Raw genomic sequence first — 228,851 nt, 5'->3', positions numbered from 1 at the left:
GCACCGCGCTGATGGTCGCGCTCGGTGCGGGTGACGCGGCAGCCGCACGCGACTGGTTCGACCGGCGGTAACACCGGCCGGTGACGACATCCGGGTAACGGTGCGGATTCCGCCCGGCGACCGCGGACGGAGACATTGGACAACCGCACCGGCCGGAGGCGCTGGACGGTCGTACCGGTCGATGACATCAGGCGCGGTACGGGCCACCGCGTCCCCTACCGGGTGGCGGTCTGCACCGCGCGTACGGCATCCTAGGAAGCTAGCTTCGTGGCGGGCGCGGGGCTGTCGGTTATGACCGACCTGCGCCGTTGGCGGGCGGTAGTCACCGGATAGCCTGAGAGACAGTCGCGGTCGACAGGGGGTATGGGTGACGCATCGAGGCAGCGCCGGCGCCACCCCGGCCGAGCGCACCACTCCGACCGCGCGCAGCACCCGGGCCGGGAACCGCACCCCCACCGGTCCCATCCCGGTCCCGCAACGCACGCCGACCGATCCCACCCCGGCGGAGGGCACCACCGCGGCGGCTCTCGGATCGGACCTACGCCGCGCGTACGCGGACGCACTCCCCGGCGCACGGGCGGCCATCCTGTCGCGGCTGTGGGGAGCACTCACCCGGGAGCCGATCGCCGGCGTCACCGGCGTGACCCGTGACGGTGGCGACCTCACCGTCACCCTCACGGGCGGCCGTCGCCTGCGCGGCGCGGGCGACGCCGCACGTCCGTTCGCCGTCGCGCCCGCTGGCCTGGCCCTGACCCTCGACGGCACACCGTACGACCACCCGACCCCGCTCCTCGCCGCGCTCGGCCTGCCCGGCCACGCCGACCGGTTGTGCGCCGAACTCGACGAGTCGGTCGCCAACCTGGCGCTCGCCCGCGCGGCGCAACCGGTACTCGATGGCGGTCCACCGATGCTCGAGCGGCTGGCCCGCATGACACCGCAGGCCGCGACCGCGCTGGCCGAACAGCTCGTCGTCGACGGGCATCCGTTGCACCCCTGCTGCCGCACCCGGCGCGGACTGTCCACCGCCGACGTCCTCGCCTACGCCCCGGAGCACCGGCCGGTGGTCGAGCTGGCCGTCGTCGAGGTGCCGGCCGACCGCTGGGTCAGCACCGGCACAGGGCTGCCGCCCCGGCTGCTGATGCACCCCTGGCAGCGCGACCACGTGCTGCCAGGCCATCCCGGCCTGGTCGTCTCGGCCGAGACCGTACCGGCGCGACCGCTCATGTCCCTGCGGACCCTCGCGCCCGTCGGCGACCCGGCCTGGCACGTCAAGACCGCCGTGGACGTGCAGATGACCAGTGCCGTACGGACCGTCTCCGACGCCGCCCTCCACAATGGACCGGTGCTGTCGGCGCTGCTGGGCCGGCTCGTCGCCGGTACCCGCGGGTTGGACCTGTTGACGGAGGTCGCCGCCGGCGCGGTCGTCGTCGACGGCGCGCCCAGCCGCAGCCTGGCCATGGTGCGGCGGCGGGCACCCCGCCCTACCGGCGGCGACGTGGTCGTCCCCCTGGCGGCGCTCACGGCCCGCTCCCCCGCCGACGGGCGGCCGCTGGTGTGCGAGGCCGTCACGCTGGGCTACCCCGACCGGCCGGTCGACCTGTTCGCCGACCTCGTCCACCTGCTGTTCCCGGCGACGACCACCCTGCTGCACCTGGGCGTCGCCCTCGAGGCGCACGGTCAGAACATGTGCGTGGTGCTGCGCCGGGGCCGGCCGGTCGGCCTGTTCTACCGCGACCTCGGCGGAGTGCGGGTCAGCCCGCGACGGCTGGCGGCGGCCGGCGTGGCGGCCCCGCCGCTGCGCGGCGACCTCGTCAGCGACGACCCGGACGTCCTGCGGACCAAGCTCGCCGCGGCGCTGCTGGGAGGGGTCGTCAGCGAACTGGTCGCGGTGCTGGCCCGCGAGTACGACCTGCCGCCCGCGCGGCTGTGGCGCGCCGCCGACACCGCCCTCGCCGGGGCCTACGCCGCGCTGCCCGACGCCGCCCGCGCCGACGGCCTGGCGCTGCGCACCGGACCCTGGCCGCTGAAGGCGACCACCGCGATGCGGCTGGCCGACGACCCGCTCACCGACCGCTGGACGCTCCACGACAATCCGCTCGAGGCCCGATGACCACGATCGCCGAGACCGCCCTGGAGGTCGCCGTCGCGTCGGCGCGCGACCAACTGGCCGTCGCCGCCCCCGACCTGTACGCCGGGTTCACCGACGCGCTCCCGCGCGCGGTGCACACCGTCGCGGCCCGGCTGGTCGGCGCCGCGTACCGGGAGGACCTCGCCGGGTTGCGCGATCCCGACCGGCTGGCCGGGCTCGCCGACGGAGTCACCCGGCACGCGTTCGACCGGATCGAGGCCCGACTGGTCCGCGACCCGGCCCGGGTACTGGCCGACCTGCCCGCACGCATGCGCGGACACCCGCGCGGCGGCGGCGACCTGGCCGTCGAACTGGCCGACGCCGCCGTACACCTCGCCCTCGCCTATGCGCGGCGCCCCTCGTTCGGCGCCGCGGGTGCGGGCAGTGCCGGGGGTGCCGAGATCGGGGTCGGCGGTGCCGCCGCGCGGGACAGCGTCGCGCTGGCCAGCCGGCTGGCCGGCGACGACCAGACCGTGTTCTTCGAGCGGCTCGCCACCGAGGGGCACAATCTGCACCCCTGCGGGCGTACCCGGCTGGGCTGGAGCGTCACCGACGCGCTCGCCCACGACCTGGAGGCGCCGTCGACCACCGTCGGGTTCGTCGCGGTCCGCCGCGACCTGCACACCGGCGACGACGTCGGTGAGCTGCTCGGCGTGCCGGCGTACCGGCCGGGGTTCGCCGTGCAGCCGGTACACGCCTGGCAGCTCGACCGGGTGGTCCGCGGCCGCTACGCCGACCTGGTCGCCGACGGCGCGCTGGTGCCGATGGACGGGCTGACCCTCACCGGCAGCCCGACGGCGGCGCTGCGCACGCTGCTGCTCGACGCGCGGCCCGGCCGGCCACGCCGGTACCTCAAACTGTCGCTGGACATCCAGGTCACCTCGACCCGGCGGACCATCTCGGTGGCCAGTACCCGTAACGGGCCGGCCCTGTCCGCGCTGCTGCACCGGCTGCTGACCGTCGAGCCGCAGATCCTGCTGCTCGACGAGGAGGCCGGCGCCGCCGGGCTGGTCGGCCGGCAGCAGCGCGACCTGGCAGCGATCGTGCGCCGGGGCCTGGACGGACGGCTCGAGGGCGGGCCCGCTGGCGGCGACGCGGGCGGCGGTATGGTCGCGGTCCCCGGCGGCGCCCTGTACGCCACGTCGCCGGTGACCGGGTCGACCGTGGTCGCCGAGCTGGTCGACCGGTACGCCGCCGGCCGGCGCATCGGGTCCCGGCCGGACGCCGCGGCGCGCTTCGTCGCCGCGTACGCCCGGCTGCTGCTGCCCCCGCTGCTGCGCCTGGCCACCCGGCACGGCATCGCGCTCGAGGCGCACCTGCAGAACTGTGTGCTGGTCTTCCAGGACGGCACTCCGCGCCGCCTCGTCCTGCGGGACTTCGCGGGCCTCCGGCTGCACCGTCCCCGGCTGGCCGCCAGCGGCCACCGGGTGGAGCTGTGGCCCGGCTCGGTCATCGGCACCGACGACGCCGACGTCATGCGCGCCAAGCTCGCCTACACCGCGCTGCAGGCGCACCTCGGCGAGCTGGTGGTCCAGCTGACCCGCTCGCACGGCCTGGATGAGAACGCGGCGTGGCGGTCGGTGCGCGAGACCGTCGACGAGGTGTACGACGAACTGCGCGGCGACCCGGTGGTCGGCGCCGCCGCCGCCGACGACCACCGGTTCCTCACCGCGCCGCTGGTGCCGCACAAGGCACTGGTACGGATGCGGCTACGCGGCGGCGGCGACGTGTACGTGCCGGTCCGGAACCCGCTGTGCTGATCCCGGCGACCGTCACCGGGGCACTGGCCGCACTGCCGCGCCCGGTCTGCGCCTACGTCTACGACACCGGCGTGCTGGCCCGTACCACCACCGCGGTCCGCGCCGCACTGCCGGCGGGCGCGCGGCTGCTGTACGCGGTCAAGGCCAACGGCCACCCCGACGTCGTGGCGGCCCTGCTGCCGGCCGTCGACGGCCTGGAGGTCGCCTCCGGCGGCGAACTGGACCTGGCGGTGACGGCCGGTGCGTCCACGATCGCTTTCGGCGGCCCGGCCAAGACCGACGCCGAACTGGCGGCGGCCGTCGCCAGCGGCACGCTCGTGCACGTCGAGAGCCTGCTGGAACTGAGCCGCCTGGCGGCGGTCGCCGGCGGTACGCCGGTGCGGATCGCGTTGCGGGTCAACCGGGCCGGTGCCGGGCCGGCCGGCAGCCACCGGATGACCGGCGTGCCGACCCCGTTCGGCATCGACGAGGCGGCACTGGGCGAGGCGGTCGCGCTCACGAAGGCCCTGCCGGCGCTGCGGCTGGTCGGGTTCCACCTGCACGCCGTGTCCAACAACCTCGACGCGGCCGCGCACGCGGCGTACGTCGCCGACGCGCTCGACTGGTCGACGCGCGCGGCCCGCCGGTTCGGCGTGGACCTGACGTACGTCAACGTCGGCGGCGGGTTCGGCGTCGACTACACCGGCGACCGGCGCTTCGACCTCGACGCGCTGCGCGCCGGCCTCGCGGCCGTGACCGTGCCCGCCGGGGTGACGCTCGTGTTCGAACCCGGCCGCTTCCTGGTCGCCGCCGCCGGCTGGTACGCCGCCGAGGTGATCGACCTCAAGCGCACCCACGGCCGCTGGTTCGCCGTGCTGCGCGGCGGCACCCACCACTTCCGGCTGCCCGCCGCCTGGGGCTACAGCCATCCCGCCGCGGTCGTCCCCGTCGAGGAGTGGCCGTACCCGTTCGACCGGCCCGAGGTGGCCGGCCGGGCCGTGGACGTGGTCGGCGAGCTGTGCACCCCCCGCGACGTGCTCGCCCGTGACCTGCCGGTGGACCGGTTGCGCGTCGGTGACCTGCTGGTGTTCGGCAACGCGGGCGGGTACGGCTGGGACATCTCGCACCACGACTTCCTGCGGCATCCGTACCCACACATGGTGGTCGTCGGCGGCTGAACGGCCGGCGGCCGGTTGACAGCGGTGTCCACAGTGGCGGTATGCGACGGGGACTGGTCGCGGCGGCGGCCGCGACGTTGATGGTGTTCGGTACCGCCGGACCCGCCGTGGCGGCACCGGCGTATCCGGCTCCCGATGGCCGGTGCGTCGACACCACCGGCGTCCTGGGCCGGCAACTGTGCGACCGGATCACCGAGGTGCTACGTGCCGACGAGAGCCGTGCCGGCGACCAGATCGCGGTTGCGGTGGTCCCCACGACCGGGGACGCCACCATCGAGACCTGGGCGACCGGCCTGTTCAACGCCTGGGGCGTCGGCCAGCGGGGCCGCGACGACGGCGTGCTGCTCGTCGTCGCGGTCGACGACCACCGGCTGCGGATCGCCACCGGCCGGGGCATGGCCGACCGGCTCAGCGACGGCCAGGCGAACGAGATCATCGCCGCGACGATCACGCCCGCGTTCGGCCGGGGCGCGTACGCCGCCGGCATCCTCGCCGGGCTGGACGAGATCCGCCGGCGGATCGGCCACCCGGTGCCACCCGGCACGGAGCTGGTCGGGCTGGCCGGCCTCGCCTCGGCGGCACCGCCCACCGACGCGACCGGCGTCGCTCCGGACGACGTCCCCGGTGCACCGTCGGCGGCCGTACCGGATTCCGGCGACGCCGACGGGTCACCGCCGGTCTGGGTGTTCCTGGCCGTGTCGGCCGCGGTGCTCGTCGTCTTCTTCGTCGCGGTAGCCCGCTGGGACCGTCGTCGCGGGCGGGGCGCGGGCACGGGTACGGCGTCGGCGTACGGGCCCGTCGCCGGATCGGACGGTGGTACCCCGACCTGGTTCGGCGGCGGGTCGGACGGCGGGTTCGGCGGGGGTGGCTCGGACGGCGGCGGGTCGTCGGGCAGTTGGTGAGCCGGACGGCGGCCGTCCGCGACGGCGCCCCGTCCACCGCCGGTGCGCACCGGGGGTGTACCCGAAGGCGCGGCGGAACACGCCGATGGACGCGCGCGCCGACGCTACCGGTGCAGCAGGCCGGGCAGTTCAACCGTGCTCTGCTGCAGCGGGCGCGGCCTCGGGAGGGTGTTCCAGCACCCTCCCGGGGGTCCGTCCGACTGGACGGCGCCTACTCGCAGAAGACACGCACTTTGGCATCGGGCTGGTCGACCTCCACGGTCATCTCGTCGAGGTGCTCCACGAGCGCCTCGAGCTGTTCGGGCTTGAGCTGCGTCAGGTCGAACGGCACACCCGACTTGTTCAGTTCGGCGTTGGCCTGCCCCAGTGCCTGCGGCGGGATCAGGGCCACCAGCCGCACGCCGGCCCGCAGCAGCTGCAGCGGCACCCGCACGTTGACCCGCCCCGGCTCTCCGTTCTCAACGGCGTCCACCACCACCCGCAGGTACTTCGCCTTGCCCTTCGGCCGGGCGTCGAGGCTCGACGCCGCCGGCGGCTGGTCCCGTTCGAGCGCGGCGATGAGCTGCTCCGCCTCCTCTGCGGTGATCTTGCCCTCGGCCAGCATGTCGAGGATGTCCCTGCGCTGTTCGCTCATCGGAACCTCTCCTATCGGATAGTTACGAGCACAGCCGTGCGGCCCTGCTCGATGTCGACCCGGGTGCCGGGCAACGCGGAGACGATGCGCCAACCGGTGCCGAGTGCCCGCACCACACCGACGCGGTACACGAGGCAGGCCACGGCCGCCACCAGTACGGCCAGGACCACGACCGGTGAGCACACGAGCACTACGGGGAGTACCGGGACCCAGATCCGGATGGGACGACCATCCGGGCGGTTGACCCGTACGGTCAACAACTGCGGCATCACGTGCGGCCCTCCAATTCGGACAGTGCCTGCCGTGCGGTGATCTCGCCGCGGCGCAACCGATCGATGATGTCGGCCCGCGACGGCGCCGGATCGGTCTCGACGAAGTCGAGCAGCTGCGTGATCCGGTTCAGTCGTGATTTGATCGTCGGGTAGCTCACCCCGAAGATCCGCTCCATCTCCTTGATGGAACCGTGACACCGCACGAACGCCGTGACGAAGACCTGATCCTCGACGGTGAGCTGAGCCAGTTGCGGTAGCTCGAACTCGCCCTCGATCGCGACGCCGCTGCCTGCCAGGCGCACCCGCTCGACGACGAACGGCTGGCCCCGGGTCAGGTTCGTGAGCTCCTGCCAGTCCATCGCCTGCTCTGTCATATCTAAAGTTGTACCCGGCGCTCCTTTAACTTTCAAGAAGTTGATCTTAATTTTCTTACACTCGCGCGTCCTCCGGGCTCCCTGCCGGTCCGCCACCCCGCCCTGCCGCCCGTCACGGCCCCGCCGCGTCACACAACCCACGCTCGTCCTGGACGGCGGGGCCCGGCCGGCACGACGCAGCGGGCGTCACTCGTTGCGCGCGGTCTCCGGTCCGGTGATCCGTTCCAGGAACGGGAGGGTGGAGGCGATGATGCCGAGCGACGCGGCGATCCCGGCGAGAACGATGAGGTGGTACCCGCTCCCCGGGAACCGCAGCGAGTAGTCCATCTGCGCCCGGAGGAACAGGTGGGCGGCGAGGAAGCCGGTTCCCACCGCGACCACGGCGGCGACGAGCAGCGGGACGGCGCTCTCCAGCGCGACGACGCGGCGCAGCAGGCGCACCGGCACACCGGTCAGCCGCAGCAGGCTGAACGGGCGCTTGCGCTCGGTGAGCCCACCGACGACGCTCACCGCCAGGCTGCAGCCGGCGATGGCCAGGCTGGCGAGGATGACCACGTCGGCCAACCGTTGCCATCCGGTGAGGGTGTTGGTGAAGTCCGACTCGAAATCGCCGTCGGCGAACGGCGGCTGCCGGAGGTCGGGGTAGGCGACCTCCAGAACGGTACGCGCCCGCTCGATCGCCGTCGTCGACCCGTCCGTACCGACGACGACCGACGCGACCGGCAGCCGCTGGAGGTCCTCGGCGGACATCGACGCGGTCGGCCAGACCGTCGACGGCCGGGGTGGTTCAACCCTCTCACTGAGGTCCGGCCACACCTGCGCGACGGCCGCGCCGTCGGCGCAGCGACCGAACGCCGGAGTCCGGGCCAGGTCGGCGCACGAGACCAGGCCCGGCAAGGTCCTCGAGCCGCGGTCGAGCGCGGCCGGGTTCCAACGGACCACCGTCGCGCTCCGCACCCCCGGAGTCGCACGCAGACCGGCCATGATGGCATCGGGTACCGACGTCGTCACGCCCGGGTCCGGAGCGCCGGGCCAGAGCCGGTACAGCGTGCCGCTGGCCTTGCCGTCCCGCGGGGCGCCGCGCTCGGCGACGATCGTCGTGATCACGCCGGCGGCGACGCTCGTGACGAAGAGTGCGAGCACCAGCCCGCTGATGGCCCGGAAACCGGCCTGCGGGTTGTCCGCGAGCCGCCGCGCGGCGATGAGAGCGGCGGGCCGGCTGGAGCGCCGCGCCATCGCCCGGGCCCCGACCATGGTCAGCCAGGGTCCGGCGATGACCAGCCCCGCCATGATCAGGAGAACGCCGGGAAGGAACGCCGCCACCTGACCGTCGCTGGTGCTGGGGCGCCGGCCGATGAAGAAGGCCAGTTCACCGATCCCCAGCAGGAGCGGGACCAGCCGGTACGCCCGCGGGGCGCGCGGCGTGACCCGCCGGGTGACGCCGAGCGGAGAGATCCGTACCCGCCGCAGTGCGATCCGGGCCGCCACCGCCGCGCCGACCGGGATGCCGAGCGCGACCAGCAGGACGTCGAGGACGTTGAGCGACAGGTCGGCGGGGAAGAACGGCTCGCCGGTGAAGGGAATCGCGGCCAGCCGGTGACGGAACAGGAAGAACAGGCCGAATCCGACGGCGGTGCCGGCGACGGCGGCGGCGGTCGACTCGACGGCGGAGATCACCGAGATCTGCCGGGGCGTCGCGCCGATCAACCGCATCGCGGCGAACCGCTGCTCCCGACGGGCCGCGGCGAGCCGGGTCGCGGTACCGATGAAGATGAGCACCGGGAACAGCAGTCCGCCCGCCACGACGGAGAGGACGAGGTCCAGAGCGGCGACGGCGCGACCGGCCGGAGTCGTCCGGATGCTGGTGGCCTGGACCGCTCCGTCCAGGTGCGACAGCTGGTCAGGGGTACGGCCGACGACGATGACGAGGGAGGTCGGGCTCGGCAGCGCCGCCGGGCCGACCGTGCCGATCCGCTGTCCGGGGAAGCGGTCGGCGAGCTGCCCAGCCGGGGTCGAACCGAGCAGCTCACTCAGCGCCGGCGAGGCGTAGAACTGGCCGGGTCCGGGCAGGTGCGGAATACCCGGCGGAACCGGCGAGTCCGGCCCGGTCGCGGCGACGTCGAGCCGGACGATCTTGTGACCGGCGAAGTAGTCCTCGCGCACCAGCCACCACACCGGATCCGTCGCCGGGGCACCGGCGGACTGCCCCGCCGTGGACCCGGCGCCGGTGGCCTGCCAGGCGAACCGGGCCGTTACCGCGTTGACCGCGTTCATCCCGGCCAGGGTGGCGAGCAGCAGGCCGACGCCGAGCGCCACGGCCGCGGCGATGACGACCAGGCGGGTGACCGCCTCCCTGCCACTGGCCACCGCGAGCCGGAGACCGAAGCGGATCATGAGGCGATCCGATCCGGCAGGGGCGCGCCGACCCGTCCGTCCCGGACGATGACCTCGCGGTCGGCGTACGCGGCCACCCGGGCCTCGTGGGTGACCAGCACGACGGTGGTGCCCTGCTCCCGCGCCGTGCCGACCAGCAGGTCCATGACCTGCTCGCCGGTGAGCGAGTCCAGCGAGCCGGTCGGCTCGTCGGCGAACAGGATCTCGGGGCCGGTGACCAGCGCACGGGCCAGCGCGACGCGCTGGGCCTGCCCACCGGACAGTTCACCGGACCGGCGCCGTTCCAGGCCGTTCAGGCCCAGCCGCGCGAACCAGTCCCGGGCCTGCCGCACCGCCGCCGACCGGCGGACCCCACCCAGCAGCAGCGGGAGGGCGACGTTCTCCTCGGCGGTCAGCTCGGGGACGAGCTGACCGAACTGGAAGACGAACCCGAAACGCTCCCGGCGCAGGATGCTGCGCCGGGTTTCGGCCATGGCGTCGACCCGCTGGCCGTCGAACCAGATCTCGCCCGACGCCGGAACCAGGATCCCGGCCAGGCAGTGCAGCAGGGTCGACTTCCCCGACCCGCTGGGACCCATGATGGCCAGGATCTCGCCGGGGGCCGCGGCCAGGCTGGCGCCCCGCAGCGCGGGGGTCTCGCCGAACGACAGGACGACGTCACGCGCCTCGATGGCGGGGCGCTCCGCGACGTGCGGGCGCTCCTGCGGGACAGGGCGCTGCGCGGAGATCTCCGCGTACCGGTCGGCGCCGCTCATGACCGTACCTCCCGAGCCAGCGCGTCCAGCCGGGCCGCGGTCCCGTCGATCCAGCGCAGGTCGGCTTCCAGGTGGTACAGGCCGTGGTCGGCCAGCATCGCGTCGACCAGGCCGCCGGTCCGTTTGAGCTCGGTCAGTTCCCGCATCCGCCGCAGGTGGGCGCGGCGCTGGGTGTCGAGGTACTCCTCGGCCGGGCGGTCCAGCATCAGCGCGAGCACGACCTTGGTGAACAGCACGGTCTGCAGATGCGGCTCCGGCTCGACCGGCTCGGTCAGCCAGGTGTCGACCTCGGTCGCCCCCGAGTCCGTGATGACGTAGCGCTTGCGGTCGGGGCCGTCACCCGGCCCGACCTCGCTGACCACCACCTTGCCGTCACGGGCCAGGCGGCCGAGGGTCGAGTAGACCTGGCCGAACGGCAGCGGCTTGCCGCGGCCGAAGTACGCGTCGTAGTCGCGCTTGAGGTCGTACCCGTGGCTGGGCTCCCGCTCGAGCAGGCCCAGGAGGGTGAGAGGAACGCTCATGCCGCGACCATACACTGAGGGTATACACCGCGTATATACCTGACCCGCGACGACCACACCGGACCGTCGAGTAGGGACCGGCCACCCGGCTGGCCCGCCGCTGCGGCCTCGAAAATGCGTTGAGCGGCCCCGACATTCCCACCAGGCTGGACTCCCGCCACCACAGCTGGGAGAACCGTCCGATGCGCCTGCTCCGGGACCTCTGGGCCACCTCACCGCGGCGCACCGCGGTCGTGGCCTGCCTGATCGTGCTCGGCGCCGGCGGGCAGGCCGCGGCGGCGGCGCTGGCCGGCGCCGTCCTGCTGCACCGCTCGGCCGGGCTGTTCGCGGTGCTGGCCGGGGCGCTGGTCGCGGCGGTCGGCAGCGACCTCGCGGTGGGTCTGATCACGGCCCGGCTGACCGCGGACTGGGCCGCCGACGTGCGCCGCCGGCTGTGCCGGGTGGCCCTCGGGCAGGACCTGCCGACCCTGGAGAACACCCCGGTCGGGGAACTGCTGGACCGCATCGACGGAGATGTCTACCAGGTCGCCTCCGAACTGCGCGGCAGGGGCGTCCGGGTCGCCCAGTTGATGGCGACCGGAGCGCTGTCGATCGTCGCCGCGCTCGTGGTCTGGTGGCCCGCCGGGCTGGGGATGCTGGTACTGGTCGTGCTGCTCACCGTCGGCCTGAGCGACGCGACCCGCCGGATCGGCCCGGCCCGGATGGACGAGGAGGAGGCCTGGTCGGACGTTGCCGCCGTGATGGAGGAGGCGATCCACGGCCAGGACGACGTCCGTACCAGCCTGGCCAGGCCGTACGTGCTGCGCCTGTACGCGCGGCAGGCCAGCCGGGTACTGGGCCGGGGGCGGCTGGTGTGGTCGATGTCGGCGCGGGTCGCCACGATCGCCTCCGGGGTGACCCGCGCCGGCATCGCGGCGGTCGTGGTCGGCGGGGTCTGGGCGCTGGCCACCGACCGGATCGACGGCGCCCGGCTCACCGCGGTGTGGCTGCTCGCCCTGGCCTTCGGCGCGACGGTCGAGCACGGCAGCCGGATGGTGCCGGAGGTGCAGTACGCCCTCGGCGCGTGGGGCCGGGTCCAGCTGCTGCGGGCGGCCCGGCAGGAGCCGACCGGCGGGGCGCCACCGGCCGACGGAGACCTCGCCATCCGCGGCCTGACCTTCCGGTACGGCACCGGTGCCGGCGCGGACACCGGCCGGCTGCCGGCGCTGCGCGACGTCCACCTGACGTTCGCCCGCGGCCGGTCCTATGCCCTGGTGGGGCGGACCGGCTCGGGCAAGTCCACCCTGGCCAAGGTGCTCACCCGGGCCGTCGACGTCCCGCGCGGCACGGTCTTCCTCGGCGGGGCCGACCTGCTCGACCTCGACATCGAGGCGCTGCGCCGGTGGATCGCGGTCGTCCCGCAGCGCACCGAGATCCTGGCCGGCACGCTTGCCGAGAACATCGCCCTGTTCGACCCGGACCTGCTGGAGGCGGCGGACCGGGCGGTACACGAACTGGGGCTGACGTCGTGGGTGGACACCCTGCCGGACGGGATGCGCACCAGGCTCGGCGACGGCGGGCACGTGCTGTCGGCCGGGCAGGAGCAGCTCGTCGCGTTCGCCCGGATCCTGGTGCGCGACCCGCACGTGGTCATCCTCGACGAGGCCACGGCGCGGCTGGACCCGGCCACCGAGGGCCGGGTGCAGCGCGCCACCGAACGACTGCTGCGGGGGCGGATCGGCATCGTCATCGCCCACCGGCTGTCGTCGGTACGCCAGTGCGACGAGGTCGTGGTGCTGGCCGACGGTGAGGTGGTCGAGGCCGAACCGCTGCGGGAGTCGACGCGGTTCGCCCAGCTGCTGGCCGCGAGTCACGCGCCGGTACCGGCGGTGGTGGGCGCGACGACGGGCATCCTGGCGGACCCGGTGGCGGGCACGGCGGCACGGCCGGACCGCGGGGCCGGCCCGGACCGGATCGGCCTGGCGGTCGCCGCCGACGACGAACCGGACGCGCTCGACGGCTCCGGCGAGGGCGGCCCGGCGCCCGACGGCGGGCGGACCCGGCCCACCGCGTGGGAGCAGGCGGACCCGATCCCGAAGGTCGACCCTCCGCCGCTGCCGGAGCCGGCACCGGCCCGGACGATGCGGGAGATCTTCCGGCTGGCCACCAACGACGCCCGGTACGGGCTCGGTGCGCTGGCGCTGTTCCTGCTCGTCGTCCTGCTCGGGCTGGACGGGTCGGTGCTGCCGTGGCTGTGGGCCGACCTGGTGGACGGCACCGGCGACCTGTTCTGGCCGGCCGCCGGGATCGTCGCCGGCCTGATGGTCACCCTGCCGGTGCCGTACTACACCGGCAAGTGGTTTCCGGAGTGGTGGGTCCGCCAGATGCTGCGGATCAGCCTGCGCCTGGTGCACGGGCAGACCGGGCCGCGCCGGGTCAGCGCGCACACCCCGGCCGAGGTGGTCGCCCAGGGCGGCGACACCGAACGGGTGGTCATCCTCGCCGACAACCTGATCGACCAGTTCGTGTGCGGCGTCATCGTGGTCTCGATGACCGTCGTGTCGGGGACGGTCGTGCCGGCGCTGTTCTTCGCCGGGACGATGCTGGTGTCGGGGCTGGCCGCGACGCTGTTCGGTCCGCTGCTGGAGCGCTCCGCGCGCCGTACCGTCGCCGCCCGGGCCGCGTTCGCCACGGCGCTGGTGTCGTCGCTGTCGGCGGCCCGCACGGTGAAGCTGGCCGGGGCCACCCGGCCGGTGCTGGCCCACCTGGCCCGGCTCGACGCCGTGCGCAGCGACCGGCAGTGGCGGGAGATCGCGGTACAGGTGTGGGCCCGGTCGACACCGTCCGTCGTCAGCGGACTGTTGCCGGTCGGCGCCTGGGCGCTGTACCTGTCCGGTGGGCTGTCGTCGGGCGCGACCCTGGTCGCGGTGTCCACTCTGGGCGCGGCCCGGTGGTTCGCCTGGACCACCGCGTCCCTGGTCTCGCAGCTACCGTCGGCGCGGGTCTGGACCCGCCGGACGGTCGCGATGTGCGGGGCCGGCGCGTACTCGGCGCCCGTACCGGGGGTGGACCTGTCGGCCGGGACGGCGCCGGCACCTCCCGCCGCACCGCGGCATCCGCTGCGGCGGCTGGAGCTGGCCGGGTTCACCGCCGTCCACGAGGACGGCACGGTCGGGGTCCACGACATCGACCTGACCGTCGCGTGCGGGGAGCTGGTACTGGTGGTCGGGCCGGTCGGTTCGGGCAAGTCGTCGCTGCTGCGCGCCCTGGCCGGGATCGTCCACCACACCGGGTCGCTGCGCTGGAACGGGCAACCGGTCACCGAGCCGGAGCTGTTCCTCCGACCGAACCAGGTCGGGTACGTGGCCCAGCTGCCGCGCGTGCTGTCCGGTACGGTCGCCGACAACATCGCGCTCGGCCACGACGTGGACCCCGCCGGCGCGGTGTCGACCGCCCAGCTCGAGCACGACCTCGCGGCCGCCGGGGGCGGGCTCGGCCTGCTGATCGGACACAAGGGCACCCGACTGTCCGGAGGTCAGCTGCAACGGCTCGCGCTGGCCCGGGCCCTGGCGCCGCGCACCGAGCTGCTGATCGCCGACGACGTGTCGTCCGCCCTCGACGTCACCACCGAGCTGGAGCTGTGGCGGGCGCTGCGCGACCACGGGGTGACCGTGATCGGGTCGACGTCGAAGCGGGCCGCGCTCGTCCGGGCCGACCGGGTCGTGGTGCTGTACGCGGGTACGGCCGTGGCGCAGGGTACGTGGCGGGAACTGGAGGACCGCTGGGGTCACTTCGCGGGGTGAGCGGTCATTGACCGGCCCCGTGGTGGCTCCTCCCAGGCGATCCGGTCTGCGCCGGTTCGCTGCTCGCGACAGATCTCCACCAGCTCGTCCCGCAGACAACGGTGGATACCGGCCGTCTGTTCCAGCCAGTAGGGCCGGCCGGCGTCCCTGGGTACTCACGGTGATCTCTGGACGTGCGCCCGCCGGGGTGGTGGGCCCCCCGTTGTGTCAGTCCACCACCCCGGCGCGCGCCATCCTGGGCGACGAGCGGTACCCGGTGACGGCCCCGCTCGTCGGACATCTCCCACGATCGCCGGACACTCTCGTGATTGCCAGGTCGGTGGCCGGCAGTTGACCGGCAACGTCCCCGGTAGAATCCCGTGCGCGGCATCAGTCAGAGTCGATGCCGATGCCGCCGCCCGTCGGGGTGTGGTTCCTGGGGAAGGATCGGATGTTCAGCGCGCAGGTGCGGGCCTACCGCCAGCGACAGGGCATGACACAGGAAGAACTGGCCGCCAGGACGGGCGTGAGCGTCCGCAGCATCCGCAACCTCGAGGCCGGCCGCGTCAGGCACCCCCGGCCCGGGACGGTACGACTGCTGGCCGACGCGTTCGCGCTGCACGGCGCCGACCGTGACCGCTTCTGCCGGTCCGCGCTGGACGACACCGGACAGGGTCACGCGGGCGGGTCCCCCGGCGGCGCCGTCGACACCGGCCCGGCGCGCGGACGGCCCGCTCCCGCGCAACTTCCCGCCGACGTGGCCGGGTTCGTCGGCCGTACCGATCACCTACGGCACCTCACCAAGCTGCGTGACGACGGGGACCGGCCGGCCGCCGTGGTGATCTCGGCCATCGCCGGCACCGCCGGCGTGGGCAAGACCGCGCTCGCGGTGCACTGGGCCCACCAGGCACTCGACCGGTTCCCGGACGGGCAGCTGTATGCGAACCTGCGCGGCTACGACCCCGAACAGCCGACGACCCCCGGGGAGGTGCTGGCCCGGTTCCTCACCGCGCTGGGGGTGCCCGGCCCCGAGGTTCCCGCGGACCCGGACGAGCGGGCCGCCCGCTACCGCACCGAGATCGCCGGCCGGCGCATGCTCATCGTGCTGGACAACGCCGCCACCGTCGAACAGGTCCGCCCGCTGCTGCCCGGAACGGGTTCCTGCATGGTGCTGGTGACCAGCCGCGACAGCCTGGCCGGGCTGGTCGCCGTGCACGGCGCCCACCGACTGGACCTCGACCTGCTACCGCCGGCCGACGCGGTCACCCTGCTGCGTCGGCTGATCGGCTACCGCGTCGACGCCGACCCCGACGCCGCGACCAGGCTGGCCACCCAGTGCGCCCATCTGCCGCTGGCGCTGCGCGTCGCCGCCGAACTGGCCGTCGCCCGCCCCACCACGCCCCTGGCGGAGTTGGTGACCGAACTGACCGACCAGCAGTCGCGGCTGGACCTGCTCGACGCCGACGGCGACCCCCGCGCCTCCGTCGCGGCGGTGTTCTCCTGGTCGATCCGCAACCTGCCGCCGGATGCCGCCCGCACGTTCCGGCTGCTGGGCCTGCACCCCGGCCCGGACCTCGACGCCCACGCCGCCGCCGCGCTCGCCGGCACCGGCCTTTCACCGGCGCGCCGCGCCCTGGACCGGCTCGCCCGCGCCCACCTCGTCCACCCCACCGGCCCCGGCCGGTACGGCCTGCACGACCTGCTGGGCGCCTACGCCACCAGCCTGACCACCGCACAGGACTCCGACACCGACCGCCGGGCGGCGTCGACCCGACTGTTCGACTACTACCTGACCACCGCCGCGGCCGCCGCGGAGCGCCTGCACATGGTGGGCGCCCACGACCGACCCGACCTCCCCGCGCCCACCACACCCACGCCGGACCTCGCCGACCCGGAAGCCGCCCGGCGGTGGCTGGACACCGAACGCCCATGCCTGGCGATGGCCGCCGCGCACACCGCCGCCCACGGCTGGCCCGGTCACACCGTACGGCTGTCGATGATCCTGTACCGCTACCTCGAGGGCAGCAGCTACACCGATGCGCTGACCATCCACGGGCATGCCCGCGACGCCGCCCGGCAGGCCGGTGACCTGGCCGGAGAGGGCCGCGCCCTGCTCGGCCTCGCCGCCACCAACTTCCGGCTCGGTCGGGTCGACCCGGCCGTGGACCAGTTCGACCGGGCCCTGGCGCTGTTCCGGCGGGCCGGCGACCGGGTCGGCGAAGCCCGCGTCCTGACCAACCTCGGCGTCATCGAGGAGAACCGGGGCCGCTACCAGGCGGCCGCCGACCGGTACGAGCAGGCCCTGGCCCTGTACCGGCAGAGCGGCTACCGAGACGGCGAAGCGCACGTGCTGGCCGGCCTCGCCATCGTCGAGGAGCGGCTGGGCCGTTACCAGACCGCCATCGCATACTACGAGCAGGCGATGCCGGTGTACCGCCAGGTCGGCAACCGGACCGGCGAGGGCCAGGTGTTGAACAACCTCGGCGTCGTCGAGGAGCGGCTGGGCCGCTACCGGTCGTCGCACGACCACCACGAGCAGGCGCTGGCCCTGTTCCGGCAGGCCGGCTACCCGGCAGGCGTTGCCAACGCGCTGGTCAACCTCGGCCTGGTCGAGGAGCGGTTGGGCCGCCACCGGACCGCAACCGACCATCACGAGCAGGCGCTCGCTCTGTTCCGGCAGCTCGGCCAGCCACGTGGTGAGGCCTGGGCGCTGTACGGCCTCGGCAGCGTCCACACCCGCCTCGGTCACCCCGATCAGGCCATCGCGCTCCATCAGCAGGCGCTCGCCCTGTTTCGGCAGTCCGGCGACCGCTACGGCGAAGCCCGGGCGCTCAACGGTCTGGGTGAAGCCGCCCTCGCCGCCGGCCACCCCGCCGACGCGGTGGCCCATCACTCCACCGCGCTGACCGATACCAGCCTCGATCAGCAGGCCCGCGCCCACGCCGGGCTCGGCCACGCCCACCGTGCTCTCGGCGACCTTGCCCGCGCCCGGCACCACTACGAACGGGCCCTGACCCTGCACACCGACCGGGGATTCCACGACGCCGACGACGTACGCACCCACCTCACCGCCCTCGACGGGACACCCGGCGCCGCCCACCACCCGCACGATCGATGAGCACGAAAACGGCCCGCCAGCTGATCCCTGGCGGGCCGTTTCCCCGGTAGCGGCAAGAGATGTGGACGTCGGGTTACGGGCCCGGCGGGTCACGCCTACCCGGTCACCGCGTCACCAGGGCCACCAGCCCCGACCCCGGGTGCTCGGGTATTCGCCACCCGCCCACATCTCGTCGATGCGCAGCTTCTTGTAGTACTCCGGCAGCGTCTCGGTCGCCCAGGTGGTGGTGACCGTCAGCCGCACGTACCGGGCGCGTGCCACATTGAGGTCGATGAACTGGACCGCGCGGGCGCTGCGCATCGTGTCGGACCGGACGGCCGTCCACGTCGTGCCGTCGGTACTGACCTCCACCGTGTAATCCTTGATCCGGGCGGAGTCCTCGGGATGGCCGAACGACGTGCGCGGCTGGGTCGGTGACCACTCGCGCTGGTTGACCGCGACGTAGGCGACCTTGCGGGCCCTGCCGAGGTCCAGGGTGATGGCCGCGGGCAGGGTCGCGTCGTTGTCCCAGTACTTCGTGTAGTCGCCGTCGACGAGGGCCGAGGCGTCGTGGCCGGCGGCCGACACCGACGCGGTCGCGGTGACGGTGCCCTTGCGGTGGATGCCGGTACGGCCGTCGGTCTCGACCTTGAAGACGGTGTCGTACGGGTCCCAGGTGGTGACACCCTTGATGGTCAGCGTCCCGCCGCTCTGGCTGAAGTCGAACTTCTTACCCGTACGCACGTCGCGGACCGTGCGGACCACGTACCCGTTGTCGCGGACCTTCAGCTCCGTCCCGGCGGCCGGCGGGTCGATGACATGGATGTAGTGCCGGTCGCGGTCGTCCTTGCCGATCGTGGTGTAGCCGTAGGCGCCGTCGTTGAAGGCGCCGGGTTGCAGGCCGCCGTACATGTACCCGCCGCCCTCGACCCCGTGGATCGACTCCCAGATCGGGGGCAGGTACGTGTTCATGAAGTTGTTGAACTCCTCCTGGTTGGCCGGGAAGCTGCCGTCCAGTTTGGACGTCTCGGCCTCGAGGGCCTTGCTGGAGGCGGCGACGTTGGAGATGAACCGGCCGACGTTCAGCTTCTTGTCGACCTCGGCGCCGCCGGCCCGGTTGGGGCCCTCGCCGTCGTACCACCACGCGCCCTTGGCGGGCAGCTTGTAGCAGGACTCGGTCAGCCGCGGCATCGACGTCCACAGCGCGGAGTTGTAGTCGTACGGCGGGGTCATGCCGGTCTTCTGCTCGTTGCTGACGGTGTCCATCTCCGGGGTGTCCTCGTTGTTGTTGCTCAACAACCAGGAGGGGCGGAGCTGGTGGACCTGCTGGTAGAGGTTGTGGTCCTCCCAGTACTTGTTGTCGTTGTCGATCCAGAAGCCGGACAGATCCGGGTAGTTGCGCATGACCTCGAAGAAGTTGTCGTAGCTGAACTCGCCGAAGCCGTCGCGGGTGGTGAGGTTGACGGGCTTGCCCTTGTAGGCGGAGTACGCCGCCGAGTCGAACCAGTTCGGCAGGTTCACATCGCCGGGGTCGGGATTCTTCGGGTCGGCCGGCTTGTCCCGCAGGCCCTCCCAGTACCACTGCGGGTCGTCGGTCATGTACAGGATGACCTTGAGACCCTTCGCCTTCGCGGCGTCGATCGTCTCCCGGAGGAAGTCCCGCGTGGTCGAGCAGCTACCGGGGATCCGCGACGGCCAGGCGCGCGCGTAGCCGAGCCGGCTGTGGAAGGACGCGAGCACGAGGTACTGCGCGTGCAGCTTCTGGGCCGCGGACACCCACGTGCCGGCGTTCCAGCCGCTGCCCGTGACCTCGGCCTCCCAGGCCGCGCAGTCGGTGTTCGTGAACGGCGGCGCCGCCGGGTCGCTGCGGGTGGTGCGCAGGCCCCAGTGCAGGAACAGGCCGGCGGTGGCGTTGCGCATCCACGTCTGGCGGGGGTGGTACAGCTCGGCGCGCGCCGGTGGGGCGCCGAGGGCAACGAGGAGCATGGCGAGCACCGTGGCGCCGACGCCGAGCCGAGTGAGCCGATGTTTCGGTGGTCGTAGCTTCCTGGTCATCTGCACCTCTCCCCCGCCGTCCGGGTACGGTTTCCCTTGAACCTCGGAACTCGTACGCTCCGAACGCGCGATTGCATAGCCGGTCACCGATCGGTGGGAAACGAGGCAAACATAGGATCTTTACTGCGACCACGTCAAGACTGACATCGAAAACGATGAGTACGTGGAGCTATCTCGACGCGCGTGCGCGACTGCGCGATGGGTTCGAGCGGTACGGTGACGCCTTCATGGCCTGCGGCCGATGAAGGCGATCAGGCGGGTCTGCACGTCGGCATCTTCGGCCACGTCGATTCTCGGCCCGTACTGACCACTCGCCCGCAACGTGCTTTCTATCGGCAGCATCACCTCAAGGAGTTGGGCGCACCTGTGGGGATCAAGTCCCTCGTCCTGCCCGGTGGCTCGTGCCAGGTCCCAGGTATGCATGAAGACGTCAGGGGTGTAGACCATGCCAATCGCCTGGTCGAGCGGCATTTCGCCCAGATGCGGGTTAGCCAGGATCTTTCCCCGCGTCGCGGGATCGTCGAGCAGCGCCTGCACCCCATCGTTATGAACCACCCAAGCCGCCACCGGATCGTCGTCCACCGCCGGACCCTCCGGAAGTTCGACCCCCGCGCCGGCTCGCACGAGCGCCGGGAGCCACTCGACCAGGTGACGCACCACGTCTCTGGCGACCCACCCCGCAACGGGGGCCGGGTTGTCCCAAGCGGACGGGGCGACGCCTCGGACACGCTCGGTGAACACGGCCGCGATGACGCGGTGTTCGTCTGCTGCGTCGGTCATTCCGTGCATCCTCTCCCTCAAACTCCGTTCCCCTGCTCAGACCCGTCCGCAATCACAATCTCATCGCCTTCTGCCGCTCGTCGCCGGAGCTCACCGGATCATCCTCCCCACCACGCGCTCACACGCCGCTGTCCGGGCGTCGTCGGCGCATCGTGTCCGCGCGCCTGAACCGAAACCTGTGCTGAACGACCTGCTCCCGTGTGTTCGATGCCCACGCACTGGGACTGTCCGATCTCCGGCTCTGGCACGCATACGGCGATGGGCCATCCTTGGTGGAGGGTCGGGGTGCGGCAGGCTGACGCCGGTGTGGCTGTGACCTGATCAAGACTGCGTTTTGCCGGCCGCGCAACTTGGTGATCTTCATGGGCGGTGCCGGGAACGGCTGCCCCAGCGGTGAGTGGTCCGCGCTCGTCGTCGGGATTTCAAATGATGCGGTTTTGCCGCCAACTGGGCGTTTCGGCCGGTATGCCTCCGGTGGTTACGCTCGGTTGGAAGGGGGTGATCGCGATGCCACGATTCCTGATCCAGTCGACCTACACACTCGACGGGCTACGCGGGCTACGCAAGGATGGGGGCACCGGACGAGTCGAGTCGGTCCGGAGAACGGTCGAAAGCGTCGGCGGACGGCTTGAGTCGTTCGACTTCGGATTCGGTGAGCCCGACGTGCATCTGATTTGCGAACTGCCCGACAACAAGGCCGCCGCCGCCGTCGCTCTCGCGGTTGGCGCGTCCGGTGGAGCTACCACCAAGACCGTGGTGCTGCTGACCCCGGCAGAAGTCGACCAAGCGGTCAAGCAGACCGTCGACTACCGCGCGCCCGGCGCGTGATCCGGGGACGGCCAGCCGGTTCCGCCCTTCGACGGCTGGCGTGCGTCCGTCGACCACTACAACACGCATCGTCCACACCGTTTCGTTTGGCTCTGGCACGGTAACGGTGGCCGCGGCCGGTGACCTGTGCGAGCAGGATCCGCTGGCGTAGGAGGGTGAATCCTGCTCGGCCGCACATCTGCCGCTTGAGGAATTTGACCTTGGTGTTGGCGCCCTCCGTGGGGCCGTTGCTGTAGGGCAGGCTCAGTCCGGCCACGACGGCCGGAACCGCCGATGTCGGCGGAGATTTGGTCGAGGTCGACGAGTCGATCCGCGCGGCCGGCGTGTCGTAGCGATGTCGGCGGCGCAACCAAGGAGCATCGACGGTTTCCTGTGAACTCCTAAAGAGAGTCGCCGCCGATGCTCCGGACGCACAGCCTACCGGGGTCGTTGAGGCGCGCGCTGGAGCCGTTCCGGCCGTGCTTCACGACGCCGACGTTTGTCACGTTCACCGTTCTGGTCGCCGGAATGATCGCCCGGCCCACGCATCGCACAGTGTGCGGCATGCTGACCGGCGCCGGCTTGGCGCGGACCTGGCGTCACAGCCGGACGCACCGGTTCTTCACCGCCGCCCGCGGGAACCCCGACGCGGTAGGGCTGGTGGTGTTGCGGCTGATCACCGGCTGGCTGATACCGGTGGGTGCGCCGTTGGTGGTGGCCATCGACGACACGATGTTTCGCCGTTCGGGCCGGTGGGTGCACGCTGCGCACTGGGGCTACGACGGCTCGCTGAAGGTACCCAAGTACGGCAAGCGACTCTCGCGCGGCAACAGCTTCGTGGTCGCCGCCGTCCTGGTCGATCTGCCGTTTCTGGATCGGCCGGTGGCACTGCCGGCGCTGATGCGGTTGTGGCACAAGGGTGGACCGACCAAGACGGTGTTGGCCCACCAACTGGTCGAGGTGATCGCCGCGGCCGCCGGGGAGCGGATCGTGCACGTGGTGGCCGACGGCGCCTGCATCTGCAAACAGCGTGGAACGCGCCGTTCCCTTCGGACTCATCACCCAGAGCATCGTGATCATCTGGTACCACCTGGCCGGCCACCGCCCCGCCGTGGCCCGCGAACGCCGCCGCTGCGCACCCTGGTACACCACCAAGACCTGCCCGTCGTACGCCGACATGATCGCCAAGCTCCGGCGGGTGCTCATCGCCGCCCATTTCCTACCTGAGGTGCCCCACCAGCCCACCCCCGACGAAATTCGCGCTGTGCAGCTGGCCTGGGCACAGGCAGCGGCCTAACCGCGAAAGTCGAGCGAGATCAACGGCACGCAATATAGAACAGCTGTTCCATGTCGTTTATCGTTGATATACAACGGTCGGACAAAGATAACTAAAACAACTCAGAAGGGCGTTCGGTTTAGGCGCAGTCGCGATGCGCCCGCGACGGCCGCCAGCCGCGCCTCGAACAGCGCCCGCACCGCCGGCTCGCCCCACAACACAGACATGAGCGGGCGTCTGACAGGGCGGAACTGGTTCGCCGCTGACGCAAAAACCGGTTGCTCCCTCGGTCCCGCCATCGCACCGTGACGGACATGATCGACCCTGCTTACCTCCTTGCGGCCTATGACGAGCAGCTTCGCACTGACGCCGAGACGCCAAGCGCGGTCTCAATCACCCGATTCGGACCGCTGCGCCTCGTGACCTTCGCTGGTGGACGTGGGTTTGTCACCTACCGCGACCTCGGCGGGGCGGACGTCGACACAATCCGGAAACTCGTCCCAGAGGCGCTCGCCCGCTACCGTGCGAACCCCGAGATCAGCCGGGTCGAATGGAAGACCCGTGGTCACGACCATGCGCCAGGGCTGCACGAGGCGTTGCTAGCGAACGGCTTCATCGCAGGCGCACCCGAGTCGATCATGATCGGCGAGGCGCGGCTCCTAGCCGTCGACGTTCCGCTCCCCGAGGGCGTGACATTGCGTCGAGTCACTGAGGAGGCAGACGTCCGCGCGATGAGTGCCATGCAAGACGAGGTTTTCGGCGACCCAGTGAGCGATGAAATGGCGAACGCCGTCCTGCACCGCCTGGCCTCCGATGACGGGATGGAGTTGTGGGTTGCCGAAGCTGAGGGGCGAATCATCAGCGCTGGCCGGCTGGAGCCAGTGTGCGGTACCAACTTCGCCGGGATCTGGGGCGGCGCGACTCGCGAGGAGTGGCGCGGTCGCGGGATCTACCGCGCGTTGACGGCCGCGCGGGCCCGTTCAGCACTCGCTATGGGCAAGACGCTCATCAACAGCGACTCGACCGAGTACTCGCGCCCAATCCTCGAACGTTCCGGCCTGGTCAAGATTTCGACGACGACGCCCTACCACTGGCAGCGGTAAGCGCCTGTTTCACCTCAGAGGTCGGGCTCGCCGGCCCGCCACGGCACCGGACCGGCGGCAGAGGATTCAGGCGTGGAGGCGGGGCGCACCGACGACGCCGACGCGCTGGCGCGGGACCGCGCCGCGGGCCTGCCCCGCGGGAGCTGGGCGCGCGAGGTGGTCGGCGATGCGCGTCGCGTAGGCGCGTTCGTCGGCGAGGCCGCGCAGTTGGAGCGTGATGAGGTCCAGCAGCCGTTGCGTGCGCACGCTGTTGGTCAGCAGGTGCGCCCGGTCGGTGAGCATCCGGCGCACGATGGCCAGCTGCCCTTCCAGGCCACCGACGCTGCGGGCGTAGCCGTGTCCGGTCTGGGCGCGCAGCTCGACGTTCTTGTCCAGCCATCGGGTCAGCGGCTGGGCCTGCCATTCGTGGGCGAGCCTGACGCGGTTGTCCCAGTCCTGTTCGCCGCGCAGTGCGCGGGCGACGGCGCGGGCCAGCGGGTGGCGGTCGATGTCCTCGTCCGGCAGCTGAGCGAAGCGGACTCGCCTTCCCGGCCGAACATGGCGGCCAGGCGTTCCCGTCGGCGGTCCCCGGTGCGCTTGCGGCCCGGCGTCGGCGTCCACGTCGGGTCCGGCGGGGCGGCGACGGCCCGCGGGCGCACCGAGCGCCGGTTCTGCGGCCAGGGCAGGCCGGTGTCCACGGTGGTTTCGGAGCGTTCGTCGATGCGCGGCGGGAGCACCCGGGAGGCGCGAAGCGACGAGCGCATCGTCTGCCCGACGTGCCACTGGCAGCGCAGGAATTGTGGTGCCGGTATGACGTTGCCGTCGTCGTCGGTGATGGGCGGCCGGGCAGCCGCGACCGCCTTGCGCCACACCCCAGCGCTCGCGCCGTTGCCGACGGCGACCAGCGCGGCCGCGATGGTGCGCGGCGAACTCGTAGCCACGCGGGTGCGGCGGCCCCTCGAACTGTTCCAGCGTCGTCGAGCACTCGGTACACACGTGCCCAGGCGCGGCCAGCAGCATCCGCGGCACCGCCTCGGAGAACCGGTGCGCGTCGGTCTTGGTCTTGCCGTCCGGGTAGCACCACCACAGCTGCCGCCGCCGTCCCGCGGGCCCGTAGGTTCCCGCGCGCACGACCTTGCCCCGATGCCCGCGCGGGCAGTCCACCACCGCCGCGAAGCCTCCCCGTCAGGCGCGCGACGCGTGCGCGCGCCATCAAGAGCGTCATCGGCTTCGATGACCTTGACCTTAGATGTTCGTATCAACGGTAAACGACATAGAACAGCTGTTCGATCTGGTCGCTATGCTGGCGTCATGACGGTCGAGCTGCAGGGGTCCCTGTTCGACGCGGTCGAGGCGGTCGGCCTCGGGCCGCTGGACGCGGTCGAGCGCACAACCTTGGGTCGGGGTGCCTGGATCGACGTCCTCCCCGGCTGGCTCACCGGCGCCGACACGCTGTTCGAGCGGCTCGTCACCGGCGTGCCGTGGCACGCCGAGCGGCGGCGGATGTACGACCGGGACGTCGACGTCCCCCGGCTGCTGTGCTTCTACCCCGAGACCACCCACCTGCCCGACCCGGTACTGGACGCGGCCCGCGCGGCGCTGAGCGCGCACTACGCCGCCGAGCTGGGCGAGCCGTTCCGCACCGCGGGCCTGTGCTACTACCGCGACGGCCGGGACAGCGTCGCCTGGCACGGCGACACCATCGGGCGCGGAAGCACCGAGGACACCATGGTCGCGATCGTGTCGGTCGGCGCGCCCCGGCCGCTGCTGCTGCGCCCCCGGGGCGGCGGCGGCACGGTCGTGCGGCGATCACTGGGCCACGGCGATCTGATTGTCATGGGCGGGTCGTGCCAGCGGACCTGGGAGCACGCGATCCCGAAGACGGCCCGACCGGTCGGTCCCCGCATCAGCGTCCAGTTCCGCCCACGCGGCGTCCGCTGAGGTACGCCGGCACGGCGGATGCGCCGGGGGCCGACTGTCGGTGCCGCCAGGTAGCGTGCGGCCGTGGACGAGACATCGAGAACCCGAGAGTCCGTGCGCGTCTACGTCGACAGCGCCGAACAGCGTGACTGGCAACGGTTCAGCGATCTGCTGGCCGACGACGTGGTGTACGAGATGCCACAGACCCGGGAACGGATTCGCGGCAGGTCGGCTTTCCTGCAATTCAACCGGGAGTATCCCGGGGACTGGCATCTTGAGGTACGTCGCATCGTCGCCGATGGCCGTCATGCGGCGGCGTGGATCGATGCCCGCGTCGGCGCCGAGCACCAGGACGCCTGCGTGTGGTTCGAGTTTTCCGACGACGGGTTGATCATCCGGATCGTCGACTACTGGCCGGAGCCGTATGACCCGCCGTCCGGCCGCGAGCATCTGGTCGACCGTTGGTAGGCCCGACCTCGAGATGTCGCCGCGCGGGCAGGCCGCCGAGCCGCAGCACCTGCGCCGCCTTGGCCGTCCCAGCACCGGGTGACGATCCCGGCCGGGGTAGGAACGGCCATAGCCGTTCGCAGACATGAGGGCGACCCCTGGTACGAGTCGCCCTCACAGTGCTTCGTTGAGATCTGAGGTCAGGACTGGTCGAACTCTCCGGCCTTGGCGCCCTCGACGAAGGCGCTCCACTCGGCCGGAGTGAAGATCAGAACCGGACCGGTCGTGTCCTTCGAGTCCCGGACAGCTACGGCCGCACCGAGGTCAGCGACCTCGACGCAGGCTCCGTTGCCTTGACTTCTCGTGCTCTTACGCCAGATGGCGCGAGACAGGTCCACCGTCGCGCCTCCTCCTCCGTTACGCCAGTTGCTTGGCGACGGCCGCGATCAGCTCACGGGACTTCGTGACGCTGAGGGCGGCCGCGTGCATGTGGGTATACGTGAGGGTAACCCGGCGCAGATCGTCCTCCTTCTCCAAATACACGTCACCGGCGTACGTCTCGACGTAGGCGACGGGCGAGTGCACCTCCTCCGGAAACTCAAGCAGGATCACAGATCCGAGCGTTCCGGGATGAGCACCTTCGGTGAACGGCAGGATCTGAACGGTGACGTTGGGCCGCTTACTCATCTCGATCAGATGCGCGAGCTGGGCCCGCATCACCTCCTTGCCACCTATTTGCCGGTGCAGTGCACCCTCGTCGATGATCGCCCAGTACTCCAGCGGAGGGTCTTCGGTCAGGCATGCCTGCCGCGCCATCCGAACCTGCACCCGCCGCTCGATCTCGTCCTCGCCCTCCCGCGAGCAGGTAGCCTCGATGACGGCTCGGGCGTAGTCCTCGGTCTGGAGCAGTCCGGGTACGACGGCCAGCTCAAAGTTCCGGATGGTAGTCGCCGCCGACTCCAGTCCGATGTACATCGAGTACGGGTTCGGAAGCTGTCCGAACGTGGCCCACCAGCCACGTTCCTTGCCCTGCTTCTGCCAGTCGAGCAGGGTCGTTCGCGTCGCGTCGTCGGTGCCTTGCCTGAGACCGTAGCGGTCGAGCATCACCAGCAGGTCTGACCGGCCCAGTCCGACGTCACCGGACTCAATCTTGTAGATCTTCGACTCGGAGCAGCCGATCTCCTCCGCGATCTCGCGATGGCTGATTCCCGCCGCCTCGCGCAGCCGGCGTAGCTCGCGGGCAAGTTGCCACCGGGCGATGGTCGGACCAGTGGGCCTGGGCACGTCAACCTCCTGATCGATGGGCGCGCCCAGTGTTCCCCTCTCCACTTGAGAGAAGCAAGCTCGCAAATTCCGCGGTTGCACATCCACGCAGAAATTCCATGGAAGTCTTGTGTCTGTAAGCACGGCACTGCCAGTCTCACTCTGCCGGCGTTGCTGTACCGCCATCGAGAGCTGCGGCGACGTTCGGCGTGCAAGACCCCCGGCGGGGAGGAACCGTGCATGTGGGTCGTGTCGCGCCACTCCCCGCCGGGCTGCCCCCTTCCCCACCGCGACGGAGACCTCTGGTGCCCAGCGACGTGGACGAGATCGAGTACCCGGTACCGGCGCACCCCGCCGACGACGACCTCGCGTACGCGCCGAAGGCCGTCGTCGTCCACCTGGGCCTGGGCTGGCCCACGGGGACGGTGTACGCCGGCTGTCACGCTTGGCCCTGCGCGTTGAACCGATGGGGCCGCACGGTGCTCGCGCCGGTCGGGTACGTCGAGGAGGACGTCGCCGGCCTGATCCGCCGCGCGAAGGACAGGATCGTGCCCTGGTCCTGACCGGAACCTTGGGCTCACGTACCGGAGCGCGGCGACCGCAGGGTCACCCCTGCCCCTTCCCCTGGGTCGCCGCGCTCCCCCCTCTTTACGGGAGGTCCTACGATGCCGAACCCCTACATCGAGGGGTACCTGGCCGCGCTCCGCAACAGGCACACACGGAGGTGGTCATGGCGGAGACTCCGCCCGACGTGCCGCTGCGGCGCGCGGTGGCCGTGCCCGATCCCGCGCGCCCTCATCACCGACTCCCCCGGGCACTGGCCCGGATGAACGTCCACGTCCCCATCCGGCCCCTCTGGGTGTGCGCCGGTTGCGGCGCACCGTGGCCGTGCGAGACACGCCGCCACCAGCTGGGCGCCGAATTCGACGGGACGCCCGTGTCGCTCGGCCTGCTGATGGGCGGGTACTTCGTGGACTGCTGCGCGGACCTGCCGAACCGCGCCGTGGGCGAACTGTACGGGCGGTTTCTCGGCTGGCTCACGCAGCAGCCCGCACCGTACGAGGACCAGGAACCGTGACGAGAGTCAGGCTTCCAGGCCGCCACGCGCGATGAGCTGGCGCACGATCACGTTGCGCTGGATCTCGTTCGTACCCTCGCCGACAATCATCAGGGGCGCGTCGCGGAAGTACCGCTCGACGTCGAACTCGGTCGAATACCCGTAGCCGCCGTGGATGCGCACCGCGTTCAGCGCGATCTGCATGGCGGTCTCGGACGCGAACAGCTTCGCCATGCCGGCTTCCATGTCCACCCGCCTGCCGGCGTCCGCTTCACGCGCCGCGTACAGGGTGAGCTGGCGCGCCGCGGACAGCGATGTCGCCATGTCGGCGAGGTAGTTGCCGATCGACTGGTGCTGCCAGATGGGTTTGCCGAACGACTCACGCTCCTGGGCGTAGCGCAGCGCGTCCTCCAGCGCGGCGCGGCCGACCCCGAGCGCGCGGGCGGCGACCTGGAGCCGCCCGGTCTCCAGCCCCTTCATCATCTGCGCGAACCCGCTGCCCTCGACGCCGCCGAGGACGGCGTCGGCGGGTACCCGGAGGTCGTCGAAGGACAGCTCGCAGCTCTCCACCCCCTTGTAGCCCAGCTTGGGCAGGTCACGGGAGACCGTGAGCCCCGGCCCGTGCTCGACGAGCAGGATGGAGACGCCGCGGTGCTTCGGCTCGGCGGCGGGATCGGTCTTGCACAGCAGCGCGATGAGCTGGGACCGGCGGGAGTTGGTGATCCACGTCTTCGCCCCGTTGATCACGTACCCCGCGTCGTCGCGGCGCGCCACGGTACGCATGGCCTGCAGGTCCGAGCCGCCACCCGGTTCAGTCAGGGCCATCGTCGCCCTGACTGAACCGGTGGCCATCCGCGGCAGGTACCGGCGCTTCTGCTCCTCGGTGCCGAAGTGCAGCAGCAGCTTCGCCACCACGGTGTGGCCGCCCATCGCCCCGGCCAGGCTCATCCATCCCCGGGCGAGTTCCTCGGTGACCAGCACGTAGCAGGGGGTCGACACCAGCGTGCCACCGTAGGCCTCCGGGATCGCCAGGCCGAAGATCCCGAGTTCCTTCATCTGCTCGATCAGGTCCGCCGGGTACGTGTTGGCGTGCTCCAGTTGCCGCGCCACCGGCTTGACGTCGGCGTCGACGAACTCGCGGACGGTACCGACGATGAGTTGCTCGTCGGCGTCGAGGATGTCGATGGTGCTCACCGCGCTGCTCCTTGGTCGATGGCGGACGTGCGGTCTGCTCGCCGTCAGACGACGGCCAGCGGCGTTTCGGCCGGTTGGTCGGACGTCTCGTGCAGGTCGCGGCGGAACGATTCCCGGATCGTGTAGACCGCCACGAAGGTCACCACCGCCATCACCACGATGTACGCGGACACCGACCACGCCGAGCCGGTCGCCGCCAGGAGCGCGGTCATGATGAACGGCGCGAGGCCGCCGGCGAAGACGGACGCGATCTGGTAGCCGAGCGACGCGCCCGAGTACCGCACGTCAGCCGGGAACATCTCCGCGTACAGCGCCGCCTGCGGCCCGTACATCATGGCGTGGATGGTGAAGCCGATGACGAGGCCCACGAACACCACCGGCGCCGACCCGGTGTTGACGAGCCAGAACATCGGGAACGCGTACAGCCCCATCAGTGCGGCGCCCGCCATGAACAGCTTGCGCCGGCCCCACCGGTCGCACAGCGCGCCGAACAGCGGGATCGTGATGAGCTGGGTCGCGCCGGCCGCCATGACGCACAGCAGCGTGGTCGTCTTCGGCATGCCCACGTGCGTGGTGCCGTAGTCGATCATGCCGCTGATGAGGATGTAGAACGTGGCGTTGACGACGAAGAACGCGCCGGCCGCCTGCAGGATCTCCTTCCAGTACCGGCGGATCGCCTCGCGCAGCGGCGCCTTGCGGATGCCGGCTTCCTGCTTCGCGGTGGCGGACTTCTCCTGCAGGGACTGAAAAACCGGGGTGTCCTCGATCTTGAGCTGGACGTAGATCCCGATGACGACCAGCAGCAGCCCGGCGAGGAAGGGGATCCGCCAGCCCCAGCTGTCGAACTGCTTGCTCGACAGCACCGAGGTGAGCAGGAGGAAGACTCCGGTGCCCGCCACCGAGCCGAAGATGGCGCCGGTCTGGATGAGGCTGCCGTAGAAGCCACGCCGCTCGACCGGCGAGTGCTCGGTGAGCAGCAGCGCGGCGCCGCCCCATTGCGCACCCACGCCCAGTCCCTGGATGAGCCGCATGATGACCAGCAGGATCGGCGCCCAGTTTCCGATCTGCGCGTAGGTCGGCAGCGCACCGACGCCGAACGTCGCCACGCCCATCACGACCATGGCGCCGACCAGCGGCGGCTTGCGCCCGAAACGGTCACCGACGTGCCCGGCGATGATGCCGCCGAGTGGGCGGGCAAAGAATCCGACGGCGAAGGTGGCGAAGGAGGCGAGCGTGCCCGCGACCCCGCTGAACTTCGGGAAGAAAAGCGGGCCGAGGACGAGCGCCGCCGCCGTCGAGTAGATGAGGAAGTCGAACCACTCCAGGGCGGTCGCCAGCACCGCGGCACCCGCGAGCCGTCCCATCCTCGGCGGGGCGCCTTGATCCACACGCATGTGAGCTACCTCCGACACCGCACCTGCGCGGCTACGTACGAACGATCGTTCATAAGCTAGGCGCACTCACCGCCAGTGGCAAGACTCACGAATGAGCAATTCGACCGCCGGCTCCCGGAACCTCAACGACATGGCCGACATGGCCGACATGGCCGCCGGCCGCTGCCGGCGGCGGCCACCGGCAGCGGAAGAGCCGATCAGGCGAGACGGCGCGATTCGAGAAGCGCGAGCGCGTACCGGGCGTGCCGCTCCCCGAGCGCCTCCTTGGACAGGCGCCCACCCTCGCGATACCAGGTGGAGATCGCCGAACACATCGCGACGATGCTGCGCGCGGCATCCTCGGGGTACGGCGTGGCGAACTCGCCCGCCGCGACCCCCTCCGCCACGAGCGTACTGAAGATGGCCTGCGTATTGTCCCGGGCGTGGACGACCTGGTCGCGCTCCTCCCCCTCCAGGTACCGGATCTCGCTGATCGCCACGAGCGCGGCCGCCTGGTGGTCCACCACGAAGCCGACGTACGCCCTGACCGCCTCCCGTAGTCGCGCGACCGGGTCGGCTCCGGCGTTCTCGACGGCGGCGCGCGTGCGTGCCAACAGTTCGTCGTTGGCCCAGCGCAGCAACGCGCCGAGCAGGCGGCCCTTCGACGGGAAGTAGTTGTAGAGGTTGGACAGGCTGGTGTTCGCGCCGCGGGCGACGTCGCGCATCGACGCGCCGTAGAAGCCCTTCTCGCCGAAGGCCGTGAGCGCGGCGTTCAGGATCGCCACCTCGTTGCGGCGCCCGGGATCTCCGATCAGGGCCGTCGTGGCCGCGAGAGAACGTTCGTTCATGTGTGCGAGCGTACAGGTCCTTGACGCCATCGGGCTCTGGTGATTGGGTACTGAAAGAACGTTCGTTCGTGTGATTTGGGAGTGCCATGACCCATCGACCGGCAGCACCGGCCACGCCGGCGCCCACCTATCTGACCGACGAGCGACGGGAGATCCAGCAGCTCGCCCGCGAGTTCGCGATGAACGAGGTGCTCCCGGTCGCCAACAGACTGGACCCGGAGCACGGCGTGATCCCGGCGAAGCTGCGGCAGCAGATGGCCGACATGGGCTTCTTCGGCATCCTGATCCCGCAAGCGCACGGCGGCCTCGGGCTCGGCGTGTTCGAGTACTGCCTGGTCGCCGAGGAGCTCTCCCGGGCATGGATGAGCGTGTCGGGCCTGCTGGCCCGCGGCAACGGCATGGGCGGCGGCTTCACCGCCGAGCAACAGGCACGCTTACTGCCGAAGGTCGCCCGCGGTGAGTACCTCGGCGCCTACGCACTGTCGGAGGCCGAGGCCGGCTCGGACGTCGCCAACATCTCGTGCCGGGCCCGTCGCGACGGCGACGAGTGGGTCATCAACGGCACCAAGATGTGGTGCACGTACGCCGACGAGGCCGACTACCTCGTGCTCTTCGCCCGTACCGACCCGGAAAAGGATCCCGCGAAGCCGCACCGGGGCATCAGCGCGTTCCTCATCGAGAAGGAGCGCGGCACGTTCCCCGGGCACGTCACCGGCACCAAGGTCCGCAAGATCGGCTACCACGGCTGGAACACCTGGGAACTGTCCTTCGACGGCCTGCGCCTGCCGGCCGACGCGCTGCTCGGCGAGGAGGGCCGGGGCTTCTATCTCGCGGTGAGCGGCCTCGAGGTGGGCCGGGCGCACACCGCCGCCCGCGCGATCGGGCTCGCCCGCGCCGCGCTGGAGGACTCCATCGCCTACGTCCACCAGCGGGTGCAGTTCGGCCACCCCATCGCCGACTTCCAGGCCATCCGGTTCAAGATCGGCTGGATGGCCGCGCAGATCGAGGCCGCGCGCCAGCTCATGTACCACGTGGCGACCGAGATCGACCGCGGCGGGGAGTGCGCGCTGGAGGCTTCCATGGCCAAACTGTTCGCCAGCGAGATGGCCGAACGCGTGACCAGCGAGGCCATCCAGATCCACGGCGGCGCCGGCTACACCACCGACTTCGCGGTGGAACGCCACTGGCGCGACGCGCGGCTGACCAGGATCTTCGAAGGCACCTCGGAGATCCAGCTGCGGATCATCTCCGACGAGCTGCTGGGGAAGGCGTCATGACCTCCCGGTACTTCGAGGACTTCACGGTCGGCGAGCGCTTCGAGAGCGGTACCCGCGTCGTCACCGATACCGACCTCAAGGCTTTCACCGAGATCAGCGGTGACCGCCACCGGCTGCACACCGACCCGGAGTACGCGGCGACGACCCGGTTCGGCAGCCCCATCGTGCACGGCCCCTTCGGGGTGGCCGTGTTCTTCGGCCTCTTCCACGACCTGCACCTCGTCGACGACACCGTGGTGGCGCTGCTGGACACCGACTGGCGCTACCTCGCTCCGGTCACGGTCGGCGACACGCTGCGGTTCCGGATGACCATCACGCGGTGCCGGCGCACCTCCAGCGGCTCCGAGGGGGTGGTCAACCGGCACGTCGTCCTGCTCAACCAGCGTGACGAGCCGGTACAGGAGGGCAGCACCGCGATGCTGGTACGCGCCCGGGACACCGGCCCGGACCCGGTGTGGTCGGCGTTCGGGACCGCGCCGTGGGCGGACGCGCTCGTCGAACGCCTCGCCGCCGACGTACGGTTCACCTCCGCCACGTCGAGCTGGGACGGCACCGTCGGGCTTCGTTGCGGTGACGCGGAGATACACCTGCGCGTCTACCGCGGCGCCGTGATCGAGGTGACCCGGCGCGCCCCGCACGGCGCGACGTTCACCCTGGCCGCGAGCGAGCTCACCTGGACCGAGCTCGTCACCGGCCCGGTGAACGACTTCATGCGACGTGCGATGCGCGGGCAGTTCCAGGTCACCGGCAGCGGCTACGAGTACCTGCGGCTGACGAAAGTGCTGCACGTGATCGTCGACAACGCCCGCGCACTCGCGGCAGAGGGAGCAGCACGGTGATCGAGGCCCGATACCTGGAGCTCGACGGCTCCCTGTCCTACGTGGAGATCGCCGGCGACGGTCCGGCCGTGCTGTGCGTCCACACCGCGGGTCAGAGCGGTGTGCAATGGCGGCACACCACGCGCGAGCTGGCCGCGCTCGGCTACCGCGTCGTCGTACCCGACCTGCCCGGCCACGGCCGTTCGGAACCGGCGGTCGGCGGCCCGGTCAGCGACCTCGGCGGGTACGCGCAGTGGTGCCAGCGGCTGATCCGCGTCCTCGGACTCGAGCGCCCGTTCGTGGTCGGCTGCTCGATCGGCGGCAAGATCACCCTCGACCTCGCGACCCGCATGGGCGACGACCTGTCGGGCGCGGTCGCGATGGCCGCCGAGGCGGGCACCGGCACCGTGAGCGTGTCCGGGCTGCGGCGCGAGCTGGAGGACGTGGCGGCGGCGAGCCGCGCCGACCGCACGTACCTCGGTACCCTCGCCGTCGTAGGCAGCTCGCTACCGCCGGAGCGGGCCGAGCTCATCGCGCAGATGCACCGCCGGGAGGACCCGGCCGTGTCCACCTCGGACCTGATCGGGTGGGGCACCCACGACGTGCGCGCGAAGCTGCCGTCGATCAGCTGCCCGGTGCACCTGGTGGTCGGCGAGGACGACCTGTGGCTCGACCCGGCCAAGGTGAGATGGGCCGCGTCGCAGATCCCCGGGGCACGCTGCACGGTGCTCAAGGGCATCGGCCACTACCCCATGGAGGAGATCGACGGCTTCGCCGGCGTACTGCACGGCTGGCTCACCGAGCTCGCCGCCGCGCAACCGGTAGCCGGATGAGGGTGGGAGGACATCACATGAACCTGCTGTCGTTGCTGTCGGAGCTGGTACGGCACGACGCGGACGCGACCGTCGCGATCGACGCCGATCCCCGGCAGCCGGTCACGGTCAGCAGTGGCGAGCTGTGGCGGCGCACCCTGCGGTTGCGCGCCGACCTGTCGCACGCCGGAGTGGGGCGCGGCGACTGTGTGGCCGTATGGCTGCCGAACTGGTCGGACGCCCTGGTGTGGCAGTTCGCCACGGCATCGCTGGGCGCGCACGTGATCGGCGTGAACACACGGTACAACGTCGACGAGGTACGTCACGTGCTCGACCGGGCCAGGCCGAAGGTCATGGCGGTCGCGCACGAATTCCACGGGCTCGACCTCATCGGCCGGCTGCGCGAGGCGGTCGGCCGGGCCGAGGCGCCCGCTCCGGCCGTGGCTGTCGTGGCCGGGCCGCACGGCAGCGCGCCCGACGACCCGGCGGGGTACGACGTCGGCGCGGGCGCCTGGATACCCACGCCCGCCAGCCAGCTACCCGACGCCGAGACCGAGACCGCCGAGAGCGATGGCGACGAGCTGGCGGTGGCATTCACGACCTCCGGCTCCACCGGGATGCCGAAGCTCGCCGCTCATTCCGAGTCCGCCGTCGTCGCGCACGCCTTCGCCGACGCGCGGGGCATCGGCATCCGCGAGGGTGACGTCGTGCTGTGCGTGCTGCCGCTGTCGGGCGTGTTCGGGTTCAACACGGCGATGGCTGCCCTGGCGGGCGGCGCGGCGTGCCTGCTGGAGCCCGTGTTCGACGAGGACGCCGTGGTCGCCGACATGGAGCGGTACGGCGTGACCCAGCTCGTCGGCGGCGACGACATGGTCAGCCGCGTCGAACAGGCCTGGCGGCGCCGGCCGCGCGACCTGTCCGCCTGGCGCTGGCTGGGCGTGGCGGACTTCATCGGCAGGTCGAAGGAGCTCGCGGCGTGGGCGCGCGACGAGTTCGGCACGCTCACGTCGGGCGTGTACGGCTCCTCGGAGGTGTTCGCGCTGACCCTGTTCTGGCCGCACGACGAGCCGGAGCCGCGGCGCTGGTCCGGCGGCGGCCGCCTGGTGTCGCCCGGCATGGCGGCCCGAACGGTGGACCCGGTGACCGAGCGGGTTCTGTCTCCCGGCGAGCAGGGCGAGCTGCAGCTGCGCGGGCCGACCGTGGTCGACGCGTACCTCGGCGACCCGGCCGCGGCGGCGCGATCGTTCACCGCGGACGGCTGGTTCCGCACCGGCGACCTCGCGGTCATCGCGCCGGACGGCGGTGTCGAGTACGTCTGCCGAATGGGCGACGTGCTGCGCCTGCGCGGGTTCCTCGTCGACCCTGCCGAGATCGAGTTCCGGCTCGCCGCCCACGAGGCGGTGCAGACGGCGAAGGTGGTCGGCGTCCGGGACGCCACCGGGGAGACCGTCGCGGTCGGGTTCGTGGTGCCGGTGGCCGGGCGCTCCGCCGACGAGCAGGAGCTGCGCGCGTGGTGCGCCGCGACCCTCGCCCGGTTCAAGGTGCCGACCGCGATCCACGTCATCGACGAGATGCCCACGACGTCGGGCACCAACGGCAGCAAGATCCGCGCGGTCATCCTGCGCGAGTGGGCACAGCAACGGCTGTCGGACTGAGTGACCCGGCGGGCGGAAGAAAGGGATTCCATGACCAACGATGTGGTGATCGTCGAGCCGCTGCGCACCGCGGTCGGCCGGTTCGGTGGCGTCTTCGTCGACGTCGCCGCCACCGACCTGGCGGCCACGGTGATCCGGGAGCTCCTCGAGCGCACCGGCGTCTCACCCGACACGATCGACGACGTGATCTTCGGCCAGTGCTACCCCAACGGCGAGGCGCCCGCGATCGGCCGCGTCGCGGCCCTCGACGCGGGCCTGCCCGTCGAGGTGCCCGGCCTGCAGGTCGACCGGCGCTGCGGCTCCGGACTGCAGGCGGTGCTCGACGCCGCGATGCGGGTACAGACCGGCGTCGCCGACATCGTGCTCGCCGGCGGTGTGGAGAGCATGAGCCGCGTCGAGTTCTACTCCGACGCGATGCGCTGGGGGGTCCGCGGCGGCGGCGTCGAACTGCACGACCGGCTGGTCCGGGCGCGCCTGACCGCGGGCGGCCGCAACCACCCGGTGCCCGGCGGGATGCTGGAGACGGCCGAGAACCTCCGCCGCGAGTACCGCATCTCCCGCGAGGAGCAGGACCGGCTCGCGCTGCACTCGCACCGGCGCGCCGTCGCGGCGATCGAGGACGGGCGCTTCGCCGAGGAGATCGTGCCGGTCACCGTGCCGGGTAGGCGCGGCCGGCCGGACACGGTGATCACCCGGGACGAGCACCCGCGCGCCGACGCGTCCGTAGAGTCCCTGGCCTCGCTGCGCCCCGTACTGGGCCGCCACGACCCCGAGGCGACGGTGACCGCGGGCAACGCGAGCGGGCAGAACGACGGCGCCGCGGCGTGCCTGGTGATGAGCCGCGCGAAGGCCGACGAGCTCGGGCTGGCGCCGATGGCGCGGCTGGTGACGTGGGCCGCCGCCGGGGTGCCGCCGCGCACGATGGGCATCGGGCCGGTGCCCGCGACCGCGAAGGCGCTCGCCCGCGCCGGCCTGACCCTGGCCGACATCGACCTGATCGAGCTCAACGAGGCGTTCGCCGCCCAGGTACTCGCGTGCACGCGCGAGTGGACGTTCGGCGACGACGACTTCGATCGGCTGAACGTCAACGGCTCCGGCATCTCGCTGGGCCACCCGGTCGGCGCGACCGGTGTGCGCATCCTGACCACGCTGCTGCGCGAGATGCGCCGCCGGGAGAGCCGCTACGGCCTGGAGACCATGTGCATCGGCGGTGGCCAGGGCCTCGCCGCGATCTTCGAGCGGCTGTCATGAGTACCGGTCCCCTCGCCGGCCTGCGGATCGTGGAGTGCGCCAGCTTCGTCGCCGGGCCGTCGTGCGGAATGGCGCTCGGGCAGCTCGGTGCGGACGTGATCAGGATCGACCCGGTCGGCGGCGCCGCCGACTACCGCCGCTGGCCGGTGGCGCCGGGCGGCGACAGCCTGTACTGGACCGCGCTGAACAAGGGCAAGCGGTCGGTGGCCGTGGACCTGCGCTCGGAGCAGGGCAGGGAACTGGTCACCGCGCTCATCACCGCACCCGGCCCGGACCGCGGCGTCTTCGTCGACAACAGCGTCGGCCGGCGCTGGCTGTCCTACCAGGCACTGTCGGCCCGCCGAGACGATCTCATCCACGTCCACGTCCAGGGGCACGCCGATGGCCGCCCTGCGGTGGACTACACGGTCAACGCGGAGATCGGCATACCGATGATCACCGGCAGTGACGAGACCGCGGCGCCGGTCAACCACGTGCTGCCCGCCTGGGACCTGATCACCGGGATGACGGCGGCGACCGGGGTGCTCGCCGCGCTGCACGAGCGGAGCGCGACCGGGCGGGGTGCCTACATCGAGCTGGCCCTGGCCGACGTGGCGACCGCCGGGGTGGCCAACCTCGGGTGGCTGGCCGAGGCCGAGCTGCGCGGGTCGGAGCGGCCCCGGCACGGCAACCACGTGTACGGCAGCTTCGGGGTGGACTTCGCCACCCGCGACGGCGAACGGGTCATGGTCGTCGCGCTCACCGAGGGCCAGTGGCACGCGCTGCGCCAGGTCACCGGTACCGAGGAGGTGTTCACGGCGCTGGAGCAGGCGCTGGACGTGGACTTCCGGCTGGAGTCCGACCGGTACCGGCTGCGCGAGACCATCGCGGCGATCCTGCGGCCGTGGTTCGCGGCGCGCAGCCTCGCCGAGGCCAGCGCGGCGCTCAACGCGGCCCGCGTGCTGTGGAGCCGCTACCAGGGCATGGTCGACGTGGTCGCCGCCTACCGCGCGGGGTCCGGCGGGTCCGTCCTCACCTCGGTGGACCAGCCGGGCATCGGCCCCACCATCGCGGCCCGCTCCCCGCTGCGCTGGGCCGGCGGGTACCGGGAGACCGCCGCCGCGCCCGTCCTCGGCCAGCACACCGACGAGGTGCTCAGCGAGGTGCTCGGGCTCGAACCGGCGGAGCTGGGCAAGCTGCACGACGCCAACGTGATCGCGGGGGCCGCCTGATGGCCCGGCGGGTCTGCCTGTCGGTGCCCGGCGTCGACGAGCGGAAGATCACGAAGGCCGCCGGACTGGGCGTCGACGAGATCGTGCTGGACCTGGAGGACTCCGTGCCGCCGGCGGGGAAGGCCGCCGCGCGGCAGACCGTACGCGCGGCGCTGTCCGGGCTCGGCGGCGCGCAGGTCGCGGTGCGGGTGAACGCGGTCGGGACGCCGTGGTGCCACGAGGACATCATCATGTGCGCGGACGGCCCGCTCCCCCAGACGATCATCGTGCCGAAGGTGGAGAGCGCGCACGACCTCGCGTTCGTCGACCGGCTGCTCGACGGCGTCGAAGCGGCAACGGGCCGGCGGGGCCCGGTCGGGGTGCAGGCCCTCATCGAGACCGCGCAGGGGCTGGCCCGGCTCGACGAGATCGCCGCGGCGAGCCCCCGGCTGCGGACACTGATCCTCGGGTACGCCGACCTCGCCGCCTCCCTGGGCCGGGCACAGTCGGGCCCGTGGCTACCGGTCCAGGACCGGGTACTCGTCGCGGCGCGCGCCAACGGGGTGGTGGCCATCGACGGCCCGTACCTCGGCGTCGCCGACGACGAGGACTTCCGGGCGCACGTCCGGGCAGCCCGCGACCTCGGCTTCGACGGCAAGTGGGTGATCCACCCGCGCCAGGTCGATGCGGTACGGGAGGCGTTCACCCCGTCGGCCGAGCAGGTGCGCCACGCCCGCGAGGTGCTCGCGGCGCTGGACGCGGCGGCGGAGCGCGGGGCCGGCGCGGTCGAACTGAACGGGCAGATGCTGGACGAGGCGATCGCCGCGCAGGCCCGGCGCACTCTGGAGAGGGCGGGAGAATGACGGAGTTGACGGTCGGCGGTCCGTACTTCGAGGACCTGCGGGTGGGCGACGTCTTCGACACCACGCCCGCGGTCACCCTGACCGCCGGGCATGCGACCGCGCACCAGCAGATCGTCGGCGGCCGACTGCGCCTGCCGCTCGACGAGCCGCTGTCGCGGCGGGTACTCGGCGCACAGACCGCCATGGCGCACCCGGCTCTCGTCTGGGACGTCGCGATCGGCCAGTCCACAGTGGTCACCCAGCGCGTGGTGGCCAACCTGTTCTACCGGGGCTTCGCGTTCCACCGGGCGCCCGTGCTGGGCGACACCCTGCGGACCCGCACCGAGGTCGTGGCGCTGCGCCAGAACCGCTCCAGGCCGACCGGTCTCGCGGCGCTGCGGATCACCACCACCGACCAGCACGACCGGCCGGTACTGGACTTCTGGCGCTGCGCCATGCTGCCGATGCGTGACCCCGGCGTGGACACCGGGCACCACGCCGATCTGGCGGACGTCGGCGCTGCACCGTCGGCCACGCTGATGGGCGGGTTCGCCGCCGGATTCGACCTGGCGGCGTACCGGTCGGCCGTGCCCGGTGAGCACGGCGTGACCACCGGTACGACCTGGCGGATCACGGGCGGGGACGTGGTCACCTCCGCGCCCGAACTCGCCCGTCTCACGTTGAACGTGGCCGCGGTGCACCACGACGAGTTCGCCCAGCCCGGCGGGCGGCTGGTGTACGGCGGCCACCCGATCGGCATCGCGATGGCGCAGGTCAGCCGGGCGATACCGAACCTGGTGACGGTGGCCGGCTGGCACGGCTGCGACCACACCGGACCGGTGCGGGAGGGCGACACGTTGTACAGCACGGTGACCGTCGAGGCGGTGGAGACCCTGGCCACCGGTGGCTGCCTCGCGCACCTGCGGGTACGGGTACGGGCCCGGTCGGCCGGCGAGCCGGCGGAGCGCGACGTGCTCGACTGGCGACCGATCGCGGTGCTCGCCTAGCGGTCGCCCTCGTACCCGGCCCGGTGCTGCCACCGCTCGTCACGAGCGGTGGCAGCACCGGGCCGGGTGTCGCGCGGTCAGCGCATGGCCGGATGTCCGTCGGCGGCGACGTCGCGATCGGTTCCCGGCGGGACGATCAGCACACGGCAGCCGGCCTCGGTGATGAGCCGCTGGCTCGCGCTGCCGTCGAGCAGGTGGGCGACGCCACTGTGGGCGGGGCTGCCGATCGCTATGAGCTGGGCGTTGACGGCCTTGGCGTGGCTGGCGATCATGCTGCCGGCGTTGCTGTGGTCGGCGACGCTGCGCAGGATGTGGCCGGACGCGGGCACGCCCCGGGCGGCCAGCTCGCGCAGGTACGCTTCGACGCGTTCGCGGGCCTGGTCGTAGGTTTCCCGGTCGACGGCCTCCTCGCCGACGACCGTGATCTCGTGGACGTGCAGCAGTTCCAGCGGCGCGTGCAGGGTGGTGGCCAGCTCGACAGCCGCTGCGGTGACCGCGTCGGTGGCCGAACCGGCGTCGATGGCGACGACGATCGGCCGGTTACCGTTCGGCTCACCGGTCCGCCCGATGGTGATGACCTCACCGACGGCCTCCTGCGGCTGGCCGGAAGCCGCCTCGTCCGAGGCCACGGCCGCTTCGGCCTCGGTGAGGATCCGGTGGCCGGTAGCCAGGACGGCGATCGCGATGACGAAGGCCGCGGCGCCGGCGTAGAACGGCACGTGCATGTTGAAGTGGTCGGCCAGCTTGCCGGCGGCGTACGGCGCCAGGCCGCCGCCGATGAAGCGCACGAATCCGTACGAGGCCGAGGCGACCGGCCGGGGCACCGGGGCGACCGTCATGACCGCCTGCGTGGTCAGCGTGTTGTTGATGCCGATGAACGCGCCACACACGATGACCGCGACGATCACCGTCGTCGGCGAGTCGGTGAACGCGCCGATGACGGCGAGCACGACCGCGAGCAGGAACAGGTTGGCGTACAGCGTCTTGGCGGTGCCGAACCGCTGTTGCAGTCGCGGCGCCACCGCGACGCTGAAGATCGCGACCAGCAGACCCCAGCCGGTGAAGACCAGTCCGAGCTGATGTTCCGACAGGTGCATCGGGTACGGCGCGTACCCGAGCATGGTGAAGAAGCCCCAGTTGTAGAACACGGCCGTCAGGCTCATGATCAGCAAGCCGCGGTGGCGCAGCGCGGTCAGCGGAGCGGCCAGCGACGTCCGCTCCTTCGGCGTCGGCGTCGACGGCACCAGGACGGCGGTCGCGATCAGCGCGATGAACATGAGCACGCTGACGCCGTAGAACGGGCCGCGCCAGCTGATCCCGCCGAGCGTGCCGCCGAGCAGCGGGCCGACGGCGATGCCGATGCCGAGCGCGGTCTCGTACAGGATGATCGCGCCGCCGAACCCGCCGCTGGCGGAGGCGACGATGACCGCCAGCGAGGTGGCGATGAACAGCGCGTTGCCGAGCCCCCAGCCGGCGCGGAAGCCGACGATGCCGTTGATGGTGTCCGAGGTGCCGGCCAGGCCGGCGAACACCACGATGAGCACCAGACCGGCGATGAGCGTGCGCTTGGGACCGATGCGGCTGGACACCCAGTTGGTGGCGAGCATCGCGACCGCGGTCACCAGTAGGTAGCTGGTGAACAGCAGCGACACCTGGCTGGGGGTGGCGTGCAGCTTGGCCGACAGCGCGGGCAGGATCGGGTCGACCAGACCGATGCCCATGAACGAGATGACGCAGGCGAACGCGACCGCCCACACCGCTTTCGGTTGGCGGAACGGACTGGCCGTCACGGATTTGTGCTGATGGCTCATAGAGAAGTTCTCCTGTCGTCGGTGCGGTGCGCGTCGACGAGTCGGTCCAGCGCGGGCAGGGCGGCCGCGAGAGCGGCACGGTCGTCGGCGGTCAGGCGGTCGGTCAGCTCCACCAGCCGGCGGGCGCGCGCGTCGCGGCGGCGGCGCAGCACATCCGCGCCGACCGGGGTGAGGTGCACCATCACCACCCGGGCGTCATCGGCACAGCTACGCCGCTCGGCGTAACCGTCGCGCTCCAGACGCGACACCAACTGGGTCATGGCCGGCTGGGTGATGCCCTCCCGGGTCGCGAGCTCGGACAGCCGGCACGGCCCGGCCAGCTCCAACGTGCGCAACGTCGCCGCCGCGGTCAGCGAGATGTCATCGGCCGGGGCCAGTCGCCGCAGCAGCGACACGACCCGCTCCAGAGTGGCCGCCAGTGCCACTCCGTCGAACTCCGCCGGTGGATGGATCTTTGACACGAGGCGTTTATATCACGTACTTATATTCAGGCGTTATATTTCGGTCGTGACCGAGCCCCTGGACACATCCCGCTCCGCGCACAGCCCGGCACGGGTCGACGGCCCCAGCCTGGTGGTGGTCGGCGTGGATGCCTCGCCGAGCGCATGGCGCGCCTTCGCATGGGCCTGCGGCCACGCGCGGCGGTCCCGCTGCCCGCTCTTGGCGATCTTCGCGTCGGGTCCGAGCTACCTGGAAGTGCTGGCCGCCGACCCCTCCGCCGCCGAGGCCAGGGAGGCCGCCGCCGCAGAGGTAGCCGCCGACATCAGCACGCAGGTACAACACGCCGCCGAGAACCTGGGCGTGGCGGTTCGGTTCGAGCACCACCACGGCGACCCGGCCTCGGTCCTGCTCACCATCGCCCGCGACCGCGCCGCCGACCTGCTCGTCCTCGGCGCGTCGGCACAGGGAGTACACCGGATCGCCGGAGGCCTGCCCGGCAAACTCGTCCGTTGCCGCCGCCTGCCCGTGGTCGTGATTCCGTAGGCGTTCAGGGCGGTGGTCGCGGTGCGCTCGGATCGGTCGACGACGGCGCGGTTCGACCGCCGCCACCTACCGACAGAGAATATCGGCAGGCTTCGTCGCGCTCAGTCCGTGCCGGGTCCGGGGCGGATGCCGATGACGGCGACGATCGCGCCGACGACGCAGAGCACCCCCGCGACCAGGGCGGCGGTGTGCAGCCCGGCCATGAACGCCGAGCCCGCTCCCTCGATGACGGCGGCGCGCACGCTAGCGCCCATGTCGGCCGAGACCGGTGCGACGCCCATCGCCACCGCGTCCTTCGCCGACTGCAGCCCCTCGGCGAGCGGTGCCGGCACCCCGGCGGCGGTCAGCGACGACATCAGGGTCGAGCCGACCCGGCTGCTGATCAGCGAGACCAGCACCGAGGTGCCCAGCGCCCCGCCGACCTGCAACGCCGTGGCCTGCAACCCGCCGGCGACCCCACCGTCCCGCACCGGCGCGTTGCCCACGATGGCCTCCGACGACGCCGACATCACCATGCCGACACCCAGACCGAGCGCGACGAAGGACGGCCACATCACCGCGTACGACGAATGGGTGCCGAGCGCCAGCAACCCGAAGGACGCCCCGCCCTCCAGCAGCATGCCCAGCGGCATGGAGAACCGCGGCCCGAACCGGTCGGTCAGCGCCGCGCCCAGCGGGGCAGCCGCTACCGAGGCGAGGCTCAGCGGCAGGGTCAGCACACCCGTCATGACCGGCGTGTAACCACGGACGTTCTGCAGGTACAGCATGAAGTAGAAGATCGATCCGAGCAGGACGAAGAAGTTGACCGCCGTGATCGCGGTACCGATGGTCAGTGCCGGGCTGCGGAACAGCGCATCGGCAGCAGGGGATGCGCGACCCGCGTCTCGAACCACCCGAACCCGACGAGGATCACGACGCCCGCCAGCACCGTGGCGATCGTCTTCACCGACCCCCAACCCCAGGCCTCACCCTTGACGATGGCGAAGATGAGCACCACCAGACCGAGCGCGAGCAGCAGGACGCCGGGCACGTCGAAGCGGTGATGCCCGGTGGAGTTCCTGTTCTGCGGCAGCACCAGCGCGCTCACGACCAACGCGGCGATCCCGACCGGGGCGTTGATGTAGAACACCGACTCCCAGTTGACGTGCTCGACGAGCAGCCCGCCGACGATCGGCCCGAGCGCGGTCGACACCGACGACACCATGGCCCAGATACCCACCGCCATGCCGAACTTCTTCGGCGGGAACACCGCACGCAGAATGCCGAGCGTGTTGGGCATCAACAGCGCGCCGAAGAAGCCCTGCACCGCCCGGAACGCGATCACGCCCTCGATCGAGCCGGCCAACCCGATCGCCACCGACGCCGCGGTGAACCCGGCCACGCCGACCATGTAGTAGGTACGCCGACCGAACCGGTCCCCCAGCTTGCCGCCGAGGATCAGGGCGGCGGCCAGCGCCAGCAGGTAGGAGTTGGTCACCCATTGCAGTTCGGCGGTGCTCGCATGCAGGTCCCGGCCGATCTCCGGGTTGGCGATGGACACGACACTGCCGTCCAGGCTCACCATGAACAGTCCGAAGGCGACGGCGATCAGCGACAGCCAGGGATTGGCGCGGCGACCGCTCACCTCGGGCACGGCGCCCGCAGGTGGTGCGTGCGCGGGCAGGGTTACGGTCTCGTGTTGTCGGGCGGGCAAAGAACATCTCCTTACGGACGCGTGAAAAGGCACGCCCTCGCGGGGGCGTGAGTGTGGTGGGATCCCCGCCGGATCGCGGGGCGGTTCAGCGACCTGCGGCGCGAATCTCCCGGGCGAGCGCGCCGAGAGCGGGCAACGCGGCGCGGATCGCCTCCCGTTGCACGGGCTCCAACGCGTCCAGCGCGGCCGCGACGTAGCCGGTGAACAACGCCTGGACCGCCTCGGCCCGGCCGCGGGCCTCGTCGGTCACGTACAGGTGCACCACCCGTCGATCCCGCTGGTCCTGTTCCTTGCGCACCATGCCGGCGGCCACCATCGCGGACACGAGCGCACTGGCGTTGTTGGGTTTCAGCTGCAGCTCGTGGGCCACCTCTCGGACCATCACCCCAGGGCGTTCCTGGAGCAGCCGTAGCACGGCGAGTTGCACCTCGGGCGGCTTCGGGTGCGCGAAGTCGGCGTCCGCGCGCCGCTCCAGGGCGCGGTGCAGCTGCGGCGCCACGTCCACCACCCCTGCCGCGACTGCCGCGTCATCCATGCCGGGTCCACCCACACCCCCAGACTAGGTATGCCGGCATACCTATGTAAGTTCCGGGGCCTGCGAGATAGGTCACCCACGATCCCCGCGGACCGGCGAGCGGACCGGCGATCCGTTGCCGCTGGCACGTACTCCGGCGGCATCGGGCAGCGCCACACGCCCCGGCCGGCGGCGGCCAGCGGTTCGGTGATCGCGTTACCGTGGAAGGGGTCGCGGTGGTGCGCCTCGAGCCCTGGTACCGGGCGAGGACGCGGTCGGTCATCCGGCCGTCCACGCGGCCGCCACCTCGACGTGTCCCGCTCTACCTGGGTGACGACATCACCGACGAGGACGCGTTCCGTGCGCTGCGCGGACGGGGAGTCGGCATCCTCGTCGGCCGACCGGACGACCCCGACGTGGCGGGCCGGGCCACCGCCGCCGAGTTCGTCCTCGCCTCCACCGGGGAGGTGGAGCAGTTCCTGACCGGGCTGGGGTGCTGACCACACCCGATGCGCTCATGGGGGGCGCCATGTACGACTTCACCATCGCCTACGACCACTTCGACCCGGACGCCGAGGCGCTGCGCGAGGCGCTGACCTCCACCGGGAACGGCTACTTCTGCACGCGTGGGACGGCCGAGTGGGAGGACATGAGCGAGGTGCACTACCCGGGCACCTACGCCCACGGCGGCTACAACCGGGAGACCACCATCTTCGGCGGTATCCCGATCTGGAACGAGGACCTGGTCAACCTGCCCAACTGGCTGGTGCTGAAGCTGCGGATCGAGGGCGAGGAAGCCATCCGGCTCGACAACGTCGAGCTGCTCGACTACCGGCACACCTACGACATCCGGTCAGCGCTGGTACAGCGTGAACTGCGGTTCCGTGACCGCGCCGGGCGCGTGACCACGCTGCGGAGCCGTCGGTTCGTGAGCATGGTCCACAGCCACCAGGCCTGCCTGGAGTGGATGCTGATCCCGGAGAACTGGTCGGGCCGCGCCGAGGTGGTGACCGCGCTGGACGGCCGGATGACCAACCGCATCGTCGCGCGGTACCGCGGGCTCGAAGGCCGCCACCTCGATCCGGTGTCGCCGCGGACGGCCGGCGACGAGATCATCGCGCTGAGGGTGCAGACCCGCCAGTCCGACATCTACGTGGCCGAGGCCGCCCGTACCCGGGTGTTCCACGACGGCGTCGCGGGCAACGTCGACCGCGACCTGTACCAGAAGGAGGACTACATCCAGCAGATCCTCGCCTTCGACGTCGAGCAGGGCCGCCCGACCCGCGTGGAGAAGATGGTCTCGTTGTTCACGTCCCACGACAACGCGATCACCGAACCGCTCACCGCCGCCACCCGGCACGTGTCGCGATACCCCGACTTCGCCGAGGCGCTCGCCGAGCACGAGTCGGCCTGGGCCGAGCTGTGGGACGTCTGCGACATCCAGCTGCCCCGCGAACCGCGCGCGCAGCTGCTGCTGCGCTTCCACGTCGCCCATGTGCTGCAGGTCTGCTCCCGGCACACCGCGAGGCACGACGCCGGGGTGCCGGCGCGCGGCCTCAACGGCGAGGCCTACCGCGGGCACGTGTTCTGGGACGAGCTCTACGTCTACCCGTTCCTCAACCTGCGCCTACCCGAGATCACCCGCGCGCTGCTGCTGTACCGGTACCGTCGGTTGACCGAGGCCCGGGCGGCCGCGTGCGACGCGGGCTACCGGGGCGCCATGTTCCCGTGGCAGAGCGGCAGCGACGGCACCGAGGAGACCCAGACCGTCCACCTCAATCCGCTGTCCGGCCGCTGGGAGCCCGACGAGAGCCGCAACCAGCGCCACGTCAGCGCCGCGATCTTCTACAACGTCTGGCGGTACTACCAGGCGACCGACGACCTGGAGTTCCTCCGCGACTACGGCGCCGAGCTGATGCTCGAGATCGCGCGCTTCTGGGCGTCGATCGCGCACGACAACCCGCAGCGGCAGCGGTACGAGATCCACGGGGTGATGGGGCCGGACGAATTCCACGAACGCTACCCGGGAGCCACGCAGCCCGGCCTGCGCAACAACGCCTACACCAACGCCATGGTGGCCTGGATCGCCGCGACCGCGCCGCGGGTGCTCAACCTGCTCCCGCCCAGCCGGTGCGCGGCGCTGCGGGCGCGCCTCGGCGTGACCGACGAGGAGCTGCGCAGGTGGGAGGAGATGAGCCGCCGGATGTACATCCCCTTCCACGACGGCGTCATCAGCCAGTTCGAAGGCTACGCCGACCTGGCGGAGCTGGACTGGGACCACTACCGCGCCGCGTACCCCAATATCCAGCGGATGGACCGGATCCTGCGGGCCGAGGGCGAGGACCCCAACCGCTACAAGGTGTCCAAGCAGGCCGACGCGGTGATGCTGTTCTTCCTGTTCGGCCACGACGAGCTGCGGGCGCTGTTCGAGCGGCTCGGGTACCGCTACGACAGCGACCTGGCGCGGCGCACCATCGACTACTACGACCGGCGCACCTCCCACGGCTCGACGCTGAGCCTCGTCACCTACGCCGGCGTGCTGGCCGGTCTCGACCCCGCCAGCTCCTGGGACCGGTTCATGGTGGCACTGGGCAGCGACATCTGCGACGTGCAGGGCGGGACCACCAAGGAAGGCATCCACATGGGTGTCATGTCCGGGACCCTGGACCTGCTGCAGCGAAGCTACCTCGGCACCAGCATCGCCGACGACGGCGTCCTGCGCTTCGAACCGCGGCTGCTCGACCGGCTCGACGGGGTCGCGTTCACGATGAGGTTCCGGGGGACCTCACTTCGGGTAGGGGTCAAAGACGACGAGCTGTCGGTACTCGCGGAGGCCGAGGGCTTCCGCGGCCCGCTGCGGGTCGGCGTCGGCGACGAGGTCCGCGAGCTGGGTCCGGGCATTGAGTGCCGGTTCGCGCTCACCGCGCAGCCGTCGGCGGTACGCCGATAACAAGGAGGGGCGACCATGCCCACCGAGGGATTCCAGGGAGCCATCTTCGACGTCGACGGCGTCCTGGTCGACTCGCCGCACGAACGGGCGTGGAAGGAGTCGCTGCGCGAGCTGATGGAGGGCGAGTGGGCGGACATCCGCGACCGGAGCGAGTGGTCCGACGAGCGTTTCACCCCCGAGGTCTACGAACGCGTCCTGTCGGGCAAGCCCCGCATGAGCGGTGCGCTGGCGGCGCTTGAGTACTTCAAGGTCCCGGACGCCCGCGACCGGGTGGACGCCTACGCCGCACACAAGCAGCAGAAGTTGGTCCGGCTGATCGAGGCCCGGGAGTTCCACGCGTACCCCGACGCGCTGCGGTTCGTGCTGGCCGTCCGCGCGGCCGGCATCCCCACGGCAGCGGCCTCGTCGTCGAAGAACGCCGACCGCTTCCTGAGTCAGATCCGGCTCGACACGTTCGCGCAGCAGGAGGGCCTGACCTATGACTTCATCCGGCCGGGGCTGAACCTGCGCGACTTCTTCGACGCCGACCTGTCCGGCCGCGACCTGGCGCACGGCAAACCGGATCCGGAGATCTTCCTGACCGCGGCCGCCGAACTCGGCGTCCCGCCGGAGCAGTGCTTCGTCGTCGAGGACGCGGTCAGCGGCGTGCAGGCCGCGAAGGCCGGCCGGATGGCCGCGTTGGGGGTCGCCCGTGCCGATGACCGGGACCTGCTGGTGGACGCGCACGCCGACCTCGTCGTCGCCTCGTTGGACGAGGTCGACGTGGCCGGCCTGGCCCGCCACGAACTCATCCGGCGTCGCGAGCAGGTGAGCCGTCGCGGGTGACGCGGTTACGCGGTCACCGGCGCACCACCGCGCCGTGGCCGGGTAACCGCCGAACCGGACCGAACGAAAGGTCGTCCACGGACATGAACGAGACACAGACGACGACGGCCCCGGTTGCCACGATGGAGCGCCCGCTCGACCGGGACGAGCTGGATCGCCTCCACGCGTGGTGGCGGGCGGCGAACTACCTGTCGGTGGGCCAGATCTACCTGATGGACAACCCGCTGCTGCGCGAGCCGCTGCGCCCGGAGCACATCAAGCCGCGGCTGCTCGGGCACTGGGGCACCACCCCCGGGCTCACCTTCATCTACGCCCACCTCAACCGCGCCATCATGCGGCGCGACCTGGACATGATGTACGTGATCGGCCCGGGCCACGGCGGGCCGGCGGCCGTGGCGGCAGCATGGCTGGAGGGCACCTACAGCGAGGTCTACCCCGACGTGTCGCAGGACGCGGAGGGAATGAAGCGGCTGTTCACCCAGTTCTCCTTTCCCGGCGGGATTCCCAGCCATGTGGCGCCCGAGACACCGGGGTCGATCCACGAGGGCGGCGAGCTCGGGTACGCCCTGTCGCACGCCTACGGCGCGGCCTTCGACAATCCCGACCTGATCGTCGCCGCGATCGTCGGTGACGGGGAGGCCGAGACCGGCCCGCTGGCGACCAGCTGGCACTCCAACAAGTTCCTCGACCCGTACCGGGACGGGGCGGTACTGCCGATCCTGCACCTGAACGGCTACAAGATCGCCAGCCCGACCGTCCTCGCCCGGATCACGCCCACCGAACTCGATGAGCTGCTGCGCGGCTACGGGTACACCCCGTACCTGGTGGCAGGCGACGACCCGGCGCAGATGCACCAGGACTTCGCGGCCACCCTGGACCGGTGCCTGGACGAGATCGCGGCGATCCAGCGGCGGGCCCGCGCCGACGGCAGCACCGAACGGCCGCGCTGGCCGATGATCGTCCTGCGCTCACCGAAGGGCTGGACCGGGCCGGCGGAGGTCGACGGGCTGAAGGTGGAGGGGTACTGGCGCGCGCATCAGGTGCCGTTCAGCAACGCCCGCGGAGACGCCAACCACCGGGCGGTGCTGGAGCACTGGATGCGCAGCTACCGGCCGGAGGAGCTGTTCGACGGCTCGGGCGCCCCCGTCCCTGCGATCCGGGGCCTGCACCCGGTGGGCGCGCGCCGGATGAGCGCCAACCCGCACACCAACCCCGACGGCCCGCTCTCGCGCGACCTGCGGATGCCGGACTTCCGCGACTACGCCGTACCGGTCGAGGCACCCGGTACGGGCGCGGTGGAGTCGACCCGGGTGCTCGGCGCGTTCCTGCGCGACGTGATGCGCGACAACATGAGCAACTTCCGGGTGCTGGCCCCCGACGAGAACAACTCCAACCGGCTGGCCGCCGTCCTCGAGGTCACCGCGCGGACCTGGGCGGCCCGCATCGAGCCGTACGACGAGGGGCTCGCCGTCGACGGTCGGCTGATGGAGATCCTGTCCGAGCACACCTGCCAGGGCTGGCTGGAGGGGTACCTGCTGACCGGCCGGCACGGGTTCTTCTCCTGCTACGAGGCGTTCATCCACATCGTCGACTCGATGGTCAACCAGCACGCCAAATGGTTGAAGACCACCAACGGCATCGAGTGGCGGCACCCCATCCCGTCGCTGAACTACCTGCTGACCAGCCACGTCTGGCGGCAGGACCACAACGGCTTCTCCCACCAGGACCCGGGCTTCATCGACCACGTGGTCAACAAGAAGGCCGACGTGATCCGGGTCTACCTCCCGCCGGACGCCAACACGCTGCTGTCCGTGGCCGACCACTGCCTGCGCAGCCGGCAGTACATCAACGTGATCGTCGCCGGCAAGCAGCCGGAGCTTCAGTACCTGAGCATGCAGGACGCGATCGTGCACTGCACCAAGGGCATCGGCATCTGGGAGTGGGCCAGCACCGACGGCAACGCCGAGCCCGACGTGGTGCTGGGCTGCGCCGGGGACGTACCCACAATGGAGGTCCTCGCCGCCACCGAGATCCTCCGCGGCTGGTTTGCGGACCTGCGGGTACGGGTGGTGAACGTGGTGGACCTGATGCGGCTGCAGGACCGGCGCGAGCACCCGCACGGGCTGCCGGACCGCGACTTCGACGCGTTGTTCACCACCGACAAGCCGATCATCTTCAACTACCACGGGTACCCGTGGCTGATCCACCGGCTGACCTACCGGCGCACCAACCACGACAACCTGCACGTGCGCGGTTACGTCGAGGAGGGCACGACGACCACGCCGTTCGACATGTGCGTGCTGAACCGCATCGACCGGTTCCACCTGGCCATCGACGTCATCGACCGGGTGCCGCGGCTGTGGCCGGTCGCCGGACATCACCGGGATTGGCTGCACAACAAGCTGATCGAGCACCGCCAGTACGTCCGCACCCACGGCGAGGACCTGCCCGAGATCCGAGACTGGCAGTGGTCGGGGGCCCCGGGGCCGGCCACCGGCGTGGCGAACCCGCCGTTGACCGAGCCGGTGTAGCCGATGCGGGTCCTGGTGGTCAACGCGGGCTCCAGCAGCCTGAAGCTGTCGCTGGTGTCCCCGGACGGCGCCGTGCACGCCGCCACCACGGTGGAGCGCTGGACCGGCCGGGCGCACATCGAGCCGGTGCGGCAGTTCGTCGAGGGCGTGGGTGGAATCGACGCGGTGGGTCACCGGGTCGTGCACGGCGGGCCGCGGTACCGGGCGCCCGCCCGCGTCGACGCCGAGCTGGTCGACTACCTGGACTCGATCAAGGATCTCGCGCCGCTGCACAACCCGCGCGCGGTCGCCGCGATCCGGGTGATGGCCGACCTGCTGCCGCGGACCCCGGCGGTCGCGTGCTTCGACACCGCCTTCCACGCCACACTGCCCGCCGAGGCGTACACCTACGCGCTGCCGAAGGCGTGGAACGAGCGCTGGGGATTGCGCCGCTACGGCTTCCACGGGCTCTCCCACGCCTATGCGACCGGGCGGGCCGCCGAACTCGCCGGCGTCCCGGTACGGGGTACCCGGCTGGTCAGCTGCCATCTCGGCGCCGGGGCGTCGCTGGCCGCGGTCCGCGACGGCGTCAGCCTGGACACCACGATGGGGTTCACGCCGCTGGCCGGGCTGGTGATGGTGACCCGCTCCGGCGACGTGGACCCGGGGCTGCTGATGTGGCTGCTGCAGTACGGGGGTGTCCCGGTCGGCGAGCTGAACGAGGCGTTGGAGACCCGGTCCGGGTTGAAGGGCCTGTCCGGCACCTCCGGCGATCTGCGGGACGTGCTCGCCGGTGCGGCCGCCGGCGATCCTGACTGCGCGCTCGCGTTCGACGTGTTCATCCACCAGTTGTGCCGGGAGATCGCGGCGATGACGGCCGCGGCGGGCGGGATGGACGTGCTGGTGATGACCGGCGGCATCGGCGAGCACGCGGCGGTCGTCCGGGCGAGCGTCGCGACCCGCCTGGCGTACCTGGGCGTGGGCGTCGACCCGGAAGCCAACGAGGCGGCGCACGCGGACGCCGACATCAGCGCCGACGGGGCGCGGGTACGCACGGTCGTGGTGACCGCCCGGGAGGACCTCGAGATCACCCGCCAGGTCGGCGACCTCGTCGCCCTGGTCCCCCACCACCCGCGCCAGTGAGCATGCGGAGCGCTCACCGGTGGGCCGCCTCGACGGTGATGGCCACCTCGGTGATGGCCGGCGCGCGCAGCAACTCCTGGCGCAGCCCGTCGACGCGCTTGATCAGGTCGCGCACCGGCGCGTCGGTCAAGTCGGGTGCCGGCACGACGCGGGCGATCACCAGCAGTTCCGCCGGGCCCACGAACACGACGTCGAGGGCCCGGACGTCAGCGACCCAGTCGGGCCGGACGATGACGTCCCGGATCGGCCGCACCACGTCCTGGGGTGCCGACTCGTCGATGAGCAGCGCCTTCGACCGGCGGGCGAGCAGCACCGCCACCGCTATCAGGAGCAGTCCGATGCAGATACTGGCCAGACCGTCCCATCCAGCCCAGCCGGTGAGCAGGTGCAGGACCAGCGCGGCCAGCGCGAGGGCGATGCCGGTCAACGCGGCGGAGTCCTCCAGGTACACGGTGGTCGCGGTTGGGTCGGACGCTCGGGTCAGGTGCTCCACCAGGGTTCGATGCAGTTCCCGTGCCCGGTCGCGAAGCTGCTTGCGCGCGACGACCCACGAGTACCCCTCGAAGCACGCGGCGGCGACGAGGACGGCGATGCCGACCCACGGCGAGGTCAGCGGCTCCGGTCGCAGCAGGCTGCGGACACCCTCGATGATCGAGAGCACCCCACCAATCAGGAAGATCCCGAGCGCGGCGAGGAAGGCCCAGAAGTAACGTTCCTGGCCGTACCCGAATGGATGCTCCACGTCCTCCTTCTTCTTCGACCGGCGCAGGCCGACAAACAACAGCAGCTCATTGCCGGTGTCGGCGATCGAGTGCAAGGTCTCGGCCCACAGTGCGGCGGATCCGGTGACCAGCGCGGCCACGCCCTTGGCCACCGCGACGAGAACGTTCGCCCCCACGGCCGTCAGCACCGTGTGGAGACTCGCTCCGCTCTGACCGTCGTGTCCGTCGCGCCGCTGTGTCATGGCCGGTTCCTACCCCGTCGAACCGCGAACTGATACCCGCCGACGGCCGTCACCTCGCCCTCGGCGCGCCCGACGGTGAGGCTCACGCGGGCTGCGGCGCGGCGCCTGGCGCCCGGCCGGTCCAGCGCGCTTGCAGGTCCGCGTCGACCTGGTCGAACCTGCGGTTGCGGGTCTCGGGCACGTAGCGTGCGACGAACCACAGCCCGACCGCGCAGACAATCGCGAACACCCAGAACGTCTGCCCCTGCCCGATCGCGTTCACCACCGGCAGGAACGCCAGCGACACCACGAAGTTCGACAGCCAGTTCACCATCGAGCCGGCGCCGACGCCCTCGGCCCGCTCCCGGGACGGGAAGATCTCGCCGAGCAGCACCCAGAACACCGGCCCCATGCCGATCGCGAACGACATGATGTACAGCAGCATGAACACCAACGTGACCACCGGGCCGAGGTGCACCACGAACGACAGCCCCAGCAGCGCCACCGTGACGAGCATGCCGGCCAGCGACGCGAGCAGCAGCGGCCGGCGCCCGAGCCGGTCGATCAGCCGCAGCGACACGACCGTCATCGCCAGGTTGATAACCCCGATGAACACCGAGTAGACGATCGAGTTCGAGGCGCTCAGGCCGGTCTCCCGCATGATGGTCGGCGCGTAGTACATGATCGTGTTGATCCCGCCGAACTGCTGCACGGCGGCGAGGGTGAGCCCCACCACCAGCGCCGCGCGGACCCGGGGCGCCAGCAGGACGCGCAGCCCCTGCTCCTCGGGAGCGCGCTCCCGCCGCCGCTGCGCCTCCTGCCGCTGGAACCGCTCGACGTACGCGTCGGCGGTCGACGCGTCGACGACCGACTCGATCATCGCCTTCGCCCGGGCGGTCCGCCCGTTCGTGACCAGCCAGGCGGGCGACTCGGGCAGCCGCGCACAGCAGAGGGCCAGCGCGATCGCCGGGATCGCGCCGACGGCGAACATGGCCCGCCAGTTCTGGGTGCCGCTGAACGCCAGGTCCACCAGGTAGGAGACCAGGAGGCCGACGGTGATGAGTAACTGGTTGAGGGTCAGCACCCGGCCGCGGATCTGCGGTGGCGAGATCTCCGACAGGTACGTCGGCACGATCGCCGACACCCCGCCGACCCCCAGGCCCATCACGATCCGGCCCACCAGCAGCATCCAGTAGCCGATCGCGAGCGCCGCGATCGCGATCCCGATCACGAACACCACCGCCAGGCCGAACAGCGTCCTGCGCCGCCCGACCCGGTCGGCCACCCGTCCGGTGACCAGCGCACCGACGATCGCGCCCAGCAGCAGCACGCTGACCACCGCACCCTGTTCGAGGGCGTTGAGGCCGAAGTCGTCCCGGATGAACAGCAGCGCCCCGGACACGACCCCGGTGTCGTAGCCGAACAGGAAACTGCCCAGAGTGATCATGAGCCCCCAGCGGCGGACCTTGCGCCGACCCTCGGCGGGCACCTCGTCCACGGGGCTGCTGGACGTCGGCGTCAAGGCGATACCGGTGGTCATGGAGACTCCTCCGCATCGTCCACGACTCGCGCAGCCGGCACACCAGTCCTATGAGCAGCAAACCCCCGACTGGGCGGCTGGGCGATCTCGTACCCGGCGACCTGCCCGCCGCCTGGCCGGGTATGCCGGAACCAGGCACGTCATTCCCGGCGGGATGCCGCCGGAGCGTCGGGTTCATGCGGCGGCCGCGAGGAGGTCGCCGACAGGTGGAAGGGCGGCGTCGCCGGTATACACGCCACGCTGTGGCGACAGGGTACGCACCACCCTTCGCGGGTAGCCTTGGCACGTACCGCCGGAGGCGAACGAGTGCGGCCTGACCAGGTAACCGGCCCGGTGACCTACCACGGCGAGGGGCCCGTGTGGTCCTCGCTCTGGGGTGGACTGCGTTGGGTGGACATGCTGGCCGGAGATGTGCTGTCCCTGGCGGCGGACGCGACGATCACCCGCCGCCACGTCGGCCGCGTCGCCGCCGCCGTTCGACCCCGCCGCCGGGGCGGTGCGGTGATCGGCGTCGAGAAGGGCTTTGCCGTCGAGGACGCCGACGGCACGCTCACCCACCTCCCCGACCTATGGACCGACGACAGCGTGCGGATGAACGACGGCGGATGCGATCCGGACGGCCGCTTCTACTGTGGATCGATGGCTTATGACCAGCGACCGGGCGCCGGCGCGCTGTACCGGCTCGACCCCGACCGGTCCGTGCAGGTGGTGCTCGACGGGGTGACCATCTCGAACGGCCTGGAGTGGAGCCCGGACGGCACCCGCGCCTACTACAACGACACCGCCACCCAGCACGTCGCCGTATTCGACTACGACCGCGGCTCCGGGCTGACCGGCCGGCGCCCGTTCGTGAGTGTCCCGGTCGAGGCCGGCCGTCCCGACGGCCTGACGGTCGATGCCGATGGAGGGGTGTGGGTAGCGCTCCACGAGGGCGGGGCGGTGCGCCGCTACACCCCGGACGGCGTGGTCGACGAGGTGATCGAGCTACCGACCAGGATGGTCACCGCCTGTACGTTCGGCGGTCCGCGCCTGGACGAGTTGTTCATCACCACGTCACGCGAAGGCCTCGAAGCCGGCGACGATCCGGTGGCCGGCTCGCTGTTCCGGGCCGTGGTCGGCGTGCGCGGTCTGCCCGTTCGGGAGTATGCCGGGTGAGCCGGGGTGATCGTCTCGGCTGCGACGCACCCTCAGCCCGTCAACGCAGGCGGAAGAGGTCCTCGCCGGCGTCGGGGACGACGAGGGTGTCCGGATCCGCGGCCCAGGCCTCGATGTCGATCGAGGCGGGGTCGAGGTAGTCGAGGTTCACGGCGCGGACCTGGTCGGCGGGGATCCCCGTGGCGAGGGTGACGGTGACGCGGTCGTGTTCGCCGTGCGCGGGGTCGTAGGTACCGGCGCCGCGCAGGTGGGTGGAGTGCGCCAGGTCGCCCCAGCGGTAGTCCTTGAACCGGTCCCACTGTTTGACGTAGTAGTCACGGCAGTGGTAGCCGATCTCGGCGATCTGCGGGTGCGTCGCGCTGATCTCGCGGATGTGCGGGGCGTAGATGACGACCTGCCCGCCGTCGGCGACGATCGGCTCGACCTTGTAGAAGCCCTTGGCGCCGGTCCACATGTCGTCGTACCGGGTCGGGAGGATCGACAGCACCCTGCGCACCGGGGCGTCGAGGTAGCGGATGTGCGTGGCGGCCGAGACGTCCGCGGCCGCCGCCCAGGCGGCCTGCGGTTCGCCGAACGTCATGGCATGCAGGCGGATCGCGGACTCGCGGGCCGGTGGCAGGTCCGCCGGCGTCTGGGCCGCCTTGGCGGGTGCGATCTCCTCCGGCTCCGAGCGGGCCTTCCCCGCACCGGTCACCATGCACAGCGCGAGCCGCTCGCCGGGCACCATCGCGGCGGCCTCGTTGATGAGGGCCCGGACCGGGGTGACGCCACGGGTTCCGATGATCCTCGCGCTGGTGATCAGTGCGCCCAGCCAGTGCGAGACATCGATGGGGTCCCGCCCGGAAACCCCGGGGAACAGGTACTTGTTGCCGCCGGAGAACCCGACGACCTCGTGGGGAAAGACGGGGCTGACGATCACCGTGAGGTCGTGCTCCACCACGGCCCGGTTGATCCGTACGTCCACGCCCCGGCGCAGCATCCCGTCGGACAGTTCGGCGATGCGGTCGGCCGTGATCGTGCCGACGTCGACGAAGGTGGCCGGATCCCACCACTCGTGGTTGCGCACGACGGTGTCCGGATAGCGCTCCCGCAGCCCGCCCTCGGGGTAGCCCAGATGCATCGCGAGCGCCGCCTTGGTCATGGCGGGATGGGTACCGAGCGCGACCAGGACGGTCAGCCGGCTGACGCGGCCGTGGACGGCACCGTGCAACGCGGACAGCAGCAGCGGCAGCGGGCAGGTACGGGTGCCGTCGGGTACCAGGACGCACAGGCTGCGCCCGTCCAGGTCGACCTCCTTGAACTGGTCGTGGACGAAGGCGCGGACCTGCTCGTCGGAGAGCGTCTGGCCGGGCCCCCCGACCCGAGCCGCCGCGATCGGATGCTGACTCGGCGCCGCTGTCTCGGTCATGGCCGGCTCCCTTGCGAATCTCCCACCGGTGGGCGTGTGCAGGACAATTCCCCGCCCATGGACACGCAATCCGGTTGGCGAGGCCGGGGCCGGCGTGGCCATGCTTGACATATGGGTGTCCAGACCGCCGTCGAACTGGCACTCCACCCCGACCGGTTGCTGCCCGCCGAGCCGCACGTACGGGACATCGCCCGCCGGCTCTACGACGCGGTACGCGACGCGCCGCTGATCTCCCCGCACGGTCACGTCGACCCCTACCTGCTGCTCGACAACCAGCCGTTTTCGGATCCCGCGACCCTGTTCGTCACGCCCGACCACTACGTCACCCGACTGCTGCACGCCGACGGGGTCGGGCTGGCCGACCTCGGGGTCGGCCAGGGGCCGCTGTCGCCGGACGCGGCGCGTCGGGTGTGGCGGCTGCTGTGCGAGCACTGGCCGGTGTTCCGCGGCACCCCGGTACGCTACTGGCTCGAGGCCGAGCTGGCGGAGATCTTCGGGGTGACCGAGCGCCCGTCGGCGGCGACCGCCGACGCCAGCTACGACCAGGTGTCCGCGCGGCTGCGCGAGGACGCGTACCGGCCCCGCGCGCTGTATGCGCGCTTCCGTCTCGCGGTCCTGGTCACCACCAACGACCCGTGCGACGACCTGGCCGCGCACGCCGCGCTCGCCGCCGACCCGGCCTGGCACGGGCGGGTGATCCCGGCGTTCAGGCCCGACGCGTACCTGGAGCCGGCGCAGCCCGGCTGGCCCGACACGGTCGCCCGGCTCGGCGCGGCGGCCGGCGTCGACACCGGCGACTACCCCGGCTACCTGCGGGCGCTCCAGGAACGCCGGCGGTACTTCATCGCCCACGGCGCGCGGTCGGCCGACCACAGCCACCCGGACGCGCGAACCGACCCGCTCGAGCCGGCCGAGGCGGCCCGCGTCTACCGGGCGTCGCTGGCCGGCGAGGCCAGCGCGGGCGAGGCGGTCGCCTTCCGCCGGCACATGATGACCGAGATGGCCCGGATGTCGTGCGACGACGGGCTGGTGATGACGCTGCACCCGGGGGTTCGGCGCAACCACCACCTGCCGACCTTCGACCGGTACGGCCCCGACACCGGCCACGACATCCCGATCCGGATCGAGTTCACCGACGCGCTGCGCCCGCTGCTCAACCGGTACGGCACGTACCCGGGCTTCCACCTGGTCGTGTTCACTGTGGACGAGACGGTCTGGTCGCGGGAGCTGGCACCGCTGGCCGGGTTCTACCCGTCGGTGTACGTCGGGTCGCCCTGGTGGTTCCTGGACGCGCCGGCGGCCCAGCGCCGGTTCCGGGAGGCGGTGAGCGAGACCGCCGGCTTCACCCGTACCTCCGGGTTCGTCGACGACACCCGCGCCTTCTGCTCGATCCCGGCCCGCCACGACCTGTCGCGGCGCGTCGACGCCGGTGTGCTGGCCCGGCTCGTCGCCGACCACCGGCTGCCGGTGGACGAGGCCGTGCAGACCGCGGTCGACCTGGTCTCCACCCAGCCAACCAAGGTGTTCAAGCTATGAGCGCCCACGAGATGTCCCGGCGCGCCGGGGTGGGGCGGGCCGCCGCGCCGGTCCGACTGGTCCACCTCGGGCTGGGCAACTTCTTCCGGGCCCACCAGGCCTGGTACACCGAACACGCCCCGGACGCGCCGGAGTGGGGCATCGCCGCGTTCACCGGCCGCAGCCTCCGCCTGCCGGACCTGCTCGGCCCGCAGGACGGCCTGTACACGCTGGTGACGCGGGCCGCCGACGGCGACCGGTTCGAGGTGATCGGCAGCCTGTCGCGGGCGTACCCGGGCGTCGACCACGACACCTGGCTGCGCCTGCTCGGCTCCCCCGACATCGTCGCCGTCACCGTGACCGTCACCGAGGCCGGGTACTTCCGCGGCCCGGACGGCGGGCTCGACCGCGACCGCCCGGAGGTCCGCGACGACGTGGCGGCGCTGCGCCGCGACCTGACCGCGCCGGTGAAGACCGCGCCGGCGCGCCTGCTCGCCGGGATCGCCGCCCGGCGCCGGGCCGACGCCGGGCCGCTCACCGTCGTACCGTGCGACAACCTGGCCAACAACGGCGCGATCGCCGCCCGGGTGGTACACGACCTGGCCGAACTGGTCGACCCGCAGCTCATCGACTGGATGTCCGGGCACGTGGAGACCGTCACCACGGTGGTCGACCGGATCACCCCGCGCACCGACCCCGACGACCTGCGCGTCGTGGCGGAGGCCACCGGCCGCGACGACCACGCCCCGGTCGCCGCCGAACCGTTCTCCGAGTGGGTGCTCAGCGGCTCCCTCCCCGGTGGGCGCCCCCGCTGGGAGGACGCCGGGGCCACCTTCACCGACGACATCACCCCGTACGAGCACCGCAAGCTCTGGCTGCTCAACGGCGCCCACTCACTGCTGGCCTACGCCGGCTCGATCCGGGGGCACACCACCGTCGCGGAGGCGATCGGCGACGACACCTGCCGGCGCTGGGTACGGCAGTGGTGGTCCGACGCGTCGCCGCACCTGGACCAGCCCGCGGCCGGCGTGCGGGCCTACTGCGACGCGCTGGTCGAGCGCTTCGCCAACCCGCGGATGCGCCACAAGCTCGCGCAGATCGCCGCGGACGGCTCACAGAAGCTGGTAGAGCGCATCCTGCCGGTGCTACGCCAGGAACGGTCGGCCAGGCGCATGCCCCAGGGCGCGGTGCTCGTGCTGGCCGCGTGGGTGTGCCACCTGCGCGGGCAGGGCGCGCCGGTGCACGACGCACGGGCCGACGAAGTGGTGCCTCGCGCGTCCGGTCCGCTGCCCGATGCCGTGCCACGCATCCTGGCCACCCTCGACCCGGCGCTCGGCGACGACGACGCGCTGGTGGCGGCGGTCCGCGCCGACGTGGACCGGTTCCAGCGCCAAGGGGTGCGATGACCTCGGCGCAGCGCCCACCCCCGCGGGTGATGATCGGACTCGACGTCGGCACGACGGCCGTGAAGGCGGTGGCCTTCGGGCTCGACTCGGGCTGGCGCCGGCTGGCCCTGCGCGAGTACCCCCTGCTGGAGCCGGCCCCGGGCTGGCACGAGCAGGACCCCGAGCGGATCGCCGAGTGCGCGGCGGCGGCGCTCGCCGAGTGCGTCGCCGGCGTCGGCGACGCCGAGGTGCTCGGCATTTCGGTCAGCGCGGCGATGCACGGACTGATCGGTCTCGACGCCGCCATGCGCCCACTCACCCGGCTCGTGACCTGGGCCGACTCGCGCGCCGACGACGAGGCGAGGGCGCTGCGCACCGCCGGCCAGGCCGCCGAGCTGCACCGGCGCACCGGCGTCCCGGTGCACCCGATGACGCCGCTGACGAAGCTGATGTGGTTCGCCCGCCACGACCACCGGACCTTCGCGGCCGCCCGCTGGTGGGTCGGGCTCAAGGACTACCTGCTCTGGCGGCTGACCGGCACGCTGGCCACCGACCTGTCATCGGCCGGCGGGACCGGGATGCTGGACCTGGCGACCCGTACCTGGAGCCCGGCGGCGGTCGCGCTCGCCGGGACCTCCGCCGAGCAGCTCCCGCCGATCCTGCCCACCACCGCCACACTCACCCTCGCGGCGACGGCGGCCACCCGGGTCGGCCTGCCCGCAGGCACGCCGGTGGTCGCCGGCGCCGCCGACGGCCCGCTCGGCAACCTCGGCACCGGCGCGGTCTCGCCCGGCGTGGCGGGACTGTCGGTCGGGACCAGCGGGGCGGTGCGCATGGTCGTCCCCGAGCCGAAGGTCGACGACCGGGGAATGCTGTTCTGCTACGCGCTGACCGATTCGGCCTGGGTGGTCGGCGGCGCGATCAGCAACGGCGGGTTCGTGGTGCGCTGGGCCGGCCGGGCGCTCACGCCGGACCTGCTCACCGGACCGCCCGAGCAGCACCACGACAAGGAGGTGCTCGACCTCGCCGCGACCGCGCCCGCCGGCAGCGACGGCCTGGTGGTGCTGCCCTACCTGGTGGCCGAACGCGCGCCGCTGTGGGATCCGGACCTGCCCGGCGCGGTCCTCGGCCTGCGCGAGGGGCACACCCGCGCGCACCTGATCCGCGCCGCCGTCGAGGGGGTCTGCCTGCAGCTGCGCGCGATCGTCGATCAGCTCGACCGGCTCTGGCCGGTGACCGCGGTACGGGCCACCGGCGGCACCTTCCGCGCGGCGCTGTGGCGCGAGACGATGGCCGGGGTGCTCGCCCGGCCGCTCACCGTGGTCGGCGAGGCGGAGGGTACCGCGCTCGGCGCGGCCGCGTTGGGGCTGATCGCCCTCGGCCACGCGATCCGGCTCGGCGAAGCCGTGGCCCGGCTCTCCCCACCCAACGCGGCACCGGCGCCCCCGGTCGAGGCTTCCGGCGACCTGGTGGCCACCTACGCGCGGCTGCGCGCCTCGCTGCCCGGGCTCGTGCGCGGATTGGAATCCGCCGCCGGGGCACTGGCCCCGACCACGCCCGCGGCGGCAACCGCCACCCGCTCGGCGCCGGCACCGCGGATGGTTCCCGGCGCACCGACCGGAGGTACCGATGAACACACCTGATCCGGTCGCCGTGCCACCGCACGACGCGGCCCCCGCCGGAGCCCCCGGCGCCGACCGTCCCCATCCCCCGGCCCCGCCCGCGCCGCCGCCCGTGGTCACCGTGGCGTCGCGCTACGGCAGCGGAGGGACGACGATCGCCCCGCGGGTCGCCGACCGGCTCGGAGTGCCGTACCTGGACCGCGCCATCCCGGCCGCGGTCGCCGAACGGATGGGCGTCCCGGCGGAGGCGATCGGCGCGGTAGACGAGCAGCCGCACAGCCGCGCCGATCGACTGTTCGAGTGGCTGGCCAGGGTACCCGTGGTGACGTACGGCCCGGGCGCGTCGAGGCACCTGGACGCGCAGGAGCGTCTGATCCGGGCCGAGATCGCGCAGTTCCTCGCTCAGAGTTCCCGGAGCGGTGGGGTGGTGCTCGGGCGTGGCGGCGCGGTGGTGCTCAGGGACGTGCCCGGCGCACTGCACGTGCACCTGGGCGGGCCGTTCGAAGCCCGGGTGGCGCGCACGATGGAGCTCGAGGGGGTCGACCGGCGCACCGCCGAACGGCGCATCGAGATCAACGACCGGGCACGGATCGGGTACGTCCGCGACGCCTACGGCGTCGACGGCGAGGACCCGAGCCTCTACCACCTGATGATCGAGTCCACCGCCTTCGACCTCGACGCCTGCGTCGACGTCATCGTGGCCGCCAGCCGGGCCCGGCTGGCGGCGAGCGCTCCCGTGACGAGGTGACCGACATGCTCGAACCCCGTGAGACGCCCACCCGGGAGCGCCGGTCGCTCGACGGGCTGTGGCGGTTCGCCCTCGACGCCGACGGTGTCGGCCGGGACGAGGGCTGGTGGCGCGGCCGGCTGCCCGGCGCCCGCGAGGCGCCGGTACCGGCGAGCTACAACGACCTGTTCGCCGACGCCCGCGTCCACGACCACGTCGGCGACGTGTGGTACCAGACCGTGGTGCGGGTCCCGGCCCGGTGGGCCGGCCAGCGGGTCGTGCTGCGCTTCGGCTCGGCGACCCACCGCGCCGTGGTATGGGTCAACGACACGCAGGTCGCCACGCACGAGGGCGGCTACACCCCGTTCGAGGCGGACGTGACCGACGTCGTGGAATTCGGCGCGGACAACCGGGTCACCGCCGTCGTGAACAACGTGCTGGCCTGGCAGTCAATCCCGCCGGGCTACGTCGAGCAGACCCCCGAGGGCCCCGTGCAGTTCTACTTCCACGACTTCTTCAACTACGCCGGCATCCACCGGACGGTATGGCTGTACACCACGCCCACCGCGTACGTGCGGGACGTCACCGTCGTCACCGGCCTGTCCGGCACCGCCGGCACCGTCGGGTACGAGGTCGAGACGGCGGGCGCTGAAGGGAGCGAGGTGCGTGTCGCGCTCACCGACGCCACCGGTACCGAGGTCGCGCGGGCGACCGGCACCGCAGGCGAGCTCACCGTTGACGGCGTGCACCCGTGGCGGCCGGGTGCGGGCTACCTCTACACCCTCGCCGTCGAGCTGTGGCGCGACGGCGAGGGGCCGGTCGACGGGTACCCACTGCCGGTCGGTATCCGCACCGTCGAGGTGTCCGGCACCCGGTTCCTCATCAACGGCGAGCCGTTCCACTTCCGGGGCTTCGGCAAGCACGAGGACACCCCGGTACGGGGCAAGGGCCACGACGAGGTGTTCATGGTCCACGACTTCGCGCTGCTGGACTGGGTCGGTGCCAACTCGTTCCGCACCTCCCACTACCCGTACGCCGAGGAGGTCCTCGACTACGCCGACCGGCACGGCATCGTCGTCATCGACGAGACTGCGGCGGTCGGGCTGAACGCCCAGCTCGGCGCCACCCTCGCCAAGACGTCGTTCACGACGTTCTCGCCGGACACGGTCAACGACGCCACGCGGGACGTGCACCGGCAGGCGATCGGTGAGCTCGTCGCCCGCGACAAGAACCACCCCAGTGTCGTGATGTGGAGCATCGCCAACGAGCCCGAGTCGTGGACTCCCGCGTCCCGCGCCTACTTCGCACCGCTGGTTGCCGAGGCCCGGCGGCTGGATCCGACCCGGCCGGTGGCGTTCGCCAACGTCCTGGTCGCCACCCCCGACCGGGACGTGCTCTCCGACCTGTTCGACGTGCTCATGCTCAACCGCTACTACGGCTGGTACACCGACACCGGTGCCCTGCCCGCCGCCGAACGCGACCTGGAGGCCGAGCTCACCGCCTGGGCGGACAGGTACGACAAGCCGATCATCATGACCGAGTACGGCGCCGACACGGTGGCCGGCCTGCACAGCGTCGTACCGGTCCCCTGGACCGAGGAGTACCAGGTCGAGCTGCTCGCGATGTACCACCGGGTGTTCGACCGCGTCGACGCGGTGGTCGGCGAGCACGTCTGGAACTTCGCCGACTTCGCCACCTCGGTCACGATCATGCGCGTCGGCGGCAACAGGAAGGGTGTCTTCACCCGCGACCGTCGACCCAAGGCCGCCGCCCACCTGCTGCGCCGGCGGTGGCGCGGGTCGCCCTGACGATCCGCCCGTCGCGAGCGGAAGCCGGAATGAAGAAGCTCGGCCTGACCCAGTACCTCGGCTACGGCGCCGGCGACGCCGCGAACAACCTCGTCTTCTCGATGGCGTCGATGTTCCTGCTGATCTACTACACCGACGTCGCCGACATCCCGGCCGCCTCCGTCGGCACGCTGTTTCTCCTGGTCCGGATCTGGGGCGGGGTGGCCGACCTGCTCGCCGGCCGGATGGTCGACCGGACCTCGACCCGATGGGGCAAGTTCCGTCCGTACCTGCTGTTCGGCTCGCTGCCGCTGCTGGCCATCGGCGTGGCGCTGTTCTCGGTGCCCGGCGGGCTCAGTCCGACCGACAAGCTCGTCTACGCCTATGTCACGTACACCCTGTGGGGATTGCTGTACAGCGTCGTCAACATCCCCTACGGCTCGCTCGCGGCGGCGATGACGCAGGACCCCGACGAGCGCAGCCGGCTGTCCAGCGCCCGGGTCGTCAGCTCGAACCTGACGATCCTGGCGCTGGCGGCGATCGTCGCGCCGCTGATCCAGACCTCGATGAACCTGCAACGCTCGCTGACGACCCTCACCTTGATCTTCCTCGTCGTCGGGTTCGGGCTGTACCTGTGGTGCTTCTTCACCACCCGGGAGCAGGTGCAGCGCGAGGAGGAGACGGTCGGTCTGGCCGAGAGCCTGCGCATGATCGGGCGCAACCGGCCGCTGCTGCTGCTGTCGCTGTCGGGCCTGCTGTTTCTCGGCGGGATGTTCACGCTGCAGACGCTCGCCGTGTACTACGCCCGCGACGTGCTCGGCAGCAGCGGCTACTACGTCGTCCTGACCGTGGCGCAGACCGTCGGGATGATCGCGGCGGCGGCCCTCGCCCCGAAGGCCGTCGAGTCGGTCGGCAAGAAGACCGTCTACATCCTGGGCGGCGTCGTCACCGTCGTGGGCGGGATCGCGCTCACCGCTGCGCCGGGGTCGGTCCCGGTGATCGGCATCGGGTGCTTCGCGGTGCTCGGCCTCGGCCTGGGCACCATCAACACCATCGTCTGGGCGATGGAGGCCGACACCGTGGAGTACGGCGAGTGGCGGACCGGCGTCCGCGCCGAGGGCACGATCTACTCGGTGCTCTCGTTCACCCGCAAGGCCGGGCAGGGCGTCGGCGGAGCCGCTGCGGCGTACGCCATCGGACTCGGCGGTTACATTGCCGGAGCCAGGATCCAGCCCGGAGGCGCGATCACCACGATCAGGCTCGGCGCCGGGGCGCTCACCGCCGCCTTCGTCGCCCTGGCGACCCTCGTCATCCTCCCCTACCCGATCACCGAGAAGGTGCTGCGCGGAATGGTCACCGACCTGGCGCAGCGCCACGCCGCCAGTGTGCCGCCGGCTCCGGGTGGTATCGCGACGCCCGTGACGCCGGCCACCCCGCGCCCGAGCTGAGTACGGCCCGGGTGGGGCCCGCCCCGGTGCCGGTGCCGCGGGTGTTCAGGCGCCGACCGGCTCCCGGCGGCGTACCCGCGGCACCACCTCCCGGGCGTACAGTTCGCACAGCTCGCGGTGGTGCGGGCCGATGCTGGCCACGTACACCTCGTCGTAGCCGGCGTCGGCGTACCGCTCGATCATCGCCAGGTGCGCGGCCGGATCGGGGCCGAGCGCGAACTGATCGGCGACCATGTCCGGCTCGACCAGCGTGCTTTCCTGCTCGAAGTGCCGCGGCGACGGCAGCACCTGCGACAGCTCGCCCGGCAACCCCTGCTTGCGCCACTTGTCGAAGGCGATCCGCAGCGCTTCCTCCCGCGAGTTCGCGTAGCACGCCTTGAAGCCGCCCTGCGCGGGCTTCGCGCCACCACCGTGGTCGCGGAACCGTTGCACCAACTGCGGTTCGAGCTGAGTGGAGACGTACCCGTCACCGATCCGGGCGGCCAGGTCGACGGCCTTGGGCCCGAACCCGGACACGTAGATTTTGGGCGGTCGGTCCGGCAGCGTGTAGATCCTGGCCTGCTCGACGACGTAGTGCGCGCCGTAATGGTTGACGAACTCGCCGGTCCACAGTCGACGGATGAGGTCGACGGCCTCGTCGAGCATGGCCAGCCGCACGTCGGCCGGTGGCCAGTGGTCGCCGAGGATGTGCTCGTTGAGCGCCTCGCCGGTGCCCACGCCGAGGATGAACGTCCCGCCGGTCAGCACCGCGCTGGTCGCCGCCGCCTGCGCGATGATCGCCGGGTGGATCCGCATGATCGGGCAGGTCACCGCGGTGGTGATCGGCAGCGCGCAGACCTGGCTGAGCGCACCGATCACCGGCCAGACCATCGGGCTCTGCCCCTGCGAATCGGACCAGGGGTGGTAGTGATCGGAGATCCACAGCGCCTCGAAGCCGGCCTGCTCGGCGGCCGTGGCCTGCTCGACCAGCTCGGCGGGCCCGTACTCCTCGCAGGACAGCGTGTATCCGAGTCTCATGGCGACTCGCTACCCGGTGTCGTACCGCCGACACCGCGACACCCCGGGCGCGGTTGCGCATCGCGCCCACCTTCGGCGGAGTGTTCGGATTTGCCGGCCGCGACCGGGGGGATGCCACCTGCCATGGGCAAGCTGAAACGATTGCGGCCGGAGTCCGCGACGGGAGGCCCCCGCGGCCCGTACGCCACGCGGGTCGAGAAGGTGCTCGACAGCTGGCGGCACCGGACCCGGACCACCGAACGGGACCGAAGGCGGCAGCTGGCCATGTACTCGGTGCTGGCCGTTCAAGCGGGAATCGCGGCCGGCCTGGCCTGGATCGCGGCAGGCAGGATCGGGATCAGTACCCACAATCCGGTCTTCGCGCCGATCGCCGCCGTCGGTACCGTGGCGGGCGCGGTGGGCCGGCGGCTCCGCCGGGTCGCCGAACTCATCGCCGGCGTGGCACTCGGCATCGTGATCGCGAACGCATTCCTCGCGCTCGTCGGACACGGAGCGGCGCAGACCGGTCTCATCGTCACCGCCACGATCCTGCTCGCGATCGCACTGTCCGGCCACGGAGGTCTCGTCACCCAGGCCGGCGGAACGGCGGTGCTGGTCTCCGCGGTCGCGCCGACGACCGCGTCCGGGGTGGCCGCGACCCAGTTGGCCAATGCCGTGACCGGCGGCGTGATCGGGCTGGTGGTGGTGATCGTACTTTTTCCGCTGAACCCGCTGCGGATCGTGCACAAGGCCGCCGCTCCCGCCATGAAACAGCTGGCAGCGCAACTGACCGCAACGGGACGAGCGCTGGCCGACCACGACGCTTCGGGGGCCGAGAAGGCACTTCACCAGCTGCGGGACATGGGTGATGAGCTGGCGCGGCTGTCCGACGCCGTGCAGGGCGCCCAGGAGGTGGTGCGGTTCTCCCCGCAACGGCGTCATTGGCGCGATTCGCTTCAGCAGTACAGCGAGGGCGCGGAGCATTTCGACCGGGCGGTGCTGGCCAGCCGCGGTCTCACCCGCAGATCGATCGCCCTCATCGTCGACGGCGAGAAACGTCCGCCCCTGCTACCCGAAGCGGTCCACAGCCTCGGCCTGGCAGTCCGCGAGCTGGACGAGGACTTCAGCGCCGGCCGAGAGCCGCACCGGGCACGCGACCGAACACTAACCGCCGTCTGTCAGGCCGGCGACGCATGCCGGACGGGGCTCGGCCTGTCCGGCACCGTGGTCGTCGCGCTCGTCCGCACCATCGCCGGTGAACTCCTCCAGGCAACGGCGGTCACCCGCACCGACGCCAATCGCATGGTCCGTCAAGCCGCGGCGTGACCCGCTGGGGTCGCCGGCGCACGCGGCCCTCGGCGCCACAGGCCGCGCGCGCCGGCGACCCGGGATACCCCCGCGCAACGGGTGCACACTTGGAAGAACACCCGCCGGCGCGGCAGCTGAGGGGAACGCCATGACCCCGCCGCACACCTCGATCCGCCCGAACCCCGAACTGCGGAGAGCCGACCGGGAAGCGGCCGACCGGGTGGCGGCGCTGCTGGCCGGCACCGCGCCGCTCGGCGTGGCCTTCTCCGGCGGGGTCGACTCCGCGACCCTGCTCGCCCTGGCCGCCCGGACGCTGGGGCCCGACCAGGTACTGGCGATCCTCGGGGTCTCGCCCAGCCTCGCCGCCGCCGAACGTTCCGCCGCGCACGACATCGCCGCCGGCCTCGGGGTACGCGTGCGGGAAGTGGTCACCCGGGAAGGCGAGCACCCCGAGTACCGCCGTAACCATCCCGACCGCTGCTTCCACTGCAAGGACGAACTGTTCACCCGGATCGCCGACGAACTGGTGGACCGCTACGGCCTCGCCGCGGTCGCCTACGGGGAGAACGCCGACGACGCGCGGCGCCCCGACCGTCCCGGCGCGCGCGCCGCCGCGGCCCACGCGGTGCTGCGCCCGCTCGCGGACGCCGGCCTGGACAAGGCCGCGGTGCGCGGCATCGCCCGGGCGTTCGGGCTGCCGTGCGCCGACAAACCCGCCAGTCCCTGCCTGGCCTCCCGGATTCCCCACTTCGACGAGGTGACGCCGGAGAAGCTGGGCCAGATCGAGGCCGCCGAGGCGGCGCTGCGCCGGCTCGGCTTCACCGACCTCCGCGTACGCCACCACGGCGACGTCGCCCGGATCGAGCTTCCGCCCGCCGATCTGCCGCGAGCCGTCACCGAGCCGCTGCGCCAGGCGGTACAGCGGGCCGTCACATCGGCCGGGTTCCGGTACGCGGCGCTCGACCTGGCCGGCATCCAGTCGGGCGCGTTCACCATGACCCACCTGGACCGCGCGTGAATCACTCCACGGACAGTCACACCCGGGCGGGGTCGATCGGCAGTCCACGAGGCTTCGACGACCTGGGCTGGGCCCGCCCGGACACCGACCGGGAGGCCCGGCTGGGCCTGCCCGAGGTCGTCTACGGGCCGGGCAAGACCCCGGAGCAGATCACCGGCGTCGTACGCAGCCTGCTGCGGGCCAACACCGGTCCGGTAATGGTGACCCGGGTCGAGCCATCGGCGGCGAGCGAGGTACGCCGGGCGATCCCGGACGCTGAGCACGATCCCGCTGCCCGGCTGCTGGTCTGGCGCCGGGCCGCGCCGGTGGGGTTCGACGTGGCCGTCGTCTCGGCCGGGACCGCGGACAGCACGGTGGCCGCCGAAGCGACCGGCGTGGCCGGCGCGGTCGGGCTGTCGGTGCGCCGCATCAGCGACGTCGGGGTGGCCGGTCTGCACCGGCTGATGGCCGAACGCGGGCCGCTGGCCAGGGCAGGCGCGGTGATCTGCATCGCGGGTATGGAAGGCGCGCTGCCCAGCGTCGTCGGCGGCCTGGTGGCGTGCCCGGTCATCGCCGTGCCGACCTCAGTGGGGTACGGCGCAGCCCTGGACGGGGTGACGGCGCTGCTGGCGATGTTGTCCTCGTGCGCACCGGGGGTGGTCGTCGTCAACATCGACTCGGGGTTCGGCGCCGCGATCGCCGCCTACCGGATGGCGGTCCGCCGGTGATCTGTTGGCTCAACCCGTTCAGCGGAGTCTCCGGCGACATGCTCCTGGGCGCGCTGCTGGGGCTGGGCGCCCCGCTGGACGGCGTACGCGCCGCGGTCCGCAGTACCGGGATCGACGGGTGGGACCTGGCGCGGATCGAGGTCACGCGCGGCGGGTTGGCCGCGACGCGGGCGGTGGTCACCGTGCGCGACGACGCGACCGACCGCCGGGCCGCCGAACTGTTGGAGATCGTCGGGCGGGCCCGGCCCGAGCCGGTGGCGGCGCTCGCCACGCGGGCCGTACGGGCCATCGCCGACGTGGAGGCGGATCTGCACGGCGTCGCCGTCGACCGGGTACACCTGCACGAGATCGGCGGAACCGACACCGTCGTCGACACCGTCGGCGTGGCCGCGGCGCTGCACCTGCTCGGCATCACCGCCGTGCACAGCGGCCCGCTCGGCCTCGGCGCCGGGACGGTACGGACCCGGCACGGCACGCTCCCCGTACCGGCGCCCGCGACCGCGGCGCTGCTGGCGCGAGCCGGCGCCCCGATCGTCCCGGCAGGCGCGGGCGGGGAGACGGTCACCCCGACCGGTGCGGCACTTCTGCTGGCGGCACGCGCCCGATTCGGGCCCGTTCCACCGATGACCGTGCACACCGTCGGGTACGGCGCGGGCAGCCGGGAGGTCGGGGGCCGGTCCAACGTGCTGCAGGCGCTGCTGGGCGAGGCCACCGGGGCGGTCGAGGCGCTGCACCTGCTGGCGACGAATGTCGACGACGTCACCGGCGAGGTGCTCGGCCACCTGGTCGACCGGCTGCTCGCCGCCGGAGCGGCCGACGCCTGGCTGGTACCGATCGTGATGAAGAAGGGCCGCCCCGCCCATACCGTGCAGGTGCTGGTCCGCCCGGAGCGGGCCGCCGCGTGCGAGCGCATCGTCCTGGCGGAGACCGGCAGCCTGGGTCTGCGCCGCATCCCGGTCGAGCGGCTCGCGCTGTCCCGGCGGACCAGCACGATCGACCTCGAGGGGCACCCGATCCGGATCAAACACGGCCCGTGGGGCGCCAAACCCGAACACGACGACGTCGCCGCGGCGGCGACGGCGCTCGGACTGCCGCTGCGGATCGTGGCGGAGCGGGCCCGCACACTCGCCCTCCATCCGCTACCCGACACGATCGAAGGAGCAACGCGATGACCGGAAAGAGCAGGATCGGGGTGACGGGTCTGGCGGTGATGGGCGCCAACCTGGCCCGCAACATGGCTCGGCACGGGATACCGGTCGCCGTCCACAACCGCACGACGGCCCGGACGAGAACGTTCCTGGACGCCTACCACGACGAGGGCGCGTTCACCGGATCCGACACCATGCAGGAGTTCGTCCAGGCCCTGGAGAAGCCACGGCGGATCCTCGTCATGGTCAAGGCCGGCCCGCCGGTCGACGCCGTGATCGATGAGCTCACGCCGTTGCTCGAGCCCGGCGACATCCTCATCGACGGTGGCAACTCGCACTTCACCGACACCCGCCGGCGCGTCGCACACTGCGCCCAACAGGACCTGCGATTCATCGGTACCGGGGTGTCCGGCGGTGAGGAGGGCGCGCTGCTCGGGCCCAGCATCATGCCCGGCGGCGACCGGGCCGCCTACGCCGAACTGGAAGACATCCTCACCGGCATCGCGGCACACGTCGACGGCGTGCCGTGCTGCACCTACATCGGCCCCGACGGGGCCGGGCACTACGTGAAGATGGTGCACAACGGCATCGAGTACGCCGACATCCAGCTCATCACCGAGGCCTACGATCTGCTCCGGCACGTCGCCGGGCTGGACGTACCCACGATCGCGGCGACCTTCGACCGGTGGAACTCCGGCGACCTCCAGTCGTTCCTCATCGAGATCACCGGGAAGGTGCTCGCCAAGACCGACGACCGGACCGGCCGGCCACTCGTCGACGTGATCGTCGACGAGGCCGAGCAGAAGGGCACCGGGCGTTGGACCTCGCAGGACGCCCTGGAGCTCGGCGTACCACTGACCGCCATCACCGAGGCGGTGTTCGCCCGCACCCTGTCCGCGCTGCGCGAGGAGCGCAAGGTCGCGTCAGGCACGCTCCGTGGTCCCGCCCCGGGCGGCGGAGCCGACCGCTCCGACCTCGTCGACGACATCAGGCAGGCGCTGTACGCGAGCAAGGTCGTCGCGTACGCCCAGGGCTTCGCCCAACTGGGCGCCGCGTCCGAAGGCTACGGCTGGGACCTTGACCTGGGCGCGTTGGCCACCATCTGGCGCGGCGGCTGCATCATCCGCGCGCAGTTCCTCAACCGGATCCGGGACGCCTACGCCACCCACCCCGACCTGCGCAACCTGCTGCTGGTCCCGTACTTCACCGACGCGGTGGCGGACGCACAGGATTCCTGGCGGCGGGTGGTCATGACAGCGACCGAACAGGGGGTGGCGATACCCGCGTTCTCCTCCGCCCTGTCCTACTACGACGGCTACCGACGCGAGCGGGGCCCGGCCAACCTCATCCAAGGGCTGCGCGACTTCTTCGGGGCACACACCTACCGTCGCGTCGACGCCCCGGGCAGCTTCCACACCCGCTGGGCGCAGGACGGTGCCGAGATACGTACCAGCGCCTGATCAGGCCTGGCCGGTGCGCGGTGAACCGTGCCGGCTACCCAAGGCGACGGGCCTTGACCACACCCAACACGATCGACACCACCAACGCCACCAAACCGATGATGATCAGCCACTCGGCGGCCTTGAGGAGCAGCCCCAGCAGGATCAACACGACCCCGACGACTCCGACGGCGACCAGTAACGCCCGCATCTTCGCCTCCTGAGTGCGACAAACGATCCATTCCCTACGGCGATGGCGTCGAACCACCGGCGGGCGCCGCATCGGAACGTACGCCGCGCCGGTCGGGCATGGCGAAACGGCCCGGGTCGGTACGCTCCGCTGACGAACAAGATCCTGCCGTTGGGCCGGTGCGCCGAGCTGCTTGCGCCCAACCCGGTCGCAACGCCCGGCTGGGCGTCATCCGCCGTGACGCGGATTCCGCGCTCGCCTCAGGTCTGGCCACCCAGTGGCCGGTCTACCGCCCTAGGCCGGACAGAGCGCACTGGAGATGCGCATCAGATCGACGTGACGCCGCGCAACCAGGCAGGTCATGAGGCGCTGCCTCATCTCGTGGTCGCTGCGGATGATCATGGTAGTGAACCTAACCCATCGGTTTAGTAGGAAGCAAGCTGCGCGCGTGTCGTAAAACGCTGAGGGCGTCGACATCAGACGCTGCCGCCCGCGAGCGGTGCGCCGCGCCGGTGCGACGCACCGGCCAGCTCCCGCAGCCCGGCGAGCAGTCGGTCGACGTGCTCGGTGGTGGTGCCGATGCCGATGCTCGCCCGTACCGCGCCGCCGGTGAGCGGCCGGCCCAGCCGTGCGGACGCCTCGTCGAGGAGCCGGCGGGTGAGCGGGTGGGCGCAGAACAGGCCGTCGCGTACGCCGATGCCGTGTCGTCGGGCGAGGTAGGCGGAGACGTCAGCGGCGGCGTGGCCGGCGACGGTGAAGCTGACGATGCCGACCCGGTCGTGGTCGGCGGCGAAGGTCCGCAGCTCGGCGACGCCGGCAAGGCCGGCCAGTCCCGTGCGCAGGCGGGCCAGGAGCGCGTTCTCGTGAGCGGCCAGCGCAGCGCGGTCCGCGGCGGCGATGTCGGCGCAGGCCGCGGCGAGCGCCACCGCGCCCAGCAGGTTCGGGGTGCCGGCCTCGTGCCGGGCCGGTCCGACGTGCCAGTCCACGTCGTCGAGGGCGTCGCCGACGTGGGCGGTCGCCCCGCCGCCGGCCAGGTACGGCGGTGCGGCGTCGAGCCAGTCGGCCCGGCCGGCGAGCACCCCGGCCCCGAACGGGGCGTACAGCTTGTGCCCGGACAGCGCCAGGTAGTCGGCGTCCCACTCGGCGAGGGAGACCGGCCGGTGCGGGGCGAGTTGCGCGGCGTCGACGGCGATCCGGGCGCCGAACCGGTGCGCCACCTCGGCCAGCGCCGCGACCGGCCACACTTCGCCGGTGACGTTGGACGCGCCGGTGACGGTCACCAGGACCGGGCCGGCGAGCCGGCCGAGGGCTTCGGTCAGGGCGTCGACGGCGGCGTCCGGGGACCCGGGGATCGGCAGGCGTACCGTGCGCGGCCAGGGCAGCAGGTTGGCGTGGTGCTCCCCGGCCCAGGCGACCACGGTCGTGGCGGCGGGCAGGCAGCGGGCCAGCAGGTTCAGCGCGTCGGTGGTGTTGCGGGTGAAGACCACGTGGTCCCCCGCGCGGGCGCCGACGAAATCCGCGACGGTCTGCCGGGCCCGCTCGTACGCCAGGGTGCAGCGCTGCGAGGCCGCTCCGGCACCCCGGTGCACGCTGGCGTACCAGGGCAGCAGCTCGTTGACCGCGGTCGCCGCGGCGGCGAGGCAGGGAGCGGTCGCGGCGTAGTCGAGGTTGACGTGGTCGACGGTACGGCCGTCGGCGAGCGTGACCGGCAACCGGTCGCCGAGCACGACCGGGCCGGCCTGAGCAGTGTCGACATCGGCACTGGCGAACGTGGCAACCATGATGAACCCCTCCGGGCTGGAGACCCCGGAGGGTCCGCGCTTGCCCGGACGCGGATGCGCACGGGCCCGGTCCTCACCCGGGGCACCCCACCGCGAACAACGAGGGTTGCCGGCCAGCAAGCCGGGGCTTGACGCTGGCACTCGTGACCTGTGCCGATATCCTATTAGAAGCGTAGGAATAACGGTCAACAACCAACACCTGTGCGCTCGATCACCCCGGGGCTGCCTCGCCGCTGCTCAAGCCCGCTGCGAGCCGCGATCCCGTGGGGCTCCGGTCGCGGTGGATCAAAGGCCGGACATGGGGTAGCAGCACGCGCATGAGCGGATCGGGAGGCAGCCGGGAGGGCGCGCCCAGGCGCCGCCGGGTCCCCACCAACCTGCTGACCACAGCCATCGTCTGCGGCTGCGTGCTGGTCATCGCCGCTACGGTGTTCCTGGTCGGCTGGATCCTGGTACGTCTTGGGCCGGTGACGCTGGCCGCGGTCGCGGCCCTGCTGCTCACCGCGCTGCTGGATCCGGTGGCCGACGCCCTGCACCGGCTGCGACTGCCGCGGTGGGCGGCAGCCCTGTGCGCGGTACTGCTGCTGCTGGCGTTTCTGATCCTGCCTCTGGTGCTCATCGGACGGCACGTCGCCACGCAGTTCGATGCACTTGGCCGTCGGCTGGACGAGGGCATCGGCCAGATACGGCGGATGCTGACGGCCGGGCCCCTACCCATCAGCGGACGGCAGATCGATGCGGTGGCACGCCGGGTCGTCGACGGCGTGCGTGAAGCGTTACCCCGCCCGGTCACCGGTGCGGCCCTCGCCACCGAGATCCTCGGCGCGATCGTGCTGGCACTGATCCTGGTGTTCTTTCTCCTCAAGGATGCGGACACGATGTGGCGCTGGGCGCTGGCCCGGGTTCCGTCAGCACACCGCCGGCGGGTCGACCGGGTGGCGCGAGCGGGCTGGGACGCCCTGACCGGGTACGTGCGCGCCACCGTCATCATCGCGGCGGCTGATGCGGTCGGGATCGGGGTGGCGCTGCTGCTGGTGGGCGTCCCGCTGGCACTGCCGCTGGTGACGCTTACCTTCGTAGCCGCGTTCGTGCCGCTGATCGGTGCCACCGTCGCCGGTGCCGCGGCGGTGTTGGTGGCGTTGGTGGCCAACGGGCCGACCGCCGCGCTGATCATACTGGTGGCGGTGATCGTGGTGCAGCAGACCGAGGGCAATCTGCTGGAGCCGCTGGTGATGGGCCGCAGCGTCCGGCTGCATCCAGCGGTGATCCTGATCGCGGTCTCCGCCGGTACCGTGCTGGCCGGCATCGCCGGTGCGGTGGTCGCGGTACCGGTGACCGCCGTTGTCTACCGGATGGCCTCCGCGCTGGCCGCCGATGGGGACACCGACCACGATGAACCGGGCCGGGACAACGACACATCGCGGCGGGACCACGATCGACCCGGCAACGATCAGCCCGGTACCTGATTGATCATCCGGCCGGTCGCCAGCGGCCCGCGTCGAACGGGGTGCGGGGCGTCGACGGCGGCGTGGGGACGTTCAGCCTGCCGGTTCCTACCCGGGAAGCGTCGCCGGCCCGTCCCGGATCGACCCCGGCGAACACCATGATGTCGGCGGCGACCATCCGCACCGCCATGATCGCGGCAGCGAGCGCCGAGTCGGCCGGCGTGTCGATGTCGGCGAGGCGGCGAGCGGCGTCGAGCGCGCGATCAGCCGCGTGCTGGCGGGTAGCGCGATCGCCGGGCTTCTTCGCCAGGGCGGTGAGCGCACCGACCAGCTCGCGCACGCTCGGCACCAGCCGGCGGCGCTCGCGCGGACTGATCGCCATGACGGTACGGGTGAGCATCAGGCAACTGTCGCCGAGCAGATCCAGATGGCCGGCGTTCTCGTTCTCGCGCACCACCGGTGCCGTCCGGGAACGCCAGGCCACGGAGTGACGGACGACCCGACAGCTGGCCCGCCTCGTGCGGCCGAGCTCGGACAGCTGGTCACGCAGCTCGCGCAGGCGGCTCATCGCCTGCGCGGCCAGGTCGCCGTCACCGTCGAGAGCGCGGGCGGTCAGCTCCACGCCCACGGCCATCTCCGCCAGCGCCGCCGCCTCCGCACGGCGCACCAGCGCGACGGGTTCCGGAGGGAACAGCAGCTGGCTGAACACCAGTGCCACCCCGGCACCGATCAACGCGTCTTCCAGCCGCTGCGTGCCGGCTTCGCCGTTGGCCACGGCGACGGTGAGGATCGCCCCGGCGGCCGCCTGGGCGATCACGATGCGGGCACCGCCCAGCGCCCGGGCGACCGCCATCGCGGTGAAGCTGGCCACCGCCAGGGTCCCGTAACCGCCGCGCAGCACACCGAGCGCGAGCTCGCCCGTCACGATCCCGACCACCACTCCCAGCAGCAGTCGCAGCGTGTTCAGGCCTCGCTCGCCGAGTGACGCGTTGAGCGCGACGACGGCAGCGACCGGTGCGAAGAACGGCTGGTGGTGCTGGACGAGATGCCTGGCGATCACCCACGCCACGGTGGCGGCGGCTGCCTGGTGCAAGAGCGGCCACGCGCCGGCCGCCACCTTCGACAGTACGGTGGATCCGGCACCGACCAACCGGCGCAGTTCGCCGGTGTCGATGTGCACTCTCGGACGCCGCGGTTTCACACCCGCTCCGGTGGGGTTCCCGCCCAACTCCTGCATGGCGGCGAGGGTGAGCCCCACGACCAGCGCCGCCAGCCGGTATGCCGCTGGACGGTCTCGCACCACGACGATCTGCCCACCACGTGGTCAGATATGTCAGGGGCAACACGCGGGGCTTCGCCGAGCCGCCGCCGATGGGCGGGACCGGACGCCGTCCGGCTACGACAGGTATGACATCCGCTCTTCGCCGCCCTGCCCTACGGGATGTCCATGGCTGACTCCCCGGCCGCGCACGCCGCCACACCGATTGCGCCGGCTATTCAAAGCGACGGCCCGATCCACGTTTTCCGGCCGTACGCGAGGGAACCGCACGTAGGAGCGGTCGACCACCGATGGCAGGCCCGGCGCGGCGTACCGATTGCGCCGATCGGCTGCGCCGCCTAGGAGAACCAGATGTGTTCGCCCGACGACATGGATCCCGCAGCCTCAGCTACGGCCGCCGGCCGCCACGCCACCGTGCGTCGTCAGGCGGCGGAGGGCCGCCAGGAACGAACCGCTGAGCCTGCCCGCCATGACCGCGGCACGACCGGGATCGTGGACGGGGCAGACGTGGTTGCCGGTGGCTGGGCGGTGGACCCGTTCGTGTACCAGGCCCGTGAGCACGGTCTGGCCGGTGACGGGATCACCAACGACCAGCCGGCGCTGCAGCAGTTGGTCGACCGGCTCGGCGCTGCCTACGCCAACGACCATCAGCCCCGCACCATCTACTGCCCGTCGGGGGTGTACTCGATCCGCGACGAAGGCACCGTCTGGCGAAGCGGCGTGTCGCTGATCGGCGCGGGCCCCGCCGCCACCCGGTTTGCGCTGTCCAACCCGGGAAACGTCACATCCCCCACGCCGCTGGCCTACTTCACCGCGCTGCAACACGGGGCCAGTCGTGACAATCACCTCGCCGACTGCACCTTCGCGCGCTTCGAGATCGACGGCACGGGCGTCATCCTGCCCGAGTACAACGTGCTCGCCAAGGGGCTCGGGCTGCAGTACGTGCTGCGCGGCCGGTTCCACGACCTCTACATCCACGACACCCCCGCCAGCGGCTTCGGCTGCGACTTCCTGCAGGACACGTTCGTCGACCACCTTCTCGTCACGCACTGCGGGCGGCTGGAGAACTACGAGTGGATGGGCGGCGCCGGTCTCGGCATCGGCATCGGCGGTTGGGGGACGTCCGAGCGGCTGACCATCAGCGCCTGCACCACCGTGCGCAACGGCACCAACGGGATCTTCTTCGAACTGCAGCAACTGGACTGGACCCCGCCCAGCGGCATCCGGGTCATCGGCTGCCACTCCGAGGGCAACCGGTTCGGCATCTCCGACTGGGGCGCCGACGGGCTCGTCGTCGCCGCCTGCACCATGATCGCCAACCACCAGGCCGGCTACGACGTCTCGTCGCTGGGCACCACGGCGATCGCCGGACGCGGGGGAATCGTGACCAGCTGCGTGATCGAGGACAACGTCTGGGACGGCGTCGCGGTCGGCAACACCCCGGGCCCGTACACTTTCGTGGACAACCGCATCAGCCGCAACGGCCGCTACGGCTACTGGCAGCACAACCTCGCCGGGGGCGCCCAGGTACCCGCCGCCAACGTTGTCATCGAATGCAACGAGTTCTGGGACAACGCCCTGGATGGTGTCCTCATCGACACCTCGCTGTCCGACTCGTCGGTGACCGACAATCGGGTGCGCAACAACGGCCGGCGCGCCGAACCCCGGTCGTCCGGTGGCGGGCGGACGGTGTCCTACACCGCGCTGTCGCTGGTCGACACCGCCGCGGACTGGCTGCCGGACGGCCACCGCGGCGAGTGGATCACGGCCGGCGGCCAGCAGGCCATCGTCATGGGCAACAGCGCCACCACGCTCACCCTCGCCCCGGCCCGTCCCGGCGCGACCACGGCCTGGCCCGAAGGAACCCCGCCGCCCGGCGCGCCGTACCGGCTGCCCGACTCCCCCGCGGTCCGCGCGGGCATCACGCTGGCCGCCCCGACCTATCGCCCCACCATCCACACCAACCGGATCTGGGACAGCCAACCCCACCAGACCCAGACCCACGGCCTGCGCATCACCAACAGCGGCACCTGCGAATCCGGCCGGGTGTACGACAACGATCTGGAAGGCAACGGCGTCGCACCGGTCCTGTTCGACACCGCGCCCGCCGGCGGCCACTGGTACCACAACTTCGGGCTCGACAAGAGCCCCTGACGTCCCGGCAGCACTGAGGCGATACCTCGGAGCGCCTCGCAGGGGAAGGGTTCCGGCGAGCGGTTCGCCCGATGGTCCCCTGGCGATGTGCGTCCCGGCAAAACCGGCACGTCGCATCCGTATGTGAGCGGTACCCCCACCGACCCGGGAGTGGGGGCCGAGTCACCCCGATATACTCCGGTCCGTGTTGCTCTTTTCGCGCACCTGGTGGCGTCCGCCCGTCCGGCGGCCGTGACCTGACCCTGTCTCGAGCTGCCTTCGGGCAGCTCGACAGCGCAGGGCACCCCTGATCGTTCGTCGTCGGCGGCACCGAAGGTGGCTCCCCACCAGCCGGAGACCACCATGACCGTCGCCATCGACGACCCCGCCAGCATCGCCGTCGCCCGCAGCGCGCAGCTCGAAGCCGAGATCAGCCGGCACCCGGAGCGGTTCCGGATCCTGACCGGCGACCGGCCCACCGGAGCGCTGCACCTCGGGCACTACCTCGGCACCCTCGCCAACCGGGTACGCCTGCAGGCAGCCGGGGTCGACGTCTTCCTTGTGATCGCCGACTACCAGGTCATCACCGACCGGGACAGCCTCGGCGACCTCACCGCCAACGTCCGGGAGCTGCTGCTGGACTACCTCGCCGCCGGGATCGACCCGGCCCGGTCGACCATCTTCGCCCACAGCGCGGTCCCCGCGCTCAACCAGCTGATGCTGCCGTTCCTCAGCCTGGTCAGCGTCGCCGAGCTGGACCGCAACCCGACCGTCAAGGCCGAAGCGGAGGCCACCGGCGGCCGGTCGATGAGCGGACTGCTGCTGACCTATCCGGTGCACCAGGCCGCCGACATCCTCTTCTGCGGTGGCAACCTGGTCCCGGTCGGCCGCGACCAGCTACCGCACCTGGAGGTCACCCGGCTCATCGCCCGCCGCTTCAACCAGCGCTACGCCGCCGGCCAACCGGTGTTTCCCGAGCCGGAGGCGCTGCTGAGCGCCGCACCTCTGCTGCTGGGCACCGACGGCACCAAGATGAGCAAGAGCCGCGGCAACGCCGTCGAGCTGCGCCACACCGACGACCACACCGCCGCGCTGATCCGCCGGGCCAAGACCGACAGCCAGCGCACCGTCAGCTACGACCCCAACAACCGTCCCGAGATCGCCAGCCTGCTGCTCACCGCCGCCCTGTGCACCGGACGTTCCCCCGAGGAGGTGGCCGACGAGATCGGCGACCGGGGCGCGGGCGCGCTCAAGGCGGTCGTCACCGAGGCGGTCAACGAGCACCTGCGCCCGCTGCGCCGGCGCCGCGCCGAACTCGCCCGTGATCCCGGGTACCTGCGCGGCGTCCTGGCAGACGGCAACGCCCGCGCCAACGAGATCGCCGACCAGACCCTGTCCAGGGTCCGCGATGTCATGCAGATGATCTACTAGTCCCGGCCCGGCCCGGCCGGTGTCGCGCCCGCGAACCGGCCGGGCGGCGATCGCCGCCAGCCACGGCCTTCTATCCGCGTCGGCGAGTGGCCGCCGGTACGACCACGCTGTTGCGGTGAATGGTGAGCCGCCAAGCCACGCGTGCGGTGACGACGAAACCGGTGGGTCATCGGGTTGTCCACGACCCAGGCGGGTACCTGTCGAACGCCAATGGTCGCCCAACGTCGCGAGCAGAGGACATGAAGTGACTAGGCCGAGAATTGTGATCATCGGCGGGGGGTTCGCCGGCTACCACGCCGCCCGCACGCTGTCGCTCCTCGCGCGGGGCCGCGCCGACCTAACGGTGATCAACCCAACCGACTACTTCCTGTACGTTCCGCTGCTGCCGGAGGTCGCCGCCGGGCTGCTCGAGGCGCGCCGGGTGACGGTGTCGATCCCCGGCACCCTGCCCGACGTGCGGCTGATCCTCGGCGAGGTCGACGGCGCCGACTTCGACCGCCGGCGCGTGCGATGGGTCGACCGCGACGGCCGGCGCGGGGAGATCGGTTACGACCGGTTAGTGATCGCCGTGGGCAGTGTCAACAAGTTGCTGCCGATTCCAGGGGTGGCCGAGTACGCGCACGGCTTCCGGGGCATTCCGGAGGCGCTGTACCTGCGTGACCACATGACCCGCCAGATCGAACTGGCGGACGCCGACGACGACCCCGCCGAACGCGCGGCCCGCTCGACGTTCGTCGTGGTGGGCGCCGGCTACACCGGCACCGAGGTCACCGCGCAGGGCGTGCTCTACACCGACGTCCTGCACGCCCAGTACCCGCGACTGGCCCGGCAACGGCCCCGCTGGCTGCTGCTGGACCTGGCGAAGCGGGTGCTGCCCGGACTGGACGAACGGCTGTCGGAGGTGGCGGACCGGGTCTTGCGCGAACGGGGCGTCGACGTGCGGACCGGCGTCTCGGTGAAGGAGGCGACCCACGACGGGGTGAAGCTCACCGACGGCGACTTCGTCGCCACCCGCTCGCTGATCTGGTGTGTCGGCGTCCGCCCCGACCCGCTGGTCGACAGCTTCGGGCTGAAGACCAACAAGGGGCGGTTGGTCGTCGACGAGTACCTCACCGTGCCCGGCCATCCCGAGGTGTACGCCTGCGGCGACGCCGCCGCCGTGCCGGACCTGACCCGCCCCGGCGAGGTTACCGCGATGACGGCCCAGCATGCCGAACGCCAGGGCCGGCAGGTGGCGCGCAACATCGCCGCCTCCTACGGGCAGGGCCGGAGGCGCCCGTACCGGCACCACGACCTCGGCTTCGTGGTGGACCTCGGCGGCACGCAGGCCGCCGCGAACCCGCTGGGTACGTCCATGTCCGGGCTGCCGGCCAAGGCGGTGACCCGCGGCTACCACCTGCTGTCACTGCCTGGCAACCGGACCCGTACGGCGGTGGACTGGGTGCTGGACGCTGCGCTGCCACGCCCGACCGTCCAACTGGGCCTGGTCCCGCCCGCGGCCGTACCGCTGGAGACGGCCTCCCCGGAACTGGTCGCCGCCCGGCGGTAGCGCGACGCCCTGCTCCGACCGGCAGCGCGTTCCTGGCGCGCCGAGCCCGACCCGGCATCGGCGGGCCAGGCCGACAGATCGCACCGCGACCTGCCCGCCATGGCTCACGGCTGTGCTCGGGGACCGGGCTGTCTGCACCGGTCAGGGGAAGGAACCGCCAGGGTGAACCGGGGTGTTCCGGTCAACCGAACTGACGCGCTACCGCCGCTGGCCCGGAGGACACCGCATGTGGCATGACATCCTCGTCGTCCAGGTTCCCGTACTCGAGAAGATCCTCCGCACGATCCTGGTGTACGCGACCATCGTGCTGCTGTTCCGATTGACGGGCAAGCGAGGTCTGGCCCAGCTGAACACGCTCGACTTCGCCGTGCTCTTCCTGCTGTCCAACGTCGTCCAGAACGCGATCATCGGCAGTGACAACAGCGTCACCGGAGGCGCGATCGGCGCCGTGACCCTGGTCGCCGCCGACAACGTCCTCAACCGGTTGATCGCGCGCAGCGGTTGGGCCGCCTGGCTACTCGAAGGCAGCCCGACGACCGTGATCTCCGACGGCCGACCGGTGGCCCGGGAGATGCGCCGCCTCGCGCTGCGACCGCAGGAGATCGAGCACGCGGTACGGACGCAGCACGGCGACGACATCACCGACGTGGCGTCCGGGGTGCTCGAGCCGAGCGGCCATCTGCTCGTCACGCTCAAACCCGAGGAACAGAACGCTACGAAGCGCGACATCGAGACCATACTGGCCCGGTTGGCCCGCCTCGAGACGCAGATCGTTGCCGGAAGACACGGCGCTCGATAGCCTGCAGCGCGCAGAAGGACTCGATGTGCCTGCAGCGCTCAGCAAGAGCGGTGACCGGACGCGCGTGTCAGCGCACCGGGGTGATCCGGTGGCCCACACGCTCACTGACCCCGCCTGATCGACGGCAGACGGCGGCGACCTGTGGTGAGCGCATAGGTGTCGTCGTACCGGGGCATGACGGGGGCATGACCTCCGAGCGTTCACTGGCCGGCCAGGCGACGGCGCGCGGTCACGGGCCGGCGACCGACGGCACCGCTGAACAGACGCTGCTGATCCTGGGCGCCAGCGGCGACCTGACCGCGCGACTGCTGCTGCCCGGTCTGGCCGGACTGCTCGCCAGCGGCCGGGGCCAGGGCCTGTCACTGGTCGGTGCCGGGATGGACGGCTGGGACGACGACCGCTGGCGCGCCCGGGTCGCCGACTCGTTCGCGGCAGCGCACGCCGTCGGGCCGCAGGTGGACGCCGTCACGAAGGGTACGCACTACCGTCGCGCCGACGTCACCGATGCCGGCGACCTGCGAGTGTTGCTCGGCGCCTGCCGAGGACGGCCGATCATCTACTTCGCACTGCCGCCATCGGTGACCGTGAAAGCGTGCCACCTGCTGACCGGTATCGGCCTGCCCGAGGGCACCCGACTGGTGATGGAGAAGCCCTTCGGCACGGACGCGGCCAGCGCCGAGGCCCTCAACGACCTCCTGACCCGGCTGGTACCCGAAGACCAGGTGTACCGGGTCGACCACTTCCTTGGCATGTCAACGGTGCTCAACATCGTGGGTGTGCGGTTCGCCAATCGGATCTTCGAGCCCGTGCTCAACAACCAGCACGTCGACAGCGTCGACATCGTCTTCGACGAGAGCCTCGGCCTGGAGGGCCGGGCCGACTACTACGACGGCGCCGGCGCGCTGGTCGACATGATCCAGAGCCACCTGCTGCAGGTGCTCTCGCTGATCGCCATGGAGGCCCCACCCACGCTGCACGCCCGGGACCTGCGCGACCGCAAGGCCGAGGTGCTGCGCGCGACCCGGGTGTGGAACGACGATCCGGTCGCGTTCAGCCGCCGGGCACAGTACACCGCGGGCGAGATCGACGGGCGGCGGCTGCCGTCGTACACCGACGAGGAGGGCATCCCCGCCGGCAGCACAACCGAGACGTTCGCCGAGGTCGTGCTCGCCGTGGACACCTGGCGGTGGGCCGGGGTGCCGTTCCGGGTCCGGTCGGGCAAGGCGCTCGGCGCGCCACGCGAGGAGGTCGTCGTCACCTTCAAGGAACCACCTCGGGTACCCGTCGGTCTGACCGGCCCCGACCAACCGACCCGGCTGCGCCTCGGCATCGGCTTCGGCCCCGACCGGCTACGCCTCGACGTCAACATCAACGGTCCCGGCGACCCGACCCGCATCGACCCGGTGACACTGGAAGCCGACTTCGGCCCCGGCGAACTGCCCGAGTACGGCGAAGTACTCAAAGGGGTGCTCGACGGCGACCCGACGCTGTCGGTACGCGGGGACACCGCCGTGGACTGCTGGCGCATCATCGAGCCGGTACGAACGGCCTGGCGCGAGAACGCGGTGCCACTGCGCGCGTATCGAGCCGGCAGCACCGGACCTGAGGGCTGGCCGCCCTCCGGGCTCCCGCGGACGTGACCGGCGGGGTTCGCGGTGATGCGCGCATTGCACGCCGGGACCAGCGCAGCGGCAAGCCGACGGCGGAAGGTGTAAACGGATCGGGCAGGGTAGGACTCCTGATCGCGCCGGGGCGGCTGGTGCACGTTCCTGCGGCGATACCGAAGGCCTGATGAAGGCAGGGTGACGGGATGAGCCCACACCGGGAGACCCACGACGGGAACGTGCCGACCGTTCACGACCTTCCCGTCGGTATCGACGCCACCGGTACCCGCACCGAGACCGACGCCCTCGGGGCCGTAGAGGTCCCGGCCGACCGCTACTGGGGTGCGCAGACCCAGCGGTCGCTGCGGTATTTCGGCAGCGGCGACGACCGGATGCCCAAGGAGATCTACCACGCCTACGGGTACGTCAAGAAGGCCGCGACAATCATCAACGGTCGCGCCGGACGCCTGCCCTTATGGAAGACCGACCTGATCACGCGGGTCGCCGACGAGGTGATCGCCGGCACGCTCGACAGCGAGTTCATCCTGAACGTCTGGCAGATCGGCTCCGGCGCTCAGCCGAACATGAACCTCAACGAGGTGATCGCCAACCGGGCGATCCAGCTCACCGGCGGCCAACTGGGTTCCAAGACGCCCGTGCATCCCAACGACGACGTCAACATGAGTCAGTCGTCCAACGACACCTTCCCCACCGCCATGCACGTCGCCGCCGTGACCGTCATCGCCGGGCACCTGCTGCCGGCGGCCATCCGGCTACACGACGCGACCGCCGAACGAGGCCGGCGATGGGACGACGCAATCAAGATCGGACGTACCCATCTGCAGGACGCCACGCCGCTGACCGTCGGCCAGGAGTGGTCGGGCTACGCCGCCCAACTCGAGTACGCCATCGAACACCTCACCGCCGCCGTACCCGGCCTGTTCCGGCTGGCCATGGGCGGTACCGCCGTCGGCACCGGACTGAACGCCCCACCCGGCTTCGGCGCGGACACCGCCAACGTCATCGCGGAGCTGACCGGCCGGCCGTTCGTCTGCGCGCCCAACACGTTCGCCGCCCAGGCCTCCCTCGACACGCTCGTGCGCACCTCCGCCGCCCTGCGCGGCCTCGCCGTGGCACTGTTCAAGTTCGCCAACGACCTGCGTTGGCTCGGGTCCGGACCACGGACCGGGCTCGGTGAACTGAGACTGCCGGCCGACGGGCCCGTCTGTTCGATGATGCCGGGCAAGGTCAACCCGCCCCAGGCCGAGGCGATGCTCATGGTGTGCATCCAGGTGATGGGATCCGATACCGCCGTGGCCATGGCCGGTAGTCAAGGCAACTTCGAGCTCAACGCGTTCGGGCCGATCATCATCGGCAACGTTCTCCATTCGGCGCGGATGCTCGCCGACGCCGCGGACCACGTCCGGGAGTTCCTCGTCGAAGGCGCCGAACTCAACGACGACCAGCTGCGGCGCAACGTGGACCGCTCGGTCATGATGGTTACCGCGCTGGCCCCGGTGATCGGCTACGACCGCGCGTCCGAGATCGCCCGCCTCGCCGTCGACAACGACCTGCCGCTCAGACAGGCCGCGCTGCAGCGCGGCGTCCGCGAGGAGCTGTTCGACCGGATCGTCGTACCCGTGAAAATGGCCCGACCCAGCGCTGCCGGCGTGGCCGCGACCTGACCCGGGCGACATCCGTCCGTGGCGGCACCGGGTCGCCTCTCCGCGTCATCGCGATCAGCGAATGACCGTGGTCCGAGGGTCAAGCTCCTGCCCGTCGGGCCTCCGCACCGTTGACGTTGACGGGCTACGGCACGGCTATTGACAGCCCGCGGGCCGAAGTCCACACTTTCCCGCATGCATCCTCGACTTTCCACAGCTTCGGTCAGCGATGCTCCCCGCTGAGCGACACGCCCGGATCACCGACGCAGTCCGCTCCGCGCGCGTGGTCAGCACGGAAGAACTGGTCGCCCTGACCGGCGCCTCCGGGGAAACCATCCGTCGCGACCTGACCACGCTGGAGCACAAGGGTGTGCTGAAGCGGGTGCACGGCGGCGCGACGAGCGCGCTGGTCTCAGCTGACGAGGAGGCGCCGTTCCAGGAGCGATCCTCGGCCAACCACGAAGCCAAGATCGCCATCGGCCGCGCGGCCGCGACACTGGTGCGGCCCGGCCAAACGGTGATCATCGACGTCGGCACCACCGCGCTGGAGGTCGCGCGCGCCCTGCCCGGCAGCTTCCACGGCACGGTCGCCACCTGTTCGCTACTGGTGGCCGCGGAGCTCGCCGGCCGCGCCGGCGTGGAGGTGCTGGTGTCCGGCGGCCGGGTACGCGGTGGCGACCTGGCGTGCTCGAATTCCCACGCCGTGGCGTTCTTCACCGACCTGCGCGCCGACGTGGCCTTCCTGGGCTCGGGCGGTGTCGACGTGGAAGCCGGGCTGACCGACTTCCATCTCGACGAGGTGGCCACACGCCGGGTGATGCTGGCCAACTCGGCCTGCGCGTACGCCCTGGTCGACTCGTCGAAGTTCGACCGCGTCGCGCCCCACCGCGTATGCGACCTTGGGGCGCTCACCGGGCTGGTCACCGACGGCCGCCCGGCCCCACCCCTGGCGCTCGCCGTCAAACGTGCCGGCGGCGTCATCGTCACCGCATAAGGCGGTCGGGCGACGCGGCAACGTCGCCCGACCGGGATCTATCCCCGTCTCACCGTAGGAGTCGACCCGTGTCACAGTCTGTCATGCCGCCTCAACGGCCCGTTGAGTCGGCGCCACCCGGCCCGCCGGTCTCCGACGCCGCCGCCGACACCAGCATCGAGCACGCCGGCTACCAGCAGCAGCTGGCCCGCACGCTGGGCAAGTTCGAGTCGTTCGCGGTCGCGTTCTCGTTCATCTCCGTCACCACCGGCCTGTTCAGCACGTACGGCACGGTGCTCGGCTCCGGGGGGCCCGCGGGCATCTGGACCTGGCCGATCGTCACCGTCGGCACGATCTTCGTGGCGCTGGTGTACGGGATGCTGGCCAACCGCATCCCGCTGTCGGGCTACAGCTACCAGTGGGCCAGCCGGCTCGCGTCGCCGGTGCTCGGCTGGTGGTTCGGCTGGGTGTCGTTCGCGTTCCTGGCCATCGTCGCGGTCGCCGTCGACTACGGCCTGACCCAGGTGGCGGTATTCCCACTGCTGGGCATCGAGTACACCGCCGGCCGCGGGGCCGTGGTGACCGTGATCGTGCTGCTCGTCCAGATGGCGCTCATCATCTGGTCGACGCCGATCACCACGAGGATCAACAACTGGGCCGTCGGCGCGGAGGTGCTGGCCATCATCGGCATCACCGTGCTGATCGCCGCCGCGGTGATCTTCGGCGGCAAGGGCAGCTGGGGCAACCTCGGCTCGTACGGCGCGGTCCCGGCGCACGGCTACTACGGCTGGCTCGGCCCGTTCATGCTGTCGGCCCTGCTGGGTGCGTTCACCCTCGTCGGGTGGGAATCGGCGGCCAACCTCGCCGAGGAGACCCACAACCCCAAGAAGGTCGTGCCCGCCGCGATGGTGCGCGCACTGCTGGTCAGCGGCGTGATCGGCATGCTGTTCCTGATCGTGATCACCGCCGGCATCGGCAACCACCTCACCGAGATCAGCGCCAGCTCCTCGCCGGTGGCCGACATCATCCAGAGCACGGTCGGCAGCGCCGTGGCCAAGGCGATGCTGGTCGTCGTGTGCGTGGCGATCTTCGCATGTGGCCTGGTCATCATGGTCAGCTGCAGCCGCCTGGTGTACGCGATGGCCCGTGACGAGCGTGTGCCGGCGGCCCACCTGCTGTCCCGGGTGCCCCGCCCGACCGGCGGCCCGACGTACGCGACCCTGCTGGCCGGTCTGACCTCCGTCGTCATCGTGCTCGCGTTCGCCTCCAACGCCGACGCGCTCGCCCAGCTGCTCGGCGCGGCCACGCTGATGCCCGCCATCCTCTACGCCGGCACGGTGGCGCTGTTCATCGGCACCCGCCACCGGTACCGGCCGGGCCCGGACGACTTCAGCCTCGGCCGGTGGGAGAAGCCCGTCGTCGCCGGTGCGGTGGTGTGGCTGGTCCTCGAGCTGTGCATCTTCATGATCCCGGCGCAGTTCCGGCAGGCGCAGTACTACGCGCTCGGCACCCTGGCCGTCGGTGCGGTGCTGTTCGCCGTCGTGTGGTTCACCCGGCGGGAAAAGCTGACCGCCGAGCCCGGCGAGGCGGTGGACGCGCTATGACCGTGCTCGCCATCGACCAGGGCACGTCCGGTACGAAGGCGATCGTCGTCGACGAGGCGGGGACCGTCCTGGCGATCGCGGAAGCGCCGGTCCGCCCGACCTACCTGCCGGGCGGCGGCGTCGAGCAGGACCCGGCGGAACTGCTGGAATCGGTACTCGACGCCGGTCGGCGAGCCGTCGCGCTCGCCGGCCGGCCGGTCGAGGCGGTCTCGATCGCCAACCAGGGCGAGACCGTCCTGGCCTGGGACCGCGCGACCGGGGCGCCGCTGTCACCGGCGGTCGTGTGGCAGGACCGGCGCGCCGAGCCGCTGTGCGCCGAACTGGCGGCGCACCGCGACTGGGTGGCGCAGCGCACCGGGCTGGTGCTCGACCCGTACTTCTCCGCCCCGAAGATGGCGTGGCTGCGCCGCAACGTCACCGGCGCGGGCGTGGTCACCACGACCGACACCTGGCTGGTCCACCACCTCACCGGCGAGTTCGTCACCGACGTCTCCACCGCCAGCCGCTCGCTGCTGCTGGGCCTCGACGCCGTCGAGTGGGACCCGCAACTCGTCGACCTGTTCGGCCTGGCCGGCGAGGAACTGCCCCGGCTCGTCGCATGCGACCAGATCGTCGGTGACACCACCGCGTTCGGCACCACCATGGCCGTGGCCGGGCTGGTCGTCGACCAGCAGGCCGCGCTGCTCGCCGAGGGTGGCATCGCGCCGGGCCTGGCCAAGTGCACGTTCGGTACGGGCGCGTTCCTGCTCGCCAACGCCGGCGGCACCGCCGTGCGGTCGACCTCCGGGCTGACCACCTCCGTGGCGTGGCGCGCCCGCGGCGAGACGCCGTACTGCGTCGACGGACAGGTCTACACCGCGGCGTCAGCGGTGCGCTGGCTGTCCGATCTCGGCTTCATCGCGTCCGCGGCGGACCTCGACCGGGTCGCCGCCCCGGACGCCCAGGGTGTTCTCTGTGTACCGTCGCTGGCCGGGCTCGCCGCCCCGTGGTGGCGCCCCGACGCCACCGCGGCCTTCACCGGAATGACCCTGTCCACCCGGCCGGAGCATCTCGTACTCGCCGTCCTGCAGGGCATCGCCGCGCAGGTCGCCGAGATCGCCACGCTCGTCGAGGCCGATCTCGGCCAGCCGCTGACCCGGCTGCGCGTCGACGGCGGGCTCACCCAGAGTCGGGCGCTGATGCAGGCCACCGCCGACCTGATGCAGATCCCGATCGACGTCTACCCGTCGGCGCACGCCACCGCCCTCGGCGCGGCCGCGCTGGCCCGGATGTCGGTACATCCGCAGCTCACCGTCGCCGACGCCGTCCCACCCTGGGAACCGGAAACGACGTACGAGCCGGCATGGTCACCCGACCGGTCGCGCGAGTTCCGCGCCCGTTGGCGCGCCGCCGTCGCCGCCGCCCTACCAGCACCACAGGAGTAATCCCATGACTCACCCGGATACCGACCCCGGGTCAGCGAACCAGCCGTTCGACGTCGTCGTCATCGGCGCCGGCATCGTGGGCGCGGCGATCGCCCGCGAACTGGCCGGATTCGACCTGTCGATCGCCATCGTCGAAGCCCGTGACGACGTCGGCGACGGCACCAGCAAGGCCAACACGGCCATCCTGCACACCGGGTTCGACGCCAAGCCGGGCACCCTGGAGTCCCGGCTGGTCCGCCGGGGCTGCCACCTGCTGGGCGAGTACGCGACGCGGACCGGGATCCCGGTGGAGCGGACCGGCGCTCTGCTGGTCGCCTGGACCACCGAGGAGCTCGAGGCACTGCCCGGCCTTCGGGAGAAGGCCAAGGCCAACGGGTACTCCCACTGCGAGATCGTCGACGCCGCCGAGGTGTACCGGCAGGTGCCCGCGCTCGGCGAGGGCGCGCTCGGCGGTCTTACCGTCCCGGACGAGTCGATCATCTGCACCTGGACCACCAACCTGGCGCTGGCCACCGACGCGGTCGGCCGCGGCGTACGCCTATTGCTGGGCCACCGGGTGGAGCGCGTCACCGTCGGCGAAGACGTCACGACGGTACGCACCTCCGCCGGCGACGTACGTACCCACTGGGTGATCAACGCCGCCGGCCTCGGCGCCGACGTGCTCGACCAGCTGTTCGGCTACGACCGGTTCACGGTCACGCCCCGCCGCGGCGAACTGCTCGTCTACGACAAGCTCGCCCGGCCCCTGGTCGACCGGATCGTGCTGCCGGTACCGTCCTCCCGGGGCAAGGGCGTACTGATCAGCCCGACCATCTACGGCAACGTCATGCTCGGCCCCACCGCCGAGGACCTCACTGACCGCACCGACACCGGCACCTCCGAAAGCGGCTTCGAGTTCCTGCTCGCCAAGGGGGAACGCCTGATGCCACGGCTGCTGGCCGAGGAGGTCACGGCCACGTACGCCGGGCTGCGCGCGGCCATCGACCACAGCGACTACCTCATCGAGGCCGACCCCAGCCAGCGGTACGTCCTCGTCGGCGGCATCCGCTCGACCGGCCTGACGGCGGGCATGGCGATCGGCGAGTACGTCCGGGACGTCGTCGCCGAGGCGGGCCTGCCGCTCGTACCCAGGGCCGAGCTTCCCGCCCCGCCGCGCATGCCCAACCTCGGCGAGGCGTTTCCCCGGCCGTACCAGCGGCCCGACCTCATCGCCGCCGACCCCGCCTACGGCCGGGTCGTCTGCTTCTGCGAACGGGTCACCGCCGGCGAGATCCGCGACGCGTTCGGTTCGCCGATCCCACCCGCCGGTCTGGAAGGGCTCCGCCGCCGCACCCGCGTCATGAACGGCCGCTGTCAGGGATTCTTCTGCGGCGCCGAGGTTCGCGACCTGCTCACCACCCGCGGCGGGACCGCCGCGCCCCTCCCCGAGGCAACGAAATGACCGAGGCCAGCCTGCCCGTCCTCACCCCCGAGGTACTCATCATCGGCGCCGGCCCGGCCGGGCTCACCGCCGCCCGTACCCTCGCCCCGAAGGTAGCCGGCGAGGTCCTGGTCCTGGACCGGGAGGCCACCGCCGGCGGTATCCCCCGCCACAGCGACCACCCCGGCTACGGCATCCGCGACCTGCGCCGTTTCATGAGCGGCCCGGCGTACGCCGCGCATCTGGTCGACGCCGCCCGGCGCGCCGGAGCGACGATCCGCACCCAGGCCACCGTCACCAACTGGGCCGACGACCACACCGTCGAGGTCACCAGCCCGCAGGGGCGGCTGCGGGTCCAGGCGCCCGCGATCGTGCTCGCCACCGGCGCCCGGGAACGGCCCCGCCCAGCCCGTCTGATCCCCGGCGACCGTCCCGGCGGCGTCTACACCACCGGACACCTGCAGAACCTCGTCCACCTCCACCACGGCAAGGTCGGCAAGCGGGCCGTGGTCGTCGGTGGCGAACTGGTCAGCTGGTCGGCGGTGCTCACGCTGCGCGAGGCCGGGTGCAGGTCGGTGCTCATGACCACCCGGTACGCCTCGCCGGAGTCGTACGCCGCCTTCAACATCCCGGGTCGGAGCCTGCTCGGCGTACCGGTCGCCACCCGCACGCGGGTGACCCGCGTCATCGGCCACGGCCGGCTGCAGGCCGTCGAGCTGGAGAACCTGGACACCGGGCAGCGGCGCACGGTCGACTGCGACACCCTGGTCCTCACCGGCGACTGGATCCCGGACCACGAACTGGCCCGGTGGGGCGGCCTCGACATCGACCCCGGCACGTTGGGTCCCGTCGTGGACACCGCGCTGCGCACCAGCCGTCCCGGCGTGTTCGCCATCGGCAACCTCGTGCACGCCGTCGACACCGCCGACATCGCCGCCCTCGACGGGGCGCACGTCGCCGACCGGGTCCTCGACTGGCTGGCCGGGCCACGGCCACCGGCCGCGGGCGTGCGGATCGTCGCCGACGAGCCGTTCCGGTGGGTGGCGCCCAACCTGCTGCGCGCCGGCGACCCGGCACCCGCCCGCAACCGGCTGCTGCTGTGGACCGACGAACTGGTCCGGCTGCCACAGGTCGTCGTACGCCAGGACGGCAGGGTGATCGCCCGCCGGCGGGTACCGTGGCCGGCGTCGCCCGGCCGGGTCTTCCGCGTACCGTCGTCCCTGCTTCGCGACGTCAGGCCGGACGGCGGAGAGGTCCACCTGGGCCTGCGTTGAGGCGGCGCGGGGCGGCGCGAAGCCCTGGCGTTACCGCGTGCCACCCGGCGGGCCGGTGCTCATGCACTGCGGCCCGCCGGGCGCGGGCGTGACGGTGCATACCGCTGTTCGAACGGCCGTCCGCCATGGCGCGGGTGTGGTTTACCACCCGGGGCTGGGGTAGGTGGGGTGGCGCATGGAGCATCACCGGTCCGCTGCCTCGCCATCGAAGGAGGCCTCGATGGACCAAGAGCAGAGCGCCGCCAACCGAGGCGACGAATCGGGCGTACGTACATCGTCGGCTCCCGGCACCGAGACGTGGATCTCCTCGCTGATGCTCACTCCGCGGGAGACGCAGAAGCTGGTGATCTACCAGGTCGCGGACCTGGCCCGGCGGCGCAAGGCACGAGGCGTCAAGCTCAACTTTCCGGAGTCGATCGCGCTGATCTGTGAGGTGTTGCTGGAGGCCGCCCGCGACGGGCGGTCCCTGGCGGAGGTGCAGCAGCTCGGCAAGCAGGTGCTCACCCGCGACGACGTGATGCCGGAAGTCCCCGACATGGTGACGTTGGTGCAGGTCGAGGCGACGTTCCGGACCGGTACTCAGCTGATCTCCGTGTCCAATCCCATCCCATGAGCCGCCGCGACGGGGGTTGGCCATGATTCCTGGTGAGTGGCTGCTGTCCGACGAGCCGATCGAGATCAACGTCGGGCGCCGGACGGTGACGCTGCGGGTGCGCAACACCGGCGACCGGCCGATCCAGGTCGGCTCGCACTACCACTTCTTCGAGGCGAACCGCGTCCTGGACTTCGACCGGACGCAGGCGTTCGGGATGCGGTTGAACGTCCCGGCGGGCAACGCCATCCGGTTCGAGCCCGGCGACGAGAAGGACGTCGAGCTCGTGGAGGTCGGCGGGATGAAACGCATCTTCGGCTTCGACGATGTCGTCGACGGCGCCACCGGCGCCGAACGCACCGTCCGGCAGGCGATGCGCCGGGCCGTGGAACGCGGATACCGGGGGGCGCAGGAATGGCAAGCAGCCCGGGGCGATCCGGGTGAGCGGCAGGAGGACACCCGATGAGCAGTGTTCCGCGCCGCACGTACGCTTCGCTCTACGGACCGACCACCGGCGATCGCTTCCGGCTGGCTGACACGCAGCTCATCGCGCAGGTCGAGGCCAGCATGCTCACCCCGGGCGAAGAGGTCGTCTACGGCGGCGGGAAGACGGCCCGTGACGGCATGGGTCAGACACCCGGGGTCCGCAACTCCAACGGCGCCCTCGACATGGTGATCACGTCGGTGGTCGTGATGGACCCGATCCTCGGCATCGTCAAGGCGGACATCGGCATCTCCGACGGCCGCATCGCCGGAATCGGCCATTCCGGCAACCCCCACATCCAGGACGGGGTGGACCCCCGCCTCATCGTCGGGGCCGGGACGGAGGTCATCGCGGGTGAAGGGCTGATCGCGACCGCCGGCGGCATCGACCCGCACGTGCACTTCCTCACCCCCGGCCAGATACCCCATGCCCTGTCCAACGGGATCACCACCCTGCTGGGCGGGGGCACCGGGCCGGCCGACGGATCCAAGGGCACCACCTGCACCCCCGGACCGTTCAACATCGCCCGGATGCTCGAGGCCACTGCCGCGTTGCCGGTGAACATCGGTCTGCTGGCCAAGGGCAACAGCAGCCGGCCGGGAACGTTGGTGGAGCAGCTCGAGGCGGGGACGTGCGGGCTGAAGGTGCACGAGGACTGGGGCTCCACCCCGTCGGTGATCGACTGCGCGCTGACCGTCGCCGACCGGCACGACGTGCAGGTCGCCATCCACACCGACACGCTCAACGAGAGCGGGTACCTGGCGGACACCATCGACGCGATCAATGGCCGCGCGATTCACACCTACCACACCGAGGGTGCCGGTGGCGGCCACGCTCCCGACATCATGGCGATCGCCGGTCTGCCGAACGTTCTGCCGTCGTCAACGAATCCGACCAGGCCGTACACAACGGACACCACGGACAACCTGTTCTACATGGTCACGGTCACGCACCACCTCAACCCGCAGAACCCCGAGGACGTCGCGTTCACCCAGTCGCGGATCCGCGGCGAGACGGAGGCGGCCGAGGACGTGCTGCAGGATCTGGGTGTGCTGTCGATGTACTCCTCGGATTCGCAGGCCATGGGCCGCATCGGCGACACGGTGTCGACGGTGTGGCGCACCGCCGACAAGATGAAGCAGCAGCGCGGGAAGCTGCCCGGGGACCCGCCAGAGCACGACAACAACCGGATTCTCCGCTACCTGGCGAAGTACACGATCAACCCGGCGATCACCCACGGGATCGCTCACGTGGTCGGCTCGCTGGCGCCGGGCAAGGTCGCCGACATCGTGCTCTGGCCGACCAACACCTTCGGTGTGAAACCGAAGTACGTCCTCAAGGGCGGGTTCATCGCGTGGTCGATAATGGGCGACCCCAACGCGTCGATCCCGACGCCCGAGCCGGTGCTGCTGCGGCCCATGTTCGGAGCCTGGGGCAAGGCGGTCGGCCGCACCTCCCTCACCTTCCTGTCGCAGGCGGCTATCGACGCGGGCGTACCCGACGCCCTGGAGCTCGACCGCTGGATCGAGCCCGTCCGCGGCTGCCGCGAAGTCGGCAAGCAGCAGATGGTACGCAACAGCGCCACGCCTGACATCAGGATCGACCCGGAGACCTACCAGGTGTACGTCGACGGGGAGCTGGCCAGCGTGCCTGCCGCCGACCGGGTTTCGCTGGCCCAGCTGTACTACATCGTGTGAGGCGACCGTGGCAGCGCCGGACGCGTTTCCTGCCCTCCCGCCCTTTCTCGCGGCCGTGCAGTTGGCGGACTCGGCGTTCCCCAGCGGCCGCTACACCCTCTCGCACGGCCTGGAGTCCTACGTCGCGTCCGGCGTGGTCACCGCCGGCAGCGGCGTTCGGGGGCTGTTGTCACTGCTGACCGACCAGCTCGAGCACGGCATCGCCACCGCGGACGGGGTCGCCCTGGCGTGGGCGCACCGCGCCGTCTCCGAGGCCCCCGATCCGCGGCGGTACGACGAACCGTTGGCGCTCGCCGCCGACGCGCGGTTGACCTCGGTGAAACTGGTCCGGGAGGCGCGCGACGCCGCCGCGCGGACCGGACGTGGCGTGCTCGGCACCGCGGTGGGGTCGTTCGCGGGGCCCGCGCTCACCGCGTACGCCCGCCTGGTGTACCGCGGCGCGGCGCCGGGAAACGGCGCGGTGGTGATGGGCCTGCTCACCGCCGAACGGCAGACACCTCTGGTGTACGCGGTGGCGGTCGAGCTGTACGCGTTCGCCGCGGGCTGGTTGAACGCGGCGGTACGGCTCGGCGTGGCCGACCACCGGATGGCGCAGGCGGTACTGCACCGCTGCGGTCCGGTCATCGACCGGGCGGCGCACCAGGCATGCGCCACCGACCTGGACGACATGTCCAGTTCCACACCGCTCGCCGACGTCATGGGCATGCGGCACGAGCAGGCCACGGTACGGCTGTTCATGAGCTGACCGGCGAGACACCCGCAGGAGAACCCAGGATGAGCGCGCAGCATCTCGACGGCACCGGACCCGGTCACACCGGGCACGACCACGCGACCGACCCCGACCTGGGTGAACCGGGCCTGGGCCGGCTCGGCGGGCCCGTACCGCGGGTCGGCATCGGCGGACCGGTGGGTTCGGGGAAGACGGCGTTGATCGAGGCCCTGGTGCCCCGCCTCGTCGGCGACGGCCACCGACCCGTCGTGGTGACCAACGACATCTTCACCCAGGAGGACGCCCAGCACGTCCGGGCCACGCTGTCGGGTGTCCTGCCGCCGGAGAAGGTCGTCGGCGTGGAGACCGGCTCCTGCCCGCACACCGCCGTACGCGACGACCCGACCATGAACCTCGACGCGGTGCGCGAACTGACCGATCGTTTCCCGGACACCGACGTGGTGCTGCTCGAATCGGGCGGGGACAACCTGACCCTGACCTACAGCAGGGCGCTGGCGGACTTCTTCATCTTCGTGATCGACGTCGGCGAGGGCGACAAGATCCCGCGCAAGCGTGGGCCGGGCATCACCGCGTCGGATCTCCTGGTGATCAACAAGGTCGACATCGCGCCCTACGTCCACGCGGACCTGGCCGTCATGCAACGCGACGCGTCGGCGGTCCGCAACGGACGCCCGTTCGTGTTCACCGACTGCCTGGCCGGCACCGGGATCGACGAGGTGATTCAGCAGCTACGGGCCGCCGACATCGTGTCGCAGCCGGCGACGGCCAGGTCCCGATGCTGACACCCACGGCAGCCGCGCAACGGCACGACCCCGACCGGTGGACCCCGCGGCCACCGGCTGCGCTCACCCGCCAGTTCGGGGCCGCCGACGACGGACCACCGCGCACCGTCGGGCTGCTCGACCTGCGACTCGCGCCGATGTCCGGAGCAACGCGGGTGACCCGGCAGTTCCAGCGGACGCCGCTGTACATCTTCCACCCCATCTACCTGGATCCGGGGCGGCCCGGCATGGCCTTCGTCTACCTGCAACACCAAGGCGACGGCATGCTCTCCGGCGACCGGTACCGCATCGACGTCGAGGTGGCCGAGGGCGCGGAGGTCCACCTGACCACCCAGGCCGCGACGAAGATCTACCGCATGGAGTCCGACTACGCCGCGCAACTGGTCAACCTCACCGCCGGGGCCGGCAGTTTCGTGGAGTACCTTCCCGACCCCGTCATCCCGTACCGTCACTCACGGTTCGTCGGTCAGCTCGACATCACGGCGCATCCGCGGGCGACGGTTCTGCTCGCCGAGACCCTGCTACCCGGGCGGGTGGCCCACGGGGAGCGGCACGCGTACGACCTGTACCGCGCGACGACGCGCATCCGCCGCCCCGACGGCCGACAGATCGCCGCCGACATGGTGTCGTTCGGCGGCGCCTGCGGTCGCGCCGACACTCCCGCGCGCCTGGGTGGGTACGCCGTCCACGCGGCCTTCTTCGCGCTGGCACCCCAGGAGCGGACGCGCGGCCTGCACGCGGCCCTGCTGGCGTGCCTCGACGAGAGCGAGGATGTCGTCGCCGGGGTCAGCACCCTGCCCTTCGGCGCCGGCCTCATCGCCCGGGTTCTCGGGCCGTCGTCGATTCCGGTACGGCGTGCCCTGCACACGGTGTGGGACGTCGCACGCCGGCACCTGACCGGGTCGCCCGCACCGGACCTCCGCAAGGGCTGAACCGCGGGTCGTCCGGGATGCGAAAGATCATGCTTCGCCTATGCGCCGTCGCCGGGTGAGTCCTGGCGCCCGGAGGTCCCGGGCGGTTTGGGCGCGTCAAGGCCGTAGCGCACGCCGAGCATGCGGATGCCGAAACAGACCGCCGCGGCTCCCAGTGCGGACGGCAGGCTGTAGACGCCTAGCCGGGCGGTGGCGACGGTGATCGCGGCACCCACCAGGGCGGGGATCGCGTACAGGTCGCTGTGCAGCACCGACGGGATCTGCCGGACGAGGGTGTCACGGATCGTGCCCCCGCCCACCCCGGTGACCGCCCCCAGCAGGATCGCGGGCCCGATCCCGAGCCCGAAGGCCAGTGCCTTGTCCGCGCCGATGACCGCGAACACGCTCAACCCGATCGCGTCGAGCACCGTGATCGGCATCTCCAGCCGATCCAGCCGCCTGCTGAGGGCGAAGGCGGTCAGGGCGCCGCCAGCGGCCAGGGCGAAATAGCGCCAGTCACGGAACGTAGCGGGTGGTAGCGAGTCGATGAGGACATCGCGGATGACGCCGCCACCCAGTGCGGTGATCATGCCGAGGGCCACGACGCCGACCACGTCGAGCCGTGCGGCGCGTACCGCCGTCAGCGCTCCATTGAGCCCGAAGGCGAAGGTGCCGGTCAGATCCAGGGCGAGCAACAGCGGCGGTTCGGAAGTCACACCGGCCTGCATACCCTGCCGGTGGCACCAGTGTCGCGGATGCGCCGCACCCTGCCGCAGCAGGTTCGATCGGAGATTGAGCGGGAAGTACCGCTCCAGCATGCGCACCACGGAGCGGACATGACCGCGAACACCTCGACCGGAACCGTCGTGGTGGTGGCCGCGCGGTGTTGGGACGGGCTGGCCGAAACACCGTCCGGCCACACCGAGGTCGTGGTTCGCGGCGGGCGGATCGTCGAGGTTCGCGACCGGGTCGAACGTGGTGCGGGGCAGGTGGTCGACCTCGGCGACCGCATGCTGCTGCCCGGCTTCATCGACTGTCACATCCACACCACGGTGGACCCGTCCGCCCTGCTCACCGCGTTCGTGGCCGACCCGGCCACGGTCATCGCCCTGCGGGCCCTGCCGGTGCTGCGGGATCTGCTCGACCGCGGGTTCACCACGGTGCGCGACCTGGCCACCTTCGCCACCGAACCGATCACGATCTACCTCCGCGACGCCCTCGCCCACGGCCTGGTCACCGGGCCGCGCATGCTCGTGGCCCCGCACCTGATCTCGGCCCGCGGCGCCCACGGGGATGTCTCCCCCCTGCTCGCACCCGAATACGGCCGCGAGATCGGCGTACTCGCCGATGGGCCCGCCGCGGTCACCCGCGCCGTGCGCGAGGAGATCCGCGCCGGCGCGGACTGGATCAAGTTCGGTGCCACCGGAGGGTTCGGCACACCCACCGACGACCCCGGGCAGGCCACCTATACCCAGCAGGAGATGGACGCCCTGGTGGCCACCGCCACCGACCTGGGCGTGCCGTGCACCCCGCACGCCTACGGCGACGACGGCGTCGCCCGCGCCGTGCAGGCCGGGGTACGCTCCATCGAGCACGGCAACCTCGCCTCCACCGAGACCTTGTCCCTGATGCAGCGGCGCGGGGTGTTCCTCGTTCCCACCCAGTTCATGGTCGCCGACGCGCTGGACCACCTCGACGACGAGGACTACTGGCAGGGCAAAGACCCCGCCGAGCGGGAGAAGTTCCACCGCTATGCCGATCAGCTCCATGACAGCGCCCGCAACGTCGCCGCCAGCGACGTGCGCATCGCCTTCGGCACCGACGCCGGCATGTTCCCGCACCACCAGAACTGGAAAGAGTTCCCCGCCATGGTGCACACCGGCATCACCCCGCCACGGGCGTTGCGTGCCGCCACCAGCACCGCCGCCGACCTGCTGCAACGGCCCGACCTCGGCCGGGTCCAGCCCGGCGCCACCGCAGACCTGATTGCGCTGTCCGGCGACCCCTTCGACGACATCGACGCCGTCAACAGTGTTGACTTCGTCATGCACGGCGGCACCGTACACCGCCCAGTCGCCCCATCGTGAAAACACCGTTGAAAGCGAAACAACCACGCCACCGGCCCAGGATGACCTTGTGCGAGCCGTCGCCGAACTGAGCCAGTCGGATGACGCCCGGCCAGTCCTACTGCCTAGCTGGGCCGGACAGGAGCGGTGATCGTCTTCCCCGGCGCGCTGGGACTTACCGACGTGCTGGTCGTCGTTCTGATCGCGGAAGCCGCCTCCGGCGGCCTCGTCGGCGGCGAGCACTCGGTGACCGGCGGTCTTCCGGTCGTCGCCACGATCCTGGTGTGGAGCGTCGTTGAGCGGCGGTCGGTGGCGCGCCAGGAGGTCGGTCGTTGCCCCGAGGACCAGCGGGTTGGGGGCTCGATGCCGCCAAGGCCGGCACGCGCCACCGGCGGGTGGTCGGGACCGCCACGCCTCACGCGAGGCTGCCCACACGACATTCTCCGCTGGTCCCGCACCGGCAAACGGGCAACCGGACGTACGTCCGAGCGGACAGGCTGTGCCGACCCGACGCGCAGTGGTCCGCGCCGTGCACGCGGAGGCAACCGATGGCTGGTCGGTGATGGTTACCCAGCGGCGGGCAACGGCTCGGCCGGCCAGTTGAGGGCCCTGGCGCCGAGCACCGCTGCCTGCAGGGTGAACCGGTGCTGCGGGTCGTACGGGTCGTACCCGGTCAGCATCTTGATCCGCTCCAGCCGGTAGGTGACCGTTCGCACGGAGACGTGCACCCGCTTGGCCGCCTCCGTGGCCACCCCGCCGGTGTCGAAGTAGGCCCCGAGAGTGTCCAGCAGCGGCTCGGCCCCGCCCCGGGCGCGCACCAGTGGGCTGAGCACGGACGACACCAGGTCGACGATGGCGGGTTGGTCGCGTAGCAGCACCCGGTACACGAGCAGGTCATGGGCGTTGACGACCGGAGCGTCCACATGGAGCCGGCCGGCCATCGTCAGCGCTTCCCGGGCCTCCTCGTACGAGCGGGCGATGCCGTACAGGCCCGGGTACGCGCGGCCGACGGCGACCCGCCAGGGGCGGCCATGTCGTAGCCGGTTCAGTTCGCCGTGCATCAGCCGCCCGAGATCGTTGTCCGGATCGACGGGTGGGGTCCGGCCGGCCACCGCGGGGTCTGCCGGGGCGATCACGACGAGCAGCCCTTCCTTGGTCGCGACGAGGACGTCGCGGTCGCCGAGCCGGTCGAAGATGACCGCCTCCAATGCGGTGATTGCCGCGTCGGTGTCCGGCAGTCGCCGGCTGGGTGCGGCCAGTGCGACCTGGTGCACACGGGCCAGGTCGAGCCCGAACGGCTCGGACCGCTCGACCAGTGCGCCGAGGTCGGAGTCGCCGCGCAGCAGGTCGTCGATCAGTTCCCGGCGCAGCGCCTCTTCCCGGCGGACCAGATCCCGCCGGGCCAGGGCGTAGCCTTCGGCCAGGGTGGCCACCGCGTCGTCGATGACGTGCAGGACCGCTGCCGCGGCAGCGCGCACCACCTCGCTGTCACGGGAGCGCGCTACCGCGGGCAGGTCCTGCCACAGCCGCCGCGCCGCCGACAGGTACAGCTCGACCACCCGTCCAGCTGAAATCCCCTGCTCCGCAGCCTGCCGGCCGAGTTGGCCCACCGCATCCAGTTCGACCCGCTTGGGCCGGCGCCCGGTGACCGCGGCGTCGGCCAACAGCGGCAGATAATCACCGAGCAAGGCCACCGGGACACCGCCGGCGTCCCGACTGGCGTCGTTGGCGACATCGATCAGCCATGCATCCGGGGGCGGCGCTGCCGATGCCGCACCCCTGCCACGTCGCCCACCGACACTGACCACGTCCGGCTCACCTCCCGCGACCGCCACCGTGGCAACCCACATCCGGTGCCCCGTTCCCGACGGCCGACGTCCACCCCCGTCGGCCGCGCACGGGCGCGATCGACGGGCCACTGTTACGTCTCAATCCTGCCGGACGCCGGCAGTTCAGGGCCGGTGCTCCCGGTACGTCGCGGCAGCCGGGTTCCGCACGCCGAGTGGAAGGAGCCTGCGAGCGGGGCAGGCAGTCGGTTCCCGCCAGCACGGTGGTTGCGGCGGCTTGCGGTTGGCTGGCCCGCCAGGGCCGGTTAGTGGAAGAACTTCAGTCCGGCGACGCCGGCCACCACCAGTACCAGACAGATGATTCTGGGCAGGGTGGCCGGCTCGCCGAGAGCCACGATTCCGGTCACTGCGGTGAGGACGACGCCGACACCGACCCAGACTGCGTAGCCGGTTCCGACGGGAATCGTGCGCAGGGCATAGCCGAGGCCGGCCATGCTGAGTACGAGTCCGGTACCGAATACGGCGGTGGGCAGCGGGCGGCTGAAGCCGGCGCTGCGTTCAAGGGCGAGCGCCCAGACGCTCTCCAACATGCCGGAGATCACGAGCACGATCCAGGCCACGACGAACCACCTTCACAGTGGTCGTCTTGTCAGACCGGGTACGACACACACTCGTCCGGGATGTCCGCGGTGCGGCATCCGTTCCATGGTGGCAAGCCCTTCCGGAGGGGGCAACGTTCTGTTAAGAGAGTCACCAACCCGGTGAGCCTCCCGTCGGCGGCCTTGACCGCGAGCTTGAGTTGCTGCGGGGTGACCGCGTCGAGGAGCAACGCGGCCGCAGGCGGATCGGCTAGCGCTGCCTCGCCGACCAGCGTCGGCTCAGCCGTTCCGCTGTTGGTCGTTTCGGGGTCGCCGATCCGGTTGCCTCGTCGGCGTACGCGGCGTGACCGGGCAGGCGGTCCCCGGCGGCGTCGGCGAACGAGCAACACCGCCGCCCGCCCCGCCGGCCGCCGGCGGGTCGGGCGTACGCGGCATGACCGGGCAGGCAGTCGACGGCCGCATCGCATGCCGCGGCCGCTTCCAGGGTCTTCACGTTACGTACCGACCATTGCGACATAGCGCTTCTCCTGACTGAACGATCGTTGCGTGTGTGGCGAGATCAGGCGCTGCGGCGTACGGCAGCTGCGCTCTGGCGGTACGGAACGTGACACTGCCAGTGGACAGGCGCGTCGTCAGTGCCCCGCCTTCTGCCGAGCATGGGCAACGGGACCGCGGCCGCGACCCGCTCGACTGCGAGCCGTACTGCTCAGCCGGGAACAGGTGGTCCGGACGGGCCGGTAGCGCGTGACATCGCAACGTCACCGGACCGGCTGGGGTACAGGCGCTGGCGCGTTCCTGGCGCCCGGCGGCTGGCCTGGGCCGCTCTCGACCTGCCGACACCGCGCCGTTGGCCCAGGTGTGCGCAGGCGTAGCCGCGCAGGAGGGACAGGCCCACCCACCCGACGGCGACCACGGCGGCGGTGGGCCCGTGAGCGACCAGGCTCGCGGCCAGAGCGATGGCCAACCCCGGCAGCCAGTGCGAGCGTGCACGGACGCCTCATGGAACGCACCGCTCCTCCCCTGCCTCGGTTTACACCCTCCACCAGCCGCGGTATCACCGTTGCGGGCACGGCGGCCAGACGACTGGATCGCCTGACCGCCATTCCCGCCGAATATCGGGGGCTCTACGGGGCCTTCCGTGGTGCACCTTGTGCGTTCCAGGGTGTCCTGGTTCGCGGTCTGCGGACAGGTGCGTGAGGCGCAGACATGCCCGGATGCACATTGCCGGCGCCCGGCAAACCCGGCCGGGACCGTCTCCGTGAACTGCCTTCCTGCCACCGGCGGCTTCATCAGCGGTCGCGGCACCTCTCACACCGCGGAGCGCGTGCTGCTGCGGAGCCGGCGCCCCGGACCCACATCCCAGTCCGCGAACCACGCCTGCGCCAGGCCGTGCGGCGCGCGTACCGCCTGCCACCGCCACCCTCCCCCGGCCCGCGGAGAAGTCTCCGATACCTGGTGTCCGTATGAGTTCGGCGAGCGCCCCGCCGTGGGGCAGGGCGCGAAGCCGTCCGGCGTCGAGCCTGCCGTCGAGGCAGGCGGGCGAGGCTGTGCCGGCCCGTGTCCGGGGCGCGCGGGGGTGTGGCGGTCGTTGTCCGGATTTCCTCAGCGCAGCGGGGCGAAGACCCGCAGTTCGGCGGGGTGCTGGCCGGTGGTGATCTGTTCGGCGAGCAGCTTGCCGGTGATCGGGCCGAGGGTGATGCCCCACATGCCGTGCCCGCCGGCCGCGTAGACACGCGGTGATCTGGTCCGGCCGATCAGTGGGAGCCCGTCGGGGGTGCACGGGCGCGCCCCGACCCACTCGTCGACGCGGGTGTCGAGGTCGGCGTTGCGCAGCAGCGGGCGTGCCGCCTCGGCGATGGCCGCGATCCGCCGGGGGTCCAGGGGCGCCTCCGCCCTGCGGAACTCCATCATCCCGGCCACGCGCAGCCGGTCTCCCAGCGGCGTGCACGCGACGCGCTGGGCCGGGAAGTACACCGGACCGGCCGGAACGTGCTCGATCGCGACGCTGAAGCTGTACCCGCGGCCGGCCTGCACGACCGTCCGGACGCCGAAGCGCCGGGCCAGCTCCCCCAGCCACGTGCCGGTCGCCAGTACCACCGCGTCGTAGCGGTCGGCCGAGCCGGCCGAGGTCACTACCCGTACGCCGGCGCCCTCGTCGCGGACGTCCACCACGTCCGCCCCGGTCACCAGTGCGGCCCCACGCGCCCGGACGGCGGCGGCGAGCGCGTGCACGTACTCGCCCGGGTTGATGAACCGCTGGCCGTACAGGCGGATGGCGGCGCCGATGCCGTCGGACAGGGACGGCTCCACCTCGCGCGCCTCGGCCCCGGTCAGGACGTCGAACTCGATCTCCTGACCGGCGGAGCGGATGTGGGACAGCTCGTCGAGCAGGACCGACCGCTCGGCCTCGGTGCGGTACGCCGCGATGAACGACTTCGCCTCGTTGGTCGCCGACGCGACCCCGCCGGCCTCCAACGCGTCGAACCCCTCGAACGCGCGCCGGTTCATCGGGATGTAGGCCCGCATCGCGGTCCTCCACTTCCCGGGGGTGCTGTGCCGCGCGAAGCCGGTCAGGAACCGCAGCAGCCGGGCGTCCGCGCGGGGCGGCACGTACACCGGCGACGACGGGCTCAACACGGCGCGCAGGCCGTAGCGGAGCACCGCCGGCTCCGGCAGCGGGGTGGTGATGCCGGGGGTGAGCCAGCCCGCGTTGCCCCACGACGCGCCGGCGGCCACGCCGGTACGGTCGAGCACGGTGACCCGTACCCCGCGCTCCTGCAGGAACCAGGCGGTGGCCAGCCCGACCATTCCCGCGCCGACGACGGCGACGTGCCGGGGTGCGGGCGCGCCAGAGGTGGTGGTCATTCCGGTCTCTCCTCGTGGACAACTGGATCGGATCAATCGTGTCCCCGCCCCGCAGAGACGTCATTGTTCGATCAAGCCAATGTCGGCCCATCTGATTGGCCGAAATGAACAGAGTGCGGCATCATCTCCTCATGATCACTGTGGCCGGCGTGGTGGACGCCGTCGGCGCCGCCCTGCTCAAGATCGTCGTTGCCGCCGACGCGGCGGAGGTCCGTGACGTGGCCCTGGCCGAACCCGACGAGTCGGCGATCGGCCAGCGCGGCGACCTCGTCCTCGGCGCCGGCGTCGGTACACCGGAGCAGGCGCTGGCCGTCATCGAGCGCTGCGCGGAGGCTGGGGCGGCCGGCCTCGTCCTCAAACCTCCGCTGGCGTCGCACCCCGACGTGACGTCGTCCGTGGCGGCACGCAACCTGGCCCTGATCGAACTGCAGCGCCACGGCTCGTGGACCCAGCTTGTCTGGCTACTCCGCGGGGTGATCGACAGGGTTGCCGCGCCCGGCTCACCCGGGACCGCCGACGCCGGGGTGTACGACGAGCTGTTCGCGCTTGCCGACGCGGCCGCCGCCATCGTCGACGCGCCGGTGACGATCGAGGACGCGCGGTCGCGGGTGCTCGCCTACTCGTCGCGGCAGGACCGCACCGACCCCGCGCGGGTCTCGACGATCGTCGGACGACGCGTCCCCGGCGACGTGGTGGCGCATTTCCGGTCCCGCGGCGTGTTCCGCAAACTCGCGAAGAGCAGCGATCCGATCTTCGTGCCGCAGAGCCCGGACGGAACGCTGCCCCGGCTCGTGATCCCGATCCGGGCCGGAGGTGAACTGCTCGGCTCGATCTGGGCGGTCGTCGAGGGCCCGGTGCCGGACGAACGCCTGCATGACCTCCAACGCCCGGCGGCCACGCTGGCACTGCACCTGCTGCGTCTGCGCGTGCAGGCCGACGCCGCACGCCGCGTGTCGGCCGACCGGCTGAGGGCGGCCCTGCTCGCCCCCGCCGCGATGGGCCAGGAACTGGGGCTACCGACGGGCCCGTGGCGGGTCGTCGCGCTCGGGATGCACGGCGGGGCCGGGGACACGGTCCACAACCTGGCCCTGTGGGAGTCGATCACCCGCCGCCACGGGTGGCGCCAGCCGCTGATCGCCGACATCGGAGACGTCCTGTTCGCGGTCGTGGCCCACCACGGCGACTTTCCCGGCTCCTGGCCCTGGCTGGAGAGACTGATCCACAGCGTCGCCGTGCACGACCGGGCGTTGCGGGCCGCCTCGGGCAGCGTCGCCGCGGACCTGGCGAACCTGCCGCGATCGCGCGCCGAGGCCGCGGAACTGCTCGCCCTGCACCGGTCGGCGCGGGAGGGAGGGCCGCTGCTGCGGTTCGAGGACGTCTGGGCCGACGTGGTCGTACACCGCGTGGTCACGACGGTGACACGAGACGACCTGATGGTCGGCGGGCCGCTGCCCGACCTGTTGGCCCATGACCGCACGCACGGCACCGACTACGTGGCCACGGTCGCCGCGTGGCTCGAGCAGCAGGGTGACCCCAAGCAGGCTGCCCGGCAGTTGCACGTGCACCCCAACACGCTCCGGTACCGCCTGCGCCGGCTCGCCGAGGTCGTCCACATCGACCTCGAATCCCCCCGGACCCGGCTGGCACTGCAGATCCAGCTCGCGGCGCTGCGGTCGGACACCGCCACTGCGACCTGACGTCACTCCGGTGACGATTGAGCCATAGCCGGGTGAGGTTCCACATCCTGGCCGCGCTCGTCGAGCACCGCCTCGGGTACGGCGAACCGTTCGCTGAGGCTGTCGTGTTCCTCGCGCGGGACGGTGTTCGCATCCGGCGTGGAACCGACGCCAGGTTGCGATGGCACGGGTATGACAGCTATCGGCGCTGTTGACGGTCGGCCCCCGGATGGCACGAGTCGCAGAATCGTGCCGCTGGCTGGCGCGCGAGCCGCTCAATTTCGATGTCAGTGTGACAGCGCTCGCAGGTGCCGTAGCAGCCGTGTTCCAGGTAGTACAGGGCCCGGGCGATCTCGCCCAGGGCTCGCCTCGCGGCGGCGTTCAATGCTGCGGCGGGGTCGCCCTCGGTTCCTTCGGATCCCCGCTCGCGGGGTTGCCGGGCCAGTAGCGCAAGTTGCGTCAGGTGCCGCTCGTACTGCTCCTCGAGCACCATGCGCAGCACGCCCAACTCGTCCTGCCTGCTGGTGACGTACACGGCGGACGCTTCCTTCCTACTCGGCTCCGACAAAGGGCAGCGGGCGCGCCTGCCGATGCCCTGGACTCGATGGTGACGCGCAGGACACGGCCGCCCACCGGCGCTCGGCGAGCGGCCACCTGCGTGGCGGACAGTGGCGGGGCCGTCGTCGCAGTCGCAACGGCGACCCCGCCGTCATTCAGTAACCGGTGTGCTTCTGCTGGCACGGCACGCAGAAGCGGGCTTGCGGCACGACCTCCAACCGCTCACGCGGGATCGCACCGCCGCATTTCTCGCAGGTGCCGTAGGTACCCTCGGCGATGCGGCGCAGTGCCTCAGTGACGTTGGCCAGGTTCTGCCGGGTGGCCGCGAGCAGCGCGTCCCGGTTGTACGCATCGGCGGCGTCGCCGGTGTCCGCGGTGAGCTCGGTCAGCCGCGCCGTCTGCGTTTCGAACTCCTCGGTCAGCAGTACGTGCAGGCCGCCGATCCAATCGCGTTCGGCCGTGTCGTGCAGGTCGGTGCTCATGCCTGTCTCCTCAAAAAGAAAAGGGCCGAAGCCGGTAAGCTTCGCCCTGGTGGCCGTGTCTGAGATGAACGCGACCACCGGCGGGCTACGGCCGCTCGGCAGCGGGCTCGGCAGCCCGCAGTTGACCGACGCTCTCTGCATGCGGGTACCGGTCATGGGACGCACCACCGGCTCCCGGGTGGTTGGCTGCGCCGAACTGACCAGGCGCCCAGCGTCCAACGCCGACGCCACCGACGTGACGCCGGTAGGGCGGTACAACCCGGCCGGACTCATCCCCACACCATAGGTTCGGCCGGTCTGTTTGACCACCGCGACGTTCCGCGCGCCGCCATTGGGCGCGTAAGCGGCAATCACGAGGACCCCTCGCGCGAGAACCAGACCTTCGACGAGTTCGGCCTCACTCGAAAGCCCTCACTCGACGAAGGCGTTGTTCGCACGAGCGACGCCCGGGCAGAAGCACGTGCCGGCCGCTCAGCGGCGCTGGATCCGAGTCGTGAGTGAGCACCGCGAGGACGCCGGTGACGTCCAGTACCCTTCGGACCTGACGCTGCGGATTGATTACCCGGAAGGGCGTCCGCCGCTGGGTGGCGGTGTTGTGGCCGGCGACGAGCGCGCCGACGCCGGCACAGTCGAGAAACGTGACCCGGTGCAGGTCCACGACCACCCCACCGACGTACGGGCTGTCCAGGGCGTGCTGGATGGCGGCTCGCAGCGGGCCCGCCACGAGCAGGTCGATCTCACCGGTGGGGGTAACCGTGTGGGTCATCCCGACAACTGTCCGTGCAGTAGATGAGATACCCATCGTTGCCTCCGGTGGCATCTGGCATCGCCGGATCCGCGCTCAGGGCGGGTCCGGCGGTCGTGGCTGGTTTCAGGCGGCCCGGGCGGTTCCGCGGCGGTAACCGCTGGGTCGACATGGTCCATGCCGGTCGTGTGGAGACACCGCGGGGCGCCGGTGGGTCATTCGGGCGGGCGCTGCTGGCACGAGCCACACAAACGCGCGTGCGGCAGGTGGTCCAGTTGTTTGCGCGGAATCCTGGTCTGGCAGCGTTCGCAGATGCCGTAGGTGCCGTCGGCCATCCGGCGCAGCGCGTGGGCGGTGTCGGCCAGGTCCTGGCGGGTGGAAGCGATCAGCTGGGTGAGGGGCTCGTCGCCGTGGCAGCTGTGGCCGTGCCGCCGACCGCGAAGGGTAAGTTCGGCGAGCCGGTCGGTGTGTTGGTCGAACTGCGCCTCCAGGGTGTCGCGCAGCAGCGCGATCGGATCGTGCACGGTGCTGGTCACGGTGACTGGTCCTTTCACGGGTGTGGACGACGGGGCTGGACAGTGGGTTCGCCACAACGCAGGTGCGCTCACCGGCGCTGCCGGTTGGCGGCCGGCAGCCGATCAACTCGGACGTGATGGCGCCACGGCATCGCTCAAGCCGCGGGTGGTTACCCGGGGAAGTGAGCTGCGCGTGCCATACCGGCTGCCGGCCCGCAGGGCCGCGCCGCACGGCTAGCTGTGTGATCGACGATGTTCACGGTGGCACTCCCTTGCGCGTCGGCGGAATACGAGCCGAGAACCGGAGAAGAAGGCTGGGTGTGTGCTCGCCGAGCGCCCGCGTGGTGCGGCAGGCGCACCGGCGTGGCGACCAGTCAGCGATCGGCCTGGCAGAACGTGCCGGGTGGAGCCGAGGCGGAACGGTCACCGACACCGGTGTCGTCGTTGCGCCAGAGATCCGGCATGAGCGTGACACCGCGGTCGTGTCGTGCCGCTGCGCCGATCGCGCCGGCTGGAGCCTGGACGCGGCAGGCTCCGGCTGGCAGGGCAACGGCGGCAACTGTGCGTCGTCGCGCCGCAGGCAGGCCGGTGACGGTCCGCCAACGCGTGGCCGCACGGGTCGTCATCACCGCCTCCTCGCAGGATTGCCGAATGGAAGCCCAAGCATCCGACATTGGACACCCGGACCGCATGGTGTCCGGCCGGAAATCGTTTACCCGTGCTCATTGCCGACCGTCGGCAATCCAGCACGTAACGCGTGGGGTCACTTGGGGGCGCTTGCGCCGTATCCGCACCGCCGGCCGGAATGTCGCGTACTGACCGATTGATCGACCAGGACCACATCGACAAACCTCCGCAGGTTGAACGGCAAGCTCAGCGGCAGGGTCCGTCGTCCGACATGATCCCGGACCGGTCACGTGACTTCCCGGACAGGTGCCGACGAAGGCAGGTGTAGGAGATCTTGGATGTGGGCACATCCGGGGAAGTCTGGGCCGGACGCTCCGGCGGACCACCTCAGGAGGAGAAGTGACCAGCACCGTACCCACGAGCGTGGATCCGGCCAAAATCCGCGACGTCCTCGACGGCCGCTGGGCGCACGTGCGCCGCGAGGCCCGGGAGAATCTGCACGACCCGGAGTTCATCCCGGTCTACGGCGAGAGCATGCTCCAGGCCCGCGAGCGCGTCACCCGTATGGCCAGGAAACTGGCCGACTCCGGCCGGGTCGGCCTGGGCTTTCCCAAGGAGTACGGCGGCGAGGCCGACGCCGGCGGCTCGGTCACCTCCATCGAGATGCTCGCCTTCGGCGACCTGTCACTGATGGTCAAGGCCGGCGTCCAGTGGGGCCTGTTCGGTGGCGCCGTTGCACTGCTCGGCACCAAGCGGCACCACGACGCGTACCTGCGCGACATCATCAGCTTCGACCTGCCCGGCTGCTTCGCGATGACCGAGACCGGGCACGGCTCCGACGTCCAGCAGCTACGGACGACCTGTACCTACGACCCCGAGACGCAGACATTCGACCTGCACACCCCGCACGAGGCCGCGCGCAAGGACTACATCGGCAACGCGGCCAAGGACGGGCGGATGGCCGTCGTCTTCGCGCAGCTGATCACCCAGGGGATCAACCACGGGGTGCACGCCTGGCTGGTGCCGATCCGTGACGAGCAGGGCAACCCGATGCCCGGCGTGACCATCGGCGACGCCGGCCCCAAGGCCGGCCTCAACGGCGTCGACAACGGCCGGCTGACCTTCGACCACGTCACGGTCCCCCACGACATGCTGCTCGACCGGTACGGGCAGGTAGCCGAGGACGGCACCTACACATCGAAAATCGGCAACGAGACCCGGCGCTTCTTCACCCAGCTCGGCACGCTGGTGCGCGGACGGGTGAGCGTGGGCGGGTCGGCCGGCTCGGCCACGAAGCTGGCGCTCGACATCGCCGTTCGCTACGGCGACGTCCGCCGCCAGTTCACCGCTCCCGGTGAGGAGCGCGAGATCGTCATCAACGACTACCTCGTGCACCAGCGCAAGCTGCTACCAGCGCTGGCCACCACCTACGCGCTGCACTTCGCGCAGGGCGAACTGGTGAGCCAGATGCACGACCTCCAGACGGCGGTGCACGAGCACGGCGAGGAGATCGACGAGGCCGCCCAGCGCGAGATCGAGTCCCGTGCCGCCGGGCTCAAGGTCGCGCAGACCTGGCACGCCACCCGCACGATCCAGCTCTGCCGCGAGGCCTGCGGCGGCGCCGGCTACCTGCAGGAGAACCGGCTGCCGCACCTGAAGGCCGACACCGACGTCTTCACCACCTTCGAGGGCGACAACACGGTGCTGCTGCAGCTGGTCGCCAAGGGCCTGCTCACCGGTTACCGCGACGCGTTCGGCTCGCTCGACGGCTGGGGCAGAATCGGCTTCATCGCCGACCTGGTCCGCGAGACGGTGCTGGAGCGGACGGCGGCCCGCGGGCTGATCCAGCGGCTCGTCGACACCGTCCCCGGCCGGGACGACGACGTGCCGATGCTCGACCGCGGCTGGCAGCTGAAGACCTTCGAGGACCGCGAGAAGCACGTACTCGAGGGCGCGATCCGGCGGCTGCGCACGAACGCGGCAACCGACGGCATGAAGCCGTTCGACATGTTCAACGACGTCCAGGACCACGTGCTGCGTACCGCGCAGGCACACATCGACCGGGTGGTACTCGAGGCGTTCGTCGCCGGCATCGAGCGGACGACGGATGTGGGCGCGAAGGCGCTGCTCGAGAAGGTCTGCGACCTCTACGCGCTGGCGACCATCGAGCAGGACAAGGCCTGGTTCCTCGAGCACGGCCGGCTGACGCCCACCCGCGCCAAGATGCTCACCGCCACGGTGAACCAGCTGCTCCACGAGCTGCGGCCGCACATGATCACGCTGGTCGACGCGTTCGCCATCCCGGCGGAATGGAAGGCCACCGCGATCCTGCGCGAGGAGCACGACCGACAGGAGGCCATGGCCACCCGCGACGCCGCGGTGCGCGCCGAGGCCGAGGGCGCGCAGACCCCGTCGCAGAGCGCCACCGACCTGGAGGTCGCCCCCGCCCAGTGAGGGTGCCCGCCGAGTGAGCAGCCCGCCCGGTCGGCTCGATGCTGTCGTGGTCATCGGAGGTTCTCCGGGCCGTCCTCGGCTCGTAGCCCGGCTCTCCTCAAGCGGCGCCGCGCCGTAACGGGTCGATCGGGTGGTGACCGGCCGGCACGGGCAGGGCAAGATGATCCGCGATGGACCCCGCCCCCGACAACACCCGGTCGCCGAGCGATTCCGCCGGCCCGGCTCCAACCGCCGTGGCAGCGGACGGACTCCGGCCAGACGATCCCGTCGCCATGGGGTCGTACCGTCTGGTCCGCCGGCTCGGCGTCGGCGGCATGGGCACCGTCTTCCTCGGCCAGGCACCCGACGGCCGGCTCGTGGCCGTGAAGGTGGTGCACCCGCACCTGTGCGACGACCCGGTGTTCCGGGACCGGTTCGCCAGCGAGGTGGCCGCGGCTCGGCGGGTGTCGGGCTTTGGCGCCGCCAGGGTGCTGGACGCCGATGTCGCCGGGCGACGGCCGTACCTGGTCACCGAGTACATCGAGGGCGTTACCCTGCACGACCGGGTGCGCGCCCGCGGACCGCTGACCGAGTCCGACGCGTACGCACTGGCGGTCGGCGTCGCCGCCGCCCTCACCGCAATCCACGCGGCCGCAGTCGTGCACCGCGACCTCACCCCGCGCAACGTGATGCTCTCGCCGTTGGGACCGCGGGTCGTGGACTTCGGCATCGCCCGCGCGCTGGACCCGGTGGCGCCGGCCACGGCCGGCCCGATGTTCGGTACCCCCGGCTGGCTGGCGCCCGAGCAACTGCTTCTCGGGCAACCGGCAGGCCCGCCGGCGGACGTGTTCGCGTGGGGCCTGCTGGTGGCGTGGGCGAGTACCGGCCGGCACCCGTATGGTGGCGCCGGTCCGCAGGGCACTGCCCGGGCGCCGGTCGGGCCACCAGCACTTGCCGGGGTCGCACCGCGGCTGGCCCCGATCGTGACGGCTGCCCTGCACCCCGAGCCGTCGGCCCGACCGACAGCGCGGGACCTGCTGTTGACCCTGTGCGGCTCAGCGGACGCCCGGACCGTCCAGGCCGCCACGGCACACCTCACCCATGCCGGCACACCCGCCGGCCCGCCACCGGCCACCCCACCACCCGCCGCCCCACCCGCGCCCACACCTCCGACGGCCGCGTTCCGTCGGCCGCGACGCAGGCGACGCACGGTTGCCCTCGTGACAGCTTCGGCCCTGGTCGTGCTGTGCTGCCTGGGCGCGCTGAACCGGCGCGGCGACAACGGCGGGGCGGGCAGCGCCGGCGGCCCGCCAGCACGGACGCCCTCCGGACCACCCACCGGACGCGATGGCGACCTGGAGTTCGTGGTCACCGGGCTGCACTGCGGGGCGACCCAACTCGGCGAGCCGCCGGTGACCAGGACGGCCCAGGGCCAGTTCTGTGTCCTGGCGGTGCGGGTGACGGACCGCGGCCGCAAGGCCGGCCGGGTGTGGGCCGGCAGCCAGCGCCTGCTGGACGCGGCCGGCAAGGAGTACCGGGCCGACGACTGGTCGTTCGTCTACTACGCCGAATCGCGGCCGCTGACGGCCGACATCAACCCCGGCAACACGGTGACCGGCAGCCTGGTCTTCGACGTGCCGGCCGGCATCACCTTCACCCGACTGGTCGTCCGCGACACGCCGCTCAGCTTCGGTACGACGATCGCCCTCGGCTGACCGTCCACTCCGAGGACCGGACAGAGCGTGAACGCGCGCGAGGGTTGGACGCCGAGTGGCCACCTCGCACTACGGCTGGTCCAGGAAGATCCTTGTCTGCGAGCAGAGCCTTCTCACCTGCCGTCCGGCGCGTCTTCGTCGCTCGCCCCATCGGCCACGGCTGCGGCTGCGGCCTGTCGGGCCCGTTCGGCCCCGGTCTGCTCGCGGAACTGCTCGGCCACGTCGCGCAGCGCGTCGCGGTAGCTCTCGGCACCGGTGTCGGCGACGTCGCGTAGCCAGAATCCGCCCCGCCCGTCGCGCCGGGCCGGAACAGCTTCAGCCCGCCCCGCCCGTCGCGCCGGGCCAGAACAGCTTCAGCCCGCGCCGCCGTTCGGCGCCGCCCGGCCCGTACGAGCGCTCGTCCACCACGTTGGCCACGATGCACCAGACCGGCCGTACCTCCGCCGCTGCGTCCCGATCGGTCATGGCGACGAATGGTAAGCGGTTCAGGTCCGAGTGTGGTAGCCGTCGGCGGACCAGCCCGATGCCGATGGGAACGTACGGGCGATGACCGGGCCCAATTCGTCGGCGCGGATCACCGTGGTCTGCGGGCGCAGGGCCGGTGTGGGCCAGATGGTCGGGTCCGGCACCCGAAGACCGGCCGACACCGCCTGGTGCACGGTCCGCGCGAGTAGCGACCCGATCCGTGATCGCGGGCCGCCGTAGGGCTCGGCGGCCCCGTCGGCCGGGCAGAGCAGCACGGTAGCGTCCGTGCAGGTACCGGTACCGTCCACCCCCGCTTCACCGAGCGCCTGTGCCTTGGCCTCGGCGACCGTGGCCACTGCGTTGACCAACGCTGCGTCGGAGAGCCGCACGGGTGACCAGCCGACCACATTGATGGTCCCAGGCCGATAACCGGCGGCGGCGAGATCCGAACCGGCGGCCCAGACCGGTTGACTCACCCCGGTGGTGACCTGCGCCGTGACCCCGTGGCTCGTTGCCGACACGACGTGCCGGACGTCGACGGCGGTCAGCAACCCCGTACCGGCACCGGCCAGCCCGAGCCGTGTGGCCATCTGCCCGATGTGCTCGGCCGGGTCCGGCCGGTCGTATCCGGCCGGAACCGTGGCGTTGAGCACCCAGTCACGAACGCCGAGACCCCCACCGTAGGTACCCGACGAGATCGCCAGCCACGGTCTGGCGCATCGCCAGACCAGTACCGGCAACTCGTCGGTCACGGCGGCGACGGTGACTCCACGCGGCAGGTGACCGGTCAGCTGTGCAACCCCGTAGCGGCGTGGGGGCTCGTCCGCCGACGGGCGTGGCCGGCCGGGTACAGCATCAGGCACACAAGCTCCTTGCCGACTGCCAGCGTCGGTCGGAGTGACGGCATGTGCCGTCTGCCGCGACCTGATACGCGGTGTGCACCGTCACCCGGACATGGCGGCTGCGTACGGCTCCAGCGAAGGATCAGCGAGCGCCCGGAGAATGTCCTCCACGCGGTCCTTCGCGTCGCCGAAGAGCATCGCGCTGTTCTCGCGGAAGAACAGCGGGTTCTGCACACCGGCGTATCCGGAGGCCATCGAGCGTTTGAAGACGACGACCTGGTCGGCCTCCCACACCTTGAGCACGGGCATGCCGGCGATGGGACTGGCGGGGTCCTCGGTGGCCGCCGGGTTGACCGTGTCGTTGGCCCCGATGACCAGCACGACGGAGGTACCCGCGAAGTCGTCGTTGATCTCGTCCATCTCCAGGACGATGTCGTAGGGCACCTTGGCCTCGGCCAGCAGCACGTTCATGTGACCGGGGAGACGGCCCGCCACCGGGTGAATGCCGAAGCGCACCTTGACGCCGTTGGCCCGCAGCTTACGGGTGAGTTCGGCGACGCCGTGCTGCGCCTGGGCGACCGCCATGCCGTAACCGGGGGTGATGATCACGGAGTCGGCTCCGGCGAGCATCCTGGCGACGTCCTCGGCCGTGACCTCCCGGTGCTCACCGAAGTCCTGGTCGCCGGCAGGACCGGTCTCGATGCCGAAACCACCGGCGATCACGGAGATGAAGGACCGGTTCATCGCCTTGCACATGATGTAGGACAGATAGGCACCTGAGGAGCCGACGAGCGCGCCCGTGACGATGAGCAGATCGTTCTCGAGCAGGAAACCCGAGGCGGCTGCCGCCCAGCCGGAGTAGCTGTTGAGCATCGACACCACCACCGGCATGTCGCCGCCGCCGATGGACGCGACGAGGTGCCAGCCCAGCAGCAGGGCGAGCACGGTGACGACGATCAGCAGCCACAACTGCGGCCGGATCACGAACCAGGCCGTGAGTACGCCGAACGCGACGAGTGCGCCGAGGTTGAGGAGGTTCTTGCCCGGCAGCATCAGCGGGCTGGACTTGATCCGGGCCGACAGCTTCAGGAAGGCGACGATCGAGCCGGTGAAGGTCACGGCGCCGATGAAGACGCCGATGAAGACCTCGGCACTGTGGATCCCGAGCAGTTCCTGCCGGCGCAGCAGTGCGGCGCCGGCCCCGCCCAGGTCGGCCTCGACGTGCAGATACCCGTTCCAGCCGACGAGCACGGCGGCGAGGCCGACGAAGCTGTGCAGCAGCGCGATCAGCTCGGGCATGCCGGTCATCTCGACCTTGCCCGCACGGTACAGCCCGATCGCGGCGCCGATGACGGTGGCCGCGATGAGCAGACCCACACCGGGGCCGCTGATGTGGTGGTTCACCGCGAGCGCGATGGTCGCCGCCAGCGCCAGCGCCATGCCCGCGATACCGAACGTGTTGCCCGCCTTGGCGCTCTCGTGCTTGGACAGGCCGGCCAGCGCCAGGATGAAGAGCAGAGCGGCGACGATGTACGCGGCCTGCGCCGCCGTTTCGATGGTCATCAGATCAGCTCCTGGTGAACATGGCGAGCATGCGACGCGTGACCGCGAAGCCGCCGAAGATGTTGATGCTGGCCAGCAAGATCGCGATGAAGGACAGTGCGGTTACGACGTTGTCACCGTGTCCGAGCTGCAGCAGGGCGCCGACGACGATGATTCCGGAGATCGCGTTGGTCACCGACATCAGCGGGGTGTGCAGGGCGTGGTGCACGTGCCCGATCACGTAGTAGCCGATGACGATCGCCAGCGCGAAGACCGTGAGATGACCCAGCAGGGCGGCCGGCGCCAGCGCCGCGACGAGCAGTAGTACGGCTGCGCCGACCCCGACCGGCACCAACCGCCGTTGCGGAGAGGACTGCCGCTTCTCTTCGGCTTCGGTCGGGGCGGTCGTCGCGGGGGTGGCGGCCGGTGTCGTCGCCGGTGCCGCCGACACCGACACCGGCGGGGGCGGCCAGGTGAGTTCGCCGTCGCGGACGACGGTCATCGAGCGCTGAACGACGTCCTCGAAGTCCAGCACCAGCTGTCCGTCCCGGTCCGGCGTCATCAGCTTCATCAGGTTCACCAGGTTGGTGCCGTAGAGCTGGGACGCCTGGGCGGGCAGCCGCCCCGCCAGGTCGGTGTAGCCGATGATCGTCACGCCGTTCTCGGTGACGACCGTCCCGCCCGGGACGACGCCCTCGACGTTTCCGCCGTTGGCGGCGGCCATGTCGACGATCACGCTGCCCGGTTTCATGCTGGCGACCATCTGGGCGGTGATCAGCCGCGGTGCCGGCTTCCCCGGGATGAGCGCCGTGGTGATGATGATGTCGACGTCCTTGGCCTGCTCGGCGTACAGCCGGGCGGCGCGCTCGTTGTAGTCGTCGGACATCTCCTTGGCGTAGCCGGTCGCGGAGACCTCCACCTCCGCGGTCTCCACGGACAGGTACTCGCCGCCCAGCGACCTGACCTGGTCGGCCACCTCCGGCCGGGGATCCGTCGCCCGTACGATCGCGCCCAGGCTGCCCGCGGTCCCGATCGCCGCCAGGCCGGCGACACCCGCGCCCGCGACGAGTACCTTGGCCGGCGGGACCTTGCCCGCCGCCGTCACCTGCCCGGTGAAGAACCGGCCGAACACGTGCGCCGCCTCGACGACCGCGCGGTAGCCGGCGATGTTCGCCATCGACGACAGCACGTCCAGCGACTGGGCCCGCGAGATCCGCGGCACGGCATCCATCGACAGCGCCGTGATCGGTCGCTGCGAAAGGTCGTCGACCAGAGCCGGATCCAGGCGCGGGTTCAGCATGCTGATCAGCGTGGCGCCCTTGGGCAGGCTGTCCAGCTGCTCGGCCGACGGCGGATTGATCGCGAACACGATGTCGGCGGCCAGCGCGTCACCGATCGTCGCGCCGGACTCGACGTACGCCTCGTCGGAGAACGAGGACCTGAGACCGGCGCCGGCCTCCACCACCACCTCGTAACCCAACTTCACCAGCTGCACCACGGTGGCGGGTGTCGCCGCGACGCGCGTCTCGCCGGGGCGGGACTCCCTGAGTACACCGATGATCATCAGTTGACTCCGATGGTTGACGTTCCGGACGTTGGGCAAGGCTCATGAATCCGATGTGCTCGGCACGCGCCCAGGTCGGGCCACGTTCGCGTGGAGCGATTGTTACCTGCGAGTACATCGATCACGTATATGGGCGATATCACATGCCAACAATGACCGTCACCGTCGGTGATGAAATGGCGACGTCCGTTGGTGGGGCGACCGCGGATTTCGGCACCGGCCGCTCCCCGCGGGCAGGCCGGCGCGCAGGCCGATGTCCCGACGGCGGGGCCCGGACCCCGGCCGCGGTCTGCGGTCGGTCTGACTTCCCGGCCACCTCACGCCCCCCGCCGCGACGTGCAGCCCACGCGGCTGTCTCCCCCACGCCAGTCACCGAGCCCATCGGTAGCCGGCCGCCGCGGCCACCCCGCGCGATCACGTTCGGTCACGCCCACGGCACAGGTATCCGAGTCGGGGCCAGAAATCGTCCCCACATGATGAACGGGAAATACCTCAGCCGGAAACCGACACGCCGACCGGAACGGAAGCGCCACCCGCGAGCCAGGCATCGGCCGTGCGAGGTCCCGGAGCGGATGGCCGAGCCGATACACCTGTCCCGACAGATACATCGACAATCACAACATGTCGCGGGTGGTGCATCACGCAACGACCGGGAAGCGTTACGTGCGGGGCCAGAGCGCCACCGCGCCTCGCGATCCCGGGCAGGCCACAGTGGTCGTCACGCGGACCAGGGCCGGACTGCGAGGCACCGAACTGAACCCGAACCGTACCGGCGGATCGACCGCCGCCAGCCGGCCGAGGTCGCCTCCGTCGAACGTGGCCGTGAGCGCCGTGACCGGATGCAGGTCATGTACGCCGTACCATTCGCGTCGCGCGTTTCCGGCACTGCCGCGGGTCCGCACACCGGGTACCAGAACCCGCGCGGGTAGATCCATCAGACCGATCCACGCCCGGCTGCGGGCGACCACGCGCGGGACCCGGCGCAGCAGCAGTCCCCACAGGCCCCGCCGACCGACCGTGAATCGCAGCCTCAGCGGCGCCGCCGCGACCATCCAGGCCGCACCCACCACGCGGACCCGCACCGCTACGACGTGTACCTCGTCGAAACGGTAGGTCGCGGTGACGAACTCGGCCAGTTCCGGGGTATCGGCCAGCAGCAGCCGATGGCCGCCCGGTGATTCCAGCATGACGTCGCTGACCGGTCCGAACGGCGAGCGCACCCAGTGCCCCAGGACGATCCGCGTGCCCCCGGTCGTACCCATCCCCGCGATGTGGCCATCGAACCGCAGCCGGATGCCCGTCATCCCCCAACCGTGTCACGACGCCCGCGGCAGCAGGTCACGCAGCTCCACATCCATCCGCCATGGGCATGGATCCTCATCTGGCCGCATTTCTCACCGGCCTGGAAGCTGCCTACCGTTGATACCGGAGCACCGGGGCCGGACGGCCTGTACAGCGCGAGGGCAGCCCTGGCCGAACCACCACATCGCGCGACGGGACGCCAACATCACCGTGCGAATCCAGGACATTCTCCAGGCCGGAGCCACCCCGCTCGGCGGTCCGGCATATCCTCCCGGCCCGTACCGCTTCCTGCGGCGGGAGTACCTCAACATCACCTACCGCACCGACCCGGAGGCCCTGCGCGCGGTGGTACCCGAACCGCTGGAGGTGGCCGAGCCGCTGGTGCGCTTCGAGGTCATCAAGATGCCCGACAGCTCCGGCCTGGGCAGCTACACCGAGTCCGGCCAGGTCCTGCGCGTGGTGTACGACGGCGAGCCAGCGGACTACATCCACTCCATGTACCTCGACAACGCGCCGGCCATCGCCCTCGGGCGCGAGAGCAGCGCCTACCCCAAGAAGCTGGGGCGACCACGCCTGTTCACCGACTCCGACACCCTCGTCGGCACTCTCGACTACGGCAGCCTCCGGGTCGCGACGGCCACGATGGGCTACAAGCACCAGCCCCTGGACGCCGACCAGGCCCGGGCCGAGATCGCGATGCCGACCTACATGCTCAAGCTGATGCCCGGCTACGACGGCCGCCCGCGCATCGCCGAACTCATCCGCTCGCGGGTCACCGACCTCACCGTCCGCGGCGCGTGGACCGGCCCGGCGCGGCTACAGCTGTTCGCGCACGCCCTGGCACCGCTGTCCGACCTGCCGGTACGGGAGGTGGTCGGCGCCAGCCACATCCTGACCGACCTCACCCTGCCGCGGGCCGAACTGGTCTACGACTACCTGGCCGCCTGAACCTCGCCGGCGCACCGCATGACATCGGGAAGAAGGACCCTGTGAGCACCTCCACCGCCGCGCAGCCCCAGGACACCGTGCGCGTCGACCTCGACGGCCGGACCGCCCTCGTCACCGGAGCCGGCAGCGGCATCGGACGAGCCACCGCCCTCCGCCTCGCCCGCTCCGGGGCGCACGTCGTCTCGCTGGATCTCAACGAGGAACCGGTCCGTACGGTCGCCGAGGCGACCGGCGGGGAGGCCGTCGTGGCCGACCTGTCCGACCTCGACGCGCTGGACGCTCTCCACCTGCGGGCCGACATCGTGGTCAACTGCGCCGGCATCCAGCACGTACGCCCCGTCGAGCAGTTCGACCCGGTGCAGTTCTCCCTGATTCTGCGGATCATGCTGGAGGCGCCGTTCCGGATCATCCACACGTGCCTGCCCGCGATGTACGACCGGGGCTGGGGCCGCATCGTCAACATCTCCTCCGTACACGGCCTGCGCGCCTCCGCGTTCAAGAGCGCGTACGTCGCGGCCAAGCACGGCCTGGAGGGCCTGTCCAAGGTCGTCGCCCTGGAGGGCGCCGCACACGGCGTGACCTCCAACTGCATCAATCCCGGCTACGTCCGGACGCCGCTGGTCGACAAGCAGATCGCCGACCAGGCCCGCACCCACGGCATCAGCGAGAACGAGGTACTCGAGAAGGTGCTGCTGTCGAGGGCGGCCCGCAAGCGGCTCGTCGAGCCCGACGAGGTCGCTGAGGCGGTGCTGTTCCTGTGTAGCCCGCCCGCGGCCTCGATGACCGGCACCGACCTCGTCATCGACGGCGGCTGGACCGCCAGCTGAATCCGGCGGCGCCGCGGTGGTCAGCCGGTCACGGCGGGCGCGGCTCGGCGCTGCCGGCGAGGAGCTGGTCGCCCGGGGCCGGGCGACACGGAACCGTACCGCCTCGTGGGCGGGTCAGGTCCGGTGCAGGATGGGCGTATGCGTCTGGTGTCGTTGCTGCCCTCCGCCACCGAGATCGTCTACGCGCTCGGCCTCGGCGACGATCTGGTCGGGGTCACCTTCGAATGCGACGAGCCACCGACGGCGCGGGTCGACAAGACCGTCGTCGTGGGCGGCCGGGACACCCGCGGGATGACTCCCGGCGAGATCGACGGCTACGTCAGGACGCAGCTGGCCACGGGCGCCGACCTGTACACCCTGCACGCGGATGCCCTGGCCACCCTCGCGCCGGACCTGATCCTGACCCAGGACCTGTGCCGGGTCTGCGCCCTGCCCTCCGGGCAGATCTCCGACGCCCTGGACCACCTCGGCTGCCGGGCCGACGTGCTGTCGCTCGATCCGCACACTCTCGACGAGGTTCTCGACACCATCCTCGCCGTCGGCGCCCGCACCGGGGTGCCCGGCCGGGCCGAGAACCTGGTCGCGACCCTGCGAGCCCGACTCGCGGCGACCGCGGCGGCCGTGGCCGGACGGTCCCGGCCACGCGTCGCCGTCCTCGAATGGGTCGACCCGCCGTTCACCGCCGGGCACTGGATCCCCGACCTCGTCCGCGCGGCCGGCGGCGAACCGGTCGCCGCCCGCCCCGGTGCCCGGTCGGTGGAGACCACCTGGCAGGAGTTCACCGCCGCCGCACCGGACGTGGTCCTGGTCGCGCCGTGCGGCTTCCACCTCGACGGCGCCGCCCAGCAGGCCCGTACGATCGCGCCGACATTCCCCGGTACCCCGCTGTGGGCCATCGACGCCGACGGCCTCGTCGCGCGCCCCGGCCCCCGCCTCGTCGACGGTGTCGAGGCGATCGCCGCGATCCTGCACCCCGACGCCGTACCCGAACCACAGCCGGGTGCCGTCACGCACGTGGCGTAACCCGCCGGGGCGGGCGACGTCCAGGCGCCTGGGCGGCCGGTCACCGCGAGACGACGACGTGTTCGTCGGGTACGCAGTGGGTCATCCGCAGCCCTTCGACGTCGCGCGGGCCGTTCTTGCCGAGATTGGCCAGCCGCTGCCGTTCGGAGTCGGTGAGCATCTGCGACGGTAGCGGCTCCAGCTGGCTCACGTCCTCCGGTCCGATGCCCAGCCCCTGGCCGACGCGCAGACCGAGCTCGTCCTCGCACATCAGGAAGTGCCAGACCATGCGCTCCTGGGTCTGGCGCTCGCACACCGACAGCAGCGTCGTCAGGTTGTGCACGAGGTCGTCGCGCTCCCACTGCTCCATCAGCAGGTACCGCTGGCCTGCCTGCGCGTAGTCGTTGGTACGCGGGATCCTGGCCCGGGTCAGCCGGCCGGTGATCGCCGGTCCCTGCTCGTCGGGCCTGCGCTCCTCGGCCTCGCGCAGCCCGCCCAGCGCCGACGGTTCGTAGTTGACATGCGGGTTCTCGCCGCCGGTGTCGACGTAGAAGGTCATCTGTCCGTCGCGTTGGTTGGTACCCAGGTGTACCGGATGGTGCCCCCGGCGGGTCGGGTGCGGTCAGACGTGCGGCCCGCTGGCCGGATACCGTCGGATTCCATGACCGTACCTGAGATCACCGTGGCCACCCCGGCAGACCGCGGACGGGCGATCAACTCGCTGGTCGCCGCGTTCGTCAACGATCCGGTCCTGCGGTACCTGTTCCCTGACGATGCCACCTATCCGCGCTACGCCGCCGTGTTCTTCGGTCACCTCTTCGACAAGCGGGTGCGCCAGGGAACGATCTGGACGATCGGGCACGGCGCGTCGGTCGCGATGTGGGAGGATCCCGCAGCCGAGCACGGGTCGCCGGCCGACACTCGTGCGGCCCACCTCCCCGCCGCCGAGATGGCCCGCGTCAACGCCTACGACCAGGCCGTGCACGCCGCTCTGCCGACCACCCCGTTCTGGTACCTCGGCGTCCTCGGCACCCACCCCGACCACGCTGGTCGCCGCTGGGGCCACACCCTCATGAGTACCGGACTGCGCCGCGCCGCCACGGAGGGCCTGCCCGCGATGCTGGAAACCAGCAACCCGGCCAACGTCGAGGTGTATCGCCGCGCCGGCTGGGAGGTGGCGCACGTCGTGACGACCGAGCCGCTGACCATCTGGATCATGCAGCAACCGGCCGGCTGACCGCGGGCGGCCCGGCGGGCCGCGGCGCTGGCGGAGCGCGACGGGTTCGGTGGCAGCGGTGGTCTAGTCGGTCCCCTCCCGTCGTTCCCGCAGTCGCCGCTGCTCGCGCCGCACCTCGGCGTACGTTTCGCGCTCCTGCGCGAGCCACTCCGGCGGGTCGGCGATGAGGTCCGCGATCTGCGCGGTCGTGAGCGGCTCCGTGATGCCCCCGCGGGCCAGCCCGCTGTTCGACACCCGCAGTCGCGCGGCAACGACGCTGCGCGGGTGGGGGCCGTTGCGACGCAGGTCGACGAGCCACTGCGGGGGGTTACGCTGGAGTTCGTCGAACTCCTCGCGGGACACCGAGCCTTCCTGGAACTCCCGCGGCGTGGCCGGCAGGTACACGCCGAGCTTCTCCGCCACCGTGGCGGGCTTCATCAGCTGGGACTTCTTCGGCTTGCTCACGAGATCAGGGTATCGGCCCGGCAACCCGGCACAGCGGCCGGACCGGGGTGCCGCGATCACCTGCCGGGTACCGGCTCCCGGTATCCTGGTCCGGGTCCGCGTCATCACCGCGCCGGCCACCTCGCCGCTGAGCGGCTGGTCGACGCTTCGGAGGTAACGTGCCCGTCCCCGACGATGGTCCTCCCCCGACGTTCCGCCTGCTGGTCGTCCCCGGTGTCACCGTGGACAAGTGGAGCCGCCGATGGTCCGAGCGGGTGCCCGGGGTGGAGCTGGAACTGGTACCCGTCGAGGCCACCCAGGCCGCCACGCTGCTGTCCGCAGCGGCCGACGCCGGCCTCGTCCGGCTGCCGGTCGACCGGGACAGCTTCCACGCCATCCCGCTGTACACCGAGGCGACGGTCGTCGTGGTACCGCGTGAACACCTGCTCGCCGCGGCCGACGAGGTGACCCTGGCGGACCTTGCCGACGAGACGCTCGTGCAGCCCCTGGACGACGTCCTCGACTGGACGGACGCGTCGGCGGCGCCCGCGACCGTGATCGCGGACCGCCCGGCGACCACGGCTGCCGCTGTCGAGCTCGTGGCCGCGGAAGTCGGCGTCCTCGTCGTCCCGCAGTCCCTCGCCCGCGCGTACCACCGCCGTGATCTCATGTACCGGGTGGTCACCGACGCCCCGACGTCGTCGGTCGCGCTCGTGTGGGCGCGCGACCGGTACACCGACCTGGTCGAGGAGATGATCGGGATCGTCCGTGGCCGGACCGCGAACAGCACGCGCGGGCGGGCCCCGGCGCCGGTGACCTCCGCCGAACCGGCCGGGCGGAAACCGCCCGAGACCGGCGTGCCGCGCCCCGCAGCGGCGTCCGGACAGACCGGCGCACGTCGCGGCGGCGCGAACCCGCGCACGTCCGGGCGCGGGCGGCGGAGGCGATGACGCCCCGGTATCCGAGGCCCGGGTGACCGGGGCGGCAACGGGGTGCGCTCCTGTCACGGACGCAGCAGCGCCTTGATCGCGCGGCGGTCGTCCATCGCGCGGTAGCCCTCGGCGACCTGGTCGAGCGGCAGGGCCAGGTCGAACACCTTGCCCGGGTCGATCTGCCGGTTACCGATCAGGTCGATCAACTCCGGCAGGAAGCGGCGCACCGGCGCGGGTCCGCCGTGCAGGTGCACGTGGGAGAAGAACAGCTCGTCGCCGGGCAGCTCGACCCCGTGGGCGACACCGACGTAGCCGACGTGCCCGCCGGGGCGGGCCGACCGGATGGCCTGCATCATCGACTCCTGGGTGCCGACCGCCTCGATGACCGAGTGCGCGCCGAGCCCGCCGGTGAGCTCCTTGATCCGCGCCACGCCCGCGTCGCCGCGCTCGGTGACGAGGTCGGTCGCGCCGTAGGTGATCGCGAGCTTCTGCCGGGGCTCGTGCCGGCTCATCGCGATGATGCGCTCCGCGCCGAGCTGTTTGGCGGCCAGCACGGCGAGCAGCCCGACCGCGCCGTCGCCGACGACCGCCACGGTCTTGCCGGGTGCGACGTCGGCGGCGACGGCACCGAACCAGCCGGTACCGAGCACGTCGGAGGCCGCCAGCAGACTCGGGACCAGGTCGTCGGAGGGGATCTCGGGGGTGGCGACCAGGGTGCCGTCGGCGAGCGGCACGCGCAGGTACTCGGCCTGGGCGCCGAGCGCGCCGATCAGCTCGCGGTGGATGCACGAACTCTGGTAACCGGCCCGGCAGATCTCGCAGGTGTTGTCGGAGGCGAAGAACGAGCCGACCACGAACTGGCCGGGCTTGATCGACCGGACCTCGCTGCCGACCTCCTCGACGACGCCGACGTACTCGTGGCCCATCGGGGCTGGCCCGTCGACGGCTTCGATGCCCCGGTAGGGCCACAGGTCCGACCCGCACACACAGGTCGCGGACAGCCGGATGATCGCGTCGGTCGGCGCGACGATCGTCGGGTCGGGGCGTTCCTCGAACCGTACGTCGCGGGGGGCGTGAAGGACAGCGCCACGCATGGTGAGAAGGTCCTTTCGGTGTGGTCAGGTCCAGTGGGCCTGGAGGGTCTCGGTGCGGTCGGTGGCCGGTGCCGGCGCGGGGGCGAGCGCGGAGATCTCGTCACGCAACTCCGGGGTCATGTCGACGTCCACGGCGGCGAGGGAGTCCTCGAGCTGGGCGGAGGTACGGGCACCGATGATGGGCGCGGTCACGGCGGGGTGCGACATCGCCCAGGCCACCGCGAGGGTTGCCGGTTTGACGCCGGCCTTGTCGGCGTACCCGGTGAACCGGTCCGCGGTCGCGTAGTCGCTGTCCTGGCCGTACCGGTCGGCGTAGCGGGCGTTGTCGACCAGGCGCCCGCTCTCCGGGCGCCTGCCCGTGCCGTACTTGCCGGTCAGCAGCCCGGCGCCGAGCGGGCTGTAGGTGATCACGCCCAGGTGCTCCGCCTGTGCCAGCGGCAGGATCTCGACTTCGGCCTGTCGCCTGACCAGGTTGTACATCGGTTGGATCAACTCGAACCGGGCCAGGCCTTCGCGTACGGAGACGCCCAGGGCGGTGGCGATCTGCCAGGCCGCCCAGTTGCTGACCGCCGGGTACAGGATCTTGCCCTGCCGCTGCAGGTCGTCGAGTGCGCGCAGGGTCTGCTCGATCGGGGTGCGCTCGTCGAAGGCGTGGACGAAGTAGAAGTCGATCCGGTCGGTGCCCAGCCGCCGCAGACTCTGCTCCACCGCGCGGACGACGTGCCGGCGCGACAGGCCCTGCGCGTTGACGTCCTGGCCGGTCGGGTAGCACACCTTCGAGGTGATCACCAGGTCGTCTCGGCTGCCGGCGATCAGCTCGCCCAGGATCTCCTCGGCGCGGCCCTGCCCGTAGACGTCGGCGGTGTCGAAGAGGTTGATGCCCACGTCCCGGGCCCGGTGGAACATGTCCGCCGAGGTCTGCTCGTCGGCCTCAGAGCCGAACGACATCGTGCCGAAGCACAACGGCGACACCTGCACACCTGTGGATCCCACTGGTACGTAGTCCATGATTCATCCCTCCGCGCGGAAGAGCTGCTTCGCGACCGTCATCGCGGACATGGCCTTCGGCCAGCCCGCGTAGAAGGCCAGGTGGGTGATGACCTCGATGAGTTCCTGCTCGGTCACCCCGTTCTCCCGGGCCCTGCCCAGGTGGAAGACGAGCTGTTCGGTACTGCCGCCGGTGACCAGGCTGGCGACCGTCACCAGACTGCGGTCCCGCGGTGACAGTTCCGGACGCTCCCAGACCTGCCCGAAGAGGACGTCGTCGGTGAGGTGTACGAGGGCGGGTGCGAAGTCACCGAACATCGTCTCGGCGCCCGACGGTTCTTTCTGCTCTGCCATTTTCTCGCTCTTCCCTGGTGGTTTTCGTGATGGCCGGTTCGGCGGGGCACGAACGCGAACGTGGCGGCGCGCTCGCGGGCGAGCCGTACGACCAGGGCGCCCAGCTGCCCGTCGCGGCCCGACCGGCGGGCATGCCGGCCGCCGCACTACCCATCAAAGCCCCGGCGCGGCGGGGGTGAGAGGCCCTGCTGAAACAGGTAATGACAGAACCCCCATGGTCCGGGTGGCCCGCCGTAGCGTGGACGTCGTGGACAGCAGGAGCGACGTTCGCCAGTTTCTGGCCTCCCGGCGCGCGCGGATCACCCCGGAGCAGGCGGGCCTGCCCCCGTTCGGTGGCACCCGGCGCGTCCCAGGGCTGCGCCGGGCCGAGGTCGCCCTGCTCGCGGGGGTCAGCCCCGACTACTACACCCGCCTGGAACGGGGCAACCTGGCCGGGGTCTCCGACAGCGTCCTCAAGGCGATCGCCCGCGCGCTACAGCTCGACGAGGCCGAACGCGCCCACCTGTTCGATCTGGCCCGGGCGGCGAACACCAACCCGCGTACCCGCCGCCCGGCCCAGCAGCGGGTCCGGCCCGGCCTGCAGCGACTCCTCGACGCGATGACCGACGCGCCGGCCTTCGTGCGCAACGGACGCCTGGACATCCTCGCCGCCAACCGCCTCGGGCAGGCCCTGTACGCGCCGGCGTTCGACACCCCGGCTCGACCGGTCAACCTGGCCCGGTTCGCGTTCCTCGATCCCCGCGCCATCGACTTCTACCCCGACTGGGACGAGGCGGCCCACACCACCGTCGCGCTACTCCGCACCGAGGCCGGCCGCGACCCCTACGACAAGAGCCTGACCGATCTCGTCGGCGAACTGGCCACCCGCAGCGAGCCGTTCCGTACCCGGTGGGCCGCCCACAACGTGCGCCTGCACCACACCGGGGTCAAGCACTTCCACCATCCGATCGTCGGCCACCTCGACCTCGCCTTCGAGGCGATGCCGCTGCCGGCCGACCCCGGCCTGACCATGACCGCCTACAGCGCGGAACCCGGCACCGCATCCGGGGAGGCTCTCACGCTGCTCGCCAGTTGGGCCGCGCCCCTCGACCGGGCGGACACCACCCACACGGCGGACAAAGCCTGAACCGGACGTGCAGCTAGCCCACCACCCCGAGGGCCCGACACCCTATCACGCCCGTTGGGCGCGAGGAACCGGGGGGCGGCGATCATCGCCGCTCCCCGGGGATCGACCTATCTCGTGCTCCAGCAGGCGAGCTACCAGGCTCCCGCCCGGCCGCAGCTAGCGACAGACGAGCGCGTCAACGCCCGCGCTGAGCGTTTCGCTCGATCGACCGGGCCTGCGCCTACCGCGGCGCGCTGTCCATTCCGGCCCCGAGGGCGGATCTCACCGGGCGCTCCGCGCTCGCCGACAGGCCCAGGGTCTCCGCCAGCCCGCAGGTGCGCAGGACCCGGTCGACGACGGGCCGCGGCCGGACGACCCGCACCCGGCATCCACCCGCCGCGGCGCTGCGGTGAGCGCATACCAGCGCGTTCACGCCGCTGGAGTCCATGAACGGGACATCGGCGAGGTCGACCTCGATCGCGCTGGGGCGCGCGGCGACGGAGGCGGCCAGCGCCTCGGCGAACGGGATGACGGTGGCAATGTCGATCTCACCGCCAACCTGCACGCGGATCGTGCCGTCGGAGGTCGTAACGCTGGTGATGCACAGCGGCTCGGGTACGAGAAAGCGGTCTGGGATCATGCGTGCGGCCTTCCCACGGTGATGTGCGGGGATTGAGTGGCCGCGCGACGGCCGCCGCGCGACGCCGGGAAGGCAAGACCCTGGGAAAGCTCCGATTGCTCGGTATGCCACCTCGACCATGTCGTTGTTGCTCGCCACGTTACACGCGAATTCGGATCTGACCCAGCCGACCGCGACGCGAGGCCATTACCGACGGTGACGCCGGCCTCGCCGAGCGCCCCCCCCTTCCCCGCCTGGCACCGTCCGTTGAAGGGGCAAGCCATACGGATCGTAGGCTTACCGTGTGGCGAGGTATTTCGACGTGCATCCGGACAACCCCCAGCCGCGTTCCATCCGGCAGATCGTTGACCTCGTCCGTGACGGCGGGCTGATCGTGTACCCCACGGACTCCTGCTTCGCGTTGGGGTGCCAGATGGGTAACCGGGCCGGACTGGACCGGATCAGGGAGATCCGTCGCCTCGACGACCGCCACCACTTCACCCTGGTCTGCCGCGACTTCGCCCAGCTCGGCCAGTTCGTCCAGGTGAGCAATGCGGTGTTCCGGCTTGTCAAGGCCTCCACCCCGGGCAGCTACACCTTCATCCTGCCGGCCACCCGGGAGGTGCCGCGCCGGCTGCTGCACCCCAGGAAACATACGGTCGGGGTACGCATTCCCCAGCACACCGTTGCCCAGGCGCTGCTGGCCGAACTCGGCGAGCCGTTGCTGTCGAGCACCCTGCTCCTGCCCGGAGAGGAGGATCCGATGATCCACGGGTGGGAGATCAAGGAGCAGCTCGACCACTTCGTCGACGCGGTGGTCGACGCGGGTGAGTGCGGAACGGAGCCGACAACCGTGATCGATCTGTCCCAACCCGAACCCGAAATCGTGCGCCGCGGAGCTGGTGACCCGGCACGATTCGAGTAGCCGCCGGGCGTCCGGTCTTGCCGGACCGGAGACGTGCACCGGCTCCCTACGCCCACGGCACCGAGAACCTCGCACCCGACCTCACCCGACGGCGGCCGCTCATCGAGAGCTGCCACACCATGTCGGTCATCCGGTTCCCGTACAAGAGCTTCGGCGCCACGCGAACGGTCGAGGTGACCCGCGGATTCTGCCGGTCGCCCGGGCTCGCCTTCCAGCAGTTCCCACGAGCCCTCATGATTGCTTTGACCCGTTCCCGACTGCGCAACAGCGCACCTTGTCGTTGCTTGCCACCGGGGTGCTGGCTAGATTGCCTCCGATAGGCAAGGCTCGATCTCGTCCGCACGGGGAAGGACCCGATCATGCACGCCGCCCGACATCGACGCGCCCTGCCCGCCCGACTCCTGACCGCTGCCGCCGCCACTGTGGTCGGCGTCGTGTCCGCCGCGGCGCCCGCGGCCGCGACGCAGGGACCGCGACCACAGTGGAGCATGGGCGGGTACGACCTGGCCAACTCACGGTGGAACCCGCTCGAGCGGAGCCTGCGGCCCTCGACCGTGGGCGATCTCGCGGTGAAGTGGGCGATCGCGTCCGGCGACGTGTCCGCCACCCCGGCCGTCGTCGACGGTGCGGTGTACGTACCCGACTGGAACGGCACGTTCCGCAAGCTCGACGCGCGCACCGGTCGGGTGCTGTGGTCGCGGTCGGTGGCCGAGTACACGGGCGTCGCGGGCACGGTGTCGCGCACCAGTCCGGTCGTGGTCGGCGGCACCGTCTACATCGGGACGCAACTCGGCGCCCGCCTGCTCGCCATCGACACGCGCACCGGCGACCTGCGCTGGAGTACCGTGCTGGACGAACACCCGGCCGCCGTCCTGACCCAGTCACCCGTCGTGCACAACGGCGTGGTGTACCAGGGCGTGTCCTCCCAGGAGGAGGCGTTCGCCGCCGACCCCGCCTACCCGTGCTGCACCTTCCGCGGCAGCATGGCCGCCGTCGACGCGCGCACGGGCGCGATCCGCTGGAAGACGCCCACGATCCCGGACCAGGGGCCCGGTACCGACATCTTCAGCGGCGCGGCGGTCTGGGGCAGCACCCCGGCGGTCGACCCGGCCAGCGGCACGGTGTACATCACCACCGGCAACAACTACGAGATGACGCAGCGCGCCAGGGACTGCCAGGCCGCCGGCGGGAAGCCGGCCGACTGCCTGCCGGCGTGGAACCGGATCAACTCGATCATCGCGCTGGACCTGCGTACCGGGGCGGTCAAGTGGTCGACCGGCCAGGACCGCTTCGACGCGTGGAACGTCGCCTGCATCCCCGGCCTGCCGCCGAACAACTGCCCGCCGATCCCCGGCCCGGACCACGACTTCGGCGACGGCGCGCACCTGTTCACCATCGCCGGCCCGGACGCCCATCCGCGGCGGGCGGTCGGCGCGGGCCAGAAGAGCGGCGAGTACTGGATGCTCGATGCCACCACCGGCGCCGTGCTGTGGAGCGCCGCCGCCGGACCGGGCTCGGCCCTCGGCGGCATCGAGTGGGGAAGCGCCTCCGACGGCCGTCGCATCTTCTTCACCGAGACGAACTACGACCGGCTGCCGTACCGGCTCCCGGACGGGCAGACCATCGACTACAGCTCGTTCGGCGCGCTGGACGTCGCCACCGGCCGGGTGCTGTGGCAGGTCCCCGAGCCGCACGGCGGCATGGCGCTCGGCGCGGTCACCACGGCCGGCGGCGTGGTGTACGCCGGCAGCCTCAACGGATACATGTACGCCATCGACGCGGCCACCGGGAAGGTGCGGTGGGAGCACCAGGCCGGGGGCTCCTCCGCCGCCGGGCCGGCGGTCGTGGACGGCAGCGTGTACTGGGGCAACGGGTACGCCCGCTTCGGTACGCCGGGCACCACGTTCTACGCGTTCGCCGTACCGCGGCGCCCGTGACGAGACGCGCGCGATCGACGACCTGACCTGATCGAGCGCCCCGACCGGCCCGGCAGCCACGGCACCGGGCCGGTCGCGTGTCTCCGGCCGGCGGTTGCGGGCGGCGATGTCGGAGGGGGCTGCTACGGTGCCGTCGCTGGGGATCCCGGACCGGAGGTGGGCATGACCATCCACTCGCACGTGTCGACGTTCGACGGCCTGCCGGTCGTGGCGTGCGACCCCGACCCCGGCGTGGCACCGCCGGCGGATCCCTCGGCGGTGGCCTGGCGCATCCAGGTCGACGACTTCGAGGCGCCGCCGGAGGAGTTCGCGGAGCTGGTGGAGGGGCTGCTGGAGCGGGTGCCCGCGGCGTCGATCCGGGCGTTGGTGATCGGTGAGTGGGGCAGCGCCTACGACACCGCTCCCCCGATCGACCTCCTGGTCTCCCTCGCTCCGCGCCTGACCGGCCTGCGGGCGCTGTTCCTCGGCGACCTCGTCGCCGAGGAGTGCGAGATCTCGTGGATCAACCACGAGGACGTCACCCCGCTGCTGGAGGCGTACCCGGCGCTGGAGGTGCTGCGGGTACGGGGCGCCGAGGAGCTGCGGCTGCGGCCGGTACGCCACGAGAACCTGCGCGAGCTGGCGTTCGAGTCCGGTGGCCTGCCGGCGCACGTGGTACGCGCCGTCGGCGAGTGTGACCTGCCGGCCCTGGCCCACCTGGAGCTGTGGCTGGGCGTGAGCGAGTATGGCGGCGACACAGGCGTGGATGACCTGGCGCCCATCCTGGCCGGTGGACGTTTCCCGCGCCTGCGCTACCTGGCGCTGTGCAACGCCGAGACCGCCGACCAGGTGGCCGCGGCCGTCGCGGCGGCACCCGTCGTGGCCGGCCTGCACACGCTGGACCTGTCCAAGGGGATCCTGACCGATGCGGGCGCCGCGGCGCTGCTCGCCGGGCAGCCGCTGACCCACCTGCGCCGGCTCGACCTGCACCACCACTACCTGTCCGACGAGATGATGGCGCGGCTGCGCGCCGACCTGCCGGGCGTGGCGGTCGACGTGTCGGAGCAGCAGACCGAGGACGAGTACGGCCGGTACACGGCCGTCGCGGAGTGACATGCGGCTGGTAGTCGTCGGCAACCCGGACAACCGCCGGGTCCGGCTGTTCACCGAGGCGGCGCGCGCCGCGGGGCTCGCCCCGCCGGCGGTGCTGGCCTGGCGTGACCTGCTCGACGGCGCTCCCCCGCCGGCGGCCGGCTCGCTGGTACGCGTCGACTCGCCCGGCGAGGACGCCGAGGTCGACCGGCTGCTGCGGGGCGCCGCCGAGCCGGCCGCGCACGGCGAGATCGTCGGCCTCGCCGCGTGGTACGCCGGGCTGTGCCGGGCGCTCGACCGGCTGGCCGGCGGCGGGGCCACGCTACTCAACCAGCCCGCCGACGTCGCGACGATGTGCGACAAGCGCCGTTGCCACGCGCTGCTCGACGCCGCCGGCGTGCCGGTGCCGGCAGCAGTTCCCCCGGTCGCCGGCTACGGCGAGCTGCGGGCGGCGATGCGCGAGGCCGGCTGGGCGCGGGTGTTCGTCAAGCCCGCGCACGGCTCGTCGGCGTCGGGGGTGCTCGCCCTGGCGGTCAACGGTTCGCGGGTGCAGGCGACCACGTCGGTGGAGTCCGCCGACGGCCGGCTGTTCAACTCGCTGCGGGTGCGGCGCTACGACAGCGAGGCCGAGGTGGCGGCGATCGTCGACCGGCTCGCCCCGGACGGCCTGCACGTGGAGCGGTGGCTGCCGAAGGCCGGCCTCGACGACCGGATCGTCGACGTGCGGGTCGTGGTCGTGGCCGGCCGCCCGAGTCACGCCGTCGTCCGGGCCAGCCGCGGCCCGGTGACCAACCTGCACCTGGGCAACGCCCGCGGCGACCTGGCACGGCTGCGGGCCGCGGCCGGCCCGGCGAGCTGGGCGGCGGCGATGGAGACCTGCGTGCGGGTCGCCGCCTGCTTCCCCCGTACGCTGCACGTCGCGGTCGACCTGATGTTTCTGGTCGGCTGGCGCCGGCACGCGGTCGCCGAGGTCAACGCGTTCGGCGACCTGCTGCCCGGGGTGCTGGCCGACGGCCGCGACCCCTACGGCGAGCAGGTGCACGCGCTGCTGTCCGGCCGGTACGACGACTGGTGCGCCCGGGCCGCCACGCCACGGGAAGCCGAGGCATCGTGCGCGACCTGATCGGCGGTCACGACCTGCTGCTGGTCACGCTCGACACGCTGCGCTACGACGTGGCGGCGGAACTGGCGCAGCGCGGCCGTACCCCGCACCTGTCGCGGGTGCTGCCCGGCGGCGTGTGGGAGCGCCGGCACAGCCCCGCGAGCTTCACCTACGCCGCCCACCACGCGTTCTTCGCCGGGTTCCTGCCGACCCCGGTCGGGCCTGGCCGCCACGAGCGCCTCTTCGCCGCCCGGTTTCCCGGCAGCGAGACCGCCGGCGCCGACACGTGGGTCTTCGACGCACCCGACCTGCCCACCGCGCTCACCGCCGAGGGCTACCACACCGTGTGCCTCGGCGGGGTCGGCTTCTTCAACCGGCGCAGCCCGCTGGGCGCCGTGCTGCCCGGGCTGTTCGCCGAAGCCCACTGGGAGCCGGAGTTCGGGGTGACCGCGCCCGACTGCCTCGACGCCCAGCTCGACCGGCTCGACGAGATCGTCGCGCGGGTACCCGCCGGCCGGCCGCTGTTCACGTTCCTCAACGTCGCCGCGCTGCACCAGCCCAACCGGCACTACCTGCCGGGCTCAGGCGACGGCGGCGGCGCCACCGAGGACGGCCTCGCCAGCCACGCCGCCGCTCTGGAGTACGTCGACAGCCGCATCGACCGCCTCTTCGCGCTGGTGACCCGGCGCGGCCGCCCGGTCTTCACGATCATGTGCTCCGACCACGGCACCGCCTACGGCGAGGACGGCCACACCGGCCACCGCATCGGGCACGAGGTCGTGTGGACCGTGCCGTACGCCCACTTCACACTGCGACCGGGGGAACGGTGACGCTCGACGGCTCGCCTTACCAGGGCTATCTCTACGCGTACCCGCACAAGACCGCCTACCGCCCGCTGGAGCCCCGGCCGGCGCTGCGTGACGTCTGGGCGGCGGAGCGGCGCGACGCGCTCTTTTTGTACCTGCACGTGCCCTTCTGCGAGATGCGTTGCGGTTTCTGCAACCTGTTCACCCGCTCGAACCCGCCCGCCGAGCAGGTCGCCGGCTACCTGCGGCAGCTGCGCCGCCAGGCCGAGCGGGTCAGCGCCGCGCTGGGCGGGGACGCCCGGTTCGTCCGGGCGGCGTTCGGCGGCGGCACCCCGACGTACCTCACCGCCGGCGAACTCGACGACCTGTTCGACATCGCCGAGCAGACCATGGGCGCGGCGCTGGCGGGCGTACCCGTCTCGGTGGAGACCTCACCGGCGACCGCGACGCCGGACCGGCTGGCGGTGCTCGCGGCGCGCGGCACCACCCGGGTGAGCATGGGAGTGCAGAGCTTCCTCGACACCGAGGCGCACGCGGCCGGCCGGCCGCAGCGGCGCGCCGAGGTCGAACGGGCGCTCGGCGCGATCCGGGCGGCCGGTGTGCCGGTGCTCAACCTCGACCTCATCTACGGCATCGACGGCCAGACCGCGCGGACCTGGCAGGCCAGCCTCGACGCCGCCCTGGCCTGGCGGCCGGAGGAGCTGTACCTGTACCCGCTGTACGTACGCCCGTTGACCGGGCTGGGCCGGCGCGCCCACAGCCGGGCCGACTGGGACGACCAGCGCATGGCGCTGTACCGGCAGGCGGTCGAGGTGCTCGGCGCGGCCGGCTACCGGCAGGAGTCGATGCGCCAGTTCCGGCGGGCCGACGTGCCGGCGCCCGACGGCCCCGACTACTGCTGCCAGGACGACGGCATGGTCGGGTTGGGCTGCGGCGCCCGGTCCTACACCACCGCGCTGCACTACTCGTTCGACTACGCGGTCAGCGTCTCGCAGGTACGCGCGGTGCTCGACGACTACCTGGCCCGCCCGGCCAGCGACTTCGGGTACGCCGAGGTGGGGTACCGGCTCGACGAGGCCGAACAGCGGCGGCGCTGGCTGATCACGTCGCTGCTGCGCGCCGACGGGCTCGACCCGGCGGCCTACCGGGCCCGCTTCGGCACCGGGCACCTCGACGACCTCCCCCAGCTCGCGGAGCTGGCGCGGCACGGCTGGGCGACCGACGACGCCACCCGACTGACCGCCGACGGGCTGGCCCGCTCCGACCTCATCGGACCGTGGCTGGTCTCCGGGCCGGTGCGGCACGCCATGGACGGGTACGCGCTGCGGTGAGGTTGTCGATCCTCTACCGGGGGCCGCTGGCGAGCTGCAACTACGACTGCCCGTACTGCCCTTTCGCCAAGCGGCACGACCCACCCGACCTGCTGCGCTCCGACCAGCAGGCCCTCGCCCGCTTCACCGGCTGGGTCGAGGCGACCAACGACGTACGGCTGTCGGTGCTGTTCACCCCCTGGGGCGAGGGGCTGACCCGCCGCTGGTACCGCGACGCGATGGTGCGCCTGTCCCACCTGGCGCACGTCGAACGGGTGGCGATCCAGACCAACCTCGCCGCGCGCCTGGACTGGCTGGCCGGTGCCGACCCCGCCACGGTGGCGCTGTGGGCCACCTACCACCCGGGACAGGTACGCCGCGAGCGGTTCCTGGGCCGCTGCGACCAGCTGGGTGAGCTGGGTGTGCGCTTCTCGGTCGGCGTGGTCGGGCTGCCGGAGCACCTGGACGAGGCCAGGACGCTGCGCGCGGCGCTGCCCGAGCAGGTGTACCTGTGGGTCAACGCCGCGGAGGGCCACCGGTACGCCCCCGAGGAGGAGGCCGCCTGGACGGCGCTCGACCCGCTCTTCGGGTACAGCGTGCGCCCGCACCTGTCGCTCGGCCGCCCCTGTCACGCCGGCGAGACGGCCGTGTCGGTGCGCGGCGACGGCACCGTCCGGCGCTGCCACTTCATCAGCGAGCCGATCGGCAACCTCTACGACGGCTCGTGGCGGGACGCCCTCGTACCCCGACCGTGCACCAACACCGCCTGCGACTGCCACATCGGCTACGTCCATCTCAAGCCGCTCGGGCTGCGTGACGTGTTCGCCGGCGGGGTGCTCGAGCGCATCCCGGCGGGATGGCCGGAGCGCTACCACTAGGTCTGGACCAGCGGCGCGTACTCCTCGGCGGTCAGGCCGAACGTCCACGCCACACCCTCACGGGGAGTGCGGGTGGTCGGTGGCACGCGCAGCCAGTACCGCCGGTGGGTGCCGTCGGGTTCCGGCGTGGAATTGACGACCTCGACCATCACCAGCGGCTCGTCGTTGGGCAGCCACACCTGCCACAGCACGCCGGCCTCGTCCTCACCGCGCCTGGTCGCGCCCGCCTCCCGCAGGTACCGCTCGTATCCGAAGTGCTCGAGCATCACGCGCCGCACCTCGGCGTTGGCCTCTACGCGGATGCGCTCCACCGTCAACCGCGGCAGCTCATCGACCAGCTCGGCCGGGATCGGCATGCCCCGCCAGGCGTGCAGACCGTAGCCGTCCGGGTAGCCCAGCGCCGCACCCTCGCCGCGGTGCAGTCGGCCCACGTTGTCGCGCTCGAGCACGACCGGACGCTCTGTCAGGATCACCAGGTCGGCGAACGGCCACCACCAGCCGGCGCTGCGCGCGACCGCCGCCAGTCCGTGCAGGCCGGCCACCATGCCGGCCTGCGGACGCAGCCGGTCACCGGCGGTGAACGTCGCCAGCCACGCCGCGTCGTGCTGCCCGTAGACCGCGTCGAGCAGGCAGGTCCTCGCCGCCGACGCCCAGCCGGCGGCCCCACCGGCCATCATGAGGTCGTCGCCGAGGCGGCTGCGGAGTCTGCCCGCGACGAGGTCCATGATCAGGTGCCAGCCGCGCCGCCCGGCCGCCGCCGACAGCTGCGCCCAGCCGTCGGCGCCGAACCCGTCGAGCGCCGCCGCGCGGGCATCCGACCAGAGCCGGGTGCGCACCCGGGGCCGGCCCGGCCGGCCCGGGGCGTCACCCGGTCGCCAGCCCTGGCGGTGCACCTCGTGCACCGCGTTCCTGGCCAGTGCCGCCAGGCGTGGTCCGTCACCGCCGCCCACCGCGTCCGGTTGGTCGGCGATCCGGGCGGCGTTGGCCGGGTTGGCGACCACAGCCGCCGCCACCGCACCGGCGAACGGCGACCCCAGCCAGACGACCCGGCGTGGCGGTGCCAGCCCTGCCGCCCGGTAGGCGGCCGCGACCCCGGCCTCGGCCGAATCCCGATCGGCGGCGCCGGTCAGCAGCGCCGCATCCAGCCACTCCTCCTCGACCGCCGCCGCGGTCGCCTCCTGCTCCACGCTCAACCGCACGTCGACCTCCCCGGTTCAGTCCGCGACCGGACGGTAGGAACCCGGGATGTACTCCCGCTGCCTGACCACCCGGTAGAACCCGGCGGGCAGCGCGATGGGGCCGTGCTCCTCGTGCGTGATCCGGCCGTACGTGACGACCTCCACGAACAGCCGGTCGGGCTCGCCGGGGTCGGCGACCACCCGCAGCCGCGGGCCGGCCACCACGTGGGCGTGCCCGGTCGCCTCACCGCGGGCCAGGACGAACCGGCCCAGCCGGTCGACCGGGGCGACCACCGCGTCGGCCGGCACGTCGGCCGCCGTCACGGGCACCGCGAGAACATCACCCTGCCGGTACATGGTTCCTCCATCGCTGCGAGCCAGCGCGGCGACGGTACCGTCCACCACCGACATTTCCGGGTCCCCGCCAGGAGCGCCCACGGGCAGACAGTGCCGGGTCTGGCCATCGCGTTGGTCGGGCGCGCGTCAATGCGGGAACCGCGTGCCGAGACACGACGAGGGCTGTCCGGTTCGGGCCGGACAGCCCTCGTCGTCGGTGTCAGCGCTTCTTCATGGTGTCAGCGCTTCTTCATGCAGAGCACGAAGTCGTTGAGGGTCCCCGTCCCGTCGCGGGTGAACGTGGCCTCGGTGCCCGGCGCGCCGCCGAACTGGTTGTTGCACCGCTCACTGTCCGTGGTGAACGGGATCTTGAGAAGGATCTCGTACGTATTCGGCCCGCACGTCACCTTCCGCAGCTTCGGGTCGCTGTTGTTGCCATCGTTGACCACGCAGTCGCCCTTGGCGAGGGTGTCCTCGTCATCCGCCGACTCGCCGGTCGGACTCGGGCTCGGACTCGATCGCCGACCCGGACTCGTCGACGGGGCCGCGCCCACGCTCCGGCTCGACACGGCGGCCGGCTTGGACTCGGCCTCGCCGAGCTTGGCCAGGCCGTACACGGCCGCACCGCCGCAGAGGCAGAGCAGAAGAAGCACGATCCCACCGATGATCAGTCCGATCTTGAGGCCGCGCTTCGACCCGGCCGGCGGCGGGACCGGCATGCCGGGCGCACCCGGCTGACCCCACGCCGGTGCACCGGCCGCCTGCGGCGGGTACTCCGGAGGCGGGTAGCCGCCGCCGGGTGGAGGTGGGTAACCACCGGGCGGGGGCGGGTAACCACCGGCCGGGACTCCACTGACCGGCGGGGGCGGGTAACCACCGGCCGGGGCTCCACTGACCGGCGCGCCCGGCGTCGGATAGGCGTCCGGCGTCGGATAGGTGGGCGGCGTCGGATAGGCGGGCGGCGGCGGGTAGGCACCCGGCGGAGGCGGAACCGGTGGCTGCGGCGGCTGCGGTTCTGAGGGCGGAACCGGCGGCTGCGGCGGTTGCGGCGACTGCCCGTACGGTTCTTCGGGCTCGCCCTGGCCGAGCGGACCCGGCGGTCCATAGCTGGACATGATCTCCCTAGTGTCGAAGGACGCACACGGCGAGAACCCGTCCGATGATCTCCCCCGTGCCCTTCGCACGGTAGCTGATCAGGTCAGCACCAAACATTCCCGGCGTCGGGATGACCAGGTAGCGGGAACCGAACTTTCCCGCCCGCATACCGCATTCAGTGCACAGACGAGCAAACCAAGCAGTCCCGGCGCACGATGACCATGTGTCGGGAAATAGTCGTCGTACGCCATAGTGTCGCGCTCAGTGAAGCGTCCTGATGGCACACGACGCCATGAATGTACGGCATGGGAGTTGGCCGCCAGCGTGATCGACATCACTCACTGGATGTGTCCCTATTGCCGCTGCGCCGTTAGTCGTCACGGTGCGCCGCATGGCGTATCCGAGTGATCTGACCGATGACCAGTGGGCTCTGCTGGACCCAGTGTTCAACGCGCCCGGCAAGCGCGGCCGCCAGCACGCTGATGACCTCCGGACGGTCGTGGGCGCGATGCCGTACATCGCGCAGACCGGGTGCCAGTGGCGCTACTTGCCCGAGTCGTTCGGGCGGTGGACACGGGTGTGGCCGCAGTTCCGCCGCTGGTCACGCAACGGCACGTGGGCCCGCGCCCTCACCGTGCTGCATACCGCCGCCGGGCAGGCCGAAGGGCGGGCAGAGACGACGCCCTCGATGCTGGTCATCGACACGCACCTGGCCCGCGGCGTGTCCAACGGCGGGGCGACGTTCTCCATGACCGCGGCGGGCCGTACGGCCGCACGAAGGGCGCCAAGCGGGTCGTGGCTGTCGACGTGACCGGGCTCCCGGTAGCCAGGTTGACGGTGCCCGCCTCGATGCACGAGAACGAGACCAGCCGGGTCATGCTCGGCTACCTCGCTCAGAATGGTGTCGCCGGCCGGCCGGAGCTGGTACTCGTCGACCGCGGGGTGACCGCCGGGGCAGCAGCGAAGCTCGACCCTCAGCACGGCATCGAGGTACGCCGGTTCGGGTGGGACGAGAAGCAGCCAGTGTTCCGGCCCATCCGGCACGCTTGGCGCGTCGAGGTCGCTCACGGCCGGCTCGGCCGCAGCCGCAGACTCGCCAAGTCGTTCGAGACCACCATGGCCTCAGCGACGGGCTGGCTCCAACTCTGACTGCCGTCGAGGGTGGGACCAGTTATGGCCGGGCGGATTCTGAGGATGGTCGCAACACGCCCTGGTCAACGACTACTGAAGGCAGCCTAACGAAAGCTGACTGGAGGTTCTTCCTGGCATGGTGAGCGCCGATCCGCGCCCGGATCGCGGCAGATGCGCGCGCCCCTATCACCAGCCCCGGCCGCCAGCGGCACGCCGGCCTCCCGGGAAGAACCAACGGCGCGAGCGGTACCGGCACCCGCTCCATGAACCGAGGTTTACGATCCGCCCTCAGGCACAGTCAGCGCGGCGGCCAGGGTCGGCAGGCGGCCGAAAGCGCGGGCACCCGCCACGTGGTCGACGTAATCCCGAGACTCGACGATCTCGCCGTCGCGGACCCGGACCACGAAGCTACAGGGCAGAGTGAAGGCGCGGCCGTCGATCACGCCGGCGTACCGGAATTCGAAGATGACCACCTCTGGGTCCGGTGTCGGATGCACGTGGTCTTCGACAACGTCGTAGCGCTGCACACCAGCCGGCCGGCCACCGGCGGCGAAGTGCTCCCGCACGGCGGCCCGGCTGCGCAGCGGCGTGTCGCCGAGCGGGCTGAACGGGTGGCGCACGTCGGTGCGCTCGGCGTAGTAGGCGGCCAGTTCGTCGATCTGTGCCGCCTCGTCGGCGGCGGTGAGCCCGCCGCGCATGAGACGGCAGACGCCGGCGGCCACGGCGCGGACAGTTTCCTCGGGTGTGCGCATGGCACTACCTCCTAACGAAGTCTGGACTTCGGTTAGCGTATCGGAGTCGAGACTTCGGTTAAAGTGGTCGCATGCGCCAGGACGCTCGGGAGAACCGTGAGCGCATCCTCGCCGCGGCTGAGCGAGTCTTCGGTACGCAGGGCGAGGCCGGCTCGACCGAGGAGGTGGCGCGGCTGGCCGGTGTGGGCATCGCCACCGTCTTCCGGCACTTCCCGACCAAGGAAGCGCTGATCGAGGCCGCGCTGGTGCGGCACTTCACCGCCCTGCTCGACCGGACCCGGGCCGCGGCCGCAGCGCCCGATCCGGCGGCGGCGCTGCCCGCCCTGATCCGCGAGATGATCGAGCGCGGCGCGAGCAAGCTCACCTTGGCCTCAATGCTGGGCGATGCGCCACCGGCCGTCGTGACAGTGGCGGGCGAGGTGAAGGCCGCAGTCGACATGGCGCTACAACGTGCCCAAGCCGCCGGCGCAGTCCGGCCGGAGGTCGGCGTTGAGGAGCTCTACCTGTTGATACGGGCCTTGGCCCAGACCACCGCGGCCGCGGTGGTCCCAGCGACGGTGCTCGATCGCGCTATCGACGTCATCCTGGATGGCTTCTCCGCCCGGTAGCTCTGCCGTCCGGTGACGCCAGAGCAACGTCCGAACGGCGGCAAGGAGGGTGCCGTAGTCATTGGGATGACACGCCGGTCAGGTGGTCGGCCAGAACGAACCGGGTGCCGCATCGAGGGCAGTTGAGCCGGCCGAAGAGGTGGGTCAAGACCGTTGCGACGGACTCTCGGCCTGCGGCAACGCCGTCCTCGGGTCCGACGGGGACGATATCTGGGGCAAGGAACTCCACCTCAAGATCGGGCGCACTCATCGCGGCAAGAGCGGATGTTTCATACTGCCCGGCTTACCAACGTCGACGGGCCGCTGTGGCGGCCTACTCGCCTGCGTCTGCGTGGGTGAGTAGGCGGGTGGCCAGGGCGCGCACCTCGGCTCTGAGTTCGACGGGCCGTTCGATGGTGAAGGGCCAGCCGAGCCCGGCCAGCATCTGGGCGGCGCCGTCGAGGTGTTCGGCTCGCGCGGTCAGGCGCACTCCGTTGGCGACCTCGGTGAGTGTGCCGACCGATGGAGGGATCCGCCGCCGGGCCTGGGCGAGGCTGGTGTGCAGCAGGACCGAGACGTCGTGGGCGTAGGGCACCGAGGCCAGGCCGGCAAGGACGTGTCCGGTGGGGTCGAACCCGGCCGGCACCTCGAACTCCCCGTCGGTGGCGCGGATAGCGCCGATGCGGTCGAGTCGGAACGTCCGCGCGGATCCGCTGGCGTGGTCGCGACCGGTGACGTACCAGCGGCCGTTGTGGAAGACCAGCCCGTACGGGTCGAGGCCGCGCTCGCTGGAGCGACCATGCCAGGTGGTGTACGTCAGCTGTACCGGGTGTCGGTGGCGGGCCGCCTCGGCGAGCACCAGCAGCACCTCGGTGCCGGGTGGGGCGTGTTGCCGGACCGGTCCGGTGACGTCCATGGTGGCCAGTAGGGCGTCGATTCGCCGGGCAAGGGCGGCTGGCAGTACCCGGCGCAGCTTGGCGGTGGCGCTCTCGGTGGCCGTGTGATCGGCTGTGACCAGTCCCGCGCTGTGCCCGGCGGCAAGGCCGAGGGCGATGGCGACCGCCTCCTCGTCGGTGAGCATGAGCGGCGGCAACTTGTATCCGGGCGCGAGCCGGTACCCGCCGTAGCGGCCACGGCGCGCCTCGACCGGGATGCCCAGGTCGAGGAGGTGGGTCGCGTAGCGGCGGACGGTGCGCTCGTCGACGCCGAGCCGGCGGGCCAGGTCGGCGACCCTGAATGCGCCGCCCGACTGGAGGATCTCCAGCAGGGCCAGTACCCGCGCTGTCGGCCTGGCCAAAGAAGTCCTCCTAATCCGGGCGGAAACTGTCCGGTATTGACCGTAGCGTGCCGCGCATGACGACATTCGTACTGGTCCCCGGGTTCTGGCTCGGCGCCTGGGCCTGGCATTCGACGGCTGCTGAACTACGCCGGCACGGCCACGACGTGTACCCGATCAGCCTGACCGGCCTCGGGGAGCGCGCCCACCTGGCCCGTCCCGACACCGACCTCGACGTCCACGTCACCGACCTGGTCAACCTCCTGCGCTACGAGGACCTTCGCGACGTGGTCCTCGTCGGGCACAGCTACGCCGGTAGCGTCGTCACCGCGGCCGCCGACCGCGTCACCGACCGCGTCGCCCAGCTGGTCTATGTCGACACCGGCCCGCTGCCCGACGGGGTGGCCCAGGTCGAGTTCACCCCGCCGGCCGAGCGCGAGCGCAACACGGCATTGGTGGCCGACCACGGTGACGGGTGGCGGCTGCCACCGCCACCCTGGGCCGACGTGGCCGCCGGCGTGCCCGACGTGGATAACTCGATCGTCACGCTGCTGCGCGAGCGGTCGGTCGACCAGCCGTGGGCGACCGCCACCGCCCCGGTCCGGCTGACCGGGGCGTGGGAGAAGCTGCCCAGACTCGGCGTGCTGTCGAGCTTCACCGTCGCGCAGGTGCAGGGGATGGCCGCGACGCTGCCGCTGTACCGCCACATGGCCGGCGACGGGTGGCGCTACGAGGAACTGCCGACCTGGCATTGGCCGATGCTCAGCCGACCGATCGAGCTGGCCGCAATCCTGCACCAGGCGCGACTGACGGCGTAACCGCCGCTGCCGGGTGACCACACACCAGCTCACCCGGCAGCGGTACGCGGTCGACGACGGAACCGAACAACCCGGCCACGCCACCCGAAGCAACGTCCTCAATTCGGCATGATCGCCCGCCGGTCCCATCCCGCTGGGGCACCGACCGTGACGGCCTCGGTGGCAGCCGGCCTGCCGACTCAGCGGCACATGCGCGCATCCGATCAAGCCATCGGGCTCCGTCACAGGCGCAACGCCGCTGCAGAACTCGACAGGCTTCAAACCTGAACGAGGCCAACGTCATTGGGCCGCCGTGGACGGGATTGGCGGCAGGCAGGAATCGCTAGTCCAAGGCCGCGGTGAGGTCGACCTCGACGAGCTGCCCCTGGTACCCGAGCGACACCACACCCAGCAATGTGCTGGCGGTGTTGAAGGCTGGGGCCAATGGGGACGCGTTGAGTTGTCGCCAAACTGCCGACAGGACCCCGCTGTCCGGGCTTACCACGTAGACGACCGACCGCACCACGTCGGCGGGGGTGGCACCGGCCGCCTTCAGCACCGCGAGGCAGTTCGTGATGACCTGTTCGGTCTGTGCGGCATAGTCGCCGGGCTCGCCGGCGACCTCGCCGGACAGGTTGAGCGGACACTGACCGGCTAGGTGCGCGAGCCGGCCGACGTTCGAGATCGTCACGTGGCTGTAGCCGTCTGGCTCATGAACTGTGGGCGGATTGAACTTGTCGATCATCAGCGGATTATCACAGCACCTTCCTCGCCGGGCACTACGCCCCGCGGGTCAGGCCGGAAACACCGTTAGATCCACAGTCCCGCCTGCCTATGTCCCGGAGGCCATGTATGCGGCCAGGATGTAGTTGGGGTGCCGGTCGAGGTTCTTGCGGGCCCGGTCGTAGCGCATGGTGGTTCGCGGGTCGGCGTGGCGGGCGGCGGCCTGCACGTCGCGCAGGCTGACGCCGGCGTCGAGCATGGTCGTCACGAACGTGTGGCGCAGCATGTGGGGATGCATCTTCGGCATCCGGATTCCTGCGGCCTGGGCCAGGTGCTTGAGCCGGCGGGTGGCGGCGTGCCGGTCCATCCACACGCCGAGGGTGTTGCGCAGGATCGGCCCGCTGGTGCGGTCGTCGACGGCCCGGTCGATGGCGCGGGCCACCGCGGGTGGCAGCGGGACGAGCACGACCTTGCCACCCTTGCCGCGCCCTTCCACCGCCCGACGGGTGTTCATAGGCGCGGAAAGTGGGCAGCTGCGGACCATGAAGACTGCACTGCGAAACGTCCGCGTGTTCGACGGCAGGCAACTTCTCCCGCCCGGCACGGTGGTGCTCGATGGCGACCGCATCGGATCCGACTCCTCGGACGCCAAGATGGCCGTCGATGGCGCGGGGGCGGTGCTCCTACCCGGGCTGACCGACGCTCACCTGCACCTCGACGGGCGGTCCGCGCTCGAACGGCTGGTGCGCTTCGGAGTGACCACCGCCCTGGACATGGCCAACGCCCCGCCGGAGTTCGTCGACTCGATGCGCGGGATCCGGGGGCTCACCGACATCCGCAGCGCCGGCACGGCTGCGCTTGCCCCAGGCAGCATCCACTCGCACATCCCGGAGATCGGCGAGCGTGGCCTGATCCGTACCGCAGGCGAAGCGGAGCGGTTCGTGACCGAACGGTTCGCCGAGGGCTCCGACTTCCTGAAGATCCTGATCGACCTGCCCGGGCCCAGCCTCGACCGGGCCACCGTCTACGCGCTCGTCGCCACCGCACACAGGCTCGGGCGGCTCGTCGTGGCGCACGCCCTCTCGTACGAGGCCGCGGAGGTGGCGCAGGCGGCCGGGGTCGACGCGATCACCCACACGCCGCTGGACCGGCCACTGGACCGCACCGCTGCGGACCGGATGGCGGCCGCGGGTCGGATGCTGATCCCCACGATGGTCATGATGGAGGCGTTGACGGCACCGTCGACACCCCCGGAAATGTTGGCGGAGTGGGCGATGCCCGACGCAAGCTATGACAGCGCGCGGGCGAGCGTCGCCGCCGCGTATCGCGCCGGCGTACCGGTCCTGGCCGGCACCGACACCAACACGGACGCCGAGGCGCCGGGGAACTTTACGTTCGGCGACAGCCTGCACCACGAGCTGGAACTGCTCGTCGACGCCGGCCTCAGCACCATCGACGCGCTGCGCGCCGCGACGGTACTGCCCGCCGAACACTTCGGCCTCACCGACCGCGGCGTCGTCGCGCCGGGCCGGCGGGCCGACCTGGTGCTCGTCGACGGCGACCCGCTGCACGACATCCGCGCCGTGCGGTCGGTCAGCCGCGTCTGGTGCGGCGGCATCGAGCACACCCCGGCCCGCCTGGCCAAGCAGTCGTAGTGCGGCGCTGGCGGTCCAAACCTTGCGGACCGACATACGTACGCTGGGCGGTGGCAGCGCCAGTCAAAGGCGGTGCCGGCGGTGGCAACGCCGGGCGAGGACAAACTCCGGGCGAGGACAACGCCGGCCGAAAGTGGCGCGGGGCAACGGCGACGCCGGGCGAAAACGGCGCCGGACCTCGGCCGCCACGGACATCAGAAGCGTCGCCGGACCCGCGCCGGTCGCGGCGCCACCCACAGACGTTGATCGGTCTAGCCTCGCGTTTCAAGCTCCAAACGAGCGTAGATCAGTCAACGAAGGTGACCGGCGCCGTACCTGCAGGCCGCTGGTGGCGGGCAGGTACCGGGCCAGTCGGGTCAGTATCGATGCAATAGGAATATTCGAACCAGCAACTATTCCCCCCACAGCGTCAGCCAAGGGCGCAGTTCGGCGTGCAGACGGCTGGCGGGGTCGGCATGCGGCCTACCCTGCGACACTGGCGCCGCCCGCCGGGTGACACACTCTGGCCGTGGAACCGATGCGTATCGTCGAGACCTCCCCGGGCAAGTTCTCGCTGATGCTCGACGCCGGAACGACCGACGTCGACGAGGTGATCGAGGAACTCAGCCATGAGCCCAACGGATACTTCTGGGAGGGCATCGCCCAACTGCTGGTCGACACCGAGGCACCACACCTGGAAGGGCGCTTCGACTACGACCCCGAGGGCGACACGTTCGTCGCCCACGGTTCCGATCGGCCGGCGCTCGATGAGCTGACCACCCTGATGACCGCAGTGGCGACCGACGCCGATCGGCTGCGGCGGCTCGTCGCGCTCGCTGAGGATCGCGGCTTCGAGTTCGACGACTGATTACCGCGCAGCCCAGCTCAGGGCAAAGGTTGGTCACGCGGATCGCGGCAGAAGAGTAGCCGCGTCCGATGAACTCGGGTGCGCCGGGACGGCACCCCGGCCGCAAAAGCGTTGGTCCTTTCCGCCTGCATAGACCAAACTGCGCTCGTGAATGCCTACTTGAACACCGAACGTCTGACCTTGCGCCGCTTCACCGCCGCCGACGCGGACCTGTTGATCGAACTGGACAGCGACCCGGCGGTCATGCGCTACCTGACCGGCGGCGAGCCGACCGCACCGGAAGACATCCGCGAGCGTGACCTGCCGAGCATCCTCGCCGGCTACGAGAGGTGGGGCGGCAACTTCGGGCTGTTCGCGGCGGAGGACAAGGACCGCGGTGCCTTCGTCGGCTGGTTCCTCCTGCGTCCCGAGCGGGGAGGCCCGCTGGACGAGGTCGAACTCGGCTACCGGCTGCGCCAACCGGAATGGGGCAAGGGGTACGCCACCGAGGGCTCAAGGGCCTTGCTGAGCAAGGCGTTCACGGAGCTTGACGTGCGCATGGTCTGGGCCGAGACGATGGCCGTGAACGGCGGTTCGCGGAAGGTGATGGAAAAGGTCGGCATGACGATGACGGACACCCTCGACACTCCCCCGGACATGCAGATGGTCGAGGGCTCTGAGGACGGGGGTGTGCGGTACGAGATCACCAAGGAGCAGTGGGAACAGCACTAGCCACTGCCCCGCGCCGCTTGCCGTTAGGAGACGGAAGCCGACCAGACGCCCCAGCAACGCGTTGGGCACATAAGCAGCATGTTGCGCGGCATTCGCCCATCGTGCACGAACATCGGCTGGCTGACATCCTCAATTCGACATGAGCGTGCAGCCGACCCAGCCTTCACGCTGTCCGCGGAAGCGCCCCTCGACGACCTCGGCCACGGCTTCGCTGTCGCCGCTTTCCGCCACCGTGAGCAAGGCACGCTCCTGGTCTAACGAGATCCCGACGTGCACCCCAGCATGCGGATCACTCTCCGAGCCGGAAAACCGTTTGAGCCCTCCTTCCGTGTTCCCGTAGGTTGCCGGTGCCCCGTCGCAGCGAGGACAGAGGACAAACCGCGTGACCCCGCCTGCCCTTTAGACCTGACGCCTTCTTCCGCGCATCTACAGGCCGACCCTCCCGTCGGTTCTGCCGGGCTGCCCGCGTGCGCCCGTTCATGCAGCGTTTGAGGCCGCGCGCAATCGGCCTCGTGTCAGGTCTTCAGAGAGATCATCATGTCTTCACAACCTCATACTGTGCTGCCCTGGATCGTTCGCCGGACCAGGCTGCCTCTGCTGTCGTTGCGGTGCGTGGACTGCCGGTCGGAGTCGGCCACCACCGGCGAGGGCAGGTTCCGCGTCAACGCCAACGGCAAACTGCTGGACGTGTGGCTGCTGGTCCGTTGCGTGTCCTGCAATCGGACGAGCAAACTCACCGTGCACGAGCGAGCGCCGGTCAGATCCTTCGAACCGGCGTTGCTCGACGGCTACCACGCCAACGATCCGGAGCTCGTGGCGGCCACGCTGCTGGATCCGCTGCTCGCCCGGCGCAACCGGTTCACCCTGGACTGGCAGGGGGCCTGGCAGCTGGACACCCCGCCGGCACGGCTCGACGAGGCGTGGCCACTGCAGGTGGAGGTCGACTTCGAGGATCCGGTGCCGGTCCGCCCGGAGCGGCTCATCGCGCAAGGGCTGCGCCTCAGCAGAAACGAGGTACTGCGCCGGATCAAGTGCGACATTTCCCTGCGCCGTCCGACGAGCGCCGGATTCACTTTCATCGTGATGAGGGATTCGATGAACTGGTTTGCACCCCTAGCGATGCGAGTCGCAGCCGCTACCACGCCAGATACGCGTACAGCGGGAATCAGAAGTGGGGACGTAGGCCGGCTCGCTTATGTCCCCACTTCTGGCAACATCCGTTCGTTGCCGTCTACTGCATTCTGGCTTGATCAAATTCACTCAACTCGGCATGTCCGGATGGATGTGCGCGCTGGCCCGACCCGGGCCGACTCGACTCGACTCGACGAACAGGGTCACACCCAGTCAGAGCATCTGCCGGACGGCATCCAGAACACGCCAGTGCCGGCCGATGTCGTCGTGGTCGCCGGCGTCGGGATTATCGCCGTCCAGGACCAGGTACGTCGGGTTCAGCGCGCGCAGTCGGTGCAGGTCCCGTTCGATCTGACGCAGGTCCCCTCTCCGGTGCGGCGCTCGGCCTCCGCGACCGCCGCACCCTGAGCCGGAGCGTCACCCGTGGCGTCGGCGCGCGGACGCCCCGGTCCTCGTTCTCGGCGACCTGCCTCAGCATCGGCACGCCCTCGTGCTCCAGCCAGTCGACGTTGACGTCGAGAGCATGCCAGGCGGTGCCGAGGTGCACGGCCCGGCGGATCGCGGGCCAACTATGGCTACCGACGCAGACCGGCGGATGTGGAGGCTGCACCGTCGCGGGCCGGTCCCGGTGTCGCCGGTGATGGCAGTGATGGCGGCGACGCTCGAAACCCGTCCACCGCGACCAGCCGGGAACACACCGTAGATCTACTGCAAATCGCCTCTAGCGGTCAAGATGGACATCGATTAACGTGAATATTCCAAGCTCGCTACAAGGAGGTGTCCGATGGCAGGATCCGCCACACCCCGCCGCACCTGGCTCCTCAGGGCGCTTGCCCTGGCGGCGGCCATTCTGGCCGTCGTGGCCGTGTCGGGGACAGCGCCGACCCGCGCGTTCGCCCACGGCAACATCATCGACGCGCCGTCCCGCAACTTCGGCTGCTGGCAGCGGTGGGGCAGCAACTTCCAGTCGCCGGAGATGAAGACCCAGGACCCGATGTGCTGGCAGGCCTGGCAGGCCAACCCGAACACGATGTGGAACTGGATGAGCCTGTACCAGAACGGGATGGCCGGAAACTTCCAGGCCGCGGTCCCGGACGGGACGCTGTGCAGCATGAACCACGCCCAGGGTGGCCTCGGTGACTCCCTCGACGCGGTCGGCAACTGGCAGGCCAAGAACATCGGCCGCAACTTCACCCTGACCCTGCACGACCAGGCCAGCCACGGCGCCGACTTCGTCCGGGTCTACGTCACCAAGCAGGGCTTCAACCCGACCACGCAGCGACTGGGCTGGGGCAACCTGGACCTGGTGACGACGGTCGGCAAGACGCCAGCCTCACAGTGGCAGAAGGTGACCACGCCGACCAGCGGCGTCGACCTGAAGATCAACGCCACGGCGAGCCACTCCGGGCGCGCCGTCGTGTTCACGATTTGGCAGGCCAGCCACATGGACCAGGCGTACTTCTTCTGCAGCGACGTAAATATCGCCTGATGTCACCGCCGGTCACGCTCGCGGGTCGCGTCGCAGGACGCGGCCCGCGAGTCGCATGTCGAGTCACCACGACCCGACGCGGCTGTTGCGGTGGCGGGCATGGCACGCCCACTCAGGGCCTCCGCCAGGCCCGGATCAGCTCAGCGAGGCGGTCCACGGCTCGGTCCGACCCGGCGAACAGGGACCGACGCGAGCACCACGGGACCGCCGAGGGCAGTGGTTCCGGCGATCGACACCGTAGCGTCGATGGACAGCCGCGCGGCGACGGCGGTACCGACCTGGAGGCGATCGCCACCCAGTGGGCATGGATGCGGGCTGGTGATGCCTGTCCGGGCCGGGATCGGTGCTTGTGTTCGAGGTGCCGGGGGTGGCGGCTATCGGCACACGGCGGTGGCGGTGTCACCGACGAGGGTGTCGACGGTGTCGATGACCTCCTTGAGGTGGGGTCGTCGGCGGCCGAGCCGGTCGGCCATGGTGGTGATGCGCCGGTCGAGTTCGCCGGCGGGCAGGCTCATGATCATCGTTGGACTCGATGGGGCTGCGCGGCGAGACTGGCCGTGGGAGGTTATCGATGACAGACACAGACGACGCCACCATCGCGCGTCCCGAGGCCGCCGACGTGGAGGTGCTGCGCTACGCCGCCTTCCCGGACGGGGCCGCCGGCGGGAACCCCGCGGGTGTGGTGCTGGACGCGACCGGCCTCGACGACGCCACCCGCCTGGCGGTCGCCGCCGCGGTCGGCTATTCCGAGACGGTGTTCCTCGAACCCACCGAGCGGGACGGGGCATTCCAGGTACGGTACTTCAGCCCACTGGCCGAGGTGGCGTTCTGCGGGCACGCAACGATCGCCGCCGCCGTCGCCCTGGCCGAACGCCGCGGCGGCGGGCCGCTGCTGTTTCAGACGCTCGTCGGCGCGGTCGAGGTGAACACCGGTGAGAGCGATGCCGGTTGGACCGCCACGCTCACCAGCGTCCCCACCCGTACCCGGCCCGCCTCGGCCGAGGAACTCGCCGCCGCTCTCGCCGCGCTCCGCTGGCGCGCCACCGACCTGGACTCCCGGTACCCCGTGCATGTCGCGTACGCCGGCAACAACCATCTCGTCCTCGCCGTGTCCGACCGCACCCGGCTGGCGGACCTGCACTACGACTACGACGCGCTGGCAGCCCTGATGGCCGAGCGCGGCTGGACCACGCTCCAACTCGTACATGGCCACACGCCGCTGCTGTTCTCCGCCCGCAACCCGTTCCCGCCCGGCGGTGTCGTAGAGGACCCCGCCACCGGAGCGGCCGCGGCCGCCTTCGGCGGCTACCTCCGGGCGCTCCACCTCGTGGACCTTCCGGCGCGGATCACGCTCCTTCAGGGCGCGGACATGGGCAGCCCCAGCCGCCTGCTCGTCGACGTGACCGGCGACGACGACCGCGTGCGGGTGACCGGCGGCGCCAGGCCGATCCGGTAGGGAGGCAAAGGCTCACCCCGTGGTCCCCGCTGCCCTGGGAGCGGCGGGGACCGGCACCGGTCAGCCGCACGACCTTGCCATGCTCAAGGCCGCCACTCGACAACGCCGCCACTCAACTCAGCCGCTATCGGAGCCTGCTCAACCGTGCTGCGCCGCAGCCGTCCGCGGGCCGTCGGTCACGGCCGCCCGCTGGTCGATGCGCACCCGCGTGAGCGACGAGACCCACCGCACATCCAGCCCGCCAAGCGCGTTCTGCGATGCGGCGTCACTCGCCTCGCACGCCGCCGTGCGATCGCGACCCGATACGACAAGGTCTCCCGTGCGCTACCAGGTCGTATGGCACATCACCGCGACCAACGGATGGCTCTGACCCGCCTATGGAAGCGGCCTGGGCCCGTCCGCTATTCGGGGTCCGGGCGGCGCAGCGTCAGCGACTGGAACCGGTGGTCACCGCCGACGTCGACGGTGTGGAAGTCCACGACATCGAACCATGCGGTGGCGAAGCCGAGCAGCTGCTCGTCGGTGCGCCACGAGAAGAAGCGCGGCGGCACGTGCTCATCATCGTCGATGGGACCCTCGGCGCTCTCGTTCCTGCCGTTCCCGCCGTACACGCCGTACACGCCGACGAAGAAGAACCCGCCGGGGCGCAGGACCGCCCGGATCCCCGCCAGGACCGCGGGCAGGTCGCGGTTGGGCACGTGCAGCAGGCAGTTCATCGCGTACACCGCGTCGAACGAGCCGACCGGGACGTCCAGGTGCAGGAAGTCCATGACGTGGGCCTCGATGCCCTTGGCCCGGCAGTGCTCGACCATCACCGGTGAGAGGTCGGACGCGACGACGGCGAAGCCCTCCTCCTGGAAGTAGGCGCTGTCCTGCCCGGTGCCGGCGCCGATCTCCAGCAGCCGCGTACCCGGTGTCAGCCGGTCACGAAACGCCCGCCGCTCCGCCAGCTTCCACGGCGTCTTGGTGATCCCGTCACGCCAGGCGGCGCGCGCGTCGTACGCCTGGCGCAGCGGGCCGAGCACCTCGTTGTACCGGACGGTCATGTAGGCCATTGTCGACGGCTCGGGGCGGTAGCGGCGTCCCGTCGCGACGCACCCCGGGTACGTCTCGCCGGAAGGAGTGGCCTGCCGCTGACGATGCACGAGTTCGACAACGGCGTCGCACACTGGCGAAACAGAACGAGATGGCCGTCGGACTTCCACGACACGTTCTACAAGCGGCAGGCGGCAGGCGGCAGGCGGCCCACCTTGATCATCGAGCTCGACGCCGAGGCTAGAGTGCGCCAGGTGGCCTGGGCGTGGATCGTTCTCCGCGCAACGTGGGGCCTCGAACGCGGTTCCCTGACGTGAGTGGAGAGGAGCGTAGGCCCATGTCCGGCTGGCTGTCACCGGAGAAGGTCGCCGACGTGACGCGAGCGCTGGACCTGGCCGGCGTGTTCGCCAACGGCCTGCTCGGCGGGGTACTCGCCCGGGACCGGAAGCTGGACCTCTTCGGCTTCCTGGTCATCGGCGTCGTCTCCGGTCTGGGCGGCGGGATCGTCCGCGACACCCTGCTCCAGCACGGCCCACCCGTGGCCTTGACCGACTACAGCTACCTCGCCACCGCCGCCGCCGGTACCCTGCTCGCCTTCCTGCTCGACCTGCGCCGCCACACCTCCGGCCTGGCGTTCAACCTGATCGACGCGGTAGCCCTCAGCGTCTGGGCGGTCGCCGGAGCACAGAAGACGCTCGACGTCGGACTGGGCTGGCTGCCCGCGGTGCTGCTGGGGACCATCACGGCGGTCGGCGGCGGGGCCATCCGGGACCTGCTGCTGGCCAGAACGCCGGCCATCTTCGGCGGAAACTCCCTGTACGCGACCGTCGCGGTACTGGTCAGCGGCGTCATGGTCGGGTGCAGCCGGCTCGACTCACCCACCATCGGCATCGTCGCCGGCATCGTGGTGGGCACCCTGTTCCGGGCGACCGCGTTCGTCCGCGGCTGGGTGCTGCCGGGCAGCCGCGACTGGCGAGCATCATCGGCGCGGGACGGGAATCCCTGACGCGGCCGCCATCGGCGAACAGGCGTACGCGAGGTTCAAGGCGGCCGACGGTGGAGGCGGCGAGCGGGTCGTCGCCCACCGACGTCACACCCGACCGCGTGCCGACCGCCACTCCGGCGCGAGCACCGACCAGATCTCGATGTCGTGGCGCTTCCCCCGGTGCAGGTAGCTCTCCCGCAGGACGCCGTCTTTGGCCATGCCGAGCCGCCGGGCCACGGCGATGCTCGCCTTGTTCCCCGCCGACACCCGCCACTCCACGCGGTGGATGCCCCGTTCCTCGACGGCCCAATCGATGATCACGCGCGCGGCCCGGGTCACCAGCCCCTTGCCCGCCGCCGACGGTTCCAGCCAGCAGCCCGCCTCGGCAGTGCCCTGCTCGACGTTCATCGTCCGGAAGAGGACCCCACCGACCAGCGTGTCCTTCAGCCAGATGCCGTAGATCCGCCCGGCGTCGGACGCGGCCTTCTCCGCGTACGACCGTAGAAACGAACGGCTCGACTCCACGTCCGTGACGGCGTCCGCCAGCCCGATGTACCGCCCGATGAACTCCCGTCCGCGGTCCATGTGGGCCAGGAACTCCTCGGCCCGCCACGGCTCGAACGGACGCAGCTCCGCGCCGTCGTCGCCCAGGGACACCGTGAACATCGTCGCCCTCCCCCTCCACCGGAATCGATGGATGTCGCGGAGGGATCTTCTCATGGGCGTGTCACGGCCCCATCCGCCGCCCGTGACGACATCACGTCGACACGAGACCGGACGCTACCTGGCCGGCGGTCAGATGGCCGCGGTCAGTGCCGTTTCTGGTACGCCTTCGGCAGCCGCATGCCCGGTCGGCCATGATCTGCCGCACGCGGTCGGGGTAGTTCGTGATGATGCCGTCGACGCCCAGATCCATGAGGGCCTCGACGGTGGCGGGGTCGTCGCAGGTCCACGGGATGACCTTCAGGCCGCGGGCGTACGCCTCCGTCACCATGGCTTCGTCGACGTAGAAGTCGACGTAGAAGCGGAAGCCGGGGTCGGCCCTGGCGTGAGGGGGCCGTGAACGTTGGCGGACCCGTACCGCCGCATCCGGCCCCGTCGCTGCCGCCGCGCGGAGACGTCAACGGGTGGTGACGGTGCGCGGCGCCGGCGCGTCCACGGGCGGGAACAGCCGTTCGGGCGGTTCCGGTTTGCTGAAGTAGTAGCCCTGGAGCAGGTGGAAGCCGAGGTCACGAAGCGTGTGGGCGGTGGGCAGGTCTTCGATGCCCTCGCCGACGACGGTGAGGCCGAGGCTGCGGGCCATCTCGGCGACCGCGGCGACGATCGTGACGTGGGCCGACGAGTCGTCCATCCGCGTGATGAACCCGCGGTCGACCTTCAGCTCGTCGATGGGCAGCTCGGTGAGCATCGCCAGCGAGGTGTAGCCGGCGCCGAAGTCGTCGACGGAGATGCGTACCCCGAGGTCGCGGATCTCCGACAGCCGGCGGGCGGCCTCGACCGGTTGGGTCATGACCAGGCTCTCGGTGACCTCGACGGTCAGCAGTGCTGCGGGCAGGCCGTGGCTGGTCAGCGCGGCGGCGATGACGCCGACGAGCCGGTCGTCGGCCAGGCACGCGGCGGAGACGTTGACCGACACCGGCACCGCCCGGCCGGCGCGCAACCACGCGGCGGCCCTGGCCACGGCCTCGTCGATGACCCAGTCGGTGAGGTCGACGACGATGTCGGACACCTCCGCCTGCGGCAGGAACGCCGCCGGCGGCAGCAGCCCGCGCGTGGGGTGCTGCCAGCGCAGCAGCGCCTCGACCGCCCGTACCTGTCCGGTGGTCGCATCCACCTGTGGCTGGTAGTGCAGGCGCAGCTGGCCATCGGTGATCGCCGTGCGCAGCTCGGTGAGGATCTGCAGGTCCTCGCCGAGCGGCATGGCGATGTCGTCGTGCCACACCCGCACCGCCGCGCGGTGACGCTTCGCGTCGTACATGGCGGCGTCGGCCCGGCGCAGCAGCGTGGACAGGTCCCGGCCGTGGTCGGGTGCGTAGGCCACCCCGACACTGGCCTCGACGCCGATGCGGACCCCGGCGACCGTGAACGGGCCCTGCACGACGGTGCGCAGCTGGCGGCCCATCCAGACCAGCCGGTCGGCGACCGGCAGCGCGGCGACCTCGGCGGGGAACAGCCGGGTGAGGTCGGGTACGGCCACGACGAACTCGTCGCCGCTGACCCGTACGATCGTGGCGCCGCCGAGCGGTGCCCGGCGCAGCGCGTCGCCGACGTGGCACAGCAGCTCGTCACCGACGTCGTGGCCGAGCGCGTCGTTGATCTCCTTGAACCGGTCCAGGTCCAGCAGGAACAACGCCACCGGCTGGTCCGACTCGTCCAGCACGCGGGCCACCTCGGTCACCAGCACCCGCCGGTTACCCAGGTGGGTGAGCGGGTCGCGGTGGGCGAGGTCGGCGTACCGGCCCGCCAGGTGGGTCAGCAGCTCGTCGAGCCGGGCGACTCCGACCGCACCGTCGGGCCAGGCGACGAGGACGTCGTCGCCACGGCTGCTCTCGGGCCGGTCCAGCGCGCGTTGGGCCGCGGCTTCCGCGTCGGTGTCGGCGTCCAGGCGCAGGGTGATCTCGGGTACCAGCTCTCCGATGGCGTGGCGGGCCAGCAGCAGCCGACCGAAGCCCAGCCGCCCGGTCAGGTGCACCTCCAGCGCCGCCCGCCCGATCAGGTGCAGGCTGCCGTCCGGGGCCCGCACGACCACACCGGGCAGCGCGGCGTCGGCTCGCAGCAGCTCCTCGACCTGCGGGACCGGGGTCGACCACGGTACGGGCTCGACCCCGGTCGCCAGCTCGGCCAACCGCCGGGGCGCAAGGCCACGTTCCTCCATCGCGCCGTCTCACCTCACGTATCGGTGGCGCATGCGAGCGCTTGTTCTCTGCGAGGTCATCGTCGGCAGTGGACACCACCATCTGAGTGATCTTCCCATGTGACCCGGTCCGGGACCTTCCCCGCTTCGTCGCCGCGGCGGAGCGGGTGGGTCGCGATCAACCGGGCAGCCGCTTGACGAAGGCGTCCTGGCCGACGAGCACGCAGCCGCGGGAGCGCTTGGCCCGCTCCGCGCCGGTGGAGTAGAAGATCCGCCGGACCCCGGTCTCGTGGGCGTGCGCGATCAGCCCGTAGAAGAGCAGCCCGAAGTACCCGGGCAGGTCGCCCTTCAGCGCGTAGTCGAAGCCGGCGGTCCGGACGTGCAGCTCGTCGCGCCAGCGGAAGAACAGCGCCGAACCGCACCGCCGGCCGGCGAGGTCGGCGAACGCCACCCGGGCGTGCCGGGGCAGGTGCGCCGCGATCGACTCGCGCAGCCGCCGCACGGCGCCCGGGTCGAAGGCGCCGCCGTACTTGGCGTTCAGCGCGCCTTCGAACCGGTCGAGGTCGTCCTGGACCTCCGGGGTGACCGGGTGGACCGAGACGCCGAACCCGGCGTCGGCGAGCCGGCGGATCTCCCGGCGCACCATGATCCGGGTCTTGGACCGCAGCCCGGCGAGGTACCCGTCCAGGCCGGCGCCGGGAACGTCGAGCACCGCGGCGGTGGCGTGCGCGCCGATCGCGTACCCCCGGTCGGCGAGTACCCGCCGGGTCACCACGTCGTCGGCGTCGACGTAGAGCATGCCGGCCGAGCGCAGGCCGCGCTCGGCCGCGGCCCGCTCGGCGTGGGCCAGCAGGGCGTCGGTGAGCCGGGCCCGGTCCGCCGGCGGTACGCCGGCGGCGTTGACCCCGGTGTGCGCGGGATGGCGGCCACCGCAGAACAGACTCGGCATCAGGCCGGCCGACCCGCCGGTGATCAGGTCGGCGCGGCACAGCGGGAACGGCGAGGTCGCCGCCACCGGGTAGCACGGCAGGGTGGCCCGCGCCGCCCGGTCCCCATCGGAGGACTGCGCGACCAGGTGGAACGGGGCCAGGTCGGCTGTCGCCTCCGCCACCGCGAGCCACGGTGACGCCGCGTAGAAGCCACCACCGTCCACCGTGGCGTCCCACTCCGCCGGGCCGAGGTCCGCCACCCGGGCCACCTCCGTCACGCGTACCGGCATGCCGCTCCCTCCACTGTGGCCGAGGCACCCCCGGCAGTTTGGTACTCCGGTGACCGGCCGGTTTTACTCGGGGCATGGTTTCGCCGGGTTCTCTCGCGGAGCGCGTGGTGGGCGACGAGATCCCGGCTCCACTGCGCCCCATCCTCGGTTCGGTCCTCGCCAACTTCACCGCGTTGGCGGTGTTCGGCGTCTTCTTCAGTCCGTGGCTGGTCACCGCGCTGCACGCGTCCTCCGGTCAGGTCGCGCTGGCGTACGTGGTCGCCGGCGTCGGCGGGGTCACCGGCGGTTACCTCGGCGGGCGCGCGAGCGACCGGCTGGGCCCGCGCCCGGTGATCGTCGCGGGCGCGGGTGTGCAGACCCTCGCGTGCCTGGCGCTGCTCGTACCGGGTATCGGCGTGGTGACCGCGTGCGCGCTGCTGGTCGTCATCACGTTCGCGCAACCGGTACGCGGGGTCGCCCAGCGGGCCGCCCTGGTGCGGGCCGCCGCACCCGGCCGCCGGGAGGCGGCGTTCGCCGCGTACCGGCTGGTGGCCAACCTCGGGTCGCTGGCCGGCCCGCTGGCCGGCGCCGCGCTCCTCCAGACGGACTGGTGGGCGCTGCACCTCGGGCTGGCGGTGACGTTCGGCTGCTCCCTCCTGCTGGGTCTGCGTACCGGCACCGGACGCGGCGCCCCGGACGCGGCGGCGGCCGGGCCGGCCGGGCGCGCCGGGCCCGGCGCGGCGCTGCGTGACCCCCGGTTGTGGACCGTCCTGCTCGCCACGACCGCCGCCTGGACGGTGGTGTACACGTACGAGGTGGTCCTGCCGGTCGTGCTGACCCGCTCCCACGGCATCGCACCGGCGACCTGGGGTCTGCTCTACGCGCTCGGCCCCGCGCTGGTGGTCCTGCTGCAGCTGCGCATCACCCGCTGGCTGTCCCCCTTCCCCGCGGTCGCCCGGCTCGTCGGCGGCGCGACCCTGATGGGCGCCGCCTTCCTGGTGCTGCTGTTCGAGGTACGAATGGCGGTCCTGCTCATGCTGGTCGTGCTGTTCGTCCTGGGTGACCTGGTCTGGGGGCCGGCGAGCGAGGACACCGCGGTCGTCATCGCGCCCCCGGGCCGGCAGGGCACGTACCTCGGCGTGGTGACCGCGAGCGTCTGGCTGGGCAGCGCGCTGGCACCCGGGATCGGCCTGCCGGCGGGCGACCGGTTCGGCGAGACCACGCTGTGGATCGGCGTGGCGGCGCTGGGAGCCGCCGCGGCCGCCGGCTATGCGATGATCGGCCGCCGCACCGGGGCGGCCGCGGAGATCTCCTCGTAGATCCGCACCGCCCGCCCGTAGGCCGCGGCGAACCGGGCCGGCACGGATACCGGCGGTCGGGGAACCGGAGGCAGGATGCCGGTGCTGTGCTCCAGGGTCGCGTGCCACTTCGCCTGCGACTCCCGCTCGTCGGCCGACCACGGCCGGATCCGCCCGTCGTTCCAGTGCAGCATGCGCCGGTCGAAGTCCAGCCCGACGCGGTCGCAGTAGTCGCACAGCACCTCCTCGGGGTGGCTACGGAACGCGTCACCCTCCACCACGACCGGCGGCTGCCCCAGGGTGTGCACGACCCGGTGCCACAGCCGGCCCAGCGCCAGGAACCCGAACTCGTCCTCGGTGAAGTCGGGCTTGAGCGGGTTCAGTGACGCCAGCACGCTGGCCGGGTGGCGGACGATGAACGTGTTGGTGAGGCGGGCCAGGACGTCGTCCGGGAGGTACGGCTCGGACTGGAAGGCCAGGTCCTTGACGAAGACAACCGGGCCGCTCGCCCGGTCGATCTCCGCCACCGCCCACGGGCCGTCCCGGTCGGCCTTGTGCGGCTGGTCGCCGTAGCGACCCGAGCGGCGGGCGCGGCCGAAGTAGTAGCAGTCGGTGAAGGGCTCGTGTACCACGGTGGTGTCGGCGCGCTCGGCGAAGGTCTTCTCGAACGCGGTGGACACCGAACGCGGCACCCCCCATACCGCGATCACCCGGCGGGGACGCATCACGCTACCTCCTGTGCGTGGCGGCCGGGCGCGACGGCGAACCGGAAGATGTCCTCATAGCTCTCCCCCCGCCAACACAGCGCACTCCGCCCGTCGGAGACGGCGACGACCGGGATGCGCGGCCGGTTGAAGCTGGTGGCCCGGGTGACGCTGTAGGCGCCGGCGTCGTGGACGACGACGACGTCGCCGGTATGCACGTCGCCGGGCAGGTCGGCCGTCAACGAGAAGACGTCACCCTCGTAGCACAGTGGACCACCGAGCATCACCGGCTCCTCCGGCGCCCGGGACGTCCCGTCGCGGAGCAGCTCGTAGCGGTGCCGTTCGGCGACCCCGGCGGTCGGCAGTAGGTTGAGCCCACCGTCGAGCAGCACCCACGTGCCCTGACCGGTCCGCTTCACCCCGACCACCCTGGTGACCAGGGCCATCGCGTCGGACACCAGCGCCCGGCCCGGCTCGCACTCCAGGGTCAGCCCGGTCAGCCCGTACGCCCGCAGCAGCTCACGCAGGCCGGCGCCGAACCCGGGCACGGAGAGCGGCGGTGGCGGCGGCTCCTCCCGGGCGGCCCTGACCTCGCTCAGTCCGGCGACCGCACCCGGGATGCGCTGGATCCCCGGTACGCCGATGCCACCGCCGACGTTGAGCCGCTCGACGGGCGCCCGCCGGCGTAGCTCAGCCACCCAGCCGATCAGGGAGCCCATCGCCGCGAGCAACGCGTCGGTCCGGGTGATCTGCGAGCCGAGGTGGCAGTGCACGCCGGTCAGGCGCAGCGCGGAACAGTCCAGGATCCGCTCGACCATCCGGTCGGCGTCCCCGGTGGCGATCGGCCAGCCGAACTTGGACGGCAGCCGCCGCACCGGCCGGTCCCCCGGTTCCGGATACGGCGCGCCGGGCGGGTACCGGTCGACGGACGGGTACACGTCCTCCGGCGGGTACACGCGCAGCCCGACCGGCAACGGCTCCGCACGCCCGGCCGCTAGCCGGCTGAGGATCTCTATCTCCTCCTCGCCGTCGATGTTGACGAAGACGCCGGCATCGACCGCGTCCCGCAGCTCCGCCGCCGTCTTGACCGGTCCGTTGAAGACGATCCGGTCGGTCGGGAAGCCCGCGTCGAGCGCGGCGCGCAGTTCGTACCCGGACACCACGTCGACGCCCGCCCCGGCGGCCCGCAGCATCGTGGTCACCGCCGGCAGGTAGTTGGTCTTGAGTGAGTACAGGATCCGCGCCGGGGCGAGGGCGCGCGCCAGCGTGTCGAGGTTGGCCCGCAGCCGCTGCGGCGACAGCACGTACACCGGGGTGCCCCACGTCTCGGCCACCTCGTGGAGCAGCGCCGCGGACAACCCATCGGGCGACGGTCGCATCAGGCCGCACCGTGGGGTACGGCCGCCGTGCCGTCACCGGCCATGGCAGCGCGCTCGAACTCCTCGCCGTACTTGCGGTTTTCCCAGTCGTTGAAGGCGACGATCCACAGGTCGCGGTGGCCGCCCGTGCCGTCGCGGGCGACGATGTCGGTGGCGGTGTGCCACATCGCGCCGTCGGAGTAGACCAGCGCCTGGTTGGGTTGCAGCGTCACGCGGAAGAACGGCTCACCGCCGCCCACCGGCATCAGCTGGTTCTCGCCGCCGTCGATGTTGTGGCGGGCGAAGACGGCGAGCATGCCGTACTGGTGGCCGTCGCGGTGCGGCCCCTCGGGGACCGACACCCCGGCGATGTCCGGGTCGGTCACCACCCGGCACTGGTGCACGTTGACCTGCCAGTCCCGGTCGCGGTCGAGGTCGAGTGCGGCGACGCCGGCCACGATCTGCGGTGTCGGGTCGATCCGCAGCGGCTCGAAGTTCCGCTGGACGCCGCCGACGAGCCCGTTGACCCGTCGCGGTTGCAGGAACGGGCGGTGCGGCAGCAGCTCCATCCGCCAGGAGTCGGCCGCCCGGTCGAACGACAGGCGGTACTGCGAGAAGCGGCGGTACCGCTGCCTGCCGCCGGTGTACGGGTCGAACGGCAGCGTCTCGAACTCGGCGAGAACGTCCGGCGACGGTGTGGGAATGTCGATGACATGGTACGCGCGGTCCCCCGTCAGGGTCATCGGTGGAGCCCTCCATTCGTCGGTTCGTCAGTGTGGGTCGTGCAGCTCCAGGGAGATCTGGATGGCGGCCGTGTCCGCGCGCCGGGCCGCCTCCACGGCGGTGTCCGCGGTCGCCACGACATGGCCGTACAGCTGGTGGTTGCTGGTCGGCAGGCCGACCACGGTGCCCGGTTCGGCGCGTACCTCGACGTCGACGACGCCCGGCACCCGCCGGGCGAGCGCGACACCGTGCACGCGGGAGACGACGCCCGCGGCGGGTGGCATCAGGTACCGGGTCGCCGCGCCGCGCCGGCGGACCGGGGTGAGGTCCGGGACCTCGCCGAGGTGCATCGTCACCACCTCCCGCAGCACCGGGACGCCGAGCGCGGCCTCGATCTCGGTGGCGATCTCGGCACCCGCGATCCGGGCGTTGATCTCGATGATCCGCGGTCCGTCTGCGGTCATCTTGACCTCGGTGTGTGCCGCGCCGAAGTCGTGCCCGACCGCGGCCAGCGCCGCCGTCGCCGTGTCCGCGAGGGTGGTGACGACCGGCTCCGGCAGGACCGACGGGAACGTGTCGCCCAGTTCGGCGAAGTACGGGTGGGGGCCGAGCAGCTTGTCGGTGACCCCGAGTACCGTCGTGGTCCCGCCGACCGTCACGGTCTCGACGCTGACCTCGTAGCCCAGCGCATACTCTTCGATCAACGCACCCGGTGGGCGGCGCTGGCCGCGGGCGTCGTTCGGCTGGCTGACGATGGCCGAAAAGTGCGCCGCGACCTCCTCGGTCGTCTGGCACAGCCGGACCCCGGTGCTGGCCGACTCCGTCAGGGGCTTGACCACGCAGGGCAGGCCGAGGTCGGCGGCCGCGGCGAGGGCGTCGGCCAGCGTCACCGCGTGCACGAACCGCGGGCACGGCACGCCGGCCGCCACGCACGCCTGCCGGGCGAGCAGCTTGTTGCGGGCCCGGAGCGCGGCGTCCGGGTGGAGCCCGGGAAGCCCCAGCTTGCGCGCCACGGCCGCGACGATCGCCAGGTTGTAGTCGCAGTGGGTGTAGACCCCCCGCAGCCGGCGGCCCCGGCTGACCGACTCGACGGCGGCGAGCAGACCGTCGACGGTGCCGGTGTCACCGCGCACGACCTCCACGCTCGGAGCGCCGACGGTCGCGGCGAAGTTCGGCAGGTCGGCATAGCGCTCCGGCGCGTCGGTCACGAACGCGGCGCGGTGGCCGAGCCCCGTCACGACCTCCACCGGGCGCAGCCCCGAGGAGGAGTGCTGTGCTTCGACGACCACGACGATGTCATCAGCAGCCATCTGCTCCCTAACACGGTGGCAGGCACGTCCCTAACGCGGTGGCAGGCACGGGCAATCACGTGGTGTGATACGACCACCACGCGGCGCCAACCCCGGCCAACATAACATCGACCAACGTTGTTGTCATGATCCTGTAGGAGACCCGACGACCACCCGCGACGCCGGCGCGGGCCCGCCACGCGTCACGGCCCGACGAGTCGATGTACGTGAATCACCCGGACCGCTCGTCAGTGCCATACGACGACCGCGCGCGGTACCACCACAACAGAGGGTGGCCACATCGTCACCGAAACTTGATCTCGCGCTCCTGCTCCGCGGGTTGGTAACATGCCGCCGATCATGACCCGTGTCCGCTGTGGGGCGCAGGTACTGACAACGGAAGCGCCCACCATCAAGTCGCGCCGGACCAACGCCTCGTCGACGTGAAGCCGCGCGTGTGAGCCGAACGTACGGAGGCCTTTCGTGAGTGACAACCAGATGAAGGGTCGTGCCAAGGTGATGCTCAACGGAATGCCGACTCCGGATATCACGGCCACCGAGGACCCTCTGGGCGCAGCGAACCCGAACGCGTCGGGCCAGGCCCTGCAGGTGCTGACCATGGCTCAGCGCACGGCCGAGGAGCACGTCCGCATCGCGCACCGGCAGGCGGAACAGATCCGCGAGGAGGCGATGGCCACCGCGGAGCAGATCGCCCGCGACGCCGACGCCCACGCCCAGAACGTGCGGCGCGAGGCGAACAAGGTACTCACGGAGGCGCGCGCCGAGGCCGAGCGCGCGGCGCGGGAGGCCCAGAGCTGTGTGGACGACGCGCAGCGGAACGCCGACCGGATCGTGTCCGAGGCCATGGCCCAGGCGGAGACGATAGCGGTCAACGCCCAGCAGCACGCTGAGGAACTGAAGCAGCAGGCCCAGCGGCGGTACGACGACCTCGTGGGCAGCCTCGGCGCCAAGCGCGAGGGCCTGCAACAGCAGATCGAGGCGTTGGAGCGGTTCGACCGGGAGTACCGGGCGCGGCTGACGGCGTTCATGCAGAACCAGTTGCGTGCCCTCTGGGTCGACCAGCCACAGATGGTCGCGGAGCCCGACGACCTCACCGCCGAGATGTCGGACCAGCCCGCGCCGCCGAAACCACGGCACGCCGAGGATTCGCGGCACGCCGAGGATTCGCGGCACGCCGAGGAGCCGAACGCGTCCGTACCGGCGCAGCGGCAGACCCCGGAGCCGGAGACCGAGCCCGTGTCGGCGTCGAGCGAGAACTGACGCCCGAGGGACGCGTAGGTTCCGGGCAAGGCCGATGGTGGCGCGTCGCCGTCCGCCACACCGGGAACCCGTCCGGCCACGACCACGTGGACGGACGAACACACCGATGACGTGCCCCGGCCGGGCGCCCCGCCCACGTGGCGCCCGGCCGGGAGTACAAACGTGCCTGACGCCGGCAGGCGGCTGCCCTCACCGGCCCCTGGCCGTCAGCGCCGCGTCCAGTCGTGGGTAGACACGGCGGGCGTTGCGCTCGTAGACCTTCTCGCGGTCTCCCGGCGCCAGGTCCAGCGCGTCCACATAGCGGCGGGTGTCATCGAAGTAGCGGCCGGTCCGCGGATCGATGCCCCGGACGGCACCGACCATCTCGGAACCGAACAGGATGTTGTCCACGCCGATGACGTCGAACAGCAGGTCGATGCCGGGCTGGTGGTACACGCAGGTGTCGAAGAAGACGTTACGCATGACCGACACGTCCGGCGCGGGCCGGCCGAGCATGTCGGCGAGGCCCCGGAAGCGGCCCCAGTGGTAGGGCGCCGCTCCCCCACCGTGCGGGATGACGAACCTCAGGTCGGGGAAGTCCGTGAACAGGTCCCCCTGCAGGAACTGCATGAACGCGGTGGTGTCGGCGTTGAGGTAGTGCGACCCGGTGGCGTGGAAGTTCGGGTTGGTCACCGCCGACACGTGCACCATGGCCGGTACGCCCAGCTCCACCATCGCCTCGTAGAACGGGTACCAGCTGCGGTCGGTCAGCGGCGCGGACGTCCAGTGGCCGCCGCTGGGGTCGGGGTTGAGGTTGCAGCCCACGAACCCGAGCTCCTCGACGCAGCGCCGCAGCTCCGCGACGGAGTGCGCGATGGGTACCCCGGGTGACTGCGGGAGCTGACAGACGCCGATGAAGTTGTCCGGGTACAGCCCGACCACCCGGGCGATGAGGTCGTTGCAGACCTGCGCCCAGCGGGTACTGACCGCCTCGTCACCGACGTGGTGACCCATCGCCGAGGCCCGGGGGGAGAAGATCGTCAGGTCGATCCCGCGCTCGGCCATCAGCCGCAGCTGGCTGCCCTCGATCGACTCCCGGATCTCGTCGTCGGAGATCCCGGGGTACGGGGGCGGCTCCTGGCCGGCGCCGAAGGCGGCCCGCTGCGCCTCCCGCCAGGAGGTGTGCGCCTCCGGCGCGGTCGTGTAGTGGCCGTGACAGTCGATGATCACGCGTCCCCTCCGGGGTGTTCGTGCTCGGCAGCTCGCCGGCGCTCCGACGGGTGGGAGCGCCGGCGCGGTGCGCCGTTGCGGGTGTGGCCGGTCGTCGGGGTCGGCGAGGTCAGCCCGTGGCCAGCAGCTTGGTGACGTCGACGGTGTTCTGCGTGACGCCGTACTTGTGCATGAGCCCGGCGATCGTCTGCACCGAGTCGACGTTCATGTCCTGCGGCCAGGCGGGCAGCTTGATCTTCTGCGCCACGTCGGCCTTGATCGTGGTGTACGTCGTGACGATCCGCCGCACCTCGTCCGGGTGCTCCTGCGCGTACTGCAGCGACTGCTTGAGGGCCGCCCGGAAGTTGTCGATCACGGCCTTGTTCTGCGAGACGTACTGCTGGGTCGCGAAGTAGCTCGCGACGGTCAGGTTGGTGGTGGCCTCGGCGTAGTTGGCCGCGATCACCCGGTCCCCCTGAGCGGTCGCCGCCGAGAGGAACGGCTCGACCATCACGGCGGCGTCCACCTTGTGGTTGGCCACCGCCGCGGGCATGTCCGGGAAGCCCAGCTCGAGGAACTTGACGCTGGCCGGGTCCCCACCGGCCTTCTCCACGACGGACCGGGTCGTGACGTCGTTGATGTTCTTGAGGTTGTTGATGGCCACGGTCCTACCGGCCAGGTCCCTGGCCGACTGGATGGGACTGTCCGGGGCCACCACCACGCCGGCGAAGTCGGTCTTCGGGTCGCCGGTGGAGGAGACGCCCTCGGCGACCATGCGCAGCGGCAGGTTCTGCGAGCCCGCGAGCAGTACCGAGGTCACGTTGCCGAAGGACAGCTGGAAGTCGCCGGCGATGACGCCGGGGATGGCGGCCGCACCGCCGGACTGCTGCACCAGCTCCAGATCGATGTGGTGCTGGGCGAAGAAGCCCTTCTCCTTGCCGAGGTAGATCGGTGCGACGTCGACGATCGGAATGACACCGACCTTCAGGTGAGTGGTGCCGCCGGCCCCGGAGCTGGCGGTGGAGTTCCCACCGCCGGACCCGCAGGCGGCGAGAGCGAACAGGGACAGCGCCACGACCGGCGCGAGCAGGCGACGCATATGAGCTCCTTTGCTGGGTGGATGGTGGGCGAGCGCGATCGGCGAGCACCGCCGTCAGCGGGCCGTGCTCGACTGCCCCCGCGCATCCGTGCTGCGGTGGGCGCCGTCGTTTCCGGGTGGGGCACGGTGGACCGGCGTCGACTCCGGGTAGGGCGGCCTCCCCTACCCGGCGTGGACGTGCGCGACGTCGTGCGGTCCGGCACCGCCCGGTGACGCGTCGGGACGGGACTCGGAGCCTCTACGGTGCTTGGCGAGCTGGATCTGCTCGTAGACGTGGTGACGGAGCTCGGCGAACCTGCGCCCGGAGCGCGTCTCGAGCTGGCTGCGCTCGTCGGGGAGGTCGATCGGGAGATCCTCCAACACGACCGTGGGCGACGAGGACAGCACGAGGACCCGCTCACCGAGGTAGACCGACTCCTCGATGTCGTGGGTGACGAACAGGATGGTGACGCCCAGCCGGTGCCACAGCGACCGGATGAGGTCCTCCAGGTCCGCGCGGGTCTGGGCGTCCACCGCGGCGAACGGCTCGTCCATGAGCAGCACCTGCGGCTGGTACGCCACGGCCCGCGCGATGGCCACGCGCTGCTGCATGCCGCCGGAGAGCTGCCACGGGTACGCGTCGTGCACGTCGCCCAGGCCGACGGCCGACAGGGCCTCGCGTACCAGCTCCTGCCGTCGCGCCTTGGGCAGCTTCTTCTGCTTCAACGGCAGCTCGACGTTCTGCCGGACGGTCTTCCAGGGGTAGAGGCTGCGCCCGTACTCCTGGAAGACCACCGCCATCGACTTCGGGGGCCGGGTCACCCGCTGGCCGTCGAGCGTCACCGTGCCCGCGGTCGGCTCGAGCAGGCCGGCGACGCACTTGAGCAGCGTCGTCTTGCCGGCTCCGGACGGGCCGACGATGCAGACCAGCTCGCCCCGCCGCACCGCGAAGGTGAGGTCGCGTACGGCCTCGACGGTGCGGCCCTGGCCGGTGTAGATCTTCTGGACGCCCCGGACGTCGAGCAGGACGTCGCGGTCCTGCGTCTGCGGGGCGGCAAGTGTGTCGCTCATGCCTACTCTCCTCGTTGCGATCGACGCAGGCCCTGGTACCAGCGCAGACTGCGCCGCTCGAACAGCTGGAACGCACCCGCCAGCACGAACCCGAGCAGGCCGAGCAGGATGATGCCGCTCCACATCTCGGGGATGGCGAAGGTGCGCTGGAACTGGATGATCGTGAAGCCCAGCCCGTTGGAGCTGGCGAACATCTCACTGATCACCATGAGGATGATCGAGATCGACAGCGCCTGGCGCATGCCGGCCACGATCTGCGGGCCCGCGGCGGGGAGCACCAGGTGCCGCAGCCGCGCCCGGCCCGTGACCCCGTAGCACCGCGAGGTGTCCGAGAGGACCTCGTCGACCGCCCGGACACCCTCGACGGTGTTGAGCAGGATCGGCCAGACCGCGCCGGAGACGATGACGATGACCTTGGCCGTGTTCCCGATGCCGGCGAACAGGAACAGGACCGGAATGAGTACCGGTGGCGGGATCGCCCGGAAGAACTCCAGCACCGGCTCGGTGAACCGCCGCAGCCCGCGGTTCACTCCCAGCAGGACGCCCAGGGTCACCCCCAGGACCACCGCGCCCGCGTAGCCGGCCAGCAGCCGGACGACGCTGGGTACGACGTCGGCCCGAAGCCGGTCGCCGAACCAGGTGTGGCCGAAGGTCCTGAGGATGTTCGGCAGCGGCGGGAAGTAGAAGTTGGCGCTGTTCGCGGAGCCGAACCACCAGGCGGCGACGAGCACGACCGGCAGGACCAGCCCGAAGAACACGCCACTGCCCAGGCGGAGGAACCGGTTCATCGTCAGCCCCCGAGGTCCGCGCGCACGGAGGAGTGCCAGGCCAGCGCGCGCCGCTCCAGCGCCCGGGCGAGCAGGTTGACGAGCACGCCGAGGAGGCCGGTGAAGAGCACGAGCCCGTAGACGCTTGCGACGTCGTTACCGGACTGGGCCTTGACGATCAGCCAGCCCAGCCCCTGCCCGATGCCGACGATCCCGGCCGTCACGGCCAGGATCAGCGCCACCGCGGCGCCGAGTCGGACGCCGGTCATCACGTACGGCAGAGCCGTCGGCCACACCAGGTGGCGCAGCCGGGCCCACCGCCCGAGCTGGTACGAGCGAGCCGTCTCGCGGGCCACGGGGTCGACGTCCCGGACGCCGTAGATGGTCTGGATGAGGACCTGCCAGAAGGCGGCGTAGACGATCAGCAGCAGGGTCGAGCGGATGTTGGTGGTCCCGAAGACCAACACGGCGAGCGGGATCAGCGCCACCGAGGGCACCGGCCGGAGGAACTCGATCGTCGAGGCGGTGAGCCGCGCTACGACGGGCACGCTGCCGGTCAGCAGTCCCAGCCCGACGCCGGCGGCGAGCGCGATGGCCAGGCCGATCCCCCAGGCCTGCAGGGTCTGTCCCGTCGCACTCCAGAACTCGGGCCTGCCCATCGCGTCGACGAGAGCGCCGACCATCGCGCTGAACGGCGGGAAGTACCGGTCCGAGACGAGCCCGGTGCGCGGTAACAGCTCCAGGACTCCGGCGAGGGTGACCAGACCCAGCAGGCCGAGCGACCGTTCGGGCAGCGCCAGCTTCCGGCGGGCGGGAATCACCCCCGCCCGCGTGGTCGGCGCGTCGATGCTGCTCACTGCTAGGGCTCTCCCTCAGGTCGGGTGATCGACTTCGACCGGCGCCACTCACGGGCCGGGCGACGCGGGCGGGTGGCTCTCGTCGGTACGCGTTCCGCTCGCGGCTGCCACCCGGTGACAGTGACCGTAACCATCACGTAAGACTGTCGCAATAACTGTCGAGAAAATTGTTGACGATTTTTCTCGACAGCCCATCCGCGCCGTAGAGTCGACCGCGACTCAAGGAGGTCCCGATGGCACAGACCCCGCGTGAGGGCGCCGCCGCCACGAAACTGGCGGCGGACGCGCTGCGCACCGCGCTGATCAACGGCGATCTCGCGCCCGGACAGCGGCTGGTGGAGGCGGAGCTCGCCGAATCGTTCAACGTCAGCCGCGCCAGCCTCCGCGCGGCACTGATCGACCTGGCCGCCGAGGGTCTGGTGGAACGGATCCCGAACCGCGGTGCGCGCGTCCGGGTCGTCTCCGTGGCCGAGGCCGTGGCGATCACCGAGTGCCGGATGGTCCTCGAGGGCCTGTGCGCCGCCAAGGCGGCGGAGCGGGTCACCGACGAGCAGATCATCGCCCTGACCGACCTCGGCGACCAGATGCAGCGCGCGGTCGCCGGCGGCGACCCGATGAAGTACTCGACGCTCAACCGGGAACTCCACCGCCTGGTACGCGAGTACGCGGCGCAGCCGGTGGCCTCCGGGCTGCTCGACCGACTGGGCGGCCAACTCGTGCGGCACCAGTTCCGGCTCGCGCTGCGCGCCGGTCGACCGCAGGTCTCCCTCTCCGAGCACCTCGCGATCATCGAAGCGATCGCGCGCCGGGAGCCCACCGAGGCGGAGGCCGCCGCGCGCGCCCACCTGAGCAGCGTCATCACGGCGCTGCAGCAGACCGACGCCTGACGCCGGCCACGCGCAGAACGCCGCGACACCGACCGCGCCAGGCGAGCCACCGCCCGGCGTGGTCGCGTAACCCACCGGCCCCGTCGGGTTACTGCCCGGCCTGGTCGCGCAGGTCGATCAGCAGGTCCCGCGCGGCCGCGCTGATCCGCGGCGGGACCCCCAGTTCCTCGAGCTGCGCCGTGGCGGCAGCCATTTCGTCGGCCCGCCGGCGGGCGTGCCTGCGGGTGCCGTCGATCAACCGGTCGACGCTGCGGTGGTCGAAGCTGACCAGCTCGGCGCCAATGTTGTCGCGCAGCCAGTCCGCGCAGCCCGCCGCCTCCGCGGCGGCCAACGCCTCCACCACCGCCGCGGCCAGTCCCTTGTAGAAGACACTGCGGAGCAGCTTGCGCGAGATGGCCGCGCCCGCGGGCCCCGGCTGGATCGTCACCTCCGCGCCGAAGCCGGACAGGATGTCCGCGTACCGGCCGGCAGCCACACCCGCGGCCAGCATGGGGGTGCGCAGGCCCTTGCCCGGCACCGGCGCCATCAGCGCGACGTCGACGACCGGGATGTGCGATCCGGCGGCCTGTGCCAGGGCCGCCTTGAGCCCCGGCGAGGCGGTGTTCAGGTCCGCCCAGATCGTGCCCGGCCGCACCGACGGCAGCGCGTTGGCCAGCGCGGTCATCGCGTCGTGGGAGCTGTTGACGCTGAGTACCAGGTCGGCGTCGCGGACCGTGTCGGCCTCGTCGGCGCGGGCGACGACACCGTCGGCCGGCGTCACCTCCGGGTCGTACCCGCGGACGTCGGCGCCGGCCGCGACGAGGTCGCGGGCGATCTCCGAGCCGGCCTCCCCCAGCCCGAGGACGGCGATCCGGACCGGCTCGCTCATGGCGCCACCTCGCCACGCCCGCTCATGGCGCCGGCTCCACCGGGGGCGTGCCGTGCGTGTGGAACGATTCGATGGTCTTCAGCCCCCAGGCCTGGCCCTTCGCCCGCTCGACCTCGGTCCAGTCGACCGGCTGCCAGTCCGGCGCCAGCACCAGGCGAGCGCCGGCGTTGCACAGCTCGATGCGGTTGCCGCCGGGCTCGTACACGTACAGGAAGAAGGTCTGCTGGATGGCGTGCTTGTGCGGCCCGGTCTCGATGTGCACGCCCTGCTCCAGGGCGATGTCGGCGGCCCGCAGGATCCCGTCACGGGTGTCGACGGCGAAGGCGATGTGGTGCAGCCGCCCCGGGGTGCCGGTCCAGTCGCGGGTGTAGACGGCGTCGTAGCCCTTGTTCGTGAACGTCGTCCAGCTTCCGGAGACGGTGCCGTCGTTCAGCACGATCTGCTCGGTGACCAGGGCGCCGAGGGTGTCGCGCAGGAAGTCCCGGTTGACCACCGGGTCGACACCGAGGTAGTTGATGTGGTCCAGCCGCCGTACCGCGACTCCGTGGGAGGGGTACGCCTGGGCCTGGTTCTTCAGCGACGGCGCAAGCTCCGCCGGCGGCGTGTACCACTCCGACTCGTAGTAGAGGCCGAACTCGTGACCGTCAGGGTCGGTGAACACGTACGTCGGGCCGTAGCCAGGGTCGCCGTCGGCCCAGCCGATCCCCCGGCCGGTCGCCTCGACCTCGGAGACCCGGCGCTGCAACGCCTCCGGACTGGCCGCCCGCAGGTTCGTCCGCCCGACGCCGGAGGTGGTGTGCCCGATGAGCTTGATCGTGATCTGCTCGTAGTCGTCCCAGGCCCGCAGGAAGACCGAGTCCCCGGCCGACCCGTTCTCGGTCAGGCCGAGGTACCGGGTGAAGAATTCGACACTCTCGTCGAGTACCGGGGTGTGCAGTTCGACGTGGGCCAGGTGGGCAATCTCGTGCAATGGGGGCATGGGGACTCCAGGATCCTCGGTCGGTGAGCACGGGGGGTGGGAGAGCATTCAGGCGCGGGGGAAGGCGACGCCGTCGAAGAGCTTGCGGGCGGTGCGTACGACGCCGGAGCGGACGACCCGCGGCGGAGTGACGTCGGTGTCGACCACCACGTCGACGAGCAGGTGGCCGCCTGCGTGCTCGACGTCGACCTGCGAGCGGCCGGCGGGCCAGTGGGCAGTCAGCTCGTGACCGACCGCGCCGGGCAGGAGCATGCCGGTGACCACGCTGACCGCGGCGAGCACCCCGATCGAGGTGTGCGGCTGGACGGGGATGAACGATCGGGTGCAGACCTGGCCGCCGTCCCGCGCGGCGGCGACCAGCACCGTCTTCGGTACCGAGGACGTGCGCACGTCCCCGAGGCACATCAGGGCGCCCGCCCTGGTCCGGAAGGCGTCGATGCGCGCGAGCAGCGCGGTGTCGGCGGCCAACTGCTCGTGCGTCTCGTGACCGGTCAGGCCGAACGACTCGGCCAGGGCCACGACCACCGGCATGCCGTTGTCGACGCAGGTCACGTCGATGCCGTCGATCGAGTCCCGGACGTTGCCGGTCGGGAGCAGGCTGCCCGTCGCGGACCCCTCGGTGCCGGTGAAGGCGAGGACGACCGGCGCCGCGGTGCCGGGGACCCCGGCGATCGCGACGTCGCCGCGGTACTCGGGGCGGCCGCCCGGCGTCGGGAAGGTGGCGACGGCAATGCTGTCGGAGTTGACCATCCGGATCCGTACGCTGGTCTCGTCCGGCCCGGCCGGGACGAGACCGCGCTCGACGGCGAACGGTCCCACCCCGGCGAGGATGTTGCCGCAGTTCTGCCGGTCGCTGACGGTCGCGGAGTCCACGCCGAGCTGGAGGAACAGGTAGTCGACGTCCGCGTCCGGGTGCTCCGACCGGCTCACGACGGCGACCTTGCTGGTCAGCGAGGTACTGCCGCCGAGGCCGTCGATCTGGCGCGGATCGGGCGTGCCCATCAGCCGCAGCAGCAGGTCGTCCCGCGCGGTCGGGTCGGCCGGCAGGTCACCGGCCTCGACGTACAGTCCGCGGGAGGTGCCACCACGCAGCATGGTGCAGCGCACCCCGGTGTCGTCGTAGCGCACCGTTCACCCCCGAACGTACTCGTCGTACGGGACGTACTCGATGCCGAAGTCCGTGAGCTTGTCGCGGAGGCCGTAGCGGTCCAGGCCCAGCTCGCCCTGCCGGAAGGCGGCGCGGCTGGCGGACTCCTTCTCGACCCGGGCCTTCGAGGCGGTCAGCGCCCGGGGCACGTCGAGGCGGGGGACGATCATGACGCCGTCGTCGTCGGCGACGACCACGTCACCAGGGTGCACGGTCTGTCCCCCGAGGACGATCGGGACGTTCACGGAGCCGGCGGTGGCCTTCACCGAACCCTGCGCACTGACCGCCCGCGACCACGCCGGGAACCCCATCTCGCGCAGCTCCGCGACGTCGCGTACGCCGCTGCCGAGCACCACGCCGCGCACCCCGCGCCCGACCAGGGCGGTGGCGAACAGCTCACCGAACAGCCCGTCGGTCGAGGGCGAGTTGGTGGCGACCACCAGGACGTCACCGGGCCGGCACTGCTCGACCGCGACGTGGATCATCAAGTTGTCCCCGGGCCAGCACAGGACGGTGACGGCGGTACCGCCGACGCGCGCACCCGGCCACGCGGGCCGGAACTCCGGTCCCAGGTAGCCGACGCGGCCGAGCGCCTCGTGCACGGTAGCGACCCCGTAGCCGCCGAGACGCTCCGCGTCGCCGATGTCGGCCCGCGGTGGATCGGTGACGACGACGGTCCTCATGTCAGGTCTCCTCCTCGGGGTATGGTCATCAGTCGGTCTTCTCGTTCAGAGCCGCGATCACGCCGCGGAAGTGTGCCCGGGCCGCCTCCTCCGCCGCCTCCGGATCCCGCGCAGCGACCGCCTCCACGACGGCCGTGAGCCCGGCCAGCGAGACCTGTGGCCGACCGGGCCGCAGTGACAACCGGAACTGGTGTCTCACGATCTGCGCCTGCAGGCGTTCGATGAGCGCGGCGGCCGTGGGCTGCCGCGCGGCCTGGCGGATCATCCGGTACAGCTCCTGGATGAGGGCCGAGTACGTCATCAGCTCGCCCGCCTCCACGGTCCGGCGCATCCGCTGGACGTGGGTACGCAGTTCCGCGATCTCGGCGTCCGTGGCCTGCTGCGCGGCCTTGGCCGCGATCAGCCCCTCGAGCGCCATGCGGCACTCGGTGATCGCCACCGCCTCCGCGGTGGAGACGGTGCGGACCCGGGCGCCGCGGTTCGGGATCCGCTCGACCAGCCCTTCGGTCACCAGAGCATCGAGGGCCAGCCGGACGGCGTTGCGGGGAACGCCGAACAGGCCCACGAGATCGGCTTCTACCAGCCGCTGGCCCGGCACGAGTTCGCCGCTGGTGATCGCCTCGCGCAACCGCGTGTGGGCCATCTGCCGGCCGGCGGCCGCGACACTCACGGTGCTCTCCACGGCCCTCCCTCGTCGGTCGGATCGACGGTAGGCGGTTGGCGACAGGATTGTCAACATTTCTGTCGCAAAACGTGTCGCGTCAGCATCGGCGCGCCGCATCAGCACAGGTATTGGGCCGTATCAGCACAGGTGTTGGGCCGTGTCAGCACAGGTGTTGGCCAGAGAGCGCGGCCGAGACGGCCAAGCGACGAGACGGCCGTGCGACGAGGTGACGGTCGACGAGATGGCGATGAGGCGTGGCGTCCGATCCGCACCACACGACCGCTCCTCCGGGCCAGCGGGACCGGCCGGGTGTGGGCATCGCTCCTGGGGGTAACGACGCCACCTGAGCCATGCCCATGCACCATCAGGGGGAGGAATCCATGACCACTGGGACCGGGCACCAGCCGCTCTCCGGCCACAACCACGAGCACAGCGAATCCTGCGGGCACGCCAGCGTGCGCCACGGCGACCACGTCGACTACCTGCACGACGGGCAGATTCACCACGCCCATGAAGGCCACTACGACGAATGCGCCCTGGATCAGCACGTGTCGGCCGAGGAGCACACCCACAGCCACGGCGAGGGTTGTGGTCACGAACAGGTCCTACACGGCGACCACGTCGACTACCTGCACGGCGGCCACCGCCACGCCACCCACGAAGGCCACTACGACGAGCACTGACACTCCGGCCTCCAGGATCGGCCTCGCCGTACGGCCCGACGCCTGCCGGTGTCCCGAGGCCAGGAGCTCACGGTTGCGCCGAGCGGGTAGGGTCGCCGCCAATTCCGCCGGCAGCCGCCTGTCCGCGGACGCCGCCGGCTGCCGGCGGACCGCCCGCCGATGCTGGAGAATGCGCGACCGCGCACGCCCCCACCGCCACCGGGACAACCGACCCCGCCGGTGCCCCGCAGCGGGTGGCCGGCCAGGTCGTCTCGGTGAACCCGGCGCCGTGCCCGGAGCCCACGCCCGGGGAACCGGCGCCGCCAGGCTTCGTGGCCTGCGGAAGCGTACGGGTGGGCCTCGACAACGGCCCGGGCGCCGGCACGCAGGTCACGACCTCCATGCCCAGCGGTCCCGGCGCCCCGGTCGTCAAGGCCGGTGACCGGGTCGTGCTGGTGTACCTGCCCGACAGCCCCAGCGGGCAGGCGCACCAGATCGTCGACCACCAGCGCGGCCGGCAACTGTGGATCCTCGCGCTCGCCTTCGTGGCCGCCGTCGTCGCCTTCGGCCGGTGGCGGGGCCGCCACCGGCCGAAGGCGCCCGGGCCAACCCGACCCTGACCGGCCGGTGGCTGCACCGGGCCGCCGCCCGGGTCGGACGCGCCCACATCGCCTCGGTGATCAATACGGTCATCCTGGCCTACGCGGGCGCCTCGCTGCCGCTCCTGATTCTGCTGTCCGCCGGCCAGCAGCCGCTCGTCGAGGTCCTGACCAGCCCGAACCTCGCCGAGGAGATCGTCCTCTGCGTCGTGGGCATCATCGGGTTGATCGCGGCGGTGCCGCTCACCACCGCCCTCGCCGCCGCGGCGGTTCACCCGGACAGCGGCGCCCACCCCGCCGACGTCCGCTCCTCAGCCGTCCTGACCGCAGCCGTCCTGATCACAGCTGTCCTGATCGCAGCCGGTGATCGGTCTCCACCTCGCCGCCCCGACCGGGGAGCGGCCCGGTCCCGACCGGCGGCCCGGCTACTGCCGACCGGAACCGACTCCGGACTGCTAACATCTACATCTATCAATCGAATCGCTTCGAGGGGCTCCCGGGATCGGTCCCCGCAGTGCCGGCACGGGTTGTCCGGCGCACGACACTCACCGCGGACCAGGTCCACGCCGTTGTGACGATCCGGGTCGGAGAGGTTCCCATTCGACGTTGTCGCAAGGGAGACCGGAATGATCGATCGACGACTTCGCGTCGTGCTGCTCACGGCCACCGCCGTCGCGGTCGGCACGGCCACGACGGCCACCACCGTGGCCCGGGCCGCGACGGCGGGCTGCGCGGTGACCTACACGGTCGGTTCGCAGTGGAGTGGCGGGTTCACCGGGAACGTCGTGGTGACCAACCTCGGGGACCCCGTCAACGGTTGGACACTGCGCTGGTCGTACACCGCCGGCCAGACCGTCACGCAGGCATGGAACGCGACGGTCACGCAGAACGGCAGCGCGGTGACGGCCACCAACGTGTCGTGGAACGGCGGCATCGCGACGAACGGCACCGTGTCGTTCGGGTTCAACGGATCGTGGAACGGCACGACGAACCCCGCGCCGGCGAGCTTCACCCTCAACGGCGCCACCTGCACCGGATCCGCCACCCCCACCCCGGCGCCCACCACCACCCGGCCACCGACCTCGCCGTCACCCACGGCGCAGCCACCGACCTCGCCGTCGCCCACCGCCAGCGCCGACGCGTGGAACCCGCCGGCGAAGTACGTGGACCCCCTGGCGCGGACCTGGAAACACCAGGAGGACACCTACGCGAACCTCTACGGGTTCCGCAACTACCTGTTCGACCAGGTGATGGCGGCGAGGGGCAGCATCAACTACTGCGTGCGATGGGAGTCGACCGCCACGGTCTCGGCCGCTCTCCGCGACCAGATCCAGGCCGCGGTCCAGCGCCAGTTCCAGAAGTGGGTGGACCAGCTCAACGAGAACGGTCGCGGCTGGAACGGGTGGCCCTATCAGCGGGTACCGGTGAAGGTGGTCGGCTGGGCGGTGCGCGACCGCAACCAGTTGCAGTGGTCGGACAGCTCGGTGGACATCTACGTCAACGACATCCGCGAAGGCGCACCGCAGTGCGGTGCACCGTGCGGCCGGTTCTTCCACCAGGACGGAAACTACGCCGGCTGCCCGGGCGGCTTCGACCACCACTACGACATGTCTCTGTGGCTGACCCAGGGAATGGGTATCGGTGGCGCCGGCGGCGACTGGGGCCAGCGCATCGACAAGGATTACTTCGTCAACGCCCTCGGCGCCGACAACATCCACATCCTGTTGCACGAGATGGGGCACAGCTGGGGCCTGAACGACTTCTACGACTTCGACCCGCTGCCCAGCGAGGGATTCGTGATGAAGGCCGGCAGCGCCACCCAGATCACCGAGTTCGACAAGTGGATGCTGCGTGACTTCTGGCGGCACCTGAAGAACCGCTACGGCTACTGAACAGCCGCGACGCGGCGGCCGTGAACGGCCCGCACGACCGGCCGGCGATCCGGGCGCCCGGATCGCCGGCCGGGTACGGCCGCGTCGCCCCTCGCACCGCGTCCTCGCGGCGCGCTACCGGCCGCCGCGCCTGGTGCGCGTGGTGACCGCGTCCTTGACCTGCCGGACCCTGGAATGCATGCGCCGCTGCCAGCGCCGCGCCCACATGTACTCGGTGGCCAGCAGCGCCAGGCCGGCGAGGATCGGCGGAATCGTCCACGGGCCGGGCAGCACGACCGCCACCGCCCCGGCGACGATCAGGGTCACGCCCATCACGGTGACCAGGACGCGGCGCACCGCGGCCGGCATCCCGGACAGCACCTTCAACGGGCGGGGACGTTCGTCATCGAGATCGTGCATGACGTGCATGGTGCCGTACCCGCGCACGTCGGCGCGGTCCGAAACGAACTCTGTGACGGGTACGGCAGAAGCGCGCACCCCCGACCGCGGACGCCTACCACCGGTCCGGCGCGACGGACGGGGCCGGCTAGGCCAGGTTCAGCGTCCGCGACGCCCCGGCGGCCGAGTCGATCGCGGCCGCGGAGGTGATCCAGTCGTTGATGAGGGCGGCGCAGCCGATCAGCCCCTGCCGCTCGGCGAAGGTACTGGCGACGATGCGCAGCTGGCGGGTCGCGAGCGCGGTCGACCGCTGGTACACCGACTCGCGCAGTCCCGCGACGAACGGCTCGTACGCGCTGGCCAGGTCGCCGCCGATGACGACGATCTCGGGGTTGAGCAGGGTGACCGCGGCCGAGAGCACCTCACCGACGCGCCGGCCGGCGTCGCGGATCATTCCGAGCGCCTCCGGATCTCCCTTGAGGGCGATCGCCACCGCGTCGCGGACGTGCTTGACGTCGCGCCCCGCGCCCTGGAGCGCCTTGGCGACGGCCCACCCACCAGCGACCGCTTCGAGGCAGTTGGTCTGCCCGCACCGGCACAGCACGGGCGGTTCGACCGGGATCGGCACGTGGCCCAGCTCGCCGGCGGCGAACAGCGCACCCCGCTGCAGCACCCCGCCCATCACGATGCCGATACTGATCCCGGTCGAAGCCTTGACCATGATCATGTCGGGCACGCCGCGCAGCGGGCCGCGGCGTTCAGCGATCGCCATGACGTTGACGTCCTTCTCCACCAGGACGGGGACGTCCAGGTCACGGCGGAACAGCTCGCGCAGCGGAATGCCGTCCCAGGACGGCAGCGCGGTCGAGCTGACCATCGCCCCCGACTCGGGGTCGACGCAGCCCGGCACGCTGACCCCGATGCCGCGCACCTCGGACAGCTCGCGCCCGCAGTCGGTCACCATCCGGTACAGCTGGTCCACCACCGGCGGCAGGCAGCGCTGCGGGCCGATCCCCTGGTCGACCTCCATCGAGCACTCGGCGAGCACGGAGCAGCCCAGGTCGGCCACTGCCAGCTGGATCCGGCTGCGCCCCACGGACGCGGCCAGCACGATCCCACCCGCGGCGTTGAACCGCAGCCGTCCGGCCGGCCGGCCACCGGTGGACTCGGTCCCCGACTCCTCCACGGCCAGGCCCTGGGCGAGCAGGTGGCCGACCCGCGCGGTCACCGCGGTGCGCGACAGGCCGGTCATCCGTCCGATGTCGGTCCTGCTCAGTCCGCCTTCGGCCAGGATCAGCTGCATGATCTCGCCCGCTGTGGCCGGATGGTCGGCGATGCGACGGCGGTCGGCAACGGCGGCATTGGACAGGGTCATCGAGCAAGTAGACCATTGCCCAGTTACGTACGACAAGTAACTCGGACGGGTTACTTACGTTTCCAAAGTACGAAAGTCCTTGCCTTCGCTGTCATAAGTACCTTACCGTAAGGACGATCTCTCCTGACGAATGCTGGATGGTGCAATGTCCCTCACGAGCGTCGACGCCTGCGACTTCGTCGTCTTCGGCGGCACCGGCGACCTCGCCATGCGCAAGCTGCTACCGGCTCTGTACCTGCGCGACATCGACGGTCAACTGCCGCCGGAGTTCCGCATCATCGGGGTGTCCCGCGCCGGCCTGGACAGCGACGGCTACCGGGGCAAGGTGGAAGCCGAGCTGGGTGCGCACGTACCCGCGGACGCGCTGTCCGCCGAGGCGGTGGCCACGTTCCTGCACCGCCTGCACTTCGTCAGCGCCGACGCCGACGGCGGTGGCAACTGGCCGACCCTGGTGGAGCTGCTGGCCGAGGCGCCGGCGCGCGTCCGCGTGTTCTACCTGTCCTGCGCGCCCCGGCTGTACGGGCCGATCAGCCGGACCCTCGCGCACCGCGGACTGGTCACCGAACAGTCCCGGGTGGTGCTGGAGAAGCCCATCGGCGTGGACCTGCGGTCGGCCCACGACATCAACGACGCCGTCGGCGAGGTCTTCGCCGAGTCCCAGGTCTTCCGCATCGACCACTACCTGGGCAAGGAGGCGGTGCAGAACCTTCTCGTGCTGCGGTTCGCCAACATGGTGCTGGAACCGCTGTGGAACGCCTCGACGATCGACCACGTCCAGATCACCGTCACGGAGTCACTCGGCGTGGGCCAGCGCGCCGGCTACTACGACGGGTCCGGTGCGCTGCGCGACATGGTGCAGAACCACCTGCTGCAACTGCTCTGCCTGGTGGCCATGGAACCGCCGGCGAGCGTCACCGACGACGGGGTGCGCTACGAGAAGCTGAAGGTGCTCCGCGCCCTGCACCCGGTCACCGACGCGCGCGCGGCCACCCACACCGTCCGGGCACAGTACGAGGCCGGCGTGGTCGACGGCCGGCCGGTACCCGGCTACCGCGACGAGCTGGACGGCGCCGAGAGCGCCACGGAGACCTTCGTCGCGCTGAAGACCGAGGTGCACAACCTGCGCTGGCGCGGGGTGCCGTTCTATCTGCGGACCGGCAAGCGGCTCGACACCCGCCGCTCGGAGATCGTGGTGGCGTTCAAGCCGGTCCCCCACTCCATCTGGCCCGGCCTGGAAAGCGCGATGACCCCGAACCGGTTGGTGATCCGGCTCCAGCCTGACGAGGGTATCCGCCTGTCCATGGTGGCCAAGCAGCCCGGACCCGGCGGCGTCCGGTTGCGGCCGGTCAGCCTCGGCCTCAACTTCGCCGACCACTTCCCCGGCCGTACCCCCGAGGCCTACGAGCGGCTGCTGATGGACGTCGTACGAGGCAACGCGACGCTGTTCATGCGTCGCGACGAGGTCGAGGCGGCGTGGGAGTGGACCGAGTCGATCCTGCATGCCTGGCACGCCGGACACGGCCCGATGCACCGCTACCCGGCCGGCAGCGACGGCCCCGCCGCCGCACGTGAACTGATCGAATCCGACGGCCGCCACTGGAACGAGGACAACGCGTGAACCAGCCGACGAACAGCACCGTGCACCCGGTCGTGCAGGAGGTCACCGCCCGGATCCGCCGGCGCAGCGCGGAGACCAGGGCGGCGTACCTCGACCGCATCGCGGCCGCGGCCGAGCGGGGACCGGCCCGATCCCGGCTGGCGTGCGCGAACTTCGCGCACGGGCTCGCCGCGATGGGTCCGGTGGACAAGGACGCGCTGCGCGCCTTCGTCAAGCCGAACGTGGCGATCGTGTCGGCGTACAACGACATGCTCTCGGCACACAAGCCGTTCGAGACCTACCCCGCGCTGCTCAAGCAGGCGCTACGGGAGGCGGGCGGCATCGGGCAGTTCGCCGGCGGCGTCCCGGCGATGTGCGACGGCATCACCCAGGGCCGCGACGGCATGCAACTGTCGCTGTTCAGCCGGGACCTGATCGCGATGGCCACCGCGGTGGCACTGTCGCACGACATGTTCGACGGGGCGCTGCTGCTGGGCGTCTGCGACAAGATCGTCCCGGGTCTGGTCATCGGCGCGCTGGCGTTCGGACACCTGCCCACCATCCTGGTCCCCGCCGGCCCGATGGCCTCCGGCCTGCCCAACAAGGAGAAGAGCCGGGTCCGGCAGCGGCACGCCGAGGGCCTGGCCGGCACGGACGAGCTGCTGGCCGCGGAGATGGCCTCCTACCACTCCCCCGGCACCTGCACCTTCTACGGGACCGCCAACTCCAACCAGATGCTGATGGAAGTCATGGGCCTGCACCTGCCCGGCGCCAGCTTCGTGCACCCGCGCGACCCGCTACGCGACGCGCTGACCCGAGCCGCGGCGACCCAGGTGCTGCGGCTGACCGCGCTCACCGACACCTACACGCCGATCGGGCACGTCGTCGACGAGCGGGCCGTTGTCAACGGCGTGGTGGCACTGCTGGCCACCGGCGGTTCGACCAACCACACGCTGCACCTGCCGGCGATGGCGGCCGCGGCCGGCATCCGGCTGGACTGGGAGGACTTCGCCGACCTGTCCGCGGTCGTACCGCTGCTGACCCGGGTCTACCCCAACGGCCCCGCCGACGTGAACCACTTCCACGCCGCCGGCGGCACCGCGTTCCTCATCCGGGAACTGCTCGACGCGGGCCTGCTGCACCCGGACGTGCAGACCGTCGCCGGGCAGGGGCTGGACGCCTACCGCCTCGCCCCGACCCTCGACGGCGACGCGCTGGCCTACGAGCCGGCGGCCGTCGACAGCCTCGACCTCGACGTGCTTCGGCCGGCCGACAAGCCGTTCGCCACCGAGGGCGGCCTGCGGATGCTGCGCGGCAACCTCGGCCGCGCCGTCATCAAGGTCTCCGCCGTCGCCGAAGAGCACCACGTGGTGGAGGCGCCGGCCGTCGTCTTCGACGACCAGTACGACTTCCTGGCCGCCTTCTCCGCCGGCGCGCTCGACCGAGACCTGATCGCCGTCATCCGGTACCAGGGTCCGGCCGCCAATGGCATGCCCGAGCTGCACAAGCTCACCCCGGCGCTCGCCGTGCTGCAGGATCGTGGTCACCGGGTCGCGCTGGTCACCGACGGCCGGATGTCCGGTGCCTCCGGCAAGGTCCCCGCCGCGATCCACCTCACCCCGGAGGCGGCGGCCGGTGGACCCATCGCGCTCATCCGCGACGGCGACCTGCTGCGCCTCGACGCCCGTACCGGGGTACTCGAGCTTGCCGTCGCCGACGCCGAACTCGCCACCCGCGCCGCCGCGGCCCCGCCGCCGGAGCAGCAGGACCCGGTCGGCACCGGGCGGGAACTGTTCACCGCCTTCCGCCGCAACGTCGGCCCGGCCGAACAGGGCGCCAGCGTCATCCACCCTGTCGTCCCGGCCGGCACCATCCGACCGCTGCGCGGTGTCGATGTCATCCACCAACTCGAAGAGGCGTCCGCATGACCACACTGACCTCCGCCGCGCTGCTCGACCTGAGCCCGGTGATCCCCGTCGTCGTCCTCGACGACGCCGACCGTGCGGTACCGCTCGCGAAGGCCCTGCTCGCCGGCGGCATCCCGATCATCGAGGTCACCCTGCGCACCCCCGCCGCGCTGGCCGCGATCGAGGCCGTCGCCGCGCACGTGCCGGACATGGTCGTCGGCGCCGGCACGATCACCAGCCCGGCCCACGTCGACAAGGCCGTCGCCGCCGGCGCGCGGTTCCTCGTCTCCCCCGGTACCACCGACGCGCTGCTCGACGCCATGGCCGACAGCGGCATGCCGTACCTGCCCGGCGTCGCCACCGTCTCGGAGGCGCTTCGGGTACTCGAGCGCGGGCAGCAGGAGATGAAGCTGTTCCCCGCCGAAGCCTCCGGTGGCCGGGCATTCCTGCAGTCGTTGGCCTCCCCGCTGCCGGACGCCCGGTTCTGCCCCACCGGCGGGATCACCCCCGACACGGCGCCGCTGTACCGCGCCCTGCCCAACGTCGGCTGCGTCGGCGGTACCTGGCTCACCCCGGCCGCACTGGTCGCCGCCGGCGACTGGGCGCAGATCACGCGGCTCGCGACCGACTCACGCGGCTGAGCCCGACATGCGCGGCTGAGCCCGACGTACCGGTCCGGGAGCGCGGCCGCGGGCCCCATATCGGGTCCGCAGCACCTCCCGGACCACCGATCGAGAGCGCAGAATACGGGTCATGGCCGCCGAGGTGTCCACCGCAGACGACTGGTCCCGCCGCCAACAGGCGCAGGCGGCCGCGTTCGACCGGATCGGGTCCCGCTATGACGAGGTGTTCCCGCACAAGGACGGCCAACGGCACATCGTCGACCTGTTGCTGGCCCGGCTACCCGACGCCGCCCGCGTACTCGACGTCGGCTGTGGTACCGGAGTACCGACCGCTCGCCAACTCGCGACCGCCGGTTGCGACGTGACCGGCATCGACATCTCACCGGTCATGATCGATCTCGCGCGCCGGAACGTGCCGCAGGCGACCTTCGTGCGGCGCGATGCCACGGCGGTCGACGCCGACCTCGGTCACTTCGACGCCGTCACCGCCTTCTTCTCCCTGCTCATGCTGCCCCGCAGCCAGGTCACGCGGACGCTGACCCGGCTGCGGGAGATCCTCGTGCCCGGCGGCTGGCTCGCGGTCGGCATGGTGGAAGCCGACCTCGACGACGTCGAGCTGACCTTCCTGAACCAGCCGGTCCGGGTCAGCGGATGGCCGCGCGAGCAGTTGCGCCGCGTCCTCACCAGCACCGGGTTCACGGTGGACACCGAAGAGGTACGGTCGTTCGCCCCCGCCGCGCCGCAGGCACCGCCGGAGGTCCAGCTGTTCCTCCTCGCCCGACGCGACACAGCCGCCTCCCCACGCCTGGCAGGTGACCCGCGGTGATCCTGGCGGGTCCGCTTCCTACCGCAACGTCCTAGAGCAGCGCCGCCACCGCCTCGGCGGTCGTCGGATACCGGGCCACCAGGTCGCCGACCTCGGGACGCACCGGCCCTGCGCCGGCAGGCGGCCAGGCGTCGTCGCAGCCGAGCAGGGCGGCGACAGCGTCGCAGGTTGCCCGGTGCCCGGTGAGCAGGTCGGCCACCGGCCCTGCCTCGGCCACGCGCGTGGCCGGTACTGCCGGCGTCGATGCGGCCGGCCGGTCCGCCCAGGGCGGTACCCAGGCGTCGAGGGCGGCCAGACTGCCGGGGAACGTGCGGGCCGCCTCGCGTACCAGGGTCGGCACCAGTTCGTGGGCCTGGTCGCGCAGCGTCGCGACCAGCGTCGGCAGCCAGGGCAGCAGGACCGGATCCGGCAGGCGGGCGAACGCGCTGGACATCACCTCGACCACGAAGGGCGCCAGCCCGGACACCGGTTCCAGGGCCTGCACGAAGCCGCTGAGGTAGCGCGGGAAGGCCGGCACGACGAGCGGGTTGTCCAACAGCTCGGCACAGCGGTCCCGTAGCCGGGCGAGCGGCAGGAGGCCGAGGTGGTGCTGGGCGGCCCAGTGCAGCGCCACCCGGGCGGGGTCCTCGGGATGGGACTGCCCGACGGCGAGTTCGAGCTGGGCACGGTCGCAACCGAGGGACAGGGCGAGGCTCTCCATACTGAACAGGAACCCGAGCATGGCGGCGACCTGCCGGACGCCGGTCGCCTCGTCGACGAAGGCGGTCGGCAGCAGGGTGCAGTAGTGGGCGTACCCGGTGGTGACGAACTCCTCGCACCAGGCCGGCAGGGTCGGTTCGGTGGCGCGGTAGTGGGCCAGCAGGCGGCGGACGCGGCGGAGCACCTCGGGTGCCTCGTCGACGGTGCGTTCGGCGGCGAGAAGGTCCACGGCACGGGCGCCGAGTTCGTCGGCGAGGCGTCGGCTGCCGAGGTAGACGATGGCATCCTCGACCGCCTCGAGGGCGACGGCCGCGGTGGCGCGCGGTCCCCACGCGGACCGCCGGAGGCGCTGTTCGAGCACCTGCTCGACGGTGACGCCCTCGTAGCCGAGCTCGATGATGGACCTCTGGTGTCGGCCGATGGCCAGGTCCCAGCTCTCCTGGATCGACCGCTCCCCCAGCCGGCGTTCCCCCATGATCGGGCGGACGGCGTCGGGGGGCAGCAGGTAGCGCAGCATCCACAGCAGGTGCGAGCAGGGCTCGAGTTCCGGGTTGGCGTGCAGGTCCAGCAGGGCGCGCTGGATCGTCCGCTTCTCCAGGTCCAGGCCGAGCGGGCGCAGCCGGTCGAGCACGTCACGGGCGAGCGGTGGCAGGGCCTCGTAACCGACCTGGCCGACCCGGTCACCGCCGAGCAGGATCTGGCAGAGCCGGCGCACGTCGCGCCGGCCGGGCACCGCGTCCTTCTCGATGCAGGTGACCGCGGCGTCGGCGAAGTCGTACGGGGTGGGACGGGCCCGGTTGCGCATCCCGGCGAGCAGGATGGCGGTCTCGAACACGGCGATGGCGTCGGCGGTACTGGCCAGGTAGCCGTTGCGGCGGGCCAGCCGGACGATGTCGACGCACCAGCCGAGCAGTTCGGCCTCGTCGAGGCCGTCGAGTGCGGGTGGCGTGGACAGGAAGCCCGACAGCCGGTCGGTGACCGGTTCCGGTGCGGCGGTGGTTGGCGCCACCCGGCTACGTACGGCCCGCTTCCGGGTGCCCTGCTGGCCGGCGAGCCGGAACGGGGTGAGGCCGGAGCGGTTGACCGCCTTGGCCCAGGTCGCCGCGGCGATCGACACCGAGCCGGCCGCGAGCCCGAACTGCGCCTCGATGGCCGAGTGGCTGGACGGGATGAGCCCGTACTGCCAGCGGGTCGCGGTGCGGGGACTGATGTCGTACGGCGCGGCGTCGGCGGCGGTGCCGAACTGCTCGACCGGGCTGGCGGCGTGGAAGGCACCGCACACGTACAGGCACTGGGACGTGTCGACGCCCGAGGTGGCGAGGTGTTCGCGGATCCGGGTCCACATGTACCGCTCACGGTCGGAGTCGGAGTCGAGCCGGTCGGCGTGGGCCGGGCGCAGCCGCCGGAACAGGCTGCCGATCAGCACCATGACCTGGCGGTAGGTGTCGTAGTCAGCGCCGGCCAGCGGCTGCTCCACGTACTGGTCCCACCATTCCGACCAGTGCCGGACCTTGCCGTGGTGCAGCAGGTGGGCCTCCAGTTCGGCGAAGCGGGGCCGCAGGTCACCGACCTCGACGCCGACGGCGTCGCCGTGCAACGCCGCTTCGTCGTCGGGTACGGCGGCGGCCTCGTCCTCGCCGCCCGCGGCGGCGGGGCCGGCGGTTCCGCCCGCGTCGGGCCCGGCGGTTCCGCCCGCGTCGGGCCCGGCGGTTCCGCCCGCGTCGGCCGGTTCCCGGGGCAGCCACTGGAAGACGTGGTCGGTGGAGCGGTCCACCAGCACCAGCTCGACGCCCGGGGTGTCCAGGGCGTACGCGATGGCCTGGTACTCGGCCGACGCCTCGGTGATCGGCGCGACGACGCTGAGCGGGCCCCACTGCGGCGGGAACCCGTCGAGGTCGGACGCGTACGCCTGCACCGCCACCGGCAGCCGGCAGTTGCGCAGCTCGTCCAGCAGAGGCCGGAGGTCCTCGCAGAGCTCCAGGTAGATCACCTTCGGCTGCTTGTCCCGCAACCGGCGCGCCATCGCCAGCGCGGAGGCCGGCGAGTGGTGACAGACCGGGAAGATCTCCAGCCGCTCGCCGAGCGCGCGGTCGACGTCGTCGACCATGCCGGACAGGATGCCGGCGAGCGCGCCAGGGGTTTCGGCGAAGGTGGCGGCGGCGTCGGTGAGTTGCTGACGCAGCGCGCCGAACGCGGCGGGCGCCGCGACGGCGGGGCCGGTCACGACAGGGTCGCGATCGCCTGGCGACCGCCGTCGAGGAAGCCGTCCCACGGGCCGCCCTCCTGCTTCGCGCGCGGCTCGACGACGCCGTGCAGGTACTTGTTGAGGATGGCCAGATCCTCCGGGCTGCGCCGGGCCAGCGAGCCGACCAGCGAACCGGCAAGGGTATCGGCGCGCAGGACGCGGTCGCCGAAGAACTGGCTGTGCAGGATCGCGTCCTCCAGCACCCCGATCTGCTCGGCCGTCGACAGCGCCGACTCCAGCTTCTCGTCGTCGCTGGTCGCCGACGCGGCGGCGGCGCGCAGGTCGGCGAAGCTCTGCAGCAGGATGTCGAGCAGGGTGGGCGGTACGTCCAGTTCGATGCGGTGCCGGCGCAGCAGTTCCCCGGTCCGGAACCGGACGATCTCGGCCTCGCTGCGCTTGTTCGTCACCACCGGGATGCGGACGAAGTTGAACCGCCGCTTGAGCGCCGAGGACAGGTCGTTGACGCCGCGGTCCCGGCTGTTGGCGGTGGCGATGATCGAGAAGCCCGGCTTGGCGAAGACGATGTTGTCGTCGTTGAGCTCGGGGATCGAGATGTACTTCTCCGACAGGATCGAGATCAGCGCGTCCTGTACGTCGCTGGTCGAGCGGGTCAGCTCCTCGAAGCGGCCGACCGCGCCCTGCTGCATCGCGGTCATGATCGGCGAGGGGATCAGCGAGTCGCGGGACTGCCCCTTCGCGATCACCATGGCGACGTTCCACGAGTACTTGATGTGGTCCTCGGTGGTGCCGGCGGTGCCCTGCACGACCAGGGTCGAGTTGCGGCAGATCGCGGCCGCCAGCAACTCGGCGAGCCAGCTCTTGCCCGTGCCGGGGTCTCCGATCAGCAGCAGCCCCCGGTCCGACGCCAGGGTGACGATGCTGCGCTCGACGAAACTGCGGTCGCCGAACCACTTCTGCCCGATCTCGCGGTCGAGCCCGTCGGCACGCTCGGAGCCGAGCACGAACAGCCGCACCATCCGGGGGCTCAGTCGCCAGGAGAACGGCTTCGGGTCGGTGTCGACCGACTCCAGCCAGTCGAGTTCGTCGGCGTACTTGACCTCGGCGGGGGCACGCAGCATCTCGGACATCAACGGTCTCCTAGGTGAGAAAGCTCTTGAGCTCGAACACGAGTTTGCGGATGTGGCCGGAGATCACCGGCGTGCCCAGGTCCTTGAACCGCTGACGGAACCAGGGGTTGACGCTCTGCTGGCCGGAGCTGCTGACCGAGCCGACCGGGATGAACCGCACCCCGGAGCGGTGCACCGCCTCGATGCCGTCGAACAGCGGCTGCGAGCGGTCGAACTCGTAGAAGTCGGAGATCCAGACCATGACGGTGTTCCGAGGCTCGACAATCTTGGGTCGGGCCATGGCCATCGCCACCGGACCGTCGTTGCCACCGCCGAGGTTGGTACGCAACAGCACCTCGAACGGGTCGTGCACCCACGGGGTCAGGTCGACCGCCCGGGTGTCGTACGCGATCAGGTGTACGTCCACCTTGGGCAGCCCGGCGAAGATCGACGCAAGGATCGTGCAGTTGACCATCGAGTCGACCATCGAGCCGGACTGGTCGACCACCACGATCAATCGGGCCGGCGTGGTGCGCCGCGCGGTCTGCCGGTAGTACAGCCGGTCCACGTACAGCCGCTGGTCCGCCGGGCTCCAGTTGGTGAGGTTCTTCCAGATCGTGCGGTCGAGGTCGAGGTTGCGGAACACCCGCTTCGGCGGCACCGACCGGTCGATCGCGCCCACACTGGCCTGCTCGACCTGGGTCCGCAGCACCTCGGCGACCTCGTCGACGAAACGGCGGATCAACGCCTTGGCGTTGGCAAGGGCGACCCCGGACAGGTGGGACTTATCGCGCAGCAGTTGCTCGATCAGCGACATGCTCGGCGTCAACTGGCGGGCCAGTGCCGGGTCGGCGAGCACCTCCCTCAGATGCATCCGGCGTACCAGGTCCCCCTCGATCCCGGCCAGGATGCCGCCGAGGCCCGCGGCACCGCCCTGGCCGGGTTGCCGGCGCAGCTCGCCCGGCTCGCACCCGAGCACCTGCGCGAACCAGCCGGCGTCGGACTGCCAGCGGGCCAACCGGGTGGCGGTGACGCTGCCCGCGCCGGTGGCGAAGACGTTCAGCAGGAGCTTGGACACCAGCGCGGCGCGCCGTACCTCCGCCTCACCCGCGACCGGTGTCGCGGTGACACCGTCCGGCCGGCTGTCGCCGTCCGGCGCCGCCATGAGGCCACGCAGCTCCGCGGCGAGCTCCGGGAACCGCTGGACAACGGTGTCCACCGACACCGCCGGGTCGAGCAGCGCCGCGGGAAGGCCCACGTCGTCGACGACCGCCATGCTGGCCGATTCCAGGGCAGGCTGCTCCTGGGGGTCGAACAACCGGGCCAGCAACCGCCAGTAGAGCACCTGACGGCGGTTCTCGTCGGCGTTGGCCCGTGGCGTGTCACCCTCGCTCGTCGGCCCGCCCTGGCCGCTCATCGGCGCAACAGCCTTCCGGCGCGCTCGCGCAGCACGGCGACGGCGTCGCCCGTCTTCGCCTGCGCCTTCACCACCTTCGGGTCGCGTGCGCCCTGGGCCCAGTCCCCGGTGTGCACGCCGACCACCGCGCGCTTGACCGTGGCCTGGACCGCGAGCGGCTGGACCGACCAGCGCCCGGCGTCCCAGCGCACCAGGCCGAGGCAGGCCGCGGACGCCGCCACCAACTCCGGGGTGAGCGGGCCGCAGGCGGGCAACCGGTCGACGTCCACCGTGAGGGTGCGACCGTCGAGGTCGAAGGTGACCGCGCCGTCGGCCACGCGGACCGTGTACCCCTCCAGCAGCACCGGCTCGGCGATGCCGACCGGATGCCGGTCCAGCGGCGGTGCGCCCGTCGCGACGGCGCCGGCGAGCAGCACCCGCGCCGTCACGAACGGGTCCGCCGGCTCGCCCGCGCGGGCCTGGTCGTCGCGCCACACCAGGTCGCTGCCGCGCAGCGGCAGGTCGACCACCTCGACGGCGCGGTGCCCGGCCAGCGCGCCGAGCAGGGTGGGACAGGCGGTCAGGAGCTGCCACAGCGCCGGCCCGACGACGGTGTCCACCTTCGCGGCGGCGACGCTGGTACGCACCAGCCGGACCGGGCCGCCGCCGTCCGGCTCGAGCACGCCGTGGACCTGGGCCTGGACAGCGGTGGGGTGCTCGTGTACGTCCACACCGAGGATCAGCAACCGGCCGGACACCCGCTCGGCGGCGGTCGCGTCCATGTCGGCGGCGGCGGTCGCGCCCACATCGGCGGGGGCGTCGTGGGCCAGCAGGACGGCGCGGGCCCACAGGTCGGCCCACCGCCGGACCGGCACCGCCGGCATCGTCGCGATCGGACAGCACGCGCGCAGCTCGGCGGCCAGGCCGTCGAGCAGCACCGCCATCCGGCGCAGCTCGGGCAACCCCAGCGCCGCCTCGATCGGGTGGCTTCCGGCCGCGACGAGGTCGTGGTCGACGCCCCGCCAGCCGGTGATCGCCAGTTCGGACAGCCAGGACCGGCAGCCCGCCGCCGGGCTCACCGCGTCGGTCGGCGGCGTGCCCGGCGCGGACCACTGCGGCCACGGCAGGCGGTCCCGGCCGAGGACGGCGTCGAGGCGGCCGAGCAGGGCGTCGTGGACCGCGCCCAGCAGTGCGGTGCGCGCCCCGGCGAGAGCGACCAGCTGCTCGTCGGCGACGGCGCCGGCAATGACCGTGGCGACCGCCTCGGCGACCCGGGCGCCGATGGGGGTGGCCGCCACGGCACCGGCCAGCTCGGTCAACGCCATCGCCCGGTCCTCGCCGACACGGGCGAAGCCGTGGGCCAGTGCCCCGTCGAAACCGGACACCACCCCGAGGGCCTGTTCCACCCCGGCGGGCGCGCCGTCGAGCAGCTCGGCGAGTTGCGTGCCCAGCATCAGCGCCCCGCCCCCATGGCCGGGAACCAGTGCAGCTCCGGGATCGGCGCACTGGTGACGGGGAGTTCCAGGTAGGCGAGGTGCCGCAGGAACCGGCTGAACACCACCGCCGCCGGGGTCGGCTCATGCCCGCCACGCAACCGGCCGAGCAGGTCGGCGGCGGTGGCCACTCCGTCACCGACGTCGACCCGCAGGTAGCGACCGACCCGGTCGACGCCGTACTGCAGCACCGCCTCGTCCACCAGGGCATGCAGGTGCTTGCACGGAGCGCCGCGCAGGCCACCGCAGGGCCGGTTGTTGTTGGTGCTGCAGTGGTAGCCGTGGGTGCCGGCCGCGATGGACGAGACGTACACCCGGTCGATGTCCGACCCGCTGGACACCACCCCCTGCAGCCGCCCGTCGGCCAGCTCGACGAAGGGCACCTTCGCCAGTTTGCGGGGCGCGACGGGGGGCAGCACCCGCACGACGCTGCGCTGCTCCCCGTCGACCTGATCCACGTCCACCACTCTCGACCTCCAGCCCGGCCGCCAGCGGGCGTCTCCAGTGGCGACGCCCGTGGCGGACGATCGACGACGGGTACGGGCACCCATCACGATCTTGGGAGGCGACCCGCCGCGGGCCGCCTTACGGACCCGGATCATGGACCATCGGTACGACAGAATCCACGAGCCGCTGGTCGGAGCCGATCCCGGCGGGTCGAGCGGGTCAGCGGCCCTGCAGCGCGTCCAGACCGACCGCCATCGCGATCACCAGGCGCCGGTCCAGGCGCGGGTCGTGGACGTCGACGGCGTACCTGTCGCGCAGGCCCCACCTTCTCACGACCGAGAACGCCGGCTGGCCGTCCACGGCGAAGTCGAAGTGGTAGGGCAGCCACGACAGGTAGTCCACGAAGCGCCGCAGCAGCGCCACGACAAGATTGCGTTCCTGTCCGGTGGCGACACCCAGCCCGGGCTGCTCGAGATGCCACGTCGAACGCAGCAGCGACTTCGCGAAGTCCTTGCGGAACAGCCCGATCGGGGTGCCGGCGGCGTCGGTCACGTCGTACGTCGCGCCGAGGTCGATCACCTGGCGGGCCCGGAACCCCAGGACCGGCTGTCGTTTGCTGTCGTCGGCGTACAGGGTCACCTGTTCCTTGAACGCCAGCCGCTTCTGCTGAGCGAAGGCGAGCAGATCGCCTTCGGACCCGTCCGGGCCGGCGGCCCGCACCTCGTACTGGTTGACCATCAGCCGTACCCGCTGGCGGACGATCAGCCGCTGCTGGGCCTGGAGTTGTTGCAGGTCCATCTCGCCTCCTGTCGACGTGGCCCCGGGAGTGTCGCACACGGCGGCATCGGCGACCGTCACGCGCCCCGCCGATCTCCCGGCCGAGGGTCGGCAGGTCGAGCCGCAGGCCGGCGCGCGCGAACGGCGAGCCGGCGCCCGGCACGGGGACGGCGGTACCGGGACCGCCGCCCCCGTGCCCCGGCGGTCAGGCCGGCGTGCCCTTCACTGTCAGGTCACGCATCCGGCCCACGTTGTCGAACGAGCCGAACCCGACCCGCCCCGAGCCGAACGTGGTGTCCTTCGCGGTCATCAGCGGGTCCTTGCTGCCGTCGACGTACACCGCGATCTCGCCGGTGGCCGGCAGGTGCACGACCCGCACCCGGTGCCAGGCGGCGTCGGTGATCGCCGGGTTCGCGCCGCGGGACCGCCCGTTCCACTGGTAGTCGATGCGTTCCCGGTCGGCGTTGTTGACCTTGAAGATGCCGTTGTGCGGGTAGATCGAGTTGTCGGTGGACAGGTGGGCGTAGTAGTACTCGGTGTCCGACTTCCACCCGAAGACGATGATCACGTCCCGGTTGGTGACCTCCACCGGCGTGTCGAGCCGCACCTGCGCCTCGATCTCGACCGACGACCACTCCGGCCCGGAGTTCAGGATCGCGTACTCGAACGGCCGGCGCGGCCCCGGACGGCTGGTGCCCTCCTCGGCGAGGATCACCTCATCCTTGGTGAACTGCCACTTCGACGGCGTCACCGGCGACCAGTTCCGGGCACCCGTGGTGTCCTTCCCCTTGACCTTGGTGTTTCCCACCTTGCCGTCGGCGAAGGTCTTCGTGCCGGTGACCTTCCAGATCTTCGCGTTGGCCTTGGCGAGGATGTACATCTCCCCCTTGGCGTCGGTACCGAAGCGCAGGTCCACCCGGTTGGGATCGCCGGGCGCACCGGGACCGGAGAGGTCCTGCATCCGTACCGGCTTGCCGGCGGCGTCGAACAGCGCGAGGCGGTGGATCGGGGCGAGCCCCTCACCCCGGCGCATCTGGCTGGCCTCGGTGTACATGACCCGACCGTCGACGAGGTCTCCGAAGATGTACTTGCCCTTCAGCTGAGGCAGGTCGTGTCCACGGTAGACGTACCCGCCGGCGACCGCGACGCCGACGTCGGAGGTGCAGTTCCAGCCGGGCGCGGGGTCGTGGTCGTACGCGGCCACCGGGTAGACGTAGCCGTTCTTGGCGTCGTCGGCCGGCAGCGGGTACAGGCGGTCGCAGGGGCTCGTGGGGTTGCGGTCGAAGACGAAGGAGCCTTCGCGCTCGCTCCAGCCCATGTTGTCGCCGGCCCGGACCTCATAGATCGACTCGACGGCGTGCTCACCGATGTGGCCGAGGTACATCTTGCCCGTGGCGGTGTCCCAGCTGAACCGGTGCGGGTCGCGGTAGCCGACGGAGAAGATCTCGCCGAGCGCACCGGCCTGGCCGACGAACGGGTTCGACGCCGGGATGCCGTACTGGCCGTTGGCGGAGTTGCGCCCGCGGGGATCGATCCGCAGCAGCTTGCCGTGCGGCATGGCCATGTTCTGCGGGTCGGTGTTGCCGACGCCCTTGCCGCCGTCGCCGACCGCGAGGTACAGCAGACCGTAGTCGCTGTCGTGCTTCTTCGCGGTCGGGTTGAAGTTGATTTCCTGGATGCCGTGGATCTGGCCGCCGAACCCGATCCGCAGCACCTCACGGTGGGTGCCGGAGAACGTGTCGGCCTTCGGGTCGGTCGCCGTCCACTCGTCGATGATGCCGTGGTAGATGGTGTTGGCCTGAGCGTAGTCCGGGGCCCTGGTCGCGGTCGACGCCTCCTCGGTGTGCAGGGTGTAGAACCGGCCGTTGGTGCGGAACTCCGGGTCGAACGCGACGTACCCGAAGCCCTGGCCGAGTCCACGGCCGGAGAAGAAGTGCCCGGCGAACGTGTTGGCCACGTCGAGGTAGACGTGCGGCACGCCGTTGGAGACGAGGTAGAGGTTGCCGTTGAGGTCCGGCACGGCGAGACGGCCGGAGCCGTCGGGCACCTCGCCGATCGTGTTGATCCGGGCCGTGCGCACGAGCCGCTGGTCGACCGGCGCCGGGTTCGGGTCCGACTGCGGGAAGCTGGCGTACTCCTGCAGGACCAGTCCGAGCCCGGTCTGGGTCGGCATGTCGGGGATCGGGTCGTACACCGCGCCGGTAGCGGCCCCGGCGGGCGCAGCGGCCACGGTGGACAGCAGGATGGTGGCGGTCGTGATCCCGGCCGTCTGCACGGCTCTGCGGATCCTGGGGGTACGGGCAGCGCTTATGCGCACGCGTGTCTCCTTCTGGCGTTACCGGGGTGTTCCGAGGATGATCAGCGGGCCATGTAGCGGTACTGCTTCTCGACGTCGCTCGCGGACACCACGTTGTCGAGGAACATCAGGCCGTCCATGCGGCAGTCGCACGGATTGCGCTCCAGCGTGTTCTGCGGGAAGCTGCCGCCGATCTTGATGCCCCTGGGGTCGGACGCGGTGGTGACGTGCGGGCCGGGCTCCGACAGTCGCCACGGGTCGTCGTCGCGGGTGTAGAAACCGTCCAGCGGCTTGCCGTTGCGGTAGAGCGCCATGGTGCCGCCTCCGTAGTCGTACGTGGCGGCGAGGTGGACCCACTGGCCCCGCGGCAGCAGGGTCTGCCAGTCCTGGCTCGCGGCGAACGTCTGCGAGAGGCCGCCGTCGAGGCGCCGACCGAGCGCGACCAGGCGCAGCGTGCCGTTGACGTCGATCAGTTCGAGCAGGGCCCGGACGTTGTGGCCTTCCGAGTCGCCGGTCAGCACGCCGGCCAGGCCGATGGCGTTGAACCGGTCGGTCGGGTTCGGGGTGGTGGAGTTGAGTGCCGGGCCGTCCATGTCCACCTTGAACCAGCCCATCACCGTCGCGCCCGTGGCGCCGCTGTACGCGCGCAGCGTCCGCACGCCGCTGGCCGACCAGGTGCCGGCCTTCCAGTCGTCATTGCCCGCAACGTCGGGGTTGACCTGCCTGGTCTGCAGGGCGTTGCCGCTGTGCTTGTAGGCGCGGTCGGGAACCCGCATGGCGGTGCCGCCGTTGACGAGTTCGATCTCGGTGCCCGAGCGGCCGAGGTCGCGCTCGAGCGCGACGTCGCCCTCCACCGGGTGGTCGAAGTCGTAGAACGCGACGAGATGTGATCGCAACGCCGGATGGACATCGTGCTTGCCGTCCTGGTCCGCCTGGGCCGGGGTCGCCCCGACGCCCACCGCCAGGCCGGCCGCAAGCAGTGCGGCGGTGGCGACGGCGGCCCGTCTGGTCTTCGCCAACGGAGGTACTCCTCTCATCACTGCGACACGTGCGCCACGTCCCCGCGTACCGGGTGGGAGTTCGCTCGTACCGCTGTGTTGCGGGTGTGGTTGCGCCTGCACCGGTGTCGATGGCTCGGCGGGGCCGACCGCCGAGGTAGGAGCCCGCTGGCCATAGACCAGCGAACATGTATCGGTGGGTGCGTAAGCGGTTACGTAAGCGCTTTCGCACCCTATGCCGCGCGTTGCACCACAGGCAAGAGCGTGGCGCAGATCAATACCCCGAAGGAGTTAAACGTGCCCGAGCGCGGTCCGCGGCTGCGCCTCATCGACGTGGCCGAACGTTTCGGCGGCCGGGCGCTCACGACGTACCTTGATCGGCGTGGTTGTCGAGTCCTGTCGTTCACTCTGGACCAGCGCCAACCGCCACCGAACAGCATCGGCCCGGGCGGCCGGAGGCCGTCGGCAGGTAACGTCGACGGCCTCCGGCCAGAGCCTGCTCACGTCTGGACGGCCCGCTCCAGCAAGGCTCGGTGACGGATCATCCAGCCGGCGGCGCGGGCTCGCCAGGCCAGCGCCCACAGCGGTGCAGGGTCGGCAGATTCCGGAGTGATGCGGGCATTCGCCGCCTCAGCGGCGCAGTCCCGGATCGCGAATTCGATCATCCGACTGACCAGACCATCCCGATCTGCCATCGACAGCTCGTAGCCGTCGAGAAACAGCCGCAGCTGCCGCGCGCGTGTGATCGCGTCCGGCAGCTCATGACGGGCGACGACGTCATCGTCGTGCAATTGGGCGTTCCACCAGGCGGTGGCCACGACCTCGTCGAGCCGGTCAACGGGTCCGGCCAAGGTCCAGTCGATGAACGCCACCGGCCGGCCGTCACGCGCGACGACGTGCCAGGGGCCGGCGTCGCAATGCCCGATGACCGAGTCAGGACCGTGGCGGTGCATCCACCACGGCTGCCACACCGCGTCCGGCGGCGGTCGAAAGCTCGCGGTGGCGGCATGCAGGTCACGCAATAGTCTGCCGACCTGCCACACTCCCTCGTCCGACCAGGCACGCGGGTGGACGATGCCACCCTCGATCCAGGTCAGCACCTCGTTGCCGGCGGCGTCGACGCCGTCGCCGACCGCTCGGGGCGAGCCAGTGAACCCAACCTCTTCCAGGTGGCGCAGCAGGGCATGAATCGTGCTGGTCCAGGGCCCGGCGGGACGTTGGACGGTCGCACCGGAACGGATGACGTGACTAGGTCCGCCTTCGGCCGCCGTCAGCGGCTCGACGCTGGCTGTCCACGACGGCTGGTGTGCCTGTCATCCGCTTCTGGCCGATGAGCGCGCGTCGGCGCTCGGCGAGTCAGGAGGGTTGTGCGGGCTCGATGGCTACCGGGGTCGGCTGGTCGCTCACCTGGCCGCGGGTGCGGGTGATTCCCCAACTGACCAGTGCGGCGGCTACGACGGTCAGGGTGAGGCCGGCGATCGTGACTGCTTCGTGGAACTCGGCGGTCTGGTGGGAACTCCAGTTCGGGGTGGTGATGGCGCCGGTGAACAGCGCGGCGAGGATGGTGCCGGCGACGGCGATGCCGGCGCCGGAGGTGACTTCGCTGGCCGTGTCCACCAGTGCGGCCTCGATCGTGGTGCGGTCCTTCGGCAGACCTCGGAGCACGTTCGTCCCGGCGACTACCCCGACAACGCGCATGCCGACGGCCACGAGCGCGAGCGCCATGGCGACGATGGCGTACCCAAACCGGCCTAGTCCGGTGTACACGGCGAGGCCAACAACGACCGCGGCGGCGCTGAGCCAGGCGGCGCGGTCGAGCCCGACTCGTCTGACCAGCGGGCCGATGACGCTGCCACCAGCGATCAGGACCACGACCTGAGGCAGCATCCCGAGCGCGGCCTGCCCGGGCGTCCAGCCCCAGTCAAGCTGGAGTTGGAGCGTCACCAGGTAGCCGAGGCCGGCCGTTGCGAGACCGGCCGCGGCCTTGAACGCCAAGCCGCCGGAGACCTTCGGGTGCGCGACGAGCCGCAGGTCCAGCAGCGGGTGGCGTGCGCAGCGCTCGCGGCATACGAACAGCAGCGCTGCGGCGACGGTCGCTGCGGTCGCCAGCCATGGTGCCCACGAGTCGGCGCCGTCTTCGACGAACAGCGTGGGTGCGACCAGTGCGAGCACGATCGTGGCCGTACCGAGCGCCGCGCCGGCGATGTCTACGGGGTCGCGGTGAAGCTCGCCCGCATCGTCACCGGCGATGCCGGCGCGAATACCGATGAACGCCAGCACCGCGATCGGGACGTTGATCAACAGCAGGACCCGCCAGGGCGCGAACGCCAGCACGAAGCCACCAGCGGTCGGACCGATCGCGAGACCGACCAATCCGACGGTCGAGATCAGGGTCATCGCACGGACGCGAAGGCCATCGTCTTCGAAGAGCCGAAACGCCAGCGCCATCGACCCGGGCGTGGTCATCGCGGCCGCGACACCCATCGCTACCCGGACGGCGATGAGCTGTTCGGCAGTGGAGACGAACGCAGTTGCCAGGCTGGAAAGTCCGAGCAGCACCAGCCCGATGAGCATGATTCGACGCCGGCCGAACCGGTCGGCTATCGCGCCGAAGACCAACATCAACCCACCGAACACCACCGCATAGGCACCGGTCACCCACTGCAGCGCGGTCGTCGATACCCGCAGGTCACGTCCGATCGTGGGTAACGCGACGTTGAGGATCGAGTTGTCGAGCATTTCGAAGAGAAACACCGCGGCCAGCCCTGCCAGGGCCGCCCACGCTTCTCGCAGAGTTCGAGGCGAATGAGCGGCTCGAACGTCCGGCCGCTCGCCGACGGCGCTCGTAGCCTGATCCTTGTCGTTCATACGCGCACACCTTCGGGGAGGAAGTGGCGGCGCAGGGTGCGTCCGCGTGTGCGCGTGAGGTCCGGTCGACGAAGGTCTAGGATCTCGACGTTTTTCCTTCTCGCGAGCACCATACATGAGTCGACCATCAGATTCCTCATCGGAGCGTGCGCCGAGAAGGCAACGAGATCGCCGACCAGACCCTCACGTGGGTCCGCGACGTCATGCAGATGATCTACTGAACCCACGGCCCGGCCCGGACGCATCGGGCGGGCACGCCACGCTCGCCTGCGGGACCGACCCGGAACCGGTAGCCTCACCACCAGGCTCGCCCGGCACACCGACGACAACGCCCGATTGCGAAGGTGCCCCATGGGTATCGGACTTCGGCGGTGGATGGTCGTCCGGCCACAGCGGCACCGACCGTGGACGGCACCCCGACCGGCGACGGTCGTGGTGGTCGGCGGAGGTATCGCCGGTGTGAGCGCCGCGCTGGTGCTGGCCGAGCGAGGGCTGCGGGTCACCCTGCTCGAACGGGCACCGTGGCTGGGCGGCCGGTTGGCCGCCTGGCCGCACCGGCTGCGCGACGGCTCGACCCACCTGGTCGACCACGGGTTCCACGGCTTCTTCCGCCAGTACTACACCTGGCGGGCCATCCTGCGCCGGATCGACCCGGAGTTGGGGTTTCTGCGTCCCCTTGGCCGCTACCCCGTCCTGTCGCGCACCTGGGCGGAGGAGGACGTCGCCGACCTGCCACGCCTGCCGCTGGTGAACCTGTGCGCGCTCATCGCACGCTCGCCCAGCCTCGGCCTCGACGACCTGCGCCGGATGGACGGCAAGGCCGCACTGCCGCTGCTCACCTACGAACGGCGTCGCACCTACCGCGAGTACGACCACATCCCGGCCACCCGTTTCCTGGACTCGCTGCAGGTACCCGAGCGGGCCCGCGCCATGCTGTTCGACGTCTTCGCCCACTCCTTCTTCAACCGGGAGGAGACGATGTCCGCAGCCGAGATGATCATGATGTTCCACTTCTACTTCCTCGGCAACCCCGAAGGTCTCGACATCGACGCTCCGACCGAGGACCACGCGACCGCCATCTGGCAGCCGCTCGCCGCGCGGCTCGACGCGCTCGGCGCGGACGTACGCACCGCGAGCCCGGTCGACCGGATCGAACCCGGCCACGACGGCTGGCGGGTGACGCTGCGCGGCGGTGAAGCCGTCACCGGTCGGTACGCCATCCTGGCCGCCGACCCGCCTGCCGTCCGCGCACTCGGCGCCGCGTCGACAGGGCTCACCCGGACCGCGCCCCACCTGGCAGCGCAACTCGACCAGCTCGGCGTGGCAGCGCCCTACGTGGTCAGCCGCCTGTGGACCGACCGGGACTGCCAGCCGCACCGCGCCGCGTTCAACGCCGTCACCCGCGAAGCCACCCTCGACTCCGTCACCGCGTACCACCGCGTCGAACGGCAGGCCGGGCGATGGACGGTCCGCGGCAGCGGCGCGGTACTCGAACTGCACGCCTACGCCTGCGACGACCACCTCGACGCCTCGACCGCCGCCGCCCGCATGCGCGCCGAACTTGCCGCCCTGTGGCCGGAGACCGCCGCGATGGGCGTCGTCGACCAGCACACGCGCAGGGAAGCGAACGCTCCCGCGTTCGGGGTCGGCAGTGACCACACCCGCCCCGGCGTGGTCACCGACGCACCCGGCCTCTTTCTCGCCGGAGACTGGGTGCGCCTGCCGTTTCCCACCGCGCTCATGGAGCGGGCGGCTGCCTCCGGCGTCCTGGCCGCGGACCAGGTACTCGCCGACGCGGGCGCGGCACTCGAACCGATCCGGTGCGTCCGTCCCCGGGGCATCCTCGCCCGACCGCCCGAACCCGCCCCCTCCCCGGCCTGACCGGGCGACGTGCACCGGGCCGACACCCGCCCGGGTTTCAGGACGGGCGTCACGACCGTCGCTTCAGAGCGCGTACGGGACCCTGGTCCAGCTCAGCACCTGGGAGCCCCGGCCGTTGACCGTGACCCGCAGGTAGTCCGCGGCGTTGCCGGAGCCGTCCACGGTGATGCGCGTCAGGTTCGACACCGGCTTGCTGATGCCGTAGAAGGACAACCACGTCGACGACGGCCCGAGGGGGTTGTCGGTGTGGTAGACGTGGCTGTCGCCGTTGAACAGGTAGACCTGCCCGTGGTACGCCGCCGACTCCCGGGCGATGGCCGCCACGATCGGCTGGAAGCCGTAGTAGTCGGCGAACGTCGGGCTGGGCACCGTCGGGTCGAACATGTCGGCCTGCAGCATCAGCACCACGGCCCGCTGGTGCTGGCGACGGGCGTCGGCGAACGTGTCGTGGATCTGCTGGATGGTCGCTGACGTGCGCCCCAGCACCTCGGCCGCCTGCTCGGGGGTGGGCGCGGTCTTGCCGGTCCACGGCGCGAGGCTGTTGTTGCTACCGACGACGTGCGCGGCGGCGAAGCCGACGCCGGCTCGCTGCCAGCGTACGTTCTCCGGGATGCCGAGGTCGGCCTGCGACTGTACGGGCACGCTGTGCCGGCCCAGGGTACGGCCCGGCTGCGGGAAGAACACCTGCCGGATCTTGGCCAGACGCTCCAGCGGGTCGTATCCACCGTTGTTGGCGCGGTGGCAGTCGGTCCACTCATTGTCGCCGACGGTGTAGACCAGCGGGTCCTGGAACTGATCGAAGTCGTTCTTGATCTGCCGGAAGTAGTCGTCGCCGCAGACGCTCGACCCGTCCTTGATGTCGCCGAGGTGGGTGACCCACTGCACGGCCGGGTCGGCGTTGATCTGGGCGACAGCCTTGGGGAAGTTGGCGATCGCGGTCGCACCGTAGGGAATGTCGCCGATGACCGCGAAGGTGTAGCCGTCGTCAGCCGACGCCGACGCGGGAGTGGTGAGGGTGGAAACGGCCAGAGCCGCGACCGCGGCCGCCGAGGCCAGCGCAGCGAGATGCCGTCGCTTCATACGATCTCCTTGCGACGAGGTACCGATCGGGCTGTCAGGCGCAGCCACGTTGATCTCGCAGCCATCCAAGCCGCCGCTCCTGTCCACGCCGGCCCGGACGCGTAGCGCGCGGCCGACCGGCAGGTGAACACTGACCACCGCCGGTCGACCGACCGGCAGACTAACACTGACCACCGTCGATCTACTGACCGGCAGGTGAGCACCGGCCATCATCGGCGGCCCGCGCATGGACACCAGGCACAGCTCCCGCCCGGCTTGATTCATACATCGATGGTTATAGATTGCATGAGCGGATGTTGAAGCGTACCGTGCTTCCACGAGGCGGGCATTGCAACGCAACACCATCGACGAACCGCACCCATGCCGCGAGAGCTGGGCAGCGGTCGTCGGACTCACGCCTGTGGCGTAGGCCGTCCCGCCCCGTCTCCGGGGCCTCCCCTCCTGAGGTAGGTCATGAGAAGACGACTCACGATCCTCGGCGCCGCCCTGCTCGCCGCCGCCGCTTCGATCCTGGTGTACGTTCAGCCGGCGTCCGCCGCCGTGGGGCTGCACGTCAGTGGCCGGAACATCGTCGAGGCCAACGGCCAGACGTTCATCATGCGGGGGATCAACCACCCGCACGTCTGGTACACCAACCAGACCAGCTCCTTCGCCAACATCAAGGCGACCGGCGCCAACACCGTGCGCGTGGTACTGGGCAGCGGCAAGCGGTGGGGCCCGTCCACCGACGTCGCCAACGTGATCTCGTTGTGCAAGGCCAACCGGCTGATCTGCGTCCTGGAGGTGCACGACACCACCGGGTACGGCGAGGACGCCGCGGCCGCCACGCTCGACGAGGCGGTCAACTACTGGATCAGCCAGAAGAGCGCGCTGGCCGGCCAGGAGAACTACGTAGTGATCAATATCGGCAACGAGCCGATCGGCAACACCAACCCGGGCCAGTGGACCGCCGCGACCACCGCCGCCATCCAGAAGATGCGCAGCAACGGCTTCCAGCACCTGCTCATGGTGGACGCACCGAACTGGGGCCAGGACTGGCAGAACGTCATGCGCGACAACGCGCAGACGATCCTGGACGCCGACAGCCAGCGCAACACGGTGCTGTCGATCCACATGTACAGCGTCTACAACACCGCATCGAAGGTCACCGACTACCTCAACTACTTCCAGTCGAAGGGGTGGCCACTGGTCATCGGCGAGTTCGGTTGGCAGTTCAGCTCAGGCGAGGTCGACCACGAGACGATCCTGTCCGAGGCGGTGTCCCGCGGCATCGGCTACCTCGGCTGGTCCTGGAGCGGCAACAGCGATCCGATCCTGGACATGACGGTCAACTTCGACCCCAAGCAGCTCACCACCTGGGGGCAGCGGATCGTCAACGGCGCCAACGGCATCAAGGCCACGGCCAAGGAAGCCACGATCTACAGTGGCGGGACGATCACCACGCCGCCGCGCACGACGCCACCGACCACCACTCCGCCGACCACCACGCCACCGACCACCACGCCACCGACCACCACCCCGCCGTCCGGCGGGCGCAGGTGCAGCGCCACGTACTCGGTCATCGGCCAGTGGTCCGGCGGCTTCCAGGGCGAGGTACGCGTCACCGCCGGCAACACGGCGATCAGCGGCTGGACGGTCACGTGGACCTTCGCCAACGGGCAGGCCGTGACACAGTCCTGGAACGCGACGGTGACCAGCAGCGGGTCGACCGTGACCGCCCGCAACGTCAGCTACAACGGCAGCCTCGCCGCCGGGGCCGGCACGACCTTCGGGTTCATCGGATCGTGGAACGGCACCAACAGCACCCCGGCCGTAGCGTGCACCGCGAGCTGAACGGCCCCACTCGCACTGCGCCGGTACGGCAGGTACCCGGTCGGTCAGCGCCCCTGGCGGCGCCACCCGGCCGGGTACCGCGGCTCGCGCCGGCCGCACCGGTCCCGTACATGTACCTTCCAGGCCAGCATGACCGGCGATCCCGATACACCCCCGGGGCGGGGCGCCGCCCAGGCGGGTCAACCGCGTGGGATCCGCAGCAGGTCACGGCCGCGATCCGGAGTGAGTACTTTCGCCAACAGCGGCTCGGTGAAGAGAACCACCGGCGCGATGTGGCAGTCGCTGACCGGACGCCACGTCGACATGGCCGCCCGCAGCCGTGTCCACGCCTCGTCGAGGAGGGCGCGCCGGACGCGCGCCGCCTCCGCCCTCTCGGCCTCGGTCGGGCCGGGTTCCGGGAAGGCCGTGGGCGGGTGGGGACCCTGGAACGCCACGGGCGGATGGGGACCCTGGAAGGCCACCGGCGAGCCCGGCGCCCCGAAGCCCGGGGGCGAGTCGAGACGCCGGACGACGGCCGCGCGCAGCCCCCGGGGAGGGGGCACCGGGTCGGAGCGGACCGCTCGACCGGCGGGGTCAGGGACGGCTGCCGCCAGGTCGTCGACGATCGCACGGACAGCCCGGTCGAACTCCGGGTTGCCGAACGGCTGGCGGAAGTCGGGCTCGGCCAGGCGCGCCTCGTACTCCTCGATCCTCGCGCGGACGCGATCGACCTGCCGGAGGCGGTCAAGGGTGAACCGGTCGTGGCGGTGCGTCAACCGGTCCTCGACGAACAGCAGCGGCAGCAGTTCGGCTTCGAAGAGCGGGTCGTTCACCACGCTCATGTCCGCCAGGAAGACGTGCGACAACGGCGCCGTGTACCAGTTGCCCTGCATCGCGGACAACTGGAAGCGCAGCAGCTGGGCGCGTTCTCGGCCGAACCGCTGCGACTCGGCGAGGACCGCCGCCGGTTCGTCGAGCTCCCCCCGGAGGGCCGCCAGGCGGGCCCGCTCCACCGCCGCGTCCCACCGGTCCCGGGTCTCCCCCGGTGGCTTGCGCAGCGCGTGGAAGCCCGCGTACAGGTCGATCATGAGATCGGCGAACGAGTCGAACCGCTCGGGTCCGGTGCCGGACCAGGACGCGAGCCGGTAAGCCGCCCACTCCCCGTCCTCGCCGACGTCCTCCGGGTCGAGGAAGAGCACCGACGCGTCACCCGCGAGCGAGATCCGCAGGGACCGCCCGATCACCTCGCCGTCGTCAGGGAAATCGTCCTCGGGGAACTCGTCGTCCTGGTACGCGTCGTTGCGGTACGCGTCAGCCCAGTGCGCGTCCCTGGTGTCGCGCAGCCACTCCAACTCGGCCGTTCCGGCCAGCCGGTAGATGAAGTTCCCCGCGTTCTTCCACCCATCGGTGATCAGCAGGAACGATCGCAGCGACGGCGGCAGGGTCCGCCCCAGGCGCTCCTCGGCCGCGGCGATCTGCTCCGGGCTCGCCGGCGCGAAGCCCAGCCACCCGCCCCGCACCTCGTCGTCCAGCGGCCGGTCGCGCTCCGGATCGTGCGCGACCACCCACTCCCGGCTCCACCGCTCCAGAAACTCCCGGTCCACAATCGGCACGCTAGTCCCGGGGTCCGACAAACTGTCGCCGGCCGAGCGCGGCCAGCCTCAGTCGCCGAGCCACTGCCGCGCGAGGAACTTCGGCACGACCATCCGCCACGCCCCGGTCACCAGCTCGGTCATGTACGGGTGGTCGAGCCGGGCGAGGTGACAACACACCCAGCTGAAGCGCAGCTCGGCCGGGCGGGGCAGGAAGAAGAGGTCCGGCTCGCCGGCGATGAGCGCGTCACGTTCCTCTCTGGGGTAGCCGAACCCCATCGTGGTCTCGTCGCGGGAGAACGCGACGTACACGATGGAGCCGACCCGGAACTTCACCCGGTCACGGATCAGGTGCTCGCTGCTGCGCGGCAGCGTCCGCGCCAGCTCCCGTACGTCAGCGACGGTGACCATCCTCATGACGCTAGTGCGGTGTCCACTAACGTGCGCCGGGTGGGGCGGTGCGTTGTGGATCCTCGCCACGGGTGGTGGTCGAGTGACTCCCCACCGGGGTGGTGGGGCGGGCCTCCGCTGGCCAACCGACCCGCCTGGCCGTCTCCGGGTGGGGGCGGCGGGGGTCACGCCGGGCGCGGCCGCGACCGGGCAGGTGGCGGCCGGCTCGACGGTGCGTGACCACCACCGGCACCACGGCGTCGGTGGTGGTGGGTGCGCCGCCCGGGGTGCGGGTGGCGATGGTGGCGGCCGCGACCAGGTCGCGGTGCCCGGTGGTGTGGCAGTGCCCGCAGGTCAGCGTGCGGCCGCGGGGCTTGGTGATGCGGCGTCGACACCGCGGGCAGGTGGAGGAGGTGCCGCGTTCGTCGACCAGCCGCACGGTGATGCCGGCCAGCTGCGCTTTGTCGGTGAGGACGGCGATGAGCCGGCCGAGTTGCCACTGCCGTAGCCGCAGGTTGTGCCGCCGGCCAGCGTCGAGGTGCAGCACGCCGCGGGGGTCGCCGACGGTCAGCGTGCCGATCCGATGCTCGACCGCCCACGCCACGACGGTCTTGGCGGCCTCGTGCCGGGCCTGGCGCACCCGGCGCCGGTGCCGGCCCTCGATCACGCGGGCGCGGGTGCGGGGTAGGCCGCGACCGGCAGTTCGGCGGTGACGTCGAGCCACAGCCGGCCACCGTCGGCCAGCAACGTCACCGACCGCACCCGCTCGGCCGGATACGGGATGTCCCGGTCCAGCCGTAACCACAGCGGTGGGCAGCCGGCGGCGGTAGGCAGCCGCAATCGCCGGTCGGCGAGGTGGAAGGTGCCGTGGTAGAAGCGCACCGGCAGCAGCCGGCGCCGCCGCCACCAGTTGACCTCCAACGCACACGCCCACACGTCCCCGGCCGACCGCAACAGCCCGAAACACCGCCGCCGCTGCGCCGGCGTGACCCGCAGCCCGATGCGGGCGGTGCGGTGCACCACCCGACCCGCAGCGGGATCCCGACGTCGAGGCATAGGCCAACCTCACCACGCGGGTACGACAAAACCCGGCCAACGTTTGTGGTCACCGCACTAGCGGCGCGGGAACGATCCGGCGAGCGCCGCCGGCGGCGGTTACGCCCCGAGCGTAGCGCCGTCGCCAGGGCCGCCACGGCGCGGCGTCTCTCGTAGGGTGGTGGCATGGTTGATCGGCCACTGACGTTGATGGCGGTGCACGCCCACCCCGATGACGAGGCGACGAGTACCGGCGGTGTCCTCGCGCGCTACGCGGCGGAAGGGATCACGACGGTCCTCGTGACATGTACCGACGGACGCTGCGGCGACGGCCCCGGCGGCGTCAAGCCCGGTGAACCGGGGCACGACCCGGAAGCGGTGGTCGCGATGCGCCGGGCGGAGCTCGAAGAGAGCTGCGCGGCGCTGAAGGTCACCCACCTCGAACTGCTCGGCTACGCCGACTCCGGGATGATGGGCTGGCCGACGAACGACGCGCCCGGCTCGTTCTGGACCACACCGGTGGCGGAAGGGGCGCAGCGGCTGGCCGAGCTGATCCGGCGCTACCAGCCCGACGTCGTCGTCACCTACGACGAGAACGGCTTCTACGGCCACCCCGACCACATTCAGGCCCACCGCATCACGATGGCCGCGGTCGCCCTGACCGGCAGCCCCGCGAAGGTCTACTGGACCACGGCGCCGCGCTCGGCGATGGAGCAGTTCGGGAAGGTGCTGCGGGAGTTCGGCGTCGAGTGGGAGGAGCCGGATCCGTCCCCGGCCGACCCCGGACCACAGATCGGCCTGCCCGACGAGGAGATCACCACCTGGGTGGACACCAGCACGTACGGCGGGCAGAAATTCGACGCGCTGGCCGCCCACGCCAGTCAGAGCGAGAACATCTTCTTTCTGCGGATGGGCAAGGAACGGTTCACCGAACTGATGGGGATGGAGACCTTCGTCCGGGTACACGACCGCACCGGCGCGGCGCTGCCCGAGAACGACCTCTTTGCCGGCCTGCGCTGACCCGGCGGAGTCGCACAATGGTGACCTTCCCGGTCGACGACGTCGTGCCCGCGACCGAGGTGCTGCCCACCCGGCCGCTCGGCGAACTGTTCGCGGACGCCCCGGGCTCTGGCGGCGACGCCCACCCGGAGACCGGCGGCTGTTCTGGCACAGCCGGGTACATGCCGGCGGGGAGATCGGATACGTCCTGCACCCGGACTTCGTCGGCCGCGGCTACGCCACCGAGGCGGCACGCGCGCTGCTGAGTCTCGGCTTCGACGAACTCGGCCTGCACCGCGTCATCGCCCGCATCGACGAACGCAACGAAGCCTCGGCGAGGGTGGCGCGGCGTCTGGGGATGCGGCAGGAGGCCCGCCTGGTGCACAACGAGCTCTTCACGGGAGAGTGGAGCACCGAACTCGACTTCGCGATGCTCGCCGACGAATGGTCCGCGTACCGCAGCGGGTGACGTCCCGGCCGGCACGGCGCCGAGTGCCAACGGAAGGGCTCGGGCATCGGCCTGACCATCGTGGCGTCGATCGCCCAGGCGCGCGGCGGCGCGGCCGAGGTGAGCTCCGCCCCCGGGCCAGGGAAACACCGTCACCGTTCGGCTGCCGCGCGGCGTACCGGAATCGGAGCCGGAGCCCCGGTGGCGTCGACGGACCACGTCGCGCGCGGCTGTCCCGGCGCCCGTCGTGACGGAACGACCCGTCCATCTGCTCGGTCAGCGCCCGCAACTTTCGCCTGACTCCGTAAGTTTTCAGCCATCTATCGCGTCGTCTACGTGCGTCGTTGTCGGCATCGCCGGATCATGGGCCGAAACGACAAGACATGGACGCCCTTGAATGGATCGAAACTTTTCCGTAACGTCGTGGCCATCACGACCGCGTGCGGAGCCGATCACTGAACGACTGCGCGTGGCAGTCCGGCACGTCCACTGCCCTCCCGGTCGACATTCGTGACCACCGACCGCGGTCGTCGCTTCCATCGCCCTTCTCGGAAGGAGAGCCCTAGTGATCATCAGCTCGGGCCGCTCGAGAATCCGTTCGGCCGTCGTCGCGCTGGCGGCGGCGGCGACCCTCGCGATCGCCGGAGCGGTAGCGGCAGTAGCGCAGATCACGAGCGCCGGGGCCGCCATGGCGGCCGCCGTGGAGGACGAGGGCGCCGACTGCGCGGTGTCCCTGCCCGGCTCCGTGGCCGCCAGCGCCAAGCTTCCCGACCCGTTCAAGAAGCTGGACGGTACACGCATCTCCACCAGGTCCGACTGGCGGTGCCGGCGGGAGGAGATCAAGAAGCTCGCGGAGAAGTACGTTTACGGCGAGAAGCCCGGCAAGCCGCAGGGTGTCACGGGAACGGTTTCCAGCAGCAACATCACCGTGAACGTGACCCACAACGGTAAGAGCTCCAGCTTCTCGGCGAGCGTGCAGTTGCCGAGCGGCTCCGGGCCGTTCCCGGCCGTCGTCGTCTACGGAGGGTTCGGCGCGGACACGGCCGCCATCAAGGCCGCCGGCGCCGCCGTCATCAGCTACGACCCCTACACAGTGGGGAAAGAGGGCACGCCCCGGAACAACAAGCAAGGCGCGTTCTACAGCATCTACGGGGCCAGCAGCAGCACCGGGCTGCTCCAGGCCTGGGGTTGGGGCGTCAGCCGGATCATCGACGTCATCGAGCAGTCGGGCGGCAGCATTCTCCGGGCGGACGCGACCGGCGTCACGGGATGTTCGCGGTTCGGCAAGGGTGCCTTCGTGGCCGGCGTGTTCGATCAGCGTATCGCGCTGACCATGCCCATCGAGTCGGGTAGCGCCGGCGTTCCCATCTTCCGGGGCATTCCCGGGGAAGGCGCCCAGAGCCTGAGCAGTGCCTACAGCGAGCAGCCGTGGCTGGGCGACGCGTTCGGCTCCTTCACGGGCAACCCGAACAACCTGCCGGTCGACACGCACGAGATGGTGGCCATGGTGGCGCCGCGCGGGCTGTTCATCATGGACAACCCGCACATCACCAATCTGGGTCCCAAATCCGCGAGCGTGGCGGCCCTGGGCGGAGCGGAGGTCTACAAGGCGCTCGGCGCGGGAGACAACATCACGTACTGGTCCGACATCCAGGACGGCAACCATTGCGCCAACCGCCCCGAGTGGCGGACCCCGCTGCAGCAGAACATCCAGAAGTTCCTCCTGAAGACCGGCAACACCGCCGGCACGATGAGGATCTCCAGCAAGGCGGCCGGCAACCTGGCCGAGTGGAGGGACTGGACGACGCCGACCCTCAGCGGCTCGACGACCCCGCCGACCACCACCCCGCCGACGACCACTCCGCCCACCACCGCCCCGCCCACCACCGCCCCGCCCACCACCGCCCCGCCCACCACGACGCCCCCGTCGTCCCCGCCGCCCGGTGGCGCCGGATGCGCGGCGTCGGTGTCGGTCAACCAGTGGACGGGTGGTTTCACCGCCACGGTCCGGGTCACCGCCGGCTCCTCGCCGGTCAACGGCTGGACCGTCAGCCTGACCCTGCCGTCCGGCGCCAGCATCACCAACACCTGGAACGCCAACCGCAGTGGCACCAGCGGCGCCGTCCGGTTCACCAACGTCAGCTACAACGGCCAGATCGCCGCCGGGCAGTCGACCGAGTTCGGGTTCCAGGGCACCGGCAGCGCCTCCGGGATGACACCCACCTGTACCTCCCCGTGAGTTGCCCGGGGTCCGGTGTGGCGGTACGGGTACCGCCACACCGGACCCCGGGCGTCAACCGCCTACGACCATCCCTGCAGGCCGGCGCCGAACGGGTACAGCGGGTTGCCGTAGCTGCTCGGCACCGGCTGGCCGGCGTCGATACGGGCCCGGATGTCGGCGCGCTCGGCGTCGGTGGCGCCGAGGTCGTACGGCAGATCCCAGCGCTCGACCGCGTCGGCGAGCACGTCCGTGCCGCCCGGCCTGAGGATCTGGTCCAGGCTGCGCGGCAGTTGCCAGGGCAGCTTCCCGCGCGGGGTGTAGTCGCCGAACAGCAGGCTCGCCGCCGCCGGGCCCATCTCCTCGCCGCCGCGGTAGGTGACCACGATGGCGTCGGCCAGGCCGTTCCACTCGGTGATCACGTACGGGCGGGGCAGGACCAGCAGCACCACCACGGGAATCCCCTGGCTCTTGAAGTTCTGGATGATCGACAGTTGGTCGGGCGGCAGGTAGGGCTGCTCCTTGGTCCAGTTGGTGGCGTGGGTGTACGAGGCCTCCCCGACGGCCACGACGGCGAGCTTGGGCGACGGGCCGGTACCGGAGTAGACGTTCACCCCGGCGGTGGCCGCTCTGGCCCGAAGCGCGTCGAGGATGCTCAGCGAGCCGTACTCGGCGTGGAAGTAGCTGGTCCAGATGCAGCACGCGAGGGGGTCGGTGGCGCGGGGGCCGGCCACCACGATGTTGTCGCCCGCCTTCAGCTTGAGCGGCAGCACGCCGTTGCTGTTCTTCAGCAGCGTGATCGACTCCCGCTCGGCCTGGTTGACCAGCGCGGTGTACGACGGCTGGTGCCACCGGTACGGACCGTTGACCGGGTCGCCGTACGGGTTCTCGAACAGTCCCAACTGGAACTTCAGCCGCAGTACCCGGCGGACCGCGTCGTCGATGCGGGCGGCCGGCACGTTCGCGGTGAAGGTGTCCAGCGAGAAGCCCGCCGCGCCGGGGTCGGCCCCGCCCATCACGTCGGAGCCGGCGTTCGCCGCGTCGATCCACGGTTTCCCGGCCGGCAGCCAGTCGGTGGTGATGAGGCCCGAGTACCCCAGGTTTTGCCGCAGGTACGCGAGGATCTTGGCGCTGTCGCCGGCGCCGGGGCCGCCCGGATCGAGGTAGGAGCTGCCGGCGTACCCGGGCATGATGTTGACGGCGCCGGCCTCCATCGCGGCCCGGAACGGGATCATGTGGTACTTGATGGTGACCGCGTCGTAGGTGATCAGCGCCTCGCCGCCGGCGCCCTCGCCCGGCCAGTGCTTCACGGTCGCGAGCACCGACTTCGGGTTCAGCTCCGGCCCGCCCTGGAGCCCGGCCACCAGCGCCCGGACCTGCGCCGCGGCGACCTGGGCGTCCTCACCGTTGCCCTCCTGGATGCGGGGGTAGATCACCTTGGTCCCCACCTCGGCCAGCGGCCCGAGGACGCCTCGCGTACCGACCTCCAGCTGCTCCTTGCGCTGCATGTCGCCCAGCTTGTAGTCGAGGGCGTAGTCCTTGCCGGCGGCCAGCGCGCTCTGCGTCGGGTAGGTGGTCGCGTACCCGTGGATGGTGTCGCCCGCCGACACGAACGGGATACCCAGCCGGGTACCGGACGCGGCGAGCAGGGCGGCGTGCAGGTCCTGCGGCTGCGCCGGCCCGAAGTGCCACCCCGACTGCGGGTAGACCTGGGCGTTGTAGAACATCTGGTAGGCCTTCTCCTGCACCGTCATCCGGCCGAGCAGGTCGTTCACCCGGGTCTCGATCGGCTGGCGCCAGTCCTCGTACGGTTCGACGGTCCCGTTGCGGTTGAGGTCCCGGCTGCCGTTGACCACGGGTACGCCGTCGGCGACCGTGCTGATGGTGGGCAGGTACACGCTGAACCGGCGGATGGCCGACGTGGTGGTGGCGCCCGACCCGCTCACCGACACGACGTACCACTTGTAGGTCCAGCGGTCGGGCAGGTCCCAGCTCGGCGTGTAGCTCGTGCCGGTCGGCTCGGCCACCTTGGTGTACAGGTCGATCAGGTTACCGGCGGCAGTGAAGTCATAGTCGGTCCGGCTGATGTTGATCCAGACCTGGTACCGGACCGCGCCCGGCACGGCGGCCCAGGACAGCGCGGGCCGGCGGGTGGTGGTGACCATGGCGCCGTCGGCGGGAGCGGAGAGGGCGAACTGGCCGGTGGTGGCCGGCGGGCGGGTGGGCCCGGACAGCAGGGGCGGGGTGGCCGCCGAGGTGTCGACGGTGCCGCGGACCTCGAACTCCCACAGCGAGTACCCGTAGCCGGTGGCCCGGGCCGTGCCGTACAGCCGCACGTACCGGCCGGTGCCGCTGACGGCGAGGGTCTCCACGCCGCCCTTTCCGGTCGTGGTGGAGTAGACGCTTGACCAGGTGGCCGCGTCGGCCGACACCTCGATGCGGTAGCCGGTGGCGTAGGCGGCCTCCCAGGTCAGCACCACGCCGCTGATCGTGGCGGTGCCGCCCAGGTCGACCTGGAGCCACTGCGGGTCGCTGGCCGCGCTCTCCCACCGGGTGGTGGTCCGGCCGTCGAGCGCCGCGGCGGGCGCGTTGCCGCCGACGTACGAGGAGGCCTTCACCGGCTGGTACCGGGAGATGACCGGCCCCGTGACCGGCCCGCCGCCCCCGCCGGTGGTCGTGGCGTAGACCTGGAACTCCCACAGTGAGTACCCGTAACCGGTGGCCCGGGCGGTGCCGTACACCCGCACGTACCGGCCGGTGCCGCTGACGTCGAGCGTCTGGGTACCGCCGGCGCCGGTGGTCGTGGCGTAGACGGTCGTCCAGGTGGCGGCGTCGGCCGAGGTCTGGATCTGGAACGCCGCGGCGTAGGCCGCCTCCCAGTTCAGCACCACCCGGCACACCGACGTCGACGTACCGAGGTCGACCTGCAACCACTGTGGATCGGCGAACGCGCTGGCCCAGCGGGTACCGGTGTCGCCGTCGACGGCGGCCGAGGCCGGGGTACCGGCGTTCTCGCTCGACGAGGCGGTCGCCGGCCGGCCCTGCGCCGCGTTGGTGGTACCGCAGGCGGCGGTCGTGCCGAGGGAGCCGTAGACCTGGAACTCCCAGAGGGAGTACCCGTAGCCGGTGGCCCGGGCGGTGCCGTACAGCCGCACGTACCGGCCGGTGCCGCTGACGTCGAGGGTCTGCGTGCCGCCGGTACCGGAGGTCGTCGAGTACACCGACGTCCACGTCACCGCGTCGGCCGAGGTCTGGATCTGGAAGCTCTTCGCGTACGCCGCTTCCCAGGTGAGCACGACCTGGGTGACGCTCGCGGTCGCGCCGAGGTCGACCTGCAACCACTGCGGGTCGCTGGCCGCGCTCGACCAGCGGGTACCGGTGTCGCCGTCGACGGCGGCCGAGGCCGGGGTACCGGCGTTCTCGGTGGACGAGGCGGTGGCCGGCCGGCCCTGCGACAGCAGGGTGGTGGCCGCGCCGGCGGGCGGCGTCACGACGGTCACGACGGCGCCGGCCAGCAGCGCCACCGCTGCGGTGATCCGGGCGAGGAGGTACGCGGATCTGCCGCGCCGGGCCCGGGGAGGGGGAATGGCCTGCATGAGATCTCCCGGATTGGGGGGATGGTCGACGGGCGTCGCCATCGGCGCGGCGCACCGTGTCGGCACACGAGGAGGTTCCGGAACCCACCGTGTCGGCGCACGAGAGGGTTCCCGAACCCACCGCCTCGCATCGATTTCAATCGTTTTTTTGAGACGATTGCAGAGAGGTTCATCTCGGCCGGAGCGCCTGTCAAGGGCGGTCGGCGGACCCCATTGCGCCCCGACCGACGACCCCACCACCGACCCCGGACCCGATCCGTACGTACCGACCAGGCAGTTCACCTCCGCCGACGGCGACCGGGCGAGCGATCGCCGCGGTGACCCGGCGGCCGGTCGCCTCACCATCTCGGAAAAATGACATTGCGCCTTAATTTAAGACTTAATCGATGTCATGGACGAGTCCACTCCCCCAGCGCACGCTGGCCCTGCGGCGCCGGACCCAGCACTCGAACCCCTCCAAAGAGATCGATGTTTGTCACCGTCTTGACAACGGCGACCCGGCCCTACAGGCTCCGGAGAGAGCGCTCTCCACCACGGCCTTTCCGCACGGCCTTTCCGCAGGGCCTTCCACCACGGCCATCCCGCACGGCCATCCACCACAGATTTCCGCTACTGATTTCCACCCCGCGCACCCCTCGGCCCGCACGCCCCTCGGCCCGCACGCCCCTCGGCCCGCACGCCCCTCAGCCCGGCACACCCCTCGGCCCGTATGCCCCGACAACAGGAGTAGTCATGGTTGTCGCCGTCCCTGCCACCGCCGGATGCTGGAGACCGTCCACCCGGCTCTGGCGCGTCCTCACCACCATCGGCCTGATCGCCGCCGTGATCACCACCTACGCGGTGGCCACCACCCTGGGCGCGGCCGCCGCCGACACCCTGCTCTCACAAGGCAGGCCCGCGACCGCGTCGTCGAGCGAGAACGCCGACACCCCCGCGTCGGCCGCCGTCGACGGCAACACCGCCACGCGCTGGTCGTCGGCCTTCTCCGACCCACAGTGGATCCAGATAGACCTCGGCGGCACCTACACCGTCAGCCGGGTCGTCCTCACCTGGGAAGCCGCGTACGCCACGAGCTTCCAGATCCAGACGTCCACCAACGCGACCACGTGGACCACGGTCTACACCACCACCACCGGAGCCGGGGGCAACCAGTCCCTCACCGTCACCGGCACCGGCCGGTACGTGCGGCTGTACGGCACCGTCCGGGCCACCGCCTACGGGTACTCCCTCTGGGAGTTCCAGGTCTACGGCAGTGCCCCGGCCGGCCCCGGCTGCGGCACGGCCAACGCCGCGCTGAACCGGCCCGCGACGGCGTCGTCCACCGAGAACGCCGGCACGCCCGCGTCGGCCGCCGTCGACGGCAACACCGCCACCCGCTGGTCGTCGGCCTTCTCCGACCCGCAGTGGATCCAGGTCGACCTCGGTAGCTCCCAGGCCGTCTGCGGGGTGACCCTGCAGTGGGAGTCCGCCTACGCCCGGGCGTACAGCCTCCAGACCTCCACCGACGGCGCCACCTGGACCACGGTCTACTCCACCACGACCGGGGCCGGCGGGACCGAGACGCTCACCGTCACCGGCACCGGCCGGTACGTGCGGCTGTACGGCACCGCCCGGGCCACCGCCTACGGGTACTCCCTCTGGGAGTTCGCCGTCCGCGTCGCCGGTGGCGGCCCGACCACCTCACCCAGCCCGACCGGCTCACCGAACCCGGGCGGCGACGCATTCTGGGGTGACACCAGCGGCATCCCGGCCGCGAAGAACGTCGTCATGGTGAAGGTGCTCAACCGCACGAACGGCCGCTACCCCGACAGCCAGGTCTACTGGAGCTTCAACGGGCAGGTCCACTCGATCGCCGAACAGCCCTACCTCGACATGCCCGCCAACTCCGCCGGCCGGATGTACTTCTACCTGGGCTCGCCGAGCAGCCAGTACTACGACTTCATCGAGTTCACCGTCGGCCCGTCGGTGTTCAACGGCAACACCACCCGGGTCGACGCGTTCGGCCTCAAGCTCGCCATGCGACTGCACGCCCACGACGGGTACGACGTGCAGGTCGGCGAGGACCAGGCGACCTTCGCCGAGGACCGGTCGGCCACCTTCCAGCGGTTCACCAACGAGGTGCCGGCCGAGTTCAAGGTGCTCGCGCAGACCCAGGCGCCGTACCGGATCATCGCGCCCGGCAGCGATCCGTCGTTCCGGACCGGCGGCGTCAACCAGAACTACTTCACCGGCTACGCCGCGTCGGTCGGGGTCAACGAGTCGACCTCCAACATCTTCGGCTGCGCCGGCTCGATGGCCGGCAACCCGAACATGTGCGCCGCCCTGAACCGGCACACCGCGCACCTGCCGGCCGCGCAGCAGCAGGTCCGGAGCAACTTCTACCTGGCACCACCGGCGAACTACTACGCGAAGTTCTGGCACGACCACGCCATCAACCGCCTCGCGTACGGCTTCCCGTACGACGACGTGGCCGGTGAGTCGTCGTTCATCTCCCACGGCGGCCCGCAGTATCTGCTGGTCGCCGTCGGCTGGTAGCCGCCGTCGCCCGGACCCGCCAACCCCGCGCTCCGGGCAGCGACGCGGCCCCGCCCGGCCCGCTGCCCGGTTCCCCACCCCCACGGTGGCGGCCGTCCCTCGATCACCCGCCCGCGGTCCCGGTGATCGAGGGACGGCCGGCGTTCCGGGCCGGCCTACCGCCCGGCAGGCCGGCCCGTGCAGGCGCACGACGAGCCAGCCGACGCCGCCACGGAGACGATCGGGTAGGCCCGAGCCGCGACCGTCAGGCGCGCCGGCCGACGAAGGACAGGAACGCGGTCTGCGGGTCGGCGTCGTGCGGCGCCGGGATGCTGGGCCGGAACGCGACGGTGGCGAGAAGGGCCGCATGGTGCGGCAGGAGCGCATGGTGCGTCCGGGCGACGAGGCCGGGGTCGAGCCGCTCGTCGCCGCCGACGGCGCGGGCGAGATCCCAGGTGTGGACCAGCAGTTCCATCCCGCCGATGAGGTCGCCGGCCTGCTCGACCGGCGCCGGCCCCAACGGGCCGCCGCGCAGCCGGGTCGCGGCCCGGTCGGGATCGCTCAGCATCGCGTACATGTCGTCGCGGCACCGCGCGAACGCGACGCCGAGATCCGCGCCGGGCTCGACCTCGGGCGCGTCGGCCATGGCGGAGACCCCGACTCCGTCGGCGGGCGTCGGGGGTGTGCCGTCGACCATGGCGAGGATGCCTCGGTGACCGTTGATGACGTGCGCGACCACGTCGCGGGCCGTCCAGCCGGCGCACGGACTCACCGCCTCCCAGCGGTCGGCCGGGGTCGCCCGGATACGGGCGAGGAATCCATCGGAGAGCAGCCGGTAACGATCTGCGATGTCAGACATCAGCGTCCTTTCCTCAGTGGCGGCGTGTCGCTGCGCGACGCGCGGGACGGATCTCGACCGGGATCACCGCACCGTCCTGCGCGTGGCCGGCCCCGACCACAGCGCCAGGGACGTGATGCCGATGCCGGCGTACCCGGCGCTGTAGCACTTGATCGGCACCGCCGGTTGCCGGAATCCTGTGAGGGTCCTCATGCATAGTCATGTTTGAATTGACGGGTTAGTATCCAACTACTGAACGTGGCACCAACATTGGCCGGACAACGGGGGAGGATCCCAGCCAATGCTTGACCAAGATATGCCGCTGCTCGCCTCGCAACAGGAGTACTACCGTGCCCGGGCCGGCGAATACGACGACACGTTCGTGCCCTACCAGGAAGCCGCGTCGGGCGCGCTGATCGATCGGCTCAGGTCCGGGCAGCTGAGCGGGGACGTGCTCGAACTCGCCAGCGGTACAGGGTACTGGACCACGCACCTGGTCCAGCGATGCCGCAGCCTGACGGCCGTCGACGGCTCGGCCGAGATGATCGACACCGCGCGGGGAAAGGGCCTGACCCAGGTCGAGTACATCCATGCCGACCTGTTCACCTGGGAACCCGACCGGCAGTGGGACGGCGTGTTCTTCGGGCACTGGCTGTCGCACGTGCCGCCGGCCCTGTTCGAGGACTTCTGGGCGCGCGTGGCCCGGGCACTGCGGCCCGGCGGTGTCGTCGAGTTCGTGGATGTGACCATCCGGGAGAAGGACGGGGAGCTCATCGATGAGCAGGCGCCCGACGTGGCCGTGGTGCGCACCCTCGCCGACGGAAGCAACTACCGGATCGTCAAACTGTTCTTCGACGCCGGCGACCTGCTCGAGCGACTGAACGCGCTCGGCTGGGAGGGCACGATCGACGAGGCCGCGCCCGGTTTCCTGTACGGGCAGCTTCGACGATCCCGGTCATGACGGCCAGCGCGCTGGCGCTGCCGCCACTGCGAACGCGCCTCCGTACCCCCGGGTTCGCCATGCTGGCGATCTGTTTCGCCCAGGCGCTCGTGCTGCTCGACACCACGGTGATCAACATCGCGTTCGCCGAGATGATGCGAGGGCTGCACGCCTCCGTCGAGCAGATGCTCTGGATCACCAACAGCTATCTGGTGAGCTACGCCGTCCTGCTGGTCCCGGGCGGACGGCTCGGCGACCTGTTCGGCATGCGCCGGGTGATGCTCGTCGGGCTCGCGGTCTTCACGGTCGCCTCGGCCGCCTGCGGATTCGCGCAGCACCCGGAACAGGTGATCGTCGGCCGCGCGGTGCAGGGCGTCGGCGCCGCTCTGCTCGCCGCGCAGGCAATGGCGATCATCACCCGGGTCTACCCGGCGGAGCAGCGGGGCAGGGCGCTGGGCGTGTGGGGGGCGTTTGCCGGCCTGGCCACCGCGGCGGGGCCCACGGTCGGCGGACTGCTGGCCGCGACGGTGGGGTGGCGGGGCATCTTCTTCATCAACCTCCCGGTGGGTCTCATCGGGGCGGTGCTGGTGCTCCTGGCGGTGCCGCGGCTGCGCGCCGAGGTGCGCAGCCGGCTCGACGTCACCGGCGCGCTGTTGCTCGCAGCGGCGATCTTCCTTGTCGTCTACCCGCTGATCAGCGGGGAGCGGTACGGCTGGGGGCGGGTGTGGGGCCCGGTGACGATCCCGATGCTCTTCGCCGCCGCGGTCGTCGTCCTCGGCGTGTTCGCCCTGGTGCAATGGCACCAGCAGGGGCGGGACCCGCTGCTGCCGTTCGCCCTGTTGCGCGACCGCAACTTCGCCATCGCCTCCGCGGTGATCGGCGTCATTCCCGGCGCGGTCGCGGCGATGCTCCTGCTGATTCCGCTGTACCTGCAGACCGCGCACCGGTGGAGCGCGTTCCAGGCCGGCCTGCTGATCGCCGTACCGCCCTTCGTCTCGGTCGTCGTGGCGCGTCGTTCCGGCCGGCTGTCCGACCGGTGGGGCGGCAAGTACGTGCTGATGCTCGGTCTGCTGCTGTTCGGGCTGGGAATGGCGATGCAGCTCATGGGGGTCGGAGCGCACCGGTCCTGGCTCCTCCTGCTACCCGGCCTGGCGGTCACCGGAGTCGGCATGGGCGTGGCGTTCGCGCCCTCGGTGGCGGTCGCGATGCGCGACGTGCCGCCGCAGTTCGCCGGCGTCGCGTCCGGCGTCTTCAACACCACCCGACTGTGCGGAAGCCTGGTATACACCGCGTCGGTGGGGGCACTGCTCCAGGTCTTCCTGTCTCGCGGCGACATCTTCCTCGCCGTACGAAACACCTATGCGATTCCCGTCCTGACCCTGCTCGCTGGCGCACTGGCGACGATGGCGGTGCGGCAGCGGAAGGACACTGTCTAGTCCCCGACAGAGCGTTTCCTGACGGAAGTCCGACTTCCGTCACGCTCACTGTGTTTGGAGGCATCCGGTGGCTAAGTCAATCAGCGTCGACCACGCGGTGATCCGCAGCATCGCCAACCGCGTCTTCCTCAAGTCCTGCGGCGGTGACCGGCGTCCGCGTTTCGCCTCACCGCACGACCTCTTTCCCGAGGTACGCGCGCTCGAGGCCAACTTCGACCAGCTCAAGGCCGAGGTGCAGGCACTGCTGAAGAAACGCGAACTCGGCCGCTACGAGGACATCGATCCGGTCCGGGCGGCACAGATCTCCAACGACTGGCGGCTGTACTACGCGTACATGCTGGGGGTGTCCAACGAGCAGGCACGCGAGGACGTTCCCACCCTGCTCGAGTTCGCCGAGAAGACCCCGGGCGTGGTGAGCGCCATGGTCTCCGTGCTCGAACCCGGTGTGCAACTCGACGCGCACGCGGGCCCGTACGCCGGCATTCTCCGCTACCACCTGTGCATCCAGACGGCCGCGGTCAAGCCGCCGAGCATCCGGGTGGACCGGGAGTTCTACACGTGGAAGGCGGGCGAGAGCATCGTCCTGGACGACACCTTCGAACATGAGGTGCGCAACGACAGCGACGAGCCGCGCGTCATCATCATCATCGACTTCCGCCGGCCGATGGGCGCCTTCGCGGACGGGCTGAACCGCTACTGCCTGCGGGCGAAGCGGAAGGTGTCCGGGCACTACATCGCCAAGGCGAACGGGGACTACTGATGTCCGGGGTACTGGTGGTGACCGGCGCCAGCCGGGGTATCGGCGCGGCCACCGCGATCCTGGCCGGCCGACGGGGTTACCGGGTCTGCGTGAACTATCTGCACGACCGGGCGGCGGCGGACGCGGTCGTGAAGTCCATCGTGGACGCGGGCGGCACCGCGATCGCCGTGCCGGCAGACGTGAGCCGCGGCGACGAGGTCGACCGCCTGTTCGCCACGGTCGACGACCAGCTCGGCACGCTCACCGCACTGGTCAACAACGTGGGCGTGGTCGAGAAGCAGTCGCGGGTGGAGGACCTCACCGAGGAGCGCCTGCACCGCATCCTCACCACGAACGTGATCAGCGCGTTCCTCTGCTGCCGTCAGGCGGTGCTGCGGATGTCCACCCGGCACGGCGGTGCGGGCGGCGCCATCGTCAACGTGTCGTCGGCGGCCTCGCGGCTCGGCTCCCCGAACGAGTACGTCGACTACGCCGCGTCGAAGGGCGCGCTCGACACCCTGACCCGGGGGCTGTCGCTGGAGGTGGCGGCCGAAGGCATCCGGGTCAACGCGGTACGGCCCGGGTTCATCCGTACGGAGTTCCACGCCAGCGGCGGTGACCCGGACCGGGTGCAGCGGCTGCAGCACAACCTGCCGATGCAGCGCGGCGGGGACCCGGAGGAGGTCGCCGAGGCGATCCTGTGGCTGCTGTCCGATGCGGCGTCGTTCTCCACTGGCAGCTTCATCGATCTGGCCGGAGGCCGGTAGGTGTCGGACGTGGAGATCCTCCAGTCCGTCACCGCGATCGGGCGGGAGCGATGGTCACGGTTCGCGGCGGCGGCTGGGGCGAATGTCTTCTTCAGCTACGACTTCCTGCACTCGGTCGAGAAGAACCCGCTCTCCCAACCGTCCGAGCCGTTCTACCTGGTGCTTCGGGACGGGCCGGACCGGCTCGCCGCCGCGCTGATCCTCTACCTGCAGGAAACCGTCGATCCGTTCGGCCCGCCGGACGGCGGGGTCACCCGGATGCTCGTCGGGCACGTCTGGCACTGCTACGAGACGATGGTGCTCTCGGCCGGTCCGCTCGGGGCGGAACCGGTGCGGGCGCTCTGCGCGGCAATGGCGCGCCTGGCAGCCGGTACCGGCGCGGCCACCTGCGGTCTGGTCAACGTGCCGTGGGACGGACCGCTGGCCAGCCAGCTCGCGGCGGCCGGCCTGCGGGGGCAGGAGACGACCCCGAGGTACCAGCTCAGGCCCGCCCCCGGATCGACCCTCGGCGATCACCTGGCCGGGGTGGGGCGGGCGTCCCGCCGGTCGCTGCGGCAGTACATGAGGCGGGCGCAGCGGGTCGGCGCGGAGATCTCCTTCGAGGTCGGCGCCACCGTGCTCGACGACGACGTGCTCGCGCTCTGCAAGGCGACCGCGGACAAGCACGCCCCGGGCTACTACCCGCCGGTGGAGCTGACGGCCCTGATCAAGTCGCTCGGCGAGAACTGCCGCATCCTGCGGATCGATCTCGACGGCGGCCTGCTCGCGGTCTCCATCTGCCTGTTCGACGACCAGCGGGCGCACTTCTGGGCCGGTGGCTGCCGCTACCCCGAGGAGTTCAACTGGAGCCCGCAGTACGTCCTCTTCGGGGCCGAGATCGAGCAGGGTCTGGCCACCGGAAGACCGATCGTCGAGTTCGGCCGGCGCAACGACGAGTTCAAACGACGTTACGGGCTGCGGCCGCAGCGCCTCGGCCGATTCGTGCTGAACGGGGGAACGAATGAGTGACGACTTCACCATGCGCGCGGCCCGACTGCTGCGCGCCGCCGCCAACGACCTGAAACGCGACGACGCCTCGGCCGAGGCCGACCTCGGTCTGGCCGCGGGCGAGTTCGCCCGGATCACCCGCGGCGAGCGGGCCTTCGACTGGACCCTGATCCGTAGGGCGGCCCAGGTGTGGCCGCTCAACGAGCGGGACCTGTTGCCGGTGCACGACGACTGCCCCGATGGCGTACGGGTGCACCGCCTCGCCGACTCGGTACGCAGTTCGCGGATCATCAACCGGGGCGGCAACCCCTACTACGAATACCGGGACACCGCGATGTCGACGGTGGCGTCGTACCGCCCCGAGTGGATCCGCATGATCCGCACGGTGACCGACAGCTCGCCGGACAACCCTGCGGTGGAGTGGAACCGCGGCCACCTGCTCTACCAGTTCACGTACTTCGTGGGGCCGGTGAACTACTACTACCGCTGGGAGGGCGACTCCCACTGCGTCGAGATGAACACCGGCGACTCCGTGTGGGGCGTGCCCTTCGCACCGCACTCGTTCACCGCCCGGTCGGCGGCGGAGCCCGCGTACATCCTGGCCCTCACCTACGGCGGCGACCTGGTCGGCGACGCCCAACGCGAACTGTCGGTCCTCGGCCCGCAGGCGGCCCGGGCGATGGCCCTGTCGCTCGACCACGCGGCGCTGCTCCGGTCGTTCCTGCAGGCCCGGCTGGTCACCCCGGCCGTGCTCGCCACCAGCGCCGGGCTGGACCGCGACCGGGTCGAGCGGATCTGCGCCGGCGAGGAGACGCCGGACATCGAGACGCTCGGCGCGCTCGCCCGCGCGCTGGGGGTGCCGCTGCGGGAGTTGCTACCGGCGGAGACGCAGACCAAGGCCGGGGTGCACCTGCAGACGCACGCCAACGCGGCCCGGTGGGAGTACGGCTCCGCGTACCGGATCACCCGGCTCGCCGGCGATCCGGTCCACCCGCACACCACCGCGCTCGAGGTGGCGGTGGTGCCGTCCGCCGACGCGGACTGGCTGACCACCTACCAGCACCAGTACCTGTACGTGCTCGACGGCGCGCCGGTGCGGTTGCGGTGGGAACACCGGGGGCGGCGGCAGGAGGCGCTGCTCGCACCCGGTGACTCGGGCTACGTGCTGCCGCAGACGCCGATCGCCTTAGCCTCCGACGACGCGGCGACGGTGCTGCTGTTGCGGATCGGCGGTGCGACCACCACCGACGTGCGGTTCGCGCTGTCCGGTATGCCCGCCGGCGGCATCGAGCGCTATCTGGACGAGGACCGTCTCTGGTTCCGCGCTGACAACGGGGAGGAAGACAAGTGAGCGGCGATTATTCGAGTAAGGCGGCCAAGCTGCGGGCGCTGCTGGCCGGTGACCGGATCACCCGTGCGATGGGTGCGCACAACGGCCTGACGGCCCGGCTGGCCGAACGCGCCGGCTTCGAGGCGATCTGGGCCTCCGGCCTGGAGATCTCGGCGAGCTACGCGCTGCCGGACCAGAGCCTGCTGAGCATGACCCAGTTCCTGGACGCCGCCGAGGCGATGGACGTCGCCACGAACCTGCCGGTCATCGCGGACTGCGACACCGGTTTCGGTGGGCCGCTCAACGTCGCGCACACGGTGCGCAACTACGAGCGGCGGGGCATCGCGGCGATCTGCGTCGAGGACAAGATGTTCCCGAAGATCAATAGCTTCGCCGCGGCGGCGCAGGACCTCGTCCCGCTCGTCGACTTCGTCGAGAAGATCGAGTCGGGCAAGCGGGCGCAGCGGTCGGACGACTTCGTGTTGATCGCCCGTACCGAGGCGCTCGTCGCCGGCGAGTCGGTCGACGAGGCGCTCAAGCGGGCCGTGGCGTACAGCGAGGCCGGCGCCGACGCGATCCTCATCCACAGCAAGAGCCGGCAGCCCAAGGAGATCCTGGAATTCGCCGCACGCTGGACGAGGGCCGTTCCGCTCATCGCCGTGCCGACCACCTACAGCGGCATCCACGAGGACGACCTGCACGCGGCCGGGTTCAGCGTGGTCATCTACGCCAACCAGGGCATCCGCGGCGCGATCCGCGGGATCAACGCGACCCTGGTGACGCTCGCCCGGTCCGGGCGGGGGCAGGCCGTCGAGGAACAGATCGTGCCCATGAGCGAGGTGTTCGAACTACAGGGCATGACCGCCAAGTTCGACAGCCGCGCATGAGAAGGCCGATCACGGGTGCGGCGCCGGCTCGCGGCGCCGCCGGACGCAGCGAGGTGGCCGGGTGAGCGGGTACGTCTCCGCGCGTGAGCTGCTGCACGGGCTCGCCCAGCTCGGATCGCGCCTCGTGACCGGCGTGCCCTGCTCGTTCTTCGGTGGCCCGATCCGGCTGCTGGAGGCGGGGTACGACGGACTGACCTACGTGCCGGCCGTCAACGAGGGCTCGGCACTGGCCATCGCCGCCGGCTCGCACCTGGCCGGTGACCGGGCCGTCGTACTGTCGCAGAACTCCGGCTTCGGCAACCTGATCAATCCGCTGACCTCGTTGGTGCTGCCCTACCGGATCCCGGCGCTGGTGTTGATGAGCCTCCGCGGCTGGCCGGCGGCCGGCCCGGGCGAGCAGCAACACCATTGGATGGGGAAAGTCTCCCACGCCTGGCTGGACGCGCTGGAGATCCCGCACTGGACGCTCGGCCAGCAGCCGTTCGCCGAGGTGCTGACGGAGATCGACGGGGCACTCGCGGCGCGGCGTGCCGCGTTCCTGCTGGTACCGAAGGGCACGATCGGCGACGCGGCGGGCTGCCCGGCCCCGGCCGGCCGGACCGGCGGGCCGGACCGGGCACAGCTCGTCGCCGCGGTCCTGGCCGAGATCGGCGACGCGTTCCTGCTGTCGACCACCGGATACCTCTCCCGCGAGGTCTTCAACCAGCGCGACCGGGACCGCAACTTCTACATGCAGGGCTCGATGGGGCATGTGACGAGCGTGGCCCTGGGAGCGGCCCTGGCCCGCCCACGGCACCGGTTCGTGGTGCTCGACGGTGACGGCGCCGCGTTGATGCACCTCGGCGCGCTGGCCACCGTCGGTCACTACCTACCGGACAACCTCGTCCACGTGGTCTTCGACAACGGCAGCTACGAGTCGACCGGTACCCAGGCGACGGCGGCCGGCGGTACCCGCTTCGCGGACGTGGCACGGGCCTGCGGGTACCGGCTGGCGCTGCGCGTCGAGTCGGTCGAGGGCCTGCGCGAGGTGCTGCGGCAGGCGATGGGTGCCACGGGCCCGGTCTTCGTGGAGGTCACCGGCGTGGCCGGGGCGGCGGCCGGCGGCCGCGCGTCGGAGAAGGTCGCGCCGGACGAGATCGCCGACCGGTTCCGGGACGGCATCGCGGACGCGGATCGCGCGGACGGCGGCGCCGGCGCGGACGGCGTGCACCGGATTGACGATGCGGTTCACGCGCACTGAGGTGGCGCTGCCGGGCCAAGCCGTGTTCGGTCGCGGCTCGGCGGCGCTGCTCGCCGAGCATCTGGACGGCGTGCGGCGGGTTCTCGTGGTGAGCGGCCGCGCCTCGTTCCGACCCGCCGCGCCCGCCTTCGCGCGGCTCCGCGCCGAGCTGCACCACTTTCCGTACGCCCGCCCCAACCCGACCATCGAGCAGGTCGAGGCCGGGGTGGCGGCGGCCCGCCAGGCCGGGGTGGACGCCGTGGTCGGCGTGGGCGGCGGCAGTGCCATGGACCTCGCCAAGGCGATCGCGGTCCTCGCGCCGCAGCCGCGCCCGCCGCGAACGTGCCTGGCGGATGCCGGGCACCTCGTCGCGGACCGGCCGCGCCTCGTGCTGCTACCCACCACGTGCGGAACCGGAAGCGAACTCACCAGCTTCGCCACCATCTACATGGGGCAGCGCAAGCACTCACTGGACACCCCGCTGGCGCTCGCCGACGTGGCGTTGATCGACCCGCTGCTGTCGCTCGGCGCGCCGCCCGCGGTCGCGGCCGCGGCCGCCGCGGACGCGGTGTGCCAGGCGATCGAGTCGGCCTGGGCGGTGAGCGCGACAGACCGGTCGCTCGGGTACGCGATGGCGGCGCTGGACAGCCTGTTTCCCGGCCTGGCCCGGGCCGACCACGACGAGATGGCGCGCGGGGCGGCGCTCGCCGGCGCCGCGATCAACCTGACCCGTACCACGGCGGCGCACGCGCTCTCGTACGGCCTGACCGCCCGGCTGGGGGTACCGCACGGGATGGCCGTCGCGCTGCACCTGCGCTGGCTGGTCCGCTTCAACGAACAGGCCACCGCCACCGACTGCCGCCATCCGGCCGGCCCGTCCGCGCTCGCCGCGCTCATCGGCGACGTGCAACACCGCTGTCGCCAGGTCACCGGCGCCCCGGTCGAGACGCTGCTCGACACGCTGCTGCGCCGGGGCGGGCAGGCCGTCCCCCGGCTCGATCCGCGCGAGTGGACCGACGACTGGTCCGAGGCGCTGACCTCGCTGCGCGCCGGCAACAACCCTCGCGTTCTCACCACCGACACCGTTCGTGACGCTGTGATGGATTGGGGAAACCCGTGATGAGAGTCCTCTACACCGACCCGGCCTGGCTACGCAGCGGCGACACGGTGGATCCGGCGCTGGCCACGATCGAGGCCGAGGTACTGGCTGGGCACGCGACGCTCGAGTTCGGCCCGTTCGCCGACGGGCGCTACCAGCTCGACCGGATCGCCGAGCACGTCGCCGGCGTCGACGTCCTGGTGGTCTACCGCTGCCAGGTGACCGAGCGGTTGCTCGACGCGGTCGGGCCGAGCCTCAAGGCCGTCATCCGCCAGGGTGTCGGCGTCGACAACCTCAACGCCGAACTGCTGGAACAGCGGGGCGTACCCGGCTACAACGTCCCCGACTACTGCGTGGACGAGGTCTCCTCGCACACCACCGCGCTCGCGCTCGCCCTGGAACGAGCGGTCGTCGCCCAGCACCGCACCCT

General features: G+C 71.4%; 208 protein-coding genes, 1 pseudogene and 2 riboswitches (1 of these 211 only partly in view). Of the genes and pseudogenes, 116 read left to right on the top strand and 93 right to left on the bottom strand.

Annotated elements, in window-relative coordinates; translation table 11 throughout:
- Positions 1-367: 367 nt before the first annotated feature.
- The 4 genes from ACNTMW_RS06465 to ACNTMW_RS06450 are packed head-to-tail and all read left to right on the top strand — an operon-like array spanning position 368 to position 5,947.
- The gene (locus ACNTMW_RS06465; RefSeq protein ID WP_426632460.1) at positions 368-2,110 is read left to right on the top strand and encodes an IucA/IucC family protein; all 1,743 of its coding nucleotides are present in this window, start codon (positions 368-370) and stop codon (positions 2,108-2,110) included.
- Positions 2,107-3,888 carry an IucA/IucC family C-terminal-domain containing protein gene (locus ACNTMW_RS06460; RefSeq protein WP_426632459.1) on the top strand — a complete coding sequence of 594 codons (1,782 nt, stop codon included), beginning with the start codon at positions 2,107-2,109 and terminating at the stop codon, positions 3,886-3,888. Before ACNTMW_RS06465 ends, ACNTMW_RS06460 begins: the two co-directional genes overlap by 4 nt.
- A complete protein-coding gene (locus ACNTMW_RS06455) occupies positions 3,882-5,045 on the top strand; it encodes a type III PLP-dependent enzyme (protein WP_426632458.1) in 1,164 nt (387 codons plus the stop codon). The genes ACNTMW_RS06460 and ACNTMW_RS06455 overlap by 7 nt, the downstream gene beginning before the upstream one ends.
- Before the next feature lie 41 nt (positions 5,046-5,086).
- The gene (locus ACNTMW_RS06450; RefSeq protein WP_426632457.1) at positions 5,087-5,947 is read left to right on the top strand and encodes a TPM domain-containing protein; all 861 of its coding nucleotides are present in this window, start codon (positions 5,087-5,089) and stop codon (positions 5,945-5,947) included.
- A gap of 211 nt (positions 5,948-6,158) precedes the next feature.
- Here ACNTMW_RS06450 and ACNTMW_RS06445 read toward each other — a convergent pair whose 3' ends face one another.
- The 6 genes from ACNTMW_RS06445 to ACNTMW_RS06420 all read right to left on the bottom strand — a co-directional run bounded on the left by ACNTMW_RS06445 (position 6,159) and on the right by ACNTMW_RS06420 (position 10,897).
- Complete coding sequence (locus tag ACNTMW_RS06445) at positions 6,159-6,581, bottom strand: SHOCT-like domain-containing protein (RefSeq protein ID WP_426632456.1); 423 nt, start codon at positions 6,579-6,581, stop codon at positions 6,159-6,161.
- An 11-nt stretch (positions 6,582-6,592) separates the two neighbouring features.
- On the bottom strand, positions 6,593-6,850 hold the full coding sequence (locus tag ACNTMW_RS06440) for a hypothetical protein (protein ID WP_426632454.1): 258 nt from the start codon (positions 6,848-6,850) through the stop codon (positions 6,593-6,595).
- The gene (locus tag ACNTMW_RS06435) at positions 6,850-7,263 is read right to left on the bottom strand and encodes a DUF2089 domain-containing protein (protein WP_426632453.1); all 414 of its coding nucleotides are present in this window, start codon (positions 7,261-7,263) and stop codon (positions 6,850-6,852) included. The genes ACNTMW_RS06440 and ACNTMW_RS06435 overlap by 1 nt, the downstream gene beginning before the upstream one ends.
- Positions 7,264-7,413: 150 nt before the next feature.
- Complete coding sequence (locus ACNTMW_RS06430) at positions 7,414-9,621, bottom strand: FtsX-like permease family protein (RefSeq protein WP_426632452.1); 2,208 nt, start codon at positions 9,619-9,621, stop codon at positions 7,414-7,416.
- Positions 9,618-10,376: an ABC transporter ATP-binding protein gene (locus tag ACNTMW_RS06425; RefSeq protein WP_426632451.1), complete on the bottom strand. Its 759-nt coding sequence runs from the start codon at positions 10,374-10,376 to the stop codon at positions 9,618-9,620. Before ACNTMW_RS06425 ends, ACNTMW_RS06430 begins: the two co-directional genes overlap by 4 nt.
- On the bottom strand, positions 10,373-10,897 hold the full coding sequence (locus tag ACNTMW_RS06420; RefSeq protein WP_426632450.1) for a PadR family transcriptional regulator: 525 nt from the start codon (positions 10,895-10,897) through the stop codon (positions 10,373-10,375). Before ACNTMW_RS06420 ends, ACNTMW_RS06425 begins: the two co-directional genes overlap by 4 nt.
- A 182-nt stretch (positions 10,898-11,079) precedes the next feature.
- Between ACNTMW_RS06420 and ACNTMW_RS06415 the strand changes: the two genes are divergently transcribed.
- On the top strand, positions 11,080-14,679 hold the full coding sequence (locus ACNTMW_RS06415; RefSeq protein WP_426632449.1) for an ATP-binding cassette domain-containing protein: 3,600 nt from the start codon (positions 11,080-11,082) through the stop codon (positions 14,677-14,679).
- Positions 14,680-15,067: 388 nt separating this feature from the next.
- Positions 15,068-17,776 (top strand): ATP-binding protein, encoded by a 2,709-nt coding sequence (locus ACNTMW_RS06410; protein WP_426632448.1) that lies wholly within the window; start codon positions 15,068-15,070, stop codon positions 17,774-17,776.
- Between the two features lie 111 nt (positions 17,777-17,887).
- Here the strand turns inward: ACNTMW_RS06410 and ACNTMW_RS06405 are convergent, their stop codons facing one another.
- Positions 17,888-19,810 carry a discoidin domain-containing protein gene (locus ACNTMW_RS06405; RefSeq protein WP_426632447.1) on the bottom strand — a complete coding sequence of 641 codons (1,923 nt, stop codon included), beginning with the start codon at positions 19,808-19,810 and terminating at the stop codon, positions 17,888-17,890.
- 225 nt (positions 19,811-20,035) lie between these two features.
- Positions 20,036-20,590: a TIGR03086 family metal-binding protein gene (locus ACNTMW_RS06400; protein ID WP_426632446.1), complete on the bottom strand. Its 555-nt coding sequence runs from the start codon at positions 20,588-20,590 to the stop codon at positions 20,036-20,038.
- Positions 20,591-21,097: 507 nt separating this feature from the next.
- On the opposite strand from ACNTMW_RS06400, the gene ACNTMW_RS06395 reads away from it, so the two are divergent.
- On the top strand, positions 21,098-21,418 hold the full coding sequence (locus ACNTMW_RS06395) for a GYD domain-containing protein (RefSeq protein WP_426632445.1): 321 nt from the start codon (positions 21,098-21,100) through the stop codon (positions 21,416-21,418).
- Between the two features lie 130 nt (positions 21,419-21,548).
- On the opposite strand, the pseudogene ACNTMW_RS06390 reads toward ACNTMW_RS06395, so the two are convergent.
- Positions 21,549-21,680, bottom strand: a pseudogene (locus ACNTMW_RS06390) (transposase); the annotation flags it as partial.
- A gap of 137 nt (positions 21,681-21,817) precedes the next feature.
- Between ACNTMW_RS06390 and ACNTMW_RS06385 the strand changes: the two are divergent.
- Together ACNTMW_RS06385 and ACNTMW_RS06380 are read left to right on the top strand one after the other, a co-directional pair.
- Positions 21,818-22,624: a transposase gene (locus tag ACNTMW_RS06385; protein WP_426632444.1), complete on the top strand. Its 807-nt coding sequence runs from the start codon at positions 21,818-21,820 to the stop codon at positions 22,622-22,624.
- A 363-nt stretch (positions 22,625-22,987) separates the two neighbouring features.
- Positions 22,988-23,776 carry a GNAT family N-acetyltransferase gene (locus tag ACNTMW_RS06380; protein ID WP_426632442.1) on the top strand — a complete coding sequence of 263 codons (789 nt, stop codon included), beginning with the start codon at positions 22,988-22,990 and terminating at the stop codon, positions 23,774-23,776.
- A gap of 66 nt (positions 23,777-23,842) precedes the next feature.
- On the opposite strand, the gene ACNTMW_RS06375 is transcribed toward ACNTMW_RS06380, so the two are convergent.
- A complete protein-coding gene (locus tag ACNTMW_RS06375) occupies positions 23,843-24,376 on the bottom strand; it encodes a hypothetical protein (protein WP_426632441.1) in 534 nt (177 codons plus the stop codon).
- Between the two features lie 690 nt (positions 24,377-25,066).
- Between ACNTMW_RS06375 and ACNTMW_RS06370 the strand changes: the two genes are divergently transcribed.
- Positions 25,067-25,696: an alpha-ketoglutarate-dependent dioxygenase AlkB gene (locus ACNTMW_RS06370; protein ID WP_426632439.1), complete on the top strand. Its 630-nt coding sequence runs from the start codon at positions 25,067-25,069 to the stop codon at positions 25,694-25,696.
- Positions 25,697-25,759: 63 nt separating this feature from the next.
- On the top strand, positions 25,760-26,143 hold the full coding sequence (locus ACNTMW_RS06365; RefSeq protein ID WP_426632438.1) for a nuclear transport factor 2 family protein: 384 nt from the start codon (positions 25,760-25,762) through the stop codon (positions 26,141-26,143).
- A 179-nt stretch (positions 26,144-26,322) separates the two neighbouring features.
- Here the strand turns inward: ACNTMW_RS06365 and ACNTMW_RS06360 are convergent, their stop codons facing one another.
- Both ACNTMW_RS06360 and ACNTMW_RS06355 read right to left on the bottom strand, forming a co-directional pair.
- Positions 26,323-26,520, bottom strand: coding sequence for a DUF397 domain-containing protein (locus tag ACNTMW_RS06360; RefSeq protein WP_426632437.1), 198 nt, complete (start codon positions 26,518-26,520; stop codon positions 26,323-26,325).
- 19 nt (positions 26,521-26,539) lie between these two features.
- Positions 26,540-27,406: a helix-turn-helix domain-containing protein gene (locus ACNTMW_RS06355; protein ID WP_426632436.1), complete on the bottom strand. Its 867-nt coding sequence runs from the start codon at positions 27,404-27,406 to the stop codon at positions 26,540-26,542.
- A gap of 284 nt (positions 27,407-27,690) precedes the next feature.
- Here ACNTMW_RS06355 and ACNTMW_RS06350 point away from each other — a divergent pair, with 284 nt between their 5' ends.
- Both ACNTMW_RS06350 and ACNTMW_RS06345 read left to right on the top strand, forming a co-directional pair.
- The gene (locus ACNTMW_RS06350) at positions 27,691-27,948 is read left to right on the top strand and encodes a hypothetical protein (protein WP_426632434.1); all 258 of its coding nucleotides are present in this window, start codon (positions 27,691-27,693) and stop codon (positions 27,946-27,948) included.
- Between the two features lie 167 nt (positions 27,949-28,115).
- The gene (locus tag ACNTMW_RS06345) at positions 28,116-28,463 is read left to right on the top strand and encodes a hypothetical protein (RefSeq protein WP_426632432.1); all 348 of its coding nucleotides are present in this window, start codon (positions 28,116-28,118) and stop codon (positions 28,461-28,463) included.
- A 6-nt stretch (positions 28,464-28,469) separates the two neighbouring features.
- On the opposite strand, the gene ACNTMW_RS06340 is transcribed toward ACNTMW_RS06345, so the two are convergent.
- The 3 genes from ACNTMW_RS06340 to ACNTMW_RS06330 form a co-directional block, all read right to left on the bottom strand.
- The gene (locus ACNTMW_RS06340; protein ID WP_426632431.1) at positions 28,470-29,636 is read right to left on the bottom strand and encodes an acyl-CoA dehydrogenase family protein; all 1,167 of its coding nucleotides are present in this window, start codon (positions 29,634-29,636) and stop codon (positions 28,470-28,472) included.
- Between the two features lie 44 nt (positions 29,637-29,680).
- Positions 29,681-31,030: an MFS transporter gene (locus ACNTMW_RS06335; protein ID WP_426632430.1), complete on the bottom strand. Its 1,350-nt coding sequence runs from the start codon at positions 31,028-31,030 to the stop codon at positions 29,681-29,683.
- Positions 31,031-31,227: 197 nt separating this feature from the next.
- Positions 31,228-31,857, bottom strand: a complete 630-nt coding sequence (locus ACNTMW_RS06330) for a TetR-type transcription factor C-terminal domain-containing protein (protein ID WP_426632429.1) — start codon at positions 31,855-31,857, stop codon at positions 31,228-31,230.
- Positions 31,858-31,943: 86 nt separating this feature from the next.
- Between ACNTMW_RS06330 and ACNTMW_RS06325 the strand changes: the two genes are divergently transcribed.
- The 8 genes from ACNTMW_RS06325 to ACNTMW_RS06290 are packed head-to-tail and all read left to right on the top strand — an operon-like array spanning position 31,944 to position 40,709.
- Positions 31,944-33,134 carry an acyl-CoA dehydrogenase family protein gene (locus ACNTMW_RS06325; RefSeq protein ID WP_426632428.1) on the top strand — a complete coding sequence of 397 codons (1,191 nt, stop codon included), beginning with the start codon at positions 31,944-31,946 and terminating at the stop codon, positions 33,132-33,134.
- Positions 33,131-33,973: a MaoC/PaaZ C-terminal domain-containing protein gene (locus ACNTMW_RS06320; protein ID WP_426632427.1), complete on the top strand. Its 843-nt coding sequence runs from the start codon at positions 33,131-33,133 to the stop codon at positions 33,971-33,973. Before ACNTMW_RS06325 ends, ACNTMW_RS06320 begins: the two co-directional genes overlap by 4 nt.
- On the top strand, positions 33,970-34,785 hold the full coding sequence (locus tag ACNTMW_RS06315; RefSeq protein ID WP_426632426.1) for an alpha/beta fold hydrolase: 816 nt from the start codon (positions 33,970-33,972) through the stop codon (positions 34,783-34,785). The genes ACNTMW_RS06320 and ACNTMW_RS06315 overlap by 4 nt, the downstream gene beginning before the upstream one ends.
- 17 nt (positions 34,786-34,802) lie before the next feature.
- Entirely contained in the window at positions 34,803-36,419 is a 1,617-nt protein-coding gene (locus tag ACNTMW_RS06310; protein WP_426632424.1) for an AMP-binding protein, read from the top strand.
- A gap of 30 nt (positions 36,420-36,449) precedes the next feature.
- Positions 36,450-37,670, top strand: coding sequence for an acetyl-CoA C-acetyltransferase (locus ACNTMW_RS06305; protein WP_426632423.1), 1,221 nt, complete (start codon positions 36,450-36,452; stop codon positions 37,668-37,670).
- The gene (locus ACNTMW_RS06300; RefSeq protein WP_426632422.1) at positions 37,667-38,881 is read left to right on the top strand and encodes a CoA transferase; all 1,215 of its coding nucleotides are present in this window, start codon (positions 37,667-37,669) and stop codon (positions 38,879-38,881) included. Before ACNTMW_RS06305 ends, ACNTMW_RS06300 begins: the two co-directional genes overlap by 4 nt.
- Positions 38,881-39,723, top strand: a complete 843-nt coding sequence (locus ACNTMW_RS06295; protein ID WP_426632421.1) for an HpcH/HpaI aldolase/citrate lyase family protein — start codon at positions 38,881-38,883, stop codon at positions 39,721-39,723. Before ACNTMW_RS06300 ends, ACNTMW_RS06295 begins: the two co-directional genes overlap by 1 nt.
- Positions 39,720-40,709 (top strand): MaoC family dehydratase, encoded by a 990-nt coding sequence (locus ACNTMW_RS06290; protein WP_426632420.1) that lies wholly within the window; start codon positions 39,720-39,722, stop codon positions 40,707-40,709. The genes ACNTMW_RS06295 and ACNTMW_RS06290 overlap by 4 nt, the downstream gene beginning before the upstream one ends.
- 77 nt (positions 40,710-40,786) lie before the next feature.
- On the opposite strand, the gene ACNTMW_RS06285 is transcribed toward ACNTMW_RS06290, so the two are convergent.
- The gene (locus ACNTMW_RS06285; RefSeq protein ID WP_426632419.1) at positions 40,787-42,499 is read right to left on the bottom strand and encodes an MFS transporter; all 1,713 of its coding nucleotides are present in this window, start codon (positions 42,497-42,499) and stop codon (positions 40,787-40,789) included.
- Positions 42,500-42,516: 17 nt separating this feature from the next.
- Positions 42,517-42,981 (bottom strand): MarR family winged helix-turn-helix transcriptional regulator, encoded by a 465-nt coding sequence (locus ACNTMW_RS06280; RefSeq protein WP_426632418.1) that lies wholly within the window; start codon positions 42,979-42,981, stop codon positions 42,517-42,519.
- Between the two features lie 46 nt (positions 42,982-43,027).
- Here ACNTMW_RS06280 and ACNTMW_RS06275 point away from each other — a divergent pair, with 46 nt between their 5' ends.
- Positions 43,028-43,504, top strand: coding sequence for a universal stress protein (locus ACNTMW_RS06275; protein WP_426632417.1), 477 nt, complete (start codon positions 43,028-43,030; stop codon positions 43,502-43,504).
- A gap of 101 nt (positions 43,505-43,605) precedes the next feature.
- On the opposite strand, the gene ACNTMW_RS06270 is transcribed toward ACNTMW_RS06275, so the two are convergent.
- From ACNTMW_RS06270 to ACNTMW_RS06260, 3 genes are all read right to left on the bottom strand, one after another.
- Positions 43,606-44,397: an MFS transporter gene (locus ACNTMW_RS06270; RefSeq protein WP_426632416.1), complete on the bottom strand. Its 792-nt coding sequence runs from the start codon at positions 44,395-44,397 to the stop codon at positions 43,606-43,608.
- Positions 44,334-45,197, bottom strand: a complete 864-nt coding sequence (locus tag ACNTMW_RS06265; RefSeq protein WP_426632415.1) for an MFS transporter — start codon at positions 45,195-45,197, stop codon at positions 44,334-44,336. The genes ACNTMW_RS06270 and ACNTMW_RS06265 overlap by 64 nt, the downstream gene beginning before the upstream one ends.
- Positions 45,198-45,282: 85 nt before the next feature.
- The gene (locus ACNTMW_RS06260; protein WP_426632414.1) at positions 45,283-45,732 is read right to left on the bottom strand and encodes a MarR family winged helix-turn-helix transcriptional regulator; all 450 of its coding nucleotides are present in this window, start codon (positions 45,730-45,732) and stop codon (positions 45,283-45,285) included.
- 215 nt (positions 45,733-45,947) lie between these two features.
- Between ACNTMW_RS06260 and ACNTMW_RS06255 the strand changes: the two genes are divergently transcribed.
- The 5 genes from ACNTMW_RS06255 to ACNTMW_RS06235 all read left to right on the top strand — a co-directional run bounded on the left by ACNTMW_RS06255 (position 45,948) and on the right by ACNTMW_RS06235 (position 53,139).
- Entirely contained in the window at positions 45,948-46,211 is a 264-nt protein-coding gene (locus tag ACNTMW_RS06255) for a trehalose-phosphatase (protein WP_426632413.1), read from the top strand.
- Between the two features lie 17 nt (positions 46,212-46,228).
- A complete protein-coding gene (locus tag ACNTMW_RS06250; RefSeq protein WP_426632412.1) occupies positions 46,229-48,661 on the top strand; it encodes a glycoside hydrolase family 65 protein in 2,433 nt (810 codons plus the stop codon).
- Positions 48,662-48,676: 15 nt separating this feature from the next.
- Positions 48,677-49,486, top strand: a complete 810-nt coding sequence (locus ACNTMW_RS06245; RefSeq protein ID WP_426632411.1) for an HAD family hydrolase — start codon at positions 48,677-48,679, stop codon at positions 49,484-49,486.
- Positions 49,487-49,569: 83 nt separating this feature from the next.
- A complete protein-coding gene (locus ACNTMW_RS06240; protein WP_426632410.1) occupies positions 49,570-52,017 on the top strand; it encodes a phosphoketolase family protein in 2,448 nt (815 codons plus the stop codon).
- Between the two features lie 3 nt (positions 52,018-52,020).
- Positions 52,021-53,139, top strand: a complete 1,119-nt coding sequence (locus ACNTMW_RS06235; protein WP_426632409.1) for an acetate/propionate family kinase — start codon at positions 52,021-52,023, stop codon at positions 53,137-53,139.
- A gap of 13 nt (positions 53,140-53,152) precedes the next feature.
- Here the strand turns inward: ACNTMW_RS06235 and ACNTMW_RS06230 are convergent, their stop codons facing one another.
- On the bottom strand, positions 53,153-54,103 hold the full coding sequence (locus ACNTMW_RS06230; RefSeq protein WP_426632408.1) for a cation diffusion facilitator family transporter: 951 nt from the start codon (positions 54,101-54,103) through the stop codon (positions 53,153-53,155).
- Between the two features lie 82 nt (positions 54,104-54,185).
- Positions 54,186-55,622: a sugar porter family MFS transporter gene (locus ACNTMW_RS06225; protein ID WP_426632407.1), complete on the bottom strand. Its 1,437-nt coding sequence runs from the start codon at positions 55,620-55,622 to the stop codon at positions 54,186-54,188.
- Between the two features lie 357 nt (positions 55,623-55,979).
- Between ACNTMW_RS06225 and ACNTMW_RS06220 the strand changes: the two genes are divergently transcribed.
- Complete coding sequence (locus ACNTMW_RS06220) at positions 55,980-56,777, top strand: SMP-30/gluconolactonase/LRE family protein (protein ID WP_426632406.1); 798 nt, start codon at positions 55,980-55,982, stop codon at positions 56,775-56,777.
- A gap of 40 nt (positions 56,778-56,817) precedes the next feature.
- Here ACNTMW_RS06220 and ACNTMW_RS06215 read toward each other — a convergent pair whose 3' ends face one another.
- Positions 56,818-58,185, bottom strand: coding sequence for a lactate racemase domain-containing protein (locus ACNTMW_RS06215; RefSeq protein WP_426632405.1), 1,368 nt, complete (start codon positions 58,183-58,185; stop codon positions 56,818-56,820).
- Between the two features lie 111 nt (positions 58,186-58,296).
- Between ACNTMW_RS06215 and uxaC the strand changes: the two genes are divergently transcribed.
- From uxaC to ACNTMW_RS06185, 6 genes are read left to right on the top strand one after another with little or no spacing between them, the layout of a single operon-like run.
- Positions 58,297-59,721 carry a glucuronate isomerase gene (gene uxaC / locus ACNTMW_RS06210; RefSeq protein ID WP_426632404.1) on the top strand — a complete coding sequence of 475 codons (1,425 nt, stop codon included), beginning with the start codon at positions 58,297-58,299 and terminating at the stop codon, positions 59,719-59,721.
- Complete coding sequence (locus ACNTMW_RS06205; RefSeq protein ID WP_426632403.1) at positions 59,718-61,106, top strand: mannitol dehydrogenase family protein; 1,389 nt, start codon at positions 59,718-59,720, stop codon at positions 61,104-61,106. Before uxaC ends, ACNTMW_RS06205 begins: the two co-directional genes overlap by 4 nt.
- Complete coding sequence (locus ACNTMW_RS06200) at positions 61,103-62,728, top strand: gluconokinase (RefSeq protein ID WP_426632402.1); 1,626 nt, start codon at positions 61,103-61,105, stop codon at positions 62,726-62,728. The genes ACNTMW_RS06205 and ACNTMW_RS06200 overlap by 4 nt, the downstream gene beginning before the upstream one ends.
- The gene (locus tag ACNTMW_RS06195; RefSeq protein ID WP_426632401.1) at positions 62,715-63,455 is read left to right on the top strand and encodes a cytidylate kinase-like family protein; all 741 of its coding nucleotides are present in this window, start codon (positions 62,715-62,717) and stop codon (positions 63,453-63,455) included. Before ACNTMW_RS06200 ends, ACNTMW_RS06195 begins: the two co-directional genes overlap by 14 nt.
- Positions 63,456-63,460: 5 nt before the next feature.
- Positions 63,461-65,242 carry a beta-glucuronidase gene (gene uidA / locus ACNTMW_RS06190; protein ID WP_426632400.1) on the top strand — a complete coding sequence of 594 codons (1,782 nt, stop codon included), beginning with the start codon at positions 63,461-63,463 and terminating at the stop codon, positions 65,240-65,242.
- A gap of 29 nt (positions 65,243-65,271) precedes the next feature.
- On the top strand, positions 65,272-66,669 hold the full coding sequence (locus tag ACNTMW_RS06185) for a glycoside-pentoside-hexuronide (GPH):cation symporter (protein ID WP_426632399.1): 1,398 nt from the start codon (positions 65,272-65,274) through the stop codon (positions 66,667-66,669).
- Positions 66,670-66,714: 45 nt separating this feature from the next.
- Here the strand turns inward: ACNTMW_RS06185 and ACNTMW_RS06180 are convergent, their stop codons facing one another.
- Complete coding sequence (locus tag ACNTMW_RS06180; protein WP_426632398.1) at positions 66,715-67,686, bottom strand: TIGR03557 family F420-dependent LLM class oxidoreductase; 972 nt, start codon at positions 67,684-67,686, stop codon at positions 66,715-66,717.
- A gap of 264 nt (positions 67,687-67,950) precedes the next feature.
- On the opposite strand from ACNTMW_RS06180, the gene ACNTMW_RS06175 reads away from it, so the two are divergent.
- From ACNTMW_RS06175 to gndA, 5 genes are all read left to right on the top strand, one after another.
- Positions 67,951-68,991, top strand: coding sequence for an FUSC family protein (locus ACNTMW_RS06175; protein WP_426632397.1), 1,041 nt, complete (start codon positions 67,951-67,953; stop codon positions 68,989-68,991).
- 130 nt (positions 68,992-69,121) lie between these two features.
- Positions 69,122-69,991 (top strand): ATP-dependent sacrificial sulfur transferase LarE, encoded by an 870-nt coding sequence (larE, locus tag ACNTMW_RS06170; protein WP_426632396.1) that lies wholly within the window; start codon positions 69,122-69,124, stop codon positions 69,989-69,991.
- Positions 69,988-70,698: a nickel pincer cofactor biosynthesis protein LarB gene (gene larB / locus ACNTMW_RS06165; protein WP_426632395.1), complete on the top strand. Its 711-nt coding sequence runs from the start codon at positions 69,988-69,990 to the stop codon at positions 70,696-70,698. Before larE ends, larB begins: the two co-directional genes overlap by 4 nt.
- A complete protein-coding gene (gene larC / locus ACNTMW_RS06160) occupies positions 70,695-71,870 on the top strand; it encodes a nickel pincer cofactor biosynthesis protein LarC (RefSeq protein ID WP_426632394.1) in 1,176 nt (391 codons plus the stop codon). The genes larB and larC overlap by 4 nt, the downstream gene beginning before the upstream one ends.
- Positions 71,867-73,306, top strand: a complete 1,440-nt coding sequence (gndA, locus tag ACNTMW_RS06155; protein WP_426632393.1) for an NADP-dependent phosphogluconate dehydrogenase — start codon at positions 71,867-71,869, stop codon at positions 73,304-73,306. Before larC ends, gndA begins: the two co-directional genes overlap by 4 nt.
- Positions 73,307-73,340: 34 nt before the next feature.
- Here gndA and ACNTMW_RS06150 read toward each other — a convergent pair whose 3' ends face one another.
- Positions 73,341-73,496, bottom strand: a complete 156-nt coding sequence (locus ACNTMW_RS06150) for a hypothetical protein (protein WP_426632392.1) — start codon at positions 73,494-73,496, stop codon at positions 73,341-73,343.
- Positions 73,497-73,951: 455 nt separating this feature from the next.
- A complete protein-coding gene (locus tag ACNTMW_RS06145; RefSeq protein WP_426632391.1) occupies positions 73,952-75,256 on the bottom strand; it encodes an aminotransferase class V-fold PLP-dependent enzyme in 1,305 nt (434 codons plus the stop codon).
- 31 nt (positions 75,257-75,287) lie between these two features.
- Positions 75,288-75,405: riboswitch (SAM riboswitch) on the bottom strand.
- Positions 75,406-75,573: 168 nt separating this feature from the next.
- On the opposite strand from ACNTMW_RS06145, the gene ACNTMW_RS06140 reads away from it, so the two are divergent.
- Positions 75,574-76,722: an AI-2E family transporter gene (locus ACNTMW_RS06140; RefSeq protein ID WP_426632390.1), complete on the top strand. Its 1,149-nt coding sequence runs from the start codon at positions 75,574-75,576 to the stop codon at positions 76,720-76,722.
- Positions 76,723-76,726: 4 nt separating this feature from the next.
- On the opposite strand, the gene ACNTMW_RS06135 is transcribed toward ACNTMW_RS06140, so the two are convergent.
- On the bottom strand, positions 76,727-78,001 hold the full coding sequence (locus tag ACNTMW_RS06135) for an FUSC family protein (protein WP_426632389.1): 1,275 nt from the start codon (positions 77,999-78,001) through the stop codon (positions 76,727-76,729).
- Between the two features lie 348 nt (positions 78,002-78,349).
- Here ACNTMW_RS06135 and ACNTMW_RS06130 point away from each other — a divergent pair, with 348 nt between their 5' ends.
- The 17 genes from ACNTMW_RS06130 to ACNTMW_RS06050 all read left to right on the top strand — a co-directional run bounded on the left by ACNTMW_RS06130 (position 78,350) and on the right by ACNTMW_RS06050 (position 99,072).
- The gene (locus ACNTMW_RS06130) at positions 78,350-80,134 is read left to right on the top strand and encodes a right-handed parallel beta-helix repeat-containing protein (RefSeq protein WP_426632517.1); all 1,785 of its coding nucleotides are present in this window, start codon (positions 78,350-78,352) and stop codon (positions 80,132-80,134) included.
- Positions 80,135-80,476: 342 nt separating this feature from the next.
- Positions 80,477-81,544 (top strand): tryptophan--tRNA ligase, encoded by a 1,068-nt coding sequence (trpS, locus tag ACNTMW_RS06125; protein WP_426632388.1) that lies wholly within the window; start codon positions 80,477-80,479, stop codon positions 81,542-81,544.
- A 244-nt stretch (positions 81,545-81,788) separates the two neighbouring features.
- Positions 81,789-83,093: an NAD(P)/FAD-dependent oxidoreductase gene (locus ACNTMW_RS06120; RefSeq protein WP_426632387.1), complete on the top strand. Its 1,305-nt coding sequence runs from the start codon at positions 81,789-81,791 to the stop codon at positions 83,091-83,093.
- A gap of 226 nt (positions 83,094-83,319) precedes the next feature.
- On the top strand, positions 83,320-83,892 hold the full coding sequence (locus ACNTMW_RS06115; RefSeq protein WP_426632386.1) for a DUF421 domain-containing protein: 573 nt from the start codon (positions 83,320-83,322) through the stop codon (positions 83,890-83,892).
- Between the two features lie 185 nt (positions 83,893-84,077).
- Positions 84,078-85,532: a glucose-6-phosphate dehydrogenase gene (locus tag ACNTMW_RS06110; RefSeq protein ID WP_426632385.1), complete on the top strand. Its 1,455-nt coding sequence runs from the start codon at positions 84,078-84,080 to the stop codon at positions 85,530-85,532.
- Between the two features lie 170 nt (positions 85,533-85,702).
- Complete coding sequence (locus ACNTMW_RS06105) at positions 85,703-87,181, top strand: class II fumarate hydratase (protein WP_426632384.1); 1,479 nt, start codon at positions 85,703-85,705, stop codon at positions 87,179-87,181.
- 208 nt (positions 87,182-87,389) lie between these two features.
- Entirely contained in the window at positions 87,390-88,154 is a 765-nt protein-coding gene (locus tag ACNTMW_RS06100) for a DeoR/GlpR family DNA-binding transcription regulator (protein ID WP_426632383.1), read from the top strand.
- Between the two features lie 68 nt (positions 88,155-88,222).
- Positions 88,223-89,737 (top strand): amino acid permease, encoded by a 1,515-nt coding sequence (locus ACNTMW_RS06095; RefSeq protein ID WP_426632382.1) that lies wholly within the window; start codon positions 88,223-88,225, stop codon positions 89,735-89,737.
- Positions 89,734-91,161, top strand: a complete 1,428-nt coding sequence (locus ACNTMW_RS06090; RefSeq protein WP_426632381.1) for an FGGY family carbohydrate kinase — start codon at positions 89,734-89,736, stop codon at positions 91,159-91,161. The genes ACNTMW_RS06095 and ACNTMW_RS06090 overlap by 4 nt, the downstream gene beginning before the upstream one ends.
- A 4-nt stretch (positions 91,162-91,165) precedes the next feature.
- Positions 91,166-92,602 carry an NAD(P)/FAD-dependent oxidoreductase gene (locus ACNTMW_RS06085; RefSeq protein ID WP_426632380.1) on the top strand — a complete coding sequence of 479 codons (1,437 nt, stop codon included), beginning with the start codon at positions 91,166-91,168 and terminating at the stop codon, positions 92,600-92,602.
- Positions 92,599-93,855, top strand: coding sequence for an NAD(P)/FAD-dependent oxidoreductase (locus ACNTMW_RS06080; protein WP_426632379.1), 1,257 nt, complete (start codon positions 92,599-92,601; stop codon positions 93,853-93,855). Before ACNTMW_RS06085 ends, ACNTMW_RS06080 begins: the two co-directional genes overlap by 4 nt.
- Before the next feature lie 220 nt (positions 93,856-94,075).
- Entirely contained in the window at positions 94,076-94,468 is a 393-nt protein-coding gene (locus tag ACNTMW_RS06075) for an urease subunit gamma (RefSeq protein ID WP_426632378.1), read from the top strand.
- A gap of 22 nt (positions 94,469-94,490) precedes the next feature.
- Positions 94,491-94,913 (top strand): urease subunit beta, encoded by a 423-nt coding sequence (gene ureB, locus ACNTMW_RS06070; protein ID WP_426632377.1) that lies wholly within the window; start codon positions 94,491-94,493, stop codon positions 94,911-94,913.
- Positions 94,910-96,628: an urease subunit alpha gene (gene ureC / locus ACNTMW_RS06065; protein ID WP_426632376.1), complete on the top strand. Its 1,719-nt coding sequence runs from the start codon at positions 94,910-94,912 to the stop codon at positions 96,626-96,628. Before ureB ends, ureC begins: the two co-directional genes overlap by 4 nt.
- A gap of 7 nt (positions 96,629-96,635) precedes the next feature.
- Entirely contained in the window at positions 96,636-97,373 is a 738-nt protein-coding gene (locus tag ACNTMW_RS06060) for an urease accessory protein UreF (RefSeq protein WP_426632375.1), read from the top strand.
- A gap of 29 nt (positions 97,374-97,402) precedes the next feature.
- The gene (gene ureG / locus ACNTMW_RS06055) at positions 97,403-98,140 is read left to right on the top strand and encodes an urease accessory protein UreG (RefSeq protein ID WP_426632374.1); all 738 of its coding nucleotides are present in this window, start codon (positions 97,403-97,405) and stop codon (positions 98,138-98,140) included.
- Entirely contained in the window at positions 98,134-99,072 is a 939-nt protein-coding gene (locus ACNTMW_RS06050; protein ID WP_426632373.1) for an urease accessory protein UreD, read from the top strand. Before ureG ends, ACNTMW_RS06050 begins: the two co-directional genes overlap by 7 nt.
- 38 nt (positions 99,073-99,110) lie before the next feature.
- On the opposite strand, the gene ACNTMW_RS06045 is transcribed toward ACNTMW_RS06050, so the two are convergent.
- Positions 99,111-99,767 (bottom strand): trimeric intracellular cation channel family protein, encoded by a 657-nt coding sequence (locus tag ACNTMW_RS06045; protein ID WP_426632372.1) that lies wholly within the window; start codon positions 99,765-99,767, stop codon positions 99,111-99,113.
- A gap of 120 nt (positions 99,768-99,887) precedes the next feature.
- Between ACNTMW_RS06045 and ACNTMW_RS06040 the strand changes: the two genes are divergently transcribed.
- Positions 99,888-101,138 (top strand): metal-dependent hydrolase family protein, encoded by a 1,251-nt coding sequence (locus ACNTMW_RS06040; protein WP_426632371.1) that lies wholly within the window; start codon positions 99,888-99,890, stop codon positions 101,136-101,138.
- A 545-nt stretch (positions 101,139-101,683) separates the two neighbouring features.
- Here the strand turns inward: ACNTMW_RS06040 and ACNTMW_RS06035 are convergent.
- From ACNTMW_RS06035 to ACNTMW_RS06025, 3 genes are all read right to left on the bottom strand, one after another.
- Positions 101,684-102,811: a PucR family transcriptional regulator gene (locus tag ACNTMW_RS06035; RefSeq protein WP_426632370.1), complete on the bottom strand. Its 1,128-nt coding sequence runs from the start codon at positions 102,809-102,811 to the stop codon at positions 101,684-101,686.
- Positions 102,812-103,209: 398 nt separating this feature from the next.
- Positions 103,210-103,524: a DMT family transporter gene (locus tag ACNTMW_RS06030; RefSeq protein ID WP_426632369.1), complete on the bottom strand. Its 315-nt coding sequence runs from the start codon at positions 103,522-103,524 to the stop codon at positions 103,210-103,212.
- A gap of 14 nt (positions 103,525-103,538) precedes the next feature.
- Positions 103,539-103,606, bottom strand: a riboswitch (guanidine-III (ykkC-III) riboswitch).
- A 1,499-nt stretch (positions 103,607-105,105) separates the two neighbouring features.
- A complete protein-coding gene (locus tag ACNTMW_RS06025) occupies positions 105,106-106,368 on the bottom strand; it encodes an NAD(P)/FAD-dependent oxidoreductase (protein WP_426632368.1) in 1,263 nt (420 codons plus the stop codon).
- A gap of 131 nt (positions 106,369-106,499) precedes the next feature.
- On the opposite strand from ACNTMW_RS06025, the gene ACNTMW_RS06020 reads away from it, so the two are divergent.
- A complete protein-coding gene (locus tag ACNTMW_RS06020) occupies positions 106,500-108,065 on the top strand; it encodes a helix-turn-helix domain-containing protein (protein ID WP_426632367.1) in 1,566 nt (521 codons plus the stop codon).
- Positions 108,066-108,243: 178 nt separating this feature from the next.
- Here the strand turns inward: ACNTMW_RS06020 and ACNTMW_RS06015 are convergent, their stop codons facing one another.
- Both ACNTMW_RS06015 and ACNTMW_RS06010 read right to left on the bottom strand, forming a co-directional pair.
- On the bottom strand, positions 108,244-108,579 hold the full coding sequence (locus tag ACNTMW_RS06015) for a TraR/DksA C4-type zinc finger protein (protein ID WP_426632366.1): 336 nt from the start codon (positions 108,577-108,579) through the stop codon (positions 108,244-108,246).
- A 178-nt stretch (positions 108,580-108,757) separates the two neighbouring features.
- Entirely contained in the window at positions 108,758-109,084 is a 327-nt protein-coding gene (locus tag ACNTMW_RS06010) for a TraR/DksA family transcriptional regulator (RefSeq protein WP_426632365.1), read from the bottom strand.
- A gap of 49 nt (positions 109,085-109,133) precedes the next feature.
- Between ACNTMW_RS06010 and ACNTMW_RS06005 the strand changes: the two genes are divergently transcribed.
- Entirely contained in the window at positions 109,134-109,370 is a 237-nt protein-coding gene (locus ACNTMW_RS06005) for a hypothetical protein (RefSeq protein ID WP_426632364.1), read from the top strand.
- A gap of 111 nt (positions 109,371-109,481) precedes the next feature.
- On the opposite strand, the gene ACNTMW_RS06000 is transcribed toward ACNTMW_RS06005, so the two are convergent.
- Positions 109,482-109,850, bottom strand: coding sequence for an STAS domain-containing protein (locus ACNTMW_RS06000; RefSeq protein WP_426632363.1), 369 nt, complete (start codon positions 109,848-109,850; stop codon positions 109,482-109,484).
- 194 nt (positions 109,851-110,044) lie between these two features.
- Complete coding sequence (locus tag ACNTMW_RS05995; protein WP_426632362.1) at positions 110,045-110,365, bottom strand: TraR/DksA family transcriptional regulator; 321 nt, start codon at positions 110,363-110,365, stop codon at positions 110,045-110,047.
- A gap of 1,005 nt (positions 110,366-111,370) precedes the next feature.
- On the opposite strand from ACNTMW_RS05995, the gene ACNTMW_RS05990 reads away from it, so the two are divergent.
- The 3 genes from ACNTMW_RS05990 (at position 111,371) to ACNTMW_RS05980 (ending at position 115,394) form a co-directional block, all read left to right on the top strand.
- Entirely contained in the window at positions 111,371-113,425 is a 2,055-nt protein-coding gene (locus tag ACNTMW_RS05990; protein WP_426632361.1) for an acyl-CoA dehydrogenase family protein, read from the top strand.
- A 272-nt stretch (positions 113,426-113,697) separates the two neighbouring features.
- Entirely contained in the window at positions 113,698-115,119 is a 1,422-nt protein-coding gene (locus ACNTMW_RS05985; RefSeq protein ID WP_426632360.1) for a serine/threonine-protein kinase, read from the top strand.
- A gap of 92 nt (positions 115,120-115,211) precedes the next feature.
- Complete coding sequence (locus tag ACNTMW_RS05980) at positions 115,212-115,394, top strand: hypothetical protein (RefSeq protein ID WP_426632359.1); 183 nt, start codon at positions 115,212-115,214, stop codon at positions 115,392-115,394.
- A gap of 40 nt (positions 115,395-115,434) precedes the next feature.
- Here ACNTMW_RS05980 and ACNTMW_RS05975 read toward each other — a convergent pair whose 3' ends face one another.
- From ACNTMW_RS05975 to ACNTMW_RS05955, 5 genes are all read right to left on the bottom strand, one after another.
- The gene (locus tag ACNTMW_RS05975) at positions 115,435-115,584 is read right to left on the bottom strand and encodes a hypothetical protein (protein ID WP_426632358.1); all 150 of its coding nucleotides are present in this window, start codon (positions 115,582-115,584) and stop codon (positions 115,435-115,437) included.
- 20 nt (positions 115,585-115,604) lie between these two features.
- Positions 115,605-116,363, bottom strand: coding sequence for an adenosylcobinamide amidohydrolase (locus tag ACNTMW_RS05970; RefSeq protein ID WP_426632515.1), 759 nt, complete (start codon positions 116,361-116,363; stop codon positions 115,605-115,607).
- A 165-nt stretch (positions 116,364-116,528) separates the two neighbouring features.
- On the bottom strand, positions 116,529-117,989 hold the full coding sequence (gene pntB / locus ACNTMW_RS05965; protein ID WP_426632357.1) for a Re/Si-specific NAD(P)(+) transhydrogenase subunit beta: 1,461 nt from the start codon (positions 117,987-117,989) through the stop codon (positions 116,529-116,531).
- A gap of 4 nt (positions 117,990-117,993) precedes the next feature.
- Positions 117,994-119,532, bottom strand: coding sequence for a Re/Si-specific NAD(P)(+) transhydrogenase subunit alpha (locus tag ACNTMW_RS05960; protein ID WP_426632356.1), 1,539 nt, complete (start codon positions 119,530-119,532; stop codon positions 117,994-117,996).
- A gap of 659 nt (positions 119,533-120,191) precedes the next feature.
- On the bottom strand, positions 120,192-120,836 hold the full coding sequence (locus ACNTMW_RS05955; RefSeq protein ID WP_426632355.1) for a hypothetical protein: 645 nt from the start codon (positions 120,834-120,836) through the stop codon (positions 120,192-120,194).
- A 208-nt stretch (positions 120,837-121,044) separates the two neighbouring features.
- Between ACNTMW_RS05955 and ACNTMW_RS05950 the strand changes: the two genes are divergently transcribed.
- The 3 genes from ACNTMW_RS05950 (at position 121,045) to ACNTMW_RS05940 (ending at position 123,632) form a co-directional block, all read left to right on the top strand.
- Positions 121,045-121,782, top strand: a complete 738-nt coding sequence (locus ACNTMW_RS05950) for an acetoacetate decarboxylase (RefSeq protein WP_426632354.1) — start codon at positions 121,045-121,047, stop codon at positions 121,780-121,782.
- Between the two features lie 41 nt (positions 121,783-121,823).
- The gene (locus ACNTMW_RS05945) at positions 121,824-122,609 is read left to right on the top strand and encodes a 3-hydroxybutyrate dehydrogenase (protein ID WP_426632353.1); all 786 of its coding nucleotides are present in this window, start codon (positions 121,824-121,826) and stop codon (positions 122,607-122,609) included.
- A gap of 138 nt (positions 122,610-122,747) precedes the next feature.
- Positions 122,748-123,632 carry an ABC transporter substrate-binding protein gene (locus ACNTMW_RS05940; protein WP_426632352.1) on the top strand — a complete coding sequence of 295 codons (885 nt, stop codon included), beginning with the start codon at positions 122,748-122,750 and terminating at the stop codon, positions 123,630-123,632.
- Positions 123,633-123,672: 40 nt separating this feature from the next.
- Here ACNTMW_RS05940 and ACNTMW_RS05935 read toward each other — a convergent pair whose 3' ends face one another.
- Positions 123,673-124,170 carry a catalase-related domain-containing protein gene (locus ACNTMW_RS05935; RefSeq protein WP_426632351.1) on the bottom strand — a complete coding sequence of 166 codons (498 nt, stop codon included), beginning with the start codon at positions 124,168-124,170 and terminating at the stop codon, positions 123,673-123,675.
- Positions 124,171-124,272: 102 nt separating this feature from the next.
- Here ACNTMW_RS05935 and ACNTMW_RS05930 point away from each other — a divergent pair, with 102 nt between their 5' ends.
- A complete protein-coding gene (locus tag ACNTMW_RS05930; RefSeq protein ID WP_426632350.1) occupies positions 124,273-124,848 on the top strand; it encodes a GNAT family N-acetyltransferase in 576 nt (191 codons plus the stop codon).
- A gap of 63 nt (positions 124,849-124,911) precedes the next feature.
- On the opposite strand, the gene ACNTMW_RS05925 is transcribed toward ACNTMW_RS05930, so the two are convergent.
- Positions 124,912-125,292 (bottom strand): DUF5997 family protein, encoded by a 381-nt coding sequence (locus tag ACNTMW_RS05925; RefSeq protein WP_426632349.1) that lies wholly within the window; start codon positions 125,290-125,292, stop codon positions 124,912-124,914.
- A gap of 158 nt (positions 125,293-125,450) precedes the next feature.
- Between ACNTMW_RS05925 and ACNTMW_RS05920 the strand changes: the two genes are divergently transcribed.
- Entirely contained in the window at positions 125,451-126,221 is a 771-nt protein-coding gene (locus ACNTMW_RS05920; protein ID WP_426632348.1) for a LysR family transcriptional regulator substrate-binding protein, read from the top strand.
- A 53-nt stretch (positions 126,222-126,274) separates the two neighbouring features.
- Here ACNTMW_RS05920 and ACNTMW_RS05915 read toward each other — a convergent pair whose 3' ends face one another.
- From ACNTMW_RS05915 to ACNTMW_RS05905, 3 genes are read right to left on the bottom strand one after another with little or no spacing between them, the layout of a single operon-like run.
- Positions 126,275-127,297 carry a zinc-dependent alcohol dehydrogenase family protein gene (locus ACNTMW_RS05915; protein WP_426632347.1) on the bottom strand — a complete coding sequence of 341 codons (1,023 nt, stop codon included), beginning with the start codon at positions 127,295-127,297 and terminating at the stop codon, positions 126,275-126,277.
- Positions 127,298-127,321: 24 nt separating this feature from the next.
- On the bottom strand, positions 127,322-128,305 hold the full coding sequence (locus ACNTMW_RS05910) for an aldo/keto reductase (protein ID WP_426632346.1): 984 nt from the start codon (positions 128,303-128,305) through the stop codon (positions 127,322-127,324).
- 3 nt (positions 128,306-128,308) lie between these two features.
- Positions 128,309-128,638, bottom strand: a complete 330-nt coding sequence (locus tag ACNTMW_RS05905) for a carboxymuconolactone decarboxylase family protein (protein WP_426632345.1) — start codon at positions 128,636-128,638, stop codon at positions 128,309-128,311.
- 29 nt (positions 128,639-128,667) lie between these two features.
- Here ACNTMW_RS05905 and ACNTMW_RS05900 point away from each other — a divergent pair, with 29 nt between their 5' ends.
- Both ACNTMW_RS05900 and ACNTMW_RS05895 read left to right on the top strand, forming a co-directional pair.
- The gene (locus ACNTMW_RS05900; protein ID WP_426632344.1) at positions 128,668-128,817 is read left to right on the top strand and encodes a hypothetical protein; all 150 of its coding nucleotides are present in this window, start codon (positions 128,668-128,670) and stop codon (positions 128,815-128,817) included.
- A gap of 68 nt (positions 128,818-128,885) precedes the next feature.
- Positions 128,886-129,764: a helix-turn-helix domain-containing protein gene (locus ACNTMW_RS05895; RefSeq protein WP_426632343.1), complete on the top strand. Its 879-nt coding sequence runs from the start codon at positions 128,886-128,888 to the stop codon at positions 129,762-129,764.
- A gap of 220 nt (positions 129,765-129,984) precedes the next feature.
- Here ACNTMW_RS05895 and ACNTMW_RS05890 read toward each other — a convergent pair whose 3' ends face one another.
- Entirely contained in the window at positions 129,985-130,383 is a 399-nt protein-coding gene (locus ACNTMW_RS05890; RefSeq protein ID WP_426632342.1) for an STAS domain-containing protein, read from the bottom strand.
- Between the two features lie 283 nt (positions 130,384-130,666).
- On the opposite strand from ACNTMW_RS05890, the gene ACNTMW_RS05885 reads away from it, so the two are divergent.
- The 7 genes from ACNTMW_RS05885 to ACNTMW_RS05855 all read left to right on the top strand — a co-directional run bounded on the left by ACNTMW_RS05885 (position 130,667) and on the right by ACNTMW_RS05855 (position 138,391).
- On the top strand, positions 130,667-131,287 hold the full coding sequence (locus tag ACNTMW_RS05885) for an L-threonylcarbamoyladenylate synthase (protein ID WP_426632341.1): 621 nt from the start codon (positions 130,667-130,669) through the stop codon (positions 131,285-131,287).
- 359 nt (positions 131,288-131,646) lie between these two features.
- A complete protein-coding gene (locus ACNTMW_RS05880; protein WP_426632340.1) occupies positions 131,647-133,224 on the top strand; it encodes an outer membrane protein assembly factor BamB family protein in 1,578 nt (525 codons plus the stop codon).
- A 162-nt stretch (positions 133,225-133,386) separates the two neighbouring features.
- Positions 133,387-134,316 (top strand): STM4015 family protein, encoded by a 930-nt coding sequence (locus ACNTMW_RS05875; protein WP_426632339.1) that lies wholly within the window; start codon positions 133,387-133,389, stop codon positions 134,314-134,316.
- A gap of 1 nt (position 134,317) precedes the next feature.
- On the top strand, positions 134,318-135,418 hold the full coding sequence (locus ACNTMW_RS05870) for an STM4014 family protein (protein WP_426632338.1): 1,101 nt from the start codon (positions 134,318-134,320) through the stop codon (positions 135,416-135,418).
- Complete coding sequence (locus tag ACNTMW_RS05865) at positions 135,406-136,227, top strand: STM4013/SEN3800 family hydrolase (RefSeq protein WP_426632337.1); 822 nt, start codon at positions 135,406-135,408, stop codon at positions 136,225-136,227. Before ACNTMW_RS05870 ends, ACNTMW_RS05865 begins: the two co-directional genes overlap by 13 nt.
- Positions 136,224-137,534: an STM4012 family radical SAM protein gene (locus ACNTMW_RS05860; RefSeq protein ID WP_426632336.1), complete on the top strand. Its 1,311-nt coding sequence runs from the start codon at positions 136,224-136,226 to the stop codon at positions 137,532-137,534. Before ACNTMW_RS05865 ends, ACNTMW_RS05860 begins: the two co-directional genes overlap by 4 nt.
- Positions 137,531-138,391, top strand: coding sequence for an STM4011 family radical SAM protein (locus tag ACNTMW_RS05855; RefSeq protein WP_426632335.1), 861 nt, complete (start codon positions 137,531-137,533; stop codon positions 138,389-138,391). The genes ACNTMW_RS05860 and ACNTMW_RS05855 overlap by 4 nt, the downstream gene beginning before the upstream one ends.
- On the opposite strand, the gene ACNTMW_RS05850 is transcribed toward ACNTMW_RS05855, so the two are convergent.
- From ACNTMW_RS05850 to ACNTMW_RS05840, 3 genes are all read right to left on the bottom strand, one after another.
- A complete protein-coding gene (locus ACNTMW_RS05850; protein ID WP_426632334.1) occupies positions 138,388-139,590 on the bottom strand; it encodes a DUF6745 domain-containing protein in 1,203 nt (400 codons plus the stop codon). The two genes, ACNTMW_RS05855 and ACNTMW_RS05850, sit on opposite strands and share 4 nt — an antisense overlap.
- Positions 139,591-139,605: 15 nt before the next feature.
- Positions 139,606-139,926 (bottom strand): hypothetical protein, encoded by a 321-nt coding sequence (locus tag ACNTMW_RS05845; RefSeq protein WP_426632333.1) that lies wholly within the window; start codon positions 139,924-139,926, stop codon positions 139,606-139,608.
- Positions 139,927-140,144: 218 nt separating this feature from the next.
- On the bottom strand, positions 140,145-140,624 hold the full coding sequence (locus ACNTMW_RS05840) for an LppU/SCO3897 family protein (protein ID WP_426632332.1): 480 nt from the start codon (positions 140,622-140,624) through the stop codon (positions 140,145-140,147).
- A gap of 767 nt (positions 140,625-141,391) precedes the next feature.
- On the opposite strand from ACNTMW_RS05840, the gene ACNTMW_RS05835 reads away from it, so the two are divergent.
- Together ACNTMW_RS05835 and ACNTMW_RS05830 are read left to right on the top strand one after the other, a co-directional pair.
- Positions 141,392-141,811, top strand: a complete 420-nt coding sequence (locus ACNTMW_RS05835; protein ID WP_426632331.1) for a transposase — start codon at positions 141,392-141,394, stop codon at positions 141,809-141,811.
- A 38-nt stretch (positions 141,812-141,849) separates the two neighbouring features.
- Positions 141,850-142,149 (top strand): hypothetical protein, encoded by a 300-nt coding sequence (locus ACNTMW_RS05830; protein WP_426632330.1) that lies wholly within the window; start codon positions 141,850-141,852, stop codon positions 142,147-142,149.
- Between the two features lie 257 nt (positions 142,150-142,406).
- Here the strand turns inward: ACNTMW_RS05830 and ACNTMW_RS05825 are convergent, their stop codons facing one another.
- On the bottom strand, positions 142,407-142,883 hold the full coding sequence (locus ACNTMW_RS05825) for a nuclear transport factor 2 family protein (RefSeq protein ID WP_426632329.1): 477 nt from the start codon (positions 142,881-142,883) through the stop codon (positions 142,407-142,409).
- Between the two features lie 71 nt (positions 142,884-142,954).
- Between ACNTMW_RS05825 and ACNTMW_RS05820 the strand changes: the two genes are divergently transcribed.
- Complete coding sequence (locus ACNTMW_RS05820) at positions 142,955-143,491, top strand: TetR/AcrR family transcriptional regulator (RefSeq protein WP_426632328.1); 537 nt, start codon at positions 142,955-142,957, stop codon at positions 143,489-143,491.
- A gap of 313 nt (positions 143,492-143,804) precedes the next feature.
- Here the strand turns inward: ACNTMW_RS05820 and ACNTMW_RS05815 are convergent, their stop codons facing one another.
- A complete protein-coding gene (locus tag ACNTMW_RS05815; RefSeq protein ID WP_426632327.1) occupies positions 143,805-144,767 on the bottom strand; it encodes a helix-turn-helix transcriptional regulator in 963 nt (320 codons plus the stop codon).
- 56 nt (positions 144,768-144,823) lie between these two features.
- Here ACNTMW_RS05815 and ACNTMW_RS05810 point away from each other — a divergent pair, with 56 nt between their 5' ends.
- Positions 144,824-145,564, top strand: a complete 741-nt coding sequence (locus tag ACNTMW_RS05810) for an alpha/beta fold hydrolase (protein WP_426632326.1) — start codon at positions 144,824-144,826, stop codon at positions 145,562-145,564.
- Between the two features lie 322 nt (positions 145,565-145,886).
- Here ACNTMW_RS05810 and ACNTMW_RS05805 read toward each other — a convergent pair whose 3' ends face one another.
- Positions 145,887-146,288: a RidA family protein gene (locus ACNTMW_RS05805; protein ID WP_426632325.1), complete on the bottom strand. Its 402-nt coding sequence runs from the start codon at positions 146,286-146,288 to the stop codon at positions 145,887-145,889.
- An 87-nt stretch (positions 146,289-146,375) separates the two neighbouring features.
- Complete coding sequence (locus ACNTMW_RS05800) at positions 146,376-146,780, bottom strand: tyrosine-type recombinase/integrase (RefSeq protein ID WP_426632324.1); 405 nt, start codon at positions 146,778-146,780, stop codon at positions 146,376-146,378.
- Positions 146,781-146,808: 28 nt separating this feature from the next.
- On the opposite strand from ACNTMW_RS05800, the gene ACNTMW_RS05795 reads away from it, so the two are divergent.
- The 5 genes from ACNTMW_RS05795 (at position 146,809) to ACNTMW_RS05775 (ending at position 152,099) form a co-directional block, all read left to right on the top strand.
- Complete coding sequence (locus ACNTMW_RS05795; RefSeq protein ID WP_426632323.1) at positions 146,809-147,921, top strand: amidohydrolase family protein; 1,113 nt, start codon at positions 146,809-146,811, stop codon at positions 147,919-147,921.
- 517 nt (positions 147,922-148,438) lie between these two features.
- The gene (locus ACNTMW_RS05790) at positions 148,439-148,768 is read left to right on the top strand and encodes an Imm51 family immunity protein (protein WP_426632514.1); all 330 of its coding nucleotides are present in this window, start codon (positions 148,439-148,441) and stop codon (positions 148,766-148,768) included.
- A 147-nt stretch (positions 148,769-148,915) separates the two neighbouring features.
- Entirely contained in the window at positions 148,916-149,479 is a 564-nt protein-coding gene (locus tag ACNTMW_RS05785) for a GNAT family N-acetyltransferase (RefSeq protein ID WP_426632322.1), read from the top strand.
- A gap of 558 nt (positions 149,480-150,037) precedes the next feature.
- Positions 150,038-151,018 carry a DUF1062 domain-containing protein gene (locus ACNTMW_RS05780; protein WP_426632321.1) on the top strand — a complete coding sequence of 327 codons (981 nt, stop codon included), beginning with the start codon at positions 150,038-150,040 and terminating at the stop codon, positions 151,016-151,018.
- Between the two features lie 376 nt (positions 151,019-151,394).
- Positions 151,395-152,099, top strand: a complete 705-nt coding sequence (locus ACNTMW_RS05775; protein WP_426632320.1) for a lytic polysaccharide monooxygenase — start codon at positions 151,395-151,397, stop codon at positions 152,097-152,099.
- 374 nt (positions 152,100-152,473) lie between these two features.
- Here ACNTMW_RS05775 and ACNTMW_RS05770 read toward each other — a convergent pair whose 3' ends face one another.
- Positions 152,474-152,614 carry a hypothetical protein gene (locus ACNTMW_RS05770; protein ID WP_426632319.1) on the bottom strand — a complete coding sequence of 47 codons (141 nt, stop codon included), beginning with the start codon at positions 152,612-152,614 and terminating at the stop codon, positions 152,474-152,476.
- 56 nt (positions 152,615-152,670) lie between these two features.
- On the opposite strand from ACNTMW_RS05770, the gene ACNTMW_RS05765 reads away from it, so the two are divergent.
- The gene (locus ACNTMW_RS05765; RefSeq protein ID WP_426632318.1) at positions 152,671-153,555 is read left to right on the top strand and encodes a PhzF family phenazine biosynthesis isomerase; all 885 of its coding nucleotides are present in this window, start codon (positions 152,671-152,673) and stop codon (positions 153,553-153,555) included.
- Positions 153,556-153,956: 401 nt separating this feature from the next.
- Here ACNTMW_RS05765 and ACNTMW_RS05760 read toward each other — a convergent pair whose 3' ends face one another.
- Positions 153,957-154,610, bottom strand: coding sequence for a class I SAM-dependent methyltransferase (locus ACNTMW_RS05760; protein WP_426632512.1), 654 nt, complete (start codon positions 154,608-154,610; stop codon positions 153,957-153,959).
- Positions 154,611-154,694: 84 nt separating this feature from the next.
- On the opposite strand from ACNTMW_RS05760, the gene ACNTMW_RS05755 reads away from it, so the two are divergent.
- Together ACNTMW_RS05755 and ACNTMW_RS05750 are read left to right on the top strand one after the other, a co-directional pair.
- Positions 154,695-154,907 carry a hypothetical protein gene (locus ACNTMW_RS05755; protein WP_426632525.1) on the top strand — a complete coding sequence of 71 codons (213 nt, stop codon included), beginning with the start codon at positions 154,695-154,697 and terminating at the stop codon, positions 154,905-154,907.
- A 20-nt stretch (positions 154,908-154,927) separates the two neighbouring features.
- Positions 154,928-155,596: a trimeric intracellular cation channel family protein gene (locus ACNTMW_RS05750; RefSeq protein WP_426632317.1), complete on the top strand. Its 669-nt coding sequence runs from the start codon at positions 154,928-154,930 to the stop codon at positions 155,594-155,596.
- A gap of 84 nt (positions 155,597-155,680) precedes the next feature.
- On the opposite strand, the gene ACNTMW_RS05745 is transcribed toward ACNTMW_RS05750, so the two are convergent.
- From ACNTMW_RS05745 to ACNTMW_RS05730, 4 genes are all read right to left on the bottom strand, one after another.
- Complete coding sequence (locus ACNTMW_RS05745) at positions 155,681-156,241, bottom strand: GNAT family N-acetyltransferase (protein WP_426632316.1); 561 nt, start codon at positions 156,239-156,241, stop codon at positions 155,681-155,683.
- Between the two features lie 91 nt (positions 156,242-156,332).
- Positions 156,333-156,569 (bottom strand): glycerophosphodiester phosphodiesterase, encoded by a 237-nt coding sequence (locus ACNTMW_RS05740; protein ID WP_426632315.1) that lies wholly within the window; start codon positions 156,567-156,569, stop codon positions 156,333-156,335.
- Positions 156,570-156,695: 126 nt separating this feature from the next.
- Complete coding sequence (locus ACNTMW_RS05735) at positions 156,696-158,450, bottom strand: putative bifunctional diguanylate cyclase/phosphodiesterase (RefSeq protein ID WP_426632314.1); 1,755 nt, start codon at positions 158,448-158,450, stop codon at positions 156,696-156,698.
- Positions 158,451-158,607: 157 nt separating this feature from the next.
- The gene (locus tag ACNTMW_RS05730; protein WP_426632313.1) at positions 158,608-159,648 is read right to left on the bottom strand and encodes a GNAT family N-acetyltransferase; all 1,041 of its coding nucleotides are present in this window, start codon (positions 159,646-159,648) and stop codon (positions 158,608-158,610) included.
- Positions 159,649-159,755: 107 nt separating this feature from the next.
- Between ACNTMW_RS05730 and ACNTMW_RS05725 the strand changes: the two genes are divergently transcribed.
- The gene (locus ACNTMW_RS05725) at positions 159,756-160,946 is read left to right on the top strand and encodes an MFS transporter (RefSeq protein WP_426632312.1); all 1,191 of its coding nucleotides are present in this window, start codon (positions 159,756-159,758) and stop codon (positions 160,944-160,946) included.
- On the opposite strand, the gene ACNTMW_RS05720 is transcribed toward ACNTMW_RS05725, so the two are convergent.
- The 4 genes from ACNTMW_RS05720 to ACNTMW_RS05705 are packed head-to-tail and all read right to left on the bottom strand — an operon-like array spanning position 160,895 to position 165,020.
- A complete protein-coding gene (locus ACNTMW_RS05720) occupies positions 160,895-161,650 on the bottom strand; it encodes a sulfotransferase-like domain-containing protein (protein WP_426632510.1) in 756 nt (251 codons plus the stop codon). The genes ACNTMW_RS05725 and ACNTMW_RS05720 overlap by 52 nt on opposite strands.
- Positions 161,650-163,008, bottom strand: coding sequence for a diaminopimelate decarboxylase family protein (locus ACNTMW_RS05715; protein ID WP_426632311.1), 1,359 nt, complete (start codon positions 163,006-163,008; stop codon positions 161,650-161,652). Before ACNTMW_RS05715 ends, ACNTMW_RS05720 begins: the two co-directional genes overlap by 1 nt.
- A complete protein-coding gene (locus ACNTMW_RS05710) occupies positions 163,008-163,730 on the bottom strand; it encodes a 2OG-Fe dioxygenase family protein (protein ID WP_426632310.1) in 723 nt (240 codons plus the stop codon). The genes ACNTMW_RS05715 and ACNTMW_RS05710 overlap by 1 nt, the downstream gene beginning before the upstream one ends.
- 27 nt (positions 163,731-163,757) lie before the next feature.
- Positions 163,758-165,020: an ATP-grasp domain-containing protein gene (locus ACNTMW_RS05705; protein WP_426632309.1), complete on the bottom strand. Its 1,263-nt coding sequence runs from the start codon at positions 165,018-165,020 to the stop codon at positions 163,758-163,760.
- A 462-nt stretch (positions 165,021-165,482) separates the two neighbouring features.
- On the opposite strand from ACNTMW_RS05705, the gene ACNTMW_RS05700 reads away from it, so the two are divergent.
- The gene (locus ACNTMW_RS05700; RefSeq protein WP_426632308.1) at positions 165,483-166,280 is read left to right on the top strand and encodes a hypothetical protein; all 798 of its coding nucleotides are present in this window, start codon (positions 165,483-165,485) and stop codon (positions 166,278-166,280) included.
- Between the two features lie 189 nt (positions 166,281-166,469).
- Here the strand turns inward: ACNTMW_RS05700 and ACNTMW_RS05695 are convergent, their stop codons facing one another.
- The 5 genes from ACNTMW_RS05695 to ACNTMW_RS05675 form a co-directional block, all read right to left on the bottom strand.
- A complete protein-coding gene (locus ACNTMW_RS05695; protein ID WP_426632307.1) occupies positions 166,470-167,489 on the bottom strand; it encodes an amidohydrolase family protein in 1,020 nt (339 codons plus the stop codon).
- 109 nt (positions 167,490-167,598) lie between these two features.
- Entirely contained in the window at positions 167,599-168,567 is a 969-nt protein-coding gene (locus ACNTMW_RS05690; protein WP_426632306.1) for an ABC transporter substrate-binding protein, read from the bottom strand.
- 162 nt (positions 168,568-168,729) lie between these two features.
- Positions 168,730-169,617 carry an ABC transporter ATP-binding protein gene (locus ACNTMW_RS05685; RefSeq protein WP_426632305.1) on the bottom strand — a complete coding sequence of 296 codons (888 nt, stop codon included), beginning with the start codon at positions 169,615-169,617 and terminating at the stop codon, positions 168,730-168,732.
- Between the two features lie 2 nt (positions 169,618-169,619).
- Positions 169,620-170,405, bottom strand: coding sequence for an ABC transporter permease (locus ACNTMW_RS05680; RefSeq protein WP_426632303.1), 786 nt, complete (start codon positions 170,403-170,405; stop codon positions 169,620-169,622).
- A gap of 2 nt (positions 170,406-170,407) precedes the next feature.
- On the bottom strand, positions 170,408-171,241 hold the full coding sequence (locus ACNTMW_RS05675) for an ABC transporter permease (protein ID WP_426632302.1): 834 nt from the start codon (positions 171,239-171,241) through the stop codon (positions 170,408-170,410).
- Positions 171,242-171,474: 233 nt separating this feature from the next.
- Between ACNTMW_RS05675 and ACNTMW_RS05670 the strand changes: the two genes are divergently transcribed.
- Positions 171,475-172,128: a GntR family transcriptional regulator gene (locus ACNTMW_RS05670; protein ID WP_426632301.1), complete on the top strand. Its 654-nt coding sequence runs from the start codon at positions 171,475-171,477 to the stop codon at positions 172,126-172,128.
- 88 nt (positions 172,129-172,216) lie between these two features.
- Here ACNTMW_RS05670 and ACNTMW_RS05665 read toward each other — a convergent pair whose 3' ends face one another.
- The 5 genes from ACNTMW_RS05665 to ACNTMW_RS05645 are packed head-to-tail and all read right to left on the bottom strand — an operon-like array spanning position 172,217 to position 176,487.
- Complete coding sequence (locus ACNTMW_RS05665; protein WP_426632300.1) at positions 172,217-172,996, bottom strand: NAD(P)-dependent oxidoreductase; 780 nt, start codon at positions 172,994-172,996, stop codon at positions 172,217-172,219.
- Positions 172,997-173,018: 22 nt separating this feature from the next.
- Complete coding sequence (locus ACNTMW_RS05660) at positions 173,019-173,975, bottom strand: VOC family protein (protein ID WP_426632299.1); 957 nt, start codon at positions 173,973-173,975, stop codon at positions 173,019-173,021.
- A 48-nt stretch (positions 173,976-174,023) separates the two neighbouring features.
- The gene (locus ACNTMW_RS05655) at positions 174,024-175,103 is read right to left on the bottom strand and encodes a 4-oxalomesaconate tautomerase (RefSeq protein WP_426632298.1); all 1,080 of its coding nucleotides are present in this window, start codon (positions 175,101-175,103) and stop codon (positions 174,024-174,026) included.
- A gap of 3 nt (positions 175,104-175,106) precedes the next feature.
- Complete coding sequence (locus tag ACNTMW_RS05650; protein WP_426632297.1) at positions 175,107-175,805, bottom strand: 4-carboxy-4-hydroxy-2-oxoadipate aldolase/oxaloacetate decarboxylase; 699 nt, start codon at positions 175,803-175,805, stop codon at positions 175,107-175,109.
- 28 nt (positions 175,806-175,833) lie between these two features.
- On the bottom strand, positions 175,834-176,487 hold the full coding sequence (locus tag ACNTMW_RS05645) for a GntR family transcriptional regulator (RefSeq protein ID WP_426632296.1): 654 nt from the start codon (positions 176,485-176,487) through the stop codon (positions 175,834-175,836).
- Between the two features lie 362 nt (positions 176,488-176,849).
- Between ACNTMW_RS05645 and ACNTMW_RS05640 the strand changes: the two genes are divergently transcribed.
- From ACNTMW_RS05640 to ACNTMW_RS05625, 4 genes are all read left to right on the top strand, one after another.
- Positions 176,850-177,152: a hypothetical protein gene (locus tag ACNTMW_RS05640; protein ID WP_426632295.1), complete on the top strand. Its 303-nt coding sequence runs from the start codon at positions 176,850-176,852 to the stop codon at positions 177,150-177,152.
- Between the two features lie 254 nt (positions 177,153-177,406).
- Positions 177,407-177,751 carry a hypothetical protein gene (locus ACNTMW_RS05635; RefSeq protein WP_426632294.1) on the top strand — a complete coding sequence of 115 codons (345 nt, stop codon included), beginning with the start codon at positions 177,407-177,409 and terminating at the stop codon, positions 177,749-177,751.
- Positions 177,703-178,305 carry a YibE/F family protein gene (locus tag ACNTMW_RS05630; protein WP_426632293.1) on the top strand — a complete coding sequence of 201 codons (603 nt, stop codon included), beginning with the start codon at positions 177,703-177,705 and terminating at the stop codon, positions 178,303-178,305. Before ACNTMW_RS05635 ends, ACNTMW_RS05630 begins: the two co-directional genes overlap by 49 nt.
- A gap of 51 nt (positions 178,306-178,356) precedes the next feature.
- Entirely contained in the window at positions 178,357-179,622 is a 1,266-nt protein-coding gene (locus ACNTMW_RS05625) for a cellulose-binding domain-containing protein (RefSeq protein ID WP_426632292.1), read from the top strand.
- A 114-nt stretch (positions 179,623-179,736) separates the two neighbouring features.
- On the opposite strand, the gene ACNTMW_RS05620 is transcribed toward ACNTMW_RS05625, so the two are convergent.
- Positions 179,737-180,021 (bottom strand): PGPGW domain-containing protein, encoded by a 285-nt coding sequence (locus ACNTMW_RS05620; protein WP_426632291.1) that lies wholly within the window; start codon positions 180,019-180,021, stop codon positions 179,737-179,739.
- Between the two features lie 127 nt (positions 180,022-180,148).
- A complete protein-coding gene (locus tag ACNTMW_RS05615; RefSeq protein WP_426632290.1) occupies positions 180,149-181,375 on the bottom strand; it encodes an ROK family protein in 1,227 nt (408 codons plus the stop codon).
- A 145-nt stretch (positions 181,376-181,520) separates the two neighbouring features.
- Here ACNTMW_RS05615 and zwf point away from each other — a divergent pair, with 145 nt between their 5' ends.
- The 4 genes from zwf (at position 181,521) to ACNTMW_RS05595 (ending at position 186,328) form a co-directional block, all read left to right on the top strand.
- Entirely contained in the window at positions 181,521-182,993 is a 1,473-nt protein-coding gene (gene zwf / locus ACNTMW_RS05610; protein WP_426632289.1) for a glucose-6-phosphate dehydrogenase, read from the top strand.
- A complete protein-coding gene (edd, locus tag ACNTMW_RS05605) occupies positions 182,990-184,900 on the top strand; it encodes a phosphogluconate dehydratase (protein ID WP_426632288.1) in 1,911 nt (636 codons plus the stop codon). Before zwf ends, edd begins: the two co-directional genes overlap by 4 nt.
- Positions 184,897-185,520 (top strand): bifunctional 4-hydroxy-2-oxoglutarate aldolase/2-dehydro-3-deoxy-phosphogluconate aldolase, encoded by a 624-nt coding sequence (gene eda, locus ACNTMW_RS05600; RefSeq protein ID WP_426632287.1) that lies wholly within the window; start codon positions 184,897-184,899, stop codon positions 185,518-185,520. The genes edd and eda overlap by 4 nt, the downstream gene beginning before the upstream one ends.
- Before the next feature lie 112 nt (positions 185,521-185,632).
- Entirely contained in the window at positions 185,633-186,328 is a 696-nt protein-coding gene (locus ACNTMW_RS05595) for a class I SAM-dependent methyltransferase (protein ID WP_426632286.1), read from the top strand.
- Positions 186,329-186,359: 31 nt separating this feature from the next.
- Here the strand turns inward: ACNTMW_RS05595 and ACNTMW_RS05590 are convergent, their stop codons facing one another.
- From ACNTMW_RS05590 to ACNTMW_RS05545, 10 genes are all read right to left on the bottom strand, one after another.
- On the bottom strand, positions 186,360-189,251 hold the full coding sequence (locus ACNTMW_RS05590; RefSeq protein WP_426632285.1) for a DUF5682 family protein: 2,892 nt from the start codon (positions 189,249-189,251) through the stop codon (positions 186,360-186,362).
- Positions 189,248-190,360, bottom strand: coding sequence for an ATP-binding protein (locus ACNTMW_RS05585; RefSeq protein ID WP_426632284.1), 1,113 nt, complete (start codon positions 190,358-190,360; stop codon positions 189,248-189,250). The genes ACNTMW_RS05590 and ACNTMW_RS05585 overlap by 4 nt, the downstream gene beginning before the upstream one ends.
- A 10-nt stretch (positions 190,361-190,370) precedes the next feature.
- The gene (locus ACNTMW_RS05580) at positions 190,371-191,756 is read right to left on the bottom strand and encodes a VWA domain-containing protein (protein WP_426632283.1); all 1,386 of its coding nucleotides are present in this window, start codon (positions 191,754-191,756) and stop codon (positions 190,371-190,373) included.
- On the bottom strand, positions 191,753-193,189 hold the full coding sequence (locus ACNTMW_RS05575) for a hypothetical protein (RefSeq protein WP_426632282.1): 1,437 nt from the start codon (positions 193,187-193,189) through the stop codon (positions 191,753-191,755). Before ACNTMW_RS05575 ends, ACNTMW_RS05580 begins: the two co-directional genes overlap by 4 nt.
- Entirely contained in the window at positions 193,189-193,695 is a 507-nt protein-coding gene (locus ACNTMW_RS05570; protein WP_426632281.1) for a hypothetical protein, read from the bottom strand. The genes ACNTMW_RS05575 and ACNTMW_RS05570 overlap by 1 nt, the downstream gene beginning before the upstream one ends.
- 199 nt (positions 193,696-193,894) lie before the next feature.
- Positions 193,895-194,473, bottom strand: a complete 579-nt coding sequence (locus ACNTMW_RS05565; RefSeq protein WP_426632280.1) for an LURP-one-related family protein — start codon at positions 194,471-194,473, stop codon at positions 193,895-193,897.
- 184 nt (positions 194,474-194,657) lie between these two features.
- The gene (locus ACNTMW_RS05560) at positions 194,658-196,769 is read right to left on the bottom strand and encodes a PQQ-dependent sugar dehydrogenase (protein WP_426632279.1); all 2,112 of its coding nucleotides are present in this window, start codon (positions 196,767-196,769) and stop codon (positions 194,658-194,660) included.
- Between the two features lie 41 nt (positions 196,770-196,810).
- Positions 196,811-197,767 carry a LamG domain-containing protein gene (locus ACNTMW_RS05555; RefSeq protein WP_426632278.1) on the bottom strand — a complete coding sequence of 319 codons (957 nt, stop codon included), beginning with the start codon at positions 197,765-197,767 and terminating at the stop codon, positions 196,811-196,813.
- A gap of 479 nt (positions 197,768-198,246) precedes the next feature.
- Positions 198,247-198,846, bottom strand: a complete 600-nt coding sequence (locus ACNTMW_RS05550) for a protein kinase family protein (RefSeq protein WP_426632277.1) — start codon at positions 198,844-198,846, stop codon at positions 198,247-198,249.
- Between the two features lie 256 nt (positions 198,847-199,102).
- Positions 199,103-200,731, bottom strand: coding sequence for an MFS transporter (locus ACNTMW_RS05545; RefSeq protein ID WP_426632276.1), 1,629 nt, complete (start codon positions 200,729-200,731; stop codon positions 199,103-199,105).
- 234 nt (positions 200,732-200,965) lie between these two features.
- On the opposite strand from ACNTMW_RS05545, the gene ACNTMW_RS05540 reads away from it, so the two are divergent.
- On the top strand, positions 200,966-202,495 hold the full coding sequence (locus ACNTMW_RS05540; protein ID WP_426632275.1) for an FAD-dependent oxidoreductase: 1,530 nt from the start codon (positions 200,966-200,968) through the stop codon (positions 202,493-202,495).
- Positions 202,496-202,558: 63 nt separating this feature from the next.
- Here ACNTMW_RS05540 and ACNTMW_RS05535 read toward each other — a convergent pair whose 3' ends face one another.
- The gene (locus tag ACNTMW_RS05535) at positions 202,559-203,575 is read right to left on the bottom strand and encodes a hypothetical protein (RefSeq protein WP_426632274.1); all 1,017 of its coding nucleotides are present in this window, start codon (positions 203,573-203,575) and stop codon (positions 202,559-202,561) included.
- A 453-nt stretch (positions 203,576-204,028) separates the two neighbouring features.
- Here ACNTMW_RS05535 and ACNTMW_RS05530 point away from each other — a divergent pair, with 453 nt between their 5' ends.
- On the top strand, positions 204,029-205,408 hold the full coding sequence (locus ACNTMW_RS05530; RefSeq protein ID WP_426632273.1) for a cellulase family glycosylhydrolase: 1,380 nt from the start codon (positions 204,029-204,031) through the stop codon (positions 205,406-205,408).
- Between the two features lie 179 nt (positions 205,409-205,587).
- On the opposite strand, the gene ACNTMW_RS05525 is transcribed toward ACNTMW_RS05530, so the two are convergent.
- Genes ACNTMW_RS05525 through ACNTMW_RS05510 form a run of 4 tightly spaced genes read right to left on the bottom strand, consistent with a single transcriptional unit; the run spans position 205,588 to position 208,425 of the window.
- The gene (locus tag ACNTMW_RS05525) at positions 205,588-206,991 is read right to left on the bottom strand and encodes an SMI1/KNR4 family protein (protein WP_426632272.1); all 1,404 of its coding nucleotides are present in this window, start codon (positions 206,989-206,991) and stop codon (positions 205,588-205,590) included.
- Between the two features lie 57 nt (positions 206,992-207,048).
- A complete protein-coding gene (locus tag ACNTMW_RS05520) occupies positions 207,049-207,390 on the bottom strand; it encodes an MmcQ/YjbR family DNA-binding protein (RefSeq protein WP_426632271.1) in 342 nt (113 codons plus the stop codon).
- A 25-nt stretch (positions 207,391-207,415) separates the two neighbouring features.
- Positions 207,416-208,036 (bottom strand): zinc ribbon domain-containing protein, encoded by a 621-nt coding sequence (locus ACNTMW_RS05515; protein WP_426632270.1) that lies wholly within the window; start codon positions 208,034-208,036, stop codon positions 207,416-207,418.
- Positions 208,033-208,425: a hypothetical protein gene (locus tag ACNTMW_RS05510; protein WP_426632269.1), complete on the bottom strand. Its 393-nt coding sequence runs from the start codon at positions 208,423-208,425 to the stop codon at positions 208,033-208,035. The genes ACNTMW_RS05515 and ACNTMW_RS05510 overlap by 4 nt, the downstream gene beginning before the upstream one ends.
- A 165-nt stretch (positions 208,426-208,590) precedes the next feature.
- Here ACNTMW_RS05510 and ACNTMW_RS05505 point away from each other — a divergent pair, with 165 nt between their 5' ends.
- The 3 genes from ACNTMW_RS05505 (at position 208,591) to ACNTMW_RS05495 (ending at position 212,090) form a co-directional block, all read left to right on the top strand.
- A complete protein-coding gene (locus tag ACNTMW_RS05505; RefSeq protein ID WP_426632268.1) occupies positions 208,591-209,424 on the top strand; it encodes a PIG-L family deacetylase in 834 nt (277 codons plus the stop codon).
- The gene (locus ACNTMW_RS05500; protein ID WP_426632267.1) at positions 209,408-209,872 is read left to right on the top strand and encodes a GNAT family N-acetyltransferase; all 465 of its coding nucleotides are present in this window, start codon (positions 209,408-209,410) and stop codon (positions 209,870-209,872) included. The genes ACNTMW_RS05505 and ACNTMW_RS05500 overlap by 17 nt, the downstream gene beginning before the upstream one ends.
- 544 nt (positions 209,873-210,416) lie before the next feature.
- A complete protein-coding gene (locus tag ACNTMW_RS05495) occupies positions 210,417-212,090 on the top strand; it encodes a glucuronyl esterase domain-containing protein (protein WP_426632266.1) in 1,674 nt (557 codons plus the stop codon).
- A gap of 62 nt (positions 212,091-212,152) precedes the next feature.
- On the opposite strand, the gene ACNTMW_RS05490 is transcribed toward ACNTMW_RS05495, so the two are convergent.
- Positions 212,153-215,665 carry a discoidin domain-containing protein gene (locus ACNTMW_RS05490; RefSeq protein WP_426632265.1) on the bottom strand — a complete coding sequence of 1,171 codons (3,513 nt, stop codon included), beginning with the start codon at positions 215,663-215,665 and terminating at the stop codon, positions 212,153-212,155.
- A 732-nt stretch (positions 215,666-216,397) separates the two neighbouring features.
- Here ACNTMW_RS05490 and ACNTMW_RS05485 point away from each other — a divergent pair.
- The gene (locus ACNTMW_RS05485) at positions 216,398-218,200 is read left to right on the top strand and encodes a discoidin domain-containing protein (RefSeq protein ID WP_426632264.1); all 1,803 of its coding nucleotides are present in this window, start codon (positions 216,398-216,400) and stop codon (positions 218,198-218,200) included.
- 244 nt (positions 218,201-218,444) lie between these two features.
- On the opposite strand, the gene ACNTMW_RS05480 is transcribed toward ACNTMW_RS05485, so the two are convergent.
- On the bottom strand, positions 218,445-219,038 hold the full coding sequence (locus tag ACNTMW_RS05480; RefSeq protein ID WP_426632263.1) for a TIGR03086 family metal-binding protein: 594 nt from the start codon (positions 219,036-219,038) through the stop codon (positions 218,445-218,447).
- A 63-nt stretch (positions 219,039-219,101) separates the two neighbouring features.
- Positions 219,102-219,230 carry a hypothetical protein gene (locus ACNTMW_RS05475; RefSeq protein ID WP_426632262.1) on the bottom strand — a complete coding sequence of 43 codons (129 nt, stop codon included), beginning with the start codon at positions 219,228-219,230 and terminating at the stop codon, positions 219,102-219,104.
- An 88-nt stretch (positions 219,231-219,318) separates the two neighbouring features.
- Between ACNTMW_RS05475 and ACNTMW_RS05470 the strand changes: the two genes are divergently transcribed.
- The 10 genes from ACNTMW_RS05470 to ACNTMW_RS05425 form a co-directional block, all read left to right on the top strand.
- Entirely contained in the window at positions 219,319-219,978 is a 660-nt protein-coding gene (locus ACNTMW_RS05470; RefSeq protein ID WP_426632261.1) for a class I SAM-dependent methyltransferase, read from the top strand.
- The gene (locus ACNTMW_RS05465) at positions 219,975-221,393 is read left to right on the top strand and encodes an MFS transporter (RefSeq protein ID WP_426632260.1); all 1,419 of its coding nucleotides are present in this window, start codon (positions 219,975-219,977) and stop codon (positions 221,391-221,393) included. Before ACNTMW_RS05470 ends, ACNTMW_RS05465 begins: the two co-directional genes overlap by 4 nt.
- Before the next feature lie 67 nt (positions 221,394-221,460).
- Positions 221,461-222,153 (top strand): aspartyl/asparaginyl beta-hydroxylase domain-containing protein, encoded by a 693-nt coding sequence (locus tag ACNTMW_RS05460; protein WP_426632259.1) that lies wholly within the window; start codon positions 221,461-221,463, stop codon positions 222,151-222,153.
- Complete coding sequence (locus tag ACNTMW_RS05455) at positions 222,153-222,899, top strand: SDR family oxidoreductase (protein ID WP_426632258.1); 747 nt, start codon at positions 222,153-222,155, stop codon at positions 222,897-222,899. Before ACNTMW_RS05460 ends, ACNTMW_RS05455 begins: the two co-directional genes overlap by 1 nt.
- A 9-nt stretch (positions 222,900-222,908) precedes the next feature.
- A complete protein-coding gene (locus tag ACNTMW_RS05450; protein WP_426632257.1) occupies positions 222,909-223,907 on the top strand; it encodes a GNAT family N-acetyltransferase in 999 nt (332 codons plus the stop codon).
- The gene (locus ACNTMW_RS05445) at positions 223,900-225,237 is read left to right on the top strand and encodes a helix-turn-helix domain-containing protein (protein WP_426632256.1); all 1,338 of its coding nucleotides are present in this window, start codon (positions 223,900-223,902) and stop codon (positions 225,235-225,237) included. Before ACNTMW_RS05450 ends, ACNTMW_RS05445 begins: the two co-directional genes overlap by 8 nt.
- Positions 225,234-226,103 carry an isocitrate lyase/phosphoenolpyruvate mutase family protein gene (locus ACNTMW_RS05440; protein ID WP_426632255.1) on the top strand — a complete coding sequence of 290 codons (870 nt, stop codon included), beginning with the start codon at positions 225,234-225,236 and terminating at the stop codon, positions 226,101-226,103. The genes ACNTMW_RS05445 and ACNTMW_RS05440 overlap by 4 nt, the downstream gene beginning before the upstream one ends.
- Positions 226,104-226,164: 61 nt before the next feature.
- Positions 226,165-227,343 (top strand): phosphonopyruvate decarboxylase, encoded by a 1,179-nt coding sequence (gene aepY, locus ACNTMW_RS05435; protein WP_426632254.1) that lies wholly within the window; start codon positions 226,165-226,167, stop codon positions 227,341-227,343.
- Complete coding sequence (locus ACNTMW_RS05430; RefSeq protein ID WP_426632253.1) at positions 227,324-228,442, top strand: iron-containing alcohol dehydrogenase; 1,119 nt, start codon at positions 227,324-227,326, stop codon at positions 228,440-228,442. Before aepY ends, ACNTMW_RS05430 begins: the two co-directional genes overlap by 20 nt.
- On the top strand, positions 228,442-228,851 hold the start of the coding sequence (locus ACNTMW_RS05425; protein WP_426632252.1) for a C-terminal binding protein. Its footprint extends 595 nt past the window's final position; 410 of the gene's 1,005 nt are visible here — the first part of the coding sequence; it begins with the start codon at positions 228,442-228,444; its stop codon lies off the right edge, out of view. The genes ACNTMW_RS05430 and ACNTMW_RS05425 overlap by 1 nt, the downstream gene beginning before the upstream one ends.

Origin of the sequence: Planosporangium spinosum (genome assembly GCF_049999945.1) — a bacterium.
Taxonomy (GTDB): Bacteria; Actinomycetota; Actinomycetes; order Mycobacteriales; family Micromonosporaceae; genus Planosporangium; species Planosporangium spinosum.
Note: the sequence above shows the minus strand (reverse complement) of the source record. Positions and strands in the feature narration are given on the sequence as shown.

Bases quoted from the DNA above. Each gene is read 5' to 3' on its own strand.
- ACNTMW_RS06460 (WP_426632459.1), top strand. From the start codon at position 2,107: ATGACCACGATCGCCGAGACCGCCCTGGAGGTCGCCGTCGCGTCGGCG.
- ACNTMW_RS06450 (WP_426632457.1), top strand. From the start codon at position 5,087: ATGCGACGGGGACTGGTCGCGGCGGCGGCCGCGACGTTGATGGTGTTC.
- ACNTMW_RS06445 (WP_426632456.1), bottom strand. From the start codon at position 6,581: ATGAGCGAACAGCGCAGGGACATCCTCGACATGCTGGCCGAGGGCAAG.
- ACNTMW_RS06440 (WP_426632454.1), bottom strand. From the start codon at position 6,850: ATGCCGCAGTTGTTGACCGTACGGGTCAACCGCCCGGATGGTCGTCCC.
- ACNTMW_RS06430 (WP_426632452.1), bottom strand. From the start codon at position 9,621: ATGATCCGCTTCGGTCTCCGGCTCGCGGTGGCCAGTGGCAGGGAGGCG.
- ACNTMW_RS06425 (WP_426632451.1), bottom strand. From the start codon at position 10,376: ATGAGCGGCGCCGACCGGTACGCGGAGATCTCCGCGCAGCGCCCTGTC.
- ACNTMW_RS06420 (WP_426632450.1), bottom strand. From the start codon at position 10,897: ATGAGCGTTCCTCTCACCCTCCTGGGCCTGCTCGAGCGGGAGCCCAGC.
- ACNTMW_RS06415 (WP_426632449.1), top strand. From the start codon at position 11,080: ATGCGCCTGCTCCGGGACCTCTGGGCCACCTCACCGCGGCGCACCGCG.
- ACNTMW_RS06410 (WP_426632448.1), top strand. From the start codon at position 15,068: ATGCCGCCGCCCGTCGGGGTGTGGTTCCTGGGGAAGGATCGGATGTTC.
- ACNTMW_RS06405 (WP_426632447.1), bottom strand. From the start codon at position 19,810: ATGACCAGGAAGCTACGACCACCGAAACATCGGCTCACTCGGCTCGGC.
- ACNTMW_RS06400 (WP_426632446.1), bottom strand. From the start codon at position 20,590: ATGACCGACGCAGCAGACGAACACCGCGTCATCGCGGCCGTGTTCACC.
- ACNTMW_RS06395 (WP_426632445.1), top strand. From the start codon at position 21,098: ATGCCACGATTCCTGATCCAGTCGACCTACACACTCGACGGGCTACGC.
- ACNTMW_RS06385 (WP_426632444.1), top strand. From the start codon at position 21,818: ATGCTCCGGACGCACAGCCTACCGGGGTCGTTGAGGCGCGCGCTGGAG.
- ACNTMW_RS06380 (WP_426632442.1), top strand. From the start codon at position 22,988: ATGATCGACCCTGCTTACCTCCTTGCGGCCTATGACGAGCAGCTTCGC.
- ACNTMW_RS06370 (WP_426632439.1), top strand. From the start codon at position 25,067: ATGACGGTCGAGCTGCAGGGGTCCCTGTTCGACGCGGTCGAGGCGGTC.
- ACNTMW_RS06345 (WP_426632432.1), top strand. From the start codon at position 28,116: ATGGCGGAGACTCCGCCCGACGTGCCGCTGCGGCGCGCGGTGGCCGTG.
- ACNTMW_RS06335 (WP_426632430.1), bottom strand. From the start codon at position 31,030: ATGCGTGTGGATCAAGGCGCCCCGCCGAGGATGGGACGGCTCGCGGGT.
- ACNTMW_RS06330 (WP_426632429.1), bottom strand. From the start codon at position 31,857: ATGAACGAACGTTCTCTCGCGGCCACGACGGCCCTGATCGGAGATCCC.
- ACNTMW_RS06325 (WP_426632428.1), top strand. From the start codon at position 31,944: ATGACCCATCGACCGGCAGCACCGGCCACGCCGGCGCCCACCTATCTG.
- ACNTMW_RS06320 (WP_426632427.1), top strand. From the start codon at position 33,131: ATGACCTCCCGGTACTTCGAGGACTTCACGGTCGGCGAGCGCTTCGAG.
- ACNTMW_RS06310 (WP_426632424.1), top strand. From the start codon at position 34,803: ATGAACCTGCTGTCGTTGCTGTCGGAGCTGGTACGGCACGACGCGGAC.
- ACNTMW_RS06305 (WP_426632423.1), top strand. From the start codon at position 36,450: ATGACCAACGATGTGGTGATCGTCGAGCCGCTGCGCACCGCGGTCGGC.
- ACNTMW_RS06300 (WP_426632422.1), top strand. From the start codon at position 37,667: ATGAGTACCGGTCCCCTCGCCGGCCTGCGGATCGTGGAGTGCGCCAGC.
- ACNTMW_RS06295 (WP_426632421.1), top strand. From the start codon at position 38,881: ATGGCCCGGCGGGTCTGCCTGTCGGTGCCCGGCGTCGACGAGCGGAAG.
- ACNTMW_RS06290 (WP_426632420.1), top strand. From the start codon at position 39,720: ATGACGGAGTTGACGGTCGGCGGTCCGTACTTCGAGGACCTGCGGGTG.
- ACNTMW_RS06260 (WP_426632414.1), bottom strand. From the start codon at position 45,732: ATGGATGACGCGGCAGTCGCGGCAGGGGTGGTGGACGTGGCGCCGCAG.
- ACNTMW_RS06250 (WP_426632412.1), top strand. From the start codon at position 46,229: ATGGGGGGCGCCATGTACGACTTCACCATCGCCTACGACCACTTCGAC.
- ACNTMW_RS06245 (WP_426632411.1), top strand. From the start codon at position 48,677: ATGCCCACCGAGGGATTCCAGGGAGCCATCTTCGACGTCGACGGCGTC.
- ACNTMW_RS06240 (WP_426632410.1), top strand. From the start codon at position 49,570: ATGAACGAGACACAGACGACGACGGCCCCGGTTGCCACGATGGAGCGC.
- ACNTMW_RS06235 (WP_426632409.1), top strand. From the start codon at position 52,021: ATGCGGGTCCTGGTGGTCAACGCGGGCTCCAGCAGCCTGAAGCTGTCG.
- ACNTMW_RS06230 (WP_426632408.1), bottom strand. From the start codon at position 54,103: ATGACACAGCGGCGCGACGGACACGACGGTCAGAGCGGAGCGAGTCTC.
- ACNTMW_RS06225 (WP_426632407.1), bottom strand. From the start codon at position 55,622: ATGACCACCGGTATCGCCTTGACGCCGACGTCCAGCAGCCCCGTGGAC.
- ACNTMW_RS06215 (WP_426632405.1), bottom strand. From the start codon at position 58,185: ATGACCGAGACAGCGGCGCCGAGTCAGCATCCGATCGCGGCGGCTCGG.
- uxaC (WP_426632404.1), top strand. From the start codon at position 58,297: ATGGGTGTCCAGACCGCCGTCGAACTGGCACTCCACCCCGACCGGTTG.
- ACNTMW_RS06205 (WP_426632403.1), top strand. From the start codon at position 59,718: ATGAGCGCCCACGAGATGTCCCGGCGCGCCGGGGTGGGGCGGGCCGCC.
- ACNTMW_RS06200 (WP_426632402.1), top strand. From the start codon at position 61,103: ATGACCTCGGCGCAGCGCCCACCCCCGCGGGTGATGATCGGACTCGAC.
- ACNTMW_RS06195 (WP_426632401.1), top strand. From the start codon at position 62,715: ATGAACACACCTGATCCGGTCGCCGTGCCACCGCACGACGCGGCCCCC.
- uidA (WP_426632400.1), top strand. From the start codon at position 63,461: ATGCTCGAACCCCGTGAGACGCCCACCCGGGAGCGCCGGTCGCTCGAC.
- ACNTMW_RS06185 (WP_426632399.1), top strand. From the start codon at position 65,272: ATGAAGAAGCTCGGCCTGACCCAGTACCTCGGCTACGGCGCCGGCGAC.
- ACNTMW_RS06180 (WP_426632398.1), bottom strand. From the start codon at position 67,686: ATGAGACTCGGATACACGCTGTCCTGCGAGGAGTACGGGCCCGCCGAG.
- ACNTMW_RS06175 (WP_426632397.1), top strand. From the start codon at position 67,951: ATGTACTCGGTGCTGGCCGTTCAAGCGGGAATCGCGGCCGGCCTGGCC.
- larE (WP_426632396.1), top strand. From the start codon at position 69,122: ATGACCCCGCCGCACACCTCGATCCGCCCGAACCCCGAACTGCGGAGA.
- gndA (WP_426632393.1), top strand. From the start codon at position 71,867: ATGACCGGAAAGAGCAGGATCGGGGTGACGGGTCTGGCGGTGATGGGC.
- ACNTMW_RS06150 (WP_426632392.1), bottom strand. From the start codon at position 73,496: ATGCGGGCGTTACTGGTCGCCGTCGGAGTCGTCGGGGTCGTGTTGATC.
- ACNTMW_RS06145 (WP_426632391.1), bottom strand. From the start codon at position 75,256: ATGGTTGCCACGTTCGCCAGTGCCGATGTCGACACTGCTCAGGCCGGC.
- ACNTMW_RS06140 (WP_426632390.1), top strand. From the start codon at position 75,574: ATGAGCGGATCGGGAGGCAGCCGGGAGGGCGCGCCCAGGCGCCGCCGG.
- ACNTMW_RS06130 (WP_426632517.1), top strand. From the start codon at position 78,350: ATGGATCCCGCAGCCTCAGCTACGGCCGCCGGCCGCCACGCCACCGTG.
- trpS (WP_426632388.1), top strand. From the start codon at position 80,477: ATGACCGTCGCCATCGACGACCCCGCCAGCATCGCCGTCGCCCGCAGC.
- ACNTMW_RS06115 (WP_426632386.1), top strand. From the start codon at position 83,320: ATGTGGCATGACATCCTCGTCGTCCAGGTTCCCGTACTCGAGAAGATC.
- ACNTMW_RS06110 (WP_426632385.1), top strand. From the start codon at position 84,078: ATGACCTCCGAGCGTTCACTGGCCGGCCAGGCGACGGCGCGCGGTCAC.
- ACNTMW_RS06105 (WP_426632384.1), top strand. From the start codon at position 85,703: ATGAGCCCACACCGGGAGACCCACGACGGGAACGTGCCGACCGTTCAC.
- ACNTMW_RS06100 (WP_426632383.1), top strand. From the start codon at position 87,390: ATGCTCCCCGCTGAGCGACACGCCCGGATCACCGACGCAGTCCGCTCC.
- ACNTMW_RS06090 (WP_426632381.1), top strand. From the start codon at position 89,734: ATGACCGTGCTCGCCATCGACCAGGGCACGTCCGGTACGAAGGCGATC.
- ACNTMW_RS06085 (WP_426632380.1), top strand. From the start codon at position 91,166: ATGACTCACCCGGATACCGACCCCGGGTCAGCGAACCAGCCGTTCGAC.
- ACNTMW_RS06080 (WP_426632379.1), top strand. From the start codon at position 92,599: ATGACCGAGGCCAGCCTGCCCGTCCTCACCCCCGAGGTACTCATCATC.
- ACNTMW_RS06075 (WP_426632378.1), top strand. From the start codon at position 94,076: ATGGACCAAGAGCAGAGCGCCGCCAACCGAGGCGACGAATCGGGCGTA.
- ureB (WP_426632377.1), top strand. From the start codon at position 94,491: ATGATTCCTGGTGAGTGGCTGCTGTCCGACGAGCCGATCGAGATCAAC.
- ureC (WP_426632376.1), top strand. From the start codon at position 94,910: ATGAGCAGTGTTCCGCGCCGCACGTACGCTTCGCTCTACGGACCGACC.
- ureG (WP_426632374.1), top strand. From the start codon at position 97,403: ATGAGCGCGCAGCATCTCGACGGCACCGGACCCGGTCACACCGGGCAC.
- ACNTMW_RS06050 (WP_426632373.1), top strand. From the start codon at position 98,134: ATGCTGACACCCACGGCAGCCGCGCAACGGCACGACCCCGACCGGTGG.
- ACNTMW_RS06040 (WP_426632371.1), top strand. From the start codon at position 99,888: ATGACCGCGAACACCTCGACCGGAACCGTCGTGGTGGTGGCCGCGCGG.
- ACNTMW_RS06025 (WP_426632368.1), bottom strand. From the start codon at position 106,368: ATGACCACCACCTCTGGCGCGCCCGCACCCCGGCACGTCGCCGTCGTC.
- ACNTMW_RS06020 (WP_426632367.1), top strand. From the start codon at position 106,500: ATGATCACTGTGGCCGGCGTGGTGGACGCCGTCGGCGCCGCCCTGCTC.
- ACNTMW_RS06010 (WP_426632365.1), bottom strand. From the start codon at position 109,084: ATGAGCACCGACCTGCACGACACGGCCGAACGCGATTGGATCGGCGGC.
- ACNTMW_RS06000 (WP_426632363.1), bottom strand. From the start codon at position 109,850: ATGACCCACACGGTTACCCCCACCGGTGAGATCGACCTGCTCGTGGCG.
- ACNTMW_RS05985 (WP_426632360.1), top strand. From the start codon at position 113,698: ATGGGGTCGTACCGTCTGGTCCGCCGGCTCGGCGTCGGCGGCATGGGC.
- ACNTMW_RS05975 (WP_426632358.1), bottom strand. From the start codon at position 115,584: ATGACCGATCGGGACGCAGCGGCGGAGGTACGGCCGGTCTGGTGCATC.
- pntB (WP_426632357.1), bottom strand. From the start codon at position 117,989: ATGACCATCGAAACGGCGGCGCAGGCCGCGTACATCGTCGCCGCTCTG.
- ACNTMW_RS05960 (WP_426632356.1), bottom strand. From the start codon at position 119,532: ATGATCATCGGTGTACTCAGGGAGTCCCGCCCCGGCGAGACGCGCGTC.
- ACNTMW_RS05955 (WP_426632355.1), bottom strand. From the start codon at position 120,836: ATGACGGGCATCCGGCTGCGGTTCGATGGCCACATCGCGGGGATGGGT.
- ACNTMW_RS05940 (WP_426632352.1), top strand. From the start codon at position 122,748: ATGCGTCTGGTGTCGTTGCTGCCCTCCGCCACCGAGATCGTCTACGCG.
- ACNTMW_RS05935 (WP_426632351.1), bottom strand. From the start codon at position 124,170: ATGACCTTCTACGTCGACACCGGCGGCGAGAACCCGCATGTCAACTAC.
- ACNTMW_RS05930 (WP_426632350.1), top strand. From the start codon at position 124,273: ATGACCGTACCTGAGATCACCGTGGCCACCCCGGCAGACCGCGGACGG.
- ACNTMW_RS05915 (WP_426632347.1), bottom strand. From the start codon at position 127,297: ATGCGTGGCGCTGTCCTTCACGCCCCCCGCGACGTACGGTTCGAGGAA.
- ACNTMW_RS05910 (WP_426632346.1), bottom strand. From the start codon at position 128,305: ATGGACTACGTACCAGTGGGATCCACAGGTGTGCAGGTGTCGCCGTTG.
- ACNTMW_RS05905 (WP_426632345.1), bottom strand. From the start codon at position 128,638: ATGGCAGAGCAGAAAGAACCGTCGGGCGCCGAGACGATGTTCGGTGAC.
- ACNTMW_RS05900 (WP_426632344.1), top strand. From the start codon at position 128,668: ATGGCCGGTTCGGCGGGGCACGAACGCGAACGTGGCGGCGCGCTCGCG.
- ACNTMW_RS05890 (WP_426632342.1), bottom strand. From the start codon at position 130,383: ATGATCCCAGACCGCTTTCTCGTACCCGAGCCGCTGTGCATCACCAGC.
- ACNTMW_RS05880 (WP_426632340.1), top strand. From the start codon at position 131,647: ATGCACGCCGCCCGACATCGACGCGCCCTGCCCGCCCGACTCCTGACC.
- ACNTMW_RS05875 (WP_426632339.1), top strand. From the start codon at position 133,387: ATGACCATCCACTCGCACGTGTCGACGTTCGACGGCCTGCCGGTCGTG.
- ACNTMW_RS05870 (WP_426632338.1), top strand. From the start codon at position 134,318: ATGCGGCTGGTAGTCGTCGGCAACCCGGACAACCGCCGGGTCCGGCTG.
- ACNTMW_RS05845 (WP_426632333.1), bottom strand. From the start codon at position 139,926: ATGTACCGGCAGGGTGATGTTCTCGCGGTGCCCGTGACGGCGGCCGAC.
- ACNTMW_RS05840 (WP_426632332.1), bottom strand. From the start codon at position 140,624: ATGCCGGTCCCGCCGCCGGCCGGGTCGAAGCGCGGCCTCAAGATCGGA.
- ACNTMW_RS05835 (WP_426632331.1), top strand. From the start codon at position 141,392: ATGGCGTATCCGAGTGATCTGACCGATGACCAGTGGGCTCTGCTGGAC.
- ACNTMW_RS05830 (WP_426632330.1), top strand. From the start codon at position 141,850: ATGCACGAGAACGAGACCAGCCGGGTCATGCTCGGCTACCTCGCTCAG.
- ACNTMW_RS05825 (WP_426632329.1), bottom strand. From the start codon at position 142,883: ATGCGCACACCCGAGGAAACTGTCCGCGCCGTGGCCGCCGGCGTCTGC.
- ACNTMW_RS05820 (WP_426632328.1), top strand. From the start codon at position 142,955: ATGCGCCAGGACGCTCGGGAGAACCGTGAGCGCATCCTCGCCGCGGCT.
- ACNTMW_RS05810 (WP_426632326.1), top strand. From the start codon at position 144,824: ATGACGACATTCGTACTGGTCCCCGGGTTCTGGCTCGGCGCCTGGGCC.
- ACNTMW_RS05805 (WP_426632325.1), bottom strand. From the start codon at position 146,288: ATGATCGACAAGTTCAATCCGCCCACAGTTCATGAGCCAGACGGCTAC.
- ACNTMW_RS05800 (WP_426632324.1), bottom strand. From the start codon at position 146,780: ATGAACACCCGTCGGGCGGTGGAAGGGCGCGGCAAGGGTGGCAAGGTC.
- ACNTMW_RS05795 (WP_426632323.1), top strand. From the start codon at position 146,809: ATGAAGACTGCACTGCGAAACGTCCGCGTGTTCGACGGCAGGCAACTT.
- ACNTMW_RS05790 (WP_426632514.1), top strand. From the start codon at position 148,439: ATGCGTATCGTCGAGACCTCCCCGGGCAAGTTCTCGCTGATGCTCGAC.
- ACNTMW_RS05775 (WP_426632320.1), top strand. From the start codon at position 151,395: ATGGCAGGATCCGCCACACCCCGCCGCACCTGGCTCCTCAGGGCGCTT.
- ACNTMW_RS05770 (WP_426632319.1), bottom strand. From the start codon at position 152,614: ATGAGCCTGCCCGCCGGCGAACTCGACCGGCGCATCACCACCATGGCC.
- ACNTMW_RS05765 (WP_426632318.1), top strand. From the start codon at position 152,671: ATGACAGACACAGACGACGCCACCATCGCGCGTCCCGAGGCCGCCGAC.
- ACNTMW_RS05760 (WP_426632512.1), bottom strand. From the start codon at position 154,610: ATGGCCTACATGACCGTCCGGTACAACGAGGTGCTCGGCCCGCTGCGC.
- ACNTMW_RS05755 (WP_426632525.1), top strand. From the start codon at position 154,695: ATGCACGAGTTCGACAACGGCGTCGCACACTGGCGAAACAGAACGAGA.
- ACNTMW_RS05750 (WP_426632317.1), top strand. From the start codon at position 154,928: ATGTCCGGCTGGCTGTCACCGGAGAAGGTCGCCGACGTGACGCGAGCG.
- ACNTMW_RS05745 (WP_426632316.1), bottom strand. From the start codon at position 156,241: ATGTTCACGGTGTCCCTGGGCGACGACGGCGCGGAGCTGCGTCCGTTC.
- ACNTMW_RS05740 (WP_426632315.1), bottom strand. From the start codon at position 156,569: ATGGTGACGGAGGCGTACGCCCGCGGCCTGAAGGTCATCCCGTGGACC.
- ACNTMW_RS05735 (WP_426632314.1), bottom strand. From the start codon at position 158,450: ATGGAGGAACGTGGCCTTGCGCCCCGGCGGTTGGCCGAGCTGGCGACC.
- ACNTMW_RS05730 (WP_426632313.1), bottom strand. From the start codon at position 159,648: ATGCCGGTACGCGTGACGGAGGTGGCCCGGGTGGCGGACCTCGGCCCG.
- ACNTMW_RS05720 (WP_426632510.1), bottom strand. From the start codon at position 161,650: ATGCGTCCCCGCCGGGTGATCGCGGTATGGGGGGTGCCGCGTTCGGTG.
- ACNTMW_RS05715 (WP_426632311.1), bottom strand. From the start codon at position 163,008: ATGCGACCGTCGCCCGATGGGTTGTCCGCGGCGCTGCTCCACGAGGTG.
- ACNTMW_RS05710 (WP_426632310.1), bottom strand. From the start codon at position 163,730: ATGACCCTGACGGGGGACCGCGCGTACCATGTCATCGACATTCCCACA.
- ACNTMW_RS05705 (WP_426632309.1), bottom strand. From the start codon at position 165,020: ATGGCTGCTGATGACATCGTCGTGGTCGTCGAAGCACAGCACTCCTCC.
- ACNTMW_RS05690 (WP_426632306.1), bottom strand. From the start codon at position 168,567: ATGCGTCGCCTGCTCGCGCCGGTCGTGGCGCTGTCCCTGTTCGCTCTC.
- ACNTMW_RS05685 (WP_426632305.1), bottom strand. From the start codon at position 169,617: ATGAGCGACACACTTGCCGCCCCGCAGACGCAGGACCGCGACGTCCTG.
- ACNTMW_RS05680 (WP_426632303.1), bottom strand. From the start codon at position 170,405: ATGAACCGGTTCCTCCGCCTGGGCAGTGGCGTGTTCTTCGGGCTGGTC.
- ACNTMW_RS05670 (WP_426632301.1), top strand. From the start codon at position 171,475: ATGGCACAGACCCCGCGTGAGGGCGCCGCCGCCACGAAACTGGCGGCG.
- ACNTMW_RS05665 (WP_426632300.1), bottom strand. From the start codon at position 172,996: ATGAGCGAGCCGGTCCGGATCGCCGTCCTCGGGCTGGGGGAGGCCGGC.
- ACNTMW_RS05660 (WP_426632299.1), bottom strand. From the start codon at position 173,975: ATGCCCCCATTGCACGAGATTGCCCACCTGGCCCACGTCGAACTGCAC.
- ACNTMW_RS05650 (WP_426632297.1), bottom strand. From the start codon at position 175,805: ATGAGGACCGTCGTCGTCACCGATCCACCGCGGGCCGACATCGGCGAC.
- ACNTMW_RS05640 (WP_426632295.1), top strand. From the start codon at position 176,850: ATGACCACTGGGACCGGGCACCAGCCGCTCTCCGGCCACAACCACGAG.
- ACNTMW_RS05625 (WP_426632292.1), top strand. From the start codon at position 178,357: ATGATCGATCGACGACTTCGCGTCGTGCTGCTCACGGCCACCGCCGTC.
- ACNTMW_RS05620 (WP_426632291.1), bottom strand. From the start codon at position 180,021: ATGCACGATCTCGATGACGAACGTCCCCGCCCGTTGAAGGTGCTGTCC.
- ACNTMW_RS05615 (WP_426632290.1), bottom strand. From the start codon at position 181,375: ATGACCCTGTCCAATGCCGCCGTTGCCGACCGCCGTCGCATCGCCGAC.
- zwf (WP_426632289.1), top strand. From the start codon at position 181,521: ATGTCCCTCACGAGCGTCGACGCCTGCGACTTCGTCGTCTTCGGCGGC.
- eda (WP_426632287.1), top strand. From the start codon at position 184,897: ATGACCACACTGACCTCCGCCGCGCTGCTCGACCTGAGCCCGGTGATC.
- ACNTMW_RS05595 (WP_426632286.1), top strand. From the start codon at position 185,633: ATGGCCGCCGAGGTGTCCACCGCAGACGACTGGTCCCGCCGCCAACAG.
- ACNTMW_RS05585 (WP_426632284.1), bottom strand. From the start codon at position 190,360: ATGTCCGAGATGCTGCGTGCCCCCGCCGAGGTCAAGTACGCCGACGAA.
- ACNTMW_RS05580 (WP_426632283.1), bottom strand. From the start codon at position 191,756: ATGAGCGGCCAGGGCGGGCCGACGAGCGAGGGTGACACGCCACGGGCC.
- ACNTMW_RS05575 (WP_426632282.1), bottom strand. From the start codon at position 193,189: ATGCTGGGCACGCAACTCGCCGAGCTGCTCGACGGCGCGCCCGCCGGG.
- ACNTMW_RS05565 (WP_426632280.1), bottom strand. From the start codon at position 194,473: ATGGACCTGCAACAACTCCAGGCCCAGCAGCGGCTGATCGTCCGCCAG.
- ACNTMW_RS05545 (WP_426632276.1), bottom strand. From the start codon at position 200,731: ATGTATGGTGCTCGCGAGAAGGAAAAACGTCGAGATCCTAGACCTTCG.
- ACNTMW_RS05540 (WP_426632275.1), top strand. From the start codon at position 200,966: ATGGGTATCGGACTTCGGCGGTGGATGGTCGTCCGGCCACAGCGGCAC.
- ACNTMW_RS05535 (WP_426632274.1), bottom strand. From the start codon at position 203,575: ATGAAGCGACGGCATCTCGCTGCGCTGGCCTCGGCGGCCGCGGTCGCG.
- ACNTMW_RS05530 (WP_426632273.1), top strand. From the start codon at position 204,029: ATGAGAAGACGACTCACGATCCTCGGCGCCGCCCTGCTCGCCGCCGCC.
- ACNTMW_RS05520 (WP_426632271.1), bottom strand. From the start codon at position 207,390: ATGGTCACCGTCGCTGACGTACGGGAGCTGGCGCGGACGCTGCCGCGC.
- ACNTMW_RS05510 (WP_426632269.1), bottom strand. From the start codon at position 208,425: ATGCCTCGACGTCGGGATCCCGCTGCGGGTCGGGTGGTGCACCGCACC.
- ACNTMW_RS05505 (WP_426632268.1), top strand. From the start codon at position 208,591: ATGGTTGATCGGCCACTGACGTTGATGGCGGTGCACGCCCACCCCGAT.
- ACNTMW_RS05490 (WP_426632265.1), bottom strand. From the start codon at position 215,665: ATGCAGGCCATTCCCCCTCCCCGGGCCCGGCGCGGCAGATCCGCGTAC.
- ACNTMW_RS05485 (WP_426632264.1), top strand. From the start codon at position 216,398: ATGGTTGTCGCCGTCCCTGCCACCGCCGGATGCTGGAGACCGTCCACC.
- ACNTMW_RS05480 (WP_426632263.1), bottom strand. From the start codon at position 219,038: ATGTCTGACATCGCAGATCGTTACCGGCTGCTCTCCGATGGATTCCTC.
- ACNTMW_RS05475 (WP_426632262.1), bottom strand. From the start codon at position 219,230: ATGAGGACCCTCACAGGATTCCGGCAACCGGCGGTGCCGATCAAGTGC.
- ACNTMW_RS05470 (WP_426632261.1), top strand. From the start codon at position 219,319: ATGCTTGACCAAGATATGCCGCTGCTCGCCTCGCAACAGGAGTACTAC.
- ACNTMW_RS05465 (WP_426632260.1), top strand. From the start codon at position 219,975: ATGACGGCCAGCGCGCTGGCGCTGCCGCCACTGCGAACGCGCCTCCGT.
- ACNTMW_RS05455 (WP_426632258.1), top strand. From the start codon at position 222,153: ATGTCCGGGGTACTGGTGGTGACCGGCGCCAGCCGGGGTATCGGCGCG.
- ACNTMW_RS05445 (WP_426632256.1), top strand. From the start codon at position 223,900: ATGAGTGACGACTTCACCATGCGCGCGGCCCGACTGCTGCGCGCCGCC.
- ACNTMW_RS05430 (WP_426632253.1), top strand. From the start codon at position 227,324: ATGCGGTTCACGCGCACTGAGGTGGCGCTGCCGGGCCAAGCCGTGTTC.